Source organism: Nonomuraea sp. NPDC059007, from assembly GCF_042740555.1.
GTDB lineage: Bacteria > Actinomycetota > Actinomycetes > Streptosporangiales > Streptosporangiaceae > Nonomuraea.
This window is the reverse complement of the sequence record NZ_JBHYJD010000001.1, coordinates 56,402-285,325: the sequence shown is the minus strand read 5'-3', so window position 1 is coordinate 285,325 and position 228,924 is coordinate 56,402. Positions and strand designations below refer to the sequence as shown.

At 71.3% G+C, this 228,924-nt stretch carries 199 protein-coding genes, 3 tRNA genes and 1 riboswitch (2 of these 203 only partly in view); of the genes, 100 read left to right on the top strand and 102 right to left on the bottom strand.

Annotation, left to right across the window (positions count from 1 at the left end; all coding sequences use genetic code 11):
* The 8 genes from ACFWY5_RS01285 to ACFWY5_RS01250 form a co-directional block, all read right to left on the bottom strand.
* Positions 1-5,093, bottom strand: the 5' portion of a protein-coding gene (locus tag ACFWY5_RS01285; RefSeq protein ID WP_379630235.1) for an amino acid adenylation domain-containing protein. Its footprint begins 1,117 nt before the window's first position; the window shows 5,093 of its 6,210 coding nt (coding positions 1-5,093); it begins with the start codon at positions 5,091-5,093; its stop codon lies beyond the left edge, outside the window.
* On the bottom strand, positions 5,090-5,275 hold the full coding sequence (locus ACFWY5_RS01280; protein ID WP_379610453.1) for an MbtH family protein: 186 nt from the start codon (positions 5,273-5,275) through the stop codon (positions 5,090-5,092). Before ACFWY5_RS01280 ends, ACFWY5_RS01285 begins: the two co-directional genes overlap by 4 nt.
* Positions 5,276-5,303: 28 nt before the next feature.
* A complete protein-coding gene (locus tag ACFWY5_RS01275; RefSeq protein ID WP_379630234.1) occupies positions 5,304-10,688 on the bottom strand; it encodes an SDR family NAD(P)-dependent oxidoreductase in 5,385 nt (1,794 codons plus the stop codon).
* Positions 10,688-14,122: an amino acid adenylation domain-containing protein gene (locus ACFWY5_RS01270; RefSeq protein WP_379630233.1), complete on the bottom strand. Its 3,435-nt coding sequence runs from the start codon at positions 14,120-14,122 to the stop codon at positions 10,688-10,690. Before ACFWY5_RS01270 ends, ACFWY5_RS01275 begins: the two co-directional genes overlap by 1 nt.
* Positions 14,119-17,106 carry a thioesterase domain-containing protein gene (locus ACFWY5_RS01265; protein ID WP_379630232.1) on the bottom strand — a complete coding sequence of 996 codons (2,988 nt, stop codon included), beginning with the start codon at positions 17,104-17,106 and terminating at the stop codon, positions 14,119-14,121. The genes ACFWY5_RS01270 and ACFWY5_RS01265 overlap by 4 nt, the downstream gene beginning before the upstream one ends.
* Positions 17,103-18,773 (bottom strand): beta-ketoacyl synthase N-terminal-like domain-containing protein, encoded by a 1,671-nt coding sequence (locus ACFWY5_RS01260; protein ID WP_379610449.1) that lies wholly within the window; start codon positions 18,771-18,773, stop codon positions 17,103-17,105. The genes ACFWY5_RS01265 and ACFWY5_RS01260 overlap by 4 nt, the downstream gene beginning before the upstream one ends.
* Positions 18,773-20,131, bottom strand: a complete 1,359-nt coding sequence (locus ACFWY5_RS01255) for a DUF6002 family protein (protein WP_379610448.1) — start codon at positions 20,129-20,131, stop codon at positions 18,773-18,775. The genes ACFWY5_RS01260 and ACFWY5_RS01255 overlap by 1 nt, the downstream gene beginning before the upstream one ends.
* Positions 20,132-20,214: 83 nt before the next feature.
* On the bottom strand, positions 20,215-21,117 hold the full coding sequence (locus ACFWY5_RS01250) for a hypothetical protein (protein ID WP_379610447.1): 903 nt from the start codon (positions 21,115-21,117) through the stop codon (positions 20,215-20,217).
* Positions 21,118-21,662: 545 nt separating this feature from the next.
* On the opposite strand from ACFWY5_RS01250, the gene ACFWY5_RS01245 reads away from it, so the two are divergent.
* Both ACFWY5_RS01245 and ACFWY5_RS01240 read left to right on the top strand, forming a co-directional pair.
* A complete protein-coding gene (locus ACFWY5_RS01245; protein ID WP_379630231.1) occupies positions 21,663-22,568 on the top strand; it encodes a 2'-5' RNA ligase family protein in 906 nt (301 codons plus the stop codon).
* Complete coding sequence (locus tag ACFWY5_RS01240) at positions 22,565-22,954, top strand: hypothetical protein (protein WP_379630230.1); 390 nt, start codon at positions 22,565-22,567, stop codon at positions 22,952-22,954. The genes ACFWY5_RS01245 and ACFWY5_RS01240 overlap by 4 nt, the downstream gene beginning before the upstream one ends.
* On the opposite strand, the gene ACFWY5_RS01235 is transcribed toward ACFWY5_RS01240, so the two are convergent.
* The 4 genes from ACFWY5_RS01235 to ACFWY5_RS01220 are packed head-to-tail and all read right to left on the bottom strand — an operon-like array spanning position 22,887 to position 29,848.
* On the bottom strand, positions 22,887-24,884 hold the full coding sequence (locus tag ACFWY5_RS01235) for a hypothetical protein (protein ID WP_379630229.1): 1,998 nt from the start codon (positions 24,882-24,884) through the stop codon (positions 22,887-22,889). The two genes, ACFWY5_RS01240 and ACFWY5_RS01235, sit on opposite strands and share 68 nt — an antisense overlap.
* Complete coding sequence (locus ACFWY5_RS01230) at positions 24,881-27,388, bottom strand: dipeptide ABC transporter ATP-binding protein (protein ID WP_379630228.1); 2,508 nt, start codon at positions 27,386-27,388, stop codon at positions 24,881-24,883. The genes ACFWY5_RS01235 and ACFWY5_RS01230 overlap by 4 nt, the downstream gene beginning before the upstream one ends.
* Entirely contained in the window at positions 27,385-28,323 is a 939-nt protein-coding gene (locus ACFWY5_RS01225; RefSeq protein WP_379630227.1) for an ABC transporter permease, read from the bottom strand. The genes ACFWY5_RS01230 and ACFWY5_RS01225 overlap by 4 nt, the downstream gene beginning before the upstream one ends.
* Before the next feature lies 1 nt (position 28,324).
* On the bottom strand, positions 28,325-29,848 hold the full coding sequence (locus ACFWY5_RS01220) for an ABC transporter substrate-binding protein (protein WP_379610440.1): 1,524 nt from the start codon (positions 29,846-29,848) through the stop codon (positions 28,325-28,327).
* Between the two features lie 93 nt (positions 29,849-29,941).
* Between ACFWY5_RS01220 and ACFWY5_RS01215 the strand changes: the two genes are divergently transcribed.
* From ACFWY5_RS01215 to ACFWY5_RS01205, 3 genes are all read left to right on the top strand, one after another.
* On the top strand, positions 29,942-30,889 hold the full coding sequence (locus tag ACFWY5_RS01215; protein WP_379610439.1) for an alpha/beta hydrolase: 948 nt from the start codon (positions 29,942-29,944) through the stop codon (positions 30,887-30,889).
* A gap of 95 nt (positions 30,890-30,984) precedes the next feature.
* Positions 30,985-32,112 (top strand): PucR family transcriptional regulator, encoded by a 1,128-nt coding sequence (locus ACFWY5_RS01210; RefSeq protein WP_379630226.1) that lies wholly within the window; start codon positions 30,985-30,987, stop codon positions 32,110-32,112.
* Positions 32,113-32,199: 87 nt separating this feature from the next.
* Positions 32,200-33,612 (top strand): carboxylesterase/lipase family protein, encoded by a 1,413-nt coding sequence (locus ACFWY5_RS01205; protein ID WP_379610437.1) that lies wholly within the window; start codon positions 32,200-32,202, stop codon positions 33,610-33,612.
* Here the strand turns inward: ACFWY5_RS01205 and ACFWY5_RS01200 are convergent.
* Positions 33,609-34,178, bottom strand: a complete 570-nt coding sequence (locus tag ACFWY5_RS01200) for a TetR/AcrR family transcriptional regulator (protein WP_379610436.1) — start codon at positions 34,176-34,178, stop codon at positions 33,609-33,611. The two genes, ACFWY5_RS01205 and ACFWY5_RS01200, sit on opposite strands and share 4 nt — an antisense overlap.
* A gap of 36 nt (positions 34,179-34,214) precedes the next feature.
* Here ACFWY5_RS01200 and ACFWY5_RS01195 point away from each other — a divergent pair, with 36 nt between their 5' ends.
* The 5 genes from ACFWY5_RS01195 (at position 34,215) to ACFWY5_RS01175 (ending at position 40,447) form a co-directional block, all read left to right on the top strand.
* Positions 34,215-36,719: a family 78 glycoside hydrolase catalytic domain gene (locus tag ACFWY5_RS01195; protein WP_379630225.1), complete on the top strand. Its 2,505-nt coding sequence runs from the start codon at positions 34,215-34,217 to the stop codon at positions 36,717-36,719.
* 286 nt (positions 36,720-37,005) lie between these two features.
* Complete coding sequence (locus tag ACFWY5_RS01190; protein ID WP_379610433.1) at positions 37,006-38,349, top strand: MFS transporter; 1,344 nt, start codon at positions 37,006-37,008, stop codon at positions 38,347-38,349.
* 503 nt (positions 38,350-38,852) lie between these two features.
* Positions 38,853-39,422 (top strand): TetR/AcrR family transcriptional regulator, encoded by a 570-nt coding sequence (locus tag ACFWY5_RS01185; RefSeq protein WP_379610432.1) that lies wholly within the window; start codon positions 38,853-38,855, stop codon positions 39,420-39,422.
* Positions 39,423-39,575: 153 nt separating this feature from the next.
* Positions 39,576-39,731, top strand: coding sequence for a hypothetical protein (locus ACFWY5_RS01180; protein ID WP_379630224.1), 156 nt, complete (start codon positions 39,576-39,578; stop codon positions 39,729-39,731).
* Positions 39,732-39,919: 188 nt separating this feature from the next.
* Positions 39,920-40,447, top strand: coding sequence for a TetR/AcrR family transcriptional regulator (locus ACFWY5_RS01175; RefSeq protein ID WP_379610431.1), 528 nt, complete (start codon positions 39,920-39,922; stop codon positions 40,445-40,447).
* A 540-nt stretch (positions 40,448-40,987) separates the two neighbouring features.
* Here ACFWY5_RS01175 and ACFWY5_RS01170 read toward each other — a convergent pair.
* Positions 40,988-43,240 (bottom strand): glycoside hydrolase family 3 C-terminal domain-containing protein, encoded by a 2,253-nt coding sequence (locus ACFWY5_RS01170; RefSeq protein WP_379630223.1) that lies wholly within the window; start codon positions 43,238-43,240, stop codon positions 40,988-40,990.
* Between the two features lie 664 nt (positions 43,241-43,904).
* Between ACFWY5_RS01170 and ACFWY5_RS01165 the strand changes: the two genes are divergently transcribed.
* Positions 43,905-45,149 carry a DUF3089 domain-containing protein gene (locus ACFWY5_RS01165; protein ID WP_379630222.1) on the top strand — a complete coding sequence of 415 codons (1,245 nt, stop codon included), beginning with the start codon at positions 43,905-43,907 and terminating at the stop codon, positions 45,147-45,149.
* Between the two features lie 6 nt (positions 45,150-45,155).
* Here the strand turns inward: ACFWY5_RS01165 and ACFWY5_RS01160 are convergent, their stop codons facing one another.
* Genes ACFWY5_RS01160 through ACFWY5_RS01150 form a run of 3 tightly spaced genes read right to left on the bottom strand, consistent with a single transcriptional unit; the run spans position 45,156 to position 49,132 of the window.
* Positions 45,156-46,034 (bottom strand): alpha/beta fold hydrolase, encoded by an 879-nt coding sequence (locus ACFWY5_RS01160; RefSeq protein ID WP_379630221.1) that lies wholly within the window; start codon positions 46,032-46,034, stop codon positions 45,156-45,158.
* 47 nt (positions 46,035-46,081) lie between these two features.
* Complete coding sequence (locus tag ACFWY5_RS01155; RefSeq protein WP_379630220.1) at positions 46,082-48,118, bottom strand: BTAD domain-containing putative transcriptional regulator; 2,037 nt, start codon at positions 48,116-48,118, stop codon at positions 46,082-46,084.
* A 9-nt stretch (positions 48,119-48,127) separates the two neighbouring features.
* Positions 48,128-49,132 (bottom strand): rod shape-determining protein, encoded by a 1,005-nt coding sequence (locus tag ACFWY5_RS01150; protein ID WP_379610425.1) that lies wholly within the window; start codon positions 49,130-49,132, stop codon positions 48,128-48,130.
* 163 nt (positions 49,133-49,295) lie between these two features.
* Between ACFWY5_RS01150 and ACFWY5_RS01145 the strand changes: the two genes are divergently transcribed.
* The 8 genes from ACFWY5_RS01145 (at position 49,296) to ACFWY5_RS01110 (ending at position 55,359) form a co-directional block, all read left to right on the top strand.
* Positions 49,296-49,868, top strand: a complete 573-nt coding sequence (locus ACFWY5_RS01145; protein WP_379630219.1) for a CDP-alcohol phosphatidyltransferase family protein — start codon at positions 49,296-49,298, stop codon at positions 49,866-49,868.
* Positions 49,865-50,650 (top strand): phosphatidate cytidylyltransferase, encoded by a 786-nt coding sequence (locus ACFWY5_RS01140; protein WP_379610423.1) that lies wholly within the window; start codon positions 49,865-49,867, stop codon positions 50,648-50,650. Before ACFWY5_RS01145 ends, ACFWY5_RS01140 begins: the two co-directional genes overlap by 4 nt.
* Positions 50,647-51,228, top strand: a complete 582-nt coding sequence (locus ACFWY5_RS01135; RefSeq protein ID WP_379630218.1) for a lysophospholipid acyltransferase family protein — start codon at positions 50,647-50,649, stop codon at positions 51,226-51,228. The genes ACFWY5_RS01140 and ACFWY5_RS01135 overlap by 4 nt, the downstream gene beginning before the upstream one ends.
* A gap of 6 nt (positions 51,229-51,234) precedes the next feature.
* Positions 51,235-52,023 carry a class I SAM-dependent methyltransferase family protein gene (locus ACFWY5_RS01130; RefSeq protein ID WP_379630217.1) on the top strand — a complete coding sequence of 263 codons (789 nt, stop codon included), beginning with the start codon at positions 51,235-51,237 and terminating at the stop codon, positions 52,021-52,023.
* The gene (locus ACFWY5_RS01125; protein WP_379630216.1) at positions 52,008-52,862 is read left to right on the top strand and encodes an aldo/keto reductase; all 855 of its coding nucleotides are present in this window, start codon (positions 52,008-52,010) and stop codon (positions 52,860-52,862) included. The genes ACFWY5_RS01130 and ACFWY5_RS01125 overlap by 16 nt, the downstream gene beginning before the upstream one ends.
* A 72-nt stretch (positions 52,863-52,934) precedes the next feature.
* Positions 52,935-53,135 (top strand): DUF5302 domain-containing protein, encoded by a 201-nt coding sequence (locus ACFWY5_RS01120; protein WP_184960130.1) that lies wholly within the window; start codon positions 52,935-52,937, stop codon positions 53,133-53,135.
* Positions 53,136-53,299: 164 nt separating this feature from the next.
* A riboswitch (cyclic di-AMP (ydaO/yuaA leader) is annotated at positions 53,300-53,437 on the top strand.
* 202 nt (positions 53,438-53,639) lie between these two features.
* Positions 53,640-54,470, top strand: a complete 831-nt coding sequence (locus ACFWY5_RS01115; protein ID WP_379610419.1) for a hypothetical protein — start codon at positions 53,640-53,642, stop codon at positions 54,468-54,470.
* Between the two features lie 40 nt (positions 54,471-54,510).
* Entirely contained in the window at positions 54,511-55,359 is an 849-nt protein-coding gene (locus ACFWY5_RS01110) for an alpha/beta fold hydrolase (RefSeq protein ID WP_379630215.1), read from the top strand.
* 44 nt (positions 55,360-55,403) lie between these two features.
* On the opposite strand, the gene ACFWY5_RS01105 is transcribed toward ACFWY5_RS01110, so the two are convergent.
* The 5 genes from ACFWY5_RS01105 to ACFWY5_RS01085 all read right to left on the bottom strand — a co-directional run bounded on the left by ACFWY5_RS01105 (position 55,404) and on the right by ACFWY5_RS01085 (position 58,647).
* Positions 55,404-55,775 (bottom strand): hypothetical protein, encoded by a 372-nt coding sequence (locus ACFWY5_RS01105; protein ID WP_379610416.1) that lies wholly within the window; start codon positions 55,773-55,775, stop codon positions 55,404-55,406.
* Positions 55,776-55,795: 20 nt separating this feature from the next.
* Positions 55,796-56,170: a roadblock/LC7 domain-containing protein gene (locus tag ACFWY5_RS01100; protein ID WP_379610415.1), complete on the bottom strand. Its 375-nt coding sequence runs from the start codon at positions 56,168-56,170 to the stop codon at positions 55,796-55,798.
* A gap of 59 nt (positions 56,171-56,229) precedes the next feature.
* Positions 56,230-56,928 carry a hypothetical protein gene (locus ACFWY5_RS01095; protein ID WP_379610414.1) on the bottom strand — a complete coding sequence of 233 codons (699 nt, stop codon included), beginning with the start codon at positions 56,926-56,928 and terminating at the stop codon, positions 56,230-56,232.
* 4 nt (positions 56,929-56,932) lie between these two features.
* Positions 56,933-57,301, bottom strand: a complete 369-nt coding sequence (locus ACFWY5_RS01090; protein WP_184960122.1) for a roadblock/LC7 domain-containing protein — start codon at positions 57,299-57,301, stop codon at positions 56,933-56,935.
* A gap of 137 nt (positions 57,302-57,438) precedes the next feature.
* On the bottom strand, positions 57,439-58,647 hold the full coding sequence (locus ACFWY5_RS01085; protein ID WP_379610413.1) for a DUF4032 domain-containing protein: 1,209 nt from the start codon (positions 58,645-58,647) through the stop codon (positions 57,439-57,441).
* Positions 58,648-58,670: 23 nt separating this feature from the next.
* Here ACFWY5_RS01085 and ACFWY5_RS01080 point away from each other — a divergent pair, with 23 nt between their 5' ends.
* Positions 58,671-60,236 (top strand): DUF885 domain-containing protein, encoded by a 1,566-nt coding sequence (locus ACFWY5_RS01080; RefSeq protein WP_379630214.1) that lies wholly within the window; start codon positions 58,671-58,673, stop codon positions 60,234-60,236.
* 211 nt (positions 60,237-60,447) lie between these two features.
* On the opposite strand, the gene ACFWY5_RS01075 is transcribed toward ACFWY5_RS01080, so the two are convergent.
* Genes ACFWY5_RS01075 through ACFWY5_RS01065 form a run of 3 tightly spaced genes read right to left on the bottom strand, consistent with a single transcriptional unit; the run spans position 60,448 to position 62,633 of the window.
* Positions 60,448-61,095: a class II aldolase/adducin family protein gene (locus ACFWY5_RS01075; RefSeq protein ID WP_379630213.1), complete on the bottom strand. Its 648-nt coding sequence runs from the start codon at positions 61,093-61,095 to the stop codon at positions 60,448-60,450.
* 24 nt (positions 61,096-61,119) lie between these two features.
* Complete coding sequence (locus ACFWY5_RS01070) at positions 61,120-62,001, bottom strand: Clp protease N-terminal domain-containing protein (protein WP_379630212.1); 882 nt, start codon at positions 61,999-62,001, stop codon at positions 61,120-61,122.
* A 38-nt stretch (positions 62,002-62,039) separates the two neighbouring features.
* Positions 62,040-62,633, bottom strand: a complete 594-nt coding sequence (locus ACFWY5_RS01065; protein ID WP_379630211.1) for a TetR/AcrR family transcriptional regulator — start codon at positions 62,631-62,633, stop codon at positions 62,040-62,042.
* Between the two features lie 49 nt (positions 62,634-62,682).
* Here ACFWY5_RS01065 and ACFWY5_RS01060 point away from each other — a divergent pair, with 49 nt between their 5' ends.
* Positions 62,683-63,618: a carbohydrate kinase family protein gene (locus tag ACFWY5_RS01060; protein WP_379630210.1), complete on the top strand. Its 936-nt coding sequence runs from the start codon at positions 62,683-62,685 to the stop codon at positions 63,616-63,618.
* A 1-nt stretch (position 63,619) separates the two neighbouring features.
* On the top strand, positions 63,620-64,834 hold the full coding sequence (locus tag ACFWY5_RS01055) for an aminotransferase class III-fold pyridoxal phosphate-dependent enzyme (RefSeq protein ID WP_379630209.1): 1,215 nt from the start codon (positions 63,620-63,622) through the stop codon (positions 64,832-64,834).
* 156 nt (positions 64,835-64,990) lie between these two features.
* Here the strand turns inward: ACFWY5_RS01055 and ACFWY5_RS01050 are convergent, their stop codons facing one another.
* The 7 genes from ACFWY5_RS01050 to ngcE all read right to left on the bottom strand — a co-directional run bounded on the left by ACFWY5_RS01050 (position 64,991) and on the right by ngcE (position 70,883).
* On the bottom strand, positions 64,991-65,314 hold the full coding sequence (locus ACFWY5_RS01050) for a nuclear transport factor 2 family protein (protein WP_379610405.1): 324 nt from the start codon (positions 65,312-65,314) through the stop codon (positions 64,991-64,993).
* Positions 65,311-66,405: a low temperature requirement protein A gene (locus ACFWY5_RS01045; protein WP_379630208.1), complete on the bottom strand. Its 1,095-nt coding sequence runs from the start codon at positions 66,403-66,405 to the stop codon at positions 65,311-65,313. Before ACFWY5_RS01045 ends, ACFWY5_RS01050 begins: the two co-directional genes overlap by 4 nt.
* 353 nt (positions 66,406-66,758) lie before the next feature.
* On the bottom strand, positions 66,759-67,304 hold the full coding sequence (locus ACFWY5_RS01040) for a superoxide dismutase family protein (protein ID WP_379610403.1): 546 nt from the start codon (positions 67,302-67,304) through the stop codon (positions 66,759-66,761).
* A 58-nt stretch (positions 67,305-67,362) separates the two neighbouring features.
* Complete coding sequence (locus ACFWY5_RS01035; protein ID WP_379610402.1) at positions 67,363-67,611, bottom strand: 4a-hydroxytetrahydrobiopterin dehydratase; 249 nt, start codon at positions 67,609-67,611, stop codon at positions 67,363-67,365.
* A gap of 10 nt (positions 67,612-67,621) precedes the next feature.
* Positions 67,622-68,464: a carbohydrate ABC transporter permease gene (locus ACFWY5_RS01030; protein WP_379630207.1), complete on the bottom strand. Its 843-nt coding sequence runs from the start codon at positions 68,462-68,464 to the stop codon at positions 67,622-67,624.
* Positions 68,465-68,518: 54 nt separating this feature from the next.
* Positions 68,519-69,361: a carbohydrate ABC transporter permease gene (locus tag ACFWY5_RS01025; RefSeq protein ID WP_379630206.1), complete on the bottom strand. Its 843-nt coding sequence runs from the start codon at positions 69,359-69,361 to the stop codon at positions 68,519-68,521.
* A gap of 76 nt (positions 69,362-69,437) precedes the next feature.
* Positions 69,438-70,883 carry an N-acetylglucosamine/diacetylchitobiose ABC transporter substrate-binding protein gene (gene ngcE / locus ACFWY5_RS01020; protein WP_379630205.1) on the bottom strand — a complete coding sequence of 482 codons (1,446 nt, stop codon included), beginning with the start codon at positions 70,881-70,883 and terminating at the stop codon, positions 69,438-69,440.
* A gap of 165 nt (positions 70,884-71,048) precedes the next feature.
* On the opposite strand from ngcE, the gene ACFWY5_RS01015 reads away from it, so the two are divergent.
* Entirely contained in the window at positions 71,049-72,284 is a 1,236-nt protein-coding gene (locus tag ACFWY5_RS01015) for an alkyl sulfatase dimerization domain-containing protein (protein ID WP_379630204.1), read from the top strand.
* A 72-nt stretch (positions 72,285-72,356) separates the two neighbouring features.
* Here ACFWY5_RS01015 and ACFWY5_RS01010 read toward each other — a convergent pair whose 3' ends face one another.
* Positions 72,357-73,322 (bottom strand): pirin family protein, encoded by a 966-nt coding sequence (locus ACFWY5_RS01010; RefSeq protein WP_379630203.1) that lies wholly within the window; start codon positions 73,320-73,322, stop codon positions 72,357-72,359.
* A 63-nt stretch (positions 73,323-73,385) separates the two neighbouring features.
* Positions 73,386-74,030, bottom strand: coding sequence for a GntR family transcriptional regulator (locus ACFWY5_RS01005; protein ID WP_184960088.1), 645 nt, complete (start codon positions 74,028-74,030; stop codon positions 73,386-73,388).
* Positions 74,031-74,140: 110 nt separating this feature from the next.
* Between ACFWY5_RS01005 and ACFWY5_RS01000 the strand changes: the two genes are divergently transcribed.
* Genes ACFWY5_RS01000 through ACFWY5_RS00960 form a run of 9 tightly spaced genes read left to right on the top strand, consistent with a single transcriptional unit; the run spans position 74,141 to position 85,519 of the window.
* Positions 74,141-76,075 (top strand): beta-galactosidase, encoded by a 1,935-nt coding sequence (locus ACFWY5_RS01000; protein WP_379630202.1) that lies wholly within the window; start codon positions 74,141-74,143, stop codon positions 76,073-76,075.
* A complete protein-coding gene (gcvPA, locus tag ACFWY5_RS00995) occupies positions 76,072-77,394 on the top strand; it encodes an aminomethyl-transferring glycine dehydrogenase subunit GcvPA (RefSeq protein WP_379610394.1) in 1,323 nt (440 codons plus the stop codon). Before ACFWY5_RS01000 ends, gcvPA begins: the two co-directional genes overlap by 4 nt.
* On the top strand, positions 77,391-78,971 hold the full coding sequence (gene gcvPB / locus ACFWY5_RS00990; RefSeq protein WP_379630201.1) for an aminomethyl-transferring glycine dehydrogenase subunit GcvPB: 1,581 nt from the start codon (positions 77,391-77,393) through the stop codon (positions 78,969-78,971). Before gcvPA ends, gcvPB begins: the two co-directional genes overlap by 4 nt.
* Before the next feature lie 3 nt (positions 78,972-78,974).
* Positions 78,975-80,165 carry an ATP-NAD kinase family protein gene (locus ACFWY5_RS00985; protein ID WP_379630200.1) on the top strand — a complete coding sequence of 397 codons (1,191 nt, stop codon included), beginning with the start codon at positions 78,975-78,977 and terminating at the stop codon, positions 80,163-80,165.
* Positions 80,162-80,902, top strand: coding sequence for an SDR family NAD(P)-dependent oxidoreductase (locus tag ACFWY5_RS00980; protein WP_379610391.1), 741 nt, complete (start codon positions 80,162-80,164; stop codon positions 80,900-80,902). The genes ACFWY5_RS00985 and ACFWY5_RS00980 overlap by 4 nt, the downstream gene beginning before the upstream one ends.
* A 19-nt stretch (positions 80,903-80,921) precedes the next feature.
* Entirely contained in the window at positions 80,922-82,217 is a 1,296-nt protein-coding gene (locus tag ACFWY5_RS00975; RefSeq protein ID WP_379630199.1) for an ABC transporter substrate-binding protein, read from the top strand.
* Positions 82,217-83,146, top strand: a complete 930-nt coding sequence (locus ACFWY5_RS00970; protein ID WP_379610388.1) for a carbohydrate ABC transporter permease — start codon at positions 82,217-82,219, stop codon at positions 83,144-83,146. The genes ACFWY5_RS00975 and ACFWY5_RS00970 overlap by 1 nt, the downstream gene beginning before the upstream one ends.
* A gap of 10 nt (positions 83,147-83,156) precedes the next feature.
* On the top strand, positions 83,157-83,978 hold the full coding sequence (locus ACFWY5_RS00965) for a carbohydrate ABC transporter permease (protein ID WP_379610387.1): 822 nt from the start codon (positions 83,157-83,159) through the stop codon (positions 83,976-83,978).
* Between the two features lie 2 nt (positions 83,979-83,980).
* On the top strand, positions 83,981-85,519 hold the full coding sequence (locus ACFWY5_RS00960; protein WP_379630198.1) for an amylo-alpha-1,6-glucosidase: 1,539 nt from the start codon (positions 83,981-83,983) through the stop codon (positions 85,517-85,519).
* Here the strand turns inward: ACFWY5_RS00960 and ACFWY5_RS00955 are convergent.
* Positions 85,503-86,828: a serine hydrolase gene (locus ACFWY5_RS00955; protein ID WP_379630197.1), complete on the bottom strand. Its 1,326-nt coding sequence runs from the start codon at positions 86,826-86,828 to the stop codon at positions 85,503-85,505. The genes ACFWY5_RS00960 and ACFWY5_RS00955 overlap by 17 nt on opposite strands.
* Before the next feature lie 121 nt (positions 86,829-86,949).
* Here ACFWY5_RS00955 and ACFWY5_RS00950 point away from each other — a divergent pair, with 121 nt between their 5' ends.
* Entirely contained in the window at positions 86,950-88,659 is a 1,710-nt protein-coding gene (locus tag ACFWY5_RS00950; protein ID WP_379630196.1) for an ATP-binding protein, read from the top strand.
* Positions 88,652-89,332, top strand: a complete 681-nt coding sequence (locus tag ACFWY5_RS00945; protein ID WP_379610382.1) for a response regulator — start codon at positions 88,652-88,654, stop codon at positions 89,330-89,332. The genes ACFWY5_RS00950 and ACFWY5_RS00945 overlap by 8 nt, the downstream gene beginning before the upstream one ends.
* A gap of 19 nt (positions 89,333-89,351) precedes the next feature.
* On the opposite strand, the gene ACFWY5_RS00940 is transcribed toward ACFWY5_RS00945, so the two are convergent.
* Positions 89,352-90,173: a spermidine synthase gene (locus ACFWY5_RS00940; RefSeq protein ID WP_379610465.1), complete on the bottom strand. Its 822-nt coding sequence runs from the start codon at positions 90,171-90,173 to the stop codon at positions 89,352-89,354.
* A 53-nt stretch (positions 90,174-90,226) separates the two neighbouring features.
* On the opposite strand from ACFWY5_RS00940, the gene ACFWY5_RS00935 reads away from it, so the two are divergent.
* The 5 genes from ACFWY5_RS00935 to lat all read left to right on the top strand — a co-directional run bounded on the left by ACFWY5_RS00935 (position 90,227) and on the right by lat (position 94,744).
* Positions 90,227-91,765, top strand: a complete 1,539-nt coding sequence (locus ACFWY5_RS00935; protein ID WP_379630195.1) for a penicillin-binding transpeptidase domain-containing protein — start codon at positions 90,227-90,229, stop codon at positions 91,763-91,765.
* A 41-nt stretch (positions 91,766-91,806) separates the two neighbouring features.
* Positions 91,807-92,454 (top strand): hemolysin III family protein, encoded by a 648-nt coding sequence (locus ACFWY5_RS00930; RefSeq protein WP_379610379.1) that lies wholly within the window; start codon positions 91,807-91,809, stop codon positions 92,452-92,454.
* On the top strand, positions 92,451-92,816 hold the full coding sequence (locus ACFWY5_RS00925; protein ID WP_379610378.1) for a PPOX class F420-dependent oxidoreductase: 366 nt from the start codon (positions 92,451-92,453) through the stop codon (positions 92,814-92,816). Before ACFWY5_RS00930 ends, ACFWY5_RS00925 begins: the two co-directional genes overlap by 4 nt.
* A gap of 46 nt (positions 92,817-92,862) precedes the next feature.
* The gene (locus ACFWY5_RS00920; protein WP_379630194.1) at positions 92,863-93,390 is read left to right on the top strand and encodes an HdeD family acid-resistance protein; all 528 of its coding nucleotides are present in this window, start codon (positions 92,863-92,865) and stop codon (positions 93,388-93,390) included.
* An 82-nt stretch (positions 93,391-93,472) separates the two neighbouring features.
* Positions 93,473-94,744: an L-lysine 6-transaminase gene (lat, locus tag ACFWY5_RS00915; RefSeq protein WP_379630193.1), complete on the top strand. Its 1,272-nt coding sequence runs from the start codon at positions 93,473-93,475 to the stop codon at positions 94,742-94,744.
* A 7-nt stretch (positions 94,745-94,751) separates the two neighbouring features.
* Here the strand turns inward: lat and ACFWY5_RS00910 are convergent, their stop codons facing one another.
* Positions 94,752-95,555, bottom strand: coding sequence for a helix-turn-helix domain-containing protein (locus ACFWY5_RS00910; RefSeq protein ID WP_379630192.1), 804 nt, complete (start codon positions 95,553-95,555; stop codon positions 94,752-94,754).
* 86 nt (positions 95,556-95,641) lie between these two features.
* Between ACFWY5_RS00910 and ACFWY5_RS00905 the strand changes: the two genes are divergently transcribed.
* Positions 95,642-95,974 (top strand): nuclear transport factor 2 family protein, encoded by a 333-nt coding sequence (locus tag ACFWY5_RS00905; RefSeq protein WP_379630191.1) that lies wholly within the window; start codon positions 95,642-95,644, stop codon positions 95,972-95,974.
* Between the two features lie 123 nt (positions 95,975-96,097).
* On the opposite strand, the gene ACFWY5_RS00900 is transcribed toward ACFWY5_RS00905, so the two are convergent.
* The 10 genes from ACFWY5_RS00900 to ACFWY5_RS00855 form a co-directional block, all read right to left on the bottom strand.
* Positions 96,098-96,325 (bottom strand): helix-turn-helix transcriptional regulator, encoded by a 228-nt coding sequence (locus tag ACFWY5_RS00900; protein ID WP_184960057.1) that lies wholly within the window; start codon positions 96,323-96,325, stop codon positions 96,098-96,100.
* 159 nt (positions 96,326-96,484) lie between these two features.
* Positions 96,485-96,557, bottom strand: a tRNA-His gene (locus tag ACFWY5_RS00895).
* A gap of 67 nt (positions 96,558-96,624) precedes the next feature.
* Positions 96,625-97,218: an oligoribonuclease gene (orn, locus tag ACFWY5_RS00890; RefSeq protein WP_379610373.1), complete on the bottom strand. Its 594-nt coding sequence runs from the start codon at positions 97,216-97,218 to the stop codon at positions 96,625-96,627.
* Positions 97,219-97,240: 22 nt separating this feature from the next.
* The gene (locus ACFWY5_RS00885; RefSeq protein ID WP_379630190.1) at positions 97,241-98,599 is read right to left on the bottom strand and encodes a DUF2510 domain-containing protein; all 1,359 of its coding nucleotides are present in this window, start codon (positions 98,597-98,599) and stop codon (positions 97,241-97,243) included.
* Between the two features lie 37 nt (positions 98,600-98,636).
* Positions 98,637-99,950 (bottom strand): hypothetical protein, encoded by a 1,314-nt coding sequence (locus tag ACFWY5_RS00880; protein WP_379630189.1) that lies wholly within the window; start codon positions 99,948-99,950, stop codon positions 98,637-98,639.
* A 172-nt stretch (positions 99,951-100,122) separates the two neighbouring features.
* Positions 100,123-101,739 carry a serine/threonine-protein kinase gene (locus ACFWY5_RS00875; RefSeq protein ID WP_379630188.1) on the bottom strand — a complete coding sequence of 539 codons (1,617 nt, stop codon included), beginning with the start codon at positions 101,737-101,739 and terminating at the stop codon, positions 100,123-100,125.
* Between the two features lie 88 nt (positions 101,740-101,827).
* The gene (locus tag ACFWY5_RS00870; protein ID WP_379630187.1) at positions 101,828-104,119 is read right to left on the bottom strand and encodes a serine/threonine-protein kinase; all 2,292 of its coding nucleotides are present in this window, start codon (positions 104,117-104,119) and stop codon (positions 101,828-101,830) included.
* A 293-nt stretch (positions 104,120-104,412) separates the two neighbouring features.
* Positions 104,413-105,183, bottom strand: coding sequence for an SDR family oxidoreductase (locus ACFWY5_RS00865; RefSeq protein ID WP_379630186.1), 771 nt, complete (start codon positions 105,181-105,183; stop codon positions 104,413-104,415).
* A complete protein-coding gene (locus tag ACFWY5_RS00860; protein ID WP_379630185.1) occupies positions 105,180-106,211 on the bottom strand; it encodes a phosphotransferase family protein in 1,032 nt (343 codons plus the stop codon). Before ACFWY5_RS00860 ends, ACFWY5_RS00865 begins: the two co-directional genes overlap by 4 nt.
* 9 nt (positions 106,212-106,220) lie before the next feature.
* The gene (locus ACFWY5_RS00855) at positions 106,221-107,615 is read right to left on the bottom strand and encodes a PLP-dependent aminotransferase family protein (RefSeq protein WP_379630184.1); all 1,395 of its coding nucleotides are present in this window, start codon (positions 107,613-107,615) and stop codon (positions 106,221-106,223) included.
* Between the two features lie 72 nt (positions 107,616-107,687).
* Between ACFWY5_RS00855 and ACFWY5_RS00850 the strand changes: the two genes are divergently transcribed.
* Positions 107,688-108,326, top strand: a complete 639-nt coding sequence (locus ACFWY5_RS00850; protein WP_379630183.1) for a pyridoxamine 5'-phosphate oxidase family protein — start codon at positions 107,688-107,690, stop codon at positions 108,324-108,326.
* A 535-nt stretch (positions 108,327-108,861) separates the two neighbouring features.
* Here the strand turns inward: ACFWY5_RS00850 and ACFWY5_RS00845 are convergent.
* Positions 108,862-109,248 (bottom strand): hypothetical protein, encoded by a 387-nt coding sequence (locus ACFWY5_RS00845; protein WP_379610364.1) that lies wholly within the window; start codon positions 109,246-109,248, stop codon positions 108,862-108,864.
* The gene (locus tag ACFWY5_RS00840) at positions 109,245-112,253 is read right to left on the bottom strand and encodes a glycosyltransferase family 2 protein (protein WP_379630182.1); all 3,009 of its coding nucleotides are present in this window, start codon (positions 112,251-112,253) and stop codon (positions 109,245-109,247) included. The genes ACFWY5_RS00845 and ACFWY5_RS00840 overlap by 4 nt, the downstream gene beginning before the upstream one ends.
* Positions 112,254-112,701: 448 nt before the next feature.
* Between ACFWY5_RS00840 and ACFWY5_RS00835 the strand changes: the two genes are divergently transcribed.
* Positions 112,702-113,772: a helix-turn-helix domain-containing protein gene (locus tag ACFWY5_RS00835; RefSeq protein WP_379630181.1), complete on the top strand. Its 1,071-nt coding sequence runs from the start codon at positions 112,702-112,704 to the stop codon at positions 113,770-113,772.
* On the opposite strand, the gene ACFWY5_RS00830 is transcribed toward ACFWY5_RS00835, so the two are convergent.
* Together ACFWY5_RS00830 and ACFWY5_RS00825 are read right to left on the bottom strand one after the other, a co-directional pair.
* Positions 113,769-114,851 (bottom strand): glycoside hydrolase family 26 protein, encoded by a 1,083-nt coding sequence (locus ACFWY5_RS00830; protein WP_379610361.1) that lies wholly within the window; start codon positions 114,849-114,851, stop codon positions 113,769-113,771. The two genes, ACFWY5_RS00835 and ACFWY5_RS00830, sit on opposite strands and share 4 nt — an antisense overlap.
* A gap of 55 nt (positions 114,852-114,906) precedes the next feature.
* The gene (locus ACFWY5_RS00825) at positions 114,907-116,085 is read right to left on the bottom strand and encodes a DegT/DnrJ/EryC1/StrS family aminotransferase (RefSeq protein WP_379630180.1); all 1,179 of its coding nucleotides are present in this window, start codon (positions 116,083-116,085) and stop codon (positions 114,907-114,909) included.
* A gap of 62 nt (positions 116,086-116,147) precedes the next feature.
* Between ACFWY5_RS00825 and ACFWY5_RS00820 the strand changes: the two genes are divergently transcribed.
* Positions 116,148-117,086 (top strand): glycosyltransferase family 2 protein, encoded by a 939-nt coding sequence (locus ACFWY5_RS00820; protein WP_379610359.1) that lies wholly within the window; start codon positions 116,148-116,150, stop codon positions 117,084-117,086.
* Here ACFWY5_RS00820 and ACFWY5_RS00815 read toward each other — a convergent pair.
* The 8 genes from ACFWY5_RS00815 to ACFWY5_RS00780 all read right to left on the bottom strand — a co-directional run bounded on the left by ACFWY5_RS00815 (position 117,024) and on the right by ACFWY5_RS00780 (position 126,807).
* Positions 117,024-118,370, bottom strand: a complete 1,347-nt coding sequence (locus ACFWY5_RS00815) for a lipopolysaccharide biosynthesis protein (protein ID WP_379610358.1) — start codon at positions 118,368-118,370, stop codon at positions 117,024-117,026. The two genes, ACFWY5_RS00820 and ACFWY5_RS00815, sit on opposite strands and share 63 nt — an antisense overlap.
* Positions 118,363-119,157 carry a polysaccharide deacetylase family protein gene (locus ACFWY5_RS00810; protein WP_379610357.1) on the bottom strand — a complete coding sequence of 265 codons (795 nt, stop codon included), beginning with the start codon at positions 119,155-119,157 and terminating at the stop codon, positions 118,363-118,365. Before ACFWY5_RS00810 ends, ACFWY5_RS00815 begins: the two co-directional genes overlap by 8 nt.
* Positions 119,154-120,083, bottom strand: coding sequence for a glycosyltransferase family 2 protein (locus ACFWY5_RS00805; RefSeq protein WP_379610356.1), 930 nt, complete (start codon positions 120,081-120,083; stop codon positions 119,154-119,156). The genes ACFWY5_RS00810 and ACFWY5_RS00805 overlap by 4 nt, the downstream gene beginning before the upstream one ends.
* A gap of 16 nt (positions 120,084-120,099) precedes the next feature.
* Complete coding sequence (locus ACFWY5_RS00800) at positions 120,100-120,933, bottom strand: glycosyltransferase family 2 protein (RefSeq protein WP_379610355.1); 834 nt, start codon at positions 120,931-120,933, stop codon at positions 120,100-120,102.
* A gap of 149 nt (positions 120,934-121,082) precedes the next feature.
* Positions 121,083-122,201, bottom strand: coding sequence for a GNAT family N-acetyltransferase (locus ACFWY5_RS00795; protein WP_379610353.1), 1,119 nt, complete (start codon positions 122,199-122,201; stop codon positions 121,083-121,085).
* Positions 122,202-122,616: 415 nt separating this feature from the next.
* Positions 122,617-124,152, bottom strand: coding sequence for a sigma factor-like helix-turn-helix DNA-binding protein (locus ACFWY5_RS00790; RefSeq protein ID WP_379630179.1), 1,536 nt, complete (start codon positions 124,150-124,152; stop codon positions 122,617-122,619).
* 108 nt (positions 124,153-124,260) lie between these two features.
* Positions 124,261-125,919, bottom strand: a complete 1,659-nt coding sequence (locus ACFWY5_RS00785) for a substrate-binding and VWA domain-containing protein (protein ID WP_379610351.1) — start codon at positions 125,917-125,919, stop codon at positions 124,261-124,263.
* Between the two features lie 252 nt (positions 125,920-126,171).
* Entirely contained in the window at positions 126,172-126,807 is a 636-nt protein-coding gene (locus tag ACFWY5_RS00780) for a cation transporter (protein WP_379630178.1), read from the bottom strand.
* A gap of 120 nt (positions 126,808-126,927) precedes the next feature.
* On the opposite strand from ACFWY5_RS00780, the gene ACFWY5_RS00775 reads away from it, so the two are divergent.
* Positions 126,928-127,689, top strand: a complete 762-nt coding sequence (locus tag ACFWY5_RS00775) for a DUF4184 family protein (protein WP_379610349.1) — start codon at positions 126,928-126,930, stop codon at positions 127,687-127,689.
* Complete coding sequence (locus tag ACFWY5_RS00770) at positions 127,686-128,501, top strand: TrmH family RNA methyltransferase (RefSeq protein ID WP_379610464.1); 816 nt, start codon at positions 127,686-127,688, stop codon at positions 128,499-128,501. The genes ACFWY5_RS00775 and ACFWY5_RS00770 overlap by 4 nt, the downstream gene beginning before the upstream one ends.
* On the opposite strand, the gene ACFWY5_RS00765 is transcribed toward ACFWY5_RS00770, so the two are convergent.
* Entirely contained in the window at positions 128,498-129,337 is an 840-nt protein-coding gene (locus ACFWY5_RS00765; RefSeq protein ID WP_379610347.1) for a D-alanyl-D-alanine carboxypeptidase family protein, read from the bottom strand. The two genes, ACFWY5_RS00770 and ACFWY5_RS00765, sit on opposite strands and share 4 nt — an antisense overlap.
* A 117-nt stretch (positions 129,338-129,454) precedes the next feature.
* Here ACFWY5_RS00765 and ACFWY5_RS00760 point away from each other — a divergent pair, with 117 nt between their 5' ends.
* Complete coding sequence (locus ACFWY5_RS00760; RefSeq protein ID WP_379610346.1) at positions 129,455-129,646, top strand: YegP family protein; 192 nt, start codon at positions 129,455-129,457, stop codon at positions 129,644-129,646.
* A 55-nt stretch (positions 129,647-129,701) separates the two neighbouring features.
* On the opposite strand, the gene ACFWY5_RS00755 is transcribed toward ACFWY5_RS00760, so the two are convergent.
* Positions 129,702-130,217, bottom strand: a complete 516-nt coding sequence (locus ACFWY5_RS00755) for a DedA family protein (protein WP_379610345.1) — start codon at positions 130,215-130,217, stop codon at positions 129,702-129,704.
* Positions 130,218-130,378: 161 nt separating this feature from the next.
* Between ACFWY5_RS00755 and ACFWY5_RS00750 the strand changes: the two genes are divergently transcribed.
* Positions 130,379-130,882 carry a hypothetical protein gene (locus ACFWY5_RS00750; protein WP_379610344.1) on the top strand — a complete coding sequence of 168 codons (504 nt, stop codon included), beginning with the start codon at positions 130,379-130,381 and terminating at the stop codon, positions 130,880-130,882.
* Here the strand turns inward: ACFWY5_RS00750 and ACFWY5_RS00745 are convergent.
* From ACFWY5_RS00745 to ACFWY5_RS00735, 3 genes are all read right to left on the bottom strand, one after another.
* Complete coding sequence (locus tag ACFWY5_RS00745) at positions 130,851-134,219, bottom strand: BTAD domain-containing putative transcriptional regulator (protein ID WP_379630177.1); 3,369 nt, start codon at positions 134,217-134,219, stop codon at positions 130,851-130,853. The genes ACFWY5_RS00750 and ACFWY5_RS00745 overlap by 32 nt on opposite strands.
* 63 nt (positions 134,220-134,282) lie before the next feature.
* Positions 134,283-135,335, bottom strand: a complete 1,053-nt coding sequence (locus ACFWY5_RS00740; protein ID WP_379610341.1) for a YbhN family protein — start codon at positions 135,333-135,335, stop codon at positions 134,283-134,285.
* Positions 135,335-136,153: a PIG-L deacetylase family protein gene (locus tag ACFWY5_RS00735; protein WP_379610340.1), complete on the bottom strand. Its 819-nt coding sequence runs from the start codon at positions 136,151-136,153 to the stop codon at positions 135,335-135,337. Before ACFWY5_RS00735 ends, ACFWY5_RS00740 begins: the two co-directional genes overlap by 1 nt.
* A gap of 39 nt (positions 136,154-136,192) precedes the next feature.
* On the opposite strand from ACFWY5_RS00735, the gene ACFWY5_RS00730 reads away from it, so the two are divergent.
* A complete protein-coding gene (locus ACFWY5_RS00730) occupies positions 136,193-137,278 on the top strand; it encodes a glycosyltransferase family 4 protein (protein ID WP_379630176.1) in 1,086 nt (361 codons plus the stop codon).
* A gap of 9 nt (positions 137,279-137,287) precedes the next feature.
* Here ACFWY5_RS00730 and ACFWY5_RS00725 read toward each other — a convergent pair whose 3' ends face one another.
* The 3 genes from ACFWY5_RS00725 to ACFWY5_RS00715 all read right to left on the bottom strand — a co-directional run bounded on the left by ACFWY5_RS00725 (position 137,288) and on the right by ACFWY5_RS00715 (position 140,241).
* Positions 137,288-138,076 carry an NAD-dependent epimerase/dehydratase family protein gene (locus ACFWY5_RS00725; RefSeq protein WP_379630175.1) on the bottom strand — a complete coding sequence of 263 codons (789 nt, stop codon included), beginning with the start codon at positions 138,074-138,076 and terminating at the stop codon, positions 137,288-137,290.
* 250 nt (positions 138,077-138,326) lie between these two features.
* Positions 138,327-139,775, bottom strand: coding sequence for a DUF2079 domain-containing protein (locus ACFWY5_RS00720; RefSeq protein ID WP_379630174.1), 1,449 nt, complete (start codon positions 139,773-139,775; stop codon positions 138,327-138,329).
* 85 nt (positions 139,776-139,860) lie between these two features.
* Positions 139,861-140,241, bottom strand: coding sequence for a hypothetical protein (locus ACFWY5_RS00715; protein WP_379610336.1), 381 nt, complete (start codon positions 140,239-140,241; stop codon positions 139,861-139,863).
* A gap of 109 nt (positions 140,242-140,350) precedes the next feature.
* Between ACFWY5_RS00715 and ACFWY5_RS00710 the strand changes: the two genes are divergently transcribed.
* The 4 genes from ACFWY5_RS00710 to ACFWY5_RS00695 all read left to right on the top strand — a co-directional run bounded on the left by ACFWY5_RS00710 (position 140,351) and on the right by ACFWY5_RS00695 (position 143,893).
* Complete coding sequence (locus ACFWY5_RS00710; RefSeq protein WP_379630173.1) at positions 140,351-141,703, top strand: APC family permease; 1,353 nt, start codon at positions 140,351-140,353, stop codon at positions 141,701-141,703.
* A 59-nt stretch (positions 141,704-141,762) separates the two neighbouring features.
* On the top strand, positions 141,763-142,308 hold the full coding sequence (locus ACFWY5_RS00705; protein WP_379630172.1) for a hypothetical protein: 546 nt from the start codon (positions 141,763-141,765) through the stop codon (positions 142,306-142,308).
* Positions 142,293-142,715 (top strand): hypothetical protein, encoded by a 423-nt coding sequence (locus ACFWY5_RS00700; protein WP_379630171.1) that lies wholly within the window; start codon positions 142,293-142,295, stop codon positions 142,713-142,715. The genes ACFWY5_RS00705 and ACFWY5_RS00700 overlap by 16 nt, the downstream gene beginning before the upstream one ends.
* Before the next feature lie 74 nt (positions 142,716-142,789).
* Positions 142,790-143,893, top strand: a complete 1,104-nt coding sequence (locus tag ACFWY5_RS00695; RefSeq protein WP_379630170.1) for an aromatic ring-hydroxylating dioxygenase subunit alpha — start codon at positions 142,790-142,792, stop codon at positions 143,891-143,893.
* Here ACFWY5_RS00695 and ACFWY5_RS00690 read toward each other — a convergent pair.
* A complete protein-coding gene (locus ACFWY5_RS00690; protein WP_379610330.1) occupies positions 143,863-144,411 on the bottom strand; it encodes a DUF1707 domain-containing protein in 549 nt (182 codons plus the stop codon). The two genes, ACFWY5_RS00695 and ACFWY5_RS00690, sit on opposite strands and share 31 nt — an antisense overlap.
* Positions 144,412-144,591: 180 nt before the next feature.
* On the opposite strand from ACFWY5_RS00690, the gene ACFWY5_RS00685 reads away from it, so the two are divergent.
* The 9 genes from ACFWY5_RS00685 (at position 144,592) to ACFWY5_RS00645 (ending at position 152,556) form a co-directional block, all read left to right on the top strand.
* A complete protein-coding gene (locus tag ACFWY5_RS00685) occupies positions 144,592-145,512 on the top strand; it encodes an anti-sigma factor RsbA family regulatory protein (RefSeq protein ID WP_379610329.1) in 921 nt (306 codons plus the stop codon).
* 29 nt (positions 145,513-145,541) lie between these two features.
* Positions 145,542-146,693 (top strand): low temperature requirement protein A, encoded by a 1,152-nt coding sequence (locus ACFWY5_RS00680; RefSeq protein ID WP_379630169.1) that lies wholly within the window; start codon positions 145,542-145,544, stop codon positions 146,691-146,693.
* Between the two features lie 147 nt (positions 146,694-146,840).
* Entirely contained in the window at positions 146,841-147,476 is a 636-nt protein-coding gene (locus tag ACFWY5_RS00675; protein WP_379610326.1) for a DUF998 domain-containing protein, read from the top strand.
* Between the two features lie 277 nt (positions 147,477-147,753).
* Entirely contained in the window at positions 147,754-148,212 is a 459-nt protein-coding gene (locus tag ACFWY5_RS00670) for a universal stress protein (protein ID WP_379610325.1), read from the top strand.
* Positions 148,213-148,293: 81 nt separating this feature from the next.
* Entirely contained in the window at positions 148,294-149,658 is a 1,365-nt protein-coding gene (locus ACFWY5_RS00665) for an APC family permease (RefSeq protein WP_379630168.1), read from the top strand.
* Between the two features lie 59 nt (positions 149,659-149,717).
* Positions 149,718-150,695: a phosphotriesterase gene (locus ACFWY5_RS00660; RefSeq protein WP_379630167.1), complete on the top strand. Its 978-nt coding sequence runs from the start codon at positions 149,718-149,720 to the stop codon at positions 150,693-150,695.
* Positions 150,696-150,736: 41 nt separating this feature from the next.
* Complete coding sequence (locus tag ACFWY5_RS00655) at positions 150,737-151,123, top strand: STAS domain-containing protein (RefSeq protein WP_379610321.1); 387 nt, start codon at positions 150,737-150,739, stop codon at positions 151,121-151,123.
* Between the two features lie 10 nt (positions 151,124-151,133).
* Entirely contained in the window at positions 151,134-152,027 is an 894-nt protein-coding gene (locus tag ACFWY5_RS00650) for an RNA polymerase sigma factor RpoD/SigA (RefSeq protein ID WP_379630166.1), read from the top strand.
* A gap of 97 nt (positions 152,028-152,124) precedes the next feature.
* Positions 152,125-152,556 carry a hypothetical protein gene (locus tag ACFWY5_RS00645; protein ID WP_379610319.1) on the top strand — a complete coding sequence of 144 codons (432 nt, stop codon included), beginning with the start codon at positions 152,125-152,127 and terminating at the stop codon, positions 152,554-152,556.
* 273 nt (positions 152,557-152,829) lie between these two features.
* Here the strand turns inward: ACFWY5_RS00645 and ACFWY5_RS00640 are convergent, their stop codons facing one another.
* The 7 genes from ACFWY5_RS00640 to ACFWY5_RS00610 form a co-directional block, all read right to left on the bottom strand.
* Positions 152,830-154,026: a hypothetical protein gene (locus tag ACFWY5_RS00640; RefSeq protein WP_379630165.1), complete on the bottom strand. Its 1,197-nt coding sequence runs from the start codon at positions 154,024-154,026 to the stop codon at positions 152,830-152,832.
* A 171-nt stretch (positions 154,027-154,197) separates the two neighbouring features.
* Entirely contained in the window at positions 154,198-156,813 is a 2,616-nt protein-coding gene (locus ACFWY5_RS00635) for a Tex family protein (protein WP_379630164.1), read from the bottom strand.
* 28 nt (positions 156,814-156,841) lie between these two features.
* Positions 156,842-158,005, bottom strand: a complete 1,164-nt coding sequence (locus ACFWY5_RS00630) for an amidohydrolase (protein WP_379630163.1) — start codon at positions 158,003-158,005, stop codon at positions 156,842-156,844.
* 32 nt (positions 158,006-158,037) lie between these two features.
* Entirely contained in the window at positions 158,038-158,532 is a 495-nt protein-coding gene (locus tag ACFWY5_RS00625) for a hypothetical protein (protein ID WP_379630162.1), read from the bottom strand.
* Positions 158,529-158,966 carry an RpiB/LacA/LacB family sugar-phosphate isomerase gene (locus ACFWY5_RS00620; RefSeq protein WP_379610313.1) on the bottom strand — a complete coding sequence of 146 codons (438 nt, stop codon included), beginning with the start codon at positions 158,964-158,966 and terminating at the stop codon, positions 158,529-158,531. Before ACFWY5_RS00620 ends, ACFWY5_RS00625 begins: the two co-directional genes overlap by 4 nt.
* A 15-nt stretch (positions 158,967-158,981) precedes the next feature.
* Positions 158,982-159,054 (bottom strand) — tRNA-Arg (locus ACFWY5_RS00615).
* A gap of 1 nt (position 159,055) precedes the next feature.
* Positions 159,056-159,128: transfer RNA gene (locus ACFWY5_RS00610), tRNA-Met, on the bottom strand.
* Positions 159,129-159,392: 264 nt separating this feature from the next.
* Between ACFWY5_RS00610 and ACFWY5_RS00605 the strand changes: the two genes are divergently transcribed.
* From ACFWY5_RS00605 to ACFWY5_RS00575, 7 genes are all read left to right on the top strand, one after another.
* Positions 159,393-160,454 carry a DUF917 domain-containing protein gene (locus ACFWY5_RS00605; protein WP_379610312.1) on the top strand — a complete coding sequence of 354 codons (1,062 nt, stop codon included), beginning with the start codon at positions 159,393-159,395 and terminating at the stop codon, positions 160,452-160,454.
* Positions 160,451-161,998, top strand: a complete 1,548-nt coding sequence (locus ACFWY5_RS00600; protein WP_379630161.1) for a hydantoinase/oxoprolinase N-terminal domain-containing protein — start codon at positions 160,451-160,453, stop codon at positions 161,996-161,998. Before ACFWY5_RS00605 ends, ACFWY5_RS00600 begins: the two co-directional genes overlap by 4 nt.
* A 77-nt stretch (positions 161,999-162,075) precedes the next feature.
* Positions 162,076-163,683: an ABC transporter substrate-binding protein gene (locus tag ACFWY5_RS00595; protein WP_379630160.1), complete on the top strand. Its 1,608-nt coding sequence runs from the start codon at positions 162,076-162,078 to the stop codon at positions 163,681-163,683.
* Positions 163,683-164,699, top strand: coding sequence for an ABC transporter permease (locus tag ACFWY5_RS00590; RefSeq protein ID WP_379630159.1), 1,017 nt, complete (start codon positions 163,683-163,685; stop codon positions 164,697-164,699). The genes ACFWY5_RS00595 and ACFWY5_RS00590 overlap by 1 nt, the downstream gene beginning before the upstream one ends.
* Positions 164,696-165,541 (top strand): ABC transporter permease, encoded by an 846-nt coding sequence (locus ACFWY5_RS00585; RefSeq protein ID WP_379610308.1) that lies wholly within the window; start codon positions 164,696-164,698, stop codon positions 165,539-165,541. Before ACFWY5_RS00590 ends, ACFWY5_RS00585 begins: the two co-directional genes overlap by 4 nt.
* Positions 165,538-166,266 (top strand): ATP-binding cassette domain-containing protein, encoded by a 729-nt coding sequence (locus ACFWY5_RS00580; RefSeq protein WP_379610307.1) that lies wholly within the window; start codon positions 165,538-165,540, stop codon positions 166,264-166,266. The genes ACFWY5_RS00585 and ACFWY5_RS00580 overlap by 4 nt, the downstream gene beginning before the upstream one ends.
* Complete coding sequence (locus tag ACFWY5_RS00575; protein ID WP_379630158.1) at positions 166,263-167,129, top strand: ABC transporter ATP-binding protein; 867 nt, start codon at positions 166,263-166,265, stop codon at positions 167,127-167,129. Before ACFWY5_RS00580 ends, ACFWY5_RS00575 begins: the two co-directional genes overlap by 4 nt.
* A 6-nt stretch (positions 167,130-167,135) precedes the next feature.
* On the opposite strand, the gene ACFWY5_RS00570 is transcribed toward ACFWY5_RS00575, so the two are convergent.
* Both ACFWY5_RS00570 and ACFWY5_RS00565 read right to left on the bottom strand, forming a co-directional pair.
* Positions 167,136-167,492: a DUF742 domain-containing protein gene (locus ACFWY5_RS00570; RefSeq protein WP_184959987.1), complete on the bottom strand. Its 357-nt coding sequence runs from the start codon at positions 167,490-167,492 to the stop codon at positions 167,136-167,138.
* Positions 167,485-169,374 (bottom strand): nitrate- and nitrite sensing domain-containing protein, encoded by a 1,890-nt coding sequence (locus ACFWY5_RS00565; protein WP_379610305.1) that lies wholly within the window; start codon positions 169,372-169,374, stop codon positions 167,485-167,487. Before ACFWY5_RS00565 ends, ACFWY5_RS00570 begins: the two co-directional genes overlap by 8 nt.
* A 162-nt stretch (positions 169,375-169,536) precedes the next feature.
* On the opposite strand from ACFWY5_RS00565, the gene ACFWY5_RS00560 reads away from it, so the two are divergent.
* On the top strand, positions 169,537-171,090 hold the full coding sequence (locus ACFWY5_RS00560) for an ABC transporter substrate-binding protein (RefSeq protein WP_379630157.1): 1,554 nt from the start codon (positions 169,537-169,539) through the stop codon (positions 171,088-171,090).
* On the opposite strand, the gene ACFWY5_RS00555 is transcribed toward ACFWY5_RS00560, so the two are convergent.
* On the bottom strand, positions 171,066-171,239 hold the full coding sequence (locus ACFWY5_RS00555) for a hypothetical protein (protein WP_379610303.1): 174 nt from the start codon (positions 171,237-171,239) through the stop codon (positions 171,066-171,068). The two genes, ACFWY5_RS00560 and ACFWY5_RS00555, sit on opposite strands and share 25 nt — an antisense overlap.
* A gap of 20 nt (positions 171,240-171,259) precedes the next feature.
* On the opposite strand from ACFWY5_RS00555, the gene ACFWY5_RS00550 reads away from it, so the two are divergent.
* The gene (locus ACFWY5_RS00550; protein ID WP_379610463.1) at positions 171,260-171,886 is read left to right on the top strand and encodes a hypothetical protein; all 627 of its coding nucleotides are present in this window, start codon (positions 171,260-171,262) and stop codon (positions 171,884-171,886) included.
* On the opposite strand, the gene ACFWY5_RS00545 is transcribed toward ACFWY5_RS00550, so the two are convergent.
* Genes ACFWY5_RS00545 through ACFWY5_RS00515 form a run of 7 tightly spaced genes read right to left on the bottom strand, consistent with a single transcriptional unit; the run spans position 171,876 to position 177,605 of the window.
* Positions 171,876-172,940, bottom strand: coding sequence for an ABC transporter permease (locus tag ACFWY5_RS00545; protein ID WP_379630156.1), 1,065 nt, complete (start codon positions 172,938-172,940; stop codon positions 171,876-171,878). The genes ACFWY5_RS00550 and ACFWY5_RS00545 overlap by 11 nt on opposite strands.
* Positions 172,937-173,917, bottom strand: coding sequence for an ABC transporter permease subunit (locus ACFWY5_RS00540; RefSeq protein WP_379610300.1), 981 nt, complete (start codon positions 173,915-173,917; stop codon positions 172,937-172,939). Before ACFWY5_RS00540 ends, ACFWY5_RS00545 begins: the two co-directional genes overlap by 4 nt.
* A gap of 1 nt (position 173,918) precedes the next feature.
* Positions 173,919-174,611 (bottom strand): ABC transporter ATP-binding protein, encoded by a 693-nt coding sequence (locus ACFWY5_RS00535; RefSeq protein ID WP_379610299.1) that lies wholly within the window; start codon positions 174,609-174,611, stop codon positions 173,919-173,921.
* A gap of 2 nt (positions 174,612-174,613) precedes the next feature.
* Complete coding sequence (locus ACFWY5_RS00530; RefSeq protein WP_379630155.1) at positions 174,614-175,315, bottom strand: hypothetical protein; 702 nt, start codon at positions 175,313-175,315, stop codon at positions 174,614-174,616.
* A complete protein-coding gene (locus ACFWY5_RS00525) occupies positions 175,312-176,178 on the bottom strand; it encodes an ATP-binding cassette domain-containing protein (RefSeq protein WP_379610296.1) in 867 nt (288 codons plus the stop codon). The genes ACFWY5_RS00530 and ACFWY5_RS00525 overlap by 4 nt, the downstream gene beginning before the upstream one ends.
* Positions 176,175-176,528, bottom strand: coding sequence for a GntR family transcriptional regulator (locus ACFWY5_RS00520; protein ID WP_379610295.1), 354 nt, complete (start codon positions 176,526-176,528; stop codon positions 176,175-176,177). The genes ACFWY5_RS00525 and ACFWY5_RS00520 overlap by 4 nt, the downstream gene beginning before the upstream one ends.
* A 30-nt stretch (positions 176,529-176,558) precedes the next feature.
* On the bottom strand, positions 176,559-177,605 hold the full coding sequence (locus ACFWY5_RS00515) for an MFS transporter (protein ID WP_379610294.1): 1,047 nt from the start codon (positions 177,603-177,605) through the stop codon (positions 176,559-176,561).
* Positions 177,606-177,678: 73 nt separating this feature from the next.
* On the opposite strand from ACFWY5_RS00515, the gene ACFWY5_RS00510 reads away from it, so the two are divergent.
* Together ACFWY5_RS00510 and ACFWY5_RS00505 are read left to right on the top strand one after the other, a co-directional pair.
* Positions 177,679-180,444: an AAA family ATPase gene (locus tag ACFWY5_RS00510; protein ID WP_379630154.1), complete on the top strand. Its 2,766-nt coding sequence runs from the start codon at positions 177,679-177,681 to the stop codon at positions 180,442-180,444.
* Between the two features lie 107 nt (positions 180,445-180,551).
* Positions 180,552-181,349 carry an inositol-3-phosphate synthase gene (locus tag ACFWY5_RS00505; RefSeq protein ID WP_379630153.1) on the top strand — a complete coding sequence of 266 codons (798 nt, stop codon included), beginning with the start codon at positions 180,552-180,554 and terminating at the stop codon, positions 181,347-181,349.
* A 22-nt stretch (positions 181,350-181,371) separates the two neighbouring features.
* On the opposite strand, the gene ACFWY5_RS00500 is transcribed toward ACFWY5_RS00505, so the two are convergent.
* On the bottom strand, positions 181,372-182,487 hold the full coding sequence (locus ACFWY5_RS00500) for an FAD-dependent monooxygenase (protein ID WP_379630152.1): 1,116 nt from the start codon (positions 182,485-182,487) through the stop codon (positions 181,372-181,374).
* 78 nt (positions 182,488-182,565) lie between these two features.
* Here ACFWY5_RS00500 and ACFWY5_RS00495 point away from each other — a divergent pair, with 78 nt between their 5' ends.
* The 3 genes from ACFWY5_RS00495 (at position 182,566) to ACFWY5_RS00485 (ending at position 186,524) form a co-directional block, all read left to right on the top strand.
* Positions 182,566-183,690 carry a TetR family transcriptional regulator gene (locus tag ACFWY5_RS00495; RefSeq protein WP_379630151.1) on the top strand — a complete coding sequence of 375 codons (1,125 nt, stop codon included), beginning with the start codon at positions 182,566-182,568 and terminating at the stop codon, positions 183,688-183,690.
* Between the two features lie 63 nt (positions 183,691-183,753).
* Positions 183,754-184,698 (top strand): hypothetical protein, encoded by a 945-nt coding sequence (locus ACFWY5_RS00490; protein ID WP_379630150.1) that lies wholly within the window; start codon positions 183,754-183,756, stop codon positions 184,696-184,698.
* Positions 184,699-184,814: 116 nt separating this feature from the next.
* On the top strand, positions 184,815-186,524 hold the full coding sequence (locus tag ACFWY5_RS00485; protein ID WP_379630149.1) for a S8 family serine peptidase: 1,710 nt from the start codon (positions 184,815-184,817) through the stop codon (positions 186,522-186,524).
* A gap of 36 nt (positions 186,525-186,560) precedes the next feature.
* On the opposite strand, the gene ACFWY5_RS00480 is transcribed toward ACFWY5_RS00485, so the two are convergent.
* On the bottom strand, positions 186,561-186,944 hold the full coding sequence (locus ACFWY5_RS00480; RefSeq protein WP_379630148.1) for a Cpe/LpqF family protein: 384 nt from the start codon (positions 186,942-186,944) through the stop codon (positions 186,561-186,563).
* Positions 186,945-187,120: 176 nt separating this feature from the next.
* Here ACFWY5_RS00480 and ACFWY5_RS00475 point away from each other — a divergent pair, with 176 nt between their 5' ends.
* A complete protein-coding gene (locus ACFWY5_RS00475) occupies positions 187,121-187,654 on the top strand; it encodes an RNA polymerase sigma factor (protein WP_379610284.1) in 534 nt (177 codons plus the stop codon).
* Positions 187,654-188,565 carry a CU044_5270 family protein gene (locus ACFWY5_RS00470; RefSeq protein ID WP_379630358.1) on the top strand — a complete coding sequence of 304 codons (912 nt, stop codon included), beginning with the start codon at positions 187,654-187,656 and terminating at the stop codon, positions 188,563-188,565. The genes ACFWY5_RS00475 and ACFWY5_RS00470 overlap by 1 nt, the downstream gene beginning before the upstream one ends.
* A 5-nt stretch (positions 188,566-188,570) precedes the next feature.
* Here ACFWY5_RS00470 and ACFWY5_RS00465 read toward each other — a convergent pair whose 3' ends face one another.
* From ACFWY5_RS00465 to ACFWY5_RS00440, 6 genes are read right to left on the bottom strand one after another with little or no spacing between them, the layout of a single operon-like run.
* Positions 188,571-189,158, bottom strand: a complete 588-nt coding sequence (locus ACFWY5_RS00465; protein ID WP_379630147.1) for a dihydrofolate reductase family protein — start codon at positions 189,156-189,158, stop codon at positions 188,571-188,573.
* Positions 189,155-189,985, bottom strand: a complete 831-nt coding sequence (locus tag ACFWY5_RS00460; protein ID WP_379630146.1) for a metalloregulator ArsR/SmtB family transcription factor — start codon at positions 189,983-189,985, stop codon at positions 189,155-189,157. The genes ACFWY5_RS00465 and ACFWY5_RS00460 overlap by 4 nt, the downstream gene beginning before the upstream one ends.
* 33 nt (positions 189,986-190,018) lie before the next feature.
* The gene (locus ACFWY5_RS00455) at positions 190,019-191,098 is read right to left on the bottom strand and encodes a hypothetical protein (RefSeq protein ID WP_379630145.1); all 1,080 of its coding nucleotides are present in this window, start codon (positions 191,096-191,098) and stop codon (positions 190,019-190,021) included.
* Entirely contained in the window at positions 191,088-192,773 is a 1,686-nt protein-coding gene (locus tag ACFWY5_RS00450) for a thiamine pyrophosphate-binding protein (protein WP_379630144.1), read from the bottom strand. The genes ACFWY5_RS00455 and ACFWY5_RS00450 overlap by 11 nt, the downstream gene beginning before the upstream one ends.
* Positions 192,760-193,530, bottom strand: a complete 771-nt coding sequence (gene fabI, locus ACFWY5_RS00445; protein ID WP_379610279.1) for an enoyl-ACP reductase FabI — start codon at positions 193,528-193,530, stop codon at positions 192,760-192,762. Before fabI ends, ACFWY5_RS00450 begins: the two co-directional genes overlap by 14 nt.
* Positions 193,527-193,784 carry an acyl carrier protein gene (locus tag ACFWY5_RS00440; RefSeq protein ID WP_379610278.1) on the bottom strand — a complete coding sequence of 86 codons (258 nt, stop codon included), beginning with the start codon at positions 193,782-193,784 and terminating at the stop codon, positions 193,527-193,529. Before ACFWY5_RS00440 ends, fabI begins: the two co-directional genes overlap by 4 nt.
* Before the next feature lie 347 nt (positions 193,785-194,131).
* Here ACFWY5_RS00440 and ACFWY5_RS00435 point away from each other — a divergent pair, with 347 nt between their 5' ends.
* Genes ACFWY5_RS00435 through ACFWY5_RS00395 form a run of 9 tightly spaced genes read left to right on the top strand, consistent with a single transcriptional unit; the run spans position 194,132 to position 205,093 of the window.
* Positions 194,132-196,750 (top strand): aldehyde dehydrogenase family protein, encoded by a 2,619-nt coding sequence (locus ACFWY5_RS00435; protein ID WP_379610277.1) that lies wholly within the window; start codon positions 194,132-194,134, stop codon positions 196,748-196,750.
* 20 nt (positions 196,751-196,770) lie between these two features.
* Positions 196,771-198,015, top strand: coding sequence for a beta-ketoacyl-[acyl-carrier-protein] synthase family protein (locus tag ACFWY5_RS00430; protein ID WP_379630143.1), 1,245 nt, complete (start codon positions 196,771-196,773; stop codon positions 198,013-198,015).
* 23 nt (positions 198,016-198,038) lie between these two features.
* Complete coding sequence (locus ACFWY5_RS00425; protein ID WP_379610275.1) at positions 198,039-199,124, top strand: hypothetical protein; 1,086 nt, start codon at positions 198,039-198,041, stop codon at positions 199,122-199,124.
* Positions 199,121-199,981 carry an SDR family NAD(P)-dependent oxidoreductase gene (locus tag ACFWY5_RS00420; RefSeq protein ID WP_379610274.1) on the top strand — a complete coding sequence of 287 codons (861 nt, stop codon included), beginning with the start codon at positions 199,121-199,123 and terminating at the stop codon, positions 199,979-199,981. The genes ACFWY5_RS00425 and ACFWY5_RS00420 overlap by 4 nt, the downstream gene beginning before the upstream one ends.
* Positions 199,982-199,987: 6 nt before the next feature.
* Positions 199,988-201,460, top strand: a complete 1,473-nt coding sequence (locus ACFWY5_RS00415; RefSeq protein ID WP_379610273.1) for an MFS transporter — start codon at positions 199,988-199,990, stop codon at positions 201,458-201,460.
* Positions 201,457-202,689 (top strand): aminotransferase class I/II-fold pyridoxal phosphate-dependent enzyme, encoded by a 1,233-nt coding sequence (locus tag ACFWY5_RS00410; protein WP_379630142.1) that lies wholly within the window; start codon positions 201,457-201,459, stop codon positions 202,687-202,689. The genes ACFWY5_RS00415 and ACFWY5_RS00410 overlap by 4 nt, the downstream gene beginning before the upstream one ends.
* A gap of 41 nt (positions 202,690-202,730) precedes the next feature.
* Positions 202,731-203,282 (top strand): Chromate resistance protein ChrB, encoded by a 552-nt coding sequence (locus tag ACFWY5_RS00405; RefSeq protein ID WP_379630141.1) that lies wholly within the window; start codon positions 202,731-202,733, stop codon positions 203,280-203,282.
* On the top strand, positions 203,279-204,439 hold the full coding sequence (locus ACFWY5_RS00400) for an MFS transporter (RefSeq protein ID WP_379630140.1): 1,161 nt from the start codon (positions 203,279-203,281) through the stop codon (positions 204,437-204,439). Before ACFWY5_RS00405 ends, ACFWY5_RS00400 begins: the two co-directional genes overlap by 4 nt.
* A 21-nt stretch (positions 204,440-204,460) precedes the next feature.
* Positions 204,461-205,093 carry a pyridoxamine 5'-phosphate oxidase family protein gene (locus ACFWY5_RS00395; RefSeq protein WP_379610267.1) on the top strand — a complete coding sequence of 211 codons (633 nt, stop codon included), beginning with the start codon at positions 204,461-204,463 and terminating at the stop codon, positions 205,091-205,093.
* 6 nt (positions 205,094-205,099) lie between these two features.
* On the opposite strand, the gene ACFWY5_RS00390 is transcribed toward ACFWY5_RS00395, so the two are convergent.
* Together ACFWY5_RS00390 and ACFWY5_RS00385 are read right to left on the bottom strand one after the other, a co-directional pair.
* Positions 205,100-205,696, bottom strand: coding sequence for a dihydrofolate reductase family protein (locus ACFWY5_RS00390; protein WP_379610266.1), 597 nt, complete (start codon positions 205,694-205,696; stop codon positions 205,100-205,102).
* Between the two features lie 63 nt (positions 205,697-205,759).
* Positions 205,760-206,638 (bottom strand): NAD(P)-dependent oxidoreductase, encoded by an 879-nt coding sequence (locus tag ACFWY5_RS00385; RefSeq protein WP_379630139.1) that lies wholly within the window; start codon positions 206,636-206,638, stop codon positions 205,760-205,762.
* Between the two features lie 118 nt (positions 206,639-206,756).
* Between ACFWY5_RS00385 and ACFWY5_RS00380 the strand changes: the two genes are divergently transcribed.
* Entirely contained in the window at positions 206,757-207,116 is a 360-nt protein-coding gene (locus ACFWY5_RS00380) for a winged helix-turn-helix transcriptional regulator (protein ID WP_379610264.1), read from the top strand.
* Here ACFWY5_RS00380 and ACFWY5_RS00375 read toward each other — a convergent pair.
* On the bottom strand, positions 207,113-207,577 hold the full coding sequence (locus tag ACFWY5_RS00375; RefSeq protein ID WP_379630138.1) for a MarR family winged helix-turn-helix transcriptional regulator: 465 nt from the start codon (positions 207,575-207,577) through the stop codon (positions 207,113-207,115). The two genes, ACFWY5_RS00380 and ACFWY5_RS00375, sit on opposite strands and share 4 nt — an antisense overlap.
* A 72-nt stretch (positions 207,578-207,649) precedes the next feature.
* Between ACFWY5_RS00375 and ACFWY5_RS00370 the strand changes: the two genes are divergently transcribed.
* From ACFWY5_RS00370 to ACFWY5_RS00325, 10 genes are all read left to right on the top strand, one after another.
* A complete protein-coding gene (locus ACFWY5_RS00370; protein WP_379630137.1) occupies positions 207,650-209,041 on the top strand; it encodes an MFS transporter in 1,392 nt (463 codons plus the stop codon).
* Positions 209,042-209,177: 136 nt separating this feature from the next.
* Positions 209,178-210,683, top strand: a complete 1,506-nt coding sequence (locus tag ACFWY5_RS00365) for an amidohydrolase (RefSeq protein WP_379630136.1) — start codon at positions 209,178-209,180, stop codon at positions 210,681-210,683.
* A 191-nt stretch (positions 210,684-210,874) separates the two neighbouring features.
* Positions 210,875-211,951: an ABC transporter substrate-binding protein gene (locus ACFWY5_RS00360; RefSeq protein ID WP_379630135.1), complete on the top strand. Its 1,077-nt coding sequence runs from the start codon at positions 210,875-210,877 to the stop codon at positions 211,949-211,951.
* Between the two features lie 30 nt (positions 211,952-211,981).
* Positions 211,982-213,088 carry an o-succinylbenzoate synthase gene (gene menC, locus ACFWY5_RS00355; protein WP_379630134.1) on the top strand — a complete coding sequence of 369 codons (1,107 nt, stop codon included), beginning with the start codon at positions 211,982-211,984 and terminating at the stop codon, positions 213,086-213,088.
* Positions 213,085-214,455: a serine hydrolase domain-containing protein gene (locus tag ACFWY5_RS00350; RefSeq protein WP_379630133.1), complete on the top strand. Its 1,371-nt coding sequence runs from the start codon at positions 213,085-213,087 to the stop codon at positions 214,453-214,455. Before menC ends, ACFWY5_RS00350 begins: the two co-directional genes overlap by 4 nt.
* A complete protein-coding gene (locus ACFWY5_RS00345; protein ID WP_379630132.1) occupies positions 214,452-215,486 on the top strand; it encodes a FecCD family ABC transporter permease in 1,035 nt (344 codons plus the stop codon). The genes ACFWY5_RS00350 and ACFWY5_RS00345 overlap by 4 nt, the downstream gene beginning before the upstream one ends.
* Positions 215,483-216,553 (top strand): FecCD family ABC transporter permease, encoded by a 1,071-nt coding sequence (locus ACFWY5_RS00340; protein ID WP_379610252.1) that lies wholly within the window; start codon positions 215,483-215,485, stop codon positions 216,551-216,553. Before ACFWY5_RS00345 ends, ACFWY5_RS00340 begins: the two co-directional genes overlap by 4 nt.
* Positions 216,554-216,565: 12 nt before the next feature.
* Positions 216,566-217,402, top strand: coding sequence for an ABC transporter ATP-binding protein (locus tag ACFWY5_RS00335; protein ID WP_379610250.1), 837 nt, complete (start codon positions 216,566-216,568; stop codon positions 217,400-217,402).
* Complete coding sequence (locus tag ACFWY5_RS00330) at positions 217,393-218,016, top strand: FMN-binding negative transcriptional regulator (protein ID WP_379630131.1); 624 nt, start codon at positions 217,393-217,395, stop codon at positions 218,014-218,016. The genes ACFWY5_RS00335 and ACFWY5_RS00330 overlap by 10 nt, the downstream gene beginning before the upstream one ends.
* 222 nt (positions 218,017-218,238) lie before the next feature.
* The gene (locus ACFWY5_RS00325; RefSeq protein WP_379630130.1) at positions 218,239-219,849 is read left to right on the top strand and encodes a PucR family transcriptional regulator; all 1,611 of its coding nucleotides are present in this window, start codon (positions 218,239-218,241) and stop codon (positions 219,847-219,849) included.
* Here the strand turns inward: ACFWY5_RS00325 and ACFWY5_RS00320 are convergent.
* Positions 219,810-220,667 (bottom strand): GNAT family N-acetyltransferase, encoded by an 858-nt coding sequence (locus ACFWY5_RS00320; RefSeq protein WP_379630357.1) that lies wholly within the window; start codon positions 220,665-220,667, stop codon positions 219,810-219,812. The genes ACFWY5_RS00325 and ACFWY5_RS00320 overlap by 40 nt on opposite strands.
* Before the next feature lie 215 nt (positions 220,668-220,882).
* Between ACFWY5_RS00320 and ACFWY5_RS00315 the strand changes: the two genes are divergently transcribed.
* Positions 220,883-221,851 (top strand): alpha/beta hydrolase, encoded by a 969-nt coding sequence (locus tag ACFWY5_RS00315; protein WP_379610247.1) that lies wholly within the window; start codon positions 220,883-220,885, stop codon positions 221,849-221,851.
* On the opposite strand, the gene ACFWY5_RS00310 is transcribed toward ACFWY5_RS00315, so the two are convergent.
* Both ACFWY5_RS00310 and ACFWY5_RS00305 read right to left on the bottom strand, forming a co-directional pair.
* Positions 221,852-222,223 (bottom strand): MerR family DNA-binding transcriptional regulator, encoded by a 372-nt coding sequence (locus ACFWY5_RS00310; RefSeq protein WP_379630129.1) that lies wholly within the window; start codon positions 222,221-222,223, stop codon positions 221,852-221,854.
* The gene (locus tag ACFWY5_RS00305) at positions 222,223-223,425 is read right to left on the bottom strand and encodes an MFS transporter (protein WP_379630128.1); all 1,203 of its coding nucleotides are present in this window, start codon (positions 223,423-223,425) and stop codon (positions 222,223-222,225) included. Before ACFWY5_RS00305 ends, ACFWY5_RS00310 begins: the two co-directional genes overlap by 1 nt.
* A 119-nt stretch (positions 223,426-223,544) precedes the next feature.
* On the opposite strand from ACFWY5_RS00305, the gene ACFWY5_RS00300 reads away from it, so the two are divergent.
* Positions 223,545-223,889 carry a VOC family protein gene (locus tag ACFWY5_RS00300; protein WP_379610244.1) on the top strand — a complete coding sequence of 115 codons (345 nt, stop codon included), beginning with the start codon at positions 223,545-223,547 and terminating at the stop codon, positions 223,887-223,889.
* A gap of 62 nt (positions 223,890-223,951) precedes the next feature.
* On the opposite strand, the gene ACFWY5_RS00295 is transcribed toward ACFWY5_RS00300, so the two are convergent.
* Positions 223,952-227,068, bottom strand: coding sequence for a S8 family serine peptidase (locus tag ACFWY5_RS00295; RefSeq protein ID WP_379630127.1), 3,117 nt, complete (start codon positions 227,066-227,068; stop codon positions 223,952-223,954).
* Between the two features lie 113 nt (positions 227,069-227,181).
* On the opposite strand from ACFWY5_RS00295, the gene ACFWY5_RS00290 reads away from it, so the two are divergent.
* The gene (locus ACFWY5_RS00290) at positions 227,182-227,892 is read left to right on the top strand and encodes a hypothetical protein (RefSeq protein WP_379630126.1); all 711 of its coding nucleotides are present in this window, start codon (positions 227,182-227,184) and stop codon (positions 227,890-227,892) included.
* A 6-nt stretch (positions 227,893-227,898) separates the two neighbouring features.
* On the opposite strand, the gene ACFWY5_RS00285 is transcribed toward ACFWY5_RS00290, so the two are convergent.
* Both ACFWY5_RS00285 and ACFWY5_RS00280 read right to left on the bottom strand, forming a co-directional pair.
* Positions 227,899-228,198, bottom strand: coding sequence for a hypothetical protein (locus tag ACFWY5_RS00285; protein WP_379610241.1), 300 nt, complete (start codon positions 228,196-228,198; stop codon positions 227,899-227,901).
* Between the two features lie 130 nt (positions 228,199-228,328).
* Positions 228,329-228,924 carry the 3' portion of a gamma-glutamyltransferase family protein gene (locus ACFWY5_RS00280; protein ID WP_379630125.1) on the bottom strand. It continues 1,225 nt past the right edge of the window, so only the last 596 of its 1,821 coding nucleotides appear in the window; its start codon lies beyond the right edge, outside the window — the gene reads right to left on this strand; its stop codon occupies positions 228,329-228,331.

Here is a 228,924-nt window from a genome sequence, read left to right as displayed (position 1 = left end):
TCGGCGGTGTCCCGGTGCGCCTCAGGCCCGGCCACGACCATCCGCGCACCCGCGATGAGCGGCCAGAACAACTCCCAGACCGAGACGTCGAAGGTGAACGGCGTCTTGTGCAGGATCCGGTCCTCTGGAGTGAGCGGGAAGGCCTCGGACATCCATCGCAGCCGGTTGGAGATGGCCGCATGCGAGATCACGACCCCCTTGGGGTTGCCCGTGGAGCCCGAGGTGTAGATCACGTAGGCCGGAGCATGCGGCGAAATGTCCGGCATCGGGCCGCCCTCTTGCGAGGCCGCAGGGGAGAGGGTCGTGCGGCCGGGGAAGCGGTCCGGCTGGTCCGTGATGATCACCTGGGCGTTGGCGTCGCCGGTCAGGAAGGTCAGCCGTTCGTCGGGATAGGAAGGCTCCAGCGGCAGGTACGCGCCCCCGGCGGCCACCACCGCGTGTACCGCCACCACCAGGTCCACGCTCCGCGGCAGGCACACCCCCACCACCGACCCGACCCCGACCCCGGCGGCCTGAAGCGCACCGGCCAACCCCCGGACCCGTCCCGAAAAATCGGTGTAAGTCAGGGCGGAGCCAGAAGGCCCCACCACGGCCACCGCATCCGGCGTCGCCGCCACCTGCCGGGCCAGCAGCTCGGGCAACGACGGCGACGACGCGAACGAGCCGGTGTCGTTCCACTCCTCGATCAGCGCGTTCTCGGCAGGCGTGAGCAGCGGCAACGAGGAGACCGGCCGGTCCGGATCGGCCACCGCCGCGGTCAGCAGGGCGAGGAAGCGGGCGGCCAGCCGTTCGATCGTGCCCGCGTCGAACAGGTCGGTGCGGTACTCCAGGATGCCGTGCAGCCCGTCCGGCTCCCGCCGCAGATAGAGCGTCAGGTCGAACTTGGCGTGCGCGGTCCCCGACGGCAGCCACTCGAACCGCAGCCCGCCCGCCGACACCGGCGGCCGCTCGGCGTCCTCCAGGCTGAGCATCACCTGCACCAGCGGCGTGCCGCCCAGGTCACGCCGCGGCTGCAGGTCCTCGATCAGCACCTCGAACGGCACCTCGTCGTTGGCGAAGGCCTCCAGCGACGTCGTCCTGACCTGCTTGAGCAGCTCGCGGAAGGTCGGGTCGGCCGACAGGTCCGCCCGGACGGCCAGCGTGTTGAGGAAGAAGCCGAGCAGCGACTCCACCTCGGGCCTGGGCCGGTTCGCGGCGGGCGTGCCGACCAGGATGTCGTCCTGGCCGGAGTGCCGGGCCAGCAGGACCGAGAAGGCCGCGAGCAGCGTCATGAACAGCGAGGCGTTCTCCTCGGCGCCCAGCCCGCGCAGCCGCTCGGCCAGCGGCGCCGGAACGCTGATCGGCACGTTCGCCCCCGCGTAGCTCCGCCGGGACGGCCGGAGCCGGTCGGCGGGCAGTTCCAGCCGCTCGGGCCGCCCGGCCAGCCGCGCCCGCCAGTACGCCAGCTGCGTCTCCCGCAACGGCCCTTCGACCCGGGCCCGCTGCCAGGCGGCGTAGTCGGCGTACTGCACCGGCAGCTCCGGCAGGCCGGGCCGCCGGTCCTCGCCCAGGGCCGCGTAGATCTCGGCCAGTTCGCTCTGGAACAACACCGCCGACCAGGCGTCGTTGACCACGTGGTGCAGAGTGACGAGCAGGACGTGGTCGTCGGCCGCCATGCGGACCAGGTGGGCGCGCAACGGTGGCTCGGTGGTCAGGTCGAAGCGCCGCGACGCCTCCTCCTCCAGCAGCCGCAGGGCCTGAGCCGGTCCGCCGCCGGGCAGCTCGGTGACGGTGAAGGGCACCTCTGGCTCGTCCTCGACCCGCACGATCAGGTCGTCGTCGCGTTCTTCCAGCCGCGATCGCAGCACCTCGTGGCGGTCGGCGACGCCGAGCAGGGCGCGCGCCAGCCGTACCGGATCGAGGTCGCCGCGCACGCGCAGGCAGACGTGCGTGTTGTAGACGGCGGCGGCCGGTTCGAGCTGGTCGAGGAACCACAGGCGGCGCTGGCCGTAGGAGGCGGGCAGGCCGGTGCCGCGCGGGACCGGCACGACCGGCGGCAGCCGCTCGCCCCGCTTGCTCAGGGCGGCGTCGACCTTCGCGGCGAGCCCGGAGACGGTCGGGTTCTCGAACAGGGCGCGCAGCGGCGGCGCGGCGCCGAAGGCGGTCCTGACCCGGCTCATCAGCTTGATCGCGAGCAGGGAGTGGCCGCCGAGCTCCAGGAAGCTGTCGTCCCTGCCGACTGGGCCGCAGTCGAGCAGTTGCCCGAACAACGCGGCGATCAGTTCCTCGGTCGCGCCGGACGGCGGCGCGCCCGCGCTCGCGGCGGCGGCGACCGGCGCGGGCAGGCGGGCGCGGTCGAGCTTGCCGTGAGCGGCCAGCGGCAGCCCGTCCATGGAGACGAAGTGCGCGGGCACCATGTAGTCGGGCAGCCGCTCGGCCAGGTACGCCCGCAGCGCGGCGGCCTCGACCGCGCCGACCACGTACGCGGTCAGCTCGCCGTCGCGGGCCAGGACGGCACACTCGCGCACGGCCGGGTACGCGGCGATCGCCGCCTGCACCTCGCCGGGCTCCACGCGGAACCCGCGGATCTTGACCTGGTCGTCGGCCCGGCCCAGGAACTCCACGGAGCCGTCGGGCAGCCGCCTGGCCCGGTCGCCGGTCCGGTAGAGCCGGGCGCCCGGCACGCCGGAGAACGGGTCGGGCACGAAGACCGCCGCCGTCGCGGCCGGGCGGCCGAGATAGCCGCGGCTGACGCTCACGCCGCCCACGCACAGTTCGCCGGGCACCCCGTCGGGCACCGGCCGCAGGCCGGCGTCCAGGACGTAGGCCGTGGCGTGGGGCAGCGCGTGGCCGACCGGGGTGGTGGTTCCGGCGCCGTGCGGCGTCTGGTCGCCGGCCAGGGCGAGCACGCCGACGGTCGTCTCGGTGGGGCCGTAGTGGTTGACGACCGACCGTTCGGGACCGGCCGCGGCGCGCAGCTCGCGTACCCACTCCCAGCGTGAGGCCTCGCCGCCGAGCACGAGCGTGCGGCGGGGGAGCAGCGCGGCCGGGTCGGGCAGCCCGCTCTGCAGGGCGGCCAGGTGCGACGGCGTGATCTTGTAGATGTCGACGGCCTCGCGGCGCAGGTGCTCGGCGACCCAGTAGGCGTCGGTGGCCAGCTCGCGCGGCACCAGGTGGAGCGTGCCGCCGGTCAGCAGCGCGCCGAAGAAGACGGTGATCGCGAAGTCGTAGGTGAGCGGCTGCAGCATCGACAGGCGGCGGCCGGGCGCGAGGCCGAGCAGGCCGGTGACGCCGGAGACGTAGGCGGTCAGCTCGCCGTCGGCGACGCCCACGCCCTTCGGCCGCCCGGTCGAGCCGGAGGTGTAGATCACGTACGCGAGCTGGCCGGGATGCCGCGCCACCGCGGGCGCCGCCTCGCCGGGCGCGTCGGCCGGGTCGAGGATCGGCAGCCCCGTCTCGGGCAGCCCGGTCGCCCGGCCGGTGACGATCGCGGTCGCCCCGGAGTCGGCGAGCTGGTAGCGCACCCGCTCCACCGGATGCCGCGCGTCCAGCGGCAGGAACGCCGCCCCCGCCTTCAGCACGCCCAGCACCGCGACGGCCAGCTCCACGTCGTTGCCGAGCAGGACCGCGATCGGCCTGTCCTGCCGCGCGTGCGGGGCCAGGAGCGCGGCCAGCCGCCCCGAGCGCCGGTCCAGCTCGCCGTAGGTCAGCGCGCCGCCGTCCGCGTCGGCGACCGCCACCGCGCCGGGCCGCTCACGCACGAGCGCGGCGAACACCTCCGTGACGCTCTTCCGCTCCGGCATCTCCCCGGTACGGCCCCGCGGTTCCTCCCCGGGCAGCAGAATCGGCAGCCGCCCCACCGGAGTGGCCGGATCGTCGAGCACGCCGCCGAGCAGCAGCCGGTACCGGGCGGCGAAGCCCTCGGCCCACTCCGCGTCGAACAGGGCCTTGGCGTACTCCATCCGCCCGCTGATCCGCTCGCCCTCCTCGACGAGGTCGATCAGCAGGTCCACCTTGGCGGTGCCGTTGCGCAACTGGATGTTCTCGGCCAGCGGCAGCAGGTTGAAGACGATCTGGTGCAGCGGCTCGCCGTCGGCGCCCTCGGTGCGTACCTCCTCGACCAGGCGCTCGTAGGGCGCCTCCTGGTTGTCCAGCGCGTCGAGCAGGTTCGCCCGCACCTGGGCGAGCAGGTCGGTGAACGGCACCTCGCGGCGGCAGTCGCCGCGCACCACCACGGTGTTGACCATGATGCCGATCAGCCCGGCGGTCTCGGGCCGGTCCCGGCCGGAGACCGGCGTGCCCACGAGCACGTCCTCGCGGCCGGTCAGCCGCCCTACCAGCGCCTGCAGGGCGGCCAGCAGCACGGCGAACGGCGTCGCGCCGCGGGCCGCCGCCAGCTCGCGCACCCGCCGCGTGAGCTCGGGCGGCAGGTCGAAGCCGACGTCGCCGCCCGCGTGCCGGGAGATCTCCGGGTCGGGGGCGCGCGGGGAGAGCTCCAGCGGGGGCGGCGGCTCGGCCAGCTGTTTCTTCCAGTACGCGAGCTGGTCGGCCAGTTCGCCGTCGTCCCACCGGCCACGTTGCCAGGCGGCGAAGTCGCCGTACTGGATGGGCAGTTCCGGCAGGGTTCTGCCGTCGTAGAGGGCGGCCAGCTCGGTGATGAAGATCTCCACCGAGGTGCCGTCGAAGATGATGTGGTGGAAGAGGAAGAACCCCTGCCACTCGTCCTCGCTCAGCCGGAAGAGCTTGGTCTGCCACAGCGGCGGCCGGTCCAGCGGGATGGGGCGGGCGGCGTCGGCGGCGTGGATCTCCGCCAGCCGCGCCGCCCGCTCGCGCTCGTCCAGCCCGCGCAGGTCGGTCCGCTCGACCTCCACGTGGAGCTCGGGCAGCACGATCTGCGCCAGCTCGCCGTCGCGCAGCTCCAGCCCGGTGCGCAGCGTCTCGTGCCGCTTCACCAGCTCCCGCAGCGCCGCCTCGAACCGGTCAGGGTCCAGGCCGCGCCGCAGCAGCTTGACGAACGCGATGTTGTACGCCGTCAGACCGGGCTCCATCTGGTCCACGAACCAGAGGCGCTCCTGCCCGAACGAGGCGGGGAGCACGTAGCCTTCCATGCTCATCCGCCCATGGCCGTACGCAGGCTGAGCGGCCGCATGTCCGTCCAGACCTGGTCGATGTGGTCGAGGCACTCCTGCCGCGAGCCGGCGAAGCCGGACTCCCGCCAGCCTGCGGGCGCCGGGCGGTCGGCGGCCCAGACCGAGTACTGCTCCTCGTCGTTGATCACTACCTTGAAGTCCGGCATCGCGAGCTCCTTTCCGGGGGGATGAGTCCTAGGACATGCGCCGGGCGACGCGGGGGATCGGCGCCGACGCGGACGGGGTGGCGGCGGGGGCCGCGCCGTCCTGGGCGGCCCTGAGCGATTCGATCTTGGCCGCCATCTGCGCGACGGTCGGCGCCTCGAACAGCGCCCGCATCGGCAGCCGCACCCCGACCGTTGTTCTGACCTGCGCGATGAGCTGGACCGCGACGAGCGAGTTGCCGCCCAGGTCGATGAAGTCGTCGTCGGCGGCGATGTCCTTCACCCCGAGCACACCGCTCCAGATCCCGGCCAGCGTCGTCTGCAGCTCGCCCTCGGGCGCCAGGAAGTCGCCGTCGCGGACCACCCGCACGGCCTCGGCCGCCTGCTCCGGCGCGGGCTCGCCGGCGGAGAAACGCCGCTCGCCCTCGATGATCTCGGCGATCGCCATCGAGCTGATCACCATCTGCGCGCCCGCGTCGGCGGCCAGCGCGCGGCGGAACGCCTCGACGCCGTCCACCGGCCGGATGCCGTCGCTCGGCTCCCCGCTCGCCCCGGCGTAGCTCCAGCCGGTCGGCGCGGCCTCGGGCACGTCGCCCAGCGCGGTCACCGTGCCCGGCTCGACCTGGCGTACCTCGAAGTCCTCGATCTCCACCAGGACCTTGCCTGACTCGTCGATGAGCGTGAAGTTCAGCGCCACCATCCGGCTGTCCTCGCGGAAGTCGCCCATGCGCAGATGGCTGTAGAAGCGGGCGGGCAGCCGGTCGTGGACACGCACGGTCCCGTACGCCAGCGGCATGTAAGAAAGCCCCGTCTGGCGGCCGTCGCCGGTGCCGTAGGAGGTGGCGATGTCGAGCAGCACCGGGTGCAGCCCCCACCGGTCCAGGTCGGCGGCCACCGCGTCGATCGCCTCGACCAGGCCGATCTGCTCGCGCTCGCCGAACCAGACCTGCTCGGGGTGGTGCCAGCTCGGCCCGAAGTTGAGCACGCTGTCGTGGACGCCGACGATCTCCTCGGCGCCGGCCTTGCGCAGCCCGCCCAGCAGCGCGTCCAGGTCCACCCGCGCGGGCGGCCGCTCCTCGACCCAGACGGCGCCGCCCCGGGCGTGCATGCCCTCGTGGGTACGCAGCTCCAGCTCGCCGCCGTCCGCTGTCGTGACCACCTCCACGACCACCTCGCCGGTGGTGCCGGGCCGTACGGCCAGCGGCTTGACGAAGGCCAGGTCGCGCAGTTCGATGATGTGGCCGGGACCGGGGCTGGGCACGACCGCCTCGAACGCGGCCCGCACGCACTCCAGCTGCCCCGTCCCCGGCATGATCGGGACCTCGCCCATCCGGTGCTCGTCCAGCATCGCGTGGGTCTCGGCCGAGACCGGGCCGCGTACCTCGTGGCCGATCCGGCTGCGCAGGATGCCGTGCTCGACGGGCACCGCGGCGGTGACGCCGGCGTTCCTGCCGACGGCGGCCGGGGCGTCGGTGTCGGCGGCCATGCCCACCTCCAGCCAGACGCCCCAGTTGAGTGAGAGGATGCGCGGGCCGTTCCGGCGGGAGCGGGCGAAGGCGTCCTCGAAGGCGTTGCCCGCCGTGTAGTCCACCTGGCCGAAGCCGCCGGCGATGCCGGTCACCGAGGAGCACAGGGCGACGAAGTCCAGGTCGAGGTCGCCGAAGGCGTTCCAGAGGGCGAGCGTGCCGTAGATCTTGGGAGCGAGGACGGCCTGCGCCTCCTCACGTTCCTTCAGCTCGACCATGCCGCCGCCGGGCAGGCCGGCCGCGTGCACGATGCCGTCCAGGCCGCCGAGTTCGGCCACCGCCTCCTCGCGGATCCGGCGCAGCCGTACCGGGTCGGTCACGTCGGCGGCGACGACCTTCACCGAGCCGCCCGCGGCCTCGACCCGCCGGATCGCGGCCGCGGCCCGCGCGGTGCGGGGGTCGCCCTCGCGCAGTCCCGAACGGCTCAGCAGCACGATCCGCGCGCCCAGCCGGGTGCCGAGCTCCTCGGCCATGGTGATGCCGATGCCGCCGGTGCCACCGGTGATCAGGTAGCGTCCGCCGGGCTTGAGCACGTCGCCCGGCACGTCGGCGGGCAGCGGCGCCGGACGGAAGCCGCGCTGCCAGCGCCGCCCGTTGCGCAGGGCCAGCGTGCCCTGCCCGGCGGGCCGGCGCAGCTCGGCCAGCAGCGCCTTCACCGGCGTGCCCGCCGGGTCCAGGTCCAGGTGGCCGACGGTCAGGCCGTCGATCTCGACCGGCGCGACCTGGGCGATCCCGGCCACGGTGGCGTGCTCGGGACGGGTCAGGTCGTGGCCCAGCACGTCCTGGGTGCCGTCGGTGACCACGTCGATCCGCACGCCGGCGGCCACCTGCGCGGCGGCCAGCGCCTGCGTCAGCCAGAGCAGGCTGTAGAGACCGTTCTCCTGCGCGGCGGCCGTCGCGTCCGGGTCGGTCCCGGCCGGGTGACCGGTCAGCGGCCAGGCGTGCACGATCCTCGCCGGTACGCCGCCGTCGTTCACCAGCGCCTCGACCAGCGCGTCATAGCCCGCCCGATCGCCGGGCACGAGCGCGTACCCGTCCGCGAGCCGCGCGAAGCCGGGCCCGGGACGCACGGTGACGACCTCCGTGCCCCCCTCCCGCAACGCCGCGACCAGTTCCTCGCCCCGGCCGTCGCCGGCGAAGACCAGGCACCGGGCGAACCGCTCACCGGCCGCGACCGTCGGCACCTCGTTCCAGGCGGGCACCTCGAACCAGTCGTCCAGACCCCGCGGCCCCGACGGCAGCACCGGGGCGGCGACCGCCTCCGGCGCCGAAGGGCTGAGGAAGTGATACTCCCGCTCGTACGGATACCCGGGCAGCGGCGCCCGCTGTCCCGGCACCGGGATGTCCACCGCGACCCCCGCGGTCCACAACCGCCCGGCCGAGGTCAGCAGCGTCTCGGCCGCGCCCGCCCGCTCGGTCGCCGCGGGCAGGCTGGCCAGCGGCGCCAGGCCGTCCTTCGGCGTCTGCATCCGGGCCAGGCCGGCCAGCTGCTTGCCCGGCCCGCACTCCAGCAGCACCCACCGGCCCTCGGCCAGCAGCGTCGCCACGCAGTCGGCGAACCGCACCGGCCGCCGCAGGTGCCCGGCCCAGTACGCCGGGTCCACGGCCTCCTCCGGGGTGATCCAGTCGCCGGTCACGTTCGACAGGAACGGCAGCCGCGGCGCCTGCCTCGGCACCGCGGCGACCACCTCGGTGAACTCGGCCAGGATCGGGTCCATCATCGGTGAGTGGAAGGCGTGCGAGGTGCGCAGCGCGGTGGTCTTGACGTCCTCGTCCTTCAGCCGGGCCGCGAACGCGTCCACCGCCGCCGCGGGCCCCGCCACCACGCAGACGCCGGGGCCGTTCACGGTGGCGATGCCCACGCCCTCGGGCAGCCGCGCCGCCACCCACTCCTCGTCCCGCTGTACGGCCAGCATCGACCCGGCCGGCATCGACTGCATCAACCGGCCACGGGCGCACACCAGGCGTACCGCGTCGGGCAGGGTGAAGACGCCGGCGAGCGTGGCCGCCACGTACTCGCCGATCGAGTGGCCGATCATGGCCGCCGGTTCGACGCCCCAGTGCCGCCAGAGCTTGGCCAGGCCGTACTCGATCATGAAGAGGGCGGGCTGGGTGCGGCGGGTCTCGCGCAGCAGCGCGTCGGACTCCGGGCCGCGGCCGAACATCGCCGCCCGCAGGTCCTCGCCCAGCTCGGCCGCGGCGATCTCGGCGCACTCGTCGATCGCCGCGGCGAAGACCGGCTCCGTCTCGTACAGGTCCGCGCCCATGCCCGCGTACTGGGCGCCCTGGCCGGAGAACAGCAGCGCGACGCCGGGCGCCGGGTCGCCGGCGGTGCCGGTGAGAAAGCGGCGGCGTTCGCGCAGCGCGCTCACCGCGTCGGTCAGGTCGGCGGCGACCACGGCGGCGCGGTGTTTGTAGACCGAGCGGCCCACGTCGAGCGTGTGGGCGACGTCGTCCAGGACCAGGTCCGCGGTCTTCTCCAGGTGGGCGGCGAGCTGGTCGCGGGCGGTGCTCAGGGCGCCGGCCGTACGGGCGGACAGGCGCAGCAGGCGGGGACGGCCCGCGGGGGCGGGACGCGGCTCGGGTGCGGGCGCCTCCTGGAGCACCACGTGCGCGTTCGTGCCGCCGATGCCGAACGAGCTGACCGCCGCCCGCCTCGGCTCGCCGTCCGCCAGCCACTTGGTGGGCGCGGTGACCACGTAGAACGGGCCGGCGTCGAAGTCGATGGCCGGGTTCGGCTCGTCGAAGTTGATGCTCGGCGGGATCATCCCGTGCTCCAGCGTGAGCACCGCCTTGATCAGGCCGATCACGCCGGAGGCCTGGCTGAGGTGGCCGATGTTGGACTTCACCGAGCCGATGCCGCACCAGCCGGTGTCCTGGGCGTCGCGGCCGTAGACGCTGGTCAGCGCGGCCACCTCGATCGGGTCGCCGAGCGCGGTGCCGGTGCCGTGCGCCTCGACGTAGCCGACGGTGCGCGGGTCCACGTTCGCGACGCCGAGCGCCTCCTGGATGACCGCGGCCTGGCCCTCGACGCTCGGCGCCGAGAAGCCCGCCTTGCCGGCGCCGTCGTTGTTGATCGCGTTGCCCAGGATCAGGCCCCTGATGTGGTCGCCGTCGGCCTGCGCGTCGCTGAGCCGCTTGAGCATGATCACGCCGGTGCCGCTGCCCCAGATGGTGCCGTCGGCCTTGGCGTCGAACGGGCGTACGTGGCCGTCGGAGGAGGTGAAGCCGTCCATGGACGGGTAGCCGAGCCCCCACGGGAACTCCAGGCACACGCCGCCGGCCAGCGCCATGTCGCACTCGGCGCTGCGCAGCGCCTCGCAGGCCAGGTGGACGGCCACCAGCGACGACGAGCAGGCCGTCGAGACCGTCATGCTCGGGCCGCGCAGGTCCAGGCGGTAGGAGACGGTGGTGGCGATGTAGTCGATGTTGTTGCTGACCGCCACGCCGACGCCGATGGCGCCGAGCGACTGGGCGGCGTGGGTGCGGATGTTCAGCCACTGGTAGACGCTCGGGCCGGTGCCGGTGTAGACGCCGATGTCGCCGTCGAAGCGGGTGGCGTCGTAACCGGCGTTGAGCAGCGTCGCGTGCGCCTGCTCCAGGAAGACGCGAAGCTGCGGGTCGGCGATCTCGGCCTCGCGCGGGTTCATGCCGAACAGGCCCGCGTCGAAGTACTCCATGTCGCTGATGATCTGGGCGGCGGGCACGAAGGCCGGGTGCTCGACCATCTCGCGGTTGGCGCCCAGCGCGAGCTGCTCCTCCAGCGTGGTCGTGGTCAGCGAGTCGTGGCCGGCGACGAGGTTGCGCCAGAACTCCTCGATGCTGGCCGCGCCCGGCACCCGGGCGCTCATGCCGATGATGGCGATGGGCTCGGCGGCGAACTCCGTCACTAGATCCTCCTGCGCTTCTCCTGCCGGCTCCGGCGGGCCTGGGCGCGCCGGTCGGCTCTGTTCAGTTCTGGCGTGCCGGACTCCCCGTCGAGGAAGGCCGCGAGTCCACGGACTGTCGTGTGCTTGAAGAGGTCGACGATGGTCAGCTCCCGGCCGAGCAGCGCCGCGAGGCGGGCCCTGACCCTGACCATGGCCAGCGAGTTGCCGCCGGCGTCGAAGAAGTTCGCGGTGGCGCCGACCTCGTCCTCGCGGTCGAGCACCTCTCGCCAGACCCGGGCGACCAGCCGCTCGGTCACCGTGACCGGCCGCGACGAGCCGGCCATGGGCGCCGCCCGCGCCGGGCTCTCGCCCGGCGCCTTGCCGGGCAGCTCACGCGCACCCTCGGCCAGTGCGGCGGCGCCGGGCAGTTCGTGGGCGCCGATCGGGGCGTGCGGGTCGGCCGCCGCCGCCGCGAGCAGCGCGCCGTAGGCCGACAGCAGCCGCTCCACGCGCGCGGCCGTGTACAGGTCGGCGTTGTAGACGCAGTCGATCGCGTACGCGCCGTCGCGCTCGACCGCGTAGATCGTCAGGTCGAACGGCGAGCCGGCCACCCCGGGCACCGCCCGCTCCGAGCGCACCCCGGTCAGCGGCAGCCTGGGCTCGGGGAAGTTGTAGACGTTGAACAGCACCTGCACCAGCGGTGCCCGGCCCGGGTCGCGGGGCACGGCGACCGCGTCCACGATCCGGTCCAGCGCCACCGCGTGGTGACCGAGGGCGGACAGGAACTCGCCGGCGGCGGCGCGTACCCGGTCGGCGAAGCTGTCGCCGGCGCCCGCGCGCAGCCGGAGCGGCACCACCTCCAGGAAGAAGCCGACCAGGTCGTGGAAGGCCTCGTGCCTGCGGTCGGCCGACGGCGTGCCGACCAGGACGTCGTCGCGGCCGGTGACCCGGCGCACCACCTCGGCGAAGGCGGCCAGCATGGCGGTGGGCGGGGTCGTGCCGAGCTCGACGGCCAGCGTCCTGAGCGCGCCGGCGGTGTGCGCGCCCAGCGTGAGGCTCGCCCGGCCGCCCGCGTAGGTCTGCACCGGCGGCCGGGGGTGGTCGCGGGGCAGGTCCAGCACGACGGGGGCGCCGTCGAGGTGGGTCTTCCACCAGTTCAGGTGGTCCTGGCCGTGCTCGCGTTCCTGGCGGTCGCGCCAGGCCACGTAGTCGGCGAACCGCGCGGGCGGGGCGGACAGGTCCTCGCCCGCATAGGCCCGGCCGAGATCCTCCAGGAACGGGCGCTGCGACCAGCCGTCGAAGACCGCGTGGTGGAAGGTGAGCGCCAGCACGTGCTCCCGCTCCCCGAGCCGCAGCAGCCTGGCCCGCCACAACGGCCCCGCCGCCAGCTCGAAACGATGCCCGGACTCCTGCGCCAGCACCGCCTCCAGCCGCTCCTCGGCAACGTCCTCCACCACCAGCCGCACCGCCGCCGGCGGGTCCACCTCCACGTACGGCACGCCCGCCGCGTCCGGCACCCGCCAGCGCAGGACCTCGTGCCGGGCGATCACCGTGGCCAGCGCGTCGCCCAGCGCGGCCACGTCCAGCGGCCCGTGCAGGCGTTCGGCCAGGGCGAGGTTGTAGGCGGTGGCGCCGGGGGCGAGCTTGTCCACGAACCACAGGCGGCGCTGCGCCGGTGACAGCGCGGGCGGGCTGCCGGTGGGGAGCCGCTCCGCCCGTGGACCCGCGGCGGCGGCGCGGGCCGCGAAGCCGCCCAGGGTCCGCCCGGCGAACACGTCCTCCACGGCGACGGCCAGCTCAAGCGTGCTGCCCACGGCCGCGACCAGGCGCATCGCGGCCACGGAGTCGCCGCCCATGGCGAAGAAGTCGTCCTCCATCGCGGCATCCCGGTAATGCAGCACCTGGGTCCACAGGTCGGCCAGCGCGCGTTCCAGCGGGGTGACGGGCACAGCCGCAGCGACCCCGCCGCCGTCCGGCGTCCGGCCGTTCCCGGCCGAGCCGCCGTCCGGTGTCCGGTCATTCTCGGCCAGGGCGCGCAGGGCCAGGCCGTTCACCTTGCCCGAGGGGGTCAGGGGGAGGGCGGCGAGCCGTACGAGCTGGGCGGGGACCATCGCGGCCGGCAGGCGTTCGGCGCAGTGGGCGAGGAGGTCGGCGGAGTCCGCGTCCGGGCTGCAGAAGGCGACCAGCCGCGGACCCGAGGGTCCGTCCACGGCCTCGACCACCGCGTGCTCGACCGACGGGTGGGCCCGCAGGACGGTCTCGACCTCGCCGATCTCCACCCGCTGCCCGCGGATCTTGACCTGGCGGTCGCTGCGGCCCAGGAAGTGCAGGCCCTCCTCGTCGCGCCTGGCCAGGTCCCCGGTGCGGTAGAGGCGGGCGCCGTGCCCGGAGGGGTCGGGCACGAAGCGGTCGGCGGTCAGCGCGGGACGGCCCAGGTAGCCCCTGGCCACGCCGGTGCCGCCGAGCAGCAGTTCCCCGGTGCCGCCGTCGGGTACGGCGCCGGTCGTCTCGTCGAAGACCGCCGCCGTGTAGCCGGGCAGCGGGGCGCCGATCGGAAGGGAGCGCTCCCAGCGGCCGCGCGCCTCGAAGGAGGTGGCCCAGACGGTCGCCTCGGTGGGGCCGTAGCAGTTGAGGAAGCGCTTGCCGGTCGAGGTCCAGCGCTCGACCTGCTCGGGCCCGGGGGCCTCGCCGCCGGTGATGACGGTACGCCACTCCGGCAGCCCGGCCGGTTCCAGCAGGGTCAGCAGCACCACCGGGATCCAGCCCCAGTCCACCCGGTGCTCGGCCACGAACCGTTGCAGCCGGGCAGGGTCGGCCCGGTCGGCGTCCCCGGCGAGCTGCAACGCGCCGCCGGTGGCCAGCGTGACGAAGATGTCCAGCACGGACAGGTCGAACGTGAGCGCGGCGAACCCCAGCGCCCTGGTGTCCGGCCCCGCCCCGGTGTGCCGGGCGAAGCCGTCGGCGAACGCCGCCACGCTGTGCTGCTCGACCACGACGCCCTTGGGCCGCCCGGTCGAGCCCGAGGTGTACAGGACGTAGGCGGCGTTGCCCGGCCCGGCGCCCGACGGCGGGCACGGACCGTCGTCACCGTCATCGGCGCGCACCCGCCGCACGCCGGTGAACCCGGCCGCGGTGTCGTCGTCGACGATCACGGTGGTGATGCCCGCGTCGGCGAGGATCTCTCCGCGCCGGACGGGCGGGCCGTCAGGGTCGAACGGCACGTACGCGCCACCGGCCCGCAGCACGCCCAGGATCGCGACGATCATCGACGGCCGGCGCCGCAGGCAGACGCCCACCAGCGTCTCGGGGCCGACGCCGAGGGCGCGCAGCCGGACCGCCAGCCGCTCGGCACGGACGGCGAGCTCGCCATAGGTGAGCACGTCCGCCCACTGCCGGACGGCCACCGCGCCGGGCCGCCGCGCGGCACGGGAGAGGATGAGATCAGCCAGGCTCACGCGAGACCTCCGGGAGTCGCGGGATCGACCAGGTGCAGGCGCAGTTCGTTGAAGTAGCCGCGGCCCCGCGCGTCGGGCAGCCATGCCTGCCCGGGACCGGGCAGCAGCTCGGTGATCGTGACCTTCACGCCGTCGCCCGCGCGCGCCTTGGCCGAGCGCAGCATCATGCAGAGCATCGAGGCGTAGAACGGGCTGGTCAGATCGACATAGGTGGGTTTGATCTCGCTGCTCAGCTTGACGAAGACCTGCTCAGGCAGGCCCAGGGCCAGGCGCCAGCGGCGTACGGCGAGGTAGCGCTCGCGCTCGCCGGTCACCTCGGTCAGGCCGCTCTCCCCGGCCGTGGTCCGCCAGGTCTCCCGGGCGACGACGAGACGGCCGATGGAGATCCGCGGCGTGTGCCCGCCCGCGGCGGCCAGCTTGAAGCCGTCGACCGCGTGGATCGCCAGAAGCTCGGAGAACACCTCGACGAGCGGCCAGCGCTGCCCGTACGGCGCGACGGCGACCAGGTCGCCGCCGAGGTCGCGGACCTGGATCGAGGTCGCGGGCAGGATCGTGGCCGGGTCGGAGCCGGGCGCGGCGGTCCAGCCGAGCCGGCGCACGCCGGGACCCGCCAGCGCGCGCGAGACCCTGCCGGTGTGCAGCGGCCAGGTGTCCGGGTAGAGCGGCGCGAGGCGGGCCGGGCCGATGTCGGCGTCGAGGGCCTCGGCGAGCGCGCCGGGGTCCGGGTGGGCGCCGGTGAACACCCAGGTGTCGAACGTCGGCCAGGCCGCGTGCATCTCGCCGAGCACGACGGTGTAGTCGCCCCGGTTGACCGCGTCCGCGTCGGGCGCGCAGATCTGCAGGTCGGGGGCGTGCAACCGGCCCGCCCACCAGCCGGGGCGCGCCGCCGGGAAGGTACGCGCCACCGCCCCGGCCAGCTCGGCGGCGGTCAGCCGTACCTGGGAGGTGCCTTCGGGAAGGTCGTCCAGGCCGAACACCGCGCGCCAGCGGGCGGCGAAGCCGGCCGCCACGTCGTCCACCGGCCGCCGCGCCGAGCCGAACAGGGCGCCCTGGGCCAGGTACCACACGTCGGCCAGCAGGACCTCGCCCTCGGTGTCGGCCCGCAGCTCGTCGTAGAGCTCGCGCAGCGCGGCGCCGTAGACCCTGACCAGTTCGACGGTCAGCCAGCGGGCGGCCTGGAGCATCAGCGCCATCGGCTCGGCGAGGTCGTCGAGGAGCTGACCGCCGAAGACCACGCGCAGGTCGCGGGTGGTGTCCTCGTAGAGCAGGCCGCGACCGGCGTAGGTCTGCCCGGGGCGGCGCACGCTCTCGCCGACGACCGAGGTGAACCGGTCGTTCAGCGCGAGCAGGGCGGTCAGAAGCTCTTCTGGGTCGCCCGCCGCGTCGGCCACCCGGTCACGGGCGGCGCGCAGGTCCTTGAAGACGGCCAGCGCGCCGGGGTGGCCGGCGCGGGTCAGCAGCTTGTGCACGTGCCGCTCGGCCTCCTCGGTGACCGGCACGTTGCCCGTCCAGTCGATCAGCTCGCGCTCGGCCAGCATGTCGAGGGTCAGGTAGACGTCGTCGGGGGACCTGAAGCCGGCCGTGCCGATCAGCTCGCCGGCGATCTCCACGGCGGGCCGCCCGTCGCAGCGGCTCAGGACCGCCTCCTCGGCCGCGGAGATCGGCACGGGCGGGAAGGCCGGGCGCAGCAGTTTGCGTCCGGCCAGGGTCAGGTGCGGCTGGAGGACCGGCGGGTAGCCGCGGCGTACGGCGGGGTCCTCGGCGAGCTTGGCGGCCAGCGCCCTCAGCGCCCAGTCCTCGAAGCGGACGCGGCGGCCGGCCAGCAGGCCGGGGCCGGGCTCGGCGGTGACCGCGGGGCCGTCCGCGCGGATCGCGGCCCAGGTGACCGGGCCGAAGAAGCCGACGCTGTCGTTCTTGGCGGTGTAGCGCTGCCAGTACTTGAGGATGATCTGCTCGCGTTCGCGGCGCTTGTTGTTGCGCTTCTGGCCGGGCCCGCCCTTGACCAGGCCGTCGAGCGCGGCGAGGGCGGTGCGGTTCTGCCAGATGACGGCCTCGCGGAACAACGGGTCCGCGGCCAGCTCGCAGGCGTCCTCGCTGCCGGCGGCGAGCGCGGCGGCCAGCGTCTTGGCGAAGGTCTCCCCGTCGAGTTCCCCGGCGAGGAAGGCGTCGGCGGCCCGCGCGCACTCGGGGGCGGAGAAGCGCGCCAGTCCGTCCGCGGGGAAGCCGGTGCTGCGCAGCACCGCGTCCTTCCACACCGACCAGCCCGTCCCGCCCAGCGGGAGCAGGTGGCGCGGCTGCCTGCCGAGGTCGTGGCAGATCGCGTCCAGGATCTGCGGGGCGCGCTCGTGCACGAAGAAGTGGCCGCCGGGCTCGATCCGCAACTCGAAGCCGGCCGTGCTCTCGCGGCGCCAGCCGTCCACGAGCCCGGGGTCGATGGACGGGTCGTCCCGGCCGGCGAAGGCCGTGATCGGCACCTCCAGCGGGGCCTCGCGCTCGTAGACGTAGGAGTCCAGCCAGGCGAAGTCGGCGCGGAAGACCGGCAGCAGCAGCTCGCGCATCTCGGGGTCGTCGAGGATCTGCCTCGGCATCCCGCCGAGCTCCGTCAGCCGCGTGAACAGCGCCTCGTCGTCCGCCCTGGCCAGCACCGACAGCGGTTCGACCGTGTCGGGCGCGCGGCACGCGCTCACGTACAGCGCCAGTGGCGGCTCCTCGCCGCGCCTGCGCAGCTCCCGTACGACCTCGAAGCCCAGCCGCCCGCCCATGGAATGCCCGAAGATCGCGTACGGCCGGCCGCCCGCCTGCCCGGCGATGTCGTCGGCGAGCTGGGCCACGTCCACGTCCGGCGGCTCCAGGAACCGTGCCTCCCGTCCGGGCAGCGCCACGGGGCGCACGTCCAGCCGGTGCCCGGCGATCGCCGGCCAGGCGCGGAAGGCGCTCGGCGCGCCGCCGGCGTAGGGGATGCAGAAGAGGATGGGGGTGGTCATCGCGGGATCTCCGACCAGTACGTACGTCGCTCGAACGGGTAACCGGGCAGCGGGACCCGGCGGGCGCCGGGATACTCGGGCGGAGTAACGACCTCGCCGCGCAGCCACCGCTCGGCCGGCTCGTACGGGGCGTCGCCCGTCCGGGGAGCCGGGACCACGGTGCCCGGCGCGGCGGTGGCCAGGGCGGCGACGGCGCCGGGGAGGTCTTCAGCCAGGACGGCCGTGCGGTGGGTGAAGAAGCGGCGTCCGTTCCACAGGGTGTGGGCGACGTCGTCGAGGCGAAGTTCGGGATGGGCGGCGAGGTGGGCGGCGAGGGCGGCCGCGAGCCGGGAGAGCGCCTCGGGGGTGCGGGCCGAGAGGGGGAGCGCGTGCCGGCCGGTGACCGGGGGGCGCTCGGGTGGTTCGGGGGGCTGTTCGACGATCACGTGGGCGTTGGTGCCGCCGAGTCCGAACGAGCTGACTCCGGCCCGCCGTACGGGATCCTCCCAGGTCACGGTCTGCTGGGGGATCACGAACGGCACATCCCCCAGATCCGGATTTTTCGTCTTGAAGTGGAGATTGGCTGGAATCAGCCCGGTCTGTACGGCCAGCACCGCTTTGATCAGCCCCACCGCCCCGGCGGCGGCGTCAAGGTTGCCCAGGTTGGTCTTGACCGACCCCAGCACCAGCGGCCCCCGGAACACCCGCGCCAGCGCCGCCACCTCGATCGCGTCGCCCACCGGCGTACCGCTGCCGTGAGCCTCCACGAACCCGATGTCGCCCGGCTTCAGCTCCGCCCCCGCCAGCGCCTCGGCCACCACGGCCGCCTGGCCCTCCAGCCCGGGAGCGGCGAACCCGGCACGGGCCGCGCCGTCGTTGGCGACCGCCCAGCCGCGCAGCACGCCGTACACGTGGTTGCGGTCGGTGAGCGCGTCCTCCATGCGCTTGAGCGCGAGCACCGCGACCCCGCTGCCGTAGGCGGCGCCCTGGGCGGCGGCGTCGAACGCGCGGCAGCGGCCGTCCGGGGCGACCATCCCGCCCTCGACGTGCTTGAAGCGCGGCTCGATGACGCTCACCCCGCCCGCCAGCGCCAGGTCGCAGCGGTAGTCGAGCAGGCTCTGCGCCGCCTGGCAGACCGCGACGAGCGAACTGGAGCAGGCGGTCTGCACGGCCACCGCCGGGCCGGTGAGACCCAGCCGGTAGGCGGCCTGCGCGGGCAGGTAGTCGGCCGCCCAGCCGGGGGCCAGCCGTTCCTCCCAGTCGTCGGGCTGGCCTCCCGCCAGGAGCCGGTACAGGAAGTACCGGTTGACCGAGGAGCCGGCGAAGACGCCGACGACGCCGTCGTAGGAGCCGGGTGCGTGGCCGGCGTCCTCCATGCACGCCCACGCCTGCTCGACGAAGAGCCGCTGCTGCGGGTCCATGCGCACGGCCTCGTCCGCCGGCACGCCGAAGAAGGCGGCGTCGAAGCCGTCCACGCCGTCCACCCGGCCGCCGGACGGCACGTGCGCGGGGTCGGCGATCAGCCGTTCCGGCAGGCCGAGCGCGCGCAGCTCCGCCTCGGTGTAGTCGTGCACGGAGTCCACGCCGTCGAGGAGGTTGCGCCAGAGCTCCGCCACCCCGGCCGCACCGGGGAAGCGGCCGGCCACGCCGACGATGGCGATCTCGTCGCCGGTGTACGAGCCGTCCATCAGCCGAGGACCGCCCGAGCCACGTCCTCGGCGCCGTCCACCATGATCTGGGCGGAGCGGGGCAGCACCTCGTAGTCGGCGGTGGAGTAGCTGCCCGAGCCGTGCACCACCACGTCGCGCGGCGCCTCGACCAGGCCGCGGTCGATCGCGTTCAGCACCCCGGTCAGCGCCATGACCAGCGACCATTCGCGCAGCGTCCGGAAGTCGGCGGGCAGCTCGCGACCGGTGCCGGCGAGCATCTCGCGCAGCCGCGGGTAACGCTCGACGCACTCGGCCAGCGAGACCACGATGCCGTCGCCGCCGTGCCTGGCGATCAGCTCGTTCATGGCCGGCGAGGTGGCCGGGCGGTGGGTGTAGAAGGTCGGGTCGAGCACCTCCGCCGGGTCGTAGGTGACCTGCGGGAAGCGGGGGTCGGCGCTCTGCACGTAGCGCCCGTCCACCGCCTCGTAGACGGGCGCGTTGTCCCGCTCGAAGCCGCCGTGGCGCAGGTTGAGCACCATGTCCGGGGTGCCGAGGTGCTGCACCAGCAGGCTCGCCGGGCGGGCCGCCGGGTCGGCCAGGCCCGCGAGCTCCAGGACCTCCCGGCCGCGGTGGTAGCCGAGCAGGCCGAAGGCGCTGGAGACCGCGTGCGCGTGCAGGCGCGGCCCAGCGTCGGGGGCGGCGCGCTGCTCGAAGAACGCGCGGGCGGTGTCGGCCACCAGGTAGTTGCCCAGCTCCAGCGAGAACCACAGGTTGCCGCCCGCGGCGCGGAACTCGCCCGCGTACTTGTCCGCGAACCGGCGGCCGATGGCCTTGACGTCCTCCGGGTGCTCGCCGCCGTAGACCAGCATCGGGTTGAGCGCGGCCAGGGCCGGATCGGACGACAGGCGCGAGGCGCGCAGCTTGGCCTGGCACGATTCGGGCGCCAGGATGACCACGCGCAGCTCGGCGGGGTCGGCCAGGCCGTGGTCGATCGCGCGCAGCACCGCGTCGCGCAGGGCGGTGCCCTTGTTGGCCGAGGTCGGGGAGAAGATCGTGATCGGCTCGCCGTAGCGGCGGATGTACTCCACCGCGCGGGCCACGATGAGCAGCGAGGCGAACGTCTTCGTGGTGCCGGTGCCCGGGTTGCCGGCCAGGTCCAGGAGGCTGAGGTCGTGCCCGCCGTAGTCGCCGAGCGGCCGCCACGCCGCCGTCGCCACGTCGAGGAAGCCGCGTACGTCGTCGTCGAGCTCCGGCAGCAGGAAGCCGGGGGAGAAGCCGGCCGGCTCCCTGACCGGCTCCGGGTCGGCGACGCAGGCCGCGATCGAGCGGGGCAACTGGTCGTAGAAGTCGGTCAGCAGGTTGGCGGTCGTCTCGACGGTGCTTAAGGAGTTCGGCATGGCGTCAGCGCCCTCTTCCTGGCGATGGTCCTGGTGAGACCGTGGTGGTGCGGCGGTTCCGGGTTCGGGACCGCTGAAGTGGGTCAGGCCGGTTCGCGGCCGGTGTCCTGCCGGCCGGCCGCCGCGCGGCGCAGCCGGGTTCTGAGCTGATCGAGGGCGGCGGTGGCCGGCTCCAGGTCGGTGACGGGGAAGCCGCCGGCGAGGTCGGGTGCGACGGCGGCCAGCTGTTCTCGTGCGGCGGGCGCGAAGGTGACGCGGCCGTCTTCGACGACCACGCCGTCGCGCAGGGCCGCCCGCTGGTTGAAGTCGACCGCCTCCTTCTCCTCCACGCCGTACGGCAGGCGCAGCCGTACCCCCGCGGCGAGCGAGGCGTGGACCGGATACCCGCCGGGCAGCCCCAGCGGTCCTGGCAGGTGGGTGGGCACGTCGTGGCCCGCGACCAGGGCGGCGACCAGCCGGGCGGCGGCCAGGCCGGTGACGTGGTTGAGCTCGGCGCGCCCGGCGGCGCGCTGCGCGGCCAGCAGGCCGCCCACGTCCTCCAGTTCGCGATCCTCTTCCCCGTCTCCGAGCCAGGCGCGCGCCTCCGGGTGGTCGTCCCGTGGCGGATAGAGGTGGCTGTGGTGGGCGAGCATCCGCAGCTCACGCTGGTCGGACAGGCCGAGCGCGGCCTGCGCGCTCGCGGCGAGCAGCGCCGCGTTGCCGACGCCGCACCACAGGGGCAGGCCCAGCGCCGCGGCGAGGGGGTTCACCGCGTCGGGGAAGCAGGCGTTGATCACCCAGGTCCCCGCGGGGACCGCACGGGCGACCCGGAGCGCGGCCTCCGCCTGGAAGGGCAGCGTGACCCCGAATCCCGCCTTTCCCAGGAATTCCGTCCATTTGGAGGGGGAATTCTGGCGTTCCCAGGGTGACTGGGTGGAGGCGGCGACGAGCACGCCATTGGGAACGATCTGACCGAGCGTCTCCGCGAGTGCTTCATTGCTGGTCAAGCTGCTTTTTCGGGCCTCGAAGACGACCGGGGCGCCGGAAAGAGCGGCGCGAGTTGACGACACATAGGTGGCTTCGCGTGTTTTGTCGATGTTACGGCCGAGTATCACAACACGGATCGGGCTGGTCGCGACCACGGCGAGCGAGTAACAGAATGCGCGAGCCAGGCTCCCCGTCCCGACCAGGGCCAATACGGTGGCATCGCTCATGCTGAGCAGGCCTGTTTGAAAATTGAACAAGAAAGGTGGTGCACGATCAGACCCCCAACGGACCGACTGGCGAAGCAGTCGCTAAGGGTGTTTCCCCGTCGGCCACCACCCGCAGTTGGGTGACCGGGCACCCATACTGGTTGTGGGCGATCTGACATGTCAATACCGGGATATGTCGCGATATAAAGTGAGCATCATGGATATTTCGTGGAATGGAGTAGTGGCGTGAGCTGGCATTTCCTTTGGTAAACAAACTTTTCTTCCAGGGGTAATGCCAGGTCAAGGGTGATCATCCTGAGTCGCGGCTCGAACACCGGCCCCGTGGGATACTTCCGGCCATGTTCACCCGAGGCGAGACCGCCCTGACGGTCACCGTGCCCGCCGCCGAGCAGGTCGTGGGCCCGTGGCGGCGGCGCTACGACCCGTCGACCGCCTACGGCGTGCCCGCCCACGTGACCGTGCTCTACCCGTTCCTCGACGCCTCCCGGGTGGACGAGGGCGCGCTGCGCGAGCTGTTCGCCGCCCGCGAACGCTTCGATCTGGTCTTCGAGCGGCTCGCGCGTTTTCCCGGCGTGGTCTACCTGGCTCCCGAGCCGGCGGAGCCGGTCAGGAAGCTGACCGAGGCAGTGGTGGCGCGGTGGCCGCAGGCGCGGCCGTACCAGGGGAAATATGGGGAGATCACGCCGCACCTCACGGTTGGGCAGGGGCTGGACGACGAGGGCGCGGACGCGATCGAGCGCGGCCTGAGCGGGCTGCCGGTGCGGATGCGGGCCAGCGGCGTGACGCTGGAGGTCTTCGACGGCGAGATGTGGCGGCGGCGGGCGTGCTTCCCGTTCGGGGAGGTCGGGGAGGCGGAGTTCGCCTACCCGGGGCCGCTGCGGGACGAACTGGTCGCGGCGATCCTGGCCGGGCGCAAGACCGCGACGAGTTCGCTGCTGGCCGACTACGAGCACGAGGACGAGCCCCTGCCGGTGGCGGGCTCCTGGGACGCGCTGATCGACTCGGCCGGGCGGCGCGTGGCGCTGCTGGAGACCACCGAGGTGAAGGTGGTGCCGATCCGGGAGATCGACGAGCGCTTCGCCCACGACGAGGGCGAGGACTACGCCGGGGTCGCCGAGTGGCGGGCCGGGCACGAGCGGTTCTGGCTCAGCCCCGAGCACGTGGCCTACCTGGGCCGCGCGCCCGTGATCGACGACGACACCCTCGTGGTGACCGAACGCTTCCGTGTGCTGGAGACCCTGTGAACGACGGAGACTACGGCCTGCCCGGCTCGCTGGCGCGCGTCCTCGACGAGATCGCCGGCGAGCGGCGGGCCCAGGACGTGCGCTGGGGCATCCAGGACATCCCCGATGGAACCTCCCCTTCCCGTACGCCCGCCGCCGACGCCGCCAAGCGCGAGACCTCGGCCGCGGGTGACGACGGCACGCTGACCTGGCGGCACATCCTGGCCGAAGAGGTGCTTGAGGCGTTCGCGGAGTCCGACCCCGAGGCGCTGCGCACCGAGCTGATCCAGGTCGCGGCCGTCGCGGTCAAATGGGCCCAGGCGCTCGACCGCCGCGCGGTCACGGCGGGAACGTCCCCAGCCCTTCGTGCGACACCCGCCACCCCTCAGGAAACCGGCCGGCCATGAGCGCCACGGCCACGAGCAGCCCGCCGTTGGCCGGCAGATAGACCGACAGCCCGCCGGGAAACTGCGGCACGTGCCCGGTGGGCAGGTAGTGGTTCTTGCGGGTGTCCATGAGCAGCGCGTCGACCGCGTCGCCCGGACGGCCGAGCCGGGTGGCGCACATGGCCAGCACCGGGTAGTCCCATCCCCACGTGCTCCCCAGATCCCAGGTACGCAGCACGTGGTCGAACGTGGCCGACATGACCCCGGGGTCGATCAGCGGGGTGGCGGGCAGGAAGCCGAGTGCCATGAGCATCGACGGGTGGTCGTCGGTCAGCGTGTACGGCTCGGTGGCGACCGCCGCGTACACACCGTCGCGCACCAGCGGCCTGGCAAGACCGCGCAGCACCGCGTCCCACCCGGGCTCCCGCTCCAGGCCGAGCCGCTCGCGCCATTCCTGCGCGACCCGCAGGCCCCAGTGCCAGTAGGCCAGCTCGAAGGTGGGGTCGGCGGTGCGGGCCCGGCCGGGGAAGTACGTCTCCTGCGCCGGGACCAGCGGCGGCCCGAGGTGGTGGACGCCGTCCTCGTCCGGCTCGGCGTAGGAGGCCATGAACTCGGCTGTGGCGAAGACCAGGTCGGCGTAGCGTTCCAGCGCCCCGGGCACGCCGTTGTGCCGGAGCAGTTCGGCGTAGTGGATCGGATGCGGCTGCTGCCAGATGAGGAAGGCGCCGATCGGGCTGGGCGCCTCGCGGCCGTCCCGGCCGACCTGCTTGGGCCAGCGCGCGCCGGAGTACCCCTGCTCCGCGGCGGTCCGGCGGGCCGAGCCCAGGATCTCGCGGTACCAGCCGAGACCGCGTTCGAGCAGCTCGGGCCGTCCCCACAGGACGAAGTGGGCGGCGTGCCACCAGTGCATCTCCAGATGGAACTTGCCGCCCCAGGAGTTGTGCACGAGCCCCGACTCCTGCGGCGGCGCCGACCCCGAGCAGTGCACGGCGGTCAGGTACTGCGAGAGCACCACCCGCCGCTCCAGCTCGCCCGCCCGCGGATCGGCGCTCCCCTCGAAGCTGACCGCCGCGCCGGACATCCAGTACGCCCGCCAGTGCCCGGCCGCCGCCCGCGCCACCGCGTCGAAGGCGGGCGGCTCGTCCGGCGCCTCGGCGGAGAAGGCGGCGCTCAGCCTCAGCTCCGCCGCCCCGGTGCCCACCACCGGGCCGGGCCCCCAGCGCCCGTCGGTCCGCACCCGCACGTGGTAGCGCGCGTCACCGACCTCGCGCACGATCCCGTCCGGCCCGTAGCAGGTGGTCTGCGCCAGCCGCTCGCCCGGGGAGAGCGGATCGGTCTGCCCGGGAAAGGTGATCGCGACGCCCAGCGCACCGGCCGCGAGCAACGGCGAGCGCACCCGCGCGGCGACCACGTCCAGCTCGGGATGGACCACGGTCCGCACCTCGACCGGCTGCCCGCCGAGCAGGAAGGCCGAGCGCACGCTGCCCGTCCACAGGTCGAGCTCCACGCGCGGGTCGGTCAGCTCCAGCGCCGGGTCGAACCGCAGCCCGATCCGCCCGAGATCGAGCCGCCGCGGATTGGCGTACAGCCAGCCGCCCGCGTCGGCGGAGGCCACGCCGTCCGCCCCGATCCGCATCCGGTCGGGGTAGCGCACCGTGCGGGTGCGGGTGGAATAGCCCGTCGCCGCCTCCTCCAGCCGGTACGGCACGCCGGGATCGGTGGAGTACCACCCCCAGCTCGACTGGATCCGCAGCGGCACCGGAAAGTCGTCGGCGTCGAAGACCTGAGGCCTGCGCCGAGGCGGCAGCTCGTGCGCCTCCGGGAACGTCTGCAGCCCGGTCACGTCCACGTTGACCGCGAAGTCGCCGTTGCCCAGGCTGAGCGTGCACGAGGGATGCCAGGACGTGAGCACCACCGAGTGCCGCCGCACCAGCCGCTCCCTGTCGATCACGCCTGCTCCTTCGCGGCCAGGCCGAGCCGGGCCGCGCGCCGGGCCGCCTGCCGGTCCGGATCGGGCACCAGCGCCGACAGCAGCAGCCGCCGCGTGTACGGATCACGCGGCTCGGTGGTCACCTGCTCGGCGTCGCCGGTCTCGACCAGCACGCCCCGCGACATGACCGCGACCCGGTCGCTGACGTTGCGCACCACCGCCAGATCGTGCGAGATGAACAGATAGCTCACCCCGGTGTCGCGCTGGATCTCGGTGAGCAGGCCGAGCACCTGCGCCTGCGTCGAGACGTCGAGCGCCGAGACGGGTTCGTCGCAGATGATCAGGCGCGGGCCGAGGGCGAGCGCGCGGGCGATGGCCACCCGCTGGCGCTGCCCGCCGGACAGCTCGCGGGCGCGCCGCGCGCCGGTGCCGGCCGGCAGCTCGACCCGGTCGAGCAGCAGGGCGATGCGCCGGTCGGCCTCCGCCCGGTCGGCCACGCCGTGCGCGAGCAGCGGCTCGACCAGGATGTCGTGGATGCTCATGGCCGGGTTGAGCGAGCTGAACGGGTCCTGGAAGACCGCCTGGATCTGGCGGGCGCGGGCACGGCGGGCGGGAAGCGGCTGCCCGCCGTACCGGATGGAGCCGCCGACGACCGGCGCGAGGCCCAGCACCGCGCGGCCGAGCGTCGTCTTGCCCGAGCCGGACTCGCCGACCAGCCCGAGCGTCTCGCCCTCGCCGACGGTCAGGCTGACCTCCTTGAGCACCCGCACCGGCGGGCGCCGCAGCCCGCGCTGCGGATAGTCCACCCGCAGCCGGTCGATCTCCAGCAGCGGCGCCCCGACCGCCGCGCTCCGCTCCCGCCGCGCGGCGTTGTGCGGGTTGGCTGCCAGCAGATCCTTCGTGTACGGCTGCGCCGGCTGGGCGAACAGCGTCCGCGTGGGCGCGCTCTCCACGAGGCGCCCGTCGCGCATCACCGTGACCCGGTCGCACATGTCCGCCACCACGCCCAGGTCGTGGGTCACCAGCAGCACCGCCATGTCGCGTTCACCGCGCAGGGAACGCAGCAGGTCGAGCACCTCGGCCTGCACGGTGACGTCCAGCGCCGTGGTGGGCTCGTCGGCCACCAGCAGCTCGGGGTCGCAGGAGATGGCTCCGGCGATGAGCACGCGCTGGGCGGTGCCGCCGGAGATCTCGTGCGGGTAGGCGCGGTAGATGCGCTCGGGCTCGGCGATCCCCACCCTGGCCAGCAGTTCGAGCGCCCGGCGGCGGGCGGCCCGCCCGGACAGGCCGAGGTGCGCGCGCAGCGGCTCGACGAGCTGGCTGCCCACGCGGAAGCTCGGGTCGAGGTTGGACATCGGCTCCTGGGAGACGTAGCCGATGCGGGGGCCGCGGACGCGGTTCAGCTCGCGTTCGGTCAGCTTGGTCAGTTCGGCCCCGGCGAAGCGGACCGAACCGGCGGCGACCCGGCCGCTCGGCGGCAGCAGGCCGAGGGCGGCGAGGACGGTCTGGGTCTTGCCCGAGCCGGACTCGCCGACCAGGCCGACGACCTCGCCCGGCCGTACCTGGAGGTCGACGCCGTCGACGACGGTGACCTCGCCGCCGGCCGTACGGTGCGTGACCGTGAGGCCGGAGACGGCGAGCAGGGCGCCGTCGGCGAGGGCCGGGGCGGGGGAGGAGGCGGCGGGCCGACGGGTAGAGGGGGCGCGGCCCGCCGCCTGGATCGGGGTGTCCTCGAGCGCGTCGCGTACGGCGTTGCCGAGGACCGTCACCGCGAGCACGGTCGCGGCGATGGCCAGACCCGGCCAGATCGACAGCCATGGGGCGCGGAAGACGTTGGCGGCGGCGTCGTTGAGCATCGCTCCCCAGCTCGCCGCGCCGGGCTCGCCGAGGCCGAGGAAGTCGATGCCGGCCTGGAGCAGCAGGGCCGCGCCGAACAGCAGCGGCGCCTGCACGATGATCGCCGAGCGGACCACCGGCAGCACGTGCCTGCGCACGACGCGCAGGTCGGACAGCCCGGACACGCGGGCGGCGTCGATGTAGAACTCGCCGCGCACCCGCATGGTCGCGGCGCGGACGAGCCGGTAGATGGACGGCGAGGCCAGGAAGCCGACGAACGCCATGGTGCCGACGAGGTCCGGGCCCATCACCGCGACGAAGGCCAGAACGACGATGAACGCCGGCAGCGCCATCAGCAGGTTGAACAACCAGCTCGCCACCGCGTCCGCCCATCGAGCGAAATATCCGGCCAGCGTCCCGGCCACGACGCCCATCACCAGCGCCACCCCGGCCGCCAGCAGCGCGCCCGACACGGTGGCACGGGTGCCGTGCAGCAGTCGGCTGAGCACGTCGCGGCCGGAGCCGTCGCCGCCCAGCGGATGCCCGGGGCCGGGACCGGCCAGCGCGGCGCGCAGGTCCACCTCGTCCGGCCCGTACGGCGCCAGCCACGCCCCGGCCACCGCCGCGACCACGACCAGCAGCAACACGACGGCGGCCACGAGCGCGGCGGGTCTTCTGAGAAGGCTCATGGGGTGCGCACCTTCGGGTCGAGCCAGCTCACCAGCAGGTCGACGACCAGGTTGACGGTGAGCACGATGAGCACGCCGACCACCACCACGCCCAGCACCACCGGGATGTCGGAGCGGCTGGAGGCGGCGGCGGCCAGGCTGCCGAGCCCGTTGATCGCGAAGATCTGCTCGACGATGATGGCCCCGCCGAGCAGGCCGATGAACTGCAGGCTGACCACGGTCAGCGCCGTGGGCGCGGCGTTGCGCAGCACGTGGCGCAGCAGCAGCCGGCGCCGGGGCAGGCCCCGGCTGCGCAGCGTGCGCACGTAGTCCTGGTTCAGCACGGCCGCCACCGCGTTGCGGGTCTGCGCCGCCACGGCCGCCACCGACCCGGCGGCGATCGCCACGACCGGCAGCAGCAGCGAACGCGCCCAGTCGGCCGGGCTCTCCGCGAACGCCACGTACCCGGTCGCGGGAAGCCACCGCAACTGCACCGCGAACACGATGACCAGCAGCAACGCCACCCACATCCCCGGTACGGCGAAGCCGAGCGCCGCCGCGACCTGCAGAGCCCGGTCCAGCCAGCCGCGCCGCAGCGCCGCCGCCATGCCGAAGGCGATGCCGGCCACCGCCGAGACCAGCGTCGCGATGACCGCCAGCGAGACCGTGACGGGCAGCCGGGCGGTGATCGTCTCGACCACCGGCAGCCCGGTGAACCACGACACCCCCAGATCCCCCCGTACGGCCCCGCCCAGCCAGTCCAGGTAGCGCACGCTGACCGGCCGGTCCAGCCCGAGCTCCACCCGCTTGGCGGCGACCTGCTCGGGCGTGGCCGTCATGCCGAGCAGGTTGTGCGTGGGGTCGGGCACCAGCGTGGTGAGCAGCGAGGTGAGCGCGGTGATGACGACGAGCAGGACGCCCGCCGCGATCAGCCGCCGCGACAGCAGCCTGAGCACCTCAGCCCACCGGGTGGTAGTCGCGCAGGAAGACGAAGATCTGGTCGGCCGCGGCGTCGATCCTGACCTTGTCCTTCTTCCAGACCATGAGGTTGGTGGCGGCGTACAGCGGGGCGAACCACGCCTGCTCCACCACATGGGTGTTGAGCTCCTGGAACAGCCTGCCGCGCTCGGCCTCCTCCGCGACGGCGATCCGGTCCATGAGCTTGGCGACCACCGGGTCCTCCACGTGGAACGGGTTGAAGACCCCGCCCTTGGCCAGGAACAGCGAGGCGTCCAGCCAGTTCTCGGTGGCGGTGTAGGTGTACATGAAGGCCGGGTAGGTGCCGGCCAGGTACTGCTGGGTGATCAGGTTGCTGGAGACCGGCTTGTACTTCACCTTGATGCCGATCTGGCCGAGCTGCTGGGCGACGATCGGGTAGAGCGCGGGCACGTAGGTGTTCTCGCTGGGCAGGGTGAGCTCGAAGCCGTCCGGGTAGCCCGCCTCGGCCAGCAGCCGCTTGGCCTTGTCCGGGTCGTAGGGGTAGCGGGAGTTGAGCGCGGCCAGGTAGGCGGGGGTGCCGGCGGCGAACATCTGGGTACGCCGGTCGCCGTTGCCCTTGTCGACCGCCTTGAGAATGCCCTCGGCGTCGAGGCCGTGGTTTATGGCCTGCCGTACCTTGACCTTGGCCAGCGGGGGAGCAAGCTTGCCCGCGCGGTCGACGATCCACATGCCCATGATCAGGCCGGGCATCTTCCTGTGCTCCAGGCCCGCGCCCTGAACCTGCGGCAGGCTGGCCATGGGCACGCCGCCGGCGTCGACCTGGCCGCTGAGCGCGGCGTTGGCCATCGCGTTGGTGTCGGGCAGCGCCTTCATCACCAGCTTGTCGAAGCCGAACGTGGCCGGCAGGGAGTACTTGGGGTTGCGGGTGAAGGTGTAGGACGTGCCGCGGGTGCTGGCGTTCAGGTCCAGCACGTACGGCCCGCTGCCCACCGGGTTGGTCTTGAGTGTGGCGAAGGCCTTGGGGCTGGCGATCATGCCGGGCACCATCGAGAGCTGGTAGAGCAGGCCGGGATCGGGCTTCTTGAGCTTGACCGTCAGCTCTGCCGGGCCGGTGGCCTCGACGCTCGCGATGCCGGCCAGCGCCGACTGGGTGGCGCCCGGTGTGCTCAGCCCGCGATCCAGGTTCGCCTTGACCGCGGCGGCGTCGAGCGCGGTGCCGTCGGAGAAGGTCAGGCCCTCGCGGATGGTCATGGTCAGCGTGGTCTTGGGCTGGTCGTAGGCCCAGGTGGTGGCCACGCCGGGCGAGACGGAGAAGTCGGCGTTGAGCGTGGTCAGGGACGAGTAGACGGCCTGCAGGTAGCCCAGGGAGTTGCCCCCGGCGCCGACGGCTGGGTCCCAGGACGAGACGTCGGCCGCTACGGCCAGGGTGAGCATGCGCTCCGCCGTGGCGGCGCGTTCGGCAGCGCCGCCGGAACATGCGGTGCCCGTGACTGCGAGGGCGACGGCGGCGGCCGCCAAGGCCGTCCCGCGAGATCTCGGCATCGGAACCTCCTCGGATGGGGGTGTGGCGAGGCTAACAAAAACTACCTATCAATTGGTAGGCTTTTGGTAACGATGCCGATCCGAGGAGTTCACATGCCCGTCGACCCGCAGATCGCCCCCCTGATCGCCATGATCCACTCCCAGCCTCCGGCCCCCCACGACCCCGTCGCCCGCCGCCGCATGAACGCCGAGCGCAAGGCGGAAGGGGTCAACCCCTATGGCGACTACGTGCAGGTGGAGCCCGAGATCGCGACGGTCTTCGAGGAGAAGGTCAAGGTCGCCGGCCCGGACGGCGAGATCACCGTGCGCGTGTACCGTCCGGCGGAGGAGAACGCCGGGGCGATGGTGCTCTTCCACGGCGGCGGCTGGCTGATGGGCACGATCGACGACAGCGACCGCCGCTCACGCGCCATCGCCGCGGGCGCCGGCGTCGTGGTGGTCAACGTGGACTACCGGCTGGCGCCCGAGTTCCCCTTCCCCGTTCCCGCCGAGGACTGCTACCGCGCGTTCGAGTGGACCGTCGAGCAGGCCGGGCGGCTCGGGTTCGACCCCACGCGGGTGGGCGTGGGCGGCGAGAGCGCCGGCGGCAACCTGAGCGCGGCCGTGTCGCTGCTGGCCAAGGAGCGGGGCGGGCCCATGCCGGTGATCCAGGTGATGGAGATCCCCGCCTTCGACCTGACGATGTCCTCACCCACCGTGGAGACCTACGCCGAGGGGCACGTGCTGACGAAGTCCGAGTTGGAGTGGTGCGTGGGCACCTACCTGTCCGGGCACGACGCCACCGACCCCATCGCCTCGCCGCTGCACGCCGCCGACCTGACCGGGCTGCCGCCCGCGGTGATCCTCTCGGCCGAGTGCGACCCGCTGGCCGGCGACGCCCGCCGCTATGCTGCGCGGCTGGCCGAGGCAGGGGTGCCGGTGACCTTCCGCGAGTTCCCCGGGCACGTCCACGGCTCACACACCCTGACCGGGATGCTGGCCTCCTCACGCGAGTGGCGCACGACCGTCGTGAACGCGGTCACCGCCATCATGACCCCCTGACCTACAGCGGACCTGCGGTGCGGACCCGCGTCGTACGTGCCGTTGACCTGGGCTCATGTGCGGTGGCACAAGGGATGGCCGTTATGCTGCCGCACATGGGTGACCCACGGATCGCGCGCCTGGCCGCCGAGCTGCTGGAGGACGTGGAGGGGCTCGCCGACCGCATGTTCGCCGCCATCGTGGCCGAGGACGAGACCTACGCGGCCATGCCGGCGGAACGGCTGGCCGAGGTGCGCGAGTACAACCGGCGCAACCTCGACGAACACCTGCTCGACCTGGCGGAACAGCGTCCCGTCAAGGCCGTGGCGTCCAGGGAGACCGCGCGCCGCCGGGCCGAGCAGGGGGTGCCGCTGGGCACGGTGCTGCACGCCTACCGCATCGGGTTCCGGGTGGTCTGGGAGAGTCTGGTCGAGCGGGCCATGGCCGCCCCCGGCTACCCGGTCGAGACGCTCGCCACCTCGATGACCGAGGTCTGGTCGCTCATCGACGGCTACTCCGTGGCGGTCACCGACAGCTACCACGAGGCCATGCTGGAGCTGGCCAGGCAGGACGAGCGCGAGCGCCAGGTGCTGCTCGACGCCCTGATCGAGGGGCGGGTCACCGACTGGAGTGTGCTGGGCGGCAGCGCGCACGCGCTCGGGCTGCCGGCGCGCGGGCCGTACGTGTGCGTGGTGGCCGACCCGGCGGTGCCGTTGTCCACGATCGGGCTGCGCGGCGCGTGGCGGCTGCGCGCCGACGACCAGGTGGGCATCGTGGCCGACTCGGGTGCGGTGCGGGCGGCGCTGGCCGGGCGCGGCAGGATCGGGATCAGCGCCCCCTACGAACGGTTGCCGCAGACCGCCGCCGCCTTCCGCCTGGCCAGGCTCGTGTGGGCGGGACTGCCACCGGGCAGCAGGGAGGCGGCCACGGTGGACAGCCGCCCGATCGGCGCGCTCGTCGCGGCCGCCCCCGACCTGGCCGAACGGGTCACCGCCGCGGTACTCGGCCCCGTACTCGACCGCCCCGACGCCGAGGCCCTGCTGGAGGTGCTGTCGGCGTGGATGGAGAGCGGCGAGTCCACCTCGGAGCTGGCCCGAAGGCTCTACTGCCACCGCAACACCGTCCGCAACCGGCTGAGCAGGATCGAACGCCTCACCGGCCGGTCGCTGGAGCGCCCCGGGGACGTGGCCGCCCTGTACGCCGCCCTGATCGGCCACCGGCTTGTGCCAGCGCCCAAACCCTGACCGGAAAGCCGTGTCTATGGCCCAGTGCCGTTAGAACGAGATTCCAGGAAAATGGAGCCACCGCCCTTATCGCTGAAGGCAGGCGCCATGGAGATCATCGTCGAGACCCGGCCGGGCAAGCTGCGCGGCCAGCTGGAGGATGGCGTCGCCGTCTTCCGCGGCGTGCCGTACGCCGCACCGCCCTTCGGCGAGCTGCGCTTCCGCGCGCCCGAGCCGCCGCAACCATGGGAGGGCGTGCGCGACGCGCTCGCCAACGGCCCCACGGCGGCCAAGCGCGGCTACCGCCCGCCGCTGGACGAGATCCTCGCCGAGGTGGCCATCCCGGGCGAGGACTGTCTCAACCTCAACCTCTGGACACCCGGACTCGACGGGCGCCGGCCGGTCATGGTGTGGATCCACGGCGGCTCCAACCGCAACGGCTCCAACGCCGTCCCCCTGTACGACGGCGGCGCGTTCGCCCGCGACGGCGTGGTGATGGTGGCGATCAACTACCGGCTGGGCGTCGAGGGCTGGGCCAGTTTCCCCGACGCGCCGGACAACCGCGGGCTGCTCGACCAGATCGCCGCGCTGACCTGGGTACGGGAGAACATCGAGGCGTTCGGCGGCGATCCGGACAACGTCACCGTCTTCGGCGAGTCGGCCGGCGCGATCGACCTCGGGGTACTGCTCGGCGTACCGGCGGCCCGGCGGCTGCTGAACCGGGCGATCATCCAGAGCGGCGGGCCCGCCGCCGGCCATCGCGCGGCCGTCAGGAAGGCGACCGGCCAGATCGCCCGCCGCCTCGGCGTGCCCGCGACCGCCGCCGCCTTCGCCGACGTGGACCAGGAGCGGCTGCTCGACGCGCAGGCCGCGGTCATGAGCAGGAGCGGCCTGGCCGGCGGGCCCGAGCTGGGGCCCGTGATCGACGGCGAGCTGGTCGCCGGGCCGCCGGAGGAGAACGTCGACCCCGAGGTGGAGGTGCTGATCGGGCACACCACGGAGGAGTATCGGCTGTGGTTCGTGCCGAACGGCGGCGTCGACCGTATGGGGCCGCTGATGGCCCGCCTGGCGATGCTCAAGATGGGGGTGAAGGGGCGGGTCTGGCGCGGCTATCAGGCGCTGTACCAGGGGGCGAAGCCGGGCGAGGTGTTCGGGCTCGTGCTCACCGACCGCCTGGTACGGCTGGCCAACCGCCGCCTGGCCGAGGGACGGCCGATCGGGCGCACGTGGCTGTACGAGTTCGCCTGGCGCTCGCCCGAGCGGGACTTGGGCGCGGCCCACGCCATGGAGATCCCGTTCGTCTTCGACGCGCTGGCCATGCCCGAGTCGCGCTTGATGGTGGGGGAGAACCCGCCGCAGGGCCTGGCCGACGAGATGCACGCGGCGTGGGTGCGCTTCGCCACCACCGGGGAGCCGGGCTGGCCCGCGTGGAACCCCTCGACCCGGCCGACGATGGTCTTCGACGCCGAATCGGCGGTCGTGGAGGACAATCGCGCGGAGGTGCACGCCCTCTGGGTTTAGGGCAGGTCGTGCTGGAGCGACAGCGCGTACGCCTCGATGCGCTCGACCAGGTCCACCTGCTCGGGATCCAGCAGCCATTGGGTGGCCAGGCCGTCGAGCGTGGCGATGATCTCGGCCGCCTTGCCCTCCGGGTCGAGGTCCGCCCGGATCTCGCCGCGCTCCTGGCCCGTCCGCAGCGCTCCTGCCACCAGGGCGCGCATCGCCCGGTAGCGCTCGCGGAAGTACTCGTGCGCGGGCGCGCCGGGCTCCAGGTTCTCCGCCACCAGGACCGCGAACAGCTTGGTCAGCCCGCGTTCCTCCCGGTTGCGCCGGGCGAAGGCGGGCATCTCGCGGATCGTGTCCAGCCCGCCGAGCGCCGCAGCCTCGCGGGCGAAGTCAAGGCTCCTGCCGTCGCGCCATTCGATGACCGCGCGCAGCAGGCCCTCCTTGTTGCGGAAGTGGTAGAGCAGCCCCGGCTCGGTGATGCCCACACGCTGGGCGATCTCGGTCATCCCGGTGCCGCGGAAGCCGGTGCGGGCGAAGAGTTCGGCGGCCACGGCCGCGATCTCCTCCTTACGGTTCTTCATATGGACAACTTACTTAGTTGTAAGTAAGCATGCCTCATGGACATCGCAGCTCCCCGCTTCGAACACCTCGACGACGCTCTTGGCCTGGGCGAAAGCCGTCCGAGACTCTCCTGGATCGTTGATTGCGAAAGCCCAGGATGGCACCAGAGCGCCTACGAGATCTCGGCACGCGGCGAGCGCGTCCTGGTCGAGTCGGCGGAGTCGGTATTGGTCCCGTGGCCGTTCGCGCCGCTGGCCGCCCGCGAGCGCGTGGAGGTCCGCGTCCGCGTGCGCGACGCGGAGGGCGCGTGGTCGGACTGGAGCCCGCCCGCCGTCGCCGAGGCCGGCCTGCTCGGCCCGGCCGACTGGACCGCGCGCTTCGTCGCGCCGCCGGGCGAGGAGCAACTCCTGCGCGGCGAGTTCACGGTACGGCCCGCCGTAACGTCGGCCAGGCTCTACGCCACCGCGCTCGGCGTCTACGAGATCGAGCTCAACGGCGTCACGGTCGGCGACCACGTCATGGCGCCCGGCTGGACCAGCTACACCCACCGCCTGCGCTACCAGACCTACGACGTCACCCCGCTCCTGCGCCCCGGCCCCAACACGCTCGGCGCGATCCTCGGCGAGGGCTGGTACCGGGGCCGCCTGGGTTTCCAGGGCGGTACCGTCGCGGTCTACGGTGAGCGCCTCGCGCTGCTGGCCCAGCTGGAGATCACCTACGCCGACGGCACCGTCCAGCGGTACGGCACCGGCCCCGGCTGGCAATGCGCCCCCGGCCCCATCCTGGCCAGCGGCATCTACGACGGCGAGACCCACGACGCCCGCCTGCGGACGCCCGCCGACTGGCGCCCCGTGGACCCGCTGGAGCACGACCTGTCCACGCTGGTGGCGCCCAGCGGCCCGCCGGTGCGCCGTACCCAGGAACTCGCCCCGACGGAGATCCTGACCTCCCCCTCGGGACAGACCATCCTCGACTTCGGCCAGAACCTCGTCGGCCGCCTGCGGATCACCGCCCGCGGGCAGGCGGGCGAGCGCGTCGTCCTGCGCCACGCGGAGGTGCTGGAGGCGGGTGAACTGTCCGTCCGCCCCCTGCGCACCGCCGCCGCCACCGACGTCTACATCCTGCGCGGCGACGCCGAAGAGGTCTGGGAACCGCGCTTCACCTTCCACGGCTTCCGCTACGCCTCCGTCGAAGGACCCGTGGACCCGGCGCTGGTCCGCGCCGTCGTCTGCCACACCGACATGGAGCGCACCGGCCACTTCGAGTGCTCGGACCCGCTGGTCAACCGCCTGCACGAGAACGTGGTGTGGAGCATGCGCGGCAACTTCCTCGACCTGCCCACCGACTGCCCCCAGCGCGACGAACGCCTCGGCTGGACCGGCGACCTCCAGGTCTTCACCCCCGCCGCCGCCTTCCTGCACGACTGCGCCGGAATGCTCACCTCATGGCTGGCCGACCTCGCCGCCGAACAGGCGCCGAGCGGCGCCGTCCCCGTCGTGGTCCCCAACGTGCTCGGTGAGCGCGCCGTGATCGCCGCCGCCGGGTGGGGCGACGCCGCCGTCCTGGTCCCCTGGACCCTCTTTCAGCGGTACGGCGACGCCGGGCTCCTGGAACGGCAGTTTCCCAGCATGCGGCGCTATGTCGACCATGTCGCGGAGCTGGCGGGCCATGGCGTTTGGGACACCGGGTACCAGTTCGGCGACTGGCTGGACCCGGCCGCGCCGCCGGACAAGCCGGGCGACGGGCGTACACCCAAGGAGGTTGTCGCCACCGCCTACCTCGCGCACTCCGCAAGGGTCGTCGCGCAGGCGGCGGCGGTCCTGGGACAGGACGCCGGCCCCTACACCGCGCTGTCAGCCCAGGTCCGGCAGGCCTTCGCGGCCGCGTATGTGTCGCCGGAGGGAATGGTGCTGGGGGATTCGGCCACCGGGTACGCGCTCGCCCTGCGCTTCGACCTGCTTCCCACGCGGGAGCAGCGGGTGTTCGCCGGCGAACGGCTGGCCCGGGTACTGGCCGACGGCGGCCACCACATAGCGACGGGCTTCCTCGGAACCCCGGAGGTGTGCGACGCCCTGACCGAGGCCGGGCAGGTGGAGGCCGCGTACCGGCTGCTGCTCCAGCGAGAATGCCCGTCCTGGCTGTACGCCGTGACGATGGGCGCCACCACTATCTGGGAACGATGGGACAGCATGCTGCCCGACGGCACCGTGAACCCGGGCGAGATGACATCGTTCAACCACTACGCGTTCGGCGCGGTGGCCGACTGGCTGCACCGCGTGGTGGCCGGAATAGCCCCGGCGGCGCCGGGCTACCGCCGCATCCTGCTGTCCCCCCGCCCAGGCGCGAACTTGACGTCCGCGCAAGCAACCCTCCGCACCCCGTACGGAAGGGCCGAACTCTCCTGGACCCTGACCAAGAACACAATGACCACAGACGCCGTAATCCCCCCCAACACCACAGCCCTGGTCACCCTCCCCCACACACCCCCCTTCACCATCCAATCCGGCACCCACCACTGGACCACCCCTTGGCCAGAGGCAGATTGCACAAACCCGCACTAGCGCCTGCCCATGACGCGTGGACATGGCTCATGGCCTGCATTGGTCGCCCTCTTGGCCCGCCGCCTTGCTCGTCGCTGTCCCGTCCACCTCTGTGCACTGCTCCGGCTCGTTCGCGTGCCACGGACAGCACCGACCGGCAACAGGGGTCGGCACGGCCGCCCGTCCAGGCGGCAGCCGTACCCCCGTCGATGGTCTTGAGAATGGGTGGTTTCGGGGCGTTGACCGGAATGACATAGCTCACCTAGCCTGTCTGCTACCAATCAGTTGGTAGGTTTTTGGAGGGCGCATGGAAGACCGGCCCGGTCTGGTGGAAAAGCTCGCCTTCTTCGGCGGTGTCGCGGGTGGGGCGCTGATGGGCGCGGCCTCCGGCTTCCTCCTGCTGTACCTCACCGACGTCGTCGGCATCGGCGCGGCAGCCGTAGGCACCCTGATGCTGGTGGCCAGGATCGTCGACGGCGCGAGCGACCCGATCATGGGCTACCTAGTCGACCACCTACCAGTCACTCGGTGGGGCCGGTTCCGCCTCTACGTGCTCATCGGCGGCATCCTCTGCGCCGTCTGCCTGGTGGCGCTCTTCGCCGCCCCAGCCTGGTTCCCGAACGCCCTGCTCGCCGCCTGGATCACCTACCTGCTGTGGGGCCTGCTGCTCGATCTGTTCCAGATCCCGGTGACGTCGTTGCTGCCCGTGGTGGCCGGCGACGCGCGTACCAGAAGTCAGCTCGCGAGCATCGTCGGCCTCACCGGCCTGCTGGCGGCGGCGCTGAGCACCGGCGCCACGCTCCCGATCGTCAAGGCGCTGGGGGGCGGCACGGGCGGCTGGCTCACGTACGTCAGCATGATCGCCCTGGTGGGCTGCGTCCTGGTGACCGTCATGGCGGTGCGCGTGCGCGAGCGCGTCAAGCCGTTGTCGCCGGAGCGCTACCGCCTGTCCGACGTACGCCGCGTCTTCTTCGCCCACCGCGCCGTCCCGATCCTGCTCACCTCCAAAGTGGCGGTACAGGCGGCCAGCGGCTCCCTCACCGCCGCCATGCCGTACTTCTTCCTCTACTACATCGGCGACCAGGCCTACCTCTCCGCCGCGGCCCTGGTCATGGCCGTGCCCATGGTCGTCGGCGCGATCGTGGTCCCCGTCATGGCCAGGCGGCACGGCGCCAAACCCTGGTACCTCCTCAGCCTCGCCGTCTCCATCGCCGGCCTCGCCCTGCTGATGGCCGTCCCGCCGACCCCCCTGCCGGTGCTCGCCTGCTTCGCGCTGACGGGCTTCGGTTTCGGCGGCGCCGTAGCGCTGGGTCTGGTCCTGCTCGCCGAACTCGCCGACTACACCGAGTGGCAGTACGGCTTCCGCACCGAAGCCTCCCTCGCCGCCATGACCTCGTTCGCCACCAAGGCGGGCAGCGGTGTGGGCGGCGGCCTGCTCGCGTACACGCTGGCCGCCACCGGCTACCGCAGCGGCGGCGTCGCTCAGGACCCAGAAGCGATCCAGGGCATCCTGTACGCCCAAAGCCTGATCCCGGCCGCCATCGGCATAGTCGGCGCCCTGGCCTTCGCCGCGTACCCGATCACCCGCGAAATAGCCTCCCGCGCCGCCGCCGACCTGGCCGACCGCAAACTCCTCGCCACCCAGCCCTGACCCCGATCCAGGGGCTGCATGCGGTGTGCCGGGATGGATGCACCTGGCCCTGCCATGCTTTCTCCAACTGGCCCGGCTCCAGGCCTCGGCCCGTCCGGGATGCACATCTGGCCGGACTTCTGACCCGGTCGGCATCACTGGTGCCGAGTGTTCGTCCCGGGGGTGGGTACACGTGGTGCCCGCTGGGCTGACGGCTCGCTCACCTCGGTCGGGGGTGTCGCGGCGCCCAGGAAGGTCCGGCCTCCCGGTTGGATCCTGTGGCAAGGTCTGGCCCCCGGGTTGGGTCCGGTGGCTTTGGTGGCAGGCGGCATCCGGTGGTCGTGGTTGTGCGCTGTTCGGAGATGGGTGGAGGCCAGAGACGACTCGGGGGCGGGTGGGTGGCTCGAGGGGTGTCCCGGAAAGTGGGGGCGACGGGGACGCGCGGGAGAAAGCTACCGAGTGCTTGGTAGCTGAGCGATGGAAAACCTACCGACTGATTGGTAATTTTTGGTAAGGTTTGTTGCATGGTAGCCAAGAGGCGCTATGCCGTCGGGGTGGCTCGCAGGGAGCAGATTCTCGAGGCCGCTCGTGAGGTGTTCAGCGTCAGGGGCTACCGCGGTGGGTCCATGCGGGACGTGGCCGCGCGCGTGGGGCTCAGTCTGGCGGGGGTGTTGCATTACTTCCCGTCCAAAGAGGACCTGCTGGCTGAGGTGCTTCAGCAGCGTGATGACATCGACATTCCGTGGTTCGAGGAGAAGTGGGCTGAGCTGGGGAGCTTTCGGCTGGCGGTGCGGGAGCTTCAGGTTCGGAACATGGGGCGGGCCGGGGTCATGCGGTTGTTCGTCACGTTGTCGGCCGAGGCTGCCGATGCCCAGCATCCGGCGCACGACTTCTTCGCGAAGCGGTACAGGACCAGTCGTGAGCTGTTCTCGGCCACGCTGGCCAAGGCTCGGGAGCGGGGCGAGGTGGTGGAGGGCGCGAGCGGGCCGCTGCTGATCGCCGTGCTGGACGGGCTGCAGGTGCAGTGGTTGCTGGAGCCGGACTTCGACCTTCTGACCGCCCTGGACGCCTACCTCGACAGCATTACGCGATAGCCGTCGCCAGGGGTGAGGTGATTCCGCGACCCATGGGGCCTGCATCGCTGATGGGGGTTCGTGTTTCTGGTGGGTTCGCGTGCCGCCGCAGGTCTCCACCCGGGCGCGCATGCGGGTCCGCGGTTCTGTGGCTGCGCTTCCGGGGCGCCGGTGGTGGTGACGGTGGTGACGGTGACGGTGACGCCGGTGGTGGTGACGGTGGTGACGGTGACGGTGACGCCGGTGGTGGTGACGGTGGTGACGGTGACGGTGACGCCGGTGGTGGTGACGGTGGTGACGGTGGCGGTTGGGCGTCATGCCGGAGCGTAGGTGTGGGTTCTGGTGTCTGGGTGGCTGGGTGTGGCCGTGTGGATGTGCTCGCCGAGATGCGCGTGCCGGCCCTGCGGGAGTTGTGGTGGGCGGTGCTGGGAGGTAAAAACGACCTATCGGTTGGTTGATTTGTTAGGGTGGCGAGTATGCCGTCGAAACGACCGTACGCCGTGGGGATCGCGCGGAGGATGCAGATCCTTCAGGCGGCCCGAGAGCTCTTCAGCGTCCGTGGTTACCGGGGCGCGTCAATGCGGGATGTGGCGGCGGAGGTCGGGCTGACGCTGGCTGGGGTGCTGCACTACTTTCCGTCCAAGGAAGAGTTGCTGGCCGAGGTGCTTCAGCAGCGGACCGACATGGACGTCCCCTGGTTCGAGCAGACGTGGGCTGAGCTGGGGAGTTTTCGGCTGGCTGTTCGCGAGTTGATGGTGCGGAATATGGCCGACCCCGGGGTTATGCGGTTGTTTGTGACGCTTTCGGCGGAGGCCACCGATCCTGGGCATCCCGCGCATGACTTCTTCGTCAAGCGGTACCGGACGAGCCGGGAGCTGTTCTCGGCCACGCTGGCCAAGGCCCGTGCCAACGGGGAGATCACCCGGCCGGTGAACGGGCCGTTGCTGATCGCCGTGCTCGATGGTCTGCAGATCCAGTGGCTCATCGAGTCGGACTTCGACCTGCTTGGAGCGCTTGACGCCTATCTGGACTCCATTACCGGGTGATCCCCGCCGAGTATGTGCCCGACCGGCTCCCTCACCGCCCGGCCCCGGTCACCCGGTTCCGGACGTGCCGGTCGGGCCGCTTTGCGGCACCGGCCCGAGCCGAACAAACCCACGCCGCCGCTCCGGCTCACGCGGAGAACGCCGTGTGAGGAGCGGACTCACCACGCAAGCGGCTCTTGGGGGCAGCTGTCTCAGGGTGCATGCGACTTCGCGGGCAGTGGGTCGCCGACCGAGCGGTCGTGGGGCGGCGACCGGGGGGTCGTGGGGCGGCGATGTCACAGGGCAGGCTGCCAAGGAGGCAGCCATCTCACGGAGCCTGCGCTCCGGGGCATCGACTCGCCGATCGAGCCGCGTAGATGCAGCGGTCTCGAAAGGCGAGCGGCCACCGGGACAGCGATCTCAAGTCCGTGCGGCATCGGGGCGGCGGTTTCACGGTGTGTGCGGCCTTGGGGGCGGCGGTCTCACGGTGTGCGCGGCTTCAGAGGCAGGGACCTTACGGTGCGTGCGGCTTCGGGCGGGGGCCTCACCAGGGGAACGGTTTCACCAGCCCGCCCGCTCATTCACCTCGTCAGCCAGCTTGTCCAACCGCTCCGGATCCAGATAGGCCCCAGGAAACCGGGCAAGCCGCCGTACCGGCACCGATCCCGCCATCCGCAGAGCCGGCTCGGTGAGAAACCGCGAGTGCGACTGCCCGGTCTCGGCAGGCGGTCGCATCTCCCGTTGCAGCACATCCAGCCCACCCGGCGCCGCCAGCCAATCAGCCAAAGGCGAATCAGGCGTGATGGCCGCCGGTAGAGGCTGTTTGGTGCCCTCCATCGCCACCGTGGCCGCCACCCGCAGGTCCCGGGAAGAAGCGCCGACGTGGATGGTGGCGGTGCCCGGGTCGATGGTCCAGCGGCGCCGTACCGGATGGAAGTAGGCGAAGTCCCGGAAGGCGAGATAGAAGCGCACGGTCGTGGAGGCACCCGGCTCCAGGGGGACTTTTCGGAAGGCGCGCAGTTCGCGGGCGGGGCGGCGGACGTCGTGGCCGGGGGCGGCGACGTAGACCTGCGCCACCTCCTGACCGGCCCGGTCGCCGAGGTTGGTGATGCGGACGCTGACGCGGACGACGAGTTCCTCGCCGGAGCCGCGCGTGTGGACATCGAGGTCGGAGTAGCCGAACTCGGTGTAAGACAGGCCGTGCCCGAACGGGTAGCTGACCGGCGCGTCGAGCGCGTCGTGGTAGCGGTAGCCGACGAAGACGCCCTCGGTGTAGCGGACGGTGCCGAGTTCGCCGGGGAAGTCGAGGTAGGAGGCGGTGTCCTCCAGGCGCAGCGGGATGGTCTCGGCCAGGCGCCCGGACGGGTTGACCTCGCCGTAGAGGATGTCGGCGATCGCGCCGCCGCCGGCCTGTCCGAGCAACCATCCTTCCAGTACGGCCGAGGCCGCCCCCTCCCAGTCCGCGACCCGGACCACGCCGCCGTTGGACAGCACGACGACCACCCGCGTCCCCGTGGCGGCCACGACGTCGAGCAACGCGCGCTGATTGTCCGGAAGCTCCAGATGCGTACGGTCGTATCCCTCACCCTCGTCCTCCGGCGGCAGCCCGAGGCAGACGACCGTGGTCGCGGGGCGCGCCGCGACGGCCCGCGCCTCCTCCTCCAGCTCGGGGGAACGGCCGGCGTCGCCCAGCCGGTATCCGGGCGCGTACTCCAGCTCCCGCCCGGCCAGCGCGCGCATCTCGGTGAGCACGTCGTCCAGCCGCGTGGGCACGATGTGGGAGCTGCCCGCCCCCTGATATCGGGGGGTACGCGCGAGTTCGCCCACCACCGCCACCGAATCCTGGAACCCCAGAGGCAGCACCCCGTCGTTCTTCAGCAACACGGCGCACTGACCCGCCACCTCGCGCGCCAGCCGGTGGTGCGCGCCGGCGTCGAACGTCCCCTCACCGGGCTGGGCCCGCGCGACCAGCGCTAGGACGCGGGCGGCGGAGGCGTCCAGCAGCTCCTGGTCGAGCGCGCCGGCCTCGACCGCCTTGACCACCGAAGCGTCGGAGGCCCGGCCGGAGGTCGGCATCTCCAGGTCCAGGCCGGCCCACAGCGCCGCCACCCGGTCGTCGACCGCGCCCCAGTCGGACACGACGACGCCACGGAAGCCCCACTCCTCGCGCAGCACCTCGGTGAGCAGCCACGGATGTTCGGAGGCGTACACGCCGTTGACCCGGTTGTACGCGCTCATCACCATCCACGGCTTCGCAACGGTGACGACGTGCTGGAAGGCGGGGAGGTAGATCTCGCGCAGGGTGCGTTCGTCGACCTCGGCGCTGACGCGCATGCGGTCGGTCTCCTGGTTGTTGGCCGCGAAGTGCTTGACGGCGGCGCCGACACCCTGCGACTGGATGCCGAGGACGAGCGCGGCGCCGAGCACGCCGGACAGGCGCGGGTCCTCGGAGAAGTACTCGAAGTTGCGGCCGCACAGCGGGGAGCGCTTGATGTTGACGCCGGGGCCGAGCAGTACCTGCACGTCCATGGCACGCGACTCCCGGCCGAGCGCCTCGCCCACCCTGCGCACGAGCTCCGGGTCCCAGGAGGAGCCGAGCGCCACGGCGGGCGGGAAGCAGGTGGCGGGCGTACTGTGCCCGACTCCCAGATGGTCGCCGTCGTCCGGCTGGCGGCGTACGCCGTGCGGCCCGTCGCTGAGCGTGATCGACGGTATCCCGGCCCGCTCGATCGCCTGGGTGCGCCAGAGCGACTCGCCGGAGGTGAGCGCGGCTCGCTCGGCGAGGGTGAGCCGGTCGAGAGGGTTGTCTGTCATGCGTTTCCTTTCGCGGTCAGGGCGCGCAGTACGGCGAGGCTAACAAAAACTACCGATCAATTGGTAGGCATTTGCCGAGGCCGTTGACGGGGTGATTCGCGGGCCCTACGGTGAGGCTACCAATCAGTCGGTAGGTTTTTTGGAGCAGCGCATGCGCAGACGCACCGCCGTACTGTCCGCCGCCTGCCTGATCACGGCAGCGTGCTTAACCGCGACCACCCCGGCCGCCGCCCACACCACCCCACCTTCAACCACCACCCTCGCCCCGTCCGACCAGACCGGGACCGCCCTCACCCTGTCTGGCCAGAACAGCACAACCCCGAACGGCACCCCTGCGAACGGCACCCCCGTGAAGTTCGCGCTTGTGAACGGGACGCCTGTGAGGGGCACGCCTGTGGAGGGCAAGGCCACAGACGGACCGGCAGGGGACGGCCGGGCCACGAACGGCATACCTGCGAACGAGACGTCCGGGGCTGGGACACCGGGGGATGGGTGGCCCGGGGCCGGGGCACCCAAGGATGGGGCGCCCGGGGATGGGACACCCGGGGCCCAGACGCCCGGTGATGGCGCGCTCAGGAATGGATCCCCCCGGGGCGGGTCGCCCAGGGATGGGGCGCCCAAGGATGGGACGCCCACGGGCAGCACGCCCGGGGACGGCGAGGCCGTGGAAGGACTGGCCGCGGAGGAGGCGGCCAAGGATTTGCTGACCGGGCCGCTGGCCCAGCCCGTGTGGTTGTGCCGTCCCGGCAAGGCGGCCAACCCCTGTGGCCAGGATGCCGCCGGCAACCCCACCGACCCCGTGATCACCGGCAGGTACCCGGACGGCCACCAGGTCGGCCTGGACGCCACCGTCATCCGCCCCGACGGCACCACGACGAACGAACCGCTACCCCCACCCCAGTCCCCGAAGGTGGACTGCTTCTACGCCTACCCCACCGTCAACCTGCTGGCCAACCCGCTCCTCCTGCTAGGCGGCAACCCGCCGGTAGCCAGGGAGAGCGAGGCCGCCGTCACGCTGACGCAGATGGGCCGCCTGACGAGCAACTGCCGGGTGTTCGTGCCGCTCTACCGCCAGGTCGCCCTCACCGGCTACCTGCTGGGCGCCATCATCCCGCCGCACTTCGAGACCGCGTACCAGGACCTGAAGCAGGCCTTCCGCCAGTACTGGACCACCGACAACATCGACCCTGCCACCGGCAAGCGGCGCGGTGTCATCCTGCTCGGCCACTCGCAGGGCGCCTTTCACCTGGCCCGCCTGCTGCAGGAGGAGTTCGACGGCAACGCGGCCAACACGAAGAGCCTGGTAGCCGCCTACATCGTCGGCGCCGAGGTCAGGGTGCCGGTCAATGCGCCGTCCGGGGGCGGCTCGGACCCGGTCTCGACGTTCCAGCACCTGCCGGCGTGTGAACGGCCCAGCAGCCAGGCCCCCATGCCGGTCGGCTGCGTGGTGGCGTTCAACTCGGCCGATCTGCAGCCGGGCCATGAGGAGACGGTCGCCTTCGGCCGCGCGCCGGACCCGGCTCACCGCGTCCTGTGCGTGAACCCGGCCGCCGTCCTGGCCGGTGGACCCGCCGACGCGACCACACCCATGCGCCCCTACATGCCGACCAAGAAGCTCCTCAGGGGGAACCTGCTGGCGCCGGCCGGTTCGCTCAGCCTGCTGCTCAACTTCACGCCGACCGCGCATCCGACGGGCTTCGCGGCGTACGCGGACCTGGCCACGGGAAGGTGCGCGCGCACCGACACCAGCAAGGGCAGGCTCGACTGGCTGCAGGTGGACGGGCTGGACGGCATCCGTTCCTCCCACTCGGCCCTGGGCCTGCACGTTCTCGACTACAACGTCGACGGCGGCGGCCTGGCCGCACTCGCCGCGGCCCAGGCCGCCGCCTGGACCGCGAGCGCCGGATAGCACACCTCACGTACGGGACAACAGGTCGCGGAGGGCCTTGAGCACCAGCTCAGGGTCCTCTTCGGCGACGAAATGCCCGCTGGTGATCGTGCGATGCTCAAGGTCCGGCGCCCAGGCGCCCCAGAGCGCGACGGCGTCGTAGGGCAGCACGGCACCCCAGTCCTGCTGCAGTACGGTCACCGGCATGCCCAGCCGCCGCCCCGCCGCCCGATCGGCCAGATCATGCTCACGGTCGACCCCGGCGCTGGCCCGGTAGTCGGCCACGATCGAGGTCACGGCCTCGCGCGAGGCCCGCAGGTACTCCGCCCGCACGTCGGCGGGGATCGCCTCGGCCCGGAGCACCCACGTGTCGAGAAAGTGCCCGAAGAACTCGTCGGGCGCCGCGGCGATCAGCCGTTCCGGCAACCCGGGCGGCTGCGCCATCAGGTAGAGGTGGAACCCGACCGCGGCCGCCACCCCGTTCATGACCTCCCACATGTCCAGCGTGGGCAGCATGTCGATCGGCGCCAGATGGGTGATCGCGTCCGGATGGTCCAGCCCTGCGCGGAAGGCGACGAGCCCGCCCCGGTCGTGCCCGGCCAGGGCGAACCGGTCGTGCCCGAGCGCACGGGCCAGGTTGACGACGTCCTGAGCCATGCGCCGCTTGGAGTAGGTCTGCCCGTCGAGGTCGGCCGGCTTGTCGCTGGCGCCGTACCCGCGCAGGTCGGGGACGATCACCTGATGGCCGGCGGCGAGGGCGGGGGCGACGTGCCGCCAGATGAGATGGGTCTGCGGAAAGCCGTGCAGGAGCACGATCGGCGAGCCGGAGCCGCCGACGGCCACGTTGAGCGAGACGTCCCCGTCGACGGGGACGCGCTGGTAGGTGAATCCTTCGATACCGGTCATGGGGAACAGCCTGGAGGGCGGGTGTTGAAGAACGATGGAATCCGTCTTCAACGCCCGAGCGCGGCCAGGGCGGCCTCCAGGGCGGCCTTGCCGTGGACGACCTCGTGCGTTCCGGCCTCCGACAGGCCGAGGGCGAGCAGGCCGCGGGCGTAGGCGATCCTGGGGTCGGCGGGGGAGAAGGGGTCGGCGGGCGGCGGGTCGAGCGCCCCCACCAGGGCCAGCGCGCGGGCCACCACGAGCGTGCTGCCCACCGTCAGCTCGGGGTCGGGCGCGCCGCGGTGGCGCCGGTCCATGGCGGCCAGGCACGACGCCTCCTCCAGCAGCAGGTCGCGGGCGCCGGGATCGGTCATGGCACGTTCCGCGGCGCCGGTGACGGCCGCCAGCCAGCTCGCCTGCACGGTGGCGAGCGCCGCGCGCCGCTCCGCCTCGGGCGTGCGGGCGAGCGCGAAGTCCCGCAGCAGGTCGTGGTAGCGGTAGCGACCGGCGGCGGCCGACTCCAGCAGGCTGAGGTCCACGAGCTCCTCGCAGGTCCGCTCGGCTTCCCGCGCGTCGCGGCCGAGCACCGCCGCCGCCAGCTCCACGGTCAGTTCGGCGCTGTCGGGTACGGCCAGCCGCCGAAACCCCCTGGCCAGCTCCTCCCCGAGCTGGTCATAGCTCAGCGCGAACGACGCCTCCACCCCCAGATCCCCCACCCGCAGCTCACCCAGGCGCTGCGCGGACAGCCGGGCCAGCAGGTCCTCGACGCTCCACCGGGGCCGGGCAGCCAGCCGCGCTCCGGCCACCCGCACCGCCAGCGGCAGGTACCCGCACGCCTCCACCACCCGCGCGGCCGTCCGCCCGGAAGGAACCCGGGCGACCGCGGTGAACAGGGCGACGGCCTCGCGTTCCGTCAGCACGTCCAGGTCCACGTGCCGGGCGCCGATGAGGTCGGACAGCCGGGCGCGGCTGGTGACCAGCACCCCGCTGCCCGGCCCGGACGGCAGCAGCGGCCGGACCTGGGCCGCCGAGGCCGCGTTGTCCAGCAGGAACAGCACCCGCCTGTCCACGGTGAGCGTGCGCAGCAGGGCGGCCCGTTCATCCGGGCCGGGCGGGACGCGCCCGGCGCCGAGGGCGTCGAGGAAACGTTCGAGCACCAGGGCGGGGTCGGCCGGGTCCGCGCCGGCGCCGCGCAGGTCCACGTGGAGCTGGCCGTCGGGGTAGCGCTCCCTGACCCGGTGGGCCACGTGGACGGCCAGCGCCGTCTTCCCGACGCCGCCGAGCCCGGAGATCGCCACCACACCGGTCCGCAGGAGTTCCTCGACCGCCTCCACGGCCGCCCGCCGCCCGGTGAAGTCGGGAATGTCCCCCGGCAACTGGGCAGGGAGCGGGCCTGCCGTACCGGAAGGAAGCGGTCCGGTGGGAAGTGAGCCCGTGATGACCTGCTGGTAGACGTCGGCGAGTTCGGACGACGGCTCGACTCCCAGCTCCTCGTCCAGGACGCGGCGCGCCTCGGTGAAGACCCCGATCGCCTCCGACTGCCGCCCGGCCCGGTACAGCGCCCGCATCAGCAGGGCGCGCACGCCCTCCCGCAGCGGGTACGCGGCCACCAGCGCGCTCAGCTCGCCGGTCACCTCCATCCCGGACTCCAGGTCGGCGGCCAGCCGCCGCTCCAGCACCGCCAGCCGCTCCTCCTCCAGCGCGGCCCGCCTGGCCTCGGCGTAAGGGCCGGGCAGGTCGGCCAGCGCCTCACCCCGCCACAGGGCCAGCGCCTCGGGCAGCCGCCCGGCGTCCCGCAGCCGCTCGAACTCCGCCAGATCGGTGGAGACCTGGCCGAGCCGGTAACCGGATCCGACGGACACCAGCGCCTCCCGGCCGAGCACGCCGCGCAGCCGGGAGGCGTAGGTCCGCAGGACGTTGCGGGCGGTGGCGGGCGGGTCGTCCGCCCACAGCACGTCGATGAGCTGGTCACGGCCGAGCGTGCGGCCCTCGGCCAGGACCAGGGCGGCCAGCAGCAGCCGCTGCTTGGGCGAGCCCAGGTCGAGCTCGACCGGCCCGCGCCGCGCGCGGACCGGGCCGAGCAGGCCGAGGTGCGGCGTTTCGTCCATCCTTCGACCTTACGGGTGCATCAGCGTGTCCTTGCTGATCCGGCCGATGTCGTCCACGCAGCGGCCGAGGCCGAGCGCGACCGTCTCGACCGGGCGCTCGGCCCGCTGGACCGGCACCTCCAGTTCGAGCCGCAGCCGCCGCGCCAGTCCGCGCATGAGCGCGCCGCCGCCGGTCAGCACCGCGCCCCGGTCGGCCACGTCGGCGGCCAGGTCGGGGGAGCAGCGCTCGATGACCTCACGGGCGGCTCGTACGATCATGCTGACGGTCTGCCGGGTGGCCTCGTACACCTGCCCGGCGGAGATCGCCACGATGCCGGCCCGGCCGGAGCGGTCGACGCCCCGCACGCTCGCCGTCCGGGTCACGGGCCGCCAGGCCGAGCCGATGCCGCGCTTGGCCACCTCGGCGGACTGCTCGGTGATGTCGAGGCCGTGGTCGTGCTTGACCTGGGCGACGATGGCCCGGTTGACGTCGGCGCCGCCGGACTGGACGGTGGCGGCGTGCACGACGCTGGCGCACGAGACGACGGCGATCCTGGTGGTGTCGCGGCCGATGTCGATGATCATGTTCCCGGCCGCCTCCCTGACCGGCAGCCCGGCGCCCAGCGCGGCGGCCAGGCCGTGGTGGACGAGGTAGACGCGCCGCGCCTCGGCCTGGAAGGCCAGGTCGCGCAGGGCGTTGCCGGCGAAGCCCGTGCTGTCGGCGGGCAGCGCGATGACCATGCGCGGCCGGGAGAACGGATGGCCGTGCACCTTGCGCAGGAAGTGCCGGATCATGCGCGTGGTCAGGTCCACGTCGGCGGGGACGCCGCCGACGACGGGCCGGATCGCGACGGGCTCGGGGCCGGTGCCCGCCGGGGTGTCGGCGCCGTAGCCGATCACCTTGCCGGTGGTGGCGCAGCGGACGACGAGTGAGGGTTCGTTGATGACGATGCCGCGCTTCCTGGCGTAGATCTGGGTGCTGGCTGCTCCGAGGTCCAGCGCCAGATCCTGGCCCAGGATGCGCATGGGGTTCATATCGCACCAATCGGTCGGCGGGTCATGTTGAGCCTCATATCCGGCGAAGTTCCACCACAACCTCAAGAACGTTCGATCCTTTGACGGGTTGAGTAGGGCTACTCACCTCATATGCGCTTAAAGCCCCATGTGTCGGCCCGCCTCCAGGCCAGAACCTGGTCACATGAACGGCCTCTACGCACTCAAGCCCTGGTACGCCGCCCGGCTGGGTGGCGTGCGCGCCCTCCTGGTCGCCCGCGAGGTACCCCCGTGGGTCATCACCGCCGCCGGGGTCGCCTTCGCGGCCGCGGCGGGAGCCGTACTGGCGACCGCTTCTCCAGGGCCGCTCGCCGCGCTCGCCGTCGCGCTGCTCCTGGCCGCCCGGCTGGCCTGCGCCAACCTCGACGGCGGCGTCGCCCGCGAGAGCGGGCGCGCCACCCGGTTCGGCGCCGTCGTCAACGAGCTGGGCGACCGCCTGGCCGAACTGGCCGTGCTCGCCGGCTGCCTCGTCCTGGCCCCGCCCGCGCTCGTGGCGAGCGCGGCGCTGGCGGCCACCCTGCCGTCGTGGGTCGCGCTGGCCGGTGCCGCCGCGGGGGCGCGGCGCGCGCAGGGCGGCCCCGTGGGCAAGACCGAGCGCTGCGTGCTGCTGGTCGCCTTCGCCCTCACGGGCTGGGCGCCGTGGCTGATCGTGCTCGCCGCCGGCTCGGCGATCACCGCTGTGGTACGGCTGGCGCGCATCGGAAAGGAACTGGCGTGATACTCGAGACCGCTCCCTTCCTGGCCGGCGCGCTCGGCGCCAGCGGCGTGGCCGTGTGGATCTCGCACCGGCGCGAGCTCGTCCAGCGCTGGCTGACCTGGGCCGTGGCCGCCCCGGTGGTGACGCTGGCGCTGCTGGCCGGTCCGGTCGGCGCGGCGGCGCTGGCCGCGGCGCTCGGCGTCGTGTGCGCCGCCGAGTACGCCCGGCTGGTCCGGCTGCGCCCGCCGGAGGCCCTGATCCTCGCCGGCGCCGCCGCCGTGCTGCCGTTCCTGCCCTCGCCGCTCGCCGCGGGCCCGTTGCTGCTGCTGGCGCTCGTCCTCGTCCCGGTGCTCGGCGGCGACGCCGAGGACGGCGGCAGGCGGGCCGCGTACTCGGTCTTCGGACTGCTCTGGATCGCGCCGCTGAGCGCCCTGGCCACGCTCGCCCCGGCGACCGCGTTCGCCCTCGTCCTGGCCGTCGCGCTCGCCGACGTCTGCGCCTGGTGCGGCGGCAGGCTCCTGGGCGGGCCCGCACTGTCGCCGCTGTCACCGGCCAAGACCTGGGGCGGGGTCGCCGGCGGCGCCGCGGGCGGCCTGACGGTCCTGTTCCTGCTGGGCGAGCTCACCCCGGTCACCGCGCTGGCCGTGGCCATCGGAGCGCCGATCGGCGACCTGCTGGAGTCGATGCTCAAGCGGGGCGCCGGGGTCAAGGACGCGGGCACCTGGCTGCCCGGCTTCGGCGGCCTGCTGGACCGCGTGGACTCGCTGCTCGTGGCGCTGGCCGTCGTGGTGGTGCTGCCGTGAGGTTCGGGGCCGCGATGCGGCGGCGGCTGTGGCGTACCGCCTTCGCCTGCAGCGGCGGCCTGGCCGTCGAGGGGCCGGTGCCGGGCGGGCCGTGCGTCGTGGTCGCCAACCACTGCTCCCACGCCGACACCGCCGCCCTGCTGGCCGCGCTGCCCGCGCGGCTGCGTCCGTCCGTGGCCGCCGCCGCCGACTACTGGTTCGCCAACCGGGCGCGGGCGCTGGTCTGCCGGACGCTGGTCTCCGGCTTCCCGGTACGGCGGGGCGGCGGCGGCTCCAGAGACCTGGCGGCAGCCGTACGGCTGCTGGACCAGGGCCGGGTCCTGGTCGTCTACCCGGAGGGCACCCGCTCGCGCGACGGCCGCGTCGGCGACTTCCACGGCGGCGCGGCGCGGCTGGCCGAGGCGGCCGGCGTTCCGATCGTCCCGGTCCTGCTGGAGGGGACCGGCCGGGTGCTGCCGGTGCACGGCCGCCTGAGCCGCGCCCCGGTGACGGTCCGTTTCCTGCCGCCCGTGTCCGACCTGGAGACGGCGCACCACCTCCTGCGCTCCCGACAGCTCCCGACCACTCCCGAAGGGTGAAATTTCATGAAGTGGGCACTTATGCGGCTCCTGATGCGCACCGCCGGCCGTACCAGCCGCGGCATCCGCATCGGCTACCGCCACGGCTTCGACAGCGGCACCATGCTCGACTACGTCTACGTCAACAAGGCCCACGGCTGGCCCCTCGACCGGATCTACCTGAACTCGGTCGGCTGGCGGGCCATCCGCGCCCGCCGAGACCTGCTCAAGGAGGTCATCAGGGACGAGGTCTCCGCCAGGGCGGGCCGCGCGCTGATCCTCGACGTGGCCGCAGGCCCCGGCCGCTACCTGCAGGACGTCGCCAGGGAGCAGCCCGAGGTCGAAGTGGTCTGCCGTGACCTGGCCGCCGACGGCCTGCGCCTGGGCAGGGAACTGGCCAAGGAACGCGGCCTGGCGAACGTCCGCCACGAGCGCGGCGACGCCTTCGACCCCGAGCCGCTGGACCGGCCGGCCGACATCATCGTGGTCAGCGGGCTGTACGAGCTGATCCTGGACGACGAGACGATCAGGAAGTCCCTGGCCAGGCTGCGCGACCTGCTCGCCCACGACGGCGTACTGATCTTCACCACGCAGACCCGCCACCCGCAGCTGGAGTTCATCGCCAACGTGCTGCCCAACCGCGACGGGCGGCTGTGGGTGATGAAGTGCCGCTCGGCCGAGCAGCTGCACACCTGGGCCGTCGAGGCCGGGTACGCCGACGTCGTCAGCAGGCGGGAGAAGGTCGGCCTGTTCACGGTGACCACGGCGACTCAGCGGCCGGAATGTATGACCATGGACGCATGCAGACACGACTGATCGGTCAGACGAGTGTGAGCGCCATCGGGCTCGGCGCGATGCCGATGTCGGTGGAGGGCCACATGCCCGACGAGGAGCAGTCGATCAGGACCATCCACGCGGCCCTGGACGCCGGGATCACGCTGATCGACACCGCCGACGCCTACACGCCGACGGAGGCCGAGGTCGGGCACAACGAGCGCATCGTGGCCAAGGCGCTGGCGAGCTGGGGCGGCGACAAGGACGCGGTGCTGGTGGCCACCAAGGGCGGGCACACCCGGCCGCGCGGACGCTGGGACGTGGACGGCCGGCCTGAATACCTGAAGCAGGCCTGCGACCGCTCGCTCAAGGCGCTGGGCGTCGAGTCGATCGGGCTTTACCAGCATCACCGGCCGGACCCGGCGGTGCCGTACGAGGAGTCGATCGGCACGCTCGTGGACCTGCTCGACGCCGGGAAGATCCGGATGGCCGGGATCTCCAACGCCAACCCGGTCCAGATCAGGCAGGCCAACGAGATCCTCGGCGGGCGGCTGGTGAGCGTGCAGAACCAGTACTCGCCGAGCTTCCGGGGCAGTGAGCCGGAGGTGGACGTCTGCGAGGAGATCGGCGTGGCGTTCCTGCCGTGGGAGCCGCTGGGGGGCATGAACCACGTCGGCCGCCTCGGCCGCCGCCACGCCGCCTTCGGGGAGGTCGCGGCCGAGCGCGGGGTCTCGCCGCAGCGGGTCTGCCTGGCGTGGGAGCTGGCCAGGAGCCCGGTGATGATCCCGATCCCCGGCTCCAGCCGCCCGGCGACGATCCTCGACTCGCTGGCCGCCGCCGACCTGGAGCTCACCGCGGAGGAGCTGGCCAGGCTGGGCTGACGCGGTGCCCGGTTTCGCGTCAGGTCGGCCGTCGTGCGAAGCTGTTGTGGTCCCCAACACCAGGAGGTCCTCATGGCGGAAACACCGGAGCCGGAAGTCAGCGAAACTCCCGAGGACGAGATGAAGCGCAAGTTCCGGGAGGCCCTGGAGCGTAAGCGCAATCAGCACTCCGACTCGGGTGCGGGTGGCAGGGGCACGGATCAGTCAAAGATCCACGGCGCACACGGCCCTGCTGCCAGCAAGCGTTCGTTCCGGCGCAAGAGCGGCGGCTGAGCCGGCGTTCTGAGGGGGTACGGCTTGGCCGTACCCCCCTTTTTCTTGACCTTCTTAGGTAGATCTTCGCCCGTTTCATGGCGATTGTTTTGCTTTTGCCGTCTTTGGCACTTACAGTCCTAAGCGTTACCAGTTGGCGACCCGACCCTTCACCAGGAAGAGGCGGCCGGCTGGCGCCGAATCCCGTACCCACGGGAACCGGGGAACCAATGTTCCTTGGGGTGAATCCGACGTACGCGTCGGTAGGGCATCTCCACGCCCGAACCCGTCAGCTAACCCGGTAGGCGCGATGGAGAGGACTGATCTTTTCATGCACCACCGCGATGAACCCCCATTCCGCGTAGTTTCACCCGCCGCCTACTGAGCGGCCCCTTCCCCAGGCTTTCCCCCCGCGCTTTCGCGTAGCGTCCGTTCGGCTTTGTGCCCGGCTACGCCCCTTTGACGAGCGCATTTCCCCTGTCCCCGCACAAAGGACTTCTCTTCTTCATGTCTTCCCGCTTTGGCATGCGTTCTTTCACCATGCTCGCCTCCGTCGCCGTCATCGGCGCGGTCACCCTCAGCACCGGCGCAACCGCACACGCGGATGACTTCTCCGAGAAGAAGCCCCTTCTCAAGGGCTCCACCACCGCCTCCTACTACTGGGACGACGCCTCCGGCCGCAACGGCGACACCGGTCTTCCCGCCTCCGGCAAGCCCATGCAGAAGGGCCTGGCCGCCAGCCCGAGCTGGCCCCTCCTGACCGAGGGCTACGTCATCTACAAGGGCAAGAAGGAGCCGTTCTTCGTCGGCGACCGCGGCCCCGGGGTCCCCTCGAACAGGGGCATCATGCTCGACCTCGACGCCAAGACCTTCGCCTCGCTGACCGGCGGCAAGTTCAACTCCAGCTCGCTGACCGTCGATGGCGTCGGCGGCCAGGGCCACATCAAGATCGAGTACGTCATCACCAAGTGGGGCCCCGGCGTGGGCAAGAAGAACCACCCCGTCGCCTTCTCCACCGGCGCCTGGTCCCGCAAGGACGCCAAGCCGGCCACGCCCCCGGTCGTGACCGCGGAGGAGAAGACCGAGAAGAAGGACGAGAGGCCCGAGACCCCGGCCGCTCCCGCGCAGGTCGCCAAGAAGGCTCCCGAGCAGGCTCCTGAGAAGGCCCCCGAGCAGACCTCCGCACAGGCCTCCGAGCGGGAGAAGGCGCCGCAGGCCGAGCTGGCCGCGGCGGTCACCACCCGCGAGACCGAGTCGAACGGTGTGGGCGGCCTCGCCCTCATCAGCGCCCTGGCACTCCTGAGCGGCGGCATGTTCCTGGCCCGCGGCCGCATCCGCAAGGCGTTCGACCGCTGACCTCTTTACTCATGGGGAACAGAATGTGATTCTGTTTCCCATGACCCAGCGCGCGGCCGTCAACGGCATCGAGATCGTCTACGACAGCTTCGGCTCGCCACAAGCACGGCCACTGCTGCTCATCATGGGGCTCGGCGCCCAGCTCATCCACTGGGACGAGGAGTTCTGTGAGCTCCTCGTCGAGCAAGGTCACCATGTCGTCCGGTTCGACAACCGTGACGCCGGTGAATCCACGCATCTTCACGAGGCGGGCGTTCCGGAATTCGGATCGCCCGCTTCGCCGTACCTGCTGGCGGACATGGCGCGGGACGCGGCCGGGCTGATCGACGCGCTCGGCTGGCCCGCCGCGCACGTCGTCGGCGCGTCGATGGGCGGCATGGTCGCCCAGCAGCTCGCGATCGACCATCCCGGGCGGGTACGCACGCTGACCTCGATCATGTCCACGCCCGGACCGCAGGTCGCGCCGCCCACGCCGGAGGCGAGCGCGACCCTGATGTCGGCCCCGCCGCCCGACCGCGCGGCCGCGATCGCGCTGGCCCAGCGGACCTGGGCGGTGATCGGCTCGCCCGGCTACGACCTGGACACCGAGCGGATCGCCCTGCTGGCCGGGCTCGCCTATGACCGGGCGCACGACCCGGCGGGAACGGCCCGGCAATTGGCCGCCATTCTGGCCTCCGGTGACCGGACCGAAAGGCTGGCCCGGCTGGCCGTACCCACGCTTGTCCTGCACGGAGAGGACGACGCGCTCATTCCGGTCGCCGCCGGCCACGCAACCGCTGCGGCAATTCCGCGCGCAAGACTGGTCACGTTCCCCGGAATGGGGCACGATCTGCCCAAGCCACTCTGGTCGCGGTTCGTGGAAGAGATCACGAAACACACGGCCGGGTGACCCGCGTCGCGCGGCCGTTCCCCCACGGCGGCCGCGCGACGCCCTCAGACCTCCAGCTTCTCCTCCACGTTGCGCAGGTGGTGGCGGGCCATCGCCAGGTTGGCCCGGCCGCGGTCGAGCGCCAGGTAGAGGAACAGGCCCTTTCCGCCGCGCCCGGCCATCGGCCGGATGATGTGGTACTGGGTGCCGAGCGTGATGAGGATGTCCTCGATGGTGTCCTTGAGGCCGAGCGAGTCCATCGTGCGCATCTTCGCCTTGACCACCTCGGTGTTGCCCGCCGCCGCGACCTGCAGGTCGAGGTCCTTGGAACCGCCGAGGGCGCCCAGCGCCATGCCGCTGCCGTGATCGACCACCGCCGCGCCGACGGCGCCGTCGATGGCCATCATCTCCTTGAGGGAGACGTCGATGCCGGCCATGCGTACCTCCTTGTGTGTGTTCACCGCTGTCGCGATGCGATGGCGGCCAGCGCGGCCGCCGTCTTGCGCCCCTCCAGCCGCAGCAGGCCGAGATTGGCGCCCGGCTCGGCCACGACGGTGAGGACGATGGTGGGTCCCGCGGCGTAAAGGGCGGCGAACCCGGCGCTGGCCGACACCAGCGTCTCCTGCAGCACGCCCTTTCCCGCGAGGTCGGCCATGCGCCGGCTGAGCGCCAGCACCGCCGCCGAGAGCGCGGCGGTCTGGTCGCACCGGTCACCGGGCAGGTCGCCGGCGATCGGCAGCCCGTCCACGGTGCAGGCGACGCTGCCGCTGACCTCGGGCACGCGCTCGCGCAGCCTGCTCATCTCGCCGAGCACCCGCTCGCGGAGTTCCACGGAGGGCCTCCTTCCGTTCCGTCGCAGGGCGCGAAGGCGCAGGCTCGTCGCGGAGAACCTCACGCCAGCTCCTCCAGCGCCCTCTTCACCGCGGCCAGGACATCCGGGTCGCTCTGCGGCAGGGCCGGCGGCACCGACCGATCCAGCGCCCGCCCCCGCCGGCGCGGCATCAGCGGCGCGACCAGGAGTCCCGCGGCGGCCAGGCGCCGGACCGCGAGCAGCACCGAGTAGGCGGGCTGCCCCAGCCGGTCGGCGAGCTCGGCCGGCGTCGCCACCCGGTCGGCGCCGAGCAGGATCTCCCATTCCAGCGCGCTCACGGTCGCCCGATGTCCGGGCAGCCGCGCGGCCGGGGTCACCGGGACGTCGTCCAGTTCGGCCGAGGACCAGATCTGCGCCAACTGGGCTCTCCTTCGCGCGCATTCGCCGACCAGCCAGGCGAGCTCGAACTCCAGCCGGGTGTGCGGCCGCGGGCACTCACCCGGCCGGAACTTCGGCCGCGCCGCCGGGAGCTCGGCCGGCAGCAGGAAGTAGGCGGCGTCCAGCACCGCGCCGGCAACGCAGAACTCCAGCTCGGCCCGGCTGTAGGCGCCCGCCCCGCCGCGCGCGGTCAGCAGCCGCTCGACCGACGGCGTGCGCGGGCACTCCAGGTGGGTGATCCGCCCTTCGCGCAGGTACGCCTTGCCGGCCGGGAGCACGTTGAGCGAACCGGTGGCGCGTTCTCTGGCCAGGCCGGTGAGCAGCGTATGGACGGCGGCCACGGCGTCAGCCCCGCAGCCGGCCGGTGATCGAGCTGAGCTGGTGACGGGCCAGTGCCAGGTTGGCGCGGCCGAGGTCGAGCCGCACGTAGATCACCAGCGGGCCGTCGAAGGGCATCTCCACCGGATGGAGCAGGTGGTAGCCGTCGTCGGCGATGACGATCAGGTCGTCGATGCGGACCGTTCCACGGTGGGTGGCGCCGGCGAGGGCGTCCATGGTGACGCGCAGCGTCTCGCCGAGCGCGGGCGCCGACCGTTCGGCCTCGCCGCGCCCGCCGGAGGCCATCACGGTTCCGCTGAGGTGATCCATCACCAGGGCGTCGAGGACGCCCGGGATGTCCATCACGCTGAGGAGGCAGTCGTCAAGTGCGAGCACTGACGCAGCGTAGAGCCGGACGGCCATCCCGCCCCGGGCCGCGGGGAAGGGCTTTGTTCCCCCAGCGGAATGTATCCCCACCAGGTGGCATATATGGCCATCACCAGGGGCAATGCCCGGCTACAAGCGAAATTTCCTCACATTGTGGGTTCGTCGGGCAGCAGGGCCTTCTCGTCCGGCTTGTGGACCAGCACCTCGTCGATGTACGACTTCACCGCCGCGCTCAGCCCCACGTCGCTGCCCGCCGCCTCCGACAGGTACCACCGGTGGTCGAGCACCTCGTGGAACACCTGTGCCGTGTCGAGCTTGCGGCGCAGGTCGGCCGGGATCGCCTCGATCGTCGGCTGGAAGGCCTCGGCCAGCCACCGGTGCGCCACGATCGCCTCGTCCTCGTGCCGCAGGCCCTTGGCGACGCGGAAGCCGTCCAGGTCGTTGAGCAGCCTGCGGGCCTGGTTCTCCTCCACGTCCAGGCCGGTCAGGCGGAGCAGGCGGCGCTGGTGGTGTCCCGCGTCGACCACCTTGGGCCGCACGATCAGCCGCCCGGTGCCGACCTTGCGGCGCACCATCATCTCGGCCACGTCGAAACCGAGCAGGTTGAGCCGCCGGATACGCTGCTCGACCTTGTGCCAGTCGACCTCTTCGATGATCTCGTCCTGGGTGATCTCGCTCCACAGCCGGTGGTAGCGGGTGACGATGTCCTCTGCCGTCTCCATGGGATCGATCGACGGGTGCAGCAGGCCACCGGTCTCCAGGTCGAGCATCTCGCCGAAGATGTTGACGTGCGCGGTCTCGATGTCGGCCAGCCGCTGGCCCTCGCTGATCATCGGGTGCATCTCGCCGGTCTCGGCGTCCACCAGGTACGCGGCGAACGCGCCGGCGTCCCGGCGGAAAAGCGTGTTCGACAGCGAGCAGTCGCCCCAGTAGAAGCCGTTGAGATGCAGGCGCACCAGCAGCACGGCCAGCGCGTCGAGCAGCCTGGTCAGCGTGTCGGGGCGCAGCGTGCCGGACATCACCGCCCGGTAGGGCAGCGAGAACTGCAGGTGCCGGGTGATCAGCGCGGCGTCCAGGCCCTCGTCGCGGCCGGTGACGTAGGCGACCGGTTCCACCGACGGGGCATCCAGCCTGGCCAGGTCCCAGAGCAGCTGGTACTCGCGCTTGGCGTACCTCTCGCTGATCTCCTTGATCGCGTAGACCTTGCCGGACAGGCGGGCGAAGCGGACCACGTGCCGCGAGATGCCGCGGGGCAGGTCGACCAGATGGTGCTGCGGCCACTCGGCGAGAGGGGTCTCCCACGGCAGCCGGATCAGGTCGGGGTCACCCAGCGCGCCGGTGATCTGTAGGGGCATTTCATCAGGATATGGTGCGATCCGTGGACGAGTTTCTCTCCTGGTACTTCACCAACCACCCCATCCTCGCCAACCACCTCGGCGCCGACGGATACGACCACACGCTCGGCGACTTCTCCGCCGCCGCGCTGATCGCCGTCGAAGACGAAGAGCGCCGCTGGATCACCCGCCTGTCCGCGCTGGAGCCCCAGACCCTCGACGACGCGATCGATCGCGACCTCGTCCTGTCGCAGCTGCGCGGCTCCGTCGCCATGGCGCAGTGGCCGGCCTGGCGGCGCGACCCCGCCTACTACGTGGCCCTCGTGTTCACCTCCCTGAACACGCCCTTCCAGCAGAAGCTCAAGCCCGAGCACGAACTGGTCGCCGCCGCCGTCTCCCGGCTGGCCGAGATCCCCGGCGTCCTGGCCGACTGCCGCGCCAACCTCGACCCCACGATCGCCGCGCCGCTGCTCATCCAGCGCGGACTCGGCCAGGCCCGCACCGGCCGCCGCTTCCTCACCTCCACGCTGCCGTCGCTGGTCGACGACCCCGACCTGCGCGCCAAGCTCGCCGCCGCGGCGGAACCCGCCGCCGACGCCTTCGACCAGCTCGTCACCTTCCTCGACGGCTTCGAGTGCGGCGGCACCTGGCGCATGGGCGAACAGCTCTACACCGTCCTCCTGCGCGAGCGCGAGCTCCTCGGGTACGGCGCCGCCGACCTCCACACCAAGGGCGAACACGAGTGGGCCGCCCTCGACACCCGCATGCGCGAGGTGGCCCAGCGCGTCAACGGCACCGAAGACTGGCGCGCCGCCATGGAATCCCTCATGGACGACCACCCGCCCACCCTCGAAGCCATGCGTACCGAATACGAGGCCGAGACCCAGCGGGCCCGCGAGTTCGTCCGCGACCGCGACCTCGTCACCTTCCCCGAGGGGGAGGAGTGCAGGGTGCTGCCCTCGGCCGAGTACACGCGCCCCATCCTCGCGGTGGCCCACTACCTCGCCCCGCCGCCCCTCAGCACCTCCCGCACCGGCATCTTCTACGTGCCCTACACCCCCGACGACTTCACCGACGAGCAGATACGCCAGCGCCTGCGCACCAACGCCCGCGCCCAGATGCCGTCGATCGCGGTCCACGAGGCCTACCCGGGTCACCACTGGCACCTGTCGCACATCGCCGAGAGCCGCCGGACGGTCAGGAAGGTGTTCCGCACGCCGTACTTCACCGAGGGGTGGGCCCTGTACGTCGAGAAGATGCTGCACGAGCAGGGCTACTTCGACACACCCGCCACCGAACTGGCCCACCTGGACTGCCGCATCTTCCGCGCCGCCCGCATCGTCGTGGACACGGCGCTGCACTGCGGGGACATGACCATCGAACAGGCCGAGACCTTCATGGCCACGCGGGCGTCGTTGTCGCCGGGGACGGCGCAGGGGGAGGTCAACCGGTACTGCGCGTGGCCTACGCAGGCCCCGTCGTACCTGACGGGCGCCATCGAGATCGACCGCATCCGGGAGTCCTACCAGGGCACCCTCAAGTCCTTCCACGACCGCCTGGCCGGCTCCGGCGGCCTTCCTCTGGGCCTGGCCGAAAAAGCCCTGACCTAACCCCACCACCGACCCTCCAACCCCGCAGGCTCCGCCCTCCCACACCCCCGGGAGCCTCGGGGGTGCCGGTCTCGCGTGCTCTCGCGCCTCCGGCGCCCCCGCGGGTTTCCGCCCTTCCGGGCCGCTGCTTCCGGGCGCCTCGGGGCTCTTGGCCTGTGTCCCTTCGCGTCTCCCGGTGGCTACCGAGTCCTTCAGGGGTCGCAAAGGCGGGTCAGGGGGTGCGGCGGGGGAAGGTGGGCGGGTTGAAGGAGCGGTCGATCACCGCGGCCAACTGGTCGTCGGTCAGCACCGTGGGCTTCCCGATCGACAACCCGCGCACGTACACCTCACACAGCCACTCGAGCAGCCGGGTAGCCTCGAACGCCTGCTCCAACGTGGCGCCGATCGTCACCCCGCCGTGGTTGGCCAGCAACGCCGCCTGCTTGCCCTCCATGGCCAGCCTGACGTTCGCCGCCAGCTCAGGCGTCCCGTACGTGGCGTACTCGGCCACCCGCACCACCCCGCCCAGCATGAGCGCGTTGTAGTGCACCGGAGGCAGTTCGGTCATCGTGGTGGCCACCACCGTCCCGAACACCGAGTGCGTGTGCATGATCGCCCGCGCCGGCGTGGTGGCGTAGACGGCGAGGTGCATCGGGGTCTCGGACGACGGCTGGAGCTCGCCCTCCACCAGGTAGCCGTCCAGGTCGACGACCGGGCACCCCTCCGCGGTCAGCCGGTCGAGCTGGACCCCGGACGGGGTGACCGCGACCAGGTCGCCCTCCCTGGCGCTCAGGTTCCCGGATGAGCCGATGACCAGGCCCTGGTCGACGGCGCGCCGGCCGTACTCGCACATCTGTTGTCTGAGCTCGGCCAGCAGCATGCCGGACAATGTACCGCGACCGGGTCAGGGGATCAGGCGGCGGCCGGGCGCGGTCGCCGCGCCGTGGGCGGCGTGGATGATCTCCGTGGCGAAACCGACGCATTCGCCGCAGATCCGCACGCCCGGCCCGTTGACCATCGCCCGTCCTTGATCCACGCAGCCGCAGAACGAGCAGGCCGAAACATCCCGCTTGCCGAGTTTCCGGCCGCGTCGTCCGGGCCGGGGAGGGGGCGGGATGAGGTCGTTGAGCTCCTTCTTGATCCGCGCGGGGTCGACCCCGAGATCGTCCAGGACGCGCCGCGCCGACGAGCCGGGATCCATGGCCAGGATCCACAGCAGGTGCTGGGTGCGGGTCAGGTTCTGACCCCTGCTCGCGGCGAGGCGGCGGGCGCGCATCACGTTGTCGTACGCCTCGCCGTCCCCCACCACGCCCCCACGCGGCGCGAGCAGCCGCGCGGCCGATTCGCGGATCCCTTCCCTGGTCACCCCCACCCGGTCGAGCACGCTCGCGGCGACCCCCACCTCCAGCAGCCCGAGCAGCAGATGCTGGGTGCCCGGCACGCTGCCCTCCGCGTCCGCGAGGGCCTGCGCGACCTCGACGCACACCGACAGCCGCGGCGCGACCGGCGCCGGTTCGGCCGCGGGCCCGCCGCTCACCTCCAGCCTCGGCGCGAACCGCTGGCGGGCGGCCTGCTTGCTGATGCCGAGCCGGTCGCCGATGTCGGTCCAGGAGAGCCCGGCGGTGCGGGCGGCGTCGACGTAGTGGTCGACCATGCCATCGGCGGCGGCGCCGGCCAGCGTGGCGTAGGCGATGGCGGCTTCGAGCAGTACCAGAGGCTCCGGCGAGGCGGCCCGCTCGGCCACCGCCTCGATCATGGCCTGGGTGTTCAGCGCGTGGCTGTCCATGCCGACAACACTAAGTTGTCAACGCCGCTTCGACAACCCTAACTTGTCGCGAATCCGTCGATCGCCGCCCCCATGAGGCGTTCGAGATCCGCATGCCGCAGCCGCCCCGGATACAGCAGCAGGTGCAGGCTCAGCCCGTCGACCAGGGCGAGCAAATGCTCGGTGGCATCGTCGAGGTCCGCCTCCGCGCGTACCTCTCCCGCCGCCCGAGCCTCGACCAGCAGTCCGTGTACGGCGGCGCGCAACTCACCCGCCTCTGCCCGCTGCACCTCGGCCAGCTCTTCCGACGACAAACTCCGGCTCCAGAAGCTGACCTCCAGCCGGGTCTCCTCGGTGCGCTCCGCGTCGAGCGGAAGGTTGTCCAGCAATACCTCCCGCAAGGCCGCAAGCCCCCCGAGCTCGCCGACCTTGGCGGTCAGCCGCTCCCGGATCCGCCGATGCGACTCCCGCAACGCCGACAGCAGGATCTCGTCCTTGTCGGCGAAGTAATGGGACAGAACGCCATTGGAGAGCCCGGCCTCCTTGGCGATGGCGCGGGTGGTGGCCGCGTCGATGCCATCCCGCACGATGACCCTGCTGGCGGCGGTCAGCACGTCGCGCCGGCGCTCGTCGTGGTCCACGATCTTCGGCATGCGGGCATTGTATTGACTTTTTAGTCGGACGTCTGTCTACTAACGCGGTATGACGGTCGTCACAGTCGGCGTGCACATCGTCGACATCCTCACCCGCCCCGTGGAACACATCCCTCCGGGCCAGGACACCGTGCTCGTCGAGCAGATCCGCCTCACCGCCGCGGGCGCCGCCGCCGGCACCGCCGTGGACCTGGCCAAACTCGGCAACCAGGTGATCTCCCTTGGCGCCATAGGCGACGACGAGCTCGGCGACTTCCTCCTCATGGTCATGGGCCGGCACGGCGTGGACGTCTCCCACATCCGCCGCCGCCCCGGCGAACAGACCGCCGCCTCCATCCTCCCCATCCGCCCGGACGGCGGCCGTCCCAGCTTCCACGTCCCCGGCGCCAACCTCTCGGTCACCCCCGCCGACGTGGACCCCGGCATCCTGCGTACGGCGCAGGCCGTCCACCTGGGCGGCGTGGACGTGACCTTCGGCCTGGGCGACCCCGCGTTCTTCGCTCTGCTGGACACGCTGCGCGCCGCCGGAACCATCATCACCATGGACCTCCTCTCGGAGATGCCCGACCTCCTGGGCATGGCAAAGGCGTTCCTTCCGCACGTCGACTACGTTCTCCCCAACGAGTCCCAGGCCCTCCTCATGACCGGCGCCACGACCCTGGAGGAGGCCGCCGAAGCCCTGCTGGCCGAGGGCCCGAAGGCCGTCCTGATCACCATGGGCTCGGAGGGCAGCCAGATCTTCACCGGAGGCCCGCCGGCCGGCGACGTGGTGCCCGCCCTGAAAACCGAGGTCAGCGACACGACCGGCTGCGGCGACGCGTACTGCGCGGGCTTCGTCACCGGCCTCCTGCACGGCCAGGACGTCCTCACCGCCGCCCGCTGGGGCACGGCCGCCGCCGCCCGCGTGGCGACCGGCCTGGGCTCCGACGCGGGCATCACCGACCTCCCCTCCACCCTCGGCCTCCTGGACGACGGAAGGAATTGAGATGACAGACAGCGAACTTCGCCAGCGCGCTGCCAAGGTCGTGCCGGGCGGGATGTACGGGCATCTCAACGCCGCCATCTTCGCGCCGGGCTACCCGCAGTTCTTCGAGCGCGGGGACGGATGCCGGCAGTGGGACGTGGACGGGCGGGAGTACATCGACTTCATGTGCAGCTGGGGGCCGGTGGTGCTCGGGCACCGGCATCCCGAGGTGGAAGCGGCAGCCGCTGCTCAACTGGCCAAGGGGGACTGTCTCAACGGGCCCGGCGCGGTCATGGTCGAGCTGGCGGAGCTGCTGGTCGACACCGTGCCCAGTGCTGATTGGGCGATGTTCTCCAAGAACGGCACCGATGCCACCACGCAGGCGTTGATGGTGGCCAGGGCGGCCACGGGGCGGAACAAGGTTTTGATGGCGCACGGCGCCTACCACGGGGCCGATCCCTGGTGTACGCCGTCGCTCGCCGGGACCACGCCCAACGAGCGGGCCGATCTCGTGGAGTTCGCCTACAACTCGCCGGCCAGCCTGGAGGAGGCCGCGGCCACGGTCGAGGGTGATGTGGCGGCGATCATCGTGACGCCGTTCAAGCACGACTCGTTCGAGGATCAGGAGCTCGTGGAGCCGGAGTTCGCGCGGGGTGCGCGGGCGCTGGCCGATCGGCTGGGGGCGGCGCTGGTGATCGACGATGTCCGGGCGGGGTTCCGGATCGATCTGCGCGGGTCTTGGGAGCCGTACGGCGTGCGGCCCGACCTGACCGCCTGGTCCAAGGCGATGGCCAACGGGTACCCGATCGCCGCGGTCACCGGCACGGACGCATTGCGCGGGCCGGCGCAGACCCTGTACTCGACCGGCTCCTTCTGGTTCTCCGCCGTTGCCATGGCCGCGGCCAAGGCCACGATCGAGACCCTGCGCGACACGAACGGCATCGCCGCCATGGAGAAGGCCGGCTCCCAACTGCGCGAAGGGCTGTACGCGCAGGCCAGGTCCCACGGGTTCACCGTGAAGCAGACGGGGCCGGTGACGATTCCCTGGCTGAGCTTCGAGGGTGACGCCGATCTGTCGGTGGCCATGCATTGGAGTTCGGCGTGCTTGCGGCACGGGGTGTACATCCATCCGTGGCACAACTGGTTCATGTCCGCCGCCCACACGGAGGCCGACGTGGCCCGCGCCCTGGAGGGCACCGACGCCGCCTTCGCCGAAACCCGCGCCCACCTCGGCTGACGACCCCGGCCTCCTCCAGACCGGGCAATGCCTCGAAGTCCGGGCGAGGGCCGGGGGTACGGCGATGCGACGTGGTGGGGCCGGGCTGGGCGACGTACCGGAAAAGGTGCCGCGCCGCGCACGAGGCGGTGCGGCGCGGTCGGAGGGAGGGGTGGGTTACAGGGGGATGGCGGCGGCGGTTTGGCGCCAGATCTGGCCGTTTCGGATGATCAGGGTGCCGTAGGCGCTGACCCGGTTGTTGTTCACCGTCATGACGGCGTTGTAGAAGATGGTGTCGTTCACGGCCTGGAGGGCTTTGATCTCCGCTACCTCGGGCTTGAGTGCCAGGTAGGCGGCGAAGAAGGCGCGGATCTCCTCGGGGCCCGTCGCCACGCGGTCCAGGCGGACGATCATGGCGTCCTCGTGGTACTGGGCGAGGATGGCCTCCAGGTCGCCGTCGGCGATGGCCTTCAGCTGGCGGGTGAAGAGGTCTTCGATCATTGTGCGTCTCCGGTGACGGGGCGGGCCAGCAGGTACGCGACCTGACCGGCGCCAAGGAGCAGGACGAACAGGAGCACAACGGTCACCGGGAGCCACGAGAACACGAGGATCAGCCCGGCGCTCGCGGCGCGGACGGTGGAGGAACGGCGGTCGCCGGAGCACAGGTGTTGCAGGCCCAGCGTGGCCAGTACGAGCGCTGCGGGGATGCCCACCGACCAGCCGGACGATCCCGGGTCGGCCAGCGCGTGCTCCACCCCGATGCCGAACGCGGCCAGCCCGAGGGCGAGCGGCAGGTGCGAATACACCCACACCTGCCCAGCCAGCCGCGTGCGCAGGACGACGGACTCGTCGAGGTGACCGAAGTACAGCCACCAGAAGGCCATCGCCACCGCGATCCCGCTCAGCGCGATCAACACGCTGCCCGGCGTCACGGCGTGGCTCTTGAGGCCGAAGACGACCGCCGCGACGACTTCGCCCAGGACGATCACGACGAACAGGCCGAACCGCTCGGGGAGGTGTTCCGTCTGGGGCGGCAGTGAGCCTTGATGGCGTCGCGCGAGGAACGGCGTCGCCAGGTCGATGGCCACGGCGACGCCCCACAGGACGTACCGGATCGGCGGCTCGAACGCCAGCGACAGCAGCCAGATCGCCGCCGCGATCGCGAAGCCCTGGATGTAGCGGGTGGTGAGCGCGCGGGCCTCGGGGACGTGCTGGCGCGCCCTGATGTAGGCGACGATGAGCAGCAGGCGTACGACGACGTACGACACGGCGAACAACGCCGACCGGTTGCCGATGTCGCCGACGCTGGCGGCCATGAGGGCGATCGCGAGGATTTGCGGCAGCATGAGCAGGCGGTGGCTGACGTCGTCGGTGTCGAAGCGGTTGGCGTAGAAGACATAGCCCGCCCAGGCCCACCAGAGCGGGACGAACAGGCCGACGAAGGCCAGGCCGTTTCCATGGGCCAGTACGTCGGCGAGCTCCGCCACGGCCACGACGAACACGAGGTCGTACAGGAGTTCCAGCCAGGTGGCGCGCCTGTGGTCACCCTCGAAAAGCCTTAAGCGGGGCGGCTGCCACCGGCGTTCAGACATTCTTCAAGCCCTTCGACGTAATTGTGTAAGCATCCTAGGGCCATAGCCGACAAGACCGCCCAGACCTGGGCACAGGGGCGGAGGGTGCTCCGTCGCTCAACGGGGCTTCAAGGCAGGGGCGTGCACAAGGGCCGAGCGCGGTGGCGGGGGAGGGTGAGCGGCGCCAACGCGTGCGGGTAGCCCGCGGCGCGAAACGGGCGGTGGGGGTGAGAGCTCGCACCTGATGGCCGCACGAGCGGCGCTGCGCGGTGCTTAGCGGTGCTGACCCCTGGGAGGGGCAGCCAGGGAATGGAGTGGCCGGGAGGGGTGGTGGCGGGGAGAGGGGTGGCCCGGGAAAGGGGGGAAGGGGTGGTTTAGTTGAGGGTCAGGCAGGCTACTCGGGGGCCGGCGGTGCCCGCTGACGGCCCCGTGCTGGTGGTCGGCTGGGCGTGGATGACCAGGGCGCGGGGGAGGTGGCCCGGCTCCAGTTCCCAGTCGTTGCGGGCCGTCGCGCGTCCTGTGCCCTCGGCGTCGGTGGTGAGGTCGAGCCACACCTCGTTCGCCGCGCTGGCGCTCTTCCCGTGGTGCTGGAAGTGGGGCCCGGCGTCGTCGGGCTTGGCGCCGCACGGGTTGGTGTGCAGGTGCGCGCCGTACGCACGCTTGGGCAGCAGCCCCTCCACGACCAGCGACGACGTCGTCCTGCCGCCGATCGACTCGGCGGTCAGGCTGGCCTGGGATCCGGCGGGGGCGAGTTTGCGGTCGTAGGCGATGGCCGCGGTGTCGGCGTCGGTGAAGCGGCCGGCGCCCTTGAGCGTCACGGCGGCGGCAGGTGACGGGGCCGCCGCGGGCGTGGCGGACTGCGTGCAGCCCGCGGCCAGCAGCGGCACGAACAGCGACAGAAGGATGGCGGGCCGACGCATGGTCTCTCCCCGGAGTGACGGGCTGTGGGCCCGTCAACTCTAGCGAGTGACCGGCTACTTACGCTCCGTGTTTGGCCGCGATTTCGTCGATGATGGCCGCCAACCGGTGGTCGAGGTCGGTCAGGCCGCCCGCGTCGTGCGTGGTCAGGACCAGGTGGAGGGTACGCCACCGGATGTCGATGTCGGGATGGTGGTTCATCTCCTCGGCCTTGACCGCGATCTCGTCGACGATGCGGATGGCCGTGGGGAAGTCCGGCGCGGTGATCGTGCGCCGGAGTTCCTCACCTTCGCGGGTCCACTCACTCATGAGGGCAACGTTACTTCAAGGCCCCCGCGCCGAGCCCGGACTGGATCTGGCGCTGGAAGATGATGTAGACGATCAGCACCGGGATGATCGCCAGGTTCATGGCGGCGAACAGAGCAGGCCAGTCGGCCTCATAGCCGGCGATGGTGGAGATATCGGCGATGCCCTGCGTGATGACCCATTTCGAACGGTCGGCCGGCACGAGCGCGAGCGGCAGCAGGTACTGGTTCCACTGGCCCAGCACGTTGAAGATGGTGATGCTGATCAGGCCGGGCTTGGCCATCGGCAGCATGACCTGGAAGAACGTACGGGTGTGCGAGGCCCCGTCGATCTTCGCCGCTTCGGCCACCGCCTCCGGCAGCGTACGGAAGAAGGCGGCCAGGAAGAACACGGTGAAGGGCAGCGAGTAGGCGATGTAGACGACGATCAGGCCGAGGTAGGAGTTGAGCAGCCCGACCTGCTTCACCACGAAGAACAGCGGGGTGATCGCCAGGAACACCGGGAAGGCCATGCCGGAGACGAACAGCAGGTAGATGAGCTTACTGCCGACGAACTTGTAGCGGGCCAGCACGTACGCGGCCATCGAGCCGAACAACATCGTACCGAGCGTGCTGAAGAACACGACGATCACCGTGTTGATCATGTACTGCCCGACGTGGGCCTTCTCCCAGGCCCGGGCCCAGTTGTCCCAGCGGGCCGCGCCGGGGAACTGGAGCGCGTCGCCGAAGATCTCGGTGTTGTCCTTGAACGCGGCCAGGAACGTCCACAGGAGCGGAAGGATGATCAGCAGCGCCCAGACGGCGAGCGCGACGTGCGACAGGCCGCTCAGGGCGCTGGGCTTCGGCTTGTTTCGCATGTCAGAGTCCTCTTGCCGAGCGATGACGGATGGATGCGTGTCGCCTCGGATCCATCACATCTCGATCTTCTCGCGCCGGGTGACGCGCAGGGTCAGCACCGCGAAGGTGACCGTCAGGAAGAACAGGGCCACGCCCATCGCGGAGGCGTATCCGACCTTGCTGTAGGAGAAGGCGGTCTTGAAGATCTCCACGGGGAGCACGGTGGTGGCGCCGTCGGGCCCGCCGGCGTCCAGAGTGAGTACCTGGACCAGGGCGAAGCAGTCGAAGGCGGCGATGCCCAGGTAGACCCAGCCGACCTGGATCGTGTCACGCAGCAGTGGCAGCGTGATGCGGAAGAAGAGGGTGAACCGGCCGGCCCCGTCGAGGGAGGCGGCCTCGAAGTAGTCCTTCGGGATGGCCGACATGCCCGCGGAGAACAGCACCACGTAGAAGCCGACCGCCTGCCAGACCATGACCGCGATGAGCGACCAGAGGGCCAGGTTCGGGTCGCTCATCCAGCCGATCGGCTCGCCGCCCATTTTCATGACGGCGCCGTTGATCACGCCGCTCTCGTCGGGGCGGTAGATCGCCTTCCAGAGCACGCCGACGATGGCGACGGCCAGGACCTGGGGCGCGAAGAACACGACCTTGTAGAAGGTCGAGCCCCACACGCCCCGCATGCCGGCCCCGCGCGAGCCGCCGCCCAGGTTGAGCAGGAAGGCGAAGACCAGCGCGAGGGCGAGCACGACGAGCGGCATCACAAGCAGGACGATCCCGTGCGTCCGCAGGGCGTTCCAGAAGACCTCGTCGTTGAAGAGCCTGGTGAAGTTCTCAAACCCGACGAAGGCGGGGTTCGCCTGGTAACCGTTCCAGCTCGTCAGCGAGAGCTGAAAAGCCTGGATGTACGGACTGATCACGAAGACTACGTAAAGCGTCACCGGGACGGCGAGAAATCCCAGGACGAAACCGTACTTGCGAAGCCGCTCCATCGAGTTACGCGTTCCTGGTCTGCTTGGCGATGGAGGAGTCGGCCTTGATGTCGTCGGCCTTCTTCTGGACCTTGTCCAGGAACTCGTCGACGGTCATCCGGCCGCCCATGAGGATGTTCTGCTGCGCCCAGGCGTAGTCGAACAGCTCCTTGTACCAGCCCTCGAAGCGTGCCGAGGTGATGAGGCTCTGACCGGCGGCGGTCTGGACCTTGTTGGCCGAGGCCAGGCCCGGGGGCAGGTCGACGCCCTCGGCGGAGCCGTTCACGATGGTGAGGCTCTTGGTCTGCTGGACGAAGCCCTTCGCGCCCTCCTTGGAGAGCATGATGCGCAGGTACTCCAGCGCGCCCTGCGGGTTCTTGCCCTTGGCGGTGGCGAAGAAGACCTCGCCGGTGCCGACCTGGATGGCGCCGTAGGGCATCGTGTCGTTGGCGGTGACGGTGGGGAACGGCGCGAGGGCGTACTCGAAGGTGTCCGGCTTGTCCTTGGCCATCTCACCTTCCAGCCAGGAGCCGGTCGGGTAGAACAGGAACTTGTCCTGCAGGTGCTTGATCTGGGTCTGGGTGTGGTCCAGGCCGAGGTAGGACTTGTCGCTGTACTTCGTGAAGATCTCGTGCCAGGCGGTCACGGACGCCTTGAACGCCTCCGACTTCCAGGCGTTGTCCACCAGGTTGTCGATGTCGATGATGGCCTGGTTGCCGCCGATCTTCGCGGCCTGGTAGAGCATGTTCCACAGCATGTAGTACGGGCCCTTCTGGCCCGGGTAGGCGAACAGGTGCATGCCCTTGGCCTTGGCCTTGTCGCCCAGCGCCTTGAACTCGTCGAGGGTCTGCGGGAGCGTCCAGCCCTCCTTCTCGAAGAGCTTGCTGTTGTACCAGAGCCCGCGGTGGGACACGACGTAGTTGAGCGTCATGTCCTTGCCGTTGAGCTTGCCCTCCTCGAGCGCGGCCGGGGTGACGGTGTCGCGGACCTTCTTGCCCGGGTCGTCGAGCGCCGGGGCGTCCCAGAGCGGGCCCAGGTCGGCGACGTGGCCCTCGGCGGCCAGCGCGGCCACGTCCATGGCCTCGGGGCCGGAGTTGTTGACGACGTCGGGCGCGTCGCCGGCCAGGAAGCGCGGGCGCAGCATGGTGCCGACGTTCTGGGTGCCGGTGTGCTTGATGGAGACGCCGGCGAAGGACTTGGTGTACATCGCCTCGTGGACGAGCTTGGCGTAGTCGTCCTTGAAGCCGCCGGTGAAGATGACGACCTCAAGGCCCTTCTTGGCGTCGACGCCGAAGGGGTTCTTCGGGTCGGAGCCGGCGCTGGAGGCAGGGGCGGGGGCGGAGGCGGAGGGAGCCGCGGTGCCGCCGGTGGCGCAGGCTGAGAGCAGGCCCACCCCGGGGCCGGCGACGAACGCGGTCAGGCCGATCCGGCGCAGCAGCTGGCGCCGTGTGATCTCTCCCGGGTGGGACATACGGATCTCTCCTGAAGGGGATCAATTAGGAAAGTTTCCTAAACGTTTTGCCGAACGTACGAATGTCCGGTGACTCCCGTCAAGAGGGCGCAATCGACCCGTGACCTTGTGAGGCGCTTCCGTGACCCCTTGTCTAGAATCGTGTTCTAGAACAAGGTGGTGCCCATGATTGAGGAGTACGCGGACCGTATCTGGAACGGTGAGTCGGACGACAGCATCGTGGACACGGGCATGGACGGCAAGGGCGTCCAGCCGATCGCGGACGGGCTCGGGTGGTGGCCGGGCTTCGGCAACGTGATCACCTTCGAGACCGAGGGCGAACTGGTCCTCTTCGACACCAGCAGCCCCTTCTCGGCCGCGCAGCTCCACACCGACGTACGCGCCTGGTCGAAGGCCCCGCTGACCACGGCATTCTACTCGCATGGCCACATCGACCACGTTTTCGGCACCGCGCCCTTCGAGGAGTCCGGACCCCGCGCGACGATCTACGCCCACAAGGCAGTTGTAGCCCGTTTCCACCGCTACGTGCTGACGAACGGCTACAACGCGATCATCAACCAGCGCCAGTTCCAAGCCCCGAACCTGCGCTGGCCCACGGACTACCGTCACCCCGACGTCACCTTCGACGACTCCCTGACGGTACGGCGCGGCGGCCTCACCTTCGACCTCTTCCACGCGAAGGGCGAGACCGACGACGCGAGCGTCTGCTACGTCCCGGAACACAAGCTCCTGCTGCCCGGCGACCTGTTCATCTGGGTCACCCCGAACTGCGGCAATCCGCAGAAGGTCCAGCGCTACCCACGCGAGTGGGTCCACGCCCTGCGCCGCATGGCCGCCCTGGACGCCGAGACCATGCTCCCCAGCCACGGCGCGCCCGTCTTCGGCCGCGACCGCATCCGCACGGCGCTGCTGGAGACGGCGGAATGGCTGGAGTCCCTGGTCACCCAGGCGCTCGGCCTCCTCAACGCCGGCGCCCGCCTGGACGAGATCATGCACACGGTACGCCCGCCGGCGCACCTGGCCGACCGGCCGTACCTGCGTGCCCGCTACGACGAGCCCGAGTTCGTGGTCAGGAACCTCTGGCGGCTGTACGGCGGCTGGTACGACGGCAACCCCGCCACCCTGAAGCCCGCCCCGGACGCCGCCGTGGCCGCGGCGGTCGCCGGGCTGGCCGGCGGCGCCTCGGTGCTGGCCGACGCCGCGCTGAAGGCTCTGGGCGAGGGTGACGAGCGCCTGGCCGGGCACCTGGCCGAGATGGCCGCACTGGCCGCCCCCGGCGACCCGGGCGTGCACCGGGTCCGGGCCGAGGTCTTCGCGGCCAGGGCGGCGGGCGAACAGTCGCTGATGGCCAGAAGCGTCTTCGCCTGGGCGGCAGCAGAGTCACAAAAGCACACCAGCTAGCACGAAACGCGAACCGGTCCTGGGACAGCGAAACGGGCCCGCGCGACGCGGGCCCGTCGAAGCCGGTCGGGGTCAGGCGTGTTCGGCCGGGATGACGCCCAGCTTGCCCGCCTGGTAGTCCTCGAAGGCCTGAACCAGCTCGGCCCGCGTGTTCATGACGAACGGACCGTAGTGCGCCACCGGCTCCCCGATGGGCTCGCCGCCCAGGACGATCACCTCCAGCGCCGAACGCGGCGCCGCGGTGAGCGTGATCGCCTCACCCGAGGTGGCCAGTCCGGGCCGGTTGCCGAACCCCTCGAACACCGCCAGCTGCCCGCTGCCGAACGCCGTCTTCTCCATACCGGCGCTGCCGTTCCCGGACAGCGCGTACGCGAGCGCGTTGAAGTCCTTGCGCCACGGCAGCGTCAGGCGCGCGCCGGGGCTGAGCGAGGCGTGCAGCAGCGTGATGGGCGTCTGGGTGGAGCCGGGCCCGGCGTGCCCGCCCAGGTCGCCGGCGATCAGGCGCACCAGCGCGCCGCCGTCGTCGCTGCTGAGCAGGACGACGCTGGAGCTGCCGATGTCCTGGTAGCGGGGGGCGATCATCTTCTTGGACCCGGGGAGGTTGACCCAGAGCTGGATGCCGTGGAACAGGCCGCCCTTCTGGACGAGCCACTCCGGCGGCGCCTCCTTGTGCAGGATGCCGGCGCCGGCCGTCATCCATTGGGTGTCGCCGTTGGTGATCGTGCCGCCGCCGCCGTTGGAGTCGAGGTGGTCGATGACTCCGTCGATCATGTACGTGACGGTCTCGAAGCCGCGGTGCGGGTGCCACGGGGTGCCCTTGGGCTCGCCGGCGGCGTAGTCGACCTCGCCCATCTGGTCCATCATGACGAACGGGTCGAGGTACTGCGGCTTGATGGCGGCCAGCGCCTTGCGTACGGGGAAGCCCTCGCCCTCGAAGCCGGTGGGCGCGGTCTCGACCGCCAGCACCTTGCGCTGCGGACCGGTGTGGGCCGGGATGCGCGGGAGGGTGAGCGGGTTCTCGACGGTTACGGCGGGCATGTCGGGCTCCTTCCTGCGGTGTCTGCAGGGCCTAACCCAGTTTATCTTTCAACTATTCCAAGCCTAAGCGGAGGGGATGCGGGACATCATGCGTTCCATCCCGTTCACCCAGTTGTCGCGCAGCGCCTCCGTCGCCTTGTCGAGGTGCCCGGCCATGAGCAGTTCGGCCACCTCGCAGTGCTCGGCCGCCTCGCGTTCCAGGGGGGCGTCGTCGCCGGCGATCAGGTGGGCGTAGCGCCGCATGCCGGCCTTGACGCTGGTGATCAGGTCGAGCAGCCGCTCGTTCTGGCAGCCGCTCAGCAGCAGGTCGTGCCACTCGTCGTCGTGCCGTTCTATGATCTGCTGCTCGGCGACCGGGTCGGGGAAGTCGCGCGCCAGCCGTAGCAGCTCAGGGGCGATCTTGCGCAGGTAGCCGGGGTCGGAGGTCTCCAGTGCGAGTGACTCCAGGGCGGCGACGATCTCGCACAGCTCCCTGAACTCCCTCTTGCTCACCGGCGCGAACCGGAAGCCCCTGCCCTGGGAGCTCTCCAGCACGCCCTCGCCCGCGAGTGTGATGAGCGCCTCACGCAGGGGAGTACGGCTGACGCCGAGCTCGCCCGCCAGCGCCGCCTCGTTGATGTCCGTGCCCGCGGAAAAGTCGCCGCGATCGAGCCTTCTCAAGAGCTCGTCCCTGATCTGCTCGCGCAGTGGTCGCCGCTCGATCGGCATGGCACTCCTTCGGTGTGATCTTCCCTGTTCAGCGTAGCGCTTGACGTGATGCAAAATACTGCACTATGAATTCTGTGTACAAAATAGTACACAGCACAAGAGGAGTAAGAGTGGGGCTGACCCGGGTGCCGGGGTTGCTGTTCGGCGGGGACTACAACCCCGAGCAGTGGCCCGAGGAGGTCTGGGCCGAGGACATGAGTCTGATGGCCGAGGCCGGCGTGAACATGGCCACCGTCGCCGTGTTCTCGTGGTCGCGGCTGGAGCCGAGGCGGGGCGAGTACGACTTCGGCTGGCTCGACCGCGTCCTCGACCTCCTGCACGAGCACGGGATCGCCGCCGACCTGGCCACCGCGACCGCCACCCCGCCGCCGTGGCTGGTGCGCGAGCACCCCTCGGTGATGCCGGTGAGCGCCGACGGCGTGCGCCTGGAGTTCGGCTCCCGGCAGGGCTACTGCCCCAGCTCTCCGGTCTTCAAGGACCACGTCGTACGGCTGGCCGAGGCGATGGCCGAGCGCTACAAGGACCACCCGGCCCTGGCCATGTGGCACATCGGCAACGAGTACGCCGACCACACCCTCGAATGTTTCTGCGAGGAGTCGGCCCGGCACTTCCGCCGCTGGCTGGCCGAGCGCTACAAGGACGCCGACGGGCTCAACGCCGCCTGGGGCACCTCCTGCTGGGGCCAGCACTACACCGACCTGGCCCAGGTCGAGCCGCCCCGCACCGCCCCCGGCCCGGTCAACCCCGCGCAGCTCCTCGACTGGCGCCGCTTCTGCAGCGACGCCCTGCTGGAGCTCTTCGAGGCCGAGAAGGCCGTGCTGCGCCGGGTGACCCCCGAGGTCAAGGTCACCACGAACTTCATGAGCATCCTGCACGGCCTGGACTACTGGAAGTGGGCCGCCGCCGAGGACCTCGTCAGCGACGACGCCTACCCCGACCCCGCCGACCCGCGCTCGCACGTGGCCGTGGCCCTCAGCTACGACCTCATGCGCTCGCTGAAGCGGCAGCCGTGGCTGCTGCTGGAGTCGGCCCCGAGCGCCGTGTCGTGGCGCGAGGTCAACGCGCCCAAGCCGCCCGGCATGATGCGCCTGCACAGCCTGCAGGCGCTGGCCCACGGCTCCGACGGCGTCATGTTCTTCCAGTGGCGCCAGGCCAAGTACGGCCCGGAGAAGTTCCACTCCGCGATGCTCCCGCACGGCGGCACCGCCACCCGCGGCTGGCAGGACACCCTGCGCCTGGGCGCGGACCTGCGCAGGCTCGGCGAGGTCGCCGGCTCCCACAGCGAGGCCGAGGTCGCCCTGGTCCTCGACTGGGACAGCTGGTGGGGCCTGGAGGCGCCCGAGTCGATGCCGTCCAACCGGCTCAAGCTCAAGGACCTCCTGCTGGCCTGGTACGCGCCGCTGCACGCGCGCGGCATCGCCGTGGACCTGACGCCGCCCGGCCGGGACCTGTCCGGCTACAAGCTGGTGATCGCCCCCAACCTCTACCTCGCCGGTGACGAGCTCGCGGCGTACCGGGGAGAGCTGGTCGTGGGGCCGTTCAGCGGCGTGGTCGACGCCAACGACCAGGTGCACGACGGTGGCGCGCCGGGACCGCTGCGCGAACTGCTCGGCGTGGCCGTGGACGAGTGGTGGCCGCTGCCCGACGGCGTCCGCCAGCCCGTGGAGGGCGGCAGCGCGCACACGTGGGCGGAGTGGCTGCGGCCGATCGACGCCGAGGTGCTGGCCCGCTACCGGGGCGGCGACCTCGACGGGCGGCCCGCGATCACCCGCAAGGGCCGGGCCACCTACCTGAGCTGCCTTCTCGACGACGTGACGCCGGTTCTCGACGACGTGCTCGCCCGCGCGGGCGTCCGTGGCATCGAGCTTCCCGAGGGGGTGGAGGCCGTGCGGAGGGGCGCGTACCTCTTCCTGCTCAACCACACCGCCGAGACCCGGCGGGTCGCGCTCCCGCACCGCGGCGAGGACCTGCTCACCCAGACCACCCTCGACGGCGAGATCGAGCTCGCCCCCCGAGACGCCATCGTGTTGAAGGAGATCCGTTGACACACCCGTATATCCCGAACACCGAGCCTGGTGTCAGGGCCGAGATGCTGGCCGCCGTCGGCGCGCGGAGCGTCGAGGAGTTCTATGCCGACATTCCGGCCGAGCTCCGGCTGAACCGCCCGCTCGACCTGCCCGCGCCGCTGGTGGCCGAGCAGGATCTCGTGCGCCACATGGAGGGCCTGTTCGCCAAGAACGTGGCCGGACTGAGCTTCCTCGGGCACGGCAGCTACGCGCACTACGTCCCGGCGGTCTGCGACGAGGTCAACTCCCGCAGTGAGTTCCTCACCGCCTACGCCGGCGAGCCGTACGAGGACCACGGGCGTTTCCAGGCCTTGTTCGAGTACGTGAGCATGATGGGCGAGCTGCTCGAGATGGACGTGGTCAACGTCCCCACCTACGACGGCTACCAGGCGTCCGGCACCGCCATCCGCATGGCCTGCCGCTACACCGGCCGGCCCAAGGTCCTGCTCAGCGGCGCCATCGCCGCCGAAAAGCTGAGCAAGCTGCGTGACTTCCTCGCCCACGACATCGAGATGGTCTTCGCCCCGGTCGCCGCCAACGGCGAGATCGGCGAGGTCGCGATCGACGACACCTTCGGCGCGATCTACCTGGAGACCCCCAACGTCTACGGCGTGGTCGAGACCCGGGGCAAGGAGCTGGCCGACCTGGCGCACGCCAACGGCGCGCTGCTCGTCGTCAGCGCCGACCCGATCTCCCTCGGCGTCCTCGCGCCCCCGGCCGCCTACGGCGCCGACATCGCCTGCGGCGACATCCAGCCGCTCGGCATGCACCCGGGCTACGGCGGCGGCCACGCCGGCTACATCGCCACCCAGGACCACGAGCCGCTGGTCGCGGAGTTCCCCTCGCGCCTGTTCGGCATCGCGCCGACGAAGGTCCCCGGCGAGTACGGCTTCGGCGACGTCTACTACGACCGCACCTCCTTCGCCCACCGCGAAGAGGGCAAGGAATGGGTGGGTACGGCCGCCGCCCTGTGGGGCATCACGGCCGGTGTCTACCTGGCGCTCATGGGCCCGGAGGGAATGAAGGAGGTCGGGGAGACGATCCTGTCGCGTACCCGCTACGCCATGGACGCCCTGGGCCGGCACGTCACCGTGCGGCACAAGGACGCCGTGCACTTCCGCGAGTTCGCGATCGAGGTGCCCTCGTCCGGCGCGCTCCTGGACGGGCTGCGCGACAAGGGGATCTTCGGCGGCGTCGCCCTCGACGACCGCACGGTGCTCGTGTGCGTGACCGAGTGCCACTCCACCGACGACATCGACCGGCTCGCAGCGGCCGTCAAGGAGGTTCTGGGCGCATGAGCGGTCACGGAGAGTCGTTCGCCGAGCTGCCGGTGGCGCCGAAGCCGCCGCTGCGCCGCTTCCACCAGGCCCGGTGGGACGAGCCGATCATCTTCGAGCTCTCGCACCCGGGACGGCGCGGCATCGCCGTGCCCAAGGCCGAGGGGCCCGCGGTGGAACTGCCCGCGTCGGTGCGCCGGGAGCACGCGCCGAAGCTGCCCGAGATGTCGCAGCTGCACGTGCTGCGGCACTACCTGCGGCTGTCGCAGGAGAACCTGGGCTTCGACCTCAACATCGACGTCGGCCAGGGCACCTGCACGATGAAGTACAGCCCCAAGGTCAACGACCTGTTCGCCAAGGCGACCAATCCGCTCCACCCGCACCAGCACGAGGACACCGTGCAGGGCGTGCTGGAGATCTACTGGCGCATGGAGCGGATGCTGGCGGAGATCTCGGGGATGTCCCGGGTCTCGCTGCAGCCGGGCTCGGGGTCGGCGGCGATCTACGCCAACATCGCGATGATCCGCGCCTACCACGCCGCCAACGGCGGTGAGGGCCGCGACCAGGTCATCACCACGATGTTCTCGCACCCGTCCAACGCGGCCTGCGCCAAGACCGCCGGGTACGAGGTCATCACGCTGATGCCGGACGCCGAGGGCCTGCCGGACATCGAGGCGCTGAAGGCGGCCATCGGCCCGCGTACCGCCGCGCTGATGATCACCAACCCCGAGGACACGGGCGTCTTCAACTCGCGCATCAAGGAGTTCGTGGACCTGGTGCACTCGGTGGGCGGCCTGGCCTGCTACGACCAGGCCAACGCCAACGGCATCCTGGGCATCACGCGGGCGCGCGACGTCGGTTTCGACCTGTGCCACTTCAACCTGCACAAGACGTTCTCGACCCCGCACTCCTGCGGCGGTCCTGCGGCGGGCGCCTGTGGCGTCTCGCCGGCGCTGGAGCCGTTCCTGCCCGAGCCGACCGTCGATCGGGTGGAATTCGACGGTACTGGATTCGACGGTACTGAGCGTTTTGTGCTGAAATATCCGGAAAAGTCCGTTGGCAAGATCCGCCCGTTCCTCGGCGTCACCCCGAACGTCGTCCGGGCCTACGCATGGATCATGTCGCTGGGCGCGGAAGGGCTCCGTCAGGTCGCCGAGACCGCGGTGCTCAACAACAACTACCTCATGCACAAGATCCTCCAGATTCCCGGCGCCTCCGTCCCATGGAACAGCCGCCACGTCGAGCAGGCCCGCTACTCCTGGCAGCAGCTGTCGGAGGAGACCGGCGTGCACTCGGAGGAGATCGGCACCCGCGCCGCGGACTTCGGCGTCCACTACTGGACCTCGCACCACCCCTACCTGGTGCCCGAGCCCTTCACGCTGGAGCCCACCGAGTCCTACGCCAAGGAGGACCTCGACGAGTACGCCGCGATCCTGGCCCACGTCGCCGACGAGGCGCGCCGGGATCCGGAGTTCGTCAAGGGCGCGCCGTACAACCAGACGATCCACAAGATCGACATGACGTCGCTCGACGACCCGAAGCAGTGGGCGCCCACCTGGCGCGCCTACGTCCGCAAGCACCTGCAGGGTCAGGACTGAGCCATGTTCACTGTGGGGTTGGTGGTCAATCCGGTGGCCGGGCTCGGCGGCTCGGCCGGGCTCAAGGGCAGCGACGGGACGGACGTCCAGCGCGAGGCCCTGGCCAGGGGTGCCCGGCCGCGGGCGGGGGAGCGGGCGGCGCAGGCCGTCCGCACGCTGCTCGCCCGCCGTCCCGGCGTCCGGATCGCCACCGTCCCCGGCCCGATGGGCGTCGAAGGCGCCCACGAGCTGGTACGGCCACCGGCCCCCCGCCACCCGGAGCCCGGCAGGATCGCCGGCGGGGTGGGGCTGACGACGGCGGCGGACACCAGGGCGGCGGTGGCCGCGCTGGTCGCGCTGGCCGATGTCGACCTGCTGCTGTTCGCCGGCGGCGACGGCACCGCGCGCGACGTCCTGGACGCCGTCCGGGAGCTGGGTGAGGCGGCCCCTCCGGTTCTCGGGATCCCGGCGGGTGTCAAGGTCTACTCGGGCTGCTTCGCCCTCAGCCCGGCCACGGCCGGGTTCGTGGCCGCCGGGTTCGACGGCACGACGGCCGAGGCCGAGGTGGTGGATCTCGACGAGGAGCTCTACCGCCGCGGCGCGGTCAGTCCCCGCCTGTACGGCTCGCTCAGGGTCCCCGCGGCCCGTGCGGCGCTGTCGGGCAGGAAGGCGGGCTCGTCCGCGACGGCCGAGGGGACCGTCGAGGGCATCGCCCGCGAGGTCGCGGCCACGATGCGCCCCGGCGTCCGCTACGTCCTGGGCCCCGGCGCGACCACGCTGGCCGTGGGCAGGGAGCTGGGGCTGGCCACGACGCTGCTGGGCGTGGACGTGGTCGAGCGTGGCGGCTCGGGATTCGGCGGCGTCGGTGGTGTCGTGGTCGGTGCGGACGTCTCGGAGCCCGAGTTGTTCGAGCTGGTGAACGGCGAGCGGTCGGCGCTGGTCCTGTCGGTGATCGGCGGGCAGGGCTTCGTGCTCGGCCGCGGCAACCAGCAGGTCTCGCCCCGGGTGCTCGACGCGGTCAGGGACGGCGGAGGGGAGCTGTTCGTGCTGGCCACCCAGCAGAAGCTGGCCGCGCTCAACGGCCGGCCGCTGCTGGCCGACACCGGCGACGACGAGACAGACAGCAAGCTCAGCGGGCACGTCCGGGTGATCACCGGTTACCGCGAAAGCACGATCTACCGGATCTGTCCGGCAAGTGAGGAGTTCCAGATATGAGCACGCTCGACGGCAAGGTAGCGATCGTCACCGGCGGTGCCTCGGGCATCGGCCGCGCGACCGCGATCCTGTTCGCCAAGGAGGGCGCGAAGGTCGTCGTGGCCGACGTCGACGCCGCGGGGGCGCGGGCCGTGGCCGAGGAGGTCGGCGGCACCGCCGTACCGGCCGACGTGTCGCAGCCGAAGGACTGCGAGCTGATCGTCCGCACGGCGGTCGAGACCTACGGCGGCCTGCACGTGCTGTTCAACAACGCCGGCATCATCCGCCGCACCACCGCGCTCGACCTCGACGTCGAGGAGTGGGACCGGGTCATGGCGGTCAACGTGCGCTCGGTGTTCCTCATGAGCAAGTACGCCATCCCGGCCATGACCGAAGGCGGCTCGATCGTCAACACCGGTTCTGGCTGGGGCCTCAAGGGCGGCGGCAACGCGATCTCCTACTGCGCCTCCAAGGCGGCCGTGGTCAACATGACCAGGGCGCTGGCGATCGACCACGCCAAGGCCGGGATCCGCGTCAACTCCGTCAATCCCGGCGACACCAACACCCCGATGCTGCGCGACGAGGCCAAGCAGCTCAACGAGGACTGGGCGGCGTTCGAGAAGGACGCCGCCGACCGGCCGATGGGTCGCTCGGGCACCCCCGAGGAGATCGCTCAGGCCGTGCTCTTCCTGGCGAGTGACGCCGCCAGTTACATCACCGGATCAGCGCTCGTCGTCGACGGCGGCGGGCTCGCGTAACACCCCTCAGGAGTAAGACATGAAGCGTGCGGCGGCCGTCATCGGCATCCTCGCGATCGCTGCCACGGCATGCAGTGGCGGCGGCGGCGCACCGGGCGTCCCCGGCTCCGGCGGCAAGGACGCCGCCGGCGGCCCGGTGACCATTCGCTGGTCGGCCTGGGGGTCGGCGGAGGACATGAAGCTCTACGAGCCCCTGATCAAGGAGTTCGAGAGCAAGAACCCCAACATCAAGCTCAAGCTTGAGCCGGTGGCCAAGTACGACGACTACCACCCCAAGCTCCTCACCCAGCTGACCAGCAAGACCGCGCCCGACGTGTTCTTCGTGGGCGACGACAACATCGGCAAGTTCGTCCAGGCCGGTGTCCTGACCCCGCTCAACGACAAGCTCGCCGGCGCCGACTCCAAGAGCAAGCCCGAGGACTTCTTCGACGGCGTGTACGGCGGCGCCAAGAAGGACGGCCAGATCTACGGCGTCCCGAACGACGTCAACCCCGAGGTCCTCTGGTTCGACAAGCAGGCCCTCAAGGACGCCAGCATCACCGAGAACCCGGCCGAGCTGTACGCCGCCGGCCAGTGGACGATGCCCAAGTACCTGGAGATGGGCCAGAAACTGGTCAAGGCCGGCAAGTCCGGTTCCCTGTTCTGGAACTGGTACGGCTCCACGTACAGCATGATCCACGGCTTCGGCGGCAAGGCGTGGGACGGCGGCAAGTTCACCGCGACCACCGACCCCAAGTCCCGCGAGGCGCTGCAGACGCTGGCCAAGGGCTACCAGGACAAGACGTTCGTCTCGATCGACCTGCTCCCGGCCAGCAACGGCGGCAACACGCAGTTCCTCAAGCACAAGGCCGGTTTCTACGCCGGCGGCCGCTGGGTGATCGACATCCTCAAGAAGGGCGGCGACAAGGCCAACTACGACATCGTCCCCTTCCCCTCCCCGGACGGGAAGCCGATGTCGGGCGCCGTGGCCGCCTCCTACCTGGCGATCAACAAGGACACTCCGCACGCGAAGGAGGCCTTCCAGTTCTTCACGAACTTCGTCAGCAAGGAAGGCCAGATCACCCGCATGAAGGGCGGCGGCGCCGTGCCGTCGGTCAAGGGCGCTGAGTCGGTCGTCCTGGACGGCTACCCCGAGCACGCGCAGACCCTGATCGACGTGCGTGACAACGGCTTCGCCAACTACCCGGAGGAGGTCGCCGTGCCGGGCCTGACCAAGGACATCAACGACCACCTGCTGAAGGTCTGGCAGGGCAAGGTCCCCGTCGAGCAGGGCATGACCGAGCTGCAGAAGCTCGTCGAAGGCAAGCTCGGCTAGTGGCGACGCTCACCCGCCCCACGGCCGCCCCGGCCCGGACCTCCGCCAAGAAGGTCCGGAACCGGGACGGCCTGTGGGCCGCCTTCTTCCTCGCGCCGCAGGTGCTCGGCCTGGTGTTGTTCCTCATCGTGCCGCTGCTGTTCGCCGTGGTCCTGGCGTTCATGAAGTGGGACGGTCTCGGCGCCACGGAGTGGGTCGGCTTCGACAACTTCGCCGCCCAGCTGAGCAGCCCGGACTTCGGCAGGGCCGTCTGGAACACGGTCGCGATCGCGCTGATCACCGTGCCCGTGGGCCTGACCCTGGCCGTGCTGGTCGCGGTGGGGCTCAACAACCTCAAGGGCAGCAACGTCTACCGCGTGCTGTACTTCATGCCCGTCGTCACCAGTTCGGTCGCGGTCGCGCTGATCTGGCAGGTCATCCTGGCCAACGACGAGAACGGCGTGCTGAACACCACGCTGCAGAACCTGTTCGGCATCACGGGCCCCGACTGGCTGGGCAGCCCCGCCTGGGTGATCGTCTCGATCGCGGCCGTGACCATCTGGTCCTCGCTCGGGCTCAACGTGGTCATCTTCATGGCCGGGCTGCAGACGATCCCGCCGGCGATCTTCGAGGCGTCCAGGATCGACGGCGCGACGGCCTTCCAGACGTTCCGCCGGGTCACGCTGCCGCTGCTGTCACCGACGATCTTCTTCTCCACCGTGGTCGCCGTCATCAGCTCCCTGCAGGCCTTCGACCTGATCTACGTGCTGGTCGACCCGAAGGACAACGAGGGCGCGCAGACGATCGTCTACCACCTCTTCGACCTCGGCTTCAAGAAGTTCGAGTTCGGCATGAGCAGCGCCGCGGGCGTCCTGCTGCTGGTGCTGACGCTGATCGTCACGCTGGTCCAGTTCATGGCGCAGAAGCGCTTCGTCCACTACGACTCCTAAGGGATCCGCCATGCGAACCAGGCAGGTCGCCCTGCACGTCTCGCTGACCGTCGGCGGGCTCCTGATGCTGTTCCCCTTCGTCTGGATGCTGCTGACATCCTTCAAGGGCACGCACCAGATGCTCAACAACCCGACCGACTGGCTGCCCAGCCCGTGGCAGCCGCAGAACTACGGCGAGGTGCTCGGCGAGAGCACGATCCTTCCCGCGTACTGGAACAGCTTCTACATCGCCGTCATCAACGTCGCGCTCACGCTGCTGACCTCGGCGATGGCCGCCTACGCCTTCGCGCGGATCAAGTTCAGGGGCTCTGGCGCGCTGTTCGTGCTCTTCCTGGCCACGCAGATGGTGCCGCCGCAGGTGACGATCACCGCGCTGTACCTCATGCTGGCCAAGGTCGGCTGGGTCGACTCGCACCTGGCGCTGATCGTGCCCACGATCGTCAACCCGTTCGCCGTCTTCCTGCTGCGCCAGTTCATCCGGGCGGTGCCCATGGAACTGGAGGAGGCGGCCAGGATCGACGGCGCCAACCGCTGGACCATCTTCTGGCGCGTGGTCCTGCCCAACATCAAGCCGGGCCTCGGCGCCATGGGCATCATCGCCTTCCTCGCCGCCTGGAACTCCTACTTCTTCCCGCTGATCTTCCTCAACACGCCAGAGCTGTTCACGGTGCCGCTGCTCCTGGCCACCTACGCCAAGCAGTTCGGCGCGATCGACTACGGCCTCATCCTGGCCGCCTCCTCGATCGCGGTCGTGCCCACGCTGATCGCCTTCCTGATCGGCCAGCGGAAGATCATCAACTCGATGGCCGCATCCGGCCTCGGAGGACGCTGACCTTGTTCACCCTCGACCTGCGCGAGCGCCCCTTCACCGACCGCGGTTCCCGCCTGCTGGTGATGGCCGCCGACGACGGATCCCTGTGGATCGCCCGCGCCCAGTACGAGACCCGCCTCAGTGAGACGACCGTCCTGACGGGCCTGCGCCTCTTCCGCGGCGACCACGAGCTGCGGGTACGGCAGGCGCTCCCCGACCGGATCGACTTCGAGGACGGCGTGAGCCTGGCCTTCGCCGGCCCGGACACCCTCGTCCTCGCCGGGACCGGCGCCCGCGCGGTCTGGGACCAGGGCGAGGCGGCCGTGGAAGGGACGTTCACCCTCGTCGGCGAGGGCGTCCACGAGGACGTCCTGGAGAAGGCGGCCGCCAGGTGGGCGGCGTGGTTCGCCAAGCTGCCCGCCGTCCGCGAGGATCTGCGTGAGCGCGCCCAGATGGCCTGGTGGACGCTCGCGGTCAACCTGATCGACATCAGGGGCCGCGAGTCGCTCGTGCCCTCCAAGTACGGCTACGTCGGCCTGTGGAACTGGGACTCCTACTTCCACGCCATCGCCCTGCGGCACGCCGACCCGGAGCTGGCCCGCGAGCAGATCCGCATCCTGCTGGACAACCAGCGCGAGGACGGGCTGATCCCCGACGTCGTGCACGACCACGGATCGCTGGCCGAGACCACCGACCTGCCCCGCTCCGACCTGGCCCGCCTGGCCGAGCACGTCGGCGGCGAGCCGCTCAGGGAGGTCGTGCCGGTCACCAAGCCCCCGCTGACCGCGTGGGCCGTGTGGAAGATCCACGAAGCCGCCCCCGACCGCGGCTTCCTGGAAGAGGTCTACCCGAAGCTGGTCCGCTCGCAGGAGTGGTGGTTCGAGCGCTCCGACCCGGACGGCGACGGCCTGGCCGAGTACCTGCACCCGTACTCCTCCGGCCTGGACGACAGCCCGATCTGGGACCACGGCCCCCGCGCCGAGCCCCCGGACCTCAACTCCTACCTGGCCCTGCAGTACGACCGGCTGGCCGACATCGCCACCGAGCTCGGCCGCCCCGAGGCCGCGGACTGGCGGGCCAGGGCACAGGCGCTCACCGACCTCATGGTCGAGCGGCGCTGGACGGGCGCCCGCTTCCGCACCCTGGTCGGCGAGGTCGTGGCCGAGGTCAGGACCCCGCTGGACCTGATGCCGCTGTTCACGGGCCGGCTGCCCAAGGAGGTCGCCGACCGTCTGGTGGCCGACCTCCGCTCGCCGTCCTTCTGGGCCGAGCGCCCGGTGCCCACCGTGGCCTTCGACGACCCCCGCCACGACCCCGACGCCATGTGGCGCGGACCGGTCTGGCTGAACGTCAACTACCTGCTCGCCGACGGGCTGCGCCGTTCCGGGTACGCCGAGGCCGCCGACGCCCTGGTGGCCAGGACGCTGGCGATGGTCCGCGACGGCGGCGGCCTCTACGAGTACTGGAACCCGGAGACGGGCAGGAAGGCGAAGCGGGCGACCACCGGCTTCGGCTGGTCGGCCGCCCTCTTCCTGGATCTCGCGATCACTTCGCCAGCTTGACCGCGCCCCTCGCGAGCACCACGAACTCGGTTTCGGCGCTGGACGGGAACGGCGCGGCCGGGTTGGTCCCCATCGCGGTGATGAAGTAGACCTTCCCGTTCGGCGCCCGGTAGGAGTAGCCGACGTCGCTCAGGCCGGGCTCCGAGCCGCCCTTGAACCAGGCACCCTGCGCCAGGCCGCCGGGGTTGGCCGACATCACCTCGCCGACCTTCGGATCGCTGATCCCGCGCAGCTCGGCGTGGGCGCGGGCGACGTCGGCCGGCGAGGCGAACCATTCGATGGTGTGGAGCTCGCGGGGCTTCAGCCAGGGCGTGATCGAGGTGAGCGGCAGCTTGCCGATCGTGGCGCGCAGGTAGGCGCGCTTGGCCGGCGTGCCGAGCGCGAGGTAGGCCTTGGCGTGCTTGGGATAGTCGGCGCCCTTGAGCGTGAACAATTCCCGGGTGCTGAGGACCGGGAAGTTCCGCTTGTCCCGGGCGCCCCAGGCCCGCATCGTCTTCTCGACGGCCTTCTTGCCCGCCTTGTGCAGGAGCATGTCGGTGCCGGTGTTGTCGCTGATGGAGATCATCAGCTTGGCCGCCTCGAAGACGCTGACCTTGCTGCCGTCGGGACGGTCCTGCAGCTCGCCGCTGGGCAGGCTCTTCAGCTCCGGCGTGATCGTGAGCTTCGTGTTCCAGGAGAGCTTGCCCTGGCGGATCTGCTCGGCGATCGTGCCGAGAATGTACAACTTGAACATCGAGCCCAGCGGCCGGTCGGTGTTCCGGTCGATCGCGTGGATCGGGCGGATCCGATTCCCCTTGATCTCCGCCGCCAGGAAGCCGTGCTGGGGCGCCGCCTTGGCGAGGCGCTCGTCCAGCTCCTTCCACGTCTTGGGCTCGGGAGGCAGGGGCAGGATCGGCGCGAAGCCCAGGGTGGCGATCTTGCCGGTGCCGTCGATGGCCAGCGTGACGTCGAACTTCTGGCCCGACACGACGCCGACGGCCCTGATCGAGTTCGGGCCCGATCCGTCGACGCTGCTCAGCGTCAGGCCTTTCAGCTGCACCAGGAGCGCGTTCATCTCGGCCGGCGGCACCTGGCTGAGGAGGGAGGGGGCGATGTGCTCCTTGATCTCGCTCTCCGGGACCGGCGCGCGCCCGACGGCGTCGAGCACCCAGCGCAACTGCTGCCCGGCGGGCGTCGCGGGGATCTCCGCGCCGGGCGAATCCGTGGGCGTGGGCGACGGGCCGGCCGTGGCACTGGCGGCGGTCGCGACGCCGGAGCCGACTAGCAGAGTCGCGGCGACGGCCAGGGCCAGCAGGGACTTCGATGTCATTCGAGGGACCATGTCTCCACTCTGGTGACGCGGGCCCGCCGTACCCACCAAGTTGACCGCACACCGGTATGCGGTCAACCGCATAGACGTGGCGCATGCCCTCTGAGCAGGATGGACACCCATGAGAGCGTTCGCGAGCGCCCTGGCGGCGCTGTCCGGGGCGAGCCTGATCATCGGCTCCTTGATGGACGGCACCGGGGCCGGCCAGTGGCTCTACGTGCTGATCGGCCTGCTCACCCCCGTGCTCGGCTGGCTGATCACGCTGCGCCGCCCCGAGATCCCGTACGGCTGGCTGCTGCTGGCCACCGCCTGCGCCCTCGGTGTGGGCACGCTGGGCAACGCGCTGGCCAGGCACGCCGGCGCGGACGTTCTGGGCAAGGGGTCCACCGCCTCCTTCGCGGTCTTCTACGGGCTGGTGTGGGTCTTCCTGCCGCTGCTGTTCCCCGACGGCCGGCTGCCCTCACGGCGCTGGCGGCCGGTCGCCTGGATCGCCGGAGTGGCGATCGCCGTGCACGCGGTGGCGACGACCCTGTCGTCCCTGGACCCGCTCAGGGAGGGGCCGCCCGTCATGTCCGGCCCGGTCGACCTGCTGGCCTCGGTGCTCAGCGGCCTGGCGCAGATGGTCGTGTACATCATGGCGATCGTCGTGCTCTTCGGGCTGGTCGCGCGGTGGCGGCGCGCGGGGGCGCAGGAGCGGCCGCAGTACCTGTGGATGCTCTGCGGGAGCGCGCTCGGCGTCATCGGGTTCGCGGTGGTGCTGGCCTACCTGGCCGTCGGCCACCTGGCGATCGTGAGCATCGGCACCATGACCGTGCTGGCGGCGGTGCCGGGGGCGATCGGTGTCGCGCTGGTGCGACACCGGCTGCTCGACATCCGGTTCGGCGTCCGGGGCTCCAGGCTCTCGCTCGTCTTCGACATGCGGCCCACGGTGAGCGAACTGCTGTCGGAGCTGTCGCCGGAGCTCCAGGACGCCGAGCCGGGGGAGCAGCTGGCCGGGCTGGCGCGGGCCGTACGGGAGGGGCTGGACGTGCGGTGGGCGGAGGTGTCGCTCACGGGCGGCGCGCGGTTCACCGCGGGCGGCAGGCAGGGCGAGGCGACCGTGCGCGAGCGCGTGGCCGGCGGGCTCGGGGAACTGGCCGTGGGGGAGAAGAACCAGGGGCGCTTCACCGCGGAGGACCGGCGGCTGCTGCACGCCTTCGCGGTGCCGGTCGGGCTGGCCATCCGCAGCGCCGCGCTGGCCGGGCGGCTGGTCAACGCCCAGGAGGCCGAGCGGCGGCGGCTGGAGCGCAACATCCACGACGGCGTCCAGCAGCAACTCGTCGCGCTCATCGCCGGGCTGGAGCTGGCCCGCGCCTCCGGTGGCGCACCCGAGATGCTGCCGCCGCTGCGCGAGCAGGCCCGCCAGACCCTCGACGACCTGCGGGAGCTGGCCGCCGGCATCCACCCCTCCGTGCTGGCGCAGGGCGGCCTGGTGGAGGCGGTGGAATCGCGCTGCGCCCGGCTGCCGGTGCCGACGACCGTGCTGGCCGGCCCGGATCTGCGCGCGGCCCGCTTCGCCGACGAGATCGAGGGCGCGCTGTACTTCACCGTCAGCGAGGCGCTGGCCAACGCGCTCAAGCACGCCGCCGCTGGAAAGATAGAGGTACGGCTGTCGCACCACGACGGCCGGCTGCGGGCCTCGGTCCGCGACGACGGCAGGGGGTTCGAGCCGTCCGCCACCGCCCTGGGCGCCCTGGCCGACCGGCTGAGCGCGCTCGGCGGCGGCCTGGAGGTGTCCAGCACGATCGGAGAGGGGACCACGGTGAGCGCCTGGGTGCCGGCACATGGCTGAGCCGCTGCGTACGGTCGTGGCCGACGACCACTACCTGGTGCGCGAGGGCGCCAGGCGGCTGCTGGAGACGTCGGGACGGGTGGAGGTGGTGGCCGCTGTGGGCAACGCCGACGAGCTGCTCGACGCGGTCCGCAGGTTCGCGCCCGACGTGGTGGTCACCGACATCAGGATGCCGGGCGGCGGCTGGCGGGCCGGGTTCGAGGGCATCGACGCGGCCCACGCCGTCCGGTCGGCGCATCCCGGGGTCGGGGTGGTGGTGCTGTCGCAGTTCGGCGACGCCCTGTACGCCTTCGAGCTGTTCAAGAAGGGCACCGAGGGCTTCGCGTACCTGCTGAAGGACCGGGTCGGCGACCTCGACGAGCTGCTCGGCGCGATCACCGCCGTGGCCGAGGGCGGCTCGGTGATCGACCCCAAGGTGGTCGAGGGGCTGATGTCGCGGCGGGAGGTGCGCGGCGGGGGCGACTCGCCGCTCGGCTCGCTGACCGGGCGGGAGCGCGAGGTGCTGCGGGAGATGGCGCGGGGGCGGTCCAACCCGGCGATCGGGCGGGCGCTGCACCTGTCGCTGTCGTCGGTGGAGAAGAACGTCAACGTGATCTTCTCCAAGCTCGGGCTGGAGAACACCGGCGACGTCAACCGGCGGGTGGCCGCGGTGCTGGCCTATCTGGAGGGTTGAGGCCTCATCCGAAGTCGCTTCATCCGAAAACAGAAGGCGGCGGCACCGGGGCGAGGACCGGGTCGCCGTCGCGGATGGGGGCGGCGCCGGCGACGAAGTTCGTGAGGGCCTCGCCGTACACGCATCTGGCCTGGGTGAGGCCGCCGGCCGCGCGGCGGGTGAGCAGGTCGACGGGCAGGGAGGTGCGGGAGGCGGCGACGATGAGGTTGCCGAAGCGGCGCCCGCGCATGATGGCGGGCTCGGCCAGCAGCGCGACGTGGCCGTAGGCGGCGGTGACGGTGGCCAGCAGGCGGCGGGCGAAGGACAGGCCCTTGCCGTCCGCGATGTTGATCAGCAGCGTCCCGGTGGGACGCAGGACGCGCGCCAGGTCGGCCAGGTACTCGGCGGTGGCCAGTTCGACCGGCATCGTGGCGGCGGTGAAGGCGTCGAGCACGACCAGGTCGGCGCTCTCGTCCCAGACCTTCTGGGTGCCCTCCCTGCCCCCGGCGACGATCACCTTGAGCTTGGGGATCGAGCGCAGGTCGAGTTGCTCGCGCACGAGGTTGACCAGCAGGCCGTCGGGCTCGAGGACGATGTGGCGGGAGCCGGGGCGGGTGGCGGAGACGTAGCGGGGGATGGAGCACGCGCCGCCGCCGACGTGCAGACAGCTGATCGGCCCGTCGTCCATGACGTCGATCACATCGGCCATAAGCCGCACATATTCAAATTCCAGGAATGTGGGGTCTTGTAGGTCGATATATGACTGAGGTACGCCATCCTTGGACAGCACCCAGCCGTCCTGCCTGTCCAGATCCCGGAGAAGCTCGACTTCACCGAACGTCACCGGGTACCGGCCGGGCATCGGCTCCCGCTGTCCACGTGCCACTTTCTGTCCCCTTTCCTGGGAGAAACGGTATGCGACGACGAAGGCTGATTGTCCTCCTTATTGCGCTTCTGGCGGTGATGGGGGCGGGAGCCTTCGCGGTCCTCGCGGCCAACAGCACGCACGGAAGCCCGGAGAAGACGGCCGAGTCGTACTTCACCGCCTGGCGCCGCGGCGACGTGCAGGCCATGAGCAGGCTCGTCTTCCAGGTGCCCGACGATTTCATGGCACGGCACCTGTCCCTGTCCAGTTCGCTGCGCGTGGACGCCATCGAGCTGACCCCCGGCACGCTCACGATGACCGGTGAGGAGAGCGCCGAGGTGCCGTTCACCGGGCGACGGAAATTACGCGAGCTCGGCTGGTGGGAGTTCCAGGGCACGCTGAGGCTGGCCGTACGCGAGAAGGGCTGGCACGTCCTCTGGGCCCCGGAGACCCTGCACCCGCTGCTCAAGGACAACGGCATCCTGGAGCTGGCCTCGGTGCAGGCGCCCTCGGTCGAGCTGGTCACCAGCGAGGGCGAGCGCTTCCCCGAGAACAGCTACGCCGAGTACTACCTGGAGAAGCTGGCCGACGCGTACCCGCACAAGAAGGGCACCGCGCTCCAGGCGATCCTGCCGGACGACAGCACCCAGACGCTGATCAGCAAGGTGTCGAAGCCCAAGGCGCAGAAGACCACGCTCTCGCGCGCCGTGCAGGCCGCCGCCGCGCGGGCCCTGGACGGCGTCTCGGACGCGGCCATCGTGGCGATCCGGTCGAGCACCGGCGAGATCGTGGGCGTGGCCGACCGGCTGGAGGGCGGCAACAAGGCGTTCACGTCGCTCTTCCCGCCCGGCTCGACGTTCAAGACCGTGGTGGCCGCGGCGCTGATGGGGACGGGGCTGTCCGGATCGTCGCAGGTCGAGTGCCCGGCCACCTATCAGATCCCCGGCTTCAGGTCCTTCAGGAACGCCGCCGCCGCCGACCGGGGCACGATCAGCTTCACCGAGGCGTTCGCGCACTCCTGCAACACCACCTTCGTCGAGGAGGCCACCACCCGCATGGAGCCCGGTGACCTGATCGAGGCGGCCGCGCCCTGGGGCTTTCGCGGCCTGCGGCTGCCCACCGGCGCGGGCGGCTCCTGCGGTCAGATCCCCGAGCCGGAGAAGATGAACCTGGACTGGTTCGGCGAGGCCGTCATCGGCCAGGCGAGCGTGCAGGCCACGCCGCTGTGCATGGCCGCCGTCGCCGCCGCGGTCGAGAGCGGCGTGTGGCGCTCGCCCCGGCTGCTGCCCGCCGACGAGGCGGCCGACCTGGAGGGCCCGCCCCTGCGCGACATCGAGCTGGACGCCGGCGTGGCCGAGGGGCTGCGGGAGATGATGCGGGCCGTGGTCGAGTACGGCACCGCCGCCGGCGCCGGCCTGCCCGAGGGCGTGGCGGGCAAGACCGGCACGGCCGAGGTGGACACGGAGAACGAGCACGGCTGGTTCATCGGCTACCGGGACGACCTGGCCTTCTGCGTGTTCGTCCGCAACGGCGGCTCGGGCCGCTCGGCCGCGGTCCCCATCGCGGCGCGGTTCCTGCAAGGACTGTAGGGGTTGCTAAGGGGTACCTAACCTACGGTACCGTAGGTTATATGACGACCGCTTTCGTGAAGCCCAGGCTGCGCGGCTGGTTGCACACGGGGGCGCTGCCCGTGACGCTCGTCGCGGGATTCGCGCTCGTGGCACTGGGCCCGACGCTGCAGGCACGGCTGGCCTCGGCGATCTACGCCGTCACCTCGGGGCTGCTCTTCGGCATCTCGGCCACCTATCACCGCGGCACGCTCGGCCCCAGGCTGGCGGAGGTGCTGCGCCGGTTCGACCACGCCAACATCTACCTGATCATCGCCGGCACCTACACGCCCTTCGCCCTGCTCGCCCTGTCCGGCGCCGCCCGCATCGCGGTCGTCTCGGTCATCTGGGGCGGAGCGCTGATGGGCGTGCTGTTCCGCGTCTTCTGGATGGGGGCGCCGCGCTGGCTCTACACCGTCCTCTACCTGGCGCTCGGCTGGGCCGCCATCTTCGTGATGCCCCAGCTGCTGGAGGGCGCGGGCCTCGCCGCCGTCGTGCTGGTGGCCGTGGGCGGCGTCTTCTACAGCGCCGGAGCCATCGTGTACGGCCTGCGCCGCCCGGACCCGTCACCCGCGTGGTTCGGTTTCCACGAGGTCTTCCACGCCTTCACCCTCGCCGCGTACCTGGTCCAGTACATCGCCGTCTCGATCGTGGTCTACTCCCACGTGTGAACCTCGGTGATGAGCAGTACGTGTCGGTGACCTCCTTCAAGCGCGACGGCACCCCCGTGGCCACCCCGGTCTGGTGCGCCCGCGACGGCGAGGCGGTCGTGATCTGGACGGTCGCCGACTCGTGGAAGGTCAAGCGCATCCGCGCCAACCCGCGCGTGACCGTCGCCCCGTGCGACCTGCGCGGCAAGGTGAGCGGCCCGGCCGTGGACGGCAAGGCGGAGATCCTCCCGGCCGGGGAGACCGAGCGGGTGCGCGGCCTGCTGCGGCGCAAGTACGGCCTGATCGGGCGGATCACCCTGCTGGGCAGCCGGCTCAGAAGGGGCGCCACCGGAACTCTTGCCATCCGGATCACCGATATTTGACCCCATCAGGGTCTCCATGAGTGATCTTTCTGGAAAGCATCGGGGCATGGAGCAAATCGCGCGCACGTGGTGGCTCGTACTCATCCGAGGCATCTGCGCCATCATCTTCGGCATCCTCGCGCTGGTCTGGCCGGGGATCACGCTGTACGTCCTGGTGATCTTCTTCGGCGCCTACGCGATCGTCAGCGGCCTCTTCTCGCTCTTCGCGGCCTTCGGCCACAACGTGCAGTCGAGGGCCTGGCTCATCATCTCCGGCATCATCGGCATCCTGGCCGGCATCGTGGCCTTCGCCTGGCCGGGGATCACCGCGCTCGCCCTGCTCTACGTCATCGCCTTCTGGGCGATCTTCACCGGCATCGCCGAGATCGTCGCCGGCATCGCGCTCCGCAAGGAGATCGACAACGAGTGGATGCTCATCCTGGGCGGCGCGCTCTCGGTGCTCTTCGGCATCCTGCTCATCATCTGGCCGGCCACCGGGATGCTCACGCTGACCTGGCTGCTCGGCATCTTCGCGATCATCTACGGCATCGCGATGGTCGTCCTGTCCTTCAAGGTGAAGAAGCTGGCGCCGTGAAGCGGTGGGCACGGAAAGTTTACGGGTATTTACGGCATCTATAGGGAAGGTATGTCGTGTCTGGCTCACCCGGGAGGAAGACATGGATGTACTCGACCGCCTCGCCCGCCATCTCCTCGTCGACGGCTACCGGCTGGTGCTCGACCTCGAACGCAGCCAGGGCTCCTGGCTCACCGACCTGCGCACCGGCCGCAGGTACCTGGACTTCTACACGTTCTTCGCCTCGGCTCCGCTGGGCGTGAACCCCCCGTTCGACGCGGAAACGGCCCGGCTCCTGGGCGAGGTGGCGCGTAACAAGCCCGCCAACCCGGACATGTACACCGAGCACCTGGCCGACTTCGCCGACACCTTCAGCCGCGTGCTCGGCGACCCGGAACTGCCCCACCTGTTCTTCGTCGAGGGCGGGGCGCTGGCCGTCGAGAACGCGCTCAAGACCGCCTTCGACTGGAAGAGCCGGCGCAACGAGGCGGCCGGGCGCGGCCGTACCCTCGGGACCAAGGTCCTGCACCTGACCCGCGCCTTCCACGGCCGCAGCGGCTACACACTCAGCCTCACCAACACCGACCCGGCCAAGACCGACCGCTTCCCCACCTTCGGCTGGCCGCGCGTCGAGGTCCCCGCGATCCACCACGGCGACGTGGAGGCCGCGGAGGCACGCGCACTCGCCCAGGCCCGCGCCGCGTTCGAGGCCCACCCGCACGACATCGCCTGCTTCATCGCCGAGCCCATCCAGGGCGAGGGCGGCGACAACCACATGCGCCCGGAGTTTCTGCGGGCGATGCAGCACCTGTGCCACGAGTACGACGCGCTGTTCGTCCTGGACGAGGTGCAGACCGGCGCCGGGACCACCGGCACCCCCTGGGCCTACCAGCAGCTCGGCCTCGAACCGGACATCGTGGCCTTCGCCAAGAAGGTCCAGGTGGGCGGCATCATGGCCGGGCGCAGGGTGGACGAGGTCGCCGACAACGTCTTCCGCGTCAGCAGCCGGATCAACTCCACCTGGGGCGGCGGCCTGGTCGACATGGTCCGCTCCCGCGCGCTCCTGGAGATCATCGAGCGCGACGACCTCATCGCCCGCGCCGCCACGCTCGGCGAACAGGCACTCGAAGGCCTCACCAAGATCCAGGCCGAGCACCCCGACCTGATGTCCAACGCCCGCGGCCGCGGCTTCATGATCGCCTTCGACCTGCCCGACCCGGCCCGGCGCGACGCCCTGGTCAGCCGGCTGAGGGAGGACGAGGGCGTCCTGGTCCTGCCGTGCGGCGAGCGGTCGGTACGCCTGCGCCCCGCCCTGAACATCCCCGAAGAGGACCTGGACCACGGCCTCAAGGCGATCGCACGAGCCCTGACCTGAGCGCCCGCTATAGCCCTGGTTTGAGCGCCCGCCCGTGCTCTGGTTCGAGGGCCCGCTCGCGGAGGGCTGTCGCGGTGGCCGCGTCGGCCGGCAGGAACGCCTCCAGGTGCAGCTCGGCGACGGTCACGTCCATCGCGGTGGCGAAGGAGGTGATCGTGGTCAGCAGACGTAGCTCGCCGTCCCGTGAACGCAGCCGCAGCGGGACGGCGAAGCCCAGGTGCTCGGGCCCCGGCGCCGCCACGGGCAGGTACGACTCCAGCTCCCCGATGTAGACGTCCAGCCGCGGATCCGGGCTGCGCAGCAGCTGGGCCCGCAGGTTCTCCACCACGTGCCGCCCCCAGTCGGCCAGGTTGGCCACCCGCGCGCCCATGCCCCGCGGATGCAGCGCCAGCCGGAACAGGTTGACCGGCGGCTCCAGCAGCTCCGGCGCCGCGCCCTCGGCGAGGACCTCGAAGGCCGCGTTGGCGGCCAGCAGCTCGCCGTAGGGCCGAACCACCACGGCCGGGTACGGCAGGTGCCCCTCCAGCACGCGCTCCAGCGCCTCTCTGACCGGCTCCAGCGCGGGATCGTCCAGGCTGGACTCCGGGAAGGCCGGAGCGTATCCAGCGGCCAGCAGGAGCCCGTTGCGCTCGCGCGGCGACAGCCCGAGCGAGTCGGACAGGCGGACCACGATCTCCCTGCCGGGCCGCGAGCGCCCGCTCTCCATGAAGCTGAGATGCCGCTGCGTCGTGCCCGCGCGCCCGGCCAGCTCCAGCTGGCTGACCCGGCGGACGCCGCGCCAGTGCTTCAGCGCGCTTCCGAATCGTTCCACTAGCACTTTCTAGCCCAAACCGGGCGCTAGCCACGATTCCCTGCCGGGAATTGCCGCCCCGCGCGCCGCCGAGCACGATCGTCGGCATGACGAAGAACGTGATCGACGGTTTCAACGCCGCCTTCCGCACCCACGACCCCTCCGGCCTGCCCGCTTTGGTGGCCGATGACTGCGCGCTTGAGAACGTGGACGGCGCCGCCTACACGGGGCCGGGCGAGGCGCTGCGCTTCTGGTCGGCGCTGGCCGAGGACGAGTCGCTCACCTGGACGGTCGAGGACGTCAGCATGCTGGGCGACGAGGCGGTCATCCGGTGGCGCTTCACCTCGGGCGGCGCCGTCACCAGGGGCCTCAACCTCATGCGGCTGCGCGACGGCCTGATCGCCGAGGCGACCGGCTATCTGAAGGTGGGCATGGGGTGACCACCCGGCCGGTGCGCGGGCGCGCGTCACGGCGGTCAGGCGGTGCGGCGGAGGAGCGTCAGCCTGGAGGGCCCCCAGCCCTTGTGGCGGTTTGGGGTGGGGGCGGCTCTGCCGTACGGGGGACTAGTCGTCAGACCTTGAGTTCCACAGGCCTATGGCGGTGACGCGGGAATCCACGCCGAGCTTGGCGTAGATGCGATTGACGTGGTTCTTCACGGTCTTCTCGCTCAGGAACAAGCGCTGCGCTATCTGGCCATTGGACTGACCTGTGGCTATCAGATCCATGACCTCTGCCTCGCGCTTGCTTAAGGATGTGAACACTCCGCCGAAGGCGGTGTCGTCGACTCTCATCCGGCCTCCGTGGGCACGATGTCAGTCTGATCGCCGAGGGACCCCCGTGCTTCCGGCGCTAGCGGTAGACAGCGAGCATAACTCGCAAAGTCTTGGTTTGGGGACGATGCCGGAGAAAACGACGATGGCCGGTCCCTCAGGACCGGCCATGTCACCAAGGGTGAGTGACGGGACTTGAACCCGCGACATCCAGGACCACAACCTGGCGCTCTACCAACTGAGCTACACCCACCATGCGTGCCACATCGCGGCGGCACAGGAAAAGTGTAGCGGTGTTCGGGAGTCTTTACGCCACCCGATTAACCGCTGACACGTTCGGCGAGTCCACGGGCCGTCACCGAATCGGGACCGGGCTGGCCGACGAACACCGCGGCCCGATAGTAGCGCAGCTCCCTGATCGACTCGGTGATGTCCGCGAGCGCCCGATGGCCGCCCTGCTTCTCCGGCGCGGCGAAGTAGACCCGCGGGTACCAGCGGCGCACCAGCTCCTTGATCGACGACACGTCGATCATCCGGTAGTGCAGGTACGCGTCGACCGCGGGCATGTCACGCGAGATGAACGTGCGGTCGGTGCCGATCGAGTTGCCGCACAGCGGCGCCTTCTTCGACTCCGGCACGTGGCGGCGGATGTACTCCAGCACGAGCGACTCGGCCTCGGCCAGCGTGACCCCGCCGGCGAGCTGTGGCAGCAGGCCCGAGGCCGTGTGCATCTCGCGCACCACCTGCGACATCTGCTCCAGCGACTCTGGCGGGGGCTTGATGACCACGTCGACGCCCTCGTCCACCTGGTTGAGCTCGCTGTCGGTGATGACGCACGCCACTTCGACGAGCGCGTCACGACCCAGGTCGAGGCCGGTCATCTCGCAGTCGATCCATACGAGCAAGTCACTCATGGGCTCAGCCTAGTGCCCCTGCTCAGGCGGGCTTGAGCGAGCCGATAACCTTGTCCACCACATCGGTGCCCAGATTGTCGGGAACGGAGATGTAAATCAGCGCAGGACGCTCGCCCGGACCCCGGTCCATGAGCACCACCGCGCCGTTCTCCTTCTTCCACTTGTACTTCTTCTCCGCGGAGATCTTGGAGAAGTCGAGCTCGAACTGCAACACCCAAGCGTCCTTGTCGCCGATCTTGAGCGCCTCGTTCTTGACGATCTTGCGGGTGTGCGTGAGCTGGTAGTAGTTGCTGAACGAGGCCAGCACCGCCCCGGCCGCCGTCTGCAGGCTCTGCCCGTTCTCATAGGGGTAGAGCTCGTTCAGCGCGCCGGTGTAGACGTTGCCGATCCAGTTGGACTCGCCGTTGTACTTCTCGTGCGAGACCGCCTCGACCGCGCTGCTCCACCTCTGCTGCGTCGGGTCGGTGCCGTTGACCCGGTCGGCCGGAGGGACGGTCCAGCCCTCGGGCGCCTCGAAGGACACGCCCGCCTGGGGGTCGGTGATGCGGCCGTCCTGGATGCCGGGCATCTGCGAGGGCACCGGGTCCGGGGTGGGCGTGGTGCCCGGGTCCTCGGTCTCGGTGGGGCTCGGGAAGATGTCCGAGGAGGGCGGCGGGGACTCCTGGGCGGTCGTGCCGCCGGTCCTGTTGACCACGACGACCGCGGCCACCACGATCAGCGCCACCACGACCAGCACGCCCACGCCGCCGAGGATCCAGGGCAGCGGGCCGCCGGACTTCTTCGGCGGCTGGCCGTAGGCGGTGGGGCCGGGGAGCTGGCCGTACTGCCCGTACTGGGCGGTGGGCTGCTGGCCGTAGGGGGGTTGCTGGCCGTACTGGCCCGGCTGCTGGGCGTACTGGCCGGGCTGCTGGCCGAACTGGCCGGGCTGTTGGGCGTATTGGCCCGGCTGTTGCTGGGCGTAGGGGTTCTCGGCGTGTGACGGCTGCGCGTACTGGTTCGCGCCGGACGGGGGCTGGCCGTACGGGTTGGCGCCCGAGGACGGCTGGCCGTACGCGTTTCCGCCGGAAGGCGGCTGTTCGTAGGCGTTCGCGCCGGATGACGGCTGGGCGAAAGGCGTGGACCCGGGGGGCGGCTGCGGGTTCGGGCCGGACGACGCCTGGGGGTCCGGCTGGCCGTACTGGCTCTGGCCCTGCGTGGGCTGGCCGAACTGCAGCGTGGGGTTGGCCGGGTGGGCCGACCAGTCCGTGCCGCCCTCGACAAGGGTCGGGGGCGGCTGCTCCTGCGCGTGTGTGGCATCGGTCCACTGGCTGCCGTCCCACCAGCGGAGTTGGGGCGATCCGTAGGGGTCGGGGTACCAGCCCGCCGGGGTCTGCGAGGTCATGTCGCCAGAGTAGTAAGAACTGCTATGAGATGCATTGTCAGCACTTGTAGGTGAAGCTCGCCTTGTCCTGCAGACGCTGCGGCGAGACGACCGTCAGCGTCGCCGTGAGCTTGGCCGTGCTTTTGCCCGACACCTTCCACTTCAGCGGCACCGTGTAGGACGACTTGTCGGAGGTGATGCGCTGCGTCTGGCGGATCTTCTCCTTCCTGTCGCTCTGCGCCCACTCGTAGACGATCTCCCCTGAGGAGCCGTTGGTGACGATCTTGCCGCTGATCAGCACGTCCGCGTCGCAGCCCTGCGCCTTCTTCGGCGCCGTCACGTCGACCGAGGTCACCGCCAGCGGCGTCGAGGGCCCGCTCAGCCGGAACCACGCCAGCAACGCCCCCGCCACGATCACTGCGAACACCGCTGCCGCCAGGATCGTCCGCCGCCGTCGGGCCCGCGCGGCCCGCCCGCGCCGCTTGCCCGATGTCCCGGCGGCGTCGGCCCGGCCCTCCCGCCAGATCCGCTCCGCCGTGGTGCCCAGGGACGGCGACACCCCGGGCCCGAAGTGCTGCTGCTCCAGCGCCGGAACGTGCAGCAGCGTGACGATCTCGCCCTCGTCGCGGTCCGGGATCGGGTTGACGCCGATCTCCAGCGTCGTCCGGTTACGCACCTCCTGGGCCAGCCGGTCGCGGGTGATCTGGCCGCCGGGCAGGACCTCGCGCTGGCCGAGCAGCACGTCCCTGGCCGCCGCCAGCCCGTGGAGCGTGGCCGTGGCCGCCGCCCGGTCGAGCAACTGCGCGGACGGCGCCGGGCAGTCCGCGCCCAGCGCCCTGGCCAGCGACGCCCACGCCGCCACGTCGCGGTCCGGCTCGGCCCGCAGCCCTCTGATCGCGTCGGCCAGGCCGCGCTCGATCAGCACCGCGGAGCCGTCGTCCCCGATCACGATCGTGCCCGGGTGCAGGGCGCCGTGCGCCAGTCCCGACGCGTGCAGGGCCTGCAGCGTCTGCGCCGTCTCCACGAGTACGGCCGCCGCCCCCGGCGGATCCACCGCCCGCGCCGCCATGAGATCGCCCAGCGACGGGCTGACCGGTCCGGCCGTGAGCAGCCACACCTCCTCGCCCGCCGCCACCACGTCGGCCACCTGCACCAGGCCGCTCAGCCCGTTCTGCGTCAGCGGCCGGTCGGCCACCACCGTGGCCACGACGCGCTCGCGCACGCCGGGCAGGCCGACCACGCCGCTGTCGAACCGCAGCGCGCCCGCTCTGCGGCCGGACGGCGTGATCGCGTCGAACCAGGTGCCGAGCTCGGTGATGCGGGTGTGGTCCGTGAGCCGGTAACCGGCGATGGACTCGCTCGCGTTGCTCATCGCCGTCGTAACCCCCGGGGTCTCCTAGCGCCTCCTGCGGTGCCTGCCGGACATGCGGCGCTTTACCGCAAGTGTGACGGGAACCGCGCCGGACGTCACCAGCCCGAAGGCCAGCACCGCCGCCACACCTCCTCCGTCGAACCCTTCCGAGGCGACCCCCTCCAGGGCCGCGTCACCGTCCCGCGACGTGCCGTCCTCCTGGGCGGCGGCCCCGGGGCGCCGGCTGCGCCTGGGAGCCGGCCTGCTGGGAGTCCGTGTCCCGCTGGGAGCTCGTGTCCTGCTGGGCGTCGCCCTTCTCGCCGCGGGTCGGTTCGCCCTCGGGCGGCTGGGTCGTGGCCGGTGGAGTGGTGGACGGGCGGCCGGTGGGCGGCTGGCTCGTGGGCGGCCTGGTGGTCGGCGGGGCCGAAGTGGCCGGGGGCGACGAACTGGGCGGCGGCGAGGTCTCGTCGGCGCTGGAACGTCCCGTGATGCCCTCGTCCGGTGTCTCGCTCGGCGACGGCGTCTTGGTCGGCTTCTTCGTCTTGGTCGGCGTCGGCTTGGGCGTGGGTGTGGGCTTCGGGGTGGGTGTCTTGGTGGGCGGCTTCGTCGTCTGCGCCACTGGCGGCGGCGCCGCGGTCACCGTGTCGGACGGCTCCGGCGTCGGCTCGGGCGTGGTCACCTCGGGTGTCGGTTCCTCGGTGGTCTCCTCGGGGAGCGGCACGTCGAGCGATGACACGCTGGCGGTGGGCGTACTGCGTGCCGCCTGGAGGGTGGGCTCGTCGTCGGAGGAGTTGACCACCACGATCGCGACGGCCACGAGGACACCGGTGCAGACCGCGCCGATCGCGACCTTCGCCCCCAGCTTGCTCATCAGCTTGGCCGCCGGTGTCGCGAGGTCGGTGCGCGCCATCGACGTCGCGACCTCCGCCACCTCCTCGGGCGGGGTCGGGAACATGAGCAGCAGCAGCCCGGCCAGCCTGGCCAGACGCCGGTGCCCGCGCTCCTCCCAGCCCGGCCCGTACGCCTCGACCGCCACCGCCTCCAGCTCCGCCAGCAGCGCGTCGGCCGTCTCGGGACGCTCGGCGGGATGCTTGGCCAGCCCCCGCTCGACCAGTCCCCGAAGCGGCTCGGGAACCTCCTCGACCGGTGGCGGCGTGCTGTGGTGCTGGCGGGCCAGCGCGGCCAGGTTGGTCGCCCGGTAGGGCCGGGCGCCGGTCAGGCATTCGAAGAAGACGATCGTGGCCGCGTACACGTCGGTCGTGGGGGACGCGGGCGCGCCCGACCACTGCTCGGGCGCCATGTACGGCGGCGTGCCCGACGTGTTCGCCCCTTGCCCGGCCCGTACGGCGATGCCGAAGTCGACCAGTTTGCTGGTGCCGTCGCCCTGGACGATCACGTTCTCGGGCTTGAAGTCCCGGTGGACCACGCCGACCGCGTGGGCCTCGGACAAGCCGAGCAGCGAGCCCTTGAGTACCGTCAGCGCGGCCTCGGGCCCCGTGGGACCCTCCGAGCTGAGGACCTCGCGCAGGGAGACGCCGTTGACCAGGTCCATGATGATGGCGGCGCCCTCGCCGGTCTCGACGTAGTCGATCAGCCGGGCGTTGTACGGGCTGCGCATGGTGCCCAGCAGCCGGGCCTCATGGCGGAACCGCGCGACGAACGTGACGTCGGCGCGCAGCTCGTCCGACAGGTACTTGATGGCGACCTGCTCGCCGTCATGGTCCCGCGTGGCCAGGACTACGCGTCCCGACGCACCGGCCCCGAGTTCGCGTACCTCGGTGTAGCCGGGAACCCCCCAATGCCCATACATAACGCCTCTTCTCTGGAGTCGTCAGGGCCCCCACCCACAGCAGACGCTCGGCAGTGTAACCCGTCTTACTCCAGAGAAGTCGGATATTTCATCGTTCCGGTTTGGGGGTTTCCGACGTCTTCTCGGAGGGTTTCTGTTCTGTTGGCGTCTCCGACGGGCTTTCGGAGGGTTCGGAGGGGCAGGCGGGGGTTTGTCCGCTCGCGCTGTCCGCCTTGCCTCCGGCCGACGCCGTCACCGACCACCGGGACCCGCAGGGCGTCTTCCCGGCCGCGAACGAGACTGTTCTGGTGTAGGCGGTCTCACCGGCCAGGTCCATGGCGTCGCTGCCGATGGTCCGTCCGGCCACGGTGAACGTGACGCTCAGCCGTACCGCCTGCTCGTTGAGTGTGGTGACGGCGATCGTCGCGCTCGCCAGGCCGCGCGCGCCGAGCGCGGCGCGCAGCACGCTGATGCGCTGCACGCCCGCCGGACAGCCGACCGCCGCCCGTGAGGAGGCCTGCCGGTCGCCCGCGGTCACGGTGACGGTCAGCGTGCCGCCGCAGGGGCGCTTGGCGAAGCTGTGGCTGTAGGCGCGGGTGTAGGACGTGTCGCCGGACAGTGTCGTCTCCCGGGTCAGGACCGGCTCGCCGTTCAGGGAGAGGCTGGCGCGCATCGGGATCGCGGCCGTTCCGCTGGCCGCTGCCGAGATCCGCATGCTCACCGAACGGCCGGGGGACTCGGCCACCGACAGCGCCACGCGCAGGCGGGTGACGTCCGTGGGGCAGTCGGGGACGTTCGCACTCGCGCTCTTCGCCCCGCCCGTCGCGGCGGGCGAGGTGGAGACGGTCAGCGTGACCGTCTCGCCGCACGCGCCGTCGTCCAGGGTGTGGCTGAAGGAGCGGGTGTAGCTGAGCGCGCCGCTGAGGCGGGCCGTCGTGGTCTTGACGACCGCGCCGCCCACGGTGAAGCGGGCCGTCAGCGTGACCGGGCCCTTGCTCGTGGCCCGTACGGTGGCCGTTCCCGCGGCCGCGTTCCCGTTCGAGGAGGAGAGCGTCAGCTTGCCCAGGCCGATGCCCGAGACCGTCGCCGGGGGAGTGGGCGTCTTCGTGGGTTTCGGGGTGGGCGTCTTGGTGGTCGGTTTGGTCGTTGGCTTGGTGGTGGTGGGGGTGTTCGTGGTGGGTTCGGTGGTCTCGGCGGGTTCGGTGGCGTCCGGGCTGGATGGGCCGGACGCCGACGGGATCACGGCTATCGGCACGGAGGCCACCGCGCTCGGATCGACCACCTCGGGCGTTTCCGGGAGCGTGGTCGTCGGCGGCGTGCCCAGCTGGGCCGGGCTGAGCGGCGCCGGAGTCTGCGAGGCCGCGACCACGTCCACCGGAGTGGTCGACGGGCCGCGCGAGCTCAGGATCACCACCGCGGCGACCGCCACCGCGACCGCCAGGCCCGTGCCCACGCCCATCCTGACCGCGTTGTGCCGCATCGCCTTGAAGACCGTCCGCGTCACGGACGTGCCCACCTCAGGCATCGCCACCGGTTGCGGGACCGGCCAGAGCGCCGCCAGCAGGGCCACCAGCGCGGCCAGGCGGCGTTTGCCGCGTTCCTCCCAGTCCTCGCCGTAGCCCGCCCTCGCGGCCTCCTCCAGTTCGGCCACGAAGTCCGCCGCGCTGGCCGGGCGCTGGTCGGGATGCTTGGCCATGCCTCGGGTCACGAGGTCGCGTACGGGCTCCGGCGCGTCGTGGACCGGGATCGGCGCGTGCAGATGCTGATAGCCCAGCACGCTCGGCTCGGTCGAACGGTAGGGCCGGTGCCCGGTCAGGCACTCGAAGAAGACCGCCGTCGCCGCGTAGACGTCGGTGGCGGGGGAGGCGGGCCCGCCCGCCCACATCTCCGGCGCCATGTAGGGCGGCGTGCCCTCGGGATGGGCGGCCGTCCCCTCCCGTACGGCGATGCCGAAGTCGACCAGCTTGCTGACCCCGTCCTCGCGGACGACCACGTTCTCCGGCTTGTAGTCCCGGTGCACCAGCCCGATCGTGTGCGCACGGGCCAGCCCCAGCAGCGAACCCTTCAGCACGACCAGGGCCGCCTCGGGGCTCGTGGTGCCGTTCTCGCGGAGCAGGGCGCGCAGTGACACGCCGTTGACCAGCTCCATCACGATGGCGGCGCCGCTGGGCTCCTGGATGTACTCCCACATGGTCGCGATGTGCTGATCGCGTAACGTGGTGAGCAGCCGCGCCTCCGACTGGAACCTGGCCAGCGCGGCCGGATCCTGTCTGAGCCGTTCGGCCAAATACTTGATCGCGACTTTGACACCGGTGTCGTCATGCTCGGCCAAGACGACCCGGCCACTTCCGCCCGTACCGAGCTGTCGGATCTCGGTGTACCCGGGGGCACTCCACTCCATCGCCAACTCCCATCAGGAGGCGGCCCACCAGATTGGACGTGCGATCTAGCGGTCAGGTTTTCATGAAACTACTGCCATCTCCGGATGTGAACGGCTTTACCGATACCTTCTCTAACCGGTCCGCCCACCCACCCCCCTGACCAGCCCCAACCCCACCCCGCCCCGGTCACCCTCCGCACGGGCACCCAGGCTTTCCGTGACGCCCCCGCTCGCCCATCCGGGCTCCTCGCGTCCCGGCCCGCAAGGCACGGGCTCCCCACGGCTCCGGGGTTCTCCAAGGTTCCTGGATCCCGTCAGCCGCGGAGTGAGGTAGCGGGTGGGGTGGGCGGGCGTTCGCCGCCTGCCGGGCCCGGTACGCCGGCGAACCGGTAAGGGACGGGGGCGCGCCCTGGCTGGACGACCAGGATGGCGCCGGGTTCCTCGGAGTAGAAGGCCGTCTCCACCGCCGCCGCCACGTCCTCCGCGTCCAGCAGCGGGAACCCGGCCCCCAGGAACACGTCCCGCATCCCGGCCACCAACGGCGTGTCGGTGAAGCCGGGGCACACCGCCCCGATCCGCACCCCGGACGCGGCAAGAGGCTTGGCCAGCCCTCTGACCAGCCCCACCACCGCGTGCTTGGTCATCGTGTACACCGGGTCCCCGTCATAGGCGACGAGCCCGGCCAGCGACGAGGTGACCACGATCGCGCCGCCGCCGCCGCGGGTGAGGGCGGGCAGGGATTCGGCCACGCCGTACACGACGCCGTCGATGTTGACGCCGACGGCCTTGCGGTACTGGTCGGGGTCGAACACGGTCAGGTCCACGCCGCTGGAGATGCCGGCGTTGAGGTGGACGAGGTCGAGCCGGCCGTACGCGCGCTCGGCCGTGGCGACGGCCCGCGCGGAGGTCTCGCGGTCGGTGACGTCGCCCGCCACCGCGGTGCCGCCGAGCTCTTTGGCCAGCCGTTCCGCGCCGTCCGCGTCGACGTCGACGAGCACGCAGCGGGCGCCGCCGCGGGCCAGCCGCCTGGCGACGGCCGCGCCGATCCCGCTGGCGGCTCCGGTGATCAACGCGACCGTACTCATGGGGCCTCCTGGTCGAGCATGCGGTGGGCGCGGGCGATCAGCGTGGGTACGGCGGCGCCGATGCCGTCGAAGCCCTCTCCCACGGTCTTACCCTGCCGGAACCGGGCATGGATACCCTCGACGATGACGGCCAGCTTGAAGTTGCCGAACGCCACGTAGTAATTGATGTCGGAGATATCGCGCCCGGACACCTTGGCGTAGCACGCGGCGAACTCGGCCGCGTTCAGAAACCCCGGCGCCAGCGTGACATCCCCCGCCACGGGCACGCTCGCACGTTCCGCGTCGCCCGGATCCTGCCAGTACGTGAGCGTCAGCCCCAGATCGGCCAGCGGATCGCCGAGCGTGGACATCTCCCAGTCGACCACCGCCAGGATCTCCGGCGGATCCCGCCTGACCAGCGTGTTGTCCAGCCGGTAGTCGCCATGCACGAGCGTGCTCTCCGAGCGCGACGGCATGCGTTCGCGCAGCCGCCCCACCAGCCGGTCGTACTCGGGAAGGTCGGCCGCCTTCGACCGCTCCCACTGTTGTTCCCACCGGTTCAGCTGCCTGGCCAGGTACCCCTCCGGCCGCCCGAAGTCGCCCAGACCCACCTGCCGGTAGTCGACGTCGTGGATGGCGGCGAGGATCTCCGCGAGCCGTTCCGACAGCCGCCGCGCCTGCTCGGGCGGCGGGTCGCCGAGCTCCGCCCGGGTGCGTACGGCGGCGCCGTCCACCTGCCCCATCACGTAGAAGGGCGCCCCGATGACCGCCTCGTCGGCGCAGAAGGCGAGCGCCTCCGGCACCGGAACCGGCGTGCCGTTCAGCGCGGAGATCACCCGCCACTCGCGGCGCATGTCGTGCGCGGTCGGCAGCACGTGCCCGAGCGGCGGGCGGCGCAGCACGACCGGCCGCTCGCGGCATTCGATGAGGTAGGTGAGGTTCGACTTGCCGCCGGAGATCAGCGATGCCGAGAGCGCCTCACCCGCGCCGGGCACGTGGGTGGCGATCCAGTCGGTCAGTCGGGGCCAGTCCAAGCCGGGAACGGTCATGGGACCACATTAGAACCTTGCTCTGGTCGGCGGCGCAATGAGGTCCGCGACAATCGCGCAGCCCTTGCGGACGTCGGCCAGCGACGCGGAGCCGTACCCGATGACCAGTCCGTGCACCCGCGGCGCGCCGTGGTGGTGGCGCTCCACCGAGTCCAGGCGCACGCCGCGCGCGGCGGCCTCGCGCACGATCTCCGGGACCACGTCCTCGGGCAGTTCGGCCAGGACGTGCAGGCCCGCCGTGTCGCCGTGCAGGCGGCACACCGGGCCCAGGATCTCGACCACGGCGGCCCGGCGGCGCGCGTACTCCAGGCGCATCCGCCGCAGGTGCCGGTCGAGGTCGCCGTGCTCCAGCAACGTCCCGACCGCCTGCTGCACCGGCCCGCTGGTACGGTCGCCCAGATCCTTCCTGATGCCCGCGATCCTGGCCAGAAGGTCCCGCGGCCCGACCAGCCAGCCGACGCCGACGTCCGGGGCGAGCGACTTCGACAACGTCCCCAGCAGCACCACCCGCGACGGATCGAGCCCGTAGAGCGCGGGCAGCGGCGCTACGTCGTAGCGGAACTCGGCGTCGTAGTCGTCCTCCAGGATCATCGCGCCGGTCCGCCTGGCCCACGCCAGCAGCCGCTCCCTGCGCGGGATCGGCAGCCGCCCGCCCATCGGGTACTGGTGCGCCGGGGTCGTGTACAGCACGCTCAGATCCTCCGGCAGCCCCTCCACGATCACGCCGTCGCTGTCCACCGGGCACGGCACCACCTCGACGCCGCGCCCGGCGAAGACGTTCCGCGTGACCCGATAGCCCGGATCCTCCACCCCCGCCCGTCCGCCCCGCCCGAGCAGCGCGAGCGTGACGAGGTCCAGGCCGTTGGCGGTGCCGCGGGTGACAAGGACGTTCTCGGGCCCGACCGCCACGGCCCTGGTCCGTCTGAGGTGCGCGGCGAGCAGTTCTCGCAGGTACGGCAGGCCGTACGGGTCGGGGTCGTCGCCCGGTGGCAGATCGGCCGCCTTGCGCCAGGCCCGCTTCCACGCGGCACGGTCGAAGTCCCGCACCCAGGGCTCACCCGGCGCCAGATCGATCACCGGTTTCGCGGCGGCGGCGGGTGGCGGGGCCATGGTGGTCATGGGGGCGTCGACGGCCGGCGGAGGCGCGTACAACTGGGCCACGAACGTCCCCGACCCGTGCCGCCCGTCCAGCCATCCCTCCGCGTAAAGCTGCTGGTAGGCCTCCGTCACCACGGTACGGCTCACGCCAAGCTGCGCCGCCAGCCCCCGGCTGGACGGCAGCCGCTCACCCGGAGCGAGCGTCCCGCCCCGCATGGCCTCCCGCAGCCAGGCGGTCAGCTGGGCGGCAAGCGGCTCCGCCGACTCCCGGGAAAGAGCGACGGGCAGGTCAACAAGGCTGCGCACAGGAAGTGGTCTCCATGAATCGGCATTTAGTGGCCCTAATCTACAAGTCCACTTCCGAGCAGTATGGACCGCATGCTCTCCACCACACCTCGCACCACGCTCGGCCGCGAGAAGCACCGCGCCAGCACCGACCGCGCCGACCTGTACGAGGTGCTCGACACCGGGCTGATCTGCCACCTGGGCGTGGTGCACAACGGGCACCCGATGGTCGTCCCGACCGGTTACGGCCGCATCGACGACACCCTGTACCTCCACGGCTCCACTGGCGCCAAGTCGCTGCGCTCCGGCCAGGACACGGAGATCTGCGTGACGGTGACGCACGTGGACGGCGTCGTCCTGGCGCGCTCGGTCTTCAACCACTCGTTCAACTACCGCAGCGCCATGATCTACGGCACCGCCCGCCTGGTCACCGACCCCGACGAACGCATGGCCGGCCTCCGCGCCCTCACCGACCACCTGGCCCCCGGCCAGTGGGACTACGCCCGCCAGCCCAGCCGCAAGGAACTGGCCGCCACGTCGGTTCTGGCCCTGAGCCTGACCGAAGCCTCGGTAAAGCTCCGCACCGGCCCCCCGAGCGACGAGGACTACGACTACGCCCTCCCGATCTGGGCCGGCGTCCTCCCCGTGGTCACGACCTACGGCACCCCCATCCCCGACCCGGTCCTGGACCCCACCACCCAGCCCCCCACCCACATCCACTCCCGCCACTAACCCCAACCGACCAGCGCACCCCGGAGAGCCAGCCCCGAGGGAGCCGAGGGTTCCCCGAGACCCGAAAGCCCAGGGGACTACCCGAAACCCGGGGGACCGATGGCTTGGGGAGCGGCGCTCAGAGGGAGGAGGTCCCAGAGGGCGGGGGAGGCCCCAGGAGGAGGCTCGCGCGGGGCTGACCGCGGGACGCTAGGACCGGGGGACCGGGGGACCGGGGGACCGACGGACCGAGAGGCCGGAAGGCCGGAAGGCCGAGGTTGAGGGGCCGGGAGGCCGGGAGGTTGAAGGGCGGGGAGGCCGGGAGGTTGAGGGGGCTTTTCCTGGGCTTGTCCCCGCGCCGAGACGGCGGGACGGGGGACGGCGGTGTCCGGCGCGTTGTCGCGGCGGGCGGCGTGGGCCACGGGCAGTGGTCAAACATGCGGCGTAACGGCGAGCAACCCCGTCCGACTGCCGGCCGGCCTCGCACGGGTGCGAGCCCGCGACGGCGGGAGGCGCCCACCCGGCTTGCCGTAACGGATAGGAGAGAAGAAGACGATCACAGCCGACGACGGATGCCCTCGCGGCGCGCGCGGGAGGTGGTGATGAGGGCGGCGAGCGCGGCGGCGGAGGTGATGGCGGCGAGGGTGATCAGGGCGCGGTCCATGGTGAACGTCGAGGTGAGGAAGTACGCCTCGCTGACCAGCATCCCCAGCCCCACACTGATCGCGAACGCCAGCGCCCCGCTCTCCATCGCGTCACCCGTGTGGTCACGCCGCCCCAGCAGCGGCCGGACCAGCCCCAGCACCGCCGCCCCCGGGCACAGCACCAGGAACAGGATCGTCACCACCACCCGCACGGCCGACCCCGCCGCCAGATGGCCGACCAGGACGGCGACCCACCCGGACAGCCCCAGCAACAACAACGACACCCGCGAGAACGTCATGATTTCTCCGGCAGCAGTTCGTAGACGTCCCCACCGGGATTGCTCAGCACCTTCTTGAACCGCTTCGACGCCTCCACCTCCCGTTTGAGCCGGTCGATGGTGCCCTTGGGCAGGATGCCGGGCGTCTCGGTCGCGGGGCGCTGGGTGCGGTTGAGCACGAGGTAGCCCTTGGCGCCGGGCGGGAGCTTGGACATGAGGTTGATCAGCGACGGCGCCGGCTTCTTGACGAACTCGGCGAGCGTCGGCACGTACGCGGGCAGGTTGGGCAGGGCCTCGCGCGAGGGCGGAAGTTCGTCGAGCCAGCTCTGGTCGAAGCGTTCGTACTGGTCGTAGGCGCCGGGCAGGAAGAAGGTGGGCGCGACGATGAGCGAGTTGACGGGCGCGATCCGGTGGAGCTCCTTGACCAGCTCGACCTCGTCGAGGGTGAAGTAGTTGCCCTGTTCCTTGCCGTAGTTGCCGAAGAAGAAGCCGGCGACCATCAGCAGCAGGACGACGGGCAGGATGGCCAGCCGTACGAAGGCGCGCTTGCTGGGCAGGAAGACGGCGGCGGCCAGGAACGCGGTCATCGGCAGCGTGAACAGGTAGACGCGGAAGAGGATCTCGCCGCCGTAGCTTCCCGCGGCGAAGAAGACCAGCGGCGCAAGCCCGATCATCAGCAACGGCAGGCCGGGACGGCGCAGCCACTGGCGGCGCAGCACGGCGCCGGCGATGGCCAGCAGCCATAGGCCGACGGACAGGGCGCGGTCGGCGTAGGCGACGATCACCTGGCCGGGGGCGACGTCGCCGAGTGCGACGAGCCCGGCGTCGAGGTTGCCGCCGGCGTCGCCGAGCGAGCCGACGATGAAGTTGATCTTGCTTTCGAGCACCTGCCAGGCGATGCCCACGGCCCAGCCGGCCGCCAGCGCCGCGCTCACCATGAGGATGCCGAAGTTGCGGTAGCGGCGCAGGATGAACAGCAGGCCGAGCGTGGCCACCAGCATGAGCGGCGTGAGCTGGTGGGAGGAGGCGATCGCGGCGATCGGGATGATCAGCAGCAGCGTCCAGGTGAGCCGCGCGTACGTCGTGGTCATGGGCGGCGGCTCGGCGGCCAGCCCATGCGGGTCGTCACCGGCCCGGATGGGCCCGCGTCTGAACCTCCGTACGACCACGGCCAGCACGATGAGGTAGAGCACCAGCGTGGTGGCCTGCGGCGAGAAGTAGTCCTGCCCGACCCACGAGCAGGAGAAGTACACCCAGATGCCGCCCCAGATGAGCTGCCTGTTGCGGGTCACGGTCCTGAACAGCAACAGCAGCGGCAGCAGCGTGGCCACGTTGAAGACCAGCGGGCCCCACTTGGCGATGTCGAGCGCGTTCTCCAGCCCCGCCGCCTCGGTCATGAGCGCGAAGAAGGAGAAGAAGCCCGGCCACTGGTGGTAGGCCGACAGCGAACCCGCGGCCGGGTCGGTGGCGCCGTGCCTGATCAGGTAGTCGATGACCGAGACGTGCTTCCACGCCCACGGGTAGCGCAGCGTGGGATAGAGCAGGCTGGGCGTGGCGTGCAGGACCGCGATGAGGATGAGCGCGTACCCGGCGTGCCACAGCTCCAGCGCGTGCCGGTCGTTGAGCAGCGCCACGAACCCGACGATCATGACCACGATCGCGATCCAGAACGTCGCGGGCAGGACCGTGAGCAGTCCGAGGTCGGTCATCTGGTCGAGGTTGACCCGGCGCAGCGACAGCCCCCACAGGATCGTGGAGACCGGCAGCGCGGTGCGGGCCACGAACCAGGTCAGGTTCCCCGCGGCGGGGATCAGGTCGGCGCGCGTGGAGTCCATGCGGCCGCTCATGTAGCCGATGACGGTGGCGATCATCGCCAGCAGCCGGGTGATCAGCGCCTGCCCCGGCCGGACGTTGCCGGGCCCGGTGACGGTGATCGCCTGGAAGGTCGTGCGCGGCAGCGAGGACTTCACCTGCGCCAGGTGCACGCTGAGTGCCCGCCGCCCCCGCCCGCGGTGGGGGACCGCCGCCAGCGACTTGCCCTCGGCGACGCAGCGGGAGATCACGTACGCGCGCGTGGCCCGCCGGGCGGAGATGCCGGCGCGCAGGTGCGCGGAGGGTTCGTAGTGGACCCTGCCGTTGGGGTTGAGCTCCTTGAGCAGGTGGAACAGCTCGGCCTTCACGCCCCCCGGCGGCTCGGCGAGCACGTCGCCCGCCTGGTGGTCGAGGTCGGCCGGGAAGCCGCCCGCCTCGGCCAGCGCGGCACGGCGGAAGGCCACCCCGGCGCCGTAGAGGTCGTCGATCGGCCCGGCCTCCTCGGGCGAGCCGGTGCACGAGCCGCCCATGATCCAGGCGAGTTCCTCGGGGAACCACCTCGGCCGCCCCGCCACCCACCGCAGCGTCAGGTTGCTCCGCACGGCCAGCACCCGCCGCTCGTCGAAGGCGCGCAGCAGGCAGGTGGACCAGTCGGGCTCGGCGGCGGTCTCGTCGTCGTGGAAGGCCACGACGTCGCCGGTCGCGGCCGTCAGGCCGAGGTTGCGGGCGGCGGCCACGCCGCGCTGCCCCTCGTTGTGCAGCACCACGACGTCGTCCAGCCCGCCGCGGGCCAGGTCGGCCAGCTCGGGGCAGTGGTCGACGACCACGATGATCTGCTCGGGCGGCTCCAGCTGGGCGCGCAGGGAGGCGATCGTGACGCGTAGCTGGTGCCAGGCGCCGACCTCGCCGGTGACGACGACCACCGAGAGCGTGGGCACCGCCTTCTCGTCGATCGGGGGCGGCGGCTCGGCCGTGATCTTCGGGATCGGACGGGTGCTGGTGGCGTCGTCCTCGTCCTCCGGGTCGAGCAGCTTGCGCGCGTCCCAGACCAGCACGCCGGTGGGCGCGTCGTCCTCGTCGTCCGTACGCGGCCTGGGCAGCCGGGCGACCTTCGTCGCGTCGTCGTCAGGTAAGGCCGCATCATCGGTGGCGGGCCGTTTCAGCTGACGTGTCGTCTCGTCATCGAGCGCCTCGTCGGCTTGCCTGCCCTCCACTGTGTGTACCTTTCCCGACCCAGAGCTGAACGACGGCTACCCGTGACTTTACTCGGTCCGAATCGCCTGATCGTCGTCTCGATCAGAGTGTTCCGAACAGTTCGGAACGTTGTTCGATCTTGGCAGCGGGCGGCCGGGTGGGCGAGCTTCTGGGTGGTCCTTGAAACCTTCCCGACGGAGGTCGCCCGATGCGCATCCCACGTCCGTGTCCGTTCCGGGGCGGTCAGGAAGCACGAAGCCGGAAACAGGGGCATCGGCTTCGGCTCTGGCCGAAGCGGGAGCCGCGCGGCAAGGCTCTACGCGGAGCCGACATCTGCTGCTGACGGGCCCGATCGAGCATCCCCCTGCCTCCACTTCCCTCGCCAGGGCAGGGGGATGACCCGCGTAAAGATCCTTTGTTAACATGACCGCCCGAGCCGGGAGTGGGCTCCGAGCGGAAGAAGCAGCGTTGGACGAGGACGGTCCCCCCGACCCGGCGCAAGCCACCACGGCCGCCGAGTACGTCGCCGCGCTGGCCCGATTACGCCGCTGGAGCGGCCTCACCTACCGGCGGCTGGCGAGCGCGTCGGGCGGCGCGCTCCCCGTGAGCACGGTGGCGGGCGTCCTGGGCAGGACGACCCTGCCCAGGGAGGACTTCGTTGCGGCCTTCACCGCCGCCTGCGGCCTGGACGAGGCGGAGACCGACCGCTGGATCCGCGCCCGCAGAAACCTGGCATCCGGCACAGGCGAGCAGCCCGGTCCGGGGCAGGGCATTACGGGGCAGGCCGGCGCGGGGGAAGCCGGCACCGGCGAGGATCCTGGCGCGGGCGAGGTCGACCCCGACGCGGAGACAGTCGTGAGCCCGTCACCGGATCCGGCGGAGCCCGTCCCGCCGCGCCGGTCCCTGCAACGACGGTCCCTGGCGCGACGGTGGTGGCCGGCGATCGCCGCGGCCGCCGGTCTCGCGGTCGCGCTCCTGTTCGCCCCAACGCTCATCCGAGGCATGGGCGACATGCTGGAAGGCCGCGCCGCGGCCAGCCAGAGCGCCACCGCCCAGGCCCCGCAGGACGGCTGGCACCGGATCGTCCCCTCCCACGTCGCCGACCGCGGCCTGTGCGTGAGCGAGGGCCGCGAACGCTCGGGCAGGACCGACCGCCCGCTGGCCGTCCAGACCTCCTGCGCCGCCGAGGGCCCGGCCACCTACCTCAGAACCCTCGGCCCCGGCGTCTACGAGATCCAGTGGCACCACCCCAGGCAGGGCGTCGGCTGCCTGAGCGTGGACGACGCCTACCTCGGCGACGAGGCTCTGCTCGCCCCCAGCGACTGCATCGCCGCCGCCCACCAGCGCTTCCTGCTGGAGCGCGATCGCAACGGGTTCCGGCTGCGTCCCGTCCACAGCGGCAAATGCCTCGGTTCCCTGTACGGCGAAGCCGACATCCACCCCGGCGCCGAGATAGCCCAGCTCGCCTGCACCGGCAAGCGCGACCAGATCTTCCGCTTCGAGCCCGTGGAACGCCCGTCCTGGGCGACGTCCGGCTAAGACCCCGGCAGGGTGACGGCGGTGGGCAGGCTCTGCCGTACGTAGGCCGCCTTCCCCGCCTGCCCGAACTCGGTCAGCGTGCCCGGCCCGGTGAGCGTGAAGTCGCACCCGTCGGCGTCCACGGCGTTCCACTGGACGACCGCCTTGATGTTGGGCAGGTCCTCCAGCACGCCGGGCACGTCGGCGTACCAGCGCCCGCGGGCCCGGTCGTCGCGCACGTTGTGCTCGCTGCCGTACTCGCTCAGGATGAACGGCTTCTTGCCGAACCCGTTGCTCACGAACCAGTCGTAGGTCGGCTTGATCGTCGTCCTGAAGTCCTGCCACTCGGCGTTGCGGCAGCGGGCGAAGTTGTAGGGGTCGTAGCTGACCCAGTCGACGTAGTCGTCACCCGGGTAGAAGGCCTTCCACCGGTGCCGGAACGGGTAGTAGCCGGTCACGCCCCACACCCAGGCCACGTTGGTGACGCCGAGGGTGCGGAAGCGGTCGACGATGTGCCGGTACGCGGCCACGTAGTCGGCAGGGGCGCCCGCGTTCTTGCGCATCTCCATCTCGCCGTCGAAGCCCAGCAGGACGGGCTTGCCGTACTCCTTGATGCGCCGCGCCTGGGGGTCGATGACGCTGTGGTCGGCCTCGCCGCGGGCGATGCTGGCCCAGGGGATGTTGTCGGAGGTGTTCCAGCGTTCGGACTCCCAGCCGAGCAGCAGGAGCCGGTCGCGGCCGAGCTGGGGCTCGTCGTCGCGCAGCATCCGGCCGTTGGGCGTCTCGGACATGTCGTGGTAGGCGAACACGACGTCGAACTTCCTGCCGACCTGGCGTTCCAGCGTGGTGACCGAGTTGAGCAGGCCGCCGCTGGCCGGCGGGGTGTAGATGCCCCACCAGGCGCCGCACGCGGGGCCCTGCTTGAGCGTGGCGGGGGAACTGCACGGGCGGCCGCCGTCGGCGCCCGCGTCCGGGTCGGAGTAGGACGTGACGAACACGACGGTTCCGGTGGCGAGGACGGCGAGGCCGACGACCATACTCCACAGGACCCGGCGGCTCTTGCGGGGCACGGCGTGTTTTCCCGCCGATTCCTGAGGCATGGGGGCTCCGTACGGATGATGCGTGAATCGGCCTCCAGTGTAGAGAGGACCGCCTTCAATCGGCTGTACTGACGGCCGGCCGTACCGGCGCGGCGAGGGTGCGCAGCACGGGCAGCGCGCGGGCCGCCTGGAGCGGGTCGACGGGCAGCACGTGGCGGGTCCACCAGGAGGCCACCTCGGGGGTGGGACCGGGCTCGGTCAGCGGCGCGCCGAAGTCCTCGTCCAGCGGCGGCGTGTACAGCGCGGTGGTGATCACGCCGCGCCGTTCCAGCGCGCGGATCGCCGCGTCACGCTCCTCCACCAGCAGCGGTACGCGGAAGAGCGGCTGGTCGGCCAGTTCCCGCACCGGCGGGGCGGTCACCGGCAGCCCGGCCAGCATCCGCACACCCGCCACGCGCCCGGCCCGCTCGCGCTCGGCGGTGCGCTGGCGGGCGGCGGCGAACCGGCGCTGCACGGCGCCGTGGGCGTTGCGGTAGCCGCCGGAGCCGACGGACATCCAGCGGTCGAAGGCGGGCAGGTCCTCGGCGCCTACGGCGGCCAGGTCGCGGGCGCGCGAGTCGTCGCTGACGTAGGTGGCCTCGATGCCGAGCGCGCGGGCCAGCCGCCAGGCCGGGGTGCTCAGGCGCAGCGCGTAGACGGCGTCGCGCAGGAGAGGGGCGGCGACGGCCCGCAGCTCACCCGTGGTGGAGGGGGCGAGCAGCAGCCGGTCGCGCAGGTCCGCGGCCCGCCGGGCGGCCTCTGCCTCGCGCAGCAGCAGAACGCCGCCGGAGCCCGCCCGCGCGTGCTTGGACAGGCTGAAGGCCGCCGCCGCGCCGAACGTGCCCACGTGCCGCTCGCCGAGCCGGGTCTGGAAGGCGTGGGCGCAGTCCTCGACCAGGACCACGCCTCTGGCCGCGCATTCGGCGGCCAGGCGGTCGATCTGGCCCGGCAGGCCGTACATGTGCGTGGCGACGACCGCGCCGATCCCGGTCCAGTCGACGCGGTCGGCGTCGATGGTCGCGTCGTCCGGCGAGACGGGCGCCATGACCGGGCGCAGCCCGGCGGCGACCGCGGCGAAGAGCACGGTCTCGCAGTTGACCGGGGACATCAGCACCCGCTGCCCGCGCTCCACGAGAGCGCGGAACGCGAGGTAGAGCCCGAGCCTGGCGGAGGGCAGGTACACGCCGTGCAGACCGGTCCGCTGAACCAGCGGCGCGATCAGGACATCGTCCCGTTTTCCCTGGTTCTTCGGCACTCCTGGAACGATACGCTGTAACTTCAGCGATCGCAGGTCTTGTCTCCCAAGGCGGTCTATCCATGGAGTCTGGCACGTGGCCCGAAGTGGGCGTCGTGGTGTGTACGCGCGGTGACCGGCCGGAGATGATCAGAGACACACTCAAGGGCATCACCTCCCAGGACTATCCGGGCCGGGTCACCACCGTCGTCGTGTTCGACGGCGGCGACCCCGATCCCGAGCTCGCCTCCGACGACCCGTCCCGCCCTGTCCGGCTGGTCAGGAACGAGCGCTCGCGCGGCCTGCCCGCCGCCCGCAACAGCGGCATCCTCGCCCACGCCGGAAGCGTCGAGTGGGTCGCCTTCTGCGACGACGACGACACCTGGCTGCCCACGAAGATCACCGCGCAGGTCCGCGCGGTCCAGAAGCACCCCGACGCCGTCTTCGCCACCTGCGGCTCGCTCATCGTCCACGACGACTGGACCCGCCACATCCACCTGGAGAAGGAGCGGGTCCCCTTCGCCGACCTGCTCGACGGGCGCCAGCCCGCCATGCACCCCTCGGGCTTCCTCGCCCGCCGCTCCGCCCTGACCGGCGAGGCCGTCGGCCTGTTCTCCGAGACGATCCCCAGCGGCTACGGCGAGGACTACGAGATGCTCCTGCGCGCCGCCAGGTGCGCGCCCATCGTGCACGTGCCGGAGGAGCACCTCCACGTGCGCATGCACGCCCAGTCGCACTTCGCCGGCCGCTGGGACGTCATCGCCGAGGCCCTGCAATGGCTGCTGGAGCGCTACCCGGAGATCAAGACCTCCCGCAAGGGCTACTCCCGCCTGGCCGGGCAGGTCGCCTTCACCCGCGTCGCGGTGGGCCGCCGCTCGGAGGCCCTGCGCTGGTCGATGCGGGCCTTCACCACCGACCCGCGCGAGATCAGGTCGTACGGCGTCGCCGCCATCGCCCTGCTACGCCTGAGCCCCACCTGGGTCGTCCGGCGGATGGAGGCGCGCGGCCTGGGCGCGCCCTGAGGCGACCCGCCACAGCCCCGGCAGCACCGCCAGCGCGGTGATCGTCTGGCTGGCCAGAATGGCGAGGCCCACCCCGGTGATCCCGTAGACGGGCAGGAGCAGTTGCGCCCCGCCGATCGCCATCACGGCCATCCCGAACTGCACGAACACGATCATCCCCGCCCGCCGCAGCGCCCGCAGCGCGCCCAGGTAGAGCTCGACCACGGCACGGGGCAGCGCCGCCAGCGCGATCAGCCGCATGAGGTCGGTGGCGTGCTGCGCGTACCCCTCGCCGAACAGCAGCAGCGCCACCGGCGCCAGCAGCGTCGCCACGACGACCAGCGGCGTCAGGATGAGGAACGTGCGCCGCAGCGCCCTGCGGCAGTTGTCGGCCAGCGTCGCCTTGTCGAAGGCGCCCTCCACGGTCAGCGAGGAGGCCATCGTGTAGCTGAGCATCTCCAGCATGGCGCCGAGGGTGATGGTCAGCCCGTAGTAGGCGTTCATCTCCTTGGAGACCTGGGCCGCGACCAGCACGGGCACGCCGTAGTTGAACAGCAGCGTGAAGATCGAGCCGGCGTAGTCGCCGGCCAGGAAGCGGCCGATCTGGCGCGGGGGCGGCAGCCTCTTGTCCGCGGTGAGCCGGGCGTGCTGGGGGATCAGCTTGCGGAAGACAGCCGTGTTGAGGCACAGGGAGACGACCAGGCCGGGAGCGATCCAGGCCAGGAAGACCGCCCAGGAGACCGAGACGCCGGCCGAGTTGCCCAGCAGCACGGCGCACACGGCCAGAACGCCGAAGCGGACCACCCAGAAGATCAGGTTGGCCACCGGCACCCAGGGGGCCTTGCGCAGCCCGGTCAGCACCACGTCCTGCAGCGTGCAGATGCTCCAGACGATCACCATGACCGTGAAGACCAGCCCGGCGGTCCAGCCGGACAGCAGGCTGTAGGTCTCGCCCCAGCTCGTCAGCGTGAGCAGGAAGATCGCGCAGCCGGCGACGGCCAGGCCGGTGGCGGCGCCGTAGACGGTGCCGACGAAGCGGGCGGTGTGCCGGCCGGCCTCGGGGACGAAACGGGCGACCGTACCGACGAAGCCGAAGGAGGTGATCGCGGCCAGGAACCTCATCGCGGCCAGGATGGCCATACCGACGCCGACGTCCTTCTCGTCGAAGACGCGCGCGGTCACGGTCCAGTAGGCCAGCCCGATGACGGCGCCCGCGCCGGCGTTGAGCATGAGGGAGTAGGCGCTGCGCAGCAGCGGGTCGTTGAGGTCGGCGGGCAGGAACCTCTTCAGGCCGCGCTCAGTCACCGGGGGACACCTGGCGCATCGCGTAACGCGCGCGGCGGACGATCGCGTAGCCCTTGGTCAGCGTACGTTCCCTCAGGTAGATCAGCGGCACGCCGCGGCCCTCGACGGCGCGGCGGAAGCGGTCCATGCTGGTGCGCCTGGCCACGGTCAGCCGCGGCACGGCCAGCACGTCGTGCCGGTCGGCGGCGATGGCGTTGCTGACCGCGCAGGCGGCGAAGTATCCGGCCTTGCGCACCTCGCGGCGCACCCGCGCGCTGGAGTAGCCGTAGGGGTATGCCATGGTCACGACGGGCGTGCCCACCTTGTCCTCCAGCAGGCCCTTGTTCCTGCGCAGCTCCTGGCGGAGCTCGGCGTCGGCAAGCTGGTCGAGCTGCGGATGGCTGTGGCTGTGCCCGCCGATCTCGATGCCGCTGGCGGCGGCCTCGCGGGCCTGTCCCCAGGTGAGCATGTCGTCCAGCGGGCGGCCCGCCGCGTCCTTGCCGGCGTCGGCCAGCCAGCCGCTGGTGACGAAGATCGTGGCGGGCATCCGGCGCCGCTCCAGGACGGGCAGCGCGTGGGAGTGGAAGTCGGCGTACCCGTCGTCGAAGGTGATCACGACCGCCTTCTGGGGCACCTGGTTGTGGTTGAGCGCCGCGACGAGGTCGGCGAAGGTCATCGGCGTGTACCCGCCGTCGGCCAGGTACGCCACCTGCTCGGCGAAGTCACCGGGTCGTACGGCCAGCGGCCTGGTCGCCTCGTTGGGCCGGTCGGTGACGGAGTGGTACATCAGGATCGGCACCCGGATCATCGCAGCCTCCAGGAGCCGACGGCGTAGCCCCACGCGGTCCAGGCCAGCCCGATGACGATCGCCCCGGCCCGGCCGAGCCCGCCCGGGTCGCCGCGCAGCGCCTCGCCCAGGCCGCGCAGGGCGCCCTTGGGCAGCGCCTTGAGCGCGTGGGCGCGCTCGCTTGACAGGCCGTCCTGCGCGCCCACCTCGCGGGTGACCAGCGCCTTGGACAGCCCTTCCGCGTAGCAGCGGGAACGGAAGTAGGAGAACGTCTCGCGCTGCCTCGGCACCTTGTGGCCGATCAGCGCCCGCGGCTCGAACAACATGACCGACCCGGGCCTGCGCTGGGTCAGCCGGATGCAGAACTCGGTCTCCTCGCAGCCCAGCGGCCGGCTCTTGCGCCCCTGGACGCTGCGGCCGATGCCGCTGTGGAAGCCGCCGACTCCGGTGACGGCCTCGCGTAGGAAGGCTGCGTTGCCGCCCATGACGTTGCGGACCGGAGCCCGGACCGCCGGCATGCCCCGGTAGCTGCAGCCGACGGTCCAGTCGAACTCGTGCGGGAACCACCGCGGACGTCGCTCGGACGCCCACAGCGGATCCGTACGCCCGCCGACGCCGACCACCCCCGGTTCCTGGAAGCCCTCCTCCAAAGCCTCCAGCCAGCCGGGATCGGCCACCGCGTCGTCGTCGAGGTAGGCGACGACGTCACCACTGGCGACACCGGCACCGGTGTTCTTGCCGCCCGACAGGCCCTGCTCGTGGGAGTTCTCCACGACGACGGCCTTCGGGTAGGCCCGGGAGAGCTTGAGGTGCAGGCCGGGGTTGTGGTCGACGACGAGGATCAGCTCGTGTGCCCTGCGGCGCTGGTTCTCGATCGACTCCACTGCCTGCCTGATGTCCTCCCAGCGCTCCTCGGTGTAGACACAGATGACGACGGATGTAAGCACGGGTGGGCCTTCGTGGCTAAGCGACGCCCCGGTCGGCGGCGGGTGCGGCAGTGGGTTCGGGCAGCTGGAGGCCGGGTGGCCGCCGCCATTCCCGCAGGATGGTGCTGAGCACCCTGAACCCGTCGCGGAAGGTGCGCAGGTTGCTCTGCCCGTGGATGCGGTGCCGTTCGTGGCTGGGCACCTCGTGGATCGTCAGCCCGGCCTTGGCGGCGCGCACGTTCATCAGGGTCTCCACCTCGAACCCGTCGCAGTCCAGGTCGAGCACGTCGAGGTGGTGGGCCCAGAAGGCGTTGTAGCCGTAGCACAGGTCGGTGTAGCGCGTGCCGTACATGAGGTTGACCAGCGCGGTGAGGGCCTTGTTGCCGACGCTGCGGCCGAAGGTCAGGTCGTCGCTGCCGCCGCCGGTGGCGTAGCGCGAGCCCTTGACGAAGTCGGCTCCGGTCACCAGCGCGCCCACGAACGTGATGATCTCCCTCCCGTCCATGGAGCCGTCGGCGTCGATCATCACGATGATGTCGCCCGTGCAGGCGGCGAAACCGGCGGCCAGGGCGTTGCCCTTGCCCTTGCCGGGCTGCGTGATGATCCTCAGGTTGGGGCGCAGGCGTCTGGCCACGGCGACGGTCTCGTCAACGGAGTTGCCGTCGACGAGCACGACCTCGTCGATCCATTGGGGCAAGGTGGCGAACAGATGCGGCAGGTTCTCCGCCTCGTTCATCGCCGGCACCACCACGCTGACTCTGGGCGATATCGCCAGGTGGGGTGTCACAGGGGTGAAACGCTCAAGCGGCGGCATGGACCGCAGTGAGGTCACCTGCGCCTTGCCGTTGTGCCTGATGTTCTCGGGACTCATTTCGGGAACAATCCTTCCGGGACCACCCGCCGCAGGCCACGCTCGGCCATACCCGGGTGCTGTGGGGGTGCCGAAAGCGGTAAACGATGCATTGCCGGTCCAGTGGGAGTGAGGGTGCTGGTGTTGTGCTGCCGAGGGGATGGGAGCGCTTAGAGCGCTCCCGATGGTTCTTTGACGTCTGACTCCTGGCCTCGAGTACTACGCATACGCCCAAAGCCCTTCAACACAAGGTCCGCCGCTCTATAGAGAGACGGCGAATCGGTGACAATTGTTCGCGCCTTGTTGAAGGGAACTCTGCCGATCCAGTGGGCGGCGGCCGCCGCGGACGGCCGCGAGATGCGGCCCTCCGAGACGTGGAGCGTGCCGCTCTTCAGCCAGTGCTTGTAATCCTTGCCACCCTTGCCCATGTCGACCGTGTGCAGGCCCGCGCCGGCGGCCGCCTCCGCCATGCGGAGATGGTGGACGATGCCGGGCGAGTACTTCCCGAATTCGGAGTCGTAGGCGGGGAACCAGCCCACCAGGGTCGTGGCGGTGCGCAGGCCGAAGTGCCCGGCCACGGGGACGTCGCCGGCGTAGAGCATGGTGAGCACGCCGGCGAAGCCGGGGGAGCGCTCGGCGTGCATCTGCTCGGTCAGCTCGACGATCCACGGCTGCGCGAACCGGTCGACCCGGCCCGTCCTGCGGTACTGGTCGGATTTCCAGGCGAGCAGCTGGCGCAGCTCGCCGTGATCGGTGGACGCCCAGGACAGGCGGAGCTCGCCGTGTTCCCTGGCGAGCTTGCGTTCCTTGTAGCGCCAGGTCTTCAGGTTCTTGGCGGAGTTCTCCTTCACCTGGGCGAGCCAGGCCTCGTAGCCCGCGGTGAAGTCCATGACCGCGGCCGGGCGCACGTCGCTCTCGTACGGGGCGAACGTCGGCTGGCCGGCGACCATGTGGTCGAAGGCGAAGACGTTGAGCCCGCACGCGCGCAGCAGCGCCTTGGCCTCGACCTTGACCTCCCGCACGCCGATGAGGCCGTGGCAGGTGGTGAGGAAGCCGCCGAGAGGCTTGCCGATGCCGAAGTGGTGGCGTTCGTAGGGGAAGAATCCGACGATCTCGCCGGCGTCCTCCACGACCGCCGTCCTGACGTAGTCGCGCAGACCGTCCATCGCCAGGGCGAACTCCACCGAGAGGAAGGGGTTGTCCAGGCTCGGGTCGGCCTTCTGCAACTCCCGCCAGCGCGACCTTTCGGTCTCGCCGAGGTCTCCCGGGCGAACGACGGTGATGTTCACCTGGCCCCCACTTCGGTCAGCACGGTCTTCCCTCGACAGTTGCCCCGGCTCCTCCTGATAGAGCGGCGAATAGATCACGATCACGCAACAGACCGACGGTAGCCGCAACGGGATGGCTTGTCAGCCGCGTCCCAGAGGCGTGATCGGGCATCTTGGCTCGTCTCTCCTGGCTCTAAAAACGGTGATGGCACGATTGATCGCCCATTCATGGGACCAATCGTGCTGTGGGCGCGTCAATGGCGACGCCTGGTGGCCCGTGCCGGTTTACCCTGGCCACCAGGTTTCTCGCATGCGCCGGAGAGTGCGAGAAATGTGAGCCTTGGTCCCGATACGCGCCCCAAGCCTCCCAGGATGCCCTATCACGGAGGGGAAGTTCGACCTAGGGCCGGATATATCCCTGAACATCACCTAAATGTCACTCTGGGGCTTCTCCAGGTGTTTCGGTGGGTTCGCCGGTCGGAGTCGGCTCCTCGGAGGGGGTGGGCTCCTGGGTGGGCGCCTGCCGTCCCCGCCAGGAAAGGGCGCAGGTGGCGGCGCCGCCGTTCGAGCTGAAGGTGACCGTGCCCGAGCCGGCGGCCTCGGGATCGTCCACCGTCACCCAGATGGACGCCGACGCGCCCGCCTTGATCGTCCCGCTCGCGGGGAAGACGCCCAATCCCTCCGACGGCCCGGACGTCCAGGACACGCTCGCGTTCCGCGCGGTCAGCCCGACCTTCGCGGCGCCGCTGATCGAACCGGGGCAGCTCACCGTCAGCCGGGCGCCCGGGGCGGGCCGGCGAGTCCTGGTCGGCTCGCTCGCCGGCTTGGTGGCCGGCGGGGCCGGCCGGTCGGTGGGCGTCACCCGGGGCGCCGGGCCGGAACGCGTGGGCTCCGGTGTGGTCGGGTCCGGGGCCGGCTCCTCGGTGAACTCCTCGTCCACCGGCTCGTCGGTCGGCACCGACATGGGCGCCCGCGACTGCGAGGGGGAGGACGTCGGCATGGCCGCGGCCGGGGCGCCGCTCTCGCCGTTCATCAGCGCCATCGCGCCCGTGCCCGCCAGCACCGCGACCCCGGCCAGCACCACCGGGGCGAGCCTGCGCGGGCGCCGCCGCCGCGAACCGCGCCCGCCGCGCTGCTCGACCGGGAACCCGGTGCGGTCGAAGCTGTCGCCCCGCTCCATGATCAGCGTGCGCGCGTGGTCGAGCTCGGGGTTGACGCAGGTGTCGACGACCCGGCGGCGCAGCGAGATCGGCGGGTAGGCGACCGGCACCATGTCCAGCAGCTTCGCCGCGGCCACCTGCCGGTGGCGCCCCTCGGTGCAGACCTCGCAGCCGCCGATGTGCCCCGACAGCCTCCGGCGCAGCATGAGCGTGAGCGGACCCTCCCACGAGTCCACCATCGCCGACAGGTCCGGGCAGTGCGCCCGGCCCGTCCTGGCCAGCAGTACGGCGGCCGCCGCGTTCTCCAGATGGTCGCGCGCCCGCCCCAGCCGCGTCGCCGACTGCCGCGAGGTCAGCCCCAGCACCGAGCCGACCTCCGCGGGCGTCAGCCCGTGCCGCGACGACAGCTCCAGGACCTCCCGCTCGTTCTTGCTGAGCTCGCCCAGCACCTCGTACACCAGCGCCGTCAGTTCGGGGTCCTCCGGCTCTTCGAGCACCGGCGGCGGCGGGCCGGCGGGCGCGCCGTCCTTGCGCGCCATCCTGGCCGCCGCCTGGAAGCGGGTCAGCGCGTAGAGCCAGGCGCGCAGCTTGGCGGCCTCCTGCAGCCGTGCCGCGCCGCCCTGGGCGGTGACCAGCGCGTCGTGCACCGAGTCCGCCGCGCTGTCGCGGTCGCCGGTCAGCGAGCAGGCGTAGTCGTGCAGCCGTTCGGCGTAGGCGTCGTAGAGCTTCGCGGGAGCGTCGGTGTCGCCGCGACGCAACCCCTGCGCCAGCTCATGGTCGTCGGCGCGATCGACGTTAGGCCATCCAGCCACAAACCCTCCCCGCAGGTGCAAGTCCCGGGTGGAGGACGCCGCCTTTCAGGGAGGGGTTGCCACCTCATGCCGATCCGGCATGAGGTGGGAAAGGTGTGGCGGGCGAGGTCAGCCGTCGCAGCGCGGCGCGCACAGGCGCCGGGCCATCCCCTGGGCGAAGAAGTCGCGCACCTGGAGGATGTTCTTGGCGATGTACGCCTCGCCGCCGGTGGCCTTGGCGAGCGTGTCCATCTCGGCCCGGCCCTTCGGGGCGTCGGGGCCGAAGGCGATCAGCAGGATGCTCACCGGGCGCTTGGGGTTGTAGGTCTTCTTCAGGTAGCTCAGGATCTCGGCGTTGCTGATGCCGCCCTCGGGGTCGTCGTTGCCGGCTCCGTCGGTCAGGATCAGGACGGTGTTGATCTTGTCGTCGGCGTATTCCTTGGTCATCTGGGCGTAGGCGGCCTTCAGGGTGTCGTTCAGGCCGGTGTTGCCCGTCGGCTTGGCCTGGATGCTGCCGAGCTGGGTGGAGAAGGCGTCCTTGCGCAGCACGCCGTTGACCGACTCGCTCAGCGGGCCGACCGAGATCAGCTCGCGCCAGTCCTGCGTGCCCTGCAGGTGGGTGGAGAAGGCCCACACGCCGATCTCCGAGTCGGCCTCGAACAGGCCGAGCCCTTCGCTGGCGATCTTGGTGATGGCCTGCATACGGGTCATGCCGGCGCCGGCCACCGGGTAGGCCATGGTGCCGGAGACGTCCAGCAGGGCCAGCATCCGGGTGCCGAGGCTGAGCCGGGACCACGACTGCGCCATGGCGGCGATGGTCTTGGCGTCCGGCGCCTTGAGCGCCTCGGGGTTCTTGGGGTCGAAGCCCTTGTCCTTGGTCAGGACGTCGCCGGCCTTGCCGTCGGGGCTGCGGAAGCCGTGCTCGCGCAGGGTCTTCTGGGCCGACTGCCCGGCCAGCTCGGCCTTGAAGGCGTCGGCGGCCTTGCGGACGTCCGGGCTCTTGGTGGTGATCACGATCGGGTAGTCGAGGCTGAGCGTGCCCTCTTCCGGATAGAGCGGGACGATGAGCGAGTCCGGCTTCTTCTGGTTGTGGGCGTAGATGGCCTGCTCGGGGGCGACGCCGACCGGAACCTTGCTGCCCGACTTCACCGCGAGGCTGGCCAGCAGCGCGTCGGGGCTCGGGACCACCTGGTCCGACAGCTCCTTGAGCGCGCCGACCATGGCCTTGTCGTCGAGCTCGGCCTCCTTGGCGGCGCCCGAGGCAGCCAGCAGCGCGCCCAGCCCGGCGGAGTTCTTCTTCGGGTCCAGGGCCAGCACGCGGACCTTGCGGCCGGGGCCGTCGGGGTTGGCCACGTTGGCGGCCGAGATCATTCCGGCCCAGCTCGGCTGCAGGCTGCCGGAGAGCTTGCCGGCCATCGACTTGGCCGCGGCCAGCACGATCGGGGACCTGGCCACGGAACCCGACGGCTCCGGCATCGCCGCGCCCGCCGTGCTGGCGCGTACCTCGGAGACCATCAGGCTGGAGTCGGCGATCCACACGTCGGGGGTCAGCTTGCCGGAGGCCATGTTGTTGGCCGCCTTGAACGGGTTCTCCTTGGTGACCTTCACCTCGACGCATTTGCTGTCGATCGACTGCAGCGACTTGTTGTAGTCGCCGGCGATCTTCTGCAGCGCGGGCTGGATGTCGGGGGCGGCCACCACGTTCAGCGGCAGCTTGCCGCCGGAGCAGTCGTGGTCGCGGTTGAAGATGACGAACGCGGCCACGCCCAGGAGTACCGCGAGTGCCACCGCACCTGCCAGCGGGACCAGTACCTTGCCACGCCCGCTGCCCCGGCTGCGCCGGCGCGGGCCCGGATCCTGGCCTCGATACCCGTCATCGAGTTCGTCTGTGCGATGTCGCCCCACGATGTCCTCTTCGGTGTGTCGAGACCTTTCGGAGATCCTGGCGGTAGATGCTCCTTTAATACTCCGGGAACGATACTCGGTGGACTTGGCGCAACAAAACAGCTCTTTTGGTGTGATGATGACCCTGCGTGTGCGTCAGTGGCAGCATGCGTGACCGCGCCACGCGCGCACTCCTTCGCGTACGGCGAGCGCCGCGAGCACCAGAGCGACGGCCGGATCCACCCACCACCAGCCCAGCGTGTTGGCCCACAATCCGAGCAGCACCCCCGCGGCCATCACCGCGCAGATGAGGTTCTGCGCCGCCTCGCCCGCGGTCGCGCCGGAGCCCAGCCGCCGGGCCAGGCGCCGCTTAAGCGCCGCCAGAGCCGGCATCGTGACCAGGCTCACCGCCGTCACCGCGATGCCGAGGACGCTGGGCGCGGCCCGGTGGCCGACGTCGAGGTCGTGGGCCACGTGCACCACGAGGTAGGGGGCCAGCACCCAGAAGCTCACCGCGATCGCCCGGCGCGCGGTGTGCTCGGCCGAGGGCGACAGCGTGCGCGAGCCGGTGAAGCGCCACAGCACGATCAGGCTGGCGCCCGCCTCGGCCAGGGCCGACAGCCCCCAGCCGATCAGCGCCACCGAGTGCGCGGAGAACCCCGCCGCCAGTCCGAGCGAGCTCTCCGCCGCCAGCCATGCCAGCGTGACCAGGCTGAGCAGCCGGGCCCGCCGCGCGTCGCGCAGCCAGTCGACTGACGCGGCCGGATGCGCATGAACCAGCTGGTCAGGCACCTTAACCCCCGAGATCCCACGTCCGGCCGCCGACAGCGATCCGTAACATACCCACTACTCAAGGTCACCTTAGGGGGTTTGCGCAAAGAATGGTCAAGATTCGCCGGGTAGGGTGTCCCGGTGCCGTTCACCCCCGCTCACGTGGCCGCCGTGCTGCCCCTGATCTCGTCCGCCCGGCTGCGCGCCTGGCTGGACCCGTGGGCGCTGGCGATCGGGACGATGGTGCCCGACCTGCCGATCTTCCTGCCCTTTCTGCCGGCCTACGCCGACTGGCACTCCTGGCAGGGCATCCTCACCCTCGACCTGCTCTCCGTGGTCGTGCTCGTCTTCGTCTTCCACCGGGTGTTCAGGGAGCCGCTGATCGCGCTGCTGCCCCCGGCGCTGAGCGGGCGGGCCGCGACGCTCAAGCCGTCCTACCGCCTGCTGCCCATCGTCCTTGGAGCGCTCCTCGGCGCGGCCACGCACGTGTTCTGGGACTCCTTCACCCACTCCTACAGCGTGGACGTGTGGGGCTGGAGCTTCTTCGACGCGCGGGTGCTCGGCGTGACCACCGTCTTCCGCGTGCTGCAGTACCTGTCCTCGGCCGCCGGGCTGGCGATCGTCGCGTGGTGGGCGGTGCGCGGGCTGTCCAGGATGGCGGCGGTCGCCGTACCGGACCATCTGCACACCCCCCAGCCGGTACGGCGGGCCGTCCTGTGGGCCTGCGCCGCGGGCGTCGTGGCGGGCGGGGCGCTCTGGCCGTTCCTCGACCACCCCGACCACGGCAGCCTGGCCAGCCTGTTCACCAGGATCGGCGCGGGCACCCTGATCGGGCTCGGCCTCGTGCTCACCGGCTACTCGGTCGTCTGGCAGGTCAGGCGGCGCGGGGTGCGTACCATCTGAAGGTGCTTGAGTACGTGAGCGACGCGGCCGACCCCCGGCTGGCCGACTACACCGGTCTGCGTGACGTCGGGCTGCGCAAGAGCCTAGAGGCCGAGCGCGGGTTGTTCCTGGCCGAGGGCGAGAAGGTGATCAGGCGGGCGGTCGGCGCCGGGTATCCGGTGCGGTCGGTGCTGACCACCGAGCGGTGGCTGCCGGCGCTGGCCGACGTGCTCGGCGACGCGCTGGTCTACGTGGTGAGCGACGAGATCATGACGGGTGTCGCCGGGTTCCCCGTGCACCGGGGCGCGCTGGCCTCCATGGAGCGCCTGCCGCTGCCGCCGGTGGAGGAGGTGCTCGCCGGCGCCTCGCGGGTCGTGGTGCTGGAGGACCTGGTCGACCACTCCAACATCGGCGCGATCTTCCGGTGCGCGGCGGCGCTCGGGGTGGACGCGATCGTGTTGTCGCCCCGGTGCGCCGACCCGCTCTACCGGCGCTCGGTCAAGGTCTCGATGGGGTCGGTGTTCTCGATCCCGTACGCGCGGATGGGCAACTGGTTCGACGGGCTGGCCCGGCTGCGTGAGCTGGGGTTCCGGTCGCTGGCGCTGACGCCCGACCAGTCGGCGGTCCCGCTGGACGCGGTGAAGATGGGTGATCGGGTGGCGCTGCTGCTCGGCTCGGAGGGCGACGGCCTGTCCTCGCGCTGGCTGCGCGAGGCCGACGAGGCGGTCTGCATCCCGATGAGCGCGCAGGCGATGGCCGCCGGGGTCGACTCGCTGAACGTGGTCGCGGCGGCGGCCATCGCCTGCCATGGACTGATGCGCAGGGACGCCTAGCCCGCGGCGATCTGCTCCCCGGCGTAGTCGAGCAGTTCCTCCGCCTGCGTGAACCGGCGCTCGTTGGTGTCGCCGAGCAGCACGCCGACCACCTGCCTGCCGTGGCGCTCCGCGGCGAAGACCAGGCAGAACCCGGCCGCGCGGGTGTAGCCGGTCTTGATGCCGAGCACGCCGTCGGTGCGCTCCAGCAGCTTGTTGGTGTTGCGCCAGGTGTGGGCGCGGTGCGCGCCGGACTTGGCGACCTTGTGCACCTTGGCCGAGGCGACCTGGGTGAAGACGGGGTTCTTCAGCGCGATCTGGGCGAGCTTGACCTGGTCGACGGCGGTCGAGTGGCCGCCGTTCGCGGGGGTCGGCAGGCCGTCGGCGTTGGTGTAGCGGGTGTCGGCCAGGCCCAGACCGCGCGCGGTGGCGTTCATCTTGGCGATGAAGGCCTTCTTGCCCGGTCCGTAGACCCTGGCCAGCGCATTGGACGCGTCGGCGCCGGAGGGCAGCATGAGGCCGTAGAGCAGGTCGCGGACCGTCAGCCGCTCGCCCTTGCGCAGGGCGGCCGTGGTGGCGCCGTTCACGGCGGCGTGCCGTACGTCGGCGGCGGTGATCGTGACGGTGTCGGTCAGCTTGGCCTCGCGCAGCACCACGTAGGCGGTCATCACCTTGACCAGGCTGGCCACCGGGACCCGCTTGGTCTGGCGCTTGCCGTAGTGGATCGTTCCGGCCGAGTCGACGACGTAGGCCTGCTTGGCGCCGACGTCGGGCTTCGCGGTCGCGTGCGCGGGACTCGACGTCAGACCCACGAGTACGGCTACCGCGGCAGAGGCGAAGATTCCCCCAATATGCATGTCAGCCATGGTGACAGGTGATCTAAGGTCCGTTTGCCGAACTTGACTCCATGGCGGGAAAACAACAGCTAGATGGGGGTAAATGATCGTTACATCGGGCAATCCGGGGGGTTCATCATGGCTGGGAAATTCGTCATTTCCAAGGACAAGCGGGACGAATACCGCTTCAAACTGGTCGCCGGCAACGGCCAGACGATCGCCGTCAGCGAGGGCTACACGACCAAGGCGGCCTGCGTGAACGGCATCGAGTCCGTACGCAGGAACGCCGCCACGGCCGAGATCGACGACCAGTCGCTCGCCGCCGTCTGAAAAGTCGCCGTCTGAAAGCCGCCGTCTAGTAGCCGCCGTCTGAACAGCCGGGCCGTCAGGCGGCCAGGGCCTTGTCCGCCTTGCGCCGCCTGCGCCTGACGACCAGGAACACGATCACCGCCACCGCCACCACCGCCACGACCAGCGCCGTGATGGGGGAGTGGGTGGCGAGCTGGAACCAGCCCCAGATCACCCCGTACAGCGCGAACGACGTCACCGGCACCCACGTGAGACACCCCAGCGCGCTGGCCACGACGTACCAGGGGTAGGAGATGCGCAGCACGCCCGCGACCCATGGCAGCGTGTGGCGCAGCACGGGCACCCAGAAGCACCCGTAGACGGCCAGCGCCCCCCACTTCTCCACGACCTTCTCGACCCGGGCGATCTGCGCGCGCGGCAGCCGCCGGCCGATCCGGGAGTCGTAGAGCTTCTCGCCGAGCTTGTGCCCGATCCAGTAGTAGGCCTGGAAGGCGCCGAAGAGCGCGATCGCCCCCACCAGCACGATGACCCAGTACGGCAGGCCGAAGAACGACGCTCTCGTGGGATCAGGGATGCCCGCAAGGTACCGCATTCCAGACATCACCCCACCAAGCGAATATAAGGCCAGGCTTACCTTATTTGATCCCCCGAGCCCGTGTCACCTCGCCAGTCTTCCCCGATTGCAAGTGCGCGACAAGCAACCCTCAACCCCCCGCGCGTACACCTGAGGGTGAGAACGAAGGAGTGGTGACCATGAGCAAGGCAACCACAGCGGCGCTCACCGCCGGATCGGCCAACGCCGTCAAGCTGTTCGTCGCCGCCTTGGCCGCCACCGGCGCGTACGCGGGCGTCACCGCCTACGACGCCGCCAGGTCGGCCCCGCGGCCCCAGCAGGCGATCACGCTGCAGGCCCGTGAGGTGCCGATCACCTCACAGACCGCCGCCGTCGCGCCCGGCGCCATCTCCGTCACCGCCAAGTCCGGCGGGCAGGGCTGCGACCGCGCGTACCTGGCCAGGACCGTCGTGGTCAACCCCGACCCCGCGCAGACCGTGCTCTACCGCTGGCAGCTGTCGCGCTGGAGCCCGTACACCAAGCGGTGGAGCGTCTACCTGGTGGACCACTCCGGGTTCGGCGCCGCCCGGCGCACGATCTCCTGGCAGGCCAGGGTCGCCGACAACCCCGGCTGGTACCGGGTCGAGTTCGCCGTCCAGGGTCAGAAGACGATCAAGAGCGACCGTTTCCAAGTGAGTTGCTGACCGAACGCCGCGCCGCCTCCACCCAGCGGGCCACGCCGACCCGCTCGGCCACCTCCAGCGCCTTGCGGTAGTGGTCGAGGGCGGCGTCGGGCTGGCCGAGCCGTACCGCGAGATCTCCCAGCGTCAGCGCCACGGGCCAGAGCGCCACGACGCCCGTGCCCGCGCCGGCGACGCGGTCGGCGAACGGCTTGAGCTTGTCGTAGCAGTCGACCATCCGCGCGCGGTCGTCGAGCAGCATCCCGGCCAGGGCCCGCCAGGTCATCGCCAGCTCGTACAGGAAGTCTGGCCGCACCGGCGGGCGCGTGGCCGCCACCGCCTTGGCGTCGGAGATGTGCCCGGCCGAGGCCAGCGCGAGCGCGTAGGGGTCGAGCGTCCACTTGGAGCCGCCCAGGTGCTTCTCGCTCAGCAGCTCGACCGTCTCGGCCGCGCGCCCGTCGACCAGGCGCAGGCAGAACGTGGTGATCAGCGGCAGGTCCTGGCGGCCTTCGAGCATGCCGACCCGCGCGGTCATCCTGGCCGCGTCGCGGTAGGCGCGCTCGGCGCCCGCGTAGTCGCCGGCGATCATCAGCCGCTGCCCGGCGTACCAGGCGCAGACGGCGGCAGGGGCCGACAGGTCGTACTGCTTCGACAGCTTCTCGGCCGCCGCAGCGTGCTGGTCGGCCGCCGCGAACTCGCCGCGCGCCGCCGCGCACTCCAGCAGCACCAGGTGGGCCAGCGCCTGCGTGGCCATCTGGCCGGAGCGCTGCGCCACCTCCAGCAGCTCGCGTCCGATGCTCTCGCGCGTGTCGACGGCGGGGATGTCGTAGGACTGGCGCAGCCGCCCGCTCAGCGCCGCCGCGATCAGGGCCGGGTCGCCGCTCTGCCGGGCCAGTTCGAGCGCCTCCAGCGACGCCTGACGGCCCCGCTCGGGCGAGGAGGAGCCCTCCAGCTCCAGCGCCAGCGTGGTCAGCAGGCTCGCGCGCAGCGTCTGCTCGCCCTCGGGCAGCTCGATGAGCGCCTTCTCGGTGACGTCGACGATCTCCCACGCGGTGCGCGTGAAGTCGCGCGCCATGCCCTTGTGCGGCACCGCGAGCGACGCCGCCACCCGCGCGGTGATCTCCAGGTCCTGCAGCGGCAGCGCCAGGTCCATCGCCTGGCGGCGCAGCAGCCTGGCCGCGGTCATGTCGCCGCAGACCGCGAGGGCCTTGATCTGGCGCAGCATCAGCTGCAGACGTTCCTTGGTGTCGCCGCCGGTGCGCTCGAAGGCCGCGATCGCCTGCTCCCACAGCCGCGCCGCCTCGCGGTGCGCGAAACGCCGCTCGGCCTGCTCGGCCGCCAGCCCGGCGTAGTGGACCGCCTTCTCCGCGGCGTCGGCGAGGAAGTAGTGGTGGGCCAGCGCCGCCACGTCCGCGGGGCTGCGCTCCTCGATCTCCTTCGCGACGGCCGCGTGCAACCGGGTACGGCGCAGCCGCGAGGCGTCGGAGTAGATCGTGTCGCGCACCAGGTCGTGGTCGAAGCGCAGCAGGCCGGGGCCCGGTTCGGTGACGAGCCCGGCCAGCAGCGCCGCCTCGACCGCCTCGACCACCGGCTCCTCAGCGCCGGCCACGCCGATGAGCACGTCGATGTCCACGTCGCGGCCGATCACCGCCGCCTGCAGTAGGATCTGCTGCGCCTCGGCCGGCAGCCGCGAGATGCGCCGCCGCAGCACGTCCCGCACGCCGGACGGCACCCGCGACAGCACCGCGGTGGTCGTCGTCTCACCGGCCGCCGCGGCCTCGGAGTCGAGCAGGCGCACGGTCTCGCGGACGAAGAACGGGTTGCCGCCGGTGCGCTCGACGATCGACTCGACCGCGTCCTCGTCGATCTCGCGTACGCAGGTGGCCCGCACCAGCTCGGCCACCGCCTTCGGGTCGAGCCCCGACAGCCCCACCCGGACCGGGCCGAGCCTGGCCAGCGCGGCCAGCACGTCGGACTGCCCGTCGTCCAGCTCGCTCTCCCTGCACGTGACCACGAGCATGACCCGGCTGGTGGCCAGCAGGCTCGGCAGCGCGCGCAGCAGCGCAAGCGTCTGGTCGTCGGCCCAGTGGAGGTCTTCGAGGGTGAGCAGCACGGGGGAGCGGCGGGCCACTCCGGCCAGGTAGCCGCCGACCGCGCGGTGCAGGCGGAAGCCGCCGGACAGCTCGTCGTCGTCGGGATCGGGGTCGGCGTCGTCGAGCAGAGGCGCGAGCAACTGGGCGTACTCGCCGGCGCCGGTCACGCCGACCAGCGTGCGCAGGATCTCCACCCAGGCCCAGCCGGGCGGGGTGGCGGTGGAGTCGGGGCAGGCGCCGGAGGAGGTGATCCAGCCGTCGGTGGCGAGCTTGCTCTCCAGCTGGCTCAGCAGCGTGGTCTTGCCGGCCCCCGCCACGCCGGTGACGATCGCCACCTGGAAGCGGCCCGTGCGGGCGGCGGCCTGCGTCAGCCTGGTCAGCTCGGCGTCGCGGCCGACGAACGGCTCCGGCTCCAGCGGCGGCGGCTCCACGGGCGCGGCCGGACGCGGCGGCCAGGTGTCGTTGACCGGCTGCGCCGGGCGGGACGGGCGGGCCGACGGGACCAGCTCAAGGCCGGGCGCCTGGGCGAGGATGTCGGACTCCAGCTTGCGCAGCGCCGGGCCGGGGTCGATGCCGAGCTCGTCGGCCAGGATGCCGCGGGCCCTGCGCAGCGCGGCCAGCGCGTCACCCTGCCGGCCGCTGCGGTACAGGCCCAGCGACAGCAGCCGCCACCCCTCCTCGCGCAGCGGGTGCTCGGTGGTCATCGCCTCCAGGTCGGGCACGGTCTCGGCGTTGAGCCCGAGGCGCAGCCCGGTGTCGGCGTGGCGCTCGCGCGCCACCAGCCGCAGCTCGGTCAGCCGGTTCACCTCGGCCTCCGCCCACGTCTGGTCGGCGAAGTCGGAGTACGGCGTGCCGCGCCACAGCCCGAGCGCCTTCTCCAGGAAGGTCCTGGCCGCCTGGGGGTCGTCGCCCTCCAGCCGCTCTCCGGCGCTGCGTACCAGCTGCTCGAAGCGGAGCGCGTCGACCTGGTCGGGCGCGACGCGCAGCGCGTACCCGGAGGCGACCGTCACCAGCAGCCGGTTGGGACCCCCGCGCGGGCGGCCGGGCTCCAGCACGCGGCGCAGCCGGGAGATGTAGACCTGCAGGCCCGACTGGGCGCCCTTGGCGGTGTCGTCCGCCCACAGGTCGTAGAGCAGGGTGTCGACCGGAACGACCTGACCCCTGGCCACCAGCAATCGGGCGAGGACGGCTCGCTGCCGCAACCCGCCGAGGTCGAGTTCGTCGTTTTCGTACGCCTCGACTGGCCCCAGAACTCGAAACGCCACCATGTCAGCCGCCACGCTATGCGCGCTTCCGAATCACGCACAAGGTCTTTGAGGGGTTTGGAAGGGTCACTGCGGGGCCTTCATACTCTCGGACGGGGATTTCGCGGCACCGTTGCGGCTGTCGCGCCTGCGCAGAAGCGCCCACGCGCCCAGAGCCAGGCCGCCGAACGGGATCTCGATAGTGTAAGTCCAGAAGCCGAACAACAGTGCGGTCGCGGTCGCGGGAGCCGTGGGGATGCCGAAGGAGACGAGCAGGAGCACCACCCCGCCCTCCATGATCCCGGCGCCGCTCGGCGTGATCAGCGCCGCGGTGAGCACCCGCGACAGCGCGAAGACCGCGATCGACTGCGCCAGCCCGGGGTACGCGCCGGTGGCCTGCATGCAGACCACCATGATCCCCCACTGGAGCACCAGGAACGCGATCATCGCCAGCGACAGCCCCGGCCAGCGCGTCCTGACGATCCCCGCGGTGTCGGCGCGCAGCTTGTGGAACGACGGCGCGATCTCCTTCTTGAACGGCCTGCCCAGCCCGTCGAGCACCTTGCCCAGGAGCACCGCCGCGCGGTCCCAGTACAGCGCCGCCGCCACCACGACCACGAGCACCAGGATCGAGATCGCGCCCGCCCAGCCCGCCCGCTCCACGGTCGTGTTGACCACCTCGCCCGCCATCAGCAGCGCGATGATCCCGACCGCGGGCAGGACGAACCGGAACAGCGTGTTCCACACGCCGCTGACCAGCGTCATCACCACGATCGACCGGTAGCCGAACCCCCAGCCCTTGCACATGGCGAACGTCAGCGCCACGCCCGCGGCGCCGCCGAACGGCAGCAGGTTGCTGACCGCGCTGCCCGCGGCGTTGAGCGTGAGGCCCTGCAGGTTGCTGAGGCCGGGCTGCGAGTTGGTCAGCACGAACGTGTAGGCCAGCAGGCTCAGCAGCCACAACCCGGCCATCAGCGCGATGGTTCCGGCGCCGAGCTGGCCGAACTCCGCGCCGATCTCCCGCCACGAGACCGGCTTGCCGGTCAGCGCCTGCACGATCTGCGGCAGGTAGACCACCAGCAGGACCGCCAGAGCAAGGGACAGCACGGACAGAGTGACCTGCAGCCACTTGTTCTTCATCACACCTGCTCGAAGGGGTGGGTGAGCCGGGTGCCCGGGGGCACGTCCCTGCGGACGAACCACTCGGTTCCGAACACCAGGCGGTAGAGGGGGCCGGGGATCTTCAGCATCACGGCCAGAGTACGGTCGCTGTCGCCGCCGCTGGCCTGTGAGACGTGCGCCTCCATCGACGCCCGCTTCTGCTTCGTGTACTTCCTGACGTTCACCCGATGGGTGATCTGATCGCCCGCAGTGTAGGCGCTCTCGAACGTCCGGGGATCGAACTCCGGCGGAAACCGGTATACCTTCCCCGCCAGCTTGAGCGCCTTGAGCAACGGATCGCGGTTCACCGTCGCCTCCAGGACGATCTCCGTCCCCGCCATCTCCGCCGCGCGCCTGCCCACCCGGTGCACCTGGACGTGGTCCGGATGCCCGTACCCGCCGGCCGGATCGTAGATCGCCAGCAGGTCGGCCGCCTCGTCCTTGAGGATCTCGGCCAGTTGCCTGGCCGCCTTGTCGGTGTCGGCGTCGATGAAGGCGTTGTCCGGCCGCTCCTCGGCGACGCCGCCCTTGGGGCTCAGCCCCGAGTCGCCGTAGCCCAGGCACTCCACCCGGGCGCAGCCCAGCAGCGCGGCCGAGGTGTAGAGCTCCTTGAGCCGCGTCTCGCCCAGTTCGTCGCCCGGATCCATCTCCGCCAGGCCGCGCTCGCCCGCCGTGGCCACCACCAGCACCACCCGGTGCCCCTCGGCCGCGAGCATCGCCATGGTGCCCGCCGTCAGCAGGGCCTCGTCATCGGGGTGGGCGTGGAAGAACACAGCTGTGCGTGGCTTTGTTGGCACAGGGCCCAGATTAGTCTGGGAGAGGTGCGGATCTTTCACGTGAGTGACTGTTACCTGCCGCGGCTCGGAGGGATCGAGGTCCAGGTGGCCGACCTCGTACGCCAGCAGCGGGAGGCGGGCCACGAGGTCGAGGTGGCCACGGCCACCCGCGGCGAAGCCCTCGACGGCGTGCGCAGGATCGTCGCCAGAATGCCCTTCGACCTGCCCGTGCACCCGCGTGGTGTGGGACATGTCACCCGCCTGCTCACCTCCTCCCGTCCCGACGTCGTGCACGTGCACACGGGGGCGGTCTCGCCGTTCGCCTGGATGGGGGTACGCGCGGCCGTACGGGCCGGACTGCCCGTGGTGGTGACCGTCCACAGCATGTGGGACCCGGGCACCCGCGCCGTCTACCGCCTGCTCCGCCTCGTGTACGAGTGGCACCGCTGGGGTGTGGTCGCCACCACCGTGAGCAGCGCCGCCGCCGTCCCGATCCGCCGGGTCGCGGGCCGGGGGGTACCGGTCCACGTGGTCTCCAACGGCCTCGACCTGACCGGCTGGCGACCGTCGGACCTGCCCTCCGGCTCGGCGGGCAAGGACGGCGTCCACATCGTGGCGGTGGGCAGGCTGGCTCCGCGCAAACACCCGGTGCGGCTCCTGAAGGCCCTGAACACGGCCCGCGCCCGGGTCCCGTCCGGCATCCCGATGCGCGCGACCATCGTCGGGGACGGCCCGGCGAGGGGCTCGATGGACCGCTACCTGACCCAGCACGACATGACCGGCTGGGTGACGCTCCCCGGCCGCCAGACCCGCGAGGAGATCGCCGGGCTGCTGGCCTCCGCCGACATGTTCGTGGCGCCCGCGCCCCTGGAGTCCTTCGGCATCGCCGCCCTGGAGGCGAGGGCGGCGGGGCTGCCGGTGATCGCCCGCGAACGCAGCGGGGTCGCCGACTTCGTCCGGCACGGCGAGGAGGGCCTGCTGGCCCGCAACGAACCGGACCTGGCCCGCTGCGTCGCCCGCCTGACCACCGACACGAAGCTCCGCGAGTCGATCGCCGCCCACAACCGCGAAACGGAGCCGGCGGCAGGCTCCTGGAAGTCGGTCCTGGAGGGCTTCGACCGGGCGTACAAGCAGGCCATCGGCTGACCTCGTGGGCTAGCGCAGGTGGGGGAGGGTGTAGGCGGGCGCGGCGAACGAACCGCCCTGGGGCATGCCGGCCACGAAGAAGGCGTCGGCGCCGGGGAAGCGGGCGGCGTACGCCTCGGCGTTGTCCAGCGGGGTGTAGCCGAGGTCGGGCAGTTCCCAGAAGCGGCGGGCGTTGGCCGAGACCGCGTAGCCGGCCACGAAGCCGGTGACCGGGGTGGTGAGGGCGGCGGCGAAGTACCCGGCGCAGTCGCGCGGGCTGAGCCAGGTGGCCAGGTGGCGGGCGTCCTCGGGTTCGGTTTCGAGGCTGCCGATCCGCAGGCTGACGATCTGGAGGCCGAACTTGTCGGCGTAGAGGTGGGCCAGGGCCTCGACGGCCGCCTTGGAGACGCCGTAGAGGCCGTCGGGGCGGGGCGCGAGATCGGGGGTGAGCGTCCGCCTGACGGGATAGTGGCCGGTCAGGCGGTTACTGCCGGCCAGCACGACCCGCGGCACCCCTGTCAGCCGGGCGGCTTCGAAGACGTGGTGGGTGCCGAGCACATTGGCCTGGAGCAGATCCGGCAGCGGCGCCTCGTCGGGAATGCCGGACAGGTGCACGACCACGTCGGCGCCGCGCACCACCTCCAGCACCGTGGAGAGGCCGTCGAGCTCGGTGGTGACGACCTCCTCGTTACCGGCTCGCGCCTCGATAGGCACCCGGTCAACCAGCACCAGCCGCTCGGCCCGCGCCCGCAGACCATCCCGGATCGCCGCGCCCACCCGCCCGGCGGCACCGGTCAACACGATCTTGCCCAGCCTCATGGGGAGGAGTCTGCCGAACGCCACCGACAGATTCCGGCACGAGCACCACGACGCCTTCCGCACGGGCACCGCGACGACTTCCCACACGGGGCCGTGACGGCGGGGACCATGTCCGACGTGAGAAGCGACCCCCACGATCGGCGCCCGCCGGTGTCGGCGGGTGGCGTGGGGGCGGCTTGCCGTAACCCCAAAGAGAGCCGCACGTCGCGAGCGGCCGCAAACCACCCGCACGCCAGAAGAGCCAAAAAGGTCAGCGGCGGAGAACAACAACGCCGTCGCGGTCGAAGACGCGCGTGTAGCCCTGCGAAACGAGAGAGTCCACCTGGGCGCGTTGGTCGTCGGCCGAGCCGAAGGGGAACTCCCAGCGGGACGTGTCCGCGATCACCCAAGGCGCGTTGTGTGATTTGGCCGTCCACAGCAGCACCGTCGTACGCCCCGTCAACGCCGGCCCGAAGCTGTTGGCCGCCTCGACCACCACCCCGTCCGGGATCTTCGCCACCGCCTCCCGAGCCGCCACGATCTTGGTCTGGTCGCCCTTGTAGAAGTCGGGGTGGTAGAGCTGGTCGAGGGCGAAACGGGGTACAAGGGTAACGGCGACCACCAGCACCGCCGCCGACCACACCACCGCCAGGTCCTTACGCCCCAGCCACCGCTGCAGCCGGGCAAGACCATCCACCCCCGCGCAGAACAGGATGATCACCGTGAACGCGCTGTACTGGAAGTCGGCCTGCCACCACAACTCCCGGTCCGACAGCATCCGCTCCAGCACGTGCGGCAGCGCGATCAGCGACAACGGCGACAGCAGGCACAGCAGCAGCGTCGGCCACACCAGCAGGAACAACGTGTCGACCTTGGCCTCGGCGCTGAAGGGCAGCAGCAGCGTCCCGAGCGGGTCGCGCAGGATGCCGAGCAGCGCGCCCGGCAGGTCGGGCCCGAGGTGGTCGTAGGCCCAGAAGTCGGAGGTGTCGCCGCCGAGCATGGGGATGATCGCGCCGCGGGTGAGCATGACCCCGGCCGCGCCGATCACCGCGCAGCAGATGCCGCGGAAGCGGTCACCGGTGACGAACAGGTAGAGGCCGAACCCGATCACCATCAGCCCCATGTCCTCCTTGACCAGGAGGAGCCCGAACATCGCCAGGAACGCGGGCAGAAAGCGTCCCGCCTGGTATCGCTCGATCATGATGGCGGTCAGCACCGGGACGAACATGACCTCGTGCGCGTCGAACGCGATCGCCTGGGCCACGGGCCACGACAGCGCGTAGGCGACGGAGACCAGGTACGCGGCCCCGATCCCGAGCACCCGCCGTGTGTACAGCCACAGAAACGGAATGGCCGCGGCGAACAGCAGCGCCTGCGCGACGATCAGCGACCCGGGCCCGTCGTGGATCCAGTAGAACGGCGCCAGCAGCGCGTAGATCGGCGAGAAGTGGTCGACGATCTGGAGATAGTCCATGCCCCGGTCGTGCCACCCGCCCACGACGGGAATGTACGGCGGCCGGAAGCGCGAGTAGTTGCGCACCGCCTGATCGACGATGACCAGATCGTAGGTACTCGCCCTGAACGTGGCCAGCTTCACCAGCCCGATCACGGAGTACGCCGCCGCGGCCACCAGGACGATCAGCCCGACCCGGTAGCGGTGCCGCGGAAGGCGGCGGCCGGGTGTCGTCACGGTTTCCGCCGTCATGGTCTCCGCCGTCACGGGCAGCAAGAGTAGTGCCAATGCGTCACGGCCGCCGCGCCGCGCTGCCCCCCACAGGCGGAGCGGCGGCCGTGGGCTCAGGGGGTCAGCCGCAGGCGCTCTGGATCTTGGTGGTGAAGCCCTGCAGCTTGTTGACACCGTCCATCGCCGAGGCGGGGTTGTTCTTGTCCATCTTCATGTCCTCGAATCCGCCGGCCAGATCGTTGAGCGCAGCGGCGAGTTCGCCGTCGTACTTGCCGGCCAGGGTCTTGACCTTGCCCGCGGCCTCCTCGCTCGCCTTGTTGAAGGCGTCGGGGTCGGTGGCGGCGGTGGCCATGGACTGGGTGAACTCGTTGGAGATCTTGGTGACCTCCTGTGCCGCCGTGTTGCAGTCCACGGCCTTGTCGACCGCGCCGCAGGCGGTCGCGAGCCCGGCAAGAGTCAGCGTCGCGATCGTGATGGCGATGCGACGGCGGGAGGAAGTCATGGTTGTGCCCTTCGTAGGTGTGGAGACGAAGGGACATTATGGACCATTCCTTGAATCTCGCTTGCACATTGCCAACATCAGCGGTGACAGACGTGGGTAGTCCAAGGTCATGAGCACTGGTCAGGCAGAACAACACTCACTGAAGCGGGTCATCGGCCGCAGGGTCCTGCTGCTGTTCGTCGTCGGCGACATTCTCGGCGCGGGCATATACGCGCTGGTCGGGAAGGTCGCCGGACATGTCGGAGGGGCGTTGTGGCTGCCGTTCCTGGTGGCTTTCGTCCTCGCCGCGCTGACCGCGACGGCCTATGCCGAACTGGTCGGTAAGTACCCGCAGGCGGCCGGAGCGGCGCTGTATGTCAATAAGGCGTTCGGCATCCCGTTCGTCACTTTCATCGTCGCGTTCACCGTGATGATGAGCGGCATCACCTCGGCGAGCGCGGCGGCCAGGGCCTTCGGCGGTCGCTACCTGGCCGAGTTCGTGACGCTGCCGGTGCTGGTCGGCGCGTTCATCTTCCTGGGCCTGGTGGCCCTGGTGAACTTCGCCGGAATTTCGGAGTCCGTCAAGGTGAACGTGGCCCTGACCATCATCGAGGCGTTCGGCCTGCTGGTGATCGTGGCCATCGGCATTTTCGCGCTCTTCACCGGGGACGGCGAGCCCGCCAGGGCGATCGAGTTCCACCCGGCCAACGGCGCCTTCCTCGGCATCCTCGGCGGCACCGCGCTGGCCTTCTACGCCCTGCTCGGCTTCGAGGACTCGGTCAACCTGGCGGAGGAGGCCAAGAACCCGCAGAAGGACTTCCCCCGCGCCCTGTTCGGCGGCCTGATCGTGGCCGCGGTCATCTACATGGCGGTGGCGTTCACGGCGACCATGCTCGTCGACACCAAGACGCTGATGGAGTCCTCCGGCCCGCTGCTGGAGGTGGTGAAGGTCGCGGGGCTGGCCTTCCCGCCCAAGCTCTTCGCGCTGATCGCGCTGCTCGCCGTCGGCAACACCGCGCTGATCAACATGCTGATGGCCTCCAGGCTCGTGTACGGCATGGCCCGCCAGCGCATCATCCCCCCGTTCTTCGGCACGGTTCACCCGACCCGGTCCACTCCGTGGATCGCCATCGTGTTCACGATCGCCATCGCGGCGATCCTGGTCTCGACGGGCGACGTGGCGCCACTGGCCGACACCACCGTGCTGTTGTTGCTGCTGGTGTTCGCGCTGGTCAACATCTGCGTGCTGATCCTGCGCAAGGAGGACGTCGGCCACGACCACTACCGGGCCCCGACCTGGGCGCCGGTGCTCGGGGCCGTGGTCTGCCTGTTCCTGGCGCTGCCGCTGACCGGCAGGTCGGCCGACATCTACCTGCGCGCGGCGGCCCTCATCGTGCTGGGCGTCATCCTCTGGGGCATCAACTGGATCTTCGTGGGCCGGGTCACCCAGGTGGATCCGACCAAGATCACTCCGGAGGACTGAATCCCTGACGCGTGGGCGGGCCGTACAACAGGTGCGGCTGTCCACGCGTTGGAGGGATGATGACCGCCATACCGATGTCCACGGGCCTGACCGGGACGCTCAACGGTCCACGTCACCGGACCGCGCTGAACGTGTTCCTGTTCGTCGTGCTCGCGCACTGGGCGGAGCACATCGTGCAGGCCGTGCAGATCTGGGTGCTGGGCTGGCCCGTGCCCGAGGCCAGGGGAGTGCTGGGGCAGTTCTTCCCCTGGCTGGTCACCTCGGAGGCGCTGCACTACGGCTACGCGCTGATCATGCTCGCGGCGCTCTGGGTACTGCGCAAGGGCTTCACCGGGCGCGCCCGGCTGTGGTGGAACATCGCCCTCGGCATCCAGATCTGGCACCACGTTGAGCACCTGCTGCTGCTCATCCAGGTGCAGTCGGGCTGGTTCCTGGCGGGCCGGCCGGTGCAGACGAGCGTGGCGCAGTTGCTCTTCCCCCGCGTGGAGCTGCACCTGTTCTACAACACGGTGGTCTTCGCCCCGATGGTGGTCGCCATGATCCTGCACGCCCGGCCGGACAAGGAGGAGCGGGCGCGCATGTCCTGCTCGTGCGCACGGGCGTGAACAGCCGCTTCACCGTCGTCGTGGCGACGGTGACCGCCGTGCTGCTGCTGGCGCTCGCCGTCCCCAACCTCGGGCCCGTCGTGCGCGCCGCGCGGGCCGAGGGAACCTGGGGCACGTTCACGGCGAGCCGCCTGTCGTGCGTGACGCATCCGGGGGGCCACGAGGCCTGCGCGTGGTACGGGCGGTTCGCCACCGCCTCGGGCGCGCGCGAGGTCTCCCTGTACGGCAGCGCCCGCGACACCATGGCCCAGGGCCAGGCACTCAAAGCCGTGGACGTGGGCCGCCCCGCGCAGGTCTACACCGAGGGCGGCTCCAACGAGTGGATCCTGACCTTCGCGCTGGTCCTGATCGGCCTCGGCCTGCTCTATCCGCTGCTCTCCCGCCTGCGCCGGCGGATCACCTATTGACAGGCTCGCGAACCCGACCCGACGATGTCGCATATAGAGCAACTCGTCGCGTAATACGCAACAAGCGGGTGAACATGTCGAGTCTGGTCTCCACCCTTCCCGGCCGCTCCTACACCGACCCCGAGATCTTCCGCGAGGAACAGGAGAAGATCTTCGAAGGCCTCTGGTTCTGCGCGGTCAGGACCGACGAACTCCCGCGACCCGGCGCCTTCAGGACCGTCAGGATCGGCAGGGAGAGCGTGATCGTCGTCCGCGGCCGCGACGGCGTCTTACGCGCCTTCCTCAACGTCTGCCGGCACCGGGGCGCGCAACTGTGCGCCGAGCCGGAGGGCGAGGTCAAGCGGACCATCCGCTGCGTCTACCACGCCTGGTCCTACGACCTCGACGGCAGGCTCGTGGCCGCGCCCAACCTGGTCAAGATGCCGGACATCGACCGGGTCGAGTACGGCCTGATCCCCGTTCACCTGCGCGAATGGCTCGGCTACGCCTGGCTCTGCCTGGCCGACGCCCCGCCCTCCTTCGAGGAGACGGTCACCGGCGCCGCCACGGAACGGCTCGGCGACCCCGCCGCGATCGAGCACTACCACGTCGACAAGCTGGCACTCGGCCGCCGCGTCGTCTACGACGTACAGGCGAACTGGAAGCTCATCGTCGAGAACTTCATGGAGTGCTACCACTGCGCCACCATCCACCCGGAGCTGACCGCGGTGCTGCCCGAGTTCGCCGGGGGCTACGCGGCCCAGTACTACGTCGGCCACGGCGCGGAGTTCGCCGAGCGCGTCGAGGGGTTCACCGTCGACGGCAGGGCGGGCTTCGGCAAGCTGCCCGGCGTCTCCGCCGAGCAGGACCGGCGCTACTACGCGATCACCGTCAAGCCGCAGGTCTTCATCAACCTCGTGCCTGACCACGTGATCATGCACAGGATGTTCCCGCTGGCCGCCGACCGCACGGTCGTGGAGTGCGACTGGCTCTACCATCCCGACGTGGTGGCGGCCGGCGCCGACCTCACGCACTCCGTCGAGCTCTTCCACCGGGTCAACGAGCAGGACTTCGACGCCTGCGAACGGACCCAGCCCGGCATGTCCTCACGCGCCTACCGCGCGGGCGGCGTGCTGGTGCCCAGCGAGCACCACATCTCCGCCTTCCATCAGTGGGTGAACCATCGCTTGCGCGGATAGCGCACGCGCAGCGCGCCGTACTTGCTCTCGCCGCTGATCCTGATGTGCGGTACGCCGGGCCGCGGCCGGCTGGGGACGTCGGAGGAGGTCGAGCCCCACTGGTTGGCGAAGGCGTCCACGTTGGCCGAGGCGCCGGGCGGCAACACGACGCTGGCGGAGCCGTACGTGAGATCGAACACGACGTCCACCACGGGATGCGACAGGACCGCCTCGGAGAAGTCGAGGTCGACGCTGCCGTACTTGGACGTGACGCGCAGGTGGCGCGGCACGTCCCAGTCACCGGAGCGCTTGACGTGGCCGTTCTTCGTCTCCAGATGGACGGTCTCCTCGGCGACGCGCGGCGCGGGCAGATCCGCGACGACCGCGAGCAGGTCGCCGTAGGTCCGGCCGGAGAAGACGAGGCTCAGGCGTTCGTCCAGCTCGGCGGGGGTGAGGCGGCCCTCGGCGAAGGCGTGTTGCAACTGCTGGGCGGTGCGATCCCGATCCTCGTCGGCGACGCGCACGTGCAATTCCGACATGGTTCGAGCATAGGTTCGCAGTCCTCAGAACGGGAGCTTCCTTCCCGAGGGCGTGCGCAGATCGAGGGGAAGCGGCCGGCGCGGGAGGTGGGGGCGCCGCACGATCTGGATTCTCTTCACACCGGAGAGATACCCATCGGGAAGCCTTGAAGTCATCCGCTCGGAGTAACGTGTGGCTTGATGCTGGCGGACCCGTTCGCGCACCCGGCCCTCTTCTATCGGGGCGACCGGGAGTACGTCGCTGCCATCACCTCGTTCGTGCGCGAAGGGCTGGCGAGCCTGGAGCCGGTCGCGGTCGCCGTCCCCGCGGAACGGCTGGCCGTCCTCGTCCCCGCCCTGGCCGCGGACGCCGAGCGGATCATGCTGGTGGACATGGCCGACGCCGGGCGCAACCCCGGCCGGATCATCCCCGCGGTGCTGACCGACTTCGCCGACCGCCACCAGGGCGAGCGGGTGCGGATCGTCGGCGAGCCCATCTGGCCGGGACGCTCCTCCGTCGAGTACCCCGCCTGCGCCCAGCACGAGGCGCTGATCAACTACGCCTTCGTCGGCCGCCAGGCCACGATCCTTTGCCCCTACGACGCCGAACGGCTCGCGCCCGGCGTGCTGAGCGAGGCCGAGCGCACCCACCCGGTGGTACGCGAGACCGGCGGCGAGCGCCACAGCCACGCCTACGCGCCCGAACTGGTCATCACCTGGCACAACCGGCCCTTCCCCGAGCCGATCGAGCCGATCTCGCTCCGCTTCGACAGCACCAACCTGGGCTCCGCCCGCGCGCTGGCCGCCTCCCAGGCCGCGCTGGCCGGCTTCACCGGTACCCGCCTCGACGACGTGCGGCTGGTGATCGCCGAGCTGGGCGCCAACAGCCTCGACCACGGCGGCGGCACCGGCCTGGTCCGCATCTGGACCGAGGACGGCCACCTGGTGTGCGAGGTCAGCGACGCCGGCCACATCACCGACCCGCTGGCCGGCCGCCGCCCGGTCGACCCGCGCATGGCGGGCTCGCGCGGGCTGCTCATCGTCAACCTGCTCAGCGACCTGGTCAGGGTCCACACCTGGGCGGGCGGCACTGTGGTGCGCACATACTTCGCCGTGACCTGATCCTGTCCTGGCCGGGGTAGACCCGACTCATGAACGGCCTGCGCCCGATGCGCCCGCGCGACACCGCCGAGTCGCACCGCGTGGCGACCCCGCTGGAGCTCTTCTTCGACCTGTGCTTCGTGGTCGCCGTCTCCTTCGCCGGGAGCCAGCTGCACCACGCGCTGTCCGAGGGGCATCTGGCTCAGGGGCTGAGCGGCTACCTGACGTGCTTCTTCGCCATCTGGTGGGCGTGGATGAACTACACCTGGTTCGCCTCCGCGTACGACGTGGACGACTGGTGGTACCGGATCACGACGCTCGTGCAGATGTCGGGCGTGCTGGTGCTGGCCGCGGGCGTGCCGAGGGCCTTCCAGGACGGCGACATCAGCCTGTTCGTGCTCGGGTACGTGATCATGCGGCTCGCCATGGCCTCGCAGTGGCTGCGCGCCGCGGCCGGGCATCCGGAGGGACGGCGCACGGCGCTGCGGTACGCGGCCGGGATCTGCGCGGCGCAGGTGGCGTGGGTCGTGCTGCTGTTCGTGCCGCAGGAGTGGCGCCTGGCCGGGTTCGTGGTGTGCGCCCTTGCCGAGCTGGCGGTGCCGGTGTGGGCGGAGGCGGCCGGCCGTACACCGTGGCACCCTCACCACATCGCCGAGCGCTACGGGCTCTTCACGCTGATCATGATGGGCGAGAACGTGCTCGCCGCGACCGTCGCGGTGCAGGAGGCCGGCCGCGAGCACGGGATCCAGGCCGGGCTGATCGTGCTGGCGGTCTCCGCGCTGGTGATCGTCTTCGCGCTGTGGTGGATCTACTTCGCCCCGCCGACCGCCGACCTGCTCACCTCCAACCGGCGCGCCATCCCGTGGGGCTACGGCCACTACCTGATCTTCGCCGGCATCGGCGCGCTGAGCTCGGGCGTCGAGGTCAGCCTGGACCATCTGACCGGCAAGGCCCACATCCCGGCCGTCGCCGCCGGGTACGCGGTCGCGGTGCCGGTGGCCCTGTTCCTGTTCATGGTCTGGCTGCTGCACCTGCGCCCGCACCGTTACGGCGGAGCCGACACGGCCGCCTTCCTGGCCGCGACCGCGCTGGTCCTGCTGGCGCCGCTGACCCCGCAGCCGGTGCCGGTGATGGCCGTGGTGTGCGCGGCGCTGGTGATCCTCACCGAGGCCGGCCGGTGGCGCAGGCGGTCCCGACCCTGAGGAGGCGGGCCCTACCAGGGTCTGTCTCCTCGCAGGTCAGAAGGGCCCTTCGGGGGCACCCCCGACCAAGGTAGTAGGGGGCTGATCAGGGCTGCTTAGGGTCGATCTCGGATACTCGCGAAAGCCGTATTCCACGACCTTTGAGGCATGAAGGGATTGCTCGTCAGCGGATTCGCGGCCATCGGCACCGGAAGCGGCGCCATGCTCACCTTGCACGCCGAGGCTGGGCTCGACCCGTTCCACAGCGTGATCAGCGAATACGCCTGGGCATCGGGCGGCTGGCTCCTGCCCGCCTCACTGACCCTGTTCGCGCTCGGCTCGGCGCTCATCGCCGAGGCGCTGCGCCGTTCGGGCACCGACCGGCGGGTCGTCTGGCTGCTGGTGGCCTGGGGGACCTGCATGTTCCTCATCGGCGCCTTCCCGACCGACCGCCCCGGGGTCCCGCTGTCGCTGTCGGGCGGCATTCACAGGTACGCCGCTTTCGCCGCCTTCCTGGCCATGCCGCTCGCGGGCATGCTGCTGGTCAGGGCGCGCATACGGTACGCCCCGGCCATGAAGGTCCTGTGCGGCGTCGCGCTGGGCGCCCTGCTCCTGGTGGTCGTGCCCTACGTGGTGCGCATGTTCGGCATCCCGCTGGACAACGCCGACATCCCCGCCGGGCTCACCCAGCGGGTGGTCGTGGTGTCGGAGCTGGCGGTGCTGGCCCTGATCGGGTTCTCGATGCTGGCCAAGGGACGCCGCCGTCAGCGCTCCCAGGGCGCGCGCTCGTCCATCTTGGCGTAGTACCTGGCGAGGTGGCCGCGTACCCGGTCGACCTCGTCCCGGGGGAGCTTCACACCGCCTCTCACGCCGTCGAGTATCCCTCCGGCGGCACCGCCTTCAGCTCACCGTTGACGACGTCGGCGATCGGCAGCTTGTACGCGCCGAACTCGCCGGCGTCGTACCAGATGAAGGCGCGTTCGTAGGCGTCGTTGGGCTGTCATACCGGACCGGCTACCCGATTCCCGGGCAGGAATCGGGGCAGGAGGAGATCAGTGACTCCTACTTTGGGATGGCCGAAATGACGATTCTGATCGCGTACGACGGTTCGGACGACGCCAAGGCGGCGATCTCCTTCGCCGGCCGGGCGCTCAAGAGCGAGAACGCCGTCGTGCTCACCGTCTGGGAACGCCTCGCCATGAGCGCCGCCCGCGCCTCCGTGGGCATGGTCATGGCCCCCGAGTTCTCCGCCGCCGAGGACGAGGCGGTCGGCGACGCCATGCGGAAGCTGTCCGAGCAGGGGGCCGAGCTGGCCAGGAAGGCCGGGTTCGAGGCCACGGCCAGATGCGAGCTGGACGGCGTGGCCGTGTGGTCGACGATCGTGGACGTGGCCAATGAGCTCGACGCCGCCCTCATCGTCACCGGCACCCGAGGGCTCGGCGGGGTGAAGTCCCTTCTGCTCGGGAGCACCTCCGACCGGGTGCTGCACCACGCGAGCCGGCCCGTCCTGGTCGTTCCGGCGCCGGAGCGGGAGGAGTAGCCCGGCCGGTTCACCGTCCGTTCACCGAAGTGTCGGTCCGATGGTGCAGAGTCTCCTTCTCGGACAGACCTAGGGGGACCGGTGGCCGAACGGCTCGCGCGCAGGCTCGGCACCACCGACGCGGTGGTGATCGGGCTGAGCGCGATGATCGGCGCGGGCGTGTTCGTGGCGTTCTCGCCCGCGGTCCAGGCGGCCGGCTCGTGGCTGTTCCTGGCCCTCGCGATCGCCGCGGTCGTCGCCTACTGCAACGCGACCTCCTCGGCGCGGCTGGCCGCCCTCTACCCCGAGTCCGGCGGCACCTACGTCTACGGCAGGCGCCGGCTGAGCCCCTTCTGGGGGTACCTGGCCGGCTGGGGCTTCACCGTCGGCAAGACCGCCTCCTGCGCCGCGATGGCGCTGACGTTCGGCGCCTACGTGGCCCCGGCCCTGACCCAGCCGCTGGCGATCGGCGCGGTCGTGGGCGTGACCGCGCTCAACCTGCTGGGCGTGCAGCGCTCGGCGGGGGCCGCCCGGGTCATGGTCGCCTTCGTGCTGGCGGTGCTGGCCATGGTCATCGCCGCCGGGCTGCTGACCGGTCCGGCGCCGCCGTTCTCCCTGACCGACCCGACCGCGTACGGCATGCCGGACCCGCTCGCCATACCCGGCTGGCTCGGACTCCAGCCCGAGCCGGAGCCGGAGACGGGGCTCACCATGACCGCGGTGGCGGTCGCCGGCGGGGGCTCCTGGAGCCTTCCGGGCGTGCTGCAGGGGGCCGGGCTGCTCTTCTTCGCCTTCGCCGGCTACGCGCGCATCGCCACGCTGGGGGAGGAGGTGCGCGACCCGTCCCGCACGATCCCGCGCGCCGTCGGCATCGCCCTGGCCGTCACGCTCGTCGTCTACGCGCTGGTGGCGCTGGCCGCCCTCCACGCGCTCGGCCCGGAGCGCCTCGGGCTGTCGCGGGCCCCGCTGGCCGACGTGGCCAGGACCGCGGGGGTCGCCTGGCTGGTGCCCGTCGTTTCGGCCGGCGCCGCCGTGGCAGCGCTGGGCGCCCTGCTGGCGCTCGTGCTGGGCGTCTCGCGCACCGTCCTGGCGATGGCCCGCAACCGCGACCTGCCGGCGTTCCTCGACGCGATCCACCCGGCCCGGCAGGTGCCCCACCGCGCCGAGCCGGCCGTGGGCGTGACGGTGATCATCCTGCTGTTGCTCGCGGATCTGCGCGGCGCCATCGCGTTCTCCTCCTTCGGCGTCCTGGTCTACTACGCGATCGCCAACGCCGCCGCCCTGACCCTCACCAGAGACGAGGGCGCGCCGCGCCGGGTCATCCCGGTCGCGGGTCTCGGGCTCTGCCTGCTCCTGGCGTTCACGCTGCCCTGGGCGGCCGTGGTCGCCGGTCTGGCCGTGTTCGCCTTCGGCGCCGTGCTGTGGTTCCTGCGGCACCGCGGGCATCGCCCGGCCGCGGGGCGTTGACCGCGCCACGCGGGCGACTTACGGTTGCGCGATCAGACCAGCCGGTATGGAGGTTCGGGATGCCCACCGTCAGCACCGTCCGCGGTCCCGTCGACGTCGAGGAACTCGGCCAGACGCTCATGCACGAGCACGTCTTCGTCGTCTCCACGGAACACCTGGAAAACTACGGCAAGGGTTTGTGGTGGGACGAGGAGTTCCGGGTCGAGGACGCGGTGCTGAAACTCGGCGCGATGGCCGCCAAAGGGGTTCGGACCATCGTCGATCCCACGGTGTGGGGGCTCGGGCGTTACATCCCGCGTATCCAGCGGATCGCGGCGGCCGTACCGGAGCTGAACATCATCGCCGCGACCGGGATCTACAGCTACCACGAGCTGCCGCACCAGTACGAGCACCGGGGCCCCGGGCTGATTCTCGACATGCCGGACCCGATGATCGACGACTTCGTGCGCGACCTGACCGAGGGCATCGCCGACACCGGGGTCAAGGCGGCGTTCCTCAAGTGCGTGGTCGAGCAGGACGGGCTCACGCCCGGTGTCGAGCGGATCTGCCGGGCGGTCGCGCGGGCGCACACGGAGACCGGGGCGCCGATCACCGTGCACACGAACTCGTTCACGCAGTCGGGGCCGGTGGCGCTCGACATGTTCGCCAAGGAGGGCGTGGACCTGACCAAGGTGGTCGTGGGACACGCCGGGGACACCAACGATCTCGACTACCTGATGCGGCTGGCCGACACCGGGGCGACGCTCGGGATGGACCGGTTCGGCCTCGAGCTCTACAACCCCACGGCCCAGCGGGTAGCCACGATCGCGACGCTGTGTGAGAGGGGCTACTCCGATCGGATGGTGCTGAGCCATGACGCGGCCTGCTTCATGGACTATTTCGGGGGGATGTGGGATGAGGCCCTCGCGACGGCGGCGCCCAAGTGGCGCTACGATCACATCCACGACGACGTGCTGCCCGCCCTGCGCGCCTCGGGTGTGACCGATGAGCAGATTGAGCAGATGCTGGTGTTCAACCCGAGACGCCACTTCTCGTAAAGTGGTGGGACCGGAAGACCGACGCAGGTAGGTGGAGCTGGGTGACTTCGGAGCAAGCCCTGTCGATCAGCCTGGGCCTTCAGGGGCCCTGTGTCATCGCAAGGCTCACCGGGGACTTCGACTTCGGCTCCGCGGCCGAGGTGCGCGACCGTGTCACCAAGGCCCTCGACCTCACCCAGCCGCCCATGCTCGTCATCGACATGCAGGCGGTGAGCGTCTGCGACTCCTCGGGTCTGTCCGTCCTGGTCTACCTGCACAAGGCCGTCACGGCCTCCGGCGGGCGGCTGTTGCTGGCCGGGCTCAACGGCCGCTGCAAGCACCTGTTCGCGATCACCGCGCTGGACAAGTTCTTCGACATCCGCACCACGGCGGAGCTGGCCATCGCCGAACTCAGCGACGACGGGAATTCGCCGCCGTTTACCGGGTAGTCGCCGGTGCATGTCATCGGAAGAGCCCGACCTGCTGGGCATGTACCTGCGCCAGATCGGCAGGACGCCGCTGCTGTCGGCCGCGGACGAGGTCGATCTGGCCAAACGCATCGAAGCCGGCCTCTACGCCGGCCATCTGCTCGCGGGCGGCGCGGACTGCGCCGACCTGCGGCAGCTCCGCGCGGACGGCGAGGACGCCAAGGACCGGCTGATCCGGGCGAATCTGCGGCTGGTGGTGTCGACGGCCAAGAAGTACGCGCACCGCGGGCTGCCGCTGCTCGACGTCATCCAGGAGGGCAGCCTCGGGCTGATCAGGGCGGTGGAGAAGTTCGACTACCGGCGCGGGTATAAATTCTCCACCTATGGGATGTGGTGGATCCGGCAGGCGATCGAGCGCGGCATTCACGACAAGAGCCGTACCGTCCGTTTGCCGATCCACGTGGCCGAGAACGTTTCCCGATTTTTCCGGATAGAGCGGCGGTTGGCGATCGACCTGGGCCGCCCGCCGTACGACATGGAACTGGCGGAGGCGTCGGGACGCTCGCTCGGCGAGATCACCGAACTGCGCCGGCTCGCCCGGGAAACGGTCAGCCTCGACCTGCCCGTGGGGGAGGGCGGCGACACGAGCATGGGCGACCTCATCCTCGACGAGGACGGGTTCAGCGCGGCGGAGCTCATGGAGTGGCGGGCGTTGAGCGAGGAGCTGGAGGTCGTGTTCACGACTCTCCCGCCGCGCGAGGCGTTCATCCTGAGATTCCGGTACGGCCTGGCCGGCGCCCGCAAGCAGACTTATACCGAAATAGGCTCCCGGCTCGGGCTGACCAGGGAGCGCATTCGGCAACTGGAGAAACAAGCCCTGAAACGACTCCGCCAGTGTGAGCCGTTACTCGCGTGGGCGTCATAACGCGCATTGACTGTCCAGAACGCCTGATGGTTAATCAAGGTAACTGAGGTCGCTTCAAACAGGGGGAAGCGGCCGTCCAGATAGTTCTGGGGGCAGAATGCTCAGACGTCTCGCCGGAGCCTTAGCGATCACCACGGCCGCCACGACCTTGGTGATCGCCGCACCCTCCGCCGCGAACGCCTCGTCCACCACCACCATCGCCACCATGGAAGCCGCAAGGAAACAGCTCATCCGCACCAAGATCTACTGGGGACGGTGCAAGGACACCTGCCGGATCCGGGTGCGGATCAAGAACATCTCCTCCAAGCGCCTCTACGACGTGAACCTGCGCGCCAAACTGCGCGTGAACGGCCGCTACATGGGCCTGTGCCGTGACCACGTGGGCCAGATCCGGCCACGCGGCGTCCGCTGGGCGTCCTGCACGGTCCGCGGCTCGAAGCTCAACCGCATGTGGGACCGGTACCTGGACGGCCGGATCCGCTGGGACACCCGCGTCAACACCGTCGTCCACTACGAGTGGTACGGCTGACCTGCCCTAGCGCTGGACCGTGCCATCAGCACGCGAAAAAGGGGTCGAACCCGGTTCGACCCCTCACCGTGGTTCGTGGACCTAGGCGGTGATCATCAGAGCGAGACCGATCAGCACGACGATCGGGACGACCCAGACCACGGCCTCAGCAGCGAACTCCTTGTACATCGTGTAGATCTCCCTCTGGTCGCCCGGATCCGGGCCGTGGAAATGTCAACGTGCAGCATAGCCGTACGAGATGAGAACTCCGTCCACACGACCGTGTGCGAGACGTCACTCCTCCGGCTGTGGCCGCCGCGCCAGGGTCTTGCGCAGGCCGGCCAGCGACTCGTCGGCCATCCGCGCGGGGAGTCCGGGGGCGTCCGCGTCGATCTGCGTATGGATCGCCGGCTCGTCGGCGACCCGTCGCGTCCATGCCCGTACCACCGCGGGCATCGCGTCCGTCGCCTCCCGGCTGAGAGTCGCCTCCCTGGGCAGCCACACCGTCAGGAACGCCGACACCCGCGCCGGACTCCACCACAAGCCCCGATCCCCCACAAACTCCACCAGCACCCGATACGCCTCCGCCGCCCCGGGAACGCCATCCAACTCGGAGAACTCCGCCAGACCAGGCACCCCGAACCCACCGCCCACCGGGCCCGCGGCCGGCCCGCCCACCGGGGCCGCGGCCGGCTCACCGGGCTGTGCCAGGTCCGCCGGCCGCGCGTGGTCCGGTTGCGCCGGATCTTCGGTCGGCGGCGTCCCGGCTGCGGCTGGCGAGGTGTGGGCTGGGCCATCGGCCAACTGGGTCTCGGTCGCCTGGGTCTCGGCCGCCTGGGCCGGCTCGCCGGTCGGCCGGGCATGGGGCTGTGCCGGGTCTTCGGTCGGCTCGGCTTGGGTGTGGGCCGGGATGGAGCGGGTGCGGGCGAGGGTGAAGGCACGTAGCGGGGGGAGGGTGTCGGCCACGGGGGCGCCGAGCAGCATGTCCAGCAGCGAGAAGGCCTCCAGGACGCGTCCGGCGACCAGCGCCGGGTCGGCCGGGCTCAGGCCCAGGTCGTCCAGGAACTTGGGCTCCTCGACCGCGGCGTCCACCGCGATGCCGCCGTTGACCTGGTCGATGGCCACCACGACGGTGTGGGGTTCCTTGCCGTTCCGGTATCGGAAGGTGAGTGCCGCCAGGACCTGCTCGCCGTAAGGGTCGGCCTTGCCGTACCAGGCGGACTCACAGGTGACCTCACCCATCCGGCCAGCCCACTCCGGCCCCGGGTCGGCAGCCCGCACAGGCGTACCCACCGCGGTGAGCGCCGCGGCCACAAGAGCCGCCTCCGCCCCGGAAGCATCCTCCAGCAGCGCGCCGAACTCGTCACCGCCATCCTCATCGAACTCGGCGACCAACCGGCTGGCCCACAACTCAGCCCGCAGCGGCGACCGCCATCTCAGCAGATCGCCCGCCTGCGCAATGGCCGCCCCATACCGGTCACTCGTCGTCATCCCTCGACCGTATCGCCTGCCCACACACCCCACGCACCCACAAGACAACCCCCGGCCCCTGCACGGGGTGGCGCAGCTGTCCGAAAGGGTGCCGGAGACGGCTCATGCCGCCTGGACTTGTGGGTCCGGGCGGCATGAGATGCCTGTCGGCAAAAGCGTGACCGGGTGGGGTCAGCGGGGGTCGTCGCCGGTCAGGCCGGCCTTGCGGAGGGCTTCGGCCATCGCGCCCGACGGGGCCGGGCGGCGGCCGCCGTCGCGACCACCCCGCTGGTTGCCGCCACGCTGGCCGTCGCGGTTACCGCCCTGGCCGCGCGCGTTGTCGCGACCGCCGCGGCCGTCACCGCCCCGGCCGGTGCCGCCCTGGCCGTCGCCTCGGCCGGAACCGGCCTTGCCGTCGCCACGGGCTCCGCCGCCGCGGGAGTCACCGGTCCTGGCGTCGCCACGGCCGCCTCTGCCCTCGCCGCCCTGCCCAGGACCGCCCCTGCCGGAACCGCCCTGCCCGGGACCGCCCCTGCCGGAAGCCCCCTGCCCAGGACCGCCCCTGCCGGAAGCCCCCTGGCCGGAAGCCCCCTGACTGGTGCCGCCCTGGCCGGATCCGCCTCGGGGGCGGTCGGTTCTGGGGCCTCGGGGGCGGGAGTCGCTTTCGGTGTCGTCTTCCAGGCGCAAGGTCAGGGAGATGCGCTTGCGGGGGATGTCCACGTCGAGGACCTTGACGCGGACGATGTCGCCCGGCTTGGCCACGTCGCGCGGGTCCTTGACGAAGGTGCGGGACATGGCCGAGACGTGTACGAGCCCGTCCTGGTGGACGCCGACGTCGACGAAGGCGCCGAAGGCGGCCACGTTGGTGACGACGCCCTCCAGGATCATGCCCGGCGTCAGGTCGGACAGCTTCTCCACGCCCTCCTTGAACGTCGCCGTCTTGAAGGCGGGGCGCGGGTCGCGGCCGGGCTTCTCCAGTTCGCGCAGGATGTCGGTGACGGTCGGCAGGCCGAAGGTGTCGTCGACGTAGTCGTGCGGTTTGAGAGAGCGCAGGGTCGCGGTGTTGCCGATCAGCGTCTTCAGGTCGCCCTCGATCGCGCCGAGCATGCGGCGCACCACCGGGTACGACTCGGGGTGCACGCTGGAGGAGTCGAGCGGGTCGTCGCCGCCGGCGATGCGCAGGAAGCCGGCGCACTGTTCGAAGGCCTTGGGGCCCAGGCGCGCCACGTCCTTCAACGCCGTGCGGGTGCGGAAGGGGCCGTTGCTGTCGCGGTGCTGGACGATGTTGTCGGCCAGGGTGGAGCCGATGCCGGACACGCGGGTCAGCAGGGGCGCCGAGGCGGTGTTGACGTCGACGCCCACCGCGTTCACGCAGTCCTCGACGACCGCGTCGAGTGAGCGGGAGAGCTTGGTCTCCGACAGGTCGTGCTGGTACTGGCCCACGCCGATGGACTTGGGGTCGATCTTGACCAGCTCGGCCAGCGGGTCCTGCAGCCGGCGGGCGATCGAGACCGCGCCGCGCAGCGAGACGTCCAGTTCGGGAAGCTCCTGCGAGGCGTACGGCGAAGCCGAGTAGACCGAAGCCCCCGCCTCGGAGACCACGATCTTGGTGATGCCGGGCATGTGCTTGACCAGCTCCCCGGCGAGCTTGTCGGTCTCGCGGGAGGCGGTGCCGTTGCCGATGGCGATCAGCTCGACGTTGTGGCGCTGGGCCAGCGCGCCGAGGGCGGCCAGCGACTGGTCCCACTGCCGCTTGGGCTCGTGGGGGTAGATGGTGGCGGTCTCGACGACCTTGCCGGTGGCGTCGACGACCGCGACCTTCACGCCGGTGCGCAGGCCGGGGTCGAGGCCCATGGTGGCGCGGGTGCCGGCGGGCGCGGCCAGCAGCAGGTCGCGCAGGTTGGTGGCGAAGACGCGCACCGCCTCCTCCTCGGCCTCCTGCCACATGCGCATGCGCAGGTCGAGGCCCAGGTGGACGAGGATGCGGGTGCGCCAGGCCCAGCGCACGGTCTCGCCCAGCCACTGGTCGGCGGGCCGTCCCTGGTCGGCGATGCCGAAGCGGGCGGCGATGCGCGGCTCGTAGTCGGTGCCCTCGTCGGGCTCCAGCGTGAGGGAGAGGATCTCCTCCTTCTCCCCGCGGAACATCGCCAGGATCCGGTGGGAGGGCAGCTTGGTGAACGGCTCGGCGAAGTCGAAGTAGTCGGAGAACTTGGCCCCCGCCTCCTCCTTGCCCTCGCGTACCTTGGCCGAGAGCTGCCCGCGGCTCCACAGCTGCTCGCGCAGCTCGCCGATGAGGTCGGCGTCCTCGGCGAAGCGCTCGATGAGGATGGCGCGCGCGCCTTCGAGCGCGGCGGCGGCGTCGGCCACGCCCTCGGTGAGGAAGCCCTCGGCCACGGCCAGCGGGCTCAGCGAGGGGTCGGCGAGCAACTGGTCGGCCAGCGGCTCCAGCCCCAGCTCGCGGGCGATCTGCGCCTTGGTGCGCCGCTTGGGCTTGTAGGGCAGGTAGATGTCCTCCAGGCGGGCCTTGGTGTCGGCCGCCATGATCTGCGCCCTGAGCTCGTCGTCGAGCTTGCCCTGCGACTCGATCGACTCCAGGATGGCCGCGCGCCGCTCTTCCAGCTCGCGCAGGTAGCGCAGCCGTTCTTCGAGCGTGCGCAGTTGCGCGTCGTCGAGGGTGCCCGTGACCTCCTTGCGGTAGCGGGCGATGAACGGCACGGTGGCGCCGCCGTCGAGCAAGTCGACGGCCGCCTGAACCTGCCCTTCGCGCACCCCGAGTTCTTCCGCGATCCGCTGGTGAATAGAGAGCACTTGCCTGCCTTTCGATGGTCCCCGCCGGTCAATTGTGCAGGACCGCGCCGTCTTTCATGACCAGAGAGCGGGGCGGATGGGTCACCACTGCCTCGGCCGCGCCGCCTGCCGGCACCACGACGAGGTCGGCCCGGTCGCCCGCGGACAGGCCGTAACCGGTGAGGCCGAGCGCCCGCGCGCCGCCGTAGGTCGCCGCCTCCAGCGCGAGCTCGATGTCGGGATCGGAGCGGAACGTGCTGCGGTAGGCCAGGTGCATCGCCCGCTCCAGCATGTCGCCCGAGCCGTAGGGCCCCCACAGGTCGCGGATGCCGTCGTGGCCGCAGGCGATGACCACCCCGGCCGCGCGCATCCTCTTCACCGGTGGCACCGGGAAGCTGTAGACGGCGCCGGTGGCCAGCGCCACGCCCGCTTCGGCGAAGCCCTCGGCCAGGCGGTCTTGGTGGGCCTCGTCGATCTGGCCCAGCGCGTAGGCGTGGCTGACCGTGACCCGGCCGCCCAGCCCCAGCGCCCTGGTGCGCTCGGTGATGAGCTCCAGCTCCCAGGCGCCGAGCGTGCCGCCGTCGTGGAGGTGGATGTCGAGGTGGGCGCCATAGCGCTCGGCCAGACCGAAGATCAGGTCGAGGTGGCGCACCGGGTCGCGGTCGATGCCCGCGGGGTCGAGCCCGCCGACCGCCTCCACGCCGCTCTTCAGCGCCGCTTCGAGCAGCTCGGCGGTGCCGGGGTTGGTGAGCACGCCGTGCTGGGGGAAGGCGACCTGCTGCACGGTGACCGGGACGCGGCCGGCCGCCTCGCGCACCGCCTCGACGCCGCGCAGGCCGACCTCGGGGTCGATGTCGGTGTGGGTGCGGGCGTGGGTGGTGCCGCAGGCGCTCATCCGCCGCAGCAGCCGCTCGATCCGCTCCACGCTGGGCACGCCCAGCTCGGCCCGCCTGGCCAGGTCGTTGCCGATCCGTCCGGCGAGGGTGTCGTCGGCGGAGTGGGGCACCCACGGCCCGCCGTAGAGCGTCTTGTCGAGGTGGCAGTGTGACTCGACGAGGCCGGGCAGCACGAGCTGGCCGGTGACGTCGACGACGCGGGCGGCGGAGGCGTCGAGCGCGGGGCCGACCCGCTGGATCAGGCCGTCGCCCACCAGGATGTCGGCCGGCGCCCCATGCCCCCAGGGGTGGCCGCCGCGCAGGAGTGTCGCGGTCATGGCAGAACCATAGACCCGGGGACCGACGAAACTCAGCCCCCGCCGAGCCTTCCCACGGGTGCGACCACGTGGTGTTTCGCCCCTGTACAGACCCATTCGGGGGTGTTGTTCACGTGCAGTCCGAAGCCGTGCGCGGGGCAGAGCGGCCAGCTCGTCCAGAGCGCCTCGACGATGATCTCCTGGGCGACGTCGGCCACCTCCGCCAGCGGGTCGGCGCTCTGGCGCGGGTCGAAGCCGGTGGACGAGGCCTGCCCGCCGTACGCCACCCGCAGCCACCCGTCGCCCCACGCGGGCGCGCACACGCGCAGCCGCCCAGGGACCGCGGTCGCGTCGAGGTCGCGCTGCACCGTCCGCACGGACCGGTCCAGGCGGGCGAAGCCGGTGAGGAGAGCGTGAAGATCCAGGTCAGCCGGTACGGCCACGCCCAGTCCCTCCAGCGCGACGGCCAGCTCCACGACCCGATCGCCGGCGAGCTCACCGGCCGAGATGGCCGCGTGAACCTCCCCGGCCACCTCCTCGAACGTCACCTGATCTCGCTCAGATGCGCCACGTTGGCCACGTCGTCCGCGTCGGTGCTCGGCGTGCCGGCGAACCACGCGTCCAGGATCTCGGTGAGCAGCGCCGGCGACGTCAGCCGGATGCTCAGGGCGAGCACGTTGGCGTCGTTCCACGTGCGCGCGCCGTCGGCGGTGTGGGCGTCGGCGCACAGGGCCGCGCGCACGCCGGGAACCTTGTTGGCCGCGATCGCGGCGCCCGTGCCGGTCCAGCAGGAGACGACGGCCTGTTCGGCCCGCCCCTCCGCCACGTCACGGGCGGCCGCCTCGGACGCCCAGGCCCAGTCGTCGCGCTCGTTGTCGTCGAGCGCGCCATGAGTGATCACTTCGTGGCCGCGAGCACGCAGCTCGGCCACCACCGTCCCGGCCACTCCGTCGAGGCTGTCGGCCGCCACTGAAATGCGCATGCTCTGATGTTCTCGTGCCTTCGGCTGGAATCGAACCAGCGACCTCCTGCTCCGCAAGCAGGCGCGCTCTCCACTGCGCCACGAAGGCGTGACGGGTGCGGGGATCGAACCCGCCTGGAGCGGCTTATGAAACCGCCGGGCACACCAGCGCCCCCACCCGTCCGGACATGCGAATGCCCCGGGAACCATGTCCCGGGGCACGAGTCGTACGTTCCTAGGCCCAGGACATGCCGCTACGGCGGTCACGCATTCGGAGGGTGTTCATGACTGGTCCTTTCGGGCGATGTGACGAGGATGTCGTGAAGGGGGCGTGCGGTGCAACGGGATTAATGCCGGTCTCCACCAGGTTCGCAGCCGGGATTGGCCATGTGGGCACGAACGGGAGTTCGCGGGGGTAAGTGATAAACGACCACTACGGTGGCTTGTGTGCTGATCAAAGAGGATGACATCCCTGCTCTCGCGAGGGGCTGCGCGGTGCTGGGCACCGGAGGCGGCGGAGACGTACGCACCGGTTCGTTAGCTGCGCGGCGGGCGATCCAGGCGTACGGCGGGGTTCCGCTCATCGGGCTCGCCGATCTGCCGGAGGACGCCCTGATCCTTCCGCTGTCCGGGATCGGCGCGCCGACGGTCAGCCACGAGATGATCCACAGCGTGGACGAGCCGAAGCGGATCGCCGAGGAGGTGGAGCGCATCTTCGGCCGCGCTCCGGCCGCGGTGATGTCCTCGGAGATCGGCGGCGGCAACGGGGTGGCGCCGGTCGCCTGGGCGGCCCAGCTCGGGCTGCCCCTGCTCGACGCCGACGGCATGGGACGGGCGTTTCCCGAGGTCCAGATGGTCTCCATGTACGTGGCCGGGCTCCCGGCCGACCTGGTGATCATGTCGGACGTGGCGGGAAACATCGTGACCATCAGGCCCGTGGACGGTTTGTGGTCGGAACGGCTGGCCCGCGCCGTCTGCGTGGCCGCCGGGTCGAGCGCGCTGATGGCCGACTACGTGCTGTCCGCCGGACAGGCGCGCGGCGCGGTCATCGAGGGTACGGTCACCCGCGCGATAGCCGTGGGCAGGGCCACCGAGCACACCGCAGACCCGCTCCGCGCCCTCCAGGACGAACTGGGCGCGCGCCGCCTGATCACCGGCAAGCTCACCGACGTCGAACGCCGTACCTCGGGCGGCTTCGTCAGAGGCTCGGCCGTGATCGAGGGCACCGGCGCCGACCGGGGCCGCACGCTCACCCTGGAACTCCAGAACGAGAACCTGGTCGCGCTGGAGGACGGCCGGGTCCGCGCGATCGTCCCCGACCTGATCACGGTCGTGGACACCGAGACCGCGATCGCCGTCCAGACCGAGTCGCTGCGTTACGGCCAGCGTGTCACCGTGCTCGCCTGGGCCTGCGACCCGCTCTGGCGGACCGAGAAGGGCCTGGAGACCGCCGGCCCGGCCGCGTTCGGCTACGACCTGGACTACGTGCCCGTGGAGGAGCTCGCATGACGTTGCGCATCGGAATCGACGTCGGCGGCACCAACACGGACGCGGTGGTGCTCGACGCGGCCGACCGGGTGGTGGCCAAGGCCAAGCGCGCCACCACGGCCGACGTCACCGGCGGCCTGCGCGCCGCCCTGGACGCCGTCCTGACCGACCTGGCCCGCACCGCCCCCGCGGACCGGGTCGGCAGGGTCATGCTGGGCACCACCCACGCCACCAACGCGATCCTGGAGCGCCGCAACCTCGGCAGGGTCGCGGTGGTGCGGCTGGGCGCGCCCGCGACCACGTCCGTGCCGCCGCTGTCGGACTGGCCCGCCGACCTGCGCGCCGCGGTCTCGGCGGGCGAGGCGATCCTGCCCGGCGGCCACTACGTGGACGGCCGCCCGATCAGCCCGCTCGACCTGGACGCCGTCCGCCGCTTCCTGGACGGCGTCAAAGCCGACGCGGTGGCGGTGTCGGGCGTGTTCAGCCCGGCCGACGCCGAGCACGAGCGCCTCGTCGGCGAACTCGTCGAGCGCGAGTACGGCCTGCCGGTCAGCCTCAGCCACGAGATCGGCTCGCTCGGGCTCCTGGAGCGCGAGAACGCGACCGTGCTCAACGCCGCCCTGTACGGCGTGGCCGCCGCGGTCACCCGGGCGCTGGTGGAGGCCCTGGCCGAGCGGAGCCTGACGGCGCGGCCGTACCTGGCGCAGAACGACGGCACGCTGATGACGGTGGAGTACGCCGCCCGCCTGCCCGTCTCCACGATCGGCTCGGGACCGGCCAACTCGCTGCGCGGCGCGGCGTTCCTGTCGGGGGTGAAGGACGCGATCGTGGCCGACGTCGGCGGCACCTCCACCGACCTGGGCGTGCTCATGGGCGGCTTTCCCAGGGAGTCGGCCGCGGCGGTGGAGATCGGCGGCGTTCTCACCAACTTCCGCATGCCCGACATCCTGGCCATCGCGATGGGCGGCGGGACCCGGCTGCGCCCCGGTGCGATCGGCCCGGACTCGGTGGGGTACCGGCTGGCGGAGTCCGCGCTGGTCTTCGGCGGTACGGTGCCCACCATGACCGATGCGGGCGTGCAGGCCGGGCGGATGCCAGGCGCGCCGCGCGAGTGGCGTTCGGCGCTGGACGAGCACGCGGCCGCGGCGGACATGCTGGCAGATAGCCTGGTCATAGCCGACGAGATGGTGGCCGACGCCGTGGACCGCATGTCACTGGGCCGGGCCGACCGCCCGCTGGTCGCGGTGGGCGGCGGCGCGTTCCTGCTGGCCGGGCGGATCCCCGGTGTCAGCCAGGTGATCAGGCCCGAGCACGCCGAGGTGGCCAACGCAGTCGGCGCCGCGATCGCGCTGGCCAGTGGCCGGGTGGACACGATCGTGCCGGCGGGCGCCGGCCGCGGGCGCGCCATCGAGCGGGCCAAGGAGGAGGCGGCGGCGAAAGCCGTACAGGCGGGGGCCGATCCCGCACGTGTTGAACTGGTGGATGTGCACGAGGTTCCGCTGAGCTATCTGGCGGAGCCGGCGGTGCGCCTTCATGTAAAGGCCGCAGGTCCGCTATCGAATTGACGCCCAACGGCGGACGTTCGTCGCTACGATCTTGCCGCGGCTGAAGCCGGACGAAACCCATTGAAAGGACCCCATATATGCACTGGCACAAGCGACTGGCCGTCGCCGGGGTCGCCGGCGCCGTCGCTCTGACCGCCTCCGCCTGCGCGGGCGGACAGGTGCGCGGAGCCGGCGGGACGCCGGGGCCCAGCGAGTCGGCCGCCGCCACCGGCGGGGCCGCGCCCAAGCAGAACGACGCCACCTTCGTCTACTCGCCCAACCTGGGCGTGGTCACCGACTGGGACCCGGCCACCTCGTACTCCAACGAGATCGTCGCCATGTCCAACATCTACGAGGGCCTGACCAGGTACAACGCCGAGACGAAGAAGCCGGAGCCGCGCCTGGCGACCGAGTGGACGTCGGCCAAGGACGGCAAGGAGTGGACCTTCAAGCTCCGTCAGGGCGTGAAGTTCCACACCGGCAAGCCCATGGACGCGGAGGCGGCCAAGAAGGCCATCGAGCGTACGATCAAGATGAACGGCGGCCCCGCCTACATCTGGAGCGCCGTCGACACCATCGAGGCCGTCGATCCGGCCACGCTGAAGTTCACGCTCAAGTACGCCACGCCGCTCGACCTCGTCGCCTCCGCCGGGTACGCCGCCTACATCTACGACGTGGACGGCGTGGACAAGGACGGCAAGAAGGACGGCGGCACCGGCCCGTACACGATCGACCAGTGGCAGAAGGGCAAGGAGACCGAGCTCACGCTGAAGGCGTACGAGGGCTACTGGGGCGGGTGGAAGCCCGACCAGTACAAGAAGGTCGCCTTCCGGGTCACCCCGCAGCTCACCACCGCCTGGCAACTGCTGCAGCGGGGCGAGGTCAACTACGTGCAGCGGCTCAACCCGCAGTTGTTCGAGCAGGCCGGGATGACGCAGGGCGTCCAGGTGAAGCAGACGCCGTCGTTCCAGAACCTGCTGGTGTTGTTCAACACCGAGTCGGGCCCCACCAAGTCCGCCGCGGTACGGCAGGCCCTGCAGCTGGCCATCGACTACGACGGCCTGGCCGCGGCGCTCAAGGGCGCGGGCACCAAGAGCAGCGGCCTGGTCCCGCAGGGGCTTCTCGGCCACGTCTCCGGCCTGGAGGCCAAGCAGGACCTGGGCAAGGCGCAGGAGCTGCTGCAGTCGGCCGGTTACGGTCCCGACAACGAGGAGCTGAAGCTCAAGCTGACCTACGCCCAGGGCGACGACGACCAGAAGCTCCTGGTCACGCTGCTGAGCTCGGCGCTGAAGAACGTCAACGTCGCCGTCGAGGCCAAGCCGATGGCCTGGGAGGCGCAGTGGGACCTGGGCAAGAAGAAGGGCCAGGACGTCTTCGTCATGTACTGGTACCCGGACTACGCCGACGCCTACAGCTGGTTCCTCAACGTCTTCCGCAGCAAGGACCAGCCTGAGTTCAACCTGTCGTACCTGAAGGACGCCGAGATCGACAAGGCGATCGACTCACTGCCCGAGCTGACCGCCACCGACCAGCTCAAGGCCGACCAGGTCTACTCCGAGCTGCAGAAGAAGATCATCCAGGAGAAGGCCGCGGTGGCGGTGCCGTACGTGCAGACCTATCAGCGCGCGCTCACCGCCGACGTGAAGGGCTACGTCGACAACCCGGCCTACCCGAACGTGGTGTTCTTCTACAACCTGTCACGCTGATGTGGCGTTACCTGCTCCGCCGGCTCGGCCAGGCTCTCCTGGTCGTGGCCGGCGTGGTCACGCTCACCTTCGTGATCATGCGGCTGGTGCCGGGCGATCCGGCGGTGGCCTTCGCGGGGCCGAAGGCCTCGCCGGAGGAACTGGCGGCGGCGCGGGCGCGCTTCGGGCTGGACGACCCGGTGCCGGTCCAGCTGTGGAACTACGTGCGTGACCTGGTGACCGGCGACTGGGGCACCAGCCTGCACACCAGGCGACCGGTCCGCGACGACCTGATGACGGCCTTCCCCGCCTCGCTGGAGCTGGTGGGGACGGCGCTGATCCTGGCCATCGCGCTGGGCATCCCGATCGGCGTGCTCGCCGCCCGCTACAAGACGAGATTTCCGGACCTGGGGGTACGCGTCGGCTCCATGCTGGCCGTCTCCGTCCCCGTCTTCTGGCTGGCCCTGGCCGTACAGACGGTCTTCGCCAGCAACCTCGGCTGGTTCCCCGTGGCCGGCGAGTACGACGGGAGCCTGGACACCACCAGCCCGCTCACCCTCTGGACCAACATCACGATCGTGGACGCGCTCATCACCGGCAACTGGCCCATCTTCACCAGCACGCTGCAGCACCTCGTCCTGCCCGCCCTCGTGGTGGCGGCCTACCCGGCCGGCGTGATCGCCCAGCTCACCCGCGCGGCGCTGATCGAGGAGGCGGGCCAGGACCACGCCAGGCTGGAGCGCGCCCTGGGCTTCTCCGAGTCCAAGATCCTCACCAGGTTCGCGCTGCGGGCCGCGCTCAACCCCGTCCTGTCGCTGATCGCCCTGGTCTTCGCCTACGCCATGGTCAACGGCTTCCTGGTCGAGGCGGTCTTCAACTGGCCCGGCCTCGGCCGCTACGCGGTCGACTCGATCCGCTCGCTCGACACCCCGGCCATCGCCGGGATCACACTGATGATCGCGATCGTGTACGTGCTGAGCAACCTGGCCGTCGACCTCCTGCAGGGCGTCGTGGACCCGAGGGCGAGGGCCCGATGAAGGCCGCGGAACTGCGCAGGACACTGCCCAGGATGCCCGACCGGTTCGCCGCCGCCGGGGCCGTGCTCATCGTCCTGGTCGTGCTGGCCGCGCTCTTCGCGCCGTGGCTGGCGCCGTACCCGGTGGACGAACCCAAACCGCTGGAGGCGCTGCTGCCGCCGAGCGGCGAGCACTGGTTCGGCACCGACCAGGTGGGCCGCGACGTGTTCACCCGCGTGCTGTACGGCGGGCGTACCTCGCTGGGCATCGCCGTGGCCGTGCTGGCCGCCTCCGCGCTGGTCGGCGTTAGCCTGGGCATGATCGCGGGTTACGCGGGCGGCTGGCTGCGCGACGTGATCATGCGGATCACCGACATCTTCCTGGCCTTCCCCGCGCTGCTGCTGTCGCTGGCGCTGGCCGTGGTGCTCCAGCCGAGCGTCACCACGGTGATCGTGGCGATCGCGGTCACCTGGTGGCCCTGGTACGCGCGGCTGGCCGCCTCGGTCGCCGCCTCCGTGGCCAACCGGCCGTACGTGGACGCCGCCCGCTGCCTCGGCGTGCCCGCGCCGCTGATCGTGGCGCGACACGTGCTGCCCAACTCGCTGACCCCCGTGCTCGTCCAGGTCTCGCTCGACGCCGGTGGCGTGATCCTGACCGCCGCGGCCCTGTCCTACCTGGGCCTCGGCGCGCACGAGCCGACCGCGGAGTGGGGCCTGATGGTCGAGCAGGGCCAGACCCTGTTCACCACGAACTGGTGGGTCGTCACCTTCCCCGGCCTGGCGATCGTGCTGACCGCCTTCGCCTTCAACGTGCTGGGCGAGGGCCTGCGCAACGCGCTTGACCCGAGAAGGGTGGTGCGATGATCGAGGTACGTGACCTGGAGGTCCGCTACGGCGCGCGGACCGTCGCCCGCGTCCCCGAACTCGACGTGGCCGCGGGCGAGTGCGTGGCGATCGTGGGGGAGAGCGGCTCGGGCAAGTCGACGACGCTGATGTCGCTGCTGGGCCTCACCGAGAACGCCGACGTCTCGGGCAGCATCAACGTCTGCGGCCTGGACGTGCGCACGGCCTCGCCGCGCGAGCTGCGCGCGATCAGAGGCGCCCGCGCCGCGTTGGTCATGCAGTCGCCGCAGGCCGCGCTCAGCCCGACCACCCGCCTGGGCACGCTGATGCGCCGCGCGCTGAAGCTCCACGGCGTCACCGCCGACCCGGTGGCCGCGGTCCGGGCGGTCATGCTGGACCCGGCGATCCTGCGCCGCTACCCGCACGAGATCTCCGGCGGCCAGGCCCAGCGCTTCGCGATCGCGCTGGCCATCGCCCTGGGCGCGGAGGTCGTCCTGGCCGACGAGCCCACCAGCGCCCTGGACGTCACCGTGCAGGCCGAGGTGATCACGGTCCTGCGCCGCCTGCAGCGCGAGCGCGACCTGGCCATCCTGCTCGTCTCCCACGACCTGGCCCTGGTCAGCACCATCGCCGACCGGGTGCTGGTCATGAAGGACGGCGAGGTCGTGGAGTCGGGCCCGGCCGCGCGCGTCCTGGCCGACCCGTCCCACCCCTACACCCGCGACCTGCTGGAGGCCACGCCGTGACGATCCTGCGCGCGCAAGACCTCACGCTGGGGTATGGCAGGCAGTCCGTCGTCCACGACGTGAGCCTGGACGTGACCACCGGCGGCGTCGGCCTGATCGGCGAGAGCGGCTCCGGCAAGACCACGCTCGCCCGCGCCTTCCTCGGCCTCCTGAAGCCCCAGAAGGGCACCATCTGGTACGGCACGCAAGAACTGAAAAAAGCTGACATGCGGGCCTTCCGGCGCGACGTCCAGCCGGTCTTCCAGGCCGAGTCGCTCAACCCCCGCAGGCGCGTGGGCGCCTCGATCGCCGAGGGCCTGCCCGACCGGGACCGCGTCGGCGAGCTCATGGAGCAGGTCGGCCTCGACCCCGCCCTGGCCGTCCGCCGCCCCCACGAGCTGTCCGGCGGCCAGCGCCAGCGCGTCGTCATCGCCCGCGCCCTGGCCGTCGGCCCGAAGCTGCTCATCCTCGACGAGCCCACCAGCGCCCTGGACGTCACCGTGCAGGCCAAGGTGCTCGACCTGCTGGCCGGGCTGGACACCGAACGCCTGCTGATCACCCACAACCTCGCCGTCGTGGGCAGGCTGTGCAGAACCAGCCACGTGCTGTTCGCCGGGCGGGTGGTCGAGTCAGGACCGACCGCGGAGCTGCTCGCCGCCCCTGCCCACCCCTACACCAGGGCGCTCAGGGACGCCGTGCCCACACTGGGCGGGCAGCCGCCCCAGGCGGGCACCAGCGCGCCGCCCGCCGAGACGGGGTGCCCGTTCCGGTCACGCTGCCCGCTGGCCGTACCGGAGTGTGAGCGCGCGCCGGAAACGCGTGCGGTGGGGGAGGGCCGCACGGTGGCCTGCCACCGCGCGGAGGACGTGCTCGCCGGGTCCTAAGGCCGCTCACAGGGCCTTGAGGCCGCTGATCACCTCCAGCAGGACCCGCTTGTCGGGCGCGGGGGGCGGGTGCTCGACCTGGACGAGCTGCTGGGCGTGCAGGTCGCCGACCAGGACCCGGACGACGCCGATGGGCAGGTTCAGCTCGGCGGCCACGTCCACGAGCCGGGTGGGCTTGGTGCACTTCTGCATGATGATCAGGTGCTCGGGGCCGAGGCCCATCGGCGGGGTGAGGCCCCCGGCGGTGATGATCACCGCGATCAGGTCGATGGCCTCGCTCGCGGGGACGGTACGCCCGCGAGTGAGGAGGTACGCGGGCACGATCGGCCCGGCGTCCTCGTCGAGCCAGCGCTCGTCACTCACCGCGCACCACCTTGATTGGGCGGGCGGTGGGCTCGGCCGGCGTCTCGCTCTGCTGCGTCACATGCTCTGCCGGGATCAGCACGATGGCGGTGGTCCCTCCATATGGTGAACCGCGCAACGTCACGCGGATGTCATGCCTGGCGGCCAGGCGGGCGACGACGAACAGGCCGAGCCTGTCGCTGTCGGCAAGGTCGAATTCGGGCGGGCTGGCCAGGCGCGTGTTCAGGTCGGCCAGCTCCTCGGGGCTCATGCCGAGCCCCCGGTCCTCCACCTCGATGGCGAAGCCCCGGGCGGCGGCCTCGCCGCGCACCATCACCGGGGTGTGCGGGGGCGAGTACACCGTGGCGTTCTCGATGAGCTCGGCGATCAGGTGGATGACGTCGCCGACGAGCGGCCCGGCCAGCGCGTGGCTGGGCATCGGCTCGACCGCCACCCGCTGGTAGTCCTCCACCTCGGCGGTGGCGCCGCGGGCCACGTCGTGCAGCGGCACCGGCTTGCTCCAGCCGCGGCCGGGCGTCGCGCCGGACAGGATGATCAGGCCCTCCGCGTGGCGGCGCATCCGGGTGGTGAGGTGGTCGAGGCGGAACAGGTCGTCCAGCGCGTCCGGCTCGGTGGCCTTGTGCTGCATGCCCTCCAGCTGGATGCGCTGGCGGTGCAGGAGCGTCTGGCTGCGCCTGGCCAGGTTGCGGAAGACGTGGCCGACGCCCTCGCGTAGCTGCGCCTGGCCGACGGCGGCCTCGACGGCGGTGCTCTGCACGGTGGAGAAGGCCTGGCCGACGTCGTCGATCTCGGTCGTGGTGCTGGCGACCTTCACCTCGGGCACGTCGATCTGCTCGCCCTTGCGCAGCTTCTCGACGACCTGGGGCAGCCGGTCCTGCGCCACTTCCAGCGCGGCCAGCCGGAGCGTGGCCAGCTCCTTGGACAGCCGGTTTCCCGCGCGCATCGAGATCACGATGGACACGATCACGAGCGCGAGGCCGGTGCCGCCCAGGATGACCGCGCGCAGCAGCACCGAGTCGGCCACGGGGGCGGCGCGCGCGGTGAGCATCTGCGAGGCGGTCATCTGGAAGTCCTGGAACGACTTCGACAGCGACTCGGTGGTGGCGACCCAGCCCTCCGGGGTGCGCCCGGCGATGATCTGGTCCTCCATCACCCGCATGCGCTGGTAGAGCGGCGAGGTGAGCAGGGCCACCTGCGCGTCGCGCATGACCGGGTCGAGCTCGGCGACGGACTGGTCGACGAGGAAGCGCCGGTTGCCGACGAGCTGGGTGAAGATCCGGCGCTCCTGCGCGGTGGTCGGGCCGGAGGCGACGGCCTGCTCCCTGGTGAGCAGTTCCTTGGCGTAGCCGAGGTCGATCACGATGCGCGACTGCTCGTAGATCGGGATGTCGTCGACGAAGGCGACCCGCCGGTGCAGGCCGAACAGCGAGTCGATCATGGCGCTGTAGGTCTCGATGGCGTGTACGCGCGCGGTGAGACCGGCGTCGATCTCGCCCCTGAGCGCGTCGAGCCGCCCGAGCTGGATGAGGACCTGGTCGACCTGGGAGCTGATCGAGGGCGAGGCGTCCTTCGACTTGGCGGTCTGGACCTTGAACTCCTCGGCCGCCTGGTCGGTGCGGGCGCGCTGGGCGTTGGCCGACGAACGCTCCATGCTGCCGCCGGAGCGCAGCAGGCGCGTCGAAGCCAGCCGTTCGCGCTGGATCTCACTGATCAGGCGATAGGCGGGATGGCGCAGGTTGGACCACAGCGTGGTGTACTCCCTGAGCTCCAGGCTCTCGCCCGCGGTCACCGCGGCGATCACGCCCCACAACACCACCATCGACATGAGCGGAACCAGCAGCAGACCGACGATCTTCATGCGGATCGTTCTGCTGCGGGTCATTGACACCTCACTCCGGCCGGTCCCCAACTGGAAACCCCGGACGGGACAAGCCTTGAGGATAGCAATTCGATCACCAGAATTCCCTATTTTTCAGGACTTTCGGGCATCCGTGGCGTCATCTTGCAGTAGTTTCAGGCGCAACATCGGTCACAGGGGAGATGCATGCGCCGTCGTCTCGCAGCGGCCGCGCTGGCACTCACCATCGCGGCGTGCTCGGCGCCCCCTCCTGAGGTACGGCAGGCGCCCCCCGGGGAAGCCGCCTTCGTCTACGCCCAGAACCTGGACGTCGTCACCGACTGGGACCCGGCGACCTCGTACTCCAACGAGATCATCGCCCTGCAGAACATCTACGAGACCCTGACCGTCTGGAACCCGGTCACCAAGAAGGCCGGCCCCCGCCTGGCCACCGCCTGGAACGCCAGCTCCGACGGCAAGACCTGGACGTTCACCCTGCGCCCCGGCGTGAAGTTCCACAGCGGCAGGCCCCTCGACGCCGCCGCGGTCAAGGCCGCCGTCGAGCGGACGATGAAGTCCGGCGCCGGCGCCTCCTACATCTGGGACGCGGTCGAGTCGATCCAGGCCCCGGGCCCGCTGACCGTGACCTTCCAGCTCAAGTACGCCGCCCCGCTGGACCTGACCGCCTCGGCCGCCTACGCCGCCTACATCTACGACACCGCCGCCGTCGGCCAGGTCAAGGACGGCAGGACCGACGCCGGCTCCGGCCCCTACACGATCGCGAGCTGGCGCAAGGGCGAGGAGAACGAGCTCACGCTCAAGGCCTTCGCCGGCTACTGGGGCGGATGGGACCGCCCGCACTACCGGACCGTCAAGTACCGCGTCGTGCCCGACCCGCGCCGCCGCTGGGAACTGCTCCAGAGAGGCGAGGTCAGCTTCGTCAACCGGCTCAGCCCCCGGCTGTACTCGCGGGCCACCAGAACGCCCGGCGTGCGGACCGCCTCCATGCCGTCACTGCAGACCGCGATGCTGCTGTTCAACACCGCCGACGGACCGCTGCGCGACGTCCGGCTCCGCAAGGCGGTGCAGAAGGCGGTCGACTACCGGGGGCTGATCAGGGCGCTGGACGGCTCCGCCGTACCGGCGAGCGGGATCGTGCCGGAAGGGCTGCCGGGACATCAGCGCGGGCGGATACCCCGTCAGGACCTCGCCATGAGCGCGCAACTGCTGCAGCGGGCGGGCTACGGCCCCGGCGGCCGGCCGCTCAAGCTCACGCTCACCTACGCCGAGGGCGACGCCGACCAGGCCACGCTCGCCCGGCGGCTGACCGAGACGCTGCGCACGCTCAACGTCACGCTCGACGCCCGGCCGATGCCCTGGATCCCCCAGTGGGACCGGGGCAAGAAGCAGGGCCAGGACATCTTCGTCATGTACTGGTGGCCCGACTACGCCGACGGCTACTCGTGGTTCGGCAACGTCTTCCGCAGCCGCACCCCGCCGGTCTTCAACCTGACCTACCTCAAGGACCCCGCGGCCGACAGCATGATCGACATGCTGCCGGTGCTCAACGTGAGCGACCGCCCGGCCGCCCAGAAGAGCTTCAGGCAGCTCACCGGCAGGCTGCTGGACGAGCGGGCGGTGGCGGCCTTCCCCTGGGTGGTCAACTACCAGCGGGCCTACCTGGGCGCCGTCGCCGGGTACGACGACAACCCGGCCTACCCGGACGTGGTCTTCGTCTACGACCTGCGGCCGTCGGCCTGAGCGGACTCCGCTTCCACCCGCTCGCGCAGGCGCGTCCTGATCTCGTCGGGCGTGTAGGCGCGGCGGCGCCGCTCGTCCCGCGCGATCACCACTCCGGTCGCCGCGACTCCCGCGATTCCGGCAAGTCCGAGCCATTTCCACCAGCGCATGTGCTTAGGCTAACAATGTGCTGACTCTCGATGAGGCTGTGAACGTCACCAGGACGGGAGATCTGTGGATCTTCCGCGGGCGCTCGGTCCCCGACCGCGCCATCCAGACGATGACCAACAGCCCGGTCAACCATGTCGGGATGGCGATCGTGGCCGAGGACATGCCGCCGATGATGTGGCACGCGGAGCTGGGCAAGTCGCTGCTCGACCTGTGGTCGGGCACCCATCACCGCGGCGTGCAGCTGCACGACCTGCGCGACGCGGTGACGGTCTGGGCCGACCGCTACGGCCAGCGCGCCTGGCTGCGCCAGCTTGAGCCGCAGGCCACACCCGAGATGGAGGACGCCGCCCTGCGCGCGGTGGCCAGGCTGGACGGCACGCCGTTCCCGTCCACCGCCCGCCTGGCCGGACGCTGGGCCCGCGGCCGCGTCCCCCAGCTGCGCGGCCGGGTCAAGGACCGCACGCTCGAAAGCGCCTACTGCGCCGAGGTGGTGGCGGTGACCTACGAGGAGATGGGCCTGCTGCCGGGCGGCAAGCGGCCCAACTGGTACGACCCGGGCCGCTTCTGGAGCGGCGACGAGCTCGACCTCATGCTCGGGCACAAGCTCGGCAACGAGATCACCGTCGGCGTCGAGCTCACCCGCTGAGCGCCCGCCGCAGCCGCCACGTGCCCAGGGCGAACAGCACGACGGCGAGGGCGCCGAGCACGGCGAGCTGCGGCAGCACGCCCGTGAGGCCGTCGCCGTGCCGGACGAGCCGGGCGAAGGCGTCGTAGCCCCACGCGTGCGGCGTGAAATAGGCGAGCGTCCGCATCGGCTCGGAGAACGACTCCAGCGGGATCGTCGCGCCGCCCAGCGTCGGCAGCCCCAGCCCGAGGACCATGGCCAGCGAGATCGGCGGCCCCGGCGTGCGGAACGCGGCGCCCAGCAGCATGCCCGCCCCGCCGCCGACCAGCGAGAAGACCAGCAGCACCGCCAGCGCCCCCGCCGGGTCGCCCCACGAGACCCCGAACAGCGCCATCGACCCCAGCATGATCAGCACCGCCTGGAACAGCGCGATCGCGATCCGCCCCGCCGCCTCGCCGGCGATGATCGTACGCAGCCGCGTGGGCCCGGCCGACAGCCGCGCGGTCACCCCGATCGCCCGCGACTCCACCAGCCCCAGCGCCGCGGTCAGCGAGGTCAGGAAGGTGAACATGAGCAGCAGGCCGGGCGCCGCGATCGCGTAGGCGTTCAGCCCCTCGGGGAACGGCGTCGTGCCCGCCGCGGTGACCCGGACCGGCAGCGACGGCTGCCCGCGCGCCGCCTCCTGGCGGACGATCGAGCGGATCCAGGTGCCGGTGTCGTGGCTCTTGACGTCGGTCGCCCGGACCAGGTGGTGAACCGTCCCGCCGCCGCTGTCGTAGGAGGCGGGGATGACCAGGCCCGCGTGCAGCCGCCCGCGTTCGACCGCCTCGCGCAGCGTGCCCTCGTCGCCCAGCCGTTCGACCGAGACCCGGCCGCCCGAGGCCAGGGCGCTCGCCAGCCGTTCCGACGGGGCGCCCGGCCCGGCCACGACGCCGAGCTTGAGCTGCTGGCCGCCGCCGTAGAGCTGGCCGAGTACCAGGATGAGCAGGAAGGGGGCGACGAGCACGAAGAAGATGTTGGTGCGGTCCTTGAACATCCGGCGCAGGTTGAGCCCGGCCATCAACGCGACCTTCACGGCGCCACCATTCTTCCGACACGGACGGCCGCCACGGGGAAGGTGAGCGCGGCGACCGCGAGCAGGACGGCCAGCGCGGGCAGGATCGAGGCGCCGCCCCGCAACTCGGCCAGCCCTTCCAGGAACCAGTGATGAGGAGTGAACATGCTCAGCTCCGGCGCCACCGGGAAGAACGAGCCACCCAGCAGCCCGAGCACCGTTGCCGTCGCGGACTGCCAGTTGGCGGCCTGCTCGGCCGTACGGGCGAAGGAGGCCAGGGCGGTCATCAGGCCGGTCGCGGCCAGCACGCCCGCCGCGACCAGCGCGGCCACCCCGGCGAGCGGCCCCCAGCGCACGCCGAGCAGCAGGGTCGTCGCGGCCACCAGCAGCGCCATTCCGGCCAGGCCGACGATGACGCCGACCAGTAGCTTGGCCGTCAGGATCGAGGCGCGCGGCACCGGCATCGACAGCAGGCGGGCCAGCGTGCCGTTGCGGCGCTCCTCGAACAGGCCGGTGACGCTGAGCATCACCGCGAAGAACGCGAAGAACATCGCCGCGCCCGCCGCGTGGTAGGTGCGCGTGTCGAGCTCGCGGGTGCCGAGCGTCGCGTCCTGCGTCACCTGGACGTTCTGGCTGCCCGGCAGCGCGTACGACTCGGCCACCTCCCTGGCCACCTGGACGGCCAGCGGCGCGTCCACGCTGCCCACGACCTCGATCCCGGTGGGGGAGACCACGAAGACGGCGTCGAGCTCGTTCGTCTCGGCCAGCCGTCTGGCCTGCGCGGTGTCGGCTACGGGCTTGAGGTCCGGCAGGCCGGTGCGCTGGGTGAACTCGGCGGCCGACGGGCCCGCCACGCCGTACCGGCCGGGGGGCTGGGAGCCGCCGGACAGGGCCACGCCGAACACGAACGCCATGCCCAGCGGGAGCACCACCCCGAAGACCAGCAGCATGCTGTCGCGCGAGCGGCGGCGCAGGTCCTTGAGCAGGATACGCAGCATGTCAGTCCCTCAGCTCGCGGCCGGTCAGGCGCAGGAAGGCCGCTTCCAGGTCGGGTTCGCCCAGCTCGGCGGGGGTGCCCTCGGCCAGCAGGCGGCCGTGGTCGATGATGCCGACGCGGTCGCAGAGGCGCTGGGCCTCCTCCATGTAGTGCGTGGTGTACAGGACCGCGAGGCCCTCGCCGGTCATCCGCTGGACGCTGTCGAGGATGGCGTTGCGGCTCTGCGGGTCGACGCCGGCCGTGGGCTCGTCGAGGACGAGCAGGCTGGGGCGGTTGAGCAGGCCGACGGCGATGTTGAGGCGGCGCTGCATGCCACCCGAGTACTTGGCGACCGCCTCGTCCGCCCGGTCGGACAGGCCGACCAGCCGCAGGATCTCGGCGGTTCTGGACTTGGCTTCGGCGCGGCGCATGCCGTACATGCCGCTGAAGAAGCGGAGGTTCTCCCGCGCGGTCAGGTCCGGATAGACGGCCAGCTCCTGCGGGACGTAGCCGACGCGCGCCTTGGGCGGCGCGCTCACGCTGCCCGCGTCAGGGGAGAGGATGCCGACGATCATGGAGATCGCCGTGCTCTTGCCCGCGCCGTTCGGCCCGAGCAGGCCGTAGGTCTCTCCTTCCCGTACGGCGAAGCCGAGCCCGTCCACGGCCACCAGATCGCGATAGCTCTTGCGCAGTCCCTCGACGGTTAACACCGCCATGACTAACCCCCGTTCCTCAGTGGTGTGTCCCTGATCACCGACCAGGTCAGTAGCAGCCCGAGCGCGAACGTGGCCAGCCCCATCACCAGCGTCAGCACCGGCCCGGACTGAATCCGGAAGCCGAACGAGAAGCCGCTCATCGGCACCCCGAACCGGGCGCCGACGGCGCTCAGCCCTAGCACGACCAGCCCGACGCCGACCGGGATGGTCAGCAGGCCGCCCGCCTGCCAGCGGTAGAAGCCGGCGCCCACGAACATGCCCGCGGTGATCCAGGCCATGAACTCCACGGTGTGCTCAAGGAAGACCAGCGGCACCTGCGTCACGTCGGTGAACAGGTGGGCCCGCTCCAGCGACTGAGGCCGCTCGATGATCATGTAGAGCATCCGTTCGACCAGGAATCCGGCGGTCATCAGCAGGGCCACGAACGGCGTGTAGAGCGCCGTGGTGATCGCCGCCATGAAGCCGAACTGCCGCCTGGTCTGCCCGCTGGCGATGAACAGCGGCAGGAACTGGCGCACCATCGCCACCCCGACGAACAGCACCACCCAGCGCGGCAGCTGACCGGCCTGCTCCCACACGCTCTGCGTGAGGTTGCCGAAGAAGTGGATGGCCAGGGTGATCCCGATCACGGCGACCAGGTACGCGGCCCAGGCGAAGAAGGCGACCCACAGGTTGGCGGCCAGCAGCCGCGTGGGGAACCTCACTTGGGGCCTCCCGTCAGATGGATGAACAGCTCCTGCATGGCGATCGGCCCGAGCGCGAGCCCCGCCTCCGCGGCCTTGCGGCGGTGGGCGGCGTCGAGCTCGCCGTAGACCATCGCGGACTTCGTCGGCCCGAGCACCTTCTCGCCGAGGACGGTCAGCCCGGCCACGAACTCGTCCACGGCGGCGGCCGCCCCGGTGACGGCGTGGCCGCGGGCCAGCAGGCGCTCGGTCTCCTCGTGCACGATGAGGCGCCCGCGGTCGATGATGACGACCTCCTCGAACATCGGGCTGACCTCCTCGATGAGGTGGGTGGACAGGATGATCGTGCGCGGATGGGCCATGTAGTCGGCCAGCAGCGCGTCGTAGAAGGCCTGCCGGGAGGGCGCGTCCATGCCCAGATACGACTCGTCGAACATGGTCAGCGGCGCCCGCGAGGCCAGCCCGACCACCACGCCCATCGCCGAGCGCTGGCCCTTCGACATGGCCTTGACCCTCGTCTTCGGCCGCAGCCCGAACAGCTCCATCAGCTCCTTGGCGTAGGCGGCGTCCCAGGTGGGGCGGAGCCATTCGGCGAAGTAGAGCGCGTCGGCGGCGGTGCCGAGGTCGACGCTCTCGCCGGCGTCGCGGATCAGGCTGACGGCGCCGGTCACGGCGGGGTTCTCCCACACCGGGGCGCCGTCCAGCAGGACGGTGCCCGCCGACTGCCTGCGGAAGGCGGACAGCACCGACATCAGGCTCGTCTTGCCGGAGCCGTTACGGCCCAGCAGGCCGTAGATCTTGCCGCCCTCCAGCTCGAACGTCAGCCGGTCGAGCGCGGTGACCTCGCCATAGCGCAGCACCAGGTCCCGGGCTTCGATCCTCACATTTCCCCCTTGATCCGCTCGATCACGTCATCGAGGGAGATGCCGATGGCCTTGGCCTCCTTCACCATGGGGTCGACCACGTCGGTGAAGAAGCCCTCCCTCCGGCCGGCCCTCAGCGCGTCCCGGGCGTCCGGGCTGACGAACATGCCGATACCTCGCTTTTTGTAGAGCACGCCTTCGTCGACGAGCTGCTGGAACGCCTTGGCGGCGGTGGCCGGGTTGATCCGGTAGAAGGCGGCGTACTGGTTGGTCGACATCACCTGCTCGTCGCCCTTCAACGCCTCGCTGAGCACATCGGCTTTGATGCGCTCGGCGATCTGCCGGTAGATGGGGCTCCGGTCGTCGAACATGGACACCTGCTTCTGTGGTTCATTACTCCACTAACGAACCATAGAAGGCTTGCGGTTCCCGGTCAACGGAAGAGCCGCCAGAACCACCACGGCCACGAGCGCGAAACCCAGCGGGTAGCCGGTCACGCCCATCACCACGCCCAGGCCCAGGGCGCCCACGCCCATGCCGGCGTCGAAGGCGAGGTTCCACAGCGCGCTCACCCGCCCTGCCTCGCCGCGCTCGAACATCAGCGTCAGCGTCAGGTTCTGCGCCACCCCGAACCCGGCGCCGAACAACGCCATCCCCGCCACCACCGCCACCGGCTCCGCCGACCAGAACAGCAGGCCGATGCCCGCGGCCGCGGCCAGAACCGACGGGGCCAGCCAGCGCGCCCCCGCGTGGCGGCCCGCCCACCAGCGGGCGGCCGGGGTCAGGATCGACTGCGCAAGCAGCGCCGCCGAGGCGAGCTTCGGGGAGGTGGCCAGGGGCAGGAAGGTGATGGCCACGCCCGCGGCCAGCGCGACGGCGCCGAAGACGGCGATCGGCGCCGCCAGGCCGCCGCTCTTCTGGTGCTGCCGCGGGGCCGGCTTCAGGTCCGGTAGCCCCCTCGCCGCGGCCAGGCCCGCCAGCGGGACCAGGCCTGCCACGACGAAGATGGGCACGAAGCCCAGGTGGTCGCCGGCCCACAGGCCCAGGGGCAGGCCGATGATCGACGGGACGCCCACGGCGACGCCGTACAGGCCGAGGCCCTCGCTGCGGCGTTCGGCCGGGACCAGCTCGGCCACCAGCGCGGTGCCCGCCACCACGACGATGCCCAGGCCGGCACCGCGGAGCAGGGAGATCGGCAGGACCAGTTCGTGGACCGGCAGGGCGAACGAGGGCGGGCCCAGGAGAAGCAGGCCGGCGGACAGGACGCGGCGGTAGCCGTACCGGCTGAGGAGCCAGGGGACGGCGAGCTCCAGCAGAACGGTGCCCAGCATGAGCGCGCCGGTGGCCAGGCCGGCCGACATGCCGTCGCCCAGATAGGCGGGGACGGCGGAGAACAGCAGGTAGAAGCCCAGGAGGCCGGTGGCTGAGGCGAGCATGAGGCGGTTCATGGGGGTGACGGTGCCAGCCTGGCCTTCTTCGCGGATCCGGAAGGATGCGTAAATGACTCTTTAGGCTGCGTACGTGTTCGTAGGCAGGGATGCGGAACTGGCGGCGCTCGCCGAGGCTTGGGCCCACACGCCCTCCGCCGTACTCGTCGTCGGTGAGGCGGGGATGGGGAAGACCCGGCTGGCCGCGGAGTTCGCCGGGCGGGTGGACGCCCGCGTGGTGACGGGCGGCGGGGACCCCGGTGGGCTGCCGTACTCGGTGTTCGTGCCGGTGCTGCGGCGGCTGGTCAGGGAGCTCGGCGCGCCCTTCGGGCCCGGAGAGCTGGCTCGGTTGTTGCCCGAGCTGGGGGTGCCCGCCGTGGATCTCGGGCGGGCGCGGTTGTTCGAGGAGGCGCTGCAGGTCGTGGAGAGGGCCGGGCCGCTGGTGCTCGTCCTCGACGACCTCCACTGGGCTGATCAGGCCAGCCTTGATCTGCTCGCCTTTCTTCTGCGGAATCTGACCCGGGGCGGGGTGATGGTGGTCGCCACCTCGCGGACCGTTGTGCGGCTGCCTGAGGTGCGGACGTTGTGGTTGCCGCCTTTGGGGCGGGATGAGGTGGCGCGGCTGGTCGGGTCACGGCCGGGGGCCGGGCTTGATGTGATCATGGCCAGGAGTGAGGGGAACCCGCTGTTCGCCGAGGCCCTCGCCGACTGTGGGACCGCTGTGCCGGACTCGCTGCGTGACGTGCTGCTGGGGGCGGCCGACAAGCTTCCCTCGCCCTGCCGTGAGGTGCTGCGGGTGGCCGCCGTGGCCGGGCGGCGGGTTGATCATCCGGTGTTGGTGGCGGCGGCCGGGGTGGGGGAGCTGGCGCTGGACGAGGCGTTGCGGCCTTTGGTGCGGGCGCGGTTGTTGCTGGTGGATGGTGACGGGTATCGGTTCCGGCATGCTTTGATACGGGACGCGGCGTACGACGAGTTGTTGCCCGGGGAGCGTAAGCGGCTGCATGCCCGGGTCGCCGCCGCTCTTGAGGCGTTGTCCGGTGGGGCGGCTTCCGGGTCTGAGGCGGCTTCTGGGGCGGCTTCTGAGGCGGCTTCTGGGGCGGCTTCTGGGGCGGCTTCTGGGGCGGCTTCCGGGGCGGCGGAGCATTGGCGGGCGGCGGGGGAGCCGGAGCGGGCGTTCGCGGCGGCGGTGGCGGGACGGCGCTGGGACCTGGTGCTCGACCTGTGGCCCTCAGCCGAGCCCCCACCCGGCCTCGACCACGCCCGAGTCCTGGAGCTGGCCGCTCGCGACGCCCTGCACGCGGGCGAGGCCCGGCGAGCCGAGGACCTGACCACATCCGCTCTGTCCGAGGTCACCGGCACACGGCGGGCGCGCCTGCTGGAGCTCCGGGTGACCGTCCGCGATCAGCTCGGCGAAGACGGCCTGTCCGACCTTCACGAGGCGGTACGGCTGGCGCCCGACGACGCCCGCCTCCTCGGCGCCCTGGCCACCACCCTGGCCTGGAACGGCCAGGACACCGAGGCCAGAAGGCACGCCGAGCAGGCCCTCCGCCTGGGCGACACCCGCTCCCTCACCACCCTCGCCGCCCTGACCGCCCTGGACGGCGACCTGACCACCGCCACCACCCTCTACACCCAAGCCCGCACATCTTCCGCGCCGTCCTCCACGCCTCCGGCCGCCTCGTCCTCCTCGCCGTCCTCGCCCTTCGAGCCCCCGTCCTCCGTGCCCTCCGGGTTCTTGGTCGCTGGGCGTGTCTCGGATGCCGGGGCGGGGGTGGTGGATGAGGACGGTGTGCTCATGGCCTACGCCAGCGAAGCGGACGTACTGGAAGCGGCCGGGGAGCACGCCAGGGCCGAGGCCGTGGCCAGGGCGGGGATCGAGCGGGCCGAGAAGGCCGGGATGGCCAGGTCGCGAGGGGCGCTGCTGGCCGCCAACCTCGCCGAGCCGCTGTCGTCGCTCGGCCGCTGGCGGGAGGCGCGCGAGGTGATCGGGGTCGCGCTGGCCCTGGACCCGCCGCCCATCTACCGCGCCTGGCTGCTCATGGTGCTGGGCACGGTCGCGGTCTGGGAGGGCGCGCTCGACGAGGCCGCCGCCGTTGTGGACGAGGCCCGGCCGCTGATGCTGGGGCGTTCGCGTGGGTACGACTCGTGCCTGGAACCCGATCTGCTCGAATGCCGCCTGGCCGAGGCGGCCGGGGACCGGCTCCGGGTGCGCCGCCTGGTCGGGCATGTGCTGGAGGCGCACGACCTGAGGCTCAGCCGACGGTACGCCTGGCCGTTGCTCGTGGTCGCGGCTCGGGCCGGGGCGCTGACCCGGGCGCCGGACGGCGTGGCCACCGTGGGACGGGTGCAGCGGGCGCACCGGGCGACGTTCGAGGCGGAGCTCGGGGGGTCGTGGGAGGAGGCCGTGGGCGCGTGGCGGTCGGTCGGCCAGCCGTACATGCTGGGGTGGGCTTTGCTGCGGGCCGCGCAGGACGGACAGCTGCGGAAGGCTCAGGGTGGGCGGGCGCGGACAGGGGAAGGGCCGCGGGAGGCTCAGGGCGGGTGGGCGCGGACGGACGAAGGGCTGCGGGAGGCGGGGGAGATCGCGGCGCGGCTGGGGGCGGGGCCGTTGCGGCGGGAGGTGGAGGCGTTCGCGGCGGCGGGGCGGGTGGATCTCGAGGGTGCGGGCCACGGGCTGACGGCGCGGGAGCTGGAGGTGCTGGGGCTGGTGGCGGAGGGGTTGAGCAACCGGCAGATCGCGGAGCGGTTGTTCATCTCGGCACGTACGTCGGGGGTGCACGTCTCGAACATCATGGCCAAGCTGGCGGTGTCGTCACGGGTGGAGGCGGCGGCGGTGGCACGGCGTAGCGGATTGATCTGACATGCTCGGGTTTCGTGATTAATGTCGGGTTGGTTGGGGTGGGGAACTGCGCTTCCTCGCTGGTCCAGGGTGCGGTCTTCTATGACTGGCCGGATATTTCGTTCAGCGTGGCTTTTGATGTGAATCCTGGGAAGGTCGGGCTGGATCTCGCGGATGCCATCTGGGTGGCGCCCAACAACGCCCGTGCCTTCGCGGAGGTGCCGCCGACCGGGGTGATGGTCGCCGAGGGGCTGCTCGCCGGGGAAGCGGTGGCCGGGGTGCCCGACGCGCGTGGCGAGGCCGTTCTGGATGATGTCGTCGCGGCGTTGCGTGGTACTGACGTGCTCGTCAACTTCCTCCCGGTCGGCGCGCAACACACCACCGAGCTGTACGCGCGGGCGGCGCTGCTGGCCGGGTGCGCCTTCGTCAACTGCATGCCCTCCGTGATCGCCCGCGATCCCGCCTGGGCCGAACGGTTCCGCGCTGCCGGTCTTCCGCTGATCGGCGACGATCTGAAGAGCTCGTTCGGCGCCACGCTCGTACACCGTGCGCTCGTCGACGCACTGACCTCCGGTGGTGTGGCGCTCCACGACGCCTACCAACTGCTCGGTGGGGGCAACGCCGACTTCCTCAACCTCCAGGACCCGGCCCGGCTGTCCGGCAAACGCGCGACGAAGGTGACGGGCGCGGGGGCGTCCGCGCATGTCTCGGCCGCGTACATCCCGTTCCTGGAGGATCGCAAGGTCGCCTACATCCGGCTTGAGGGGGAGGGGTTCGGCGGGTCGCCGGTGGAGGTGGAGGTGCGGATGACCGTGGAGGACTCACCCAGCGCCGCGGGCAACGTCCTTGAGGCGGTACGGCAGGCCAAGTCAGCCCTCGACACCGGAACAGGCGGCGTCCTACCCACCACCCTCATGAAGTCCTGACCAGCACAAACAACCCACGCAATCAAGGACCCGCCCCTCCTGACGGTCCGCCGGGGGTGGGGAGGAGGCGGGTCAGGAGGTTGCGGGTGGTCAGGCCGTAGCGGGTCTTGGGGATCAGGAGGCGGGAGACCATCGTGACGTGGCGCCGGCGGGGGTCGGCCAGGGTGCGGTGGCGGTGTTCGTAGCGGGTCAGGGCGGTGGTGGTGCCGGCTGCCAGTTCCTCCGCCAGCGTGTATGCGGCCGACATGGCCAAGGTGGATCCGTCGCCGAACAGGGACACCGATGACGCGGCGTCGCCCACCAGCGTCACCCGTCCCGCCGTCCAGGTGTCCAGGCGGACCCGGCTGACCGCGTCGAAGAACAGGTCGTCCGTGGCAGCCACGTGTTCCATCAGTTCTGGCAGGCGCCAGGCGGGCTCGCGGTAGGCGGTGTACAGCAGGCGCCGGTGCTGTGCGGTGTCGCGGTGGTCGAAGCCGGGCAACGTGGGCGCGTGGAAGATGAAGGCCGCGACGGCCTCGCCGTTCGAGGGATGGAGGGTGGCGGAGCGGCCGGGGGCGTTGTACATGACGACCTCGCTCGGATCGGACACCCGCCCGGTGAAGGGGAGCGTCGCGACATAGAGCCCCAGATGCCGTACGAACCGGGATTCCGGGCCGAATGCCAGCCGCCGCACGTTGGAGTGCAGGCCGTCGGCGCCCACCACCAGGTCGAACCGCCGCCGCGTGCCACCGTCGAACTCGACGTCCACGCCGCCGCCGTCCTGCGTGAGGCTCGCGATCGAGTCGCCGTAGACGAACTCGGCGTGGTCGCGTGCGGCCTCCGTCAAAGTCCCGGCGAGGTCGGTACGGCGCAGCTCGACCTCCCCACCATCCGGCCGCCCAACGCGCATGCCGCCTACGCGCCGACCGGCGGCGTCCACGAACGACACCCTGTTCACGCGGGTGGCGGCCTCCCGCAGCCGGGGCAGCACGCCCATCCGCTCGGCCACCTCGACCGCGTGCCCCCGGACGTCCACCGGGCTGCCGCTCGAACGCTGTCCCGCCGACCGCTCGACGACGGTGGCGTTCATGCCGTGCCGCGCCAGCCAGTACGCCAGCGTGGAGCCCGCGATGCCCGCCCCTGAGATGAGGATGTTCATGATGGTCCTTCCTGACCATTGGTCAGTTGCGACCATAGCCCCCTGACCAATGGTCAGGCAAGAGGTAGGATGCGCGGTGTGATCGACACCAGGGACAGGATCCTCGCCGCCGCCGGGGAGCTGTTCGCGCGCCAGGGCAGCCAGAACACCTCGGTCCGGGAGATCGCCGAGGCGCTGGGGCTGACCAAGACCGCCGTTCTGTACCACTTCCGCACCAAGGCCGACATCCTCGCCACCCTCGCCCAGCCACTCATCGACGACACCGACGCGGCCGTTGAGCGGGTGGCGCGGGAGGGCGGCGGCGGGTGGGGGACGGTCGAGACGCTGCTGGAGGTGTACCTGCGGCACCGGGACGTGCTGAGCACCATCGTCGCCAACATGCCGGCGCTGCCGCCGGAGGTGTTCGAGCGGTGGTTCACGGTGATGAACCGCGCCAACGAGATGGTCGCCGGCCCCAGCCCCGACCTGGGCGAACGGGTGCGCGCCATCCAGGTGGTGGCCCTGCTCAGCGACCCGGTGATCCTGCTCGCCGACGTACCGACGGACGAACTACGCCACCACATCCTGAACGGCGCCCGCCGCCTGCTCACCGACCCCCCGGAACTTCCCGCCTCATCAGAACTCCCCGCAGAAGCGGAACCCCCCGGAAACACCAGCCCTTCGCCCAGGGGGCGGCGACCTGCGGCCGGAGGTGAGGGGCTGTCGGCCGGGGTGGGGCAGTCGTCGGCCGAGAGCGAGGGGTCGCTGGCCGGAGGCACGGAGCCTCCTGCGGGAGCGGGAGTCCCGGCGGCGAGGGGGCGGCGGCCTGCGGCCGGGAGGAAGCAGTCGTCGGCCGAGAGCGAGGGGTCGCTGGCCAGAGGGGAGAGGCCTGCGGTCGGAAGGCGGTGGTCTGTGGGCGGAGGCGGGGAGTCGCCGGCCGGAGGGGAGCGGCGTGTGGCTGGAGACGAAGGGGCTGAAGGGGAGAGGCGCGCGGCCGGAGGTGAGGGGTCTTTCGCGGGTGCGCGGGCGTCGGGCGCAGGTGAGGGGGCGTTGGCCGGAGGGGGTTCTGTGGGGGGTGGCGGGAAGGTGGGGGGTCGGCCTCGGAGTATGAGTGCGGAGATGATCGCCGAAGCCCGCCGCCTCCGCCGGAACGGCGACACCACCGTGTCGGAGATCGCCCGGATCCTGGGTGTCTCACGAGCCACCCTCTACCGCCACCTCTAGTTTTGAGACACAGCACGAAACCCGTTGCGCCTGGTTCGAGGCACGGGCAACGATGGAGCCCTTATGGTGACCGGTCAAGATCTTGAAATCGCGTGTGACGAGTCGGGGGCGGAGGGGGAGAACCTGACCGCCGCGATCACCGACGTGTTCGCGCATGCCAGCGTGTCGATGGAGATCGAGGCGGCCGACGACGTCATCCGCGTGCTCCGCGACCGCATCCGCTCACCCGCCACCGAGTACAAGGCCAACCACCTGCTGCGCGGCAAGCACCGGTCGGCCCTCGTCTGGCTCCTGGGCCAGTCCGGCCCCATCTACGGCACCGCCCGCGTCTACCTGGTGGAGAAACGCTTCTTCATCGTCAGCAGGATCGTCGACCTGCTGGACGACCCCTACAGCCCCAGCCTCGGCTTCTACCGTAGTTTTGAGACAGAGGCCCTCTACCGCACCGGCCCCGCCCTGGACGGCTGGACCGCGTTCCTGGAGTCCTTCAACGACGTCATGCGCGCCCGCGTACCGGCGCAGACCTTCTACGACCGGCTGAACGACCTGCGTGCCCCGGAACTGACCGGGCCGCTGGCCGCGACCCGCCGGAACATGGACGCCTTCCTGGCACGGCTGGCCGAGGACCCCCGCACGATCCCCGTCCTGGACCCCCTGATCCCCGCCATCATCCAGGCCGTCGTGGCCTGGAGCTCGTCGGGCCGCCCCGTCGAGGTCGTTCACGACCGGCAGACCACGCTGTCGGAGGAGCGGATCGTCGAGCTGAAGGGCGTCTTCAACGACCCCCGCCTGGCCTCCCGCGCCCGGCTGGCCGGTCTGCGCCTGACCGAGTCGCGGCTCGACGCGCGTATCCAGATCGCCGACTTCCTGGCCGGAGTGGCGAGGAAGATCGCCTCGGAGGAGCTGAACGGCCGCGGCGACGCCGAGCTGAACGACCTCCTGCGCCACTACGTCGACCCCGCCTCCCTCTGGGGGCACGAGGCAAGCTGGTCCCACCTGCACCCCTGACTCATTCCGACCGGCGTTGGTCACGCTCGGGTTACGGATCTCATCAAAGGTGGTCGAATCCGGCAAATCCCTTCAAAGTGGCGGGCGAGCTCTTTCCGCCCCTACGGGAGGTACGCGTGAAACGCGTCATCATGGTCTCCGCCGCGGCCTTACTTGTCGGTGCCGCCCTGTCGGCACCGGTACAGGCACAGCGGCAAGGACCAGAAGCCGAGTACGTGGTGCTCTACAAGGACGGCGCCACCGGCGCCCGCCAGGCCATCGAGGCAGCGGGCGGCGTCGTCGTCAAGGAGAACACCGCGGTCGGCCTGGCCACCGTCACGACCAGCCGCGCCGACTTCGCCGCCGCGCTGGCGTCGGACGGGGCGATCGAGGGTGTCGCCCGCAACCGCACGATCGGGCAGGCGCCGCCCAGCGCACGGGCCGTCGGTACGGCACGCCGTACCGACACGGTCGAAAAGGAAGGGCACGACGCCGGCCGCGGCAAGGCGGGCCCGACGGCCGGAAGGCCGAGGCCGGGCGCCGAGCCGCTGGCCGAGCTGCAGTGGGACATGAAGCAGATGAACGCGACCGCGGACGGTTCGCACCGGTACAACCAGGGCGGACGCGACGTGGTCGTGGCCATTCTGGACACCGGCGTGGACGGCACGCACCCGGACATCGCACCCAACTTCAGCAACGCGCTGAGCAGGAACTTCACCACCGACATCCCCGCCGACGCCAACGGCGCGCCGGTCGACGGGCCGTGCGCGGACGAGGCCGACGGTTCGTGCGAGGACGCGGCCAACGTGGACGAGAACGGCCACGGCACCCACGTGGCGTCCTCGATCGGCTCGCCGATCAACCGGCTGGGCATCGCGGGCGTGGCGCCCAAGGTGACGCTGGTCAACCTGCGGGCCGGCCAGGACTCCGGTTACTTCTTCCTGCAGCCCAGCGTGGACGCGCTGACGTACGCCGGCGACCACGGCATCGACGTGGTCAACATGAGCTACTACATCGACCCGTGGCTGTTCAACTGCACGGACAACGCCGCAGATTCCCCCGCGGACCGGGCCGAGCAGGCAGTGATCATCAAGGCGACGCAGCGGGCGCTCGACTACGCCCACCGGCGCGGCGTCACGCTGGTGGCGGCGGCGGGCAACCAGGCCGCCGACTACACCAAGCCCTACGTGGACACGAGCAGCCCCGACTTCGCCAGCGAGCCCGGCGAGGCGCCGTACGAGCGGACCATCCCGCCGAGCTGCATCTCCATGCCCGGCGAGGGACGCAACGTGATCAGCGTCTCGGCCACCGGCATCAGCAAGCGCAAGTCGTACTTCTCCAGCTTCGGCAACGGATTCGTCGACGTGTCCGCCCCCGGCGGCGACGTCTACGACACCGCGGCCAACACCCGCGACGTCACCAAGGCCACGCTGTCGGCCTACCCCGAGCAGCTCGCCAGGGACAACGGCGAGCTCAACCCCGACGGCTCGCCCAACGTCGACTACGTGGTCCGGGACTGCCAGCGCGGCACCTGCGCCTACTACCAGTACTTGCAGGGCACCTCGATGGCCTCCCCGCGCGCCGCGGGCGTCGCCGCGCTGATCGTCAGCAGGTACGGCCACCGCGACCCGAGGCACGGCGGCAAGACCCTGAACCCGAGCATCGTCGAATCCGTCCTCAAGGCCTCCGCGACCAGGACCTCGTGCCCGACGCCGCCGGCCTTCACCTACACCCGCCACCTGCCCAACGGCACCACCGTGACCGCCACGCACCTGTGCGAGGGCGGCCGGGCCCGTAACGGCTTCTACGGCTCCGGCATCGTCGACGCCCTGGACGCCGTCCGCTGAATCCCGCCAGGTGCGGCCGCCGGGCCGCACCTGGTCTCAGCCCGTGATCAGGAGATAGTCGATCTTCCCGGCGTCGTCGACCGAGATCTCCGCCTTGTACTCCTGCCCGGACGCGGACGCCTTGCCCTTCAGCGCGTCCGGCTTCACCTCGGTCAGCTCCGTCACCTTCAGCCCGGCCAGAGTCTTGGCGACCCGGTTGAACTCCTCCGGCGGGATCTCCTTGAGGAAGGCCGCGCTGAGGTGCTCCTTGAGCTCCTTGTCCGCGACCGGCGTCCGGTTCACGGCGTCCATGTACCAGCTCAGCTGCTTGCCCGCCGGACTGTCGGGAACGGCGACCGCCGTCCCGCCGTCGCCGCCACACCCCGCCGCCGCGATCGAGACGGCGGCCAGCAACGCGGCCAACACCCTGACAGCTTTCACCAAGTCTCCTCATGATCTCGCCGGACCGGGGGGAGATCATACCGTTCAGGCAGAATGAGGCGATGGAGGGAGCGGCCGGTGACCGTGCGGCAGGCCGTACTCGAAATCTGATGGAAGGCTCGGCCGGGAGCGGGCAATCACAGGTGTCCAGACTTCCCGGCAAGAGAGAACGCCGCATGACCCTGTCACTCGACGGCGCGGTCGCCGACCCCGAGCGATTCGCCACCGTCTTCGACGCGCACTACGAGGAGATACGCCGCTACGTCGGCCGCCGCCTCGACCTCGACATCGCCGAGGACCTCGCCGCGGAGACGTTTCTGATCGCCTTCCGCCGCCGCGACAGCTTCGACGCCGCCCAAGGCGGCATCAGACCTTGGCTGTACGGCATAGCCACCAACCTCATCGGCAAACACCGGCGGGCCGAGCTCCGGCGCTACCGCGCGCTGGCCAGATCCGGCCCGTCCCCCGGCGACGACGGCCACGAACAACGTGTCGTGGACCGGATCGCCGCCGGGGTGACCGTCCAGAAGCTCTCGGCCGCGCTGGCCGGGCTGTCGCGCGGGGAACGCGACGTGGTGCTGCTCGTCGCGTACGGCGAGCTGACCTATGACGAGGTGGCCGCGGCGCTCGGCGTCGCCAACGGCACCGTCGCCTCCCGGCTGAGCCGGGCCAGGAACAAGCTGCGTGACGCGTTGGGAGTTGAGGTGTGATGAAGGAGTTCCAGCTCATCGACGAGGTGATGCCGGACGTGCCGCCCGCCGACCCGGCCAGGGCGATGGCGCTCCGCGCGCGGATGCTCGGCGGCGCGCGACGCCGCGGCCTGCCGGCCTGGTCCAGGATGGCGCTCGCGGCCGCGGCGGTCGCCGTGGTGCTGACCGGCGGCTTCGTGGTGGCGCCCATGCTGGGCGGCCCCCGGATCGAGACGGCGGCGCGCGTACCGGATCCGGCCGCGGTGCTCGGCACGGCGGCCGACCGGCTGGCCGCGCGACCTCCCGGCGAGGGCGCCTGGTGGCGGCGGGACCTGCTGCGCCACTCGCGGACCAGGACCGCCGCCGGATACACCGTCGAGCACCGGATCGAGGAGGTGTTGTGGGTGAACAGGGAAGGACGCCGGCACACCGATCGCGGTCAGGTCACCACCCAACCGCTCACCCCCGCCGACGAACAGGCGTGGAAGGACGCCGGTTCGCCCGCGCTCTGCCAGGGCAGCGACGGCTGCGACATCGGCAGGACCTACTTCATCCCCTTGACCCTCACGCCCGTCACCAGTCTGCCCACCGAGGCCGGCGCGCTGAAGGCCGAGATGCTCAAGGAGTTCCCCGCCGACGGGGCCGACAGCCAGGAGAGCTGGCTCTGGGCCTCGGCCAAGTGGATGCTCCTCGACGCCGAGAGCACCCCGGGCACGAGGGCGGCGCTCTACCGGCTGCTCGCCGGGCTGCCGGGCTTCCGGGTCGCCGACGGGGTCACCGACGCCGAGGGCCGCGCCGGGGTGGCGGTGGAGTACGGCGAGCAGCGGATCATCATCGACCGGGACACCGGTGAGCTGCTGGCCGTACAGGATGAGATGACGTCGTACGTGGTCAGGCGGCTGGGCTGGACCGACGAGACGCCGCGGGACTAGGGCGTTCAGCGGACCCTGTCGTACACCATGGCCATCTCGCCGAGCGGGCCGGTCACCTGGTGGGTGAGCGTCCACTTGGTGGCCGGCAGGCCGTCCTCGAACAGGCGCTGCCCGCCGCCGACGATCTCGGGGAAGATCATGAGGTACAGCCGGTCGAGCAGGTCCGCCGCCAGCAGCGCCTTGATGATGGTGGGGCTGGTGTTGGCCAGGATCTCGCCCTCGCCGGTGGCCTTGAGCTCGGTGACGACGTCGGCGACGGGGGCGTTCACCAGGCGCGTGCGCTCCCACGGCGCTTCGGTCAGGGTGGTGGAGAAGACCACTTTCTCGGTGTTGACCAGCCACTTGGCGTAGCCGCGGTCACGCGGGTCGGCGTTGTCGTCCTCGGCGACCGTGGACCAGTAGCCGATGAAGCCTTCGGCGTTGACCCGGCCGAGCACCGCCGTCGTGGCGTTCTCCCAGATGAGGTTCATGTGGTCGCGGGCGACGTCGCTGGTCACGTACGGGGCGAACGCCCCGAAGTCGCCGGGCCCGCCGGCGCCGTGGTAGCGGCCGTCGAGGGTGAGGGAGATGTTCGCGGTCACCTTGCGGGTCATTTCGTGCTCCTTGTGTCGGCGGCGATGGCCGCGGTCAGCTTGTCGAGGCTCTGGCCGAAGCCGATCTCGATGCCGGCGATGAAGTCGGCGGATTCGACGGTGCTGTCGGTGATCCGCCAGTGGACGTCGAGTTCCGTGCCCGTGCCGGTGGGCCGGAGCCCGAGGTCGACGTGGGCGGTGAAGGCGGTTCCGCCGCCGGGTAGCAGCGGGGAGTTGCGGTAGGTGAGGCGCTCGCGGGGGCGTACCTCGCCGACGACTCCCTCGGCGCGTCCGACCACCAGGTCGGTGCCGTCGGCGTCCTCGGCGTCGCGGTACTCGTGGAAGATCCGGCCGCCCGGCCGCGCCTCGAAGACGAGCTCGGAGACGCGCAGGTCGTCGGGTGTCCACCAGTGGGCGAGCAGGGAGGTCTCGGTCAGATGGCGCCAGACCAGCTCAGGTGGTCCGGGCAGCACGCGCTGGAACCGGAACGAACGGCCGTCGGCCCAGCCCGCCTCGTCCGCCGCGAGCCGCTCCGCGTCGAGGCTGCGCTCGTAGCGGTCGAAGGTCTCGCGGTGGCCGCCGCGTTGGTCCGCGGTCTCGGCCAGCCGGTTGATCGCGGCCGCCAGGTCCCGCAGGGGGCCCGGCTGAAGCGCGTAGACGCGGCGCTGGCCGGTGCGGTGGGAGGTGACGACGCCGGCGCGTTCCAGGGTCTGCAGATGTTTGGTCGTCTGCGGCTGGCGCGCGTCGGCGAGCTGGGCGAGGACGCCGACCGAGCGGGGCCGCTCGGCCAACAGGGTGACGAGCCGCCAGCGGGCCGGGTCGGCCAGTGCGGTGAGGAGTGCGTCCATGGCTTTGAGTATTCACCATGGCGAATATTCGTGTCAAGGAATAACTTCGAGCAACCGGCGGTAGATCGGCTTCGTCCCGAGCTGCGGCTCGTGGTGCCCGGACAGGATCGACCCGCTGGTCACCCCGGCGGCCGTGACCAGCGTCCCGCGTACGTGGTAGTCGGGGTGCACGCCGTCGTCGCTCGTCCGGCGCTCGAACTCCACCGTGAGCTCGTCCCCCCGCCGCACCGGCACGACGGAGTCGAACACCGGCAGGTACACCGGCATCCAGTTCGTCCTGTCCCGCAGCGAGTCCACCCGCCTGGCGCCCGCGCCCGCCTCCAGCCCGATCCAGCACAACAACCCGTCCACGGCCCCGTCGCGCTCGATCGTCAGGCTCACGCGCGAGGTGTCCTCCAGCGGTGCGGACCCGTCGAACCGGAGTCTCTCCACCACCCCGGCCGTCGACAGCAGGACCTCCGGCCCCGGATCGGCCACCGAAAGCCGCACGTCGAAGGGCCGCTCATAAAGATCGAAGATCTTCCTGAGGTACGGCAGCGCCTTCCGCGAAAAGGCCGGGCCATCGGGAAACAGCTCCCGCGACGACACCGCCCCGGCCAAGGTGTCACAGGCGGCGGGCACGACCACGCCGTCGTGGGTGAGCAGGCGCGCGTGCGCGTCGGTCATGGCCGCGAGCATGCCCTCCGAGCTGGCGATCGACCCGATGAGCTCGGCCACGCACACCTCCGCCCGCTCCGCCGGTCGCACGTCGAAGGAGGTGCCGTGCACGACCTCGATGATGTCGGCGTACGGCGAGGCCGCCCCCCTCCTTGCCGCCATGGCGTGGCTCTCCCCGTTGGCCTCGATCGCGTACACGTGCTTGGCCCCGTGACCGGCGGCTTCCAGGGCCCAGTTGAGGTCGCGGCCGGTCCCGATGTCGATGACCCGGCGGCCCGGCGCCACCGCCCGGAGCGCGTGGCCGAGGGCGGCGTTCCTGAGGTGGTCGTGGGTCATGACGTAGTACAGGATCCGGTCGTAGAAGGGATATTCGCCGATGGACGGCCAGAGGACGGGGCTGTCGCTGACCGCGATGCCGACCGATCCACCCTGCCAGGTGTAGATGTCACGCGTCATGGTCGTCAGCCTTGTCCGGGGACTCTGGGGCGCCGCCGTACGCGCGAAGGACGCCGGGAGGGATGTCGGTGTCGGAGACGGGGACGGCGATCAGCGCGAGCGCGCCGTTCTTGGCGTGTTCGGCGGCCTTCTCCAGTGCGGGGTCGAGGTCGCCGGTCGTCCGGCAGCGGGTGCTCCAGCCGCCGAGCGCGCGGATGACCGCCTCGTAGGGCGGCTCGCCGCCGGCGAACCGGGTGATGCGGGTGTCGGATCCGGCCAGGGCGCGGACGTAGCGTGGCCAGCCGAAGCCGCCGTTCTCGAAGACGAGGAAGACGATTCCGCGCCCTTGCTCGGCGGCGACCGGCAGCGCGTTCATGCTCATCGTCATCGCGCCGTCGCCGCAGATCACGACGGTGGGCAGCGACGGCTCGGCGAGCGCGGCGCCCAGCGACGCGGCGACGCCGAAGCCCATCATGGTCTGCTCGCCCGGCGCCACCACCTTGGCCCGCTCGGACAGCGACAGCAGGGGGTAGTGGTAGCTCCACATGTCGTGCAGGCCGTTCTCCTGGACGAGCACGAGGTCGCGCCCGAACCTGGACCGGACCGCGCGCAGGGCCGACGCGGCGAAGGAGCCGGCGTGGGGGAGTTCGGTCTTCACCGCGGAGACGCGCTCGGACCAGGCCGGCGACGGGTGCGCCGTGAGGCCGTCGGCGAGCAGGCGCGCGGTGAGCGCGGCGTCGCCGGCCAGCGCGATCTCGGGGCGGACGGCGAGGTCGAAGGCGTCGGGATCGGCGTCCACGTGGATCAGGCGCTGCCCGGTCAGGCTCCACCCCGTGCGTACGGTCTCCTCCAGGCGGGTGCCCAATGCCAGGATCACATCGGCGTCGTCGAGCAGTCCGGCGGCGGGAGCGGCGGCGTAGAGCCCGGCGAGTCCGCAGTAGCGCGGGTGGTCCTCGTCGAGCACGCCCCGCCCGGCGGCGGTGGCGAACACGGCCGCGCCCCAGGTCTCGGCCAGCGCCCGCAGCGGAGCGCCCGCGCCGGCCGCCTTCGCGCCGCCGCCCGCGATGATCACCGGCGCGGTGGCCGTCGCCATCATGTCCAGCGCCCGGCCGAGATCGTCCCCGGCGGGAGCCGAGCGCAGCCGTCGCAGGGGAGTCGTCAGCGCGGCGTTTCGCGGTGGCTCGCCCTGGAGTGCCTCCTCGGCCAGCTCGACGACCACGACCCCGGGCGCGCCGTTGATCGCACGGTGCACGGCCTGCCGCAGGGCCCAGTCCAGCTGGTCCACGTCCTCGGCCAGCACGTACCACTTGGCCACGGCGGCGCTGACCGCACGCTGGTCCACCTGCTGGAAGCCGCCCCTGCCCAGACCGGCCCGGGGGATCCGCGTGGTCACCACGACGACGGGCGCGTGCAGCGACGCCGCCTCCAGCAGGCCCGCCAGGGCGTTGGGCAGCGAAGGGCCGGAGTTGGTCGCGAGGACGGCCGGGCCGCCGGACACCAGCGCGTGCCCAGCCGCCAGGCAGGCGCCCGCCCGCTGGTCGCGCACCGGCACCACCTTGAGCCCGGGTACGGCGAGGGCGGCGTCGAGCAGAGCGGGTTCGTCGGAGGGCACGCCGGTCACCAGATCGCATCCGGCGTGCGCGAGGGTCGTGGCGATGTGGCGCCACATGGCCGTCCCGGGCTCAGCCGACGGCATGCGCACCGCCGTCCACGTGCAGGATCTCCCCGGTCGTTGCGGGGAACCAGTCGGAGAACAACGCCACGCAGGCCCGTGCCACGGGATCGGCGTCGGCCTCCCAGCCCAGCGGGGCCCTGGCCTGCCATTTGGCGTAGAAGTCGTCGCCGGGCTGCTTGTCGAACTCCGCGGCCGCCACGGTCCTGATCGGGCCCGCCGCGACCAGGTTCACCCGGATGCCCTGGGGGCCGAGGTAGTACGCGAGGTAGCGGGCGCAGGATTCGAGCCCGCTCTTGGCCACGCCCATCCAGTCGTACTCGGACCAGCTCACCGAGGAGTCGAAGTCGAGCCCGACGATCGACGAGCCCGGCTTGCGCAGCAGGGGCAGGAGCGCGATCGACAGGCTGTGGAGCGAGTAGGTCGAGGTCCGCAGCGTGGTGGCGACGTCCGGCCACGTGGTGGTGGTGAAGTTGCCGCCCAGAGCGGCGGGCGGCGCGTAGGCGATCGAGTGGAGCACGCCGTCGAGCTCGCCGAGATGCTCGCCGACGCGGTCGGCGAGGTCGGCGAGTTGTTCGGGGTCGGTGACGTCGAGGCCGACGACCGGTGCCGGACCCGGCAGCCGGCGCACGAGGCGCTCGACGAGGCTTGCCCGGGGAAAGGCCGTGAGAACGACTTCCGCGCCATTCTCCAGTGCCAGCCTGGCCACGTGGAATGCGATGGACGAGGGGGTGAGAACACCCGTGATGAGCAGTCGTTTTCCGGTCAGTATCCCGTTCAACCCCGGGCCGCCATCGCCTGCTCGATGTGGTCGATCAGGTCCTCGACCGTCACTATTTTCGGCATCTCCGCGTCCGTGATCTCGACCGCGAACTTGTCCTCGACCGCCACCCCGATCTCGACCATAGACAGCGAGTCGATATCGAGGTCATCGACGATGGATTTCTTCGGCGATACATCTGCCGCTTGCATTCCTGTTACTTCCTGGATGATGGCGCTGACCTCGCCGTATATGTCTTCGCGAGTTTCAGTCATTACCCAGCCTCTCGATGGAAGTTACGCCGAATGAGGTTATACGTCGGAACACTTGTAAGCGTCAAGGATGGTCGATGATCCTTTTCGGACTGGCCGTTATCCGTGTCCAGATGCCGGACAATCTGGCTGGATCGATTTCCAGACTTCTCATAATCGCTGGTAGGCGCTCTGTCGCTGCCCTGACGGAAGGTGGGTGACCCGATGCGTGAGGTGAGTATGCAGATGCAAATACCTCGCATGACTAGGAGGTATCGCGCGGTCAACCGCCGAAGTTTGGAGGTCGGATGACCGGAAAGACCGACGTTGACCCGTTATCCAGCGTCACGTAGGAAAGTCCTCGGTAGGTGATGCTGATGCTGATCTCCGATGGATCGGCAATAACGAATGAACGGGTGGCGAGCATCGCAGCCGCCGTCTCGCAGGGGCTCGCACGGGACGGCATAGCACCGGGGGATCGCATTCTCCTGGTCGCGCGGAACTCGCCGGACTTTGTCGTAGGATTCCTCGCTCTCGTCAACCTAAACATTTCCATCGTGATTGTGGACGCGCATCAAACGCGCGGTGAACTCGAGCGGATGGCCGCCGCATCCGGAACGAACATCGCACTGACGGATGACGCCACACTGCCACCGGCCGGTATGCGAACCATCGAGCTCGGCCGGCTGGTCTCAACGGTGCAGGACCCGCCCGTGCGGTCCCTCGACCTCAACCCCTGGACCGGCCGTCGTGACGCGCTGATCGCGTGGTCCTCCGGTTCGACCGGGCACCCCAAGGGCATCGTGCGCTCCGGCCGTTCGATCATCGCGAACACCGAGCGGACCGCTGCCCGCATGGCGTACAAGCCCGAGGACGTGCTGCTGCCGCTCCTCCCCTTCTCCCACCAATACGGGATCTCGCTGGTCCTGATCTGGTTGATGAGCGACTGCTCGCTGCTCATCACCCCGTACAGCCGGCTCGACCGGGCCCTGCGGGCGGGCGCCGACGCGGGCGCCACGTCCGTGGACGCGACGCCCTCGACGTACCACACGATCCTGAATCTCGCGGAGCGCCGGCCGGAACTGCTGGCCGATCTGTCCCGTGTCCGCATGTGGTGTGTGGGCGGCGCGCCCCTGGATCCGACGCTCTCCGACCGGTTCCTCACCGAGGCCGGCCAGCCGCTGCTGGACGGCTACGGCAGTACGGAGGCGGGCAACATCGCGCTGGCCACGCCGGACAACCCGAACGGCTGCGGCCGCCCGCTGGCCGGAGTCGACGTGACGATCGTCGACGACGACGGCAAAGAACTGAGCGCCGGCCAGATGGGCGAGGTCGTCGTACGCTCCGCCGACCTGATGGAGGGCTACCTGCCTCTGGAGGAGGAGGCGGCGCCCCTGACCGAGCTGCGCACCAACGACCTCGGCCACAAGGACGCCGAGGGCAACCTCTACGTGGTCGGCCGCAAGTTCGCCGTCCACCGCCTCGGGCACACCATCTATCCGGAGGCCGTGGAGCGCCGGGCGGCGGCCGTACTGGGACGTCCGGTCGCGGTCGTCCCGGTGGAGGACGAGCGGCTCGGGTGCCGGCTCGTCTTCTTCGTCGCCGACGCCGGTGAACCGCAGCCCGCCGACTGGCGGGCCCGGCTCACCGCACAGCTCCCCGCCCACGAAGGCCCCAACCAGGTCATCGTGCTCGACCGGATCCCGGTCACCGCCCGCGGCAAACCCGACATGGCGGCGTTGCGGCGGCTGACCGCCACCGGCGGCGTCCGGGCGCCGGCGGGAACGCCGGCCATGATGCCGCCCGAGGAACGGGTGCGGGGCCTGCGGGCCGTGGAGGAGATGCTGCGGGACGATCCGCAGCCGATCATCGACATTCTGACCGAGATCTCGCTGCACCGGTCGGTCATGGACGAGATCGAAGCCTCCCGCGCCACCCTGGCCGGAGCGGTCGAGGAGGTCCTCACCCACGGGCCGTCCAGAGTCCGCCGCCTGGCCGCGTTCATGCCGTCGAACGTCCTGCTCTACAGCTACGTCCTCTATCTCCTGGTGCCCGCACTGTTCACCGAGCGGCTGACCGCCAGGCCGGCGAGCGTGATCGCCGGCCAGCTCCACCGGCTGCACGCCCTCCTGGCACCCGTGCACAACCTGCCGATCGAGGTGGTCGAGGCCAGCCAGCGGGAGTTCGTCACCGGCCAGGTGGCCTCCGCCGACGTCGTCATCTTCACCGGCACCTACAAGAACGCCGAACAGGTCCGTGCCACCCTGCGCGACGAACAGCTCTTCGTCTTCTTCGGGCAGGGGGTCAACCCGTTCATCGTGGGGCCGGACGCCCAGGTCGGCCGGGCCGTACGCGATGCCATGCGGGTGCGTCTGCTCAACTCGGGCCAGGACTGCTACGGACCCGACGTCCTCTACGTCCACGACTCCGTCAAGGACAGCTTCATCGACGGCCTCACCCAGGCGGTGACGGCGGCCAAGTACGGCAGCAACCGCGACCCCGAAGCCGACTACGGAAGCCTCTGGTACGACACCGCGGTGGAGGCCTCCGCCGACTACCTGCGCCGCAACCACGAGAACATCGTCGCCGGAGGCGCCATCGACTTCCGCACCAAACGCGTCGAACCCACCGTCCTGGTACGGGACTGGGCCCCGCGCGTACCCATCGTGGAGTTCTTCGCCCCGATCTTCAACGTCGTCGGCTACTCCACGGCGCAGCAGGTGAACCAGCACATCGACTCGCCCTTCTTCGCCGAACGGGCGATGGGCGCCATGGTGTACGACGGCGAGCCGGACCTCGTCGACACCCTGCGCAAAAGACACACCGTGGCCGTGAACAGCACGCTGATCGACGTCGACAACGGCAACCAGCCGTTCGGCGGGCACGGTGTCATGGCGGGCTACGTCATGCGGTACGGCAAACGCTGGACCGGGCCCGCGCTCCTCTCCCAGGTGGTCGCCGAGCACCTGACCACGCCACGACTCGACTGAACGCGAAAGGCAGCCTGCCCATGCCGATCCGCCATCCCCGACGCGTGGTCATCACCGGCGCGGGCGTCATCTCACCCGTCGGCCGGGACGTGGACACGTTCTGGACCAGCCTGCTCCAGGGCCGCAGTGGCATAGCGACGATCGACGCGTTCGACCCGGCCGGACTCAGCACCACGATCGCCGCGCAGGTCCGCGACTTCGACCCTCTGGAGTACATGCCGCACAAGGTGAGCCGCAGGCTCGACCACTTCGCGCGGTACGGCCTGGCGGCGGCGGTCCAGGCGGCAGACGAGGCCAAGCTGGCGCAGGGTGGGGACCTCAACCCCCGGCTGGGCGTCCTGGTCAGCTCCGGGTACGGAAGCAGCTGGCTGCAGCAGTCGCTCTACAGCCGCTTCGCCGAGCGAGGTCCCCGTGGCGTGCCGCCGTACGCGGCGGCGGCGCTGTCCGCCGACAGCCCGTCGGCGGAGATCGCTCTGCGCTTCGGCGCCGCGGGACCTTCGGGCTCCATGAGTACGGCCTGCGCCACCGGCACCATGAGCGTCGGCGAGGCGGCCATGTGGATCAGGACCGGCCGGGCGGACCTGGCGATCGCCGGCGGCTGCGACGACTCGATCACCGCGTTCGACATGGCGACCACCGGCATCACCGGAGCGCTGTCGCGGCGCAACGACGAGCCGGAACGCGCCTGCCGCCCCTTCGACCGGGAGCGCGACGGCTTCGTCGTGGGTGCGGGCGCGGCGGTGGTCGTCCTGGAGGAGGCCGAGCACGCCCTGCGCAGGGGCGCGGCGATCCAGGCGGAGGTCGCCGGCTACGCGGCCACCACCGACGCCTTCCATCCCACCGCGCCGCATCCCGACGGGCTGGGCGCGGCGACGGTGATGCGGCTCGCGCTGCGGGACGCGGGCCTCGAACCGGACGCCATCGACTACATCAACGCGCACGGCACCGGGACGGTGCTCAACGACAGGATCGAGAGCCTGGCGATCCGCAACGTCTTCGGCGCGCGGGTGCCGCCGATCAGCTCCATCAAGGCGCTGACCGGTCACATGATCGGCGCCGCCGGCACCGCCGAGCTCATCGCGACCGTCAAGGCGATCGCGACCGGCCTCGTGCCGCCCACGTTCAACTGCGACGCGCCCGAGGTCGAGGACCTCGACTACGTCCCGAACCAGGTGCGCCGCATGGACGTGGGCGCCGCGCTGAGCAACTCCTTCGGATTCGGCGGTCACAACGCGGCCCTGGTGGTCCGCGCGTGGACGCCGTGAAATCGCTATCGGAAAGGGCAACGATGTCTGGACCCGTCAGTTCGCACAACGAGTGGGACCCTCTGGAAGAGGTCGTCGTCGGCGTGGTGGACGGCGCGATGCTGCCCGACTGGAACGTGATCAACAAGGTCACCGTGCCGCCGGGGTCGTGGGAGACGATCGAGGAGGTCAGCGGGGCGGACGGCACCCCCTACCCGCCCGAGATGATCGAGCCGGCCAAAGAGGACCTGGAGCAGTTCATCGACATCCTCCAGACGGCCGGGGTACGGGTGCGCCGGCCCGACCCCATCGACTTCGCCGCCGGATTCTCCACCCCGTCCTGGCAGGTCGGGACCGGGTTCTGCGCGGCCAACCCCCGTGACGTCTTCCTGGTCATCGGCGACGAGATCATCGAGGCGCCGATGGCCGACCGCGGGCGGCAGTACGAGACCTGGCCCTACCGGCGGCTTCTGAAGGAATACTCCGCGGCCGGCGCCCGGTGGACGGCCGCACCCCGCCCGCAGTTGCTCGACGACCTGTATGACGACGGCTACCGCGTGCCCGAGCCCGGCGAGCCCATCGGGTTCGTCACCACGGAGTTCGAGCCGACCTTCGACGCCGCCGACTTCGTCCGGGCCGGGCGCGACATCTTCTGCCAGCGCAGCCACGTCACCAACCAGGCCGGCATCGACTGGCTGCGCCGCCACCTCGGCGACGACTACCGCATCCACGTGCTGGAGTCCCGCTGCCCGCAGGCCATGCACATCGACACCACGTTCATGCCGCTGGCCCCCGGCAAGGTGCTGGTCAACCCCGAGTTCCTCGACCTGGCCGGCCTCCCGCCGGTCCTGCGGGACTGGGACGTGCTCGTGGCGCCCGATCCCGTCCACACCGACTCCAACCCGATCGGCGTGGTCAGCGGCTGGGTCAACATGAACGTCCTCATGCTCGACGAGCGCCGCGTGGTCGTCGAACGCAACCAGGAGCCCATGATCCAGGCGTTCAAGGAGTGGGGTTTCACGCCGCTGCCCTGCTCGTTCGAGTCCTACTACGCCTTCGCCGGGTCCTTCCACTGCGCGACGCTCGACGTCCGGCGTGACGGCCCGCTCCGGTCGTACTTCCCGGCATGACCGACGGCCGTACCGTATTGATCACCGGCGCGGCCGGCGGGATCGGCTCGGTCACCGCGCGGGCGCTGGCGGCCAAGGGCTTCCACGTCTTCGCCGGGGTACGCGACCCCGAGCGGGCCGTCACCGAGACCTTCGCCGACAGCCCGGAGGGGATCGAGGTGATCCACCTCGACGTCACCTCGCCCGACTCCGTCGAGGAGGCGGTGGCCAAGGTGCCGGGGCCGGGGCGGCGCCTGGTCGGCGTGGTCAACGCGGCGACCGCCGAGTACCACGGCCCGCTGGAGATCCTGCCCATGGAGTTCGTCCGGCACGAACTGGAGGTCAACTACCTGGGCCCGCTCGCCGTGACCAGGGCGTTCACGCCCCACCTGCGCACGAACGGCGGCCGCGTGGTCAACATCAGCAGCATCAACGGGCTGTGCGTCTTCCCCAGCATCGGCGCGAGCTGCGCGGCCAAGTACGCCCTGGAGGCGTCGTCGAACGCGCTGCGCATGGAGCTGCGCCGGTGGGGCATCCACGTGGTGCTCGTCAACCCGGGCGCGGTACGCACGGCCCTGTGGCCACGCTCGCTGCGCGCGTTCGAGTCTCTGCCGGACAAGGTGCACGCCGACCAGCTGCGCCTGTACTACCCGGCCTGGGCCCGCTCGGTCGAGCGGGCGCGGGTCGACCAGGACCGCATGCTGAAGCTGGCCGCCCATCCCACGCGGGTGAGCGAGGCCATCGTCCACGCCCTGACCTCGGCGCGGCCGCGCAGCCGCTACCTGGTCGGCTGGGACGCGCGAGTGCTCGCCATGGCCCGATGGATCCTGCCCACGCGGGCCTTCGACACTCTCGCCTCGTACACCTTCCGGGAATAGGACGACATGAAAGGTTCGCAAAACCCGTGGGTCGTGCTGACGATTCTGTGCGCCAGCCTGTTCATCGTCGTCATCGACATCACGGTGCTCTACACGGCCCTGCCGATGCTCTCGGCCGAGCTCGGCCCGAGCGCGTCGCAGGTGCTGTGGATCGCCGACGTCTACTCGCTCGTCTGCGCGCCCCTGCTGCTCCCGTTCGCCGCCCTCGGCGACCGGTACGGCCGGCGGGCGATGCTGCTGTGGGGATACGCGGTGTTCGGACTCGCCTCGCTCGCGGCGGCGTTCGCCCCGAACGTCGCGATCCTCATCGCGGCCCGCGCGATCCTCGGACTGGGCGGCGCGATGATCATGCCGTCCACGCTCTCGATGATCAGGCAGGTGTTCACCGATCCGAAGCCGCGCGCGACGGCCCTCGGCGTGTGGAGCGCCGTCGCCGCGGGAGGCGCCATCATCGGCCCGCTCGTCGGCGGCGCGCTTGTCGAATGGACCTGGTGGGGCGCGGTGTTCCTGATCAACGTCCCGGTGATGATCGCCGCGATCCCGCTCACCCTGCTCCTGGTGCCGGAGTCGCCGCGCGCCGACTCCGGACGCTGGGACGCGCTGGGCGCGCTCCTGGCCACGGGCGGGGTGCTCAGCTTCGCCTTCGGCATCAAGACGGCGGGGCACGAGTCGTTGTTCGCGCCGACGGCCCTGGCGAGCTGGGCCGGCGCCGCCGTACTGCTGATGTGGTTCGTGCGCAGGCAGCTGCGCGCCGACTCGCCGTTGCTCGAAGTACGGCTGTTCGCCAACCCCGCCTTCTCCACGGCGGCCGTGTCCATCCTGGTCACGTTCCTCGTGCTGGTCGGGCTGGAGCTGTTCTTCACCCAGTACCTGCAACTGGTCGTGGGGCTCGGGCCGCTGTCGGCCGCCCTGCGCATCCTGCCGATGAGCGTGACCAGCGTGCTCGGCAGCCTCGTCGGCGGCCCTCTCGTCGCCCGGTTCGGCGCGCCGCCGCTGGTCGCGGCCGGGCTGGTGGGCACCTCGGTGGCGCTGGCCCCCTTGGTGACGCTGTCCACCACCGACCAGCCGTGGCTGATCGGATGCTGCTTCGCCGCGATGGGGTTCTCGCTGTCGGTGGCACTGACGGCGGCGTCCAACGCGATGATGAACGCCGTCGCCACCGAACACGCCGGGCAGGCGGCGGCCGTCGAGGAGACCTCCTACGAGCTCGGCGGCGGGCTCGGGATCGCCGTCCTGGGCAGTGTCATGTCCGCCGCCTTCGCCGCCTGGTTTCCCCACGCGGGCGTGGTCAGGGACTCGGCCCTCGCCCTGCGCAGCGCGTACCCCCAGATAGCCGAGTCCGCCCGGGAGACGTTCGTCGCCAGTCTGCACCTGACCGTCATCGTGTCCGCGGCACTCCTGATGATCACCGGGCTGGTCATCGTGATCGTGCTCCGCAGACATCCCCGAATCGCCCCGAACCTAGGAGAAAAGGCATGACCAGCTCCGGCGCCGTGGACAAGTGGGGCTTCGAGACCTTCACCCAGGTACTCGAAGAGGGATCGGGCCTGATCGGTGAGCCCGCGATCGTGGACGGCATCACCGGCCCCAGCATCACGCAGAACGGCCGCACGCTGACCAACCTCGCCAGCATCAACCTCCTGAACATGCACCAGCGCACCGACCTGCGGCAGTGCTTCGCCGAAGGCGCCCACCAGTACGGCCTCACCACCGGCGGCTCCCGCATGACGCAGGGCGTCTGCCGCGCCCACCTGGAACTGGAACAGGACGTCAGCCAGGCGACCGGCAAGGAACGCGCCCTCACCTTCGCCACCGGCCTGCTGGCCAACGTGGGTTTCGTCCACGCCATGAGCCAGGACATCGACCTCGGCGCCGGCGTCCGCATGAACAACTCCGACTCGGTGTTCGTCCTGGACCGGGACTCCCACTGGAGCCTGTGGAAGGCGGTGGAGGGCCTGGGATACGGCAAGCGCGTCTTCTTCTTCCGCCACAACGACCCGGAGCACCTCGACCGCGTCCTCACCAAGGTCGGCGGCGGCAAGGTGGTCGTCGTCATGGAGAGCGTCTACTCGGCGGACGGCACCATGGGCCCCATCCCCGCGCTCCTGGACCTGTGCGAAAAGCACAACGCCATCAGCTTCGTCGACGACGCCAACGGCTTCATGATCTACGGCCCCGCCCACCGCCCCTTCGCCACCGAGTACCAGCACATGCGCGACCGGGCGGACTTCGTGATGATGTCCTTCTCCAAGGCGGTGGGCCTGGAGGGCGGGGCGATAGCCGGCCCGTCGGCGGCGGTGCAGTCCTTCGAGCTCCTGTCGGGAACCTCGATGTTCACCGCCGCCATGCAACCGCCCACCGCCGTCACCGCCAGGGAGATCATCCGCCGGCTGAGCCACGATCCCGAGATCGTCGACTCCTACCTGGCGAAGGTGACCGCGTTCCGCCGGCGGCTGGCCGACATCGGCTGCGAGACCAGCGAGACGAGCACCTACATCGTCTCGGTCCCGGTCAACGACGACGACGTCGCCGTGGAACTGCGGCAGGCGTTCCTGGACCACGGCTACCTCGTGCCCGTCTTCGTCTATCCGGCCGTCAAGCGCAACAAGGCCCTGCTCCGCCTGATCATCAGCGACGGCCACACCGAGGAGCAACTGGACGGCTTCCTCTCCACCCTGGCGATGCTCAAGGAGCAGTTCAGGTTCTGACCTGCTTCACGCCAAAATGTAACGCGTGTTACTTTCCTCTGGTGAACGAATGGGTGGTGCTGATCGTGCGGCTGCCCGCGCAGCCGTCCCGGCACCGGGTCGCGGTCTGGCGGGAGCTGCGCAAGGTGGGCGGGCTGTCGCTCGGGCAGGGCGTGTGGGCGGTGCCGCGGGTGCCGGTGTTCGCCGACGGCATCGAGCGGGCCGTCCACCTGACCGAGCGCGCGGACGGCGAGGTCGTGGTGCTGCGCGCCAGCGGACGCGAGCCCGCCGACGCGGCCCGGTTCCAGGCGATGTTCACCGCCGCCCGCGAGGAGGACTGGGCGGAGTTCACCGCCGACTGCGGCAAGTACGAGGCGGAACTGGACAAGGAGATCCGCACCGCCAAGTTCACCCTGGCCGAGCTCGAAGAAGAGGAGCAGAGCCTGGAACGGCTGCGCCGCTGGCACCGCGACCTGAAGGCCAGGGACGTGTTCGGCGCTCCGGGAGCCGGTCCCGCCGAGCGACGGCTGGCCGAGTGCGCGCGCCGCTTCGAGGACTACAGCGAGCGGGTGTTCGCCCACCTGCACGCCTTCGACCAGGGCGAAGAGCCGTGACCGTCTCCGTCCGGCGGACCTGGCCCCTGTACGCGGCCGGGTTCACCACCGCCTTCGGCGCGCACGGCATCGCCGCCAACCTCGGCCAGGGCGAGGCCGGCCTGGTCAGGTCGGTGCTCTACCTGGGGCTGCTGCTCGCCCTGTACGACGGCGCCGAGGTGGTGCTCAAGCCGGTGTTCGGCGCGCTGGCCGACCGGATCGGCGCCCGGCCGGTCCTGCTCGGCGGGCTGATCGGCTTCGCCGCGGCCTCCGCCCTCTTCGTCCTGGTCCGCGACCCCGGCTGGTTGTGGGCGGCCCGGCTGGGCCAGGGCGCGGCCGCCTCGGCGTTCTCCCCGGCCGCCTCCGCGCTGGTGGCCCGGCTCAACCCCCAGGCGAGGCACGGCCGCGCGTTCGGCTCCTACGGCTTCTTCAAGAGCATCGGCTACACCGCCGGACCCCTGCTCGGCGGCGCGCTGGTGTGGGCCGGCGGGCTGACGCTGCTGTTCGTGGTGCTCGCCGCGCTGGCCGCCGCGGTGGCGGTGTGGGCCTGGCTCGCGGTTCCGGTGGTGCCGCCCCTGCCCAGGGCCCGGCAGAGCGTCGTGGACCTGGTCCGGCGCCTGACCGACGGCGCGTTCCTCCGCCCGGTGGCCGCGCTGGCCGCCGCCACCGCCGCCCTGTCCGTGGGGGTCGGGTTCCTGCCGCTGTCCGGAGCCACGGCCGGGCTGTCGCCGCTGGCCACCGGGGCGGCCGTCTCGGTGCTGGCCCTGTGCGCCGCGCTCGTGCAGCCGTGGGCGGGGCGCGCGCTCGACTCCGGCCGCCTGCGCACCGGCACCGGGGTGGCGGCCGGTCTGCTGCTGACCGCGAGCGGCCTGGCCGCCGCCCTGCTGCCCGGCCTGCCCGGGTTGCTGCCGGCCGCCGCGCTGATCGGGGCCGGAACCGGGCTGATCACCCCGCTCGCCTTCGCCGCCCTCGCCGCCGCGACCCCGCCGGAGCGGCTCGGCCAGACCATGGGCACCGCCGAACTCGGCCGCGAACTGGGCGACGCGGGCGGGCCGTTGCTGGTCGCCGCCGTCGCCAGTGCGGCCACGCTGCCCTGGGGCTTCGCCGTCCTGGCCGCGGCCACCGCGGTCCTGCCGCTCTTCCTCCGGAGATCCGGCCCGCCCTCGCTAGTTAGATGAGGCTTACCTTATTCTCGGGAGATGAGCTCCTCTGAGATGCGTGTGGTGACGACCGATGCCGAGCTCCGGGAGATCGTCAAGGAACCGCATCAGGTCATCTGGGACAAGGACATCGCCCGCATCGACGAGCACGCGCGCACGATCATCGCGCACTCGCCGTTCGTGCTGCTGGCCACCTCGAACACCGACGGCACCTGTGACGTCTCGCCCCGCGGTGACCCCGCCGGATCGGTGCTGGTACTCGACGACCACCGGCTCGTCCTCGCCGACCGGCCCGGCAACCACCGGCTCGACAGCTTCCGCAACATGTTGCGCAACCCCCATGCCGGACTGCTGTTCATCGTGCCGGGGATGAACGAGACGCTCCGGGTCAACGGGCGCGCCTCGCTGGTGGCCGACGCGCCGTTCTTCGACGACCTGGTCGTACAGGGGAAGCGGCCGCGGCTGGCCGTACTGATCGAGGTCGAAGAGCTGTACATGCACTGCGCCAAGGCGTTCCTGCGTTCCTCGCTCTGGAAGCCGGAGACCTGGCCGGACCGCAAGAGCCTGCCCACGCTCGGGCGGATCGCCAAGGACCAGATGAACATCAAGGACGTCCCCGTGGCGGCGATCGACGAAGGGCTCGCCCTGGACGCCCGGACGAACCAGTACTGAAGCCCGTCACACCACCTTGTACGTCAGGTGGGTGACGAGGCCGGTGCCCCAGGGCTCGCCGACGGGTTCGAGCGCGTGCTCCCCGACGCCGTGCAGCAGCCGCTCGCCCCGGCCGAGGGTCAGAGGCGCGACGTGCAGGCGCAGCTCGTCGATGAGCCCCGCCGCCAGGTACCGGTTCACCGTCTCGGCGCCGCCGGCGATCGCGACGTCCCGGTCTCCGGCGGCCGCGCGCGCCCGGGCCAGGGCCGATTCGATCCCGTCGGTGACGAAGGTGTAGCTCGTGCCGCCCTTCATCGTCAGCGGCTCGCGCGGGTGGTGGGTCAGGACGAAAACCGGCGCGTGGTACGGCGGCTCGTCGCCCCACCAGCCCTTCCAGTCCAGGTCCCAGGCGCCGCGGCCGGGGCCGAACATGTTGCGGCCCATGATGAACGCCCCGGCGGCGGTGACGCCCTCGATCACCTTGGCGTGCCGTTCGGCCTCGTCGAACATCCACTGGTGCAGGCGGTCGCCCACGCCCTCGCCGAACGGGTTGTCCATGCTCTGGTGCGGTCCGGCCACGTAGCCGTCGAGGGACATCGACATGTCTGAGATGACCTTGCTCATCGTGCTTACCTCCTGCGATTCCGGTGTGCTTTCACAGGAGGGTCGGAGCCGCCCGCGCGTCCTCTACACGTCCTTGGGAAAATTCCTGATGCTCTCGATGATCCGGGCGAAGCCCTCCTGGCCGTGGCCCGCGTCGATCTGGCGGCGGACGAGCGTCTGGACCATGCCGATCACCTCGGTGCTGACGCCCTGCTCGGCACTGGCCGCCACGAGGTCGTTGAGGTTGGAGAACTCCAGGCTCTGCTGCCCGGCGACGGTGTAGTCGCCGCCGTCGACGACCGCGGCGAACCCCTGGAAGGAGCCGGTCATGGCCGACAGCCAGGGCGCGGCCATGGAGGCGAACTCGCCCGCCGTCACCCCGGCCGGCGCGACCATGGCGGCGCCGTGCAGGAATCCGGCGAACATCACGTACATGCCCGCGAGCAGGGCGAGATCGTACAGAGACGCGAGACCGGCGTCCTGCCCGAAGTAGGTGCTCGTTCCCCACAGATCCAGCAGCGGCTTGTACTGCTCGAAGACCTCGGCGGAGCCGCTGTAGAGGATCGACGACCCGGGCCCGCCGATCATGCCGGGCACGGCCATGATCCCGCCGTCCAGGTACGCGATCCCGGCACGGGCCGCCCACTCGGCCAGCTCCCGCGACTGGGCCGGTGACGTCGTGGTCACATTGACCAAGGTACGGCCGGCCAGCTCACCGGCGATCGGATCGAGCACCTCATGGACCGACGCGTGGTCCAGCAGGCACGCGATCACCAGCGGGCCGGCGAGGACCGCCGCACCGGCGCTGCCGGCGTTCCGCGCGCCGAGGGCCACGAGGTCGTCCGCCCTGCCGGGGGAGCGGTTCCAGACGGTGGTCGGGTGCCCGGCCTTCACCAGGGCGCCCGCGAGTGCGCCGCCCATCGCCCCCAGCCCGAGAACGCTCACCTGGACGTGGTCCGTCATCTTGGGTCCCCCTTCGAGTTCGTCTTTCCGGTCATCCTTCCCACCACCGGTAAAGTTGGCCAGTACCGACTATTTAGTGGGGTACCCACCCACAGGTAAGTACGTCTGAGGAGGGCGGATGGCGACATCAGCACGGCGGGGCCCCTACTTCTGCGGGATCGACGCGGCGATGGACGTGGTCTCCGGGAAGTGGAAGTCGCTGATCCTCTGGGAGCTGGACAACTACGGGACCCGCCGCTTCGCCGAGCTCCGGCGCGGGCTGCCGGGCGTCAGCGAGAAGATGCTGATCCAGCATCTGCGCGAGATGGAGGAAGACGGGCTCGTGCGTCGTGAGGTGTATCGCGAGGTGCCGCCGAAGGTCGAGTACTCCCTGACCGAGGACGGCCGCTCACTCAACGTCGCCCTGCGCTCCCTGGGACGCTGGGGCACCGAACGCATCGAGCGGATCGGGGCGGAGAAGGTGAACCTGCCGCTCTAGCTCCGCAGGCGTTCCTCGAGGATCGCCGTCATCTCCGTGGAGAGCTTGCCGAGCAGGCGGGTGAGGTCGGCGCGGTCCTGCGGGTCCCAGGCGGCCATGGCGGTCTCGAAGAGTTCGAGGTTGACCCGCAGGCAGACCTGGGCCACGTCGGTTCCCTGCGGAGTCAGCCAGATGCGCCACGCCCGGCCGTCGTCGGGGTCGCGCACGCGTTCCAGCAGGCCCTGCCGTTCGAGCTTGGTGACGGTCCTGGTGACGTGCGGGCTCTCCACGTGCAGGGCCTGCGCGATCGCGCCGACCCGCCGCGGCTCGCCGGAGTCGAGCAGGTGGATCAGGACTTGCGCGTCCGGCTGATCGACCCGCATGCCGGCGACGGTGCCCATCATGTCGTGGGTCTTGGCGCGCTTGAGCGTCGACACGACGCTGCGGAAGGCGGCGACGGTGGAAGCGAGCTCCTGGTCCATCTATTTGCTTACCTAACTTACGTATGTATTATCGTTTCCCAGTTACTTACCTAAGTTACCTAAGGAGCCGTCATGGCGACAGTCGCCGCGACCGCCGAGCGCATGACACCCACCAGGAACCCATGGCCAGGAGTGGTGGTACTGGCGTTCGCCGCCTCCGTGGCCGCCGTCCAGAACACCGCGGTCGTCCCGTTGCTTCCCATCCTCCAGCGCGAACTGAACGCCTCGTTGACCGCCGTGAGCTGGACGCTCACGATCAGCTTGCTCGTCAGCGCGGTCGCGACACCGCTGTTGTCGCGATTCGGCGACATGTACGGCAAACGCCGCGTGATCCTCGGCGCGCTGGCCCTGCTCATCATCGGCTCGATCATCGCCGCGGTGGCCACCACGTTGCCCTGGCTGATCGTGGGCCGCGTGCTCCAGGGCTTTGTCGCCGCCCTGGTCCCGCTGGCGATCGGCGTGGTCCGTGACGTACTGCCGCGCAACCAGCTCGCCACCGGCATCGGCGTGCTCAGCGCGACCATGGGGTTCGGCGCGGGCGGCGGCATGCTCCTGGCGGGCCTGGTCGCCGGTGACTACCACATGCTCTTCTGGGTGACGACCGCGCTGTCGGTGATCGGCTCGGTCTTCGTCTTCTTCCTGGTACGCGACACCGCGCCGGCCGGCGGCGGCCGCCCCGACCTGGCCGGCGCCGCACTGATGATCGTCTGGCTGGTGGCGCTCCTGCTGGCGATCAGCCAGGGCGGCACGTGGGGCTGGACCTCGGCGGCGACGCTCGGGGTGTTCGCGCTGGCGGCCGTGGTGGCCGTCGTCTGGGTGCTGGTCGAGCGCCGGGTGGCCGAGCCGCTGGTGCAGATGGCGATGCTGGTCCACCGCGGCACCGTCGGCGCGACCGTGGCCTCGATGCTGCTCGGGTTCGGCTTCTTCATGAGCATGACCGGCATCTCCGGCTTCGTACAGGGACCCGCGCTACGCGCCAGCGTCCTGCAGGTCGGTCTCTACCTGCTGCCCAGCACGCTGTTCATGCTGGTGATCTCGCTGTTCGCGGGCCGGCTCATGCGCCGCTTCGCCGCCGCCTCGCTGGTCGGGACGGGTTCCGCGATCGCCGGCGCGGCGGGTCTGTGGCTCGTCTTCGCGCACACCGGCCCCGCCGACATCCTGGTCGCCACCTCGCTCATGGGCATCGGGCTGGGCGTCAGCTACGCCGCGCTGGGCACGATGGCGGTCGAACACGTCCGGCCCGAGCAGACCGCGGTCGCGGCCGGGATCAACGCGCTGGTCCGCATCGCGGGCGGCAGCACGGCCGGCGCCGTGATCGCCGCCATCCTGGCCTCGCTGCCCGGGGAGCACGGCTACCAGTGGGTCTTCGGCGTCGCCGCCGGGGCGGGCGCGCTGGCCGCCGCCTTCGCGTTCGTCTACGGCAGGCTCAACCGCGACCTGACGGCCACGGCGAACCGCGTCTGAGCGCCTGAGCGTCTGAGCGGACGGCTGACGACGGCGGGGGCGGGGCCGGGTTTTCGTTGACCGCGACGATGCGCCGCGAGCAAAATCCGTGCGATGGCCCGGTGTCCGCGTCAGGCGGGCCCTGGACAGTGTGAACATGATTTCGAAGCCCACCGCGACACCCCGCACGCTCACCCTCACCCGCGCCCGCCTCGCGAGCCCGTTCCCGGACGGCGACGGGCAGCTCATGGACATCGTGCTGCGGGACGACCGGGTCTCCGCCGTCCACCCCACGGGGACCGTTCGGAACGACGGCGCGACCCTCGACCTGGACGGCCGGGTGGTGATGCCCGGCCTGTGGGATCACCATGTGCACTTCGACATGTGGGCCCTGCGCGAGAGCCGCCTGGACGTATCGCCGGCCCGGTCGGCGGCCGAGTGCGCGGCGCTCGTGCGCACGCGGCTGGCCGACCGGCCGCTGGATCCGGGCGCCACGCTGGTCGGCACCGGGTTCCAGGACGGGACCTGGCCCGACCTGCCCACCGCGGAACTGCTCGACGCCTGCAGCGGACCCGTCCCGGTCGTCCTGATCAGCCACGACATCCACTGCGCGTGGCTCAACACCGAGGCGCTGCGCCGGTGGGCGCCGTCCCTGCGCTCGGACGGGCTGGTCCGTGAGCAGGACTGCTACGAGCTCGTGGCCAGGCTCAACGACCTCCCCGCCGAACACCTCGACGCGCTCGTGGCCGAGTCGGTCCGCCGGGCGCACGCGCGCGGAACCGTGGGGATCGTCGAGTTCGAGCGCCGGCCGAACCTGGACAGCTGGGAGCGCCGGGCCCGATCGGGGGTGACGATGCGGGTGGCGTGCGGGGTGTACACCGACCACCTCGACGACGCGATCCGGCGCGGGCTGGCCACCGGCGACGTGCTGCCCGGCACCCGGGGCCTGGTCGAGATGGGATCGTTCAAGATCGTGGTGGACGGTTCGCTGAACACGCGCACCGCGTGGTGCCACGACGCTTTCCCCGGGCTAGACGGGGAGGAGGCCTTCGGCCTGCAGGCGGTGGAGGCAGGCGACCTGCGTGACCTGGTCGGCCGGGCACACGCCGCCGGCATCGCCTCCGCCGTCCACGCGATCGGCGATCGCGCCAACACACTCGCCCTCGACACGTTCGAGACGACCGGCGCCCGCGGGACGATCGAGCACGCGCAACTCCTGAGCACGCGGGATCTGGATCGCTTCGCCCGGCTCGGGGTGGCGGCGAGCGTGCAACCGCGTCACGTCATCGACGACCGGGACGTGGCCGACCGGCACTGGCGGGGGCGTACCGAGCGGGCCTTCCCGCTGGCGTCGCTCCTGTCGGCCGGCGCCCAGGTCCTCTTCGGCTCGGACGCGCCGGTGGCGCCGCTGGATCCGTGGGTCTCGATGGCCTCGGCCGTGTCCCGGGCCGGCCGCGGTCAGCAGCCGTGGCACGCCGAGCAGCGGATCTCCGTCGACCAGGCCCTGCGCGCCTCGACCCGCCACGACCGCTTGGCCCCCGGCGTGCCCGCCGACCTCGTCGTCCTCGCGGCGGACCCCCGCGCCCTCGACGCCGAGGAACTGGCCGCCATGCCCGTCGAGGCCACGGTGGTCGCCGGTGACCTGGTCCACCGGCGCTGGTGATCTTCGGCGAACCGGGCGAACCTCCTGCCCGACCGGCTCGGCGCGCGCGAGGAGGTCGTCAACGGCGTCTGCCGTACGCACGGATCGGCGGCGCAGAGTTCGTCGGGATCACTGACGAAGTGCGGCGATGTGCCGACCTAAGGTATGCCGCACCCCAGACCGGGTTCCAGAACGTGGAGGAGTGGTCCGGCATGATCAGGCCATCGGCAGGCAGCGCGTTGCGCGCCACCTCACAGAAGAGTTTCGGACGGCGTGGCTTCTTGGCCGGGCTCGGCGCGCTGGGCATGGCGCTCGCGGTGCCGGGCTGCGCGAAGGAGGACGGCAAGCCGTCGCCGGCCGGAGCCACCGGCAGCGCCGACAAGGTGGTCGAGCACGCGTACGGCAAGACCACGGTTCCCAAGGACCCGAAGCGGATCGTCGCTCTGGGCCAGACCGACATCGACGTCCTCGTCGCGCTCGGCGTGCCGCCTGTGGCCGTCGGGGTGTTCAGCGGTGACTGGTACTCGCCGCTGCACCCGTGGAACAAGGACGCCTTCCCCAAGCACCCGGACTTTCTCGACTTCGAGGAGTACTCCATCGAGAAGATCCTGGCGCTGAAGCCGGACCTGATCACCGGGGTCATGGGCGGCATGACGAAGAAGGAGTACGACAAGCTCAGCTCGATCTGCCCGGTGGTGGCGCAGCCGAAGGGGTTCACCGACTGGAACGCGCCGCTGGAGCAGCAGACCCAGATGCTCGCGACCGCCCTGGGCCGGGAGGACAAGGGCAAGACGCTGGTGGCCGGCATCACCGACCAGGTGAAGGCGGCCGTCGCGGCCAACCCGGGCTTCGCCGGCCTGACCGTGGCGATCGCCGAGTGCTGGGGGGACACGTTCAAGGTGATCGGTCCCGCCACCCCCCGCTCCAAGTTCTTCACCAACCTCGGCTTCAAGAGCCTGCCCGAACTGGACGCCCTGGTGGGCACCGGCTACAGCGCGGACATCTCCTCCGAGAAGCTCTCCCTGATCGGAGCGGCCGACCTCGTGCTGTGGACGACCGACGGCGGCCAGGTGGAGGCGCTGAAGAAGAACCCGGTCGTCTCCGGGCTGAAGTCCACCAAGGAGGGGCGTTCCCTCTGGTCGACCGGGATGAAGATCGACTCCGCGTTCTGGTCGATGGACTGGGGCACGGTGCTGAGCCTGCCGTACGCCATCGAGCACGTCATCCCGCAGATCAAGGCGGCCATCGACGGGAACACGGGCACCAAGGTCGAGAACTTCTCCTCCTGACGGCCGGACGAGACGACACCGGAGGAACGCATGATCGAGTCCGTCGAGATACGCACCGTGCGGCTGCCGCTCCGCGCGCCGTTCCAGACGTCGAACGGCGTCAGCACCGAGCGCGAGCTCGTCCTGGTCCGGATCGCGGGAGGAGGGGCCGAGGGCTGGGGCGAGTGCGTGGCGGAGCGGGAGCCGACCTACTCCAGCGAGCACAGCCGCGGCGCCGTGGACGTCATGCGTTCGTTCCTGCTGCCTCGCCTGCTCGCGGCGGAGGTGCGCACCGCGGAGGAGGTGGCGCCCGCGCTGCGCGGCGTGGTGGGCCATCCCATGGCGAAGGCGGCGCTGGAGCTGGCGGTCCTCGACCTCGTGCTCCGTCAGCGGGGGGTGTCGCTCGCCCGGTACTTCGGCGCCACCAGGACGAGGATTCCCGCCGGCGTCTCGGTCGGCATCCAGCCGTCGGTCGCGGCGCTGCTGGACGTCGTGGGCGGGTTCGTCGACGAGGGGTACCGGCGGATCAAGCTCAAGATCCAGCCCGGCTGGGACGTGGAGCCGGTCCGGGCGGTCAGGAAGAAGTTCGGCGACGAGCTGCCGCTGCAGGTCGACGCCAACGCCGCCTACGACCTCGCCGACGCCCCGCACCTGCGCCGGCTCGACGAGTTCGGGCTGCTGCTCATCGAGCAGCCCCTGCATCACGACGACCTCTACCAGCACGCGCGACTGGCCGGGATGCTGACGACGCCGCTGTGCCTGGACGAGTCCGTGGTCTCGGCCCGCTCGGCCGCGGCGGCGATCTCGATGGGCGCCGCGAGCATCATCAACGTCAAACCGGGACGCGTCGGCGGCTACCTGGAGGCCAAGCGGATCCACGACCTGGCCCGGGCCCACGGGGTCGCCGTGTGGTGCGGCGGCATGCTGGAGAGCGGCCTCGGCCGGCGGGCCAACATCGCCCTCGCCGCGCTCCCCGGGTTCACCCTCCCGGGCGACACCTCCGCCTCGGACCGCTTCTACACGACCGACCTCACCGCCCCCGTCACGCTTGAGGCGGACGGGCACGTACTGGTCCCCTCCGAACCCGGCATCGGCGCCACGCCCGATCCGGACCTTCTACGCACGTTCACCGTGGACACCTGGAGCTACGAACGATGACCGACAGCACGCTCATACCGAGCCTCGACCAGGTCGCCGACCGGGTCGAGGACCTGATGGCCCGGCACCGGCTGCCGTCGATCTCGCTCGCGATCGCCCAGGGCGACCGGGTGGAGGCCCGCGGCTTCGGGATGGCCGACCTCAAGGGGCGGCCGGCGACCGGCGGCACGCCGTACCTGCTGGCCTCGGTCACCAAGCCCGTCGTCGCGACCCTGTGCGTCATGCTCGCCGAGCGCGGGCTCATCGATCTCGACGAGCCACTGGCCGACCGGCTGCCCTGGCTCGACCGGCAGCGGCCGGGCCGCGGCGGCCGGCCGACCGCCCGTCAGGCGCTGAACCACACCGCCGGGTTCGGACGGTACTGGGACTTCGCCTACGACGACGAGCCCCTGGGCATCGAGCGGGCCGTCGACCGGTACGGCGTGCTGATCCACGAGCCGGGCACCCGCTTCGAGTACGCCAACCTGGGATACGGCGTGCTGGAGCCGTGGCTGGTCGCGGCGACCGGCCATCCGCTGGGCGAACTGCTGGAGCGGTATCTGTTCGGGCCGCTGGGGCTGAGTTCCGGCGCCTACGGGCCCGGTGCCGGAGGGGCGGAGGCGGCGGTGCCGTACACGGCCGAGCGGCATGTTCCTTATCCGACGATCACCACCAGCCACCCGGCCGCGAGCATGGCCTGGATGTCGGCGGCCGACCTGGCCAGGTTCGGGCTGACCCACACGTACGGGTCGGCGGTGCTGGCGCCGGGTTCCGCCGCGGCGGTGCGCACTCCGGGCCTGGAGGACGGGGAACGCTACGGCCTGGGACTGAACGTCCGCCACCCCGACGGCGTCGAGGTGCTGGCCCACGCCGGGGACATGTGCGGGGTGGGCGCGTCGCTGGCCATCCTCCCGGAGTTCGGGGTGAGCGCCGCCGCCGTCGTCAACCAGACCGGATCCTTCGCCCATGCGCGCACGGCCTGCGAGATCCTCCTCGAGACCCTGGTGAGCCACATCGGACCGGAGGAGGACACGACGTCGCCCAAGCCCGTGCCGGCCGGAGAGTGGGCCGGCCAGGTGGCGACCCCCTTTGGCGCGGTACCGCTGCGAGTGGAGGTGGACGGCGACGGCTCGGTGTGGATCGAGGTCACCGGCTCCGGCCGGGTCCAGGCGCGGGTCGAGGAGGACGAGTCGTACGACGTGATGCTCGCCGCCGAGTTGCAACTGCCCACTCCTGACGCGCTGCGGGCCAGCCCGTGGCTCGAACTCGCCCTCGACGTCGGCGACGACCGCCTGACAGGGGCCGCCAGGGCGGTCAAGCACGGCGAGAGCGGGGACCGGGTGGGCAACTGCCTCACCCACTGGTGCGAACTGGAGCGGGTCCGTTGAGCACCCGGACGCTCCCGGCGCCCGCCGTGGCGCGGACCGGTCAGCGGCGGCTGACGCTCGGACTCGGGGTCGCGGCCGCCATCCTGCTCCTTCTCATGGCGGCGAGCCTGGCCCTGGGCGCCGAGAACGTGCCGTTCGCCGACGTCTGGCAGTCACTGACCGCGGGCGGCACCGACGCCGACGTCATCGTGCGCGGCGTACGGCTGCCGCGGACGATCCTCGCGGTCCTGGTCGGCGCCGCGCTGGCGGTCGCCGGCGCGCTGATGCAGGCGCTGAGCCGCAACCCGCTCGCCGAGCCGGGCCTGCTCGGCGTCAACGCCGGCGCCGCCCTGGGCGTGGTGATCGCGATGGCGCACCTCGGGGTCGCCTCGCTCACCGGCTACGTCTGGTTCGCCCTCATCGGAGCCAGCATCGCGACGGTCGCGGTCTACACCCTCGGTTCCGCGGGCACGGCGGGAGCCAGCCCGGCCCGGCTCGCCCTGGCCGGCGCGGCCATCACCGCGGCGCTCACCGGAGTGATCTCCGCGATCGTCCTGCTGTCCTCGACGGTGTTCAACGGGTTCCGGGCCTGGAGCGTCGGAACGTTGTCCGGCCGTACGGCTCCGGTGGTGATCCAGGTGGCGCCGTTCATCGTGGTCGGAATCGTGCTGACGCTGTTCCTGGTCTCCTCGCTCAACGCGCTGGCCCTCGGCGAGGACGCGGCGAAGGGGCTGGGGGCCAACGTGGGGCGTACCCGCCTGCTGGGAGTCGTCGCGACGACGCTGCTGTGCGGCGCCGCCACGGCGGCGGCCGGGCCGATCTCGTTCGTCGGCCTGGTCGTGCCGCACATGGTCCGCACCTTCACCGGCCCCGACCATCGCTGGCTGCTGCCCTACTGCCTGCTGGCCGGGCCGATCCTCATGGTGGCCGCCGACCTGGCCGGGCGCCTGATCGCCCGGCCGGGCGAGCTGCCCACGGCACTGGTCACCGCCATCGTCGGCGCGCCCGTGTTCGTCTACCTGATCCGCCGGCGCCGGATGGCCGGGCTGTGAGCGCGGTGAAGACGGCCCGCCGGGCGCAGGCGGCGCCGCACACGGCCGCGCGGCTGTCCTGGCGCGGATGGTCGGTCCTGTGGCGTCCGCGCGCCGTGCTGGCGAGCGCCGCGGTCGTGCTGGCCGCCCTCGGCTTCGCCCTGGTGCAGCTGGGCGTCGGCGACTACCCGATGTCCCCGGGCGAGGTCCTGGCGACGCTGACCGGCAACCGGGGCGCCGCCCAGGAGTTCGTGATCTTCGATCTCCGGCTTCCCCGGCTGCTCACCGCCGGGCTGGTCGGACTCGCGCTGGGCGCCAGCGGCGCGATCTTCCAGTCGGTGACCCGCAATCCCCTGGGCAGCCCCGAGATCATGGGCTTCACCATGGGCGCCTCGGCGGGCGCCGTGGCCATGGTCCTCGTCTTCGGCGGCCAGGAAGGCTCCGGCATGGCCGGCGCCCTCATCGGCGGCTTCGCCACCGCCGCCACCGTCTACGGGCTCGCCCATCGCCGCGGCATCCAGGGGTTCCGCCTGATCCTGGTCGGTGTCGCCGCCACCGCGCTGCTCGACAGCCTCATCTCCTACCTCCTTCTGCGTGCCCGGCTGCAGGACGCGGAGAGCGCGTACACCTGGCTGGTGGGCAGCCTCAACGGGGCCGACTGGCAGCAGGTCCAGATCATCGGGCTGACCGTCTGCCTGATGATCGTCCCGGTGCTCGCGATCGGAAGCCAGATGCGCCTCCTGGAGATGGGCGACGATCTCGCGCAGGGGCTCGGCGTCCGCGTCAAGCCGACCCGGATGCGGTTGCTGGTGATCGGGACGGTGCTGTGCGCGGGAGCCGTCGCGACCGCGGGGCCGATCGCGTTCGTCGCGCTGGCCGCACCGCAGATCATGCGCCGCCTGACCGGCGGCTCGGTGTCCATCGTGCCCGCGGCCCTGATGGGGGCCCTGATCCTGATCGTCAGCGACCTCGCCGCCCAGCGCGTCTGGCCGGACTCCCAGATGCCGGTCGGCATCCCGACCCTTTGTATCGGCGGTACCTACCTGGCCTGGCTGCTGTACCAGCAGAGCCGTGCCTCCCGCCTCTGACCTGGAGTGCCCATGAAGATAGAGAACGCGCCCGACGCGCTCCACGGCAACCGCCTGCGCGCGCACAACCTTTCTCTGCGGTACGGCGAGCGGGTCGTCGCCGAGAACCTGTCGATCGACATCCCCGACGGCTCGCTCACGATGATCGTCGGCCCGAACGCCTGCGGGAAGTCCACCCTGTTGCGCGCGCTCGCGCGGCTCCTGCAACCCGAGCGCGGCAGCGTCGTACTCGACGGGGAGGACATCGCGAAGTACCCGTCGAAGGAGGTCGCGCGCCGGCTCGGCCTCCTCCCGCAGACCTCGATCGCCCCCGACGGCATCACCGTGGCCGACCTCGTGGCCCGCGGCCGCTTCCCGCACCAGAAGTTCCTGCGCCAGTGGTCGGCCGACGACGACGTGGCCGTGGCCGGCGCGCTCGAACGGACGAACACCGGCGATCTCGCGACCCGCTACGTCGACGAGCTCTCCGGCGGGCAGCGCCAGCGCGTGTGGCTGGCCATGGCACTCGCCCAGGAGACTCCGCTGCTGCTGCTCGACGAGCCGACGACCTATCTCGACATCACCCACCAGGTCGAGGTGCTGGACCTCTGCGCCGAACTGCAGGAGAGCGGGGAGCGCACGATCGTGGTCGTGCTGCACGAACTCAACCTCGCCGCCCGGTACGCCACCCACCTGATCGCCATGCGCGACGGGTCGGTGGTGGCCAGCGGGTCGCCCAAGGACATCGTCACCCCGGAGCTGATCGAGAAGGTCTACCAGCTTCCCTGCTCGATCATCGACGACCCCGAGACCGGAACGCCGCTGGTCATCCCGGCGGCCCGTACCAGGACCACCGCACCGTGTACGTGAACCCCGACTTCAAGGCCGGCACCGGGCAGGCCCACGACCTGATGGAACGCTGGCCGTTCGCGGTCGTCATCGCGCTCGACCCGGACGTGCTGCTGTCGTTCGTGCCGGTGGAGCTCCGCCGCGACCAGGGCCGGCACGGGACCCTGGTCGGGCACGTCTCGGCCGCCGACCCCGTGGCCGTTGCGCTCCGCCAGGGCACCGCCCTGCGCGTCGCCTTCACCGGGCCCGTCGCCTACGTGAGCCCGGCGTGGTACGCCGAGCGGGGTCTGCCGACCTACAACTTCGGCGCGGTCGAGGCGGCGGGAACCGCCCGGCCGCTCGACGATCCGAAGCTGGTCAAGCGGCACCTGATGGCGCTGGTCGCCGCGCACGAAGGGGCGCGTACCGACGGGCTGGACAGGTGGCGGCCCGACGGCTGGGCGCGGCAGCGCACCGAGGAGCTCCTGGGAGAGCTGCAGGCGTTCGAGATGCCGATCGATCGGCTGGAGGTGAAGCTGAAGATCGGGCAGAACCGCTCGCCGGGCGACCGGCTGGGCACCATCGCCGGTCTGGAGGCGTCACACCATGTCGAGGCGGCGGCCTTGATGCGGGCACGCTACGGATGCCCGCACTGACCGGCCGGTGGGTCGGGCGCACGAACCGGCCGGGCCGCTCTCGTCGTTTCCACCGAGATCCGCGCTGGTGGACGTGCCTACCATGGGCGGACCACTCCGGAAACGACAGGCAGGTGAACAGTGGGAACCACCCCGAATCCCATCGAGGACGGACGCTCCTCCCACGGTGAGACCGCTGGTCGCGGACCGACCCTGGGCAGGGTCCTGCAGCACTTGGGACCGATGCTGCTCGCCACGCTCGCGGGCACGCCTCGCTACCTGGCGCCCGTCGGCGGCGTCGTCGTCCACGACGCGGACGACCCGCCGCCGATCCCCGTGGGGGCGATCGTGCTCGGCGTCGGCGTCACGGCGCCGGACGAGGTCCGCTCGCTGGTCCGGCTGGCCTGCCTGCACGCCGCCGCCGCGGTGCTCATCCGGCAGCCGCGCGAACGCGGGCTCGCCGTCGACGACCTGCTTCCCGACGAGGGGATGGTCGTGCTCGGCCTGCCGGCGGGAGTGTCCTGGCAGCAGGTGATCGCGGTGCTCGGGACGGCTCTGCAGTCGCCCCCGCACCCGAAGGTCCGCGACCTGGGCGGGCGCGAGGTCGGCGATCTCTTCGGTATGGCCGGCGCCATCAGCGATCTCATCGGCGCCCACGTCACCATCGAGGACCGCAACTCCGTGGTGCTGGCCTACTCCGACCACCAGGGGGAGACCGACCCGATCCGCGTCGAGGTGATCCTGGGACGCCGGACACCCGAGCCCTACTGGGTCTTCGACGAGGAGCGCGGGGCGCTGCGCGCGATCCGCGAGTCCGTGCGCCCGGTGTTCCTGCCGCCACTCGACCTCCCCGACGGCCGCGTCACCCGGGGCCGGGTCGCGGTCGCCGTCCGCGCCGGTGACGAGATCCTGGGCTCGATCTGGGGCGTCGTCGATAAGCCGCTCACCACCGAGAAGGACGACCTGCTGCTCGACGCCTCCCGGCTCGTGGCCCTGCACATGCTCCAGCTGCGGGCCGGCGCCGACGGAGCCAGGCGGCTGCGGACCGACCTCGTGGCCACCGCCCTGACCGGCGGCCCCGAGGCCCGTTCCGCGCTGGACCGGCTGCGCCTGGCCGGGCATTCCCTGATCGTCGTCGCGCTGACGCTGAACGAGCCGGCCGACGGCGCGTACACCGCGGCCGCCGCACACGTCACCAAGCTGCAGCGGCTGGCGGTCTCGTTCCAGGTCCACCTGGCGGGGACCTGGGCCGACACGGCCGTGGCGCTTCTCGACGACACCGTCTACGCGCTCGTGCCGTCCCGGCGCGAGGACACCGAGGTCAGCCTGGAACTCACCTGCCGGAGCTTCATCGGACGGGGCGCCGAGGGCGCCGTCGTGGGCATCGGCAGAGTCGTGCACGAGGCCGCCGAGCTGGAGCTGTCACGGGCGGACGCGGACCGTGCGCTGCGGGTGCTGGGACGGCGCCCGCCCGAGCCGTCGTCGGCGCCCTGGGCCGACCGGGTGGCCCGCGCGTGCGACATCGAGGTGGAGGCGCTCATGATGGAGCTGCGCGACCTCGCCGCGAGTTCGAAACGCGGGCCGTTCGGCGCCTACGCGCGGCTGCTCGCCTACGACGAGACCCGGGACTCGACGTTCATGGTGGAGACGTTGCGCGCCTGGCTGGACGCCCACGGCGACGTGATGGCCGCCTCCGCGGCGACGCACGTCCACCAGAACACCTTCCGGTACCGGCTCAAGCGGATGTCGGAGATCGGGGAGTTCTCGCTCGACGACCCGGCGGCGAGGTTCACGCTGCAGCTCCAGTTGCATCTCTACCCGCCGGTGCCCGCCACCGGACGCTCCAGCAGGTAGCAGCCGTCCCGGCGGACGTCGACGACCGCCCAGCCGTCGGAGAGCGCCCACGTCATGGCCTTGCGCAGGCCGGCGCGCCACGCGCTGGCGGCGGCCGGGTTCGTGTGCCGCAGCGTCTCGATGTCCGCCGGGATCTGCAGCGCCAGCAGCTCGGCCCCCGAGCCGGGACTGTCCAGGAGCGGATGGTCGCCGTCCTGGCGGAGCAGGTAGTGCGGCTCTCTGTCCAGGCCGGCAGAAGGCCGCGGGTACGGGCGCAGCAGGTTCCAGTTGGCCAGCGCCCGGTCCGAGTCGTCGTGACCGTTGAGCGTGTCGCCCATGTCGCCGTAGAAGTTCTCGAAGTAACGGTCGATGCGCGCGCCCAGGCGGTGCACGTTCAGGTAGGCGTTGCGGGCCACGAGGGGGTCGAAGGTCCACGTGATGTTCGTGGCTCCCACGCTCAGCGCCCAGTGGCGCTGGTGCAGCTTCAGGGCGTTGCCCGCCCCGCGCCCGCGCAGCTCGGGCAGGACACCGGCGAGATGACTGTGCAACGTACGCGCCCGCGGCGGCCCGAAGAAGCCGGCCGCGGCGCCCACCACCCGGTCACCGGCCCGCACCACGGCGACGTAGTTGCCGCTGTGGGCGAGAGCGATCAACGCGCCGGGGATCAGCAGGCTGTTCTCCCGCTGGTTCCAGACCCGATCGAAGAGCCGGCTCGCGGCCTCGCAGTCGGCCTGGGAGGAGGCCAGACCGATCGTCACTCCGGCACGCCCGGCGGCGTCGGCCGCGAGCGAGGCCGCACTGAGCAGCCAGCCGTCCGCAACCTTGTTGTCATTCGTCATCACGCTTCTGCTCCACCTCACGCCTTGTCACGGACCGGGCCATCCTGACCGGCGGGACATGGGCAGCGGCACAGACCGGCTCACAAATTCCGCCGGGCTCCTTGGGTGATCCAGACGAACAGGCGTTCATGAACCGGCTTTGCCGAAGTGGCAAAGGGATTTGCGGCGATCCCCACCAAGGTCGCAAGCTGACGGCGTCAAAGAACGGAGAACGCATGTCGAGGCTCACACACCGCCTGGTTTCGTCCCCGGCGGGCAGGACGCATCTCGTGGAGCAGGGTGCCGGACCGCTGGTGCTTCTGGTGCACGGGTTCCCGGAATTCTGGTACTCCTGGCGCCACCAGCTGCCGGTCCTGGCCGCGGCCGGATACCGTGCCGTGGCCGTTGACGTCCGCGGTTACGGGCGCTCCGCCAAACCGGCGGAGGTGTCCGCGTACCGGATGCTCGAACTGGTCGAGGACAACGTCGCCGTCGTGGAGGCGCTCGGCGCCGACAGCGCGGTGATCGTCGGGCACGACTGGGGCGCGACCATCGCCGCCACCTCCGCGCTCACCCGGCCGGACGTCTTCAGCGCGCTCGCCCTGCTGAGCGTTCCCTATACGCCGCCCGGTGGCCCGCGGCCCAGCGAGGTCTTCGCCGGCATGGGCGGCGACGACGAGTTCTACGTGTCCTACTTCCAGGAGCCCGGCAGGGCCGAAGCCGAGATCGAACCGGACGTCCGCGGCTGGCTGGCGGGCTTCTACGCCGCCTTGTCCGCCGGCACCATGCCCGCGCCCGGCGCACCGGACCCGCACTTCGTCAGCCGCGGCGGGAGGTTGCGCGACCGGTTCCCGGCCGGGCGGCTGCCCGCCTGGCTCGGCGAGGACGACCTCGACCTGTACGCCGCGGAGTTCGAGCGGACCGGCCTGACCGGGGCGCTCAACCGCTACCGCAACATGGACCGGGACTGGGAGGACCTCGCCGCCCATTCCGGCCGGCCCATCACCCAGCCGTCCCTGTTCCTGGGCGGGGCCCAGGACGCCTCCACCACCTGGCTGACCGAGGCGATCCAGGCCTACCCCGCCACGCTGCCCGGCCTGATGGGCTCGCACATCCTCGACGGGTGCGGCCACTGGATTCAGCAGGAGCGCGGGGACGAGGTCAACCGGATCCTCACCGGCTGGCTCGCGGCCCTCCCCACCTGATCACCTCTGGTCGCCCATCGTCTCCGCCAGGCGGTCGATCTCGGCGGCCAGGCGCTCGCGCACGCCGGTCATGGCGGCGATGCGCGCGTCCAGCGCTCCGAGCCGCTCGGAGTAGGTCCGGATCAGCGACAGGCAGTCCTTGGGCGGGTCGGGTTCGCCGGTGCCCAGGCAGTGCACGAACCGCAGCACGTCCTCCGAGCTCAGCCCGGCGTGCAGCAGGCGGGCGATGTCGCGCACGAGCGGGACGGCGCCGTCGTCGTACCTCCGGTAGCCGTTGTGATCGCGCTCCGCGCTGATCAGGCCCTGCTCCTCGTAGTAGCGCAGCGCCCGGGTGGACACACCCGCGCAACGCGCCACCTCGCCGATCCGCATCACCGGTCCACCCTTCTTCCGCCGGACGTGAACGCCCTCCGGAACAACGCCAGCGACACCAGCACGCATCCCGCGGCGGTCGCGGGCACGGCAAGCGGGCCGAACGTCTCCAGAGCCAGGCCGCCGATCCCGCCGGCCAGGGAGAAGCCGAGGAACATGGCGCTGTTGTTGAGCGCGATCAGCTCGTTGGCGGCACCCGGGCCGTCGGCCCGCTCCAGCAGCCAGGCCTGGGTGGCCGGTGCGATTCCCCAGGTCGCGAGGCCGTACAGGATCACGAGCGACGTGACGACGGGGAGGGGGTACGGCCCGCCGGCGAGCCCCAGGACGGCCATGAGGAGAGGCGCGGCGAACACGCCGAGCAGGAGGATCATCAGCGCGCGCAGGGCGCCCAGCGCGTCGACCAGGCGGCCGCCCGCGAACGCGCCGACGATCCCCGCCAGGCCAACGGCGGTGATGAGCGGGGCGACGGCGGCGCCGCGGATGCCGCCGATCCGGCCGACGATCTCGGTGATGTAGACGTAGGACATCATGCCGCCGGCGCCGCTGGGGATCATCGCCAGGAGCGCCGCGGCGGTGCCGGGACGGCGTAGCGGCGCCAGCCGGTCCTTGAGACGGGACGCTCCCGTGCCCGGCAGCGCGGGCAGGGACAGCAGCAGTCCGAGCCCGGCGAGCAGGGCGATCGCGGCGACGTAGACCATCGTGGCCCGCCAGCCCAGCTCGCCGCCGATCCAGGTGCCGACCGGTACCCCGGCCACCAGCGAGGTCGTCAGCCCGGCCCCGACGACCGCGAGGAAGCGCCCCTGCCGGCCCTCGGGGGCGGCCGTGGCGGCGACGGCGAAGGCGGCGGGAGAGGCGGTGGCGGCGGCCAGTCCGGAGACGATCCGCGCCACCATCAGCAGGCCGTACGTGGGGGCGACGGCGGCGGCGAGGTTGGCCAGGACGAACACGGCGGCGGCCCCGGCGAGCACCGGCCGGCGCGGCAGCCGGGAGGTCAGGAGGGCGGCGACCGGCGCGCCCAGCGCGTAGGTCAGCGCGAACACCGTGACGAGCTGGCCGCTCATCGCGACCGACACGTCCAGGTCGCGGGCGATGTCCGGGAGGACGCCGGCGATGATCAGGTCGTCGGTGCCGAAGGAGAAGGCGAGGAGGAAAAGGCTCAGCAGCCACAACGGCAGCCGCGGGCCGCTCCCTTGCGTATTCATGCGGCGACGCTAGGACCTTCACGCCGGCGTCAAGGTCAAGGGGAAACGCGCGCACCGATGAGTCTGCGACGCTGCCGGGGTCAGTACCGGCGACCTGCCGACCATACGCGGAGGACATCATGGCGCTCGACCTCTTTGCCGGGATACCCGTCACCGACTACGCCGCGGCGCTGCCGTGGTACGAGCGGTTCTTCGGTGCGGGGCCGTCGTTCCTGCCGAACGAGATCGAGGCGGTGTGGGAGGTGGCCGAGCACCGGTACGTCTACATCGTGCAGGACCCGAAGCGGGCGGGGAACGCCCTGGTGTTCTCCTACGTCGAGGACCTGGACGAGCGGGTCGCCGCGCTCGCCGGGCGGGGCATCGAGCCGGCGGACCGCGAGACGTTCGACGGCGGCGTGGTCAAGGTGATCTACCGGGACCCGGAGGGCAACGAGATCAGCTACGGCGGCGGCCCCGGAGCCTGACGCCGGGAGACGATCGGTTCCGAGGACGGCCCGGCCCGCGCCGGGCCACCCTCGGAGGCGGGTCAGCCGACCGCGTACGCGCGCAGGATGGTCTGCGTCACGGTGTCGCCCGCGCTGTCGGCCACGGCCGCGCGCAGGGAGACGAACCCCGGCGTGCCCGGGTTCGTCAGCACGGCGCGCCAGTCGCGGCCGGCGCGGCCGACCGGGACGGGACGCCAGTTCGCGCCGTCGTCGACGGACATCTCCAGCCGGACCGACGTCACCGCCGCCCGCGCCGAGCCGGGATTGCGCTCGATCCGCAGCGGCAGCCGGGTCACGCCGCCCGGCTTGGCGCGGTTGGACGCGTCCAGCCCCTCGGGGCTGTAGCGGACCGCCATGAGCGGCAGCGGCCGCTCCCCGGTCGTGGTCGCGGAGCGGAACGACCACACCGACTCCACCCCGGTGGACAGCGCGGAGTGCGGAACCTCCCTGCGCATCGACGCGGTCAGCGTGTAGCGGCCGGCCCCGGCGGGCAGGTCCGCGCGCAGCTCGCAGCCTTGCGGCCGGTAGACGTCGCAGTTCGCGAGGTCGGCCCTGGCCAGCACCTGGCCGCCCTTGGCGAGCGTGGCGACGCCGGTGGCGGCGAGGTCCGTGCCCGTTCTGTCCCTGCCGCCGTCGGCGAACATCCCCAGCGCGGAGAAACTCAGGCCGTCCCCGGTACGGCTGCCGCCCGGCGACAGGAACGACGGCCCGGTGACCGCCGCGTTCCACACCTCACGGGTGTGCCCGCGCTTCATGAGCTTCCCGCCGTCGAACATGATCGACGTGCCGGCCTCCAGCCCGCTGTCGTAGATCAGCCCGGGTGAGCGGTAGTGGGTGAGTGTGCCGGGCAGGGCGATCTCGCCGACCGGCGCGTCCAGCCCGATGCCGTGCAGCCCGACCAGGGGTGTGCCGGTGGCCTCCACCGCGGCGGCGCGGTAGGTGGTGGTGACCTTGGCCAGATCCCGTTGCCTGGCGTGATACGCGGGATCCTCGGGCAGGCCGCCGGTACGACGGTCCACCAGCGTGTAGACGTCCTTGCTGAGCCAGGTGGTCGTCAGGCTGTAGACCAGGCCGGGCGACGGGGCCGGCACGACGAAGACCTCGGAGTTGAGGTCCGTGCCGCCCATGAATCCCCAGCTGCTCCACTTGCCGTGCTCCAGCCCGAGACCGAAGACGGGCTGGAGCCGGGCGCTCGGATCGTCGAGGGTGGCCTTCACCCCCTTGCCCCGGCGCGCGTCCACGGTGACCCGCTGGTCGCCGCCGTCCACCTTCAGCGGGCTGTCGGCGACCGTCATCGCCATCTTGCCCTCGATCCGCTGCCAGATGAACGTGTACAGATTCCAGTCGCCTTCGGGCAGCCGGATCTTGGCCACGCCGTCCCGGAAGGCGGGCACATGGACGGCCCCGGTCCTGGCGTCGTAGATCTCGCTGGAGAACGGGTCGGTGGGCAGGCCCTGCCTGCCGATGGCGGTGATGGTCACGTCGTAGGACTCCGGCTCGACGTACGCGCCGGCCAGGGTGCGGATCACCGTCTCGCCCGACCTGGCGGTCACCGTTCCCGGGTAGTCGCCCGCGGCCTTTCCATCGGCGTCGATGGTGAGCGTGACCGACGCCTCGCCCCCGGCCGGGACCGTGATCTGGCCGGGCGGCGGCTTCAGCACCTCGCCGTCCGCCGACAGGTCGAGGGTGAGCGGGCTGTCGCCGGAGTTGGCGTAGGTGATCGTCCTGGTCGCCGTCCGGCCGCCGGTGCCGTCCCAGGGGAAGCTCGCCCACAGGTTCGCCTGCCGGGGTACGACCTGCTGCCGCAGCGCGCGTACCAGATCGATCGTCCCCGCTCCCTGCTGGTAGATCGTCGCGCCGGGGACGGCGGCGGCGCTGCCGGTCAGCGCGGCCTTGAGCTGCGCGCCCGTCCACTCCGGATGGCGCTGGGCCAGGATCGCCGCCGCGCCCGCCACGTGCGGGGTGGCCATCGACGTGCCGCTCATCGCCCGGTGGTCGCCCCCGGGAGCGGCGGCCGTGATGTCCACGCCCGGCGCGGTCACGTCGGGTTTGATCGCGTGGTCGTTCACACGTGGTCCGGGGCTGGAGAAGTCGGCCATCCGGCCCTGCCTGTCCACCGCGCCCACGGTGAGGGCCGCTTCGGCGCTGCCCGGACTGGACACCTTGCCATGCGGCCCCGCGTTCCCCGACGCGGCGACGAACAGCGTGCCGGTCCGCTCCGACAGCGTGTCGACCGCCTGCTCCAGCGGATCCAGCTCCGGGCCGTCGGGAGCGCCGAAGCTCATGTTGACGACCTTGGCCTTGACCTCGACCGCCGCCCACTCCATACCGGCGAGGATGGCCGAGTCGGTCGGTCCCGCGGGCCCGCCCACCTTCCCCATGGCCAGGCTCGCCTCGGGCGCCACGCCCCGGTACTTCTCGCCCCTGCCGAGCACGATCGAGGAGACGTGGGTGCCGTGGCCAAGGTTGTCGCGCATGTCGGGTTCGTCGCTGAAGTTCCGCTCCTGCACCACCGCGCCCTTGAAGGCCGGGTGCTCGGCGTCGTAGCCGGAGTCGAGGACCGCGACGGTGACGCCCTTGCCCGTCATGCCCTGCTGCCACGCTTGGGGCGCGCCGATCTGCTTGACGCTCTCGTCCAGCGTGAACGGCCTGCGGCCGTCCAGCCACACTTTGGTACGGCCCGCCGCCAGTGTGCGAGACGCGGTGAGCCGCCGCCAGGCCTGGGCGGCATCCGCCTTGGGCACCCGCGCCGCGGTCATGCCCAGGCCGGGCAGCCGCCGTACCTCCAGGGAGCCCAGGGGCGCGGTGAGGCCCTGCTCGATGACGGGGATGTCGGGGGTGTCGGCGTCGCCGTACCGCCAGGCCAGGAGCTGGGTGATGTCGAACAGCCGCCGGTCCAGCACGCCCTGGGCGACCAGCGGCATGGCGTCGGACGGGATCACGTACAGGTGGCCCCCGCGCACCTGCTTCACGAAGCCGACCTGCCTGCCGGGCCCCGGCTCCACGCGATGCCCCTGCCCGGCGAGTACGACGCGGTCGCCGGTGATCAGGGTCACCGCGTTCGCCCGCGGGGCCGGCGCCTCCGCCGCCGCGGCCGGGGTCGAGCCGATCGTCGCCGCCAGGAGGGCGGCCAGCACTGATCTGCCTAACGTCTTCATGACTGGGTCAATGTCCGGAGAGATCCATTTGTTACACCCTGACTTTCGGCAGGGGTGGCGGTTGACGAACGGCGGATGATCCGCCCGGCCCTGCGTTGCCAGACTCGCCCTCCATGAACACAGACTTTCCCGGGCGGTGGATCGGCGGGGTGACGCTCGTCCTGGGGCCGGTGGTCCTGTGCGCCGGACTGCTGCTGCGCCACCTCGCCACGGTCACCGCCCTCACCCCTCAACAGCGGGAATGGGCCGAGGCACAGCCGTTCGCCGCTTATGGCCAACTGCTGGCGTACACCGTCGAACCCGCCCTGTTCGCCCTCGCCTACGCGGTCTTCGCGCTGGGGGCGCTGCTGCTCCTGCCCGCCTTCATCGCCCTGGCCCAGCGGGTGGGCGGCGGCCTCGCCTTCTGGGGCGCCACGCTGCTGGCCGCCGGCCTCTTCGCCCGCCTGTACTTCGCCGGCGCCGACCAGACCGCCTTCCAGCTCACCGAGGTCATCGGGCTGGACCAGGCCACGAGCGCGATCATGAAGGAGTACGTGGACATCTCCTACGGGCCGTGGCTGGTGCCGGTCTGGGCCTCGGTCGGCCAGTACGCGGGCTCGCTCCTGCTGGCCGTCGCCGCCTGGCGTTCCGGGCTCCTCGGTACGGCCCGCGCGGTGATGCTGCTCCTGGCCGGAGGCACCTGGATGGGCGTGCTGAAGAGCGCCTCGATCCCCGACGCGCTGGTCGCCGGCCTGCTCTGCGTGGCCCTGGTCCCGCTGGGCGTACGGATCCTGGCCGACCGGCCGCTCACCCCACCGGGGCGGTCGAAGGTGCTGAGCTGGTGACCGGGGTCAGCGCTGCTTGATCAGGCCGTTCAGCAGGTCCGTGACCTGGACGGAACCCGGCTCGCTCGCGGGGGCCGGTGTGTGCGACCTGGCCCGGCCGTCCAGGCGCGCGCACCGCTTCCTCGCGTTCTTCATGGTGACCGTCTTGCCGGCCTTCTTGGCCTTCGCCACCAGCCTGGCCGGGTCACAGGCGGCCGTCACCGTCCCGTGCGCCTCGGCGGGCGCGGGCAGTGCGGGCAGCACGCCGATGGCGGCACCGACCAGCCCGATGGACGTCAACCGTGCCGCCGCCCGCATGAAAGTCATGCCTTCTCCCTTGGTGTTGTCCGGGGTGGTACCGATCTGGCGACCACCGCCCACAACCCAAACCCAGATACCGCCCAGTCAACGCCGCGTTTGATACGAACCAGGCCAAACGCCGACCCTTCACTGACCGTCAGCGGCCGGCCGCGTAGCCCTGGGCGCCGCGGGGGTTGGCCGCCGCGCGGAGGAACGTGCCGTCGCGGGACACCGCGCTGAGCCTGCCGAGCGACCACCCGTCGCGGGTTTCCACCTCGTGACCGCGGCGGCGCAGCTCCGCCACGACGCCGGGGCCGATCCTGTCCTCGACGTGCATGACGCCGGGGCGGGACGCGCGCGGGTAGAAGGAGCTGGGGAAGTGTTCCGTGTGGAACATCGGGGCGTCGACGGCCTCCTGCAGGTTCAGCCCGCCGCCGTGGACGAGGGCGAGGAAGAAGTTCACGCTCCACTGGTCCTGCTGGTCGCCGCCCGGGGTGCCGAAGGCCATCCAGGGCTTGCCGTCGCGCAGGGCGAACGACGGGGACAGGGTGGTACGGGGGCGGATGCCGGGACGCAGGGAGTTGGGCAGGCCCTCCTGGAGCCAGAACATCTGCGCGCGCGTGCCCAGGCAGAAGCCCAGGGACGGAATCGTGGGAGAGCTCTGCAGCCAGCCGCCGCTCGGGGTGGCGGAGACCATGTTGCCGTAGCGGTCGACGACGTCCACGTGGCAGGTGTCCCCGCGTACCCGGCCGT

Coding starts and splice junctions, on each gene's coding strand:
- ACFWY5_RS01280 (WP_379610453.1), bottom strand. CDS start 5,275: ATGCCGGACTTCAAGGTAGTGATCAACGACGAGGAGCAGTACTCGGTC.
- ACFWY5_RS01265 (WP_379630232.1), bottom strand. CDS start 17,106: ATGACCACCCCCATCCTCTTCTGCATCCCCTACGCCGGCGGCGCGCCG.
- ACFWY5_RS01260 (WP_379610449.1), bottom strand. CDS start 18,773: ATGGACGGCTCGTACACCGGCGACGAGATCGCCATCGTCGGCGTGGCC.
- ACFWY5_RS01255 (WP_379610448.1), bottom strand. CDS start 20,131: ATGCCGAACTCCTTAAGCACCGTCGAGACGACCGCCAACCTGCTGACC.
- ACFWY5_RS01245 (WP_379630231.1), top strand. CDS start 21,663: ATGTTCACCCGAGGCGAGACCGCCCTGACGGTCACCGTGCCCGCCGCC.
- ACFWY5_RS01230 (WP_379630228.1), bottom strand. CDS start 27,388: ATGAGCCTTCTCAGAAGACCCGCCGCGCTCGTGGCCGCCGTCGTGTTG.
- ACFWY5_RS01220 (WP_379610440.1), bottom strand. CDS start 29,848: ATGCCGAGATCTCGCGGGACGGCCTTGGCGGCCGCCGCCGTCGCCCTC.
- ACFWY5_RS01215 (WP_379610439.1), top strand. CDS start 29,942: ATGCCCGTCGACCCGCAGATCGCCCCCCTGATCGCCATGATCCACTCC.
- ACFWY5_RS01210 (WP_379630226.1), top strand. CDS start 30,985: ATGGGTGACCCACGGATCGCGCGCCTGGCCGCCGAGCTGCTGGAGGAC.
- ACFWY5_RS01205 (WP_379610437.1), top strand. CDS start 32,200: ATGGAGATCATCGTCGAGACCCGGCCGGGCAAGCTGCGCGGCCAGCTG.
- ACFWY5_RS01200 (WP_379610436.1), bottom strand. CDS start 34,178: ATGAAGAACCGTAAGGAGGAGATCGCGGCCGTGGCCGCCGAACTCTTC.
- ACFWY5_RS01195 (WP_379630225.1), top strand. CDS start 34,215: ATGGACATCGCAGCTCCCCGCTTCGAACACCTCGACGACGCTCTTGGC.
- ACFWY5_RS01190 (WP_379610433.1), top strand. CDS start 37,006: ATGGAAGACCGGCCCGGTCTGGTGGAAAAGCTCGCCTTCTTCGGCGGT.
- ACFWY5_RS01185 (WP_379610432.1), top strand. CDS start 38,853: ATGGTAGCCAAGAGGCGCTATGCCGTCGGGGTGGCTCGCAGGGAGCAG.
- ACFWY5_RS01175 (WP_379610431.1), top strand. CDS start 39,920: ATGCAGATCCTTCAGGCGGCCCGAGAGCTCTTCAGCGTCCGTGGTTAC.
- ACFWY5_RS01170 (WP_379630223.1), bottom strand. CDS start 43,240: ATGACAGACAACCCTCTCGACCGGCTCACCCTCGCCGAGCGAGCCGCG.
- ACFWY5_RS01160 (WP_379630221.1), bottom strand. CDS start 46,034: ATGACCGGTATCGAAGGATTCACCTACCAGCGCGTCCCCGTCGACGGG.
- ACFWY5_RS01155 (WP_379630220.1), bottom strand. CDS start 48,118: ATGGACGAAACGCCGCACCTCGGCCTGCTCGGCCCGGTCCGCGCGCGG.
- ACFWY5_RS01150 (WP_379610425.1), bottom strand. CDS start 49,132: ATGAACCCCATGCGCATCCTGGGCCAGGATCTGGCGCTGGACCTCGGA.
- ACFWY5_RS01145 (WP_379630219.1), top strand. CDS start 49,296: ATGAACGGCCTCTACGCACTCAAGCCCTGGTACGCCGCCCGGCTGGGT.
- ACFWY5_RS01130 (WP_379630217.1), top strand. CDS start 51,235: ATGAAGTGGGCACTTATGCGGCTCCTGATGCGCACCGCCGGCCGTACC.
- ACFWY5_RS01125 (WP_379630216.1), top strand. CDS start 52,008: ATGCAGACACGACTGATCGGTCAGACGAGTGTGAGCGCCATCGGGCTC.
- ACFWY5_RS01120 (WP_184960130.1), top strand. CDS start 52,935: ATGGCGGAAACACCGGAGCCGGAAGTCAGCGAAACTCCCGAGGACGAG.
- ACFWY5_RS01115 (WP_379610419.1), top strand. CDS start 53,640: ATGCGTTCTTTCACCATGCTCGCCTCCGTCGCCGTCATCGGCGCGGTC.
- ACFWY5_RS01110 (WP_379630215.1), top strand. CDS start 54,511: ATGACCCAGCGCGCGGCCGTCAACGGCATCGAGATCGTCTACGACAGC.
- ACFWY5_RS01105 (WP_379610416.1), bottom strand. CDS start 55,775: ATGGCCGGCATCGACGTCTCCCTCAAGGAGATGATGGCCATCGACGGC.
- ACFWY5_RS01085 (WP_379610413.1), bottom strand. CDS start 58,647: ATGCCCCTACAGATCACCGGCGCGCTGGGTGACCCCGACCTGATCCGG.
- ACFWY5_RS01075 (WP_379630213.1), bottom strand. CDS start 61,095: ATGCTGCTGGCCGAGCTCAGACAACAGATGTGCGAGTACGGCCGGCGC.
- ACFWY5_RS01070 (WP_379630212.1), bottom strand. CDS start 62,001: ATGGACAGCCACGCGCTGAACACCCAGGCCATGATCGAGGCGGTGGCC.
- ACFWY5_RS01065 (WP_379630211.1), bottom strand. CDS start 62,633: ATGCCGAAGATCGTGGACCACGACGAGCGCCGGCGCGACGTGCTGACC.
- ACFWY5_RS01060 (WP_379630210.1), top strand. CDS start 62,683: ATGACGGTCGTCACAGTCGGCGTGCACATCGTCGACATCCTCACCCGC.
- ACFWY5_RS01055 (WP_379630209.1), top strand. CDS start 63,620: ATGACAGACAGCGAACTTCGCCAGCGCGCTGCCAAGGTCGTGCCGGGC.
- ACFWY5_RS01050 (WP_379610405.1), bottom strand. CDS start 65,314: ATGATCGAAGACCTCTTCACCCGCCAGCTGAAGGCCATCGCCGACGGC.
- ACFWY5_RS01045 (WP_379630208.1), bottom strand. CDS start 66,405: ATGTCTGAACGCCGGTGGCAGCCGCCCCGCTTAAGGCTTTTCGAGGGT.
- ACFWY5_RS01040 (WP_379610403.1), bottom strand. CDS start 67,304: ATGCGTCGGCCCGCCATCCTTCTGTCGCTGTTCGTGCCGCTGCTGGCC.
- ACFWY5_RS01035 (WP_379610402.1), bottom strand. CDS start 67,611: ATGAGTGAGTGGACCCGCGAAGGTGAGGAACTCCGGCGCACGATCACC.
- ACFWY5_RS01030 (WP_379630207.1), bottom strand. CDS start 68,464: ATGCGAAACAAGCCGAAGCCCAGCGCCCTGAGCGGCCTGTCGCACGTC.
- ngcE (WP_379630205.1), bottom strand. CDS start 70,883: ATGTCCCACCCGGGAGAGATCACACGGCGCCAGCTGCTGCGCCGGATC.
- ACFWY5_RS01015 (WP_379630204.1), top strand. CDS start 71,049: ATGATTGAGGAGTACGCGGACCGTATCTGGAACGGTGAGTCGGACGAC.
- ACFWY5_RS01010 (WP_379630203.1), bottom strand. CDS start 73,322: ATGCCCGCCGTAACCGTCGAGAACCCGCTCACCCTCCCGCGCATCCCG.
- ACFWY5_RS01005 (WP_184960088.1), bottom strand. CDS start 74,030: ATGCCGATCGAGCGGCGACCACTGCGCGAGCAGATCAGGGACGAGCTC.
- gcvPB (WP_379630201.1), top strand. CDS start 77,391: ATGAGCGGTCACGGAGAGTCGTTCGCCGAGCTGCCGGTGGCGCCGAAG.
- ACFWY5_RS00985 (WP_379630200.1), top strand. CDS start 78,975: ATGTTCACTGTGGGGTTGGTGGTCAATCCGGTGGCCGGGCTCGGCGGC.
- ACFWY5_RS00980 (WP_379610391.1), top strand. CDS start 80,162: ATGAGCACGCTCGACGGCAAGGTAGCGATCGTCACCGGCGGTGCCTCG.
- ACFWY5_RS00975 (WP_379630199.1), top strand. CDS start 80,922: ATGAAGCGTGCGGCGGCCGTCATCGGCATCCTCGCGATCGCTGCCACG.
- ACFWY5_RS00965 (WP_379610387.1), top strand. CDS start 83,157: ATGCGAACCAGGCAGGTCGCCCTGCACGTCTCGCTGACCGTCGGCGGG.
- ACFWY5_RS00955 (WP_379630197.1), bottom strand. CDS start 86,828: ATGACATCGAAGTCCCTGCTGGCCCTGGCCGTCGCCGCGACTCTGCTA.
- ACFWY5_RS00950 (WP_379630196.1), top strand. CDS start 86,950: ATGAGAGCGTTCGCGAGCGCCCTGGCGGCGCTGTCCGGGGCGAGCCTG.
- ACFWY5_RS00945 (WP_379610382.1), top strand. CDS start 88,652: ATGGCTGAGCCGCTGCGTACGGTCGTGGCCGACGACCACTACCTGGTG.
- ACFWY5_RS00940 (WP_379610465.1), bottom strand. CDS start 90,173: ATGCCCGGCCGGTACCCGGTGACGTTCGGTGAAGTCGAGCTTCTCCGG.
- ACFWY5_RS00935 (WP_379630195.1), top strand. CDS start 90,227: ATGCGACGACGAAGGCTGATTGTCCTCCTTATTGCGCTTCTGGCGGTG.
- ACFWY5_RS00930 (WP_379610379.1), top strand. CDS start 91,807: ATGACGACCGCTTTCGTGAAGCCCAGGCTGCGCGGCTGGTTGCACACG.
- ACFWY5_RS00920 (WP_379630194.1), top strand. CDS start 92,863: ATGGAGCAAATCGCGCGCACGTGGTGGCTCGTACTCATCCGAGGCATC.
- lat (WP_379630193.1), top strand. CDS start 93,473: ATGGATGTACTCGACCGCCTCGCCCGCCATCTCCTCGTCGACGGCTAC.
- ACFWY5_RS00905 (WP_379630191.1), top strand. CDS start 95,642: ATGACGAAGAACGTGATCGACGGTTTCAACGCCGCCTTCCGCACCCAC.
- ACFWY5_RS00900 (WP_184960057.1), bottom strand. CDS start 96,325: ATGAGAGTCGACGACACCGCCTTCGGCGGAGTGTTCACATCCTTAAGC.
- orn (WP_379610373.1), bottom strand. CDS start 97,218: ATGAGTGACTTGCTCGTATGGATCGACTGCGAGATGACCGGCCTCGAC.
- ACFWY5_RS00885 (WP_379630190.1), bottom strand. CDS start 98,599: ATGACCTCGCAGACCCCGGCGGGCTGGTACCCCGACCCCTACGGATCG.
- ACFWY5_RS00880 (WP_379630189.1), bottom strand. CDS start 99,950: ATGAGCAACGCGAGCGAGTCCATCGCCGGTTACCGGCTCACGGACCAC.
- ACFWY5_RS00875 (WP_379630188.1), bottom strand. CDS start 101,739: ATGTATGGGCATTGGGGGGTTCCCGGCTACACCGAGGTACGCGAACTC.
- ACFWY5_RS00870 (WP_379630187.1), bottom strand. CDS start 104,119: ATGGAGTGGAGTGCCCCCGGGTACACCGAGATCCGACAGCTCGGTACG.
- ACFWY5_RS00865 (WP_379630186.1), bottom strand. CDS start 105,183: ATGAGTACGGTCGCGTTGATCACCGGAGCCGCCAGCGGGATCGGCGCG.
- ACFWY5_RS00860 (WP_379630185.1), bottom strand. CDS start 106,211: ATGACCGTTCCCGGCTTGGACTGGCCCCGACTGACCGACTGGATCGCC.
- ACFWY5_RS00850 (WP_379630183.1), top strand. CDS start 107,688: ATGCTCTCCACCACACCTCGCACCACGCTCGGCCGCGAGAAGCACCGC.
- ACFWY5_RS00845 (WP_379610364.1), bottom strand. CDS start 109,248: ATGACGTTCTCGCGGGTGTCGTTGTTGTTGCTGGGGCTGTCCGGGTGG.
- ACFWY5_RS00830 (WP_379610361.1), bottom strand. CDS start 114,851: ATGCCTCAGGAATCGGCGGGAAAACACGCCGTGCCCCGCAAGAGCCGC.
- ACFWY5_RS00820 (WP_379610359.1), top strand. CDS start 116,148: ATGGAGTCTGGCACGTGGCCCGAAGTGGGCGTCGTGGTGTGTACGCGC.
- ACFWY5_RS00810 (WP_379610357.1), bottom strand. CDS start 119,157: ATGATCCGGGTGCCGATCCTGATGTACCACTCCGTCACCGACCGGCCC.
- ACFWY5_RS00800 (WP_379610355.1), bottom strand. CDS start 120,933: ATGAGTCCCGAGAACATCAGGCACAACGGCAAGGCGCAGGTGACCTCA.
- ACFWY5_RS00765 (WP_379610347.1), bottom strand. CDS start 129,337: ATGCATATTGGGGGAATCTTCGCCTCTGCCGCGGTAGCCGTACTCGTG.
- ACFWY5_RS00760 (WP_379610346.1), top strand. CDS start 129,455: ATGGCTGGGAAATTCGTCATTTCCAAGGACAAGCGGGACGAATACCGC.
- ACFWY5_RS00755 (WP_379610345.1), bottom strand. CDS start 130,217: ATGCGGTACCTTGCGGGCATCCCTGATCCCACGAGAGCGTCGTTCTTC.
- ACFWY5_RS00750 (WP_379610344.1), top strand. CDS start 130,379: ATGAGCAAGGCAACCACAGCGGCGCTCACCGCCGGATCGGCCAACGCC.
- ACFWY5_RS00745 (WP_379630177.1), bottom strand. CDS start 134,219: ATGGTGGCGTTTCGAGTTCTGGGGCCAGTCGAGGCGTACGAAAACGAC.
- ACFWY5_RS00740 (WP_379610341.1), bottom strand. CDS start 135,335: ATGAAGAACAAGTGGCTGCAGGTCACTCTGTCCGTGCTGTCCCTTGCT.
- ACFWY5_RS00725 (WP_379630175.1), bottom strand. CDS start 138,076: ATGAGGCTGGGCAAGATCGTGTTGACCGGTGCCGCCGGGCGGGTGGGC.
- ACFWY5_RS00715 (WP_379610336.1), bottom strand. CDS start 140,241: ATGACTTCCTCCCGCCGTCGCATCGCCATCACGATCGCGACGCTGACT.
- ACFWY5_RS00710 (WP_379630173.1), top strand. CDS start 140,351: ATGAGCACTGGTCAGGCAGAACAACACTCACTGAAGCGGGTCATCGGC.
- ACFWY5_RS00705 (WP_379630172.1), top strand. CDS start 141,763: ATGACCGCCATACCGATGTCCACGGGCCTGACCGGGACGCTCAACGGT.
- ACFWY5_RS00695 (WP_379630170.1), top strand. CDS start 142,790: ATGTCGAGTCTGGTCTCCACCCTTCCCGGCCGCTCCTACACCGACCCC.
- ACFWY5_RS00690 (WP_379610330.1), bottom strand. CDS start 144,411: ATGTCGGAATTGCACGTGCGCGTCGCCGACGAGGATCGGGATCGCACC.
- ACFWY5_RS00685 (WP_379610329.1), top strand. CDS start 144,592: ATGCTGGCGGACCCGTTCGCGCACCCGGCCCTCTTCTATCGGGGCGAC.
- ACFWY5_RS00680 (WP_379630169.1), top strand. CDS start 145,542: ATGAACGGCCTGCGCCCGATGCGCCCGCGCGACACCGCCGAGTCGCAC.
- ACFWY5_RS00675 (WP_379610326.1), top strand. CDS start 146,841: ATGAAGGGATTGCTCGTCAGCGGATTCGCGGCCATCGGCACCGGAAGC.
- ACFWY5_RS00670 (WP_379610325.1), top strand. CDS start 147,754: ATGACGATTCTGATCGCGTACGACGGTTCGGACGACGCCAAGGCGGCG.
- ACFWY5_RS00660 (WP_379630167.1), top strand. CDS start 149,718: ATGCCCACCGTCAGCACCGTCCGCGGTCCCGTCGACGTCGAGGAACTC.
- ACFWY5_RS00650 (WP_379630166.1), top strand. CDS start 151,134: ATGTCATCGGAAGAGCCCGACCTGCTGGGCATGTACCTGCGCCAGATC.
- ACFWY5_RS00645 (WP_379610319.1), top strand. CDS start 152,125: ATGCTCAGACGTCTCGCCGGAGCCTTAGCGATCACCACGGCCGCCACG.
- ACFWY5_RS00640 (WP_379630165.1), bottom strand. CDS start 154,026: ATGACGACGAGTGACCGGTATGGGGCGGCCATTGCGCAGGCGGGCGAT.
- ACFWY5_RS00630 (WP_379630163.1), bottom strand. CDS start 158,005: ATGACCGCGACACTCCTGCGCGGCGGCCACCCCTGGGGGCATGGGGCG.
- ACFWY5_RS00620 (WP_379610313.1), bottom strand. CDS start 158,966: ATGCGCATTTCAGTGGCGGCCGACAGCCTCGACGGAGTGGCCGGGACG.
- ACFWY5_RS00600 (WP_379630161.1), top strand. CDS start 160,451: ATGACGTTGCGCATCGGAATCGACGTCGGCGGCACCAACACGGACGCG.
- ACFWY5_RS00595 (WP_379630160.1), top strand. CDS start 162,076: ATGCACTGGCACAAGCGACTGGCCGTCGCCGGGGTCGCCGGCGCCGTC.
- ACFWY5_RS00590 (WP_379630159.1), top strand. CDS start 163,683: ATGTGGCGTTACCTGCTCCGCCGGCTCGGCCAGGCTCTCCTGGTCGTG.
- ACFWY5_RS00585 (WP_379610308.1), top strand. CDS start 164,696: ATGAAGGCCGCGGAACTGCGCAGGACACTGCCCAGGATGCCCGACCGG.
- ACFWY5_RS00580 (WP_379610307.1), top strand. CDS start 165,538: ATGATCGAGGTACGTGACCTGGAGGTCCGCTACGGCGCGCGGACCGTC.
- ACFWY5_RS00565 (WP_379610305.1), bottom strand. CDS start 169,374: ATGACCCGCAGCAGAACGATCCGCATGAAGATCGTCGGTCTGCTGCTG.
- ACFWY5_RS00560 (WP_379630157.1), top strand. CDS start 169,537: ATGCGCCGTCGTCTCGCAGCGGCCGCGCTGGCACTCACCATCGCGGCG.
- ACFWY5_RS00555 (WP_379610303.1), bottom strand. CDS start 171,239: ATGCGCTGGTGGAAATGGCTCGGACTTGCCGGAATCGCGGGAGTCGCG.
- ACFWY5_RS00540 (WP_379610300.1), bottom strand. CDS start 173,917: ATGCTGCGTATCCTGCTCAAGGACCTGCGCCGCCGCTCGCGCGACAGC.
- ACFWY5_RS00535 (WP_379610299.1), bottom strand. CDS start 174,611: ATGGCGGTGTTAACCGTCGAGGGACTGCGCAAGAGCTATCGCGATCTG.
- ACFWY5_RS00520 (WP_379610295.1), bottom strand. CDS start 176,528: ATGTTCGACGACCGGAGCCCCATCTACCGGCAGATCGCCGAGCGCATC.
- ACFWY5_RS00515 (WP_379610294.1), bottom strand. CDS start 177,605: ATGAACCGCCTCATGCTCGCCTCAGCCACCGGCCTCCTGGGCTTCTAC.
- ACFWY5_RS00500 (WP_379630152.1), bottom strand. CDS start 182,487: ATGAACATCCTCATCTCAGGGGCGGGCATCGCGGGCTCCACGCTGGCG.
- ACFWY5_RS00490 (WP_379630150.1), top strand. CDS start 183,754: ATGGTGACCGGTCAAGATCTTGAAATCGCGTGTGACGAGTCGGGGGCG.
- ACFWY5_RS00475 (WP_379610284.1), top strand. CDS start 187,121: ATGACCCTGTCACTCGACGGCGCGGTCGCCGACCCCGAGCGATTCGCC.
- ACFWY5_RS00470 (WP_379630358.1), top strand. CDS start 187,654: ATGAAGGAGTTCCAGCTCATCGACGAGGTGATGCCGGACGTGCCGCCC.
- ACFWY5_RS00465 (WP_379630147.1), bottom strand. CDS start 189,158: ATGACCCGCAAGGTGACCGCGAACATCTCCCTCACCCTCGACGGCCGC.
- ACFWY5_RS00460 (WP_379630146.1), bottom strand. CDS start 189,985: ATGGACGCACTCCTCACCGCACTGGCCGACCCGGCCCGCTGGCGGCTC.
- ACFWY5_RS00455 (WP_379630145.1), bottom strand. CDS start 191,098: ATGACGCGTGACATCTACACCTGGCAGGGTGGATCGGTCGGCATCGCG.
- ACFWY5_RS00450 (WP_379630144.1), bottom strand. CDS start 192,773: ATGCCGTCGGCTGAGCCCGGGACGGCCATGTGGCGCCACATCGCCACG.
- ACFWY5_RS00440 (WP_379610278.1), bottom strand. CDS start 193,784: ATGACTGAAACTCGCGAAGACATATACGGCGAGGTCAGCGCCATCATC.
- ACFWY5_RS00435 (WP_379610277.1), top strand. CDS start 194,132: ATGCTGATGCTGATCTCCGATGGATCGGCAATAACGAATGAACGGGTG.
- ACFWY5_RS00430 (WP_379630143.1), top strand. CDS start 196,771: ATGCCGATCCGCCATCCCCGACGCGTGGTCATCACCGGCGCGGGCGTC.
- ACFWY5_RS00425 (WP_379610275.1), top strand. CDS start 198,039: ATGTCTGGACCCGTCAGTTCGCACAACGAGTGGGACCCTCTGGAAGAG.
- ACFWY5_RS00420 (WP_379610274.1), top strand. CDS start 199,121: ATGACCGACGGCCGTACCGTATTGATCACCGGCGCGGCCGGCGGGATC.
- ACFWY5_RS00415 (WP_379610273.1), top strand. CDS start 199,988: ATGAAAGGTTCGCAAAACCCGTGGGTCGTGCTGACGATTCTGTGCGCC.
- ACFWY5_RS00410 (WP_379630142.1), top strand. CDS start 201,457: ATGACCAGCTCCGGCGCCGTGGACAAGTGGGGCTTCGAGACCTTCACC.
- ACFWY5_RS00395 (WP_379610267.1), top strand. CDS start 204,461: ATGAGCTCCTCTGAGATGCGTGTGGTGACGACCGATGCCGAGCTCCGG.
- ACFWY5_RS00390 (WP_379610266.1), bottom strand. CDS start 205,696: ATGAGCAAGGTCATCTCAGACATGTCGATGTCCCTCGACGGCTACGTG.
- ACFWY5_RS00385 (WP_379630139.1), bottom strand. CDS start 206,638: ATGACGGACCACGTCCAGGTGAGCGTTCTCGGGCTGGGGGCGATGGGC.
- ACFWY5_RS00380 (WP_379610264.1), top strand. CDS start 206,757: ATGGCGACATCAGCACGGCGGGGCCCCTACTTCTGCGGGATCGACGCG.
- ACFWY5_RS00375 (WP_379630138.1), bottom strand. CDS start 207,577: ATGGACCAGGAGCTCGCTTCCACCGTCGCCGCCTTCCGCAGCGTCGTG.
- ACFWY5_RS00370 (WP_379630137.1), top strand. CDS start 207,650: ATGGCGACAGTCGCCGCGACCGCCGAGCGCATGACACCCACCAGGAAC.
- ACFWY5_RS00365 (WP_379630136.1), top strand. CDS start 209,178: ATGATTTCGAAGCCCACCGCGACACCCCGCACGCTCACCCTCACCCGC.
- ACFWY5_RS00360 (WP_379630135.1), top strand. CDS start 210,875: ATGATCAGGCCATCGGCAGGCAGCGCGTTGCGCGCCACCTCACAGAAG.
- menC (WP_379630134.1), top strand. CDS start 211,982: ATGATCGAGTCCGTCGAGATACGCACCGTGCGGCTGCCGCTCCGCGCG.
- ACFWY5_RS00350 (WP_379630133.1), top strand. CDS start 213,085: ATGACCGACAGCACGCTCATACCGAGCCTCGACCAGGTCGCCGACCGG.
- ACFWY5_RS00335 (WP_379610250.1), top strand. CDS start 216,566: ATGAAGATAGAGAACGCGCCCGACGCGCTCCACGGCAACCGCCTGCGC.
- ACFWY5_RS00325 (WP_379630130.1), top strand. CDS start 218,239: ATGCTGCTCGCCACGCTCGCGGGCACGCCTCGCTACCTGGCGCCCGTC.
- ACFWY5_RS00320 (WP_379630357.1), bottom strand. CDS start 220,667: ATGACGAATGACAACAAGGTTGCGGACGGCTGGCTGCTCAGTGCGGCC.
- ACFWY5_RS00315 (WP_379610247.1), top strand. CDS start 220,883: ATGTCGAGGCTCACACACCGCCTGGTTTCGTCCCCGGCGGGCAGGACG.
- ACFWY5_RS00310 (WP_379630129.1), bottom strand. CDS start 222,223: ATGCGGATCGGCGAGGTGGCGCGTTGCGCGGGTGTGTCCACCCGGGCG.
- ACFWY5_RS00305 (WP_379630128.1), bottom strand. CDS start 223,425: ATGAATACGCAAGGGAGCGGCCCGCGGCTGCCGTTGTGGCTGCTGAGC.
- ACFWY5_RS00300 (WP_379610244.1), top strand. CDS start 223,545: ATGGCGCTCGACCTCTTTGCCGGGATACCCGTCACCGACTACGCCGCG.
- ACFWY5_RS00295 (WP_379630127.1), bottom strand. CDS start 227,068: ATGAAGACGTTAGGCAGATCAGTGCTGGCCGCCCTCCTGGCGGCGACG.
- ACFWY5_RS00290 (WP_379630126.1), top strand. CDS start 227,182: ATGAACACAGACTTTCCCGGGCGGTGGATCGGCGGGGTGACGCTCGTC.
- ACFWY5_RS00285 (WP_379610241.1), bottom strand. CDS start 228,198: ATGACTTTCATGCGGGCGGCGGCACGGTTGACGTCCATCGGGCTGGTC.